This is a genomic window from Marilutibacter penaei (assembly GCF_014145395.1).
Lineage (GTDB): Bacteria > Pseudomonadota > Gammaproteobacteria > Xanthomonadales > Xanthomonadaceae > Marilutibacter > Marilutibacter penaei.
This window is the reverse complement of record NZ_JACHTE010000002.1, coordinates 228,632-429,145: the sequence shown is the minus strand read 5'-3', so window position 1 is coordinate 429,145 and position 200,514 is coordinate 228,632. Positions and strand designations below refer to the sequence as shown.

The following is a 200,514-nucleotide window of genomic DNA, read 5'->3' as shown; positions in this document are numbered from 1 at the left end:
CCGGCTTCGGCTTCACGCAGGAAGCCGATGATCTGCTCTTCGGAAAAGCGCTTCTTCACGTCCAATCTCCTTCTGCTTGGGGATTGGACTCCAAATCGCCGTGCTACTCAAAGGCGGGGGGGCGTCGTGCGTATCCCGCACGCATCCTCCCCAAGCAGGTTGTTCGTGCCACGCAGGATCTCGGCCTCGCCGCCGTCTTCCAGATACACCTCGACGATGACGGTCGGCGGAGCCGCCTTCGGATTGGACTGCAGTGCCTGGACGTATTCCTTCGTGGCGTCTAGGTTGACGTAGTAAGGCGAGAGTTCCTGTGCAAACGCCCTTCCGCCGACCCGCCCAGTAAGCGCAAGGTTGATCGCTTCTATCAGTGTGGATTTTCCGCTGTCATTGCCGCCGACGAGGACGTTAGTACCAGGCAGCATCTCGACATCGAGCTTGCGGAACTTGCGATAGTTCCGGATGACGACCTTGCGAATCACGGCTCCCCCTTCCGCTCTATGAGATCCTAGCCACTCCTCCGCGCCGCCATCCACTTCCATGCCGGCGTGAGATCCACCCAGTCGAACTCGTCACCCAAGCTGCCATCATCATTGACGATGCGCAGGCGGGTGTCCTCCCGCGTGACGAACAGCACCTTGCCGTAGATCTTCGGCGTACGCTGCGCCTTGCGGCTAGCGTCCTTGGTACTTTCCTTGGTCTCCACCATCCGAACTTCTGTGGGCACCCCCAAGGGATACTCCAGGCAAACGATGAAGTCCGGATAGAAATAGTTCCTGTGCTCGCTGCGCACGACCCGGACAGACCAGGGCTTCCGCGACGGGTTGCGGTGCCACCACACGACGTGGTCGTCGCGCTCCATAGACTGGATGAACTCCCGCTCCTCCTGGTTGACACCTGCCGACCCATCGACCCCGAAGACCGAAATAGTCCCGCCTGCGTGAGCCAGGGTCTCCTTGAACATGGTCGTCTGGCCTTCGATGTCCAGACTGTCACGGGCACTCGTAATCGAGCCATCCAGCGGCGGGACAACGCCGTAGAGGTTCTTCTGGGCCTGGTCCAGCGCCTTGCTCAGCGGATAAAGCAGGAACTGCGGCAGCGGAGATGCACTGCCAATGGTCGCAAACTCGGCGATCGCGTCCTGGACCATCTCACCGATCCGTTGGGCGTCTCGGCGGACAACCCAGCAGGCAGCGTCGCGCGCCAACCGATCCAACTGCTTGTCGTCCAGTACCGATGAACTAGAATCGGAAGGAGGAACGGCCACATCCTCCCTCAGTCGGCCTGCCAGCGTTCCAATGATGATCCGAACGTCGGCGTCTTCTACCTGCGGGATCTTCTTCAACTGAGAAGCCGCATCGCGGGCCAGCGAGGCTCGGTCTGTGATGACCGTGACCTCCTCCGTTCGGATGTTGTCCTCGTCCTTCGTAAGCTCCGTGTGAATCTCTTTGTCTCGCAGAAGGTTGTAGGCGGCGCGCACCGCAAAGGCGACCTTGTCCTCGGTTAGCGGCAGGTTCATGGCCACATGCGCCGACACCTTTGCCATGTCAGCCATCGCCGGCCTACTCTCCTGCTGGAACACTGCAGGCGCTCCCGGCAGCTTCAAGTTGAGCCTGTAAGCCTTGAGTCCCTGCTCCTTGAGCCGTTCCAGGATCTCGTTTTCATCAGCGGGAACGACAGCAGGCTTGGGGGAGGTATCCACCACCCAGTCCGTCTCCATGATCGTCGTACCCGGGTCGGCAGTCGTGTCCTTGCCAAACAGGCCAGGTTGATCGGTACCGGTACTCGGCAGCCCCACCTCGTCTTCCTCGTCCGGCTCCTCAATGGTCCTGGCCGGCGTCGGCTTTGTCCCGTCGTAGAACGCTGGCAGCTGGGTCGAGGTCTTGTTGGTGATGACCGTCGCACCGCTCTTGGTCTGCTTGACGATCATCTGTTCGGTCTGGCCTTCCAGCTGGCTCTTGACCGCGCCGACTGTGTTCACCGCCGACTGAAAGCCCGCCTGGGCTTCTCCATCGGCCAAGTAGACGAATGCTGTATCCAGGGAGTCGAGGATCTCCTGAGGCTTGGGGAAGGCATCCCGTACTTGGGGCGCCACGCGCATGACGCGCCCGATGAACTGCATGGCGAAGTCGGCGTCATTGACCAACTTCGTCGATGCCAATACGAACGCCCGGGGAGCATCGAAGCCCGTACCTGCCGACTGCTTGAAGATCAGGACTTCCTTGCTGTGATCATTCGCAATGGCTGCCATTAGGACAGGATCTGGTTCGTCGGCCGAATGCACGCCAATGGCACCCATGGGCACTCGGCACAGGCGAATGAGATCCTCACGCGCTTCCTCAACAGTCTTGTCGCCGTTGGCGACTTGCACAAGCAGAAGTGGTGTCAGGTCGATCCCTTCTGCCTTGAGAATCTTCTTCAACCACAGATGCTTCTTCCAGGCTTGGCGTAACACGGTCCTTTTAAGATCGGCAACGGTGGAGATAGTCCGTTGCAGGTCGTACTTCACCGCCTCGATGTACTTCTTGTTCAAGCGGGCTTCGACCGCTTGGGCCCGACTGACAACAAATGATGTACGAGCCTGCTTGCCTGACTGTGCCAGGAACTGGTCCAGTACTGCGTCCTTCGGCGTGGCCGACGCCATCACCATGTAGTCGGGGTTGACCCACAGTGCGAACGCGCCAAACTCAGTGCCGGTCTTCAAGCCAATGTGAGCTTCATCCACGACCAAGCCGATCTTGAGCTTGCGGGCACGCGCCAGCTCAACGAACTCGTTCAGCGCCCGCTGCTCGTCGTCAGCTCCGCTGGAATAGCCAGTCTTGCGGTCCTTGGCGCTGGCCACGCCAGCCGCCGTGGACAGCAACACCATGCCCTTTGTGGGTTCCTGGTTGCGCCCGCGAGACAGCATGACGGGAAACAGTTGCCCTTCCGCATTGCCCAAGATGGCGTCTTCTGTCTGCTGGACCAGGTTCACGTAGGGAACGAACCACATCCATACCGTGTCTTGTGCCTCAGACACCTTGGACAGTGCGCGCACCAGCATGAAGGTCTTGCCCGAGCCGGTTGGGGCCCTCAGCAGTACCGGCGGTGACGGGTGGCTAAGCAGCGCTGCTGACAGGTTGTTGATAATGTCCTTCTGGAAGCCAATAGGCTCATGACTGGATGTCTGCGCGGCAACGAAATCCATGTTCATGCGCGTCCTCCCACCTGGCCAGCGAGCAATGCCTCGCCCAAGCTATGGCAGTTGGCATCGACGCCTCGCTCCTCCAATGCTTCCTGAAGCGCTACGGGACGATCGCAATACACGGCCAAGCGTTGCACACCATGGGCCTTCGGCCATGCTGCCAGCTCATCGACGGTATTCGCATTGACATCTGCACACAGCAGGATGTCGTAGTCATCGGCCCTGGCAATGTGTTGGACGCCCCCCTCGCCGAACTCCCATACCGCGTGAGCCAACCGCAGGCTCAATAGTGCCGCGGCACTATCCGTCTTGGCCTCGAACGGAAGATCTGCTGGCGCCAGCTTGTTGAGCTTCAGATAAGCGAACTCGCCTCCCTGATCCACCGTGAAGCCTGGGCTGCCGTTGTAGCCCGCCATGACACGCCGCACCCGCGCCGCGCACACATCGCGGCAAACGTTCTTGTCCCGCTCCTTGTCGGTTGCTTCCGTGCTCGAACACAGGATGAAACGCCGCTGCCCTCCATCCTCGACGTTCAACTGAAGCAACGCATGAGCGGTAGTGCCGGACCCCGCAAAGAAGTCCAGTACCGTGTCCTCTTTGTGGGTTGCCTGCTCCAACAGACCCTTCAACAAGCTCAGCGGCTTCGGATAGGGGAAGGCTTTTCCACCAAGTACCGACTTCACTTCCTCAGTGGCAACGCCGCCGCGGGTACTACGCATCGTGATGACGGCCTCGATGTACTCGTCATCGTCGTTTACCTCTTCATTGATACCCGCAATCCAGCTACTCAACGGTGCCAGGCGTTCTTCCTCGGGACGTGCAGTCCAGTGTTCCTTCCGGGAAGGTCGACCGGTCCCGATGGGCTTCCCGATCCAGAAATCCAGGTCCGGGAGGTTCTCCCGCAGCAGTGGCGTCTTCTTCTTAGGCAGGATCGGTCCGCGCCCCTCACGGATTGCAGCAAGCAGTTCATCCCTCGTATCGAACCGCATGACATCCTCAGGACTGCACGGGGGGAAGTAGATCAGCTTCTTCTCGATCAGCTGCTCGATGGTGTCGCTGCGCAGTCCATCAAGGGCTGCGGCAACTGCATCTTCATCGTTGTCGAGGCGCCGCCGGATTTCCCGTTCCGATGCGTACCGCCAAACGTTGTCGGGGTCGCAGGGGTACCAATACCCGGTCTCAGGGTTCTGGATCGGGTAGTAGGTGTTCCCGCGTTCGGTATAGGTGTGTGATTTCGTCAGTGGCTGCGGCGACCAATCGCCACGCTCGTCATCATCCGGATTGCGGAACTTCTTCCGATCGGTGGGACGACCATTGAAGATAAACCCTGGATTGGCATAGACCAGCACATGCTCATGTACATGGCTAAAGCGCTGGGACAGATCGTTTCCGGTGTCCTTGGTTCGCCACACCAGGCTACCGATTCTCCGCCCAGGGAACACCTCATCCATCAGGAGTTCAAGGCGAGATCGGTTCTCGTCATTGATGGACACCAGGATGACGCCATCTGGCGCCAGAAGTTCCCGCGCAAGCAGCAGCCGACGGTACAGAAACTCCAACCACTGAGAGTGCCGCCACCTGTCAGCCTTCCCGACATAGCGATCGTTGTAGACCCAGTCCTTATTCCCGGTGTTGTACGGCGGATCGATATAGATCACTCGGATCCTGCCCGCATGGGTAGCTTTGAGCAGGCGGAGCGAGTCGAAGTTGTCGCCCTCGATCACCAGATTGCGATGGACAAACTTCTCGCCCGTTTCGACAGGCTTGTGATTTAGCTCCGGTACCAACTGAGGCAACACGACATCGGCATTCAATGCCTCATCGTGCTCAATGGCATTGCGCTCCCAGGTCAGGCCCAGCTTGCGCTTGGTAAGGTGTTCGACGAGCAACCGACGTAGTTCGGGGGCGCTTAGTTGGCCTAGGCGAGCGAGGAGGTCGGTAGGCTTGTCAGATTGGGTCATGAGTTCGATCTATTGTGCTTCTAGGCCGCAGTTGAACGGCCTTCAGGTCTGTCTCGATTGTCACACAGCCCCAGAGCGGCTTTCCACGGCTCCCCACGGCCTTCCTAGCCTCTGCCCTTCCCTGTCTCAGAACATGAGTCGCAGCACCCACAGACTGGTCCAAACTGGCTAGTTCGGCCGATCTTGCCTACAACCCACTGTTTCTGAAGGCATCACCCATGGCTGGCCGCCGACATCACTATCTCCCCCGGTTCATCCAGCGCCCCTTTGCCTTCCGGCAGAAGGGCAAGCACTTCTATGTCCACGCCCACCACCGGGCGCACGGCGCCTACGGCACCAATGTCATGGAGCTGGGCCAGGAGTTGGACTTCTATGGCGGCCCCGAGGACACCAGTCTGGACGACACGATGACCGCCGGCGAGAAGCAACTGGCCATCACGGTCAATCGACTGAACAGTGATGGGCCAGTCGATCCCGAAGCAATCGCCTCATTGATCTGTGCGCTTGGGATCCGAACCAAGTCAATGCGGACTGCATTGACGAGCATGTTCCCAGTTCTTCTGCAGGCTGGGCGGGCCCGTCTGCTTGATGGGAAGCGGCTACAGGTTGAACTGGCCAAGAGCCTCCACGACCCAAAGAAGCGACGGCAGCTAATCTACGAGCAGATACGCAAGGACCATGGCCATTTGGGTCGCGAGCAGCAAGCCAAGTTCTACGCTCTGATGTTGCCGAAGTGGAAGATCCTCGTACAGGAGAACGAGCAGCGAATGCTTGCCGAGGCCAGGGTGTGGATTGAGATGGGGCTTGATCGCCTGCAGGGGGAAGCAACTGCCGTTGCCAATAAGGCGTTCCTTGACGCTCTGGCCAAAGGGCCTGAGAGCCCCATCCGGGCGCAACGCATGGTTGACGAAATGGGGTTTGACACATGGGATGCGCCAAACGGAGAGAGCTTCATTTTGGGCGACTGCGGCCCAGTGGCCGTGTTCACTGACGGCAAGCCGCGCCTGGCTCTAGGAGCTATCGACAATGACGTGGAGATGGCAAAGGTGTTCCTGCCGATCTCGCCCACACGCTGCATCGTGGGCCTACGTCCACCCACCGCCAACGAGTTGAGTGTGGACGATCTCAACAAGATCAGTGCTGCACTGTCACACGAGTTCTTCGTCAGCGATCAGGCAGACAATCCCAGCTTGGCCATTCTGCGCCAGACGATCGGCTCGCTTGTGCCCATCGCCACGGAGGAAGAGATGTCCCAGCTCCTTGCCGAAGACGGACGCGATCGCTGAGGCGATCCTGGTGCCATCGAACATGGCGGGGTTCACCCCCGTTCCTACATACACTTGCGAGAGGCCCGATACAGGCGATATGAGGTGGGTCAGCGGCCGCCCACGAGGCTCTCACGGTCGAGGGCTGCCCCCTGCCCTACCCGCGATAAACCCACCTAATCCCCTGCCCCAACGTCCGCTACCGGCCAGAAGCGGACGTTCTGGCTGACCCGAACTGCCGCTTCGAAACCACTCTTTCAGAGGGTCGGCAGGGATTCGTTTAAAAAACGGCCAAGAATGAGATAAGTGACTGTCATAGCTGACTTTCTTGGCCGCTCCAGCCACGCGTCAGAACGGAGCATTTCTTCTTCGAGGACCGGACAACGGGCCGTAACTCGTTATTTCACCTCGTCCCGGTAACTCCGCCAAGCCATGCGGAGTACCCGAGCGGAGGACCGCAGAAACATCAGCAACAGTCCACCGGCGATGACCAGATCGGGCCAGCCGGCATCGAACAGCCACACGCCGGCGGCTGCCAGCAGCACCGCAACACCCTCGTACAGGTCATTGCGCGAGCACTCCCAGGCCGATGACATGTTCACGTCGCCAAAGCGGTACGGGGTAAGCAGCCACAGGCACAAGGCGTTGAACGCAAGATTGATCACGGCGGCGATGCCGATGGCCTCGAAGATCGGCACCTCCGGGTGGGCCAGGCGCCAGCCGATCTGGATGGCGACCGCAACCGCGGCACCGAGGATCAGCAATCCCTTGAACAACGCCACCCTGGCCTTGGCGCGCAGGCTCGCGCCGATCACTGCCAGGCTCAGCAGATAGGTCAACGCATCACCGAGGTTGTCGAGGCTGCCCGACAGCAACGAGGACGAGCCGCTGTAGATCGCTGCGGTGATCATCATCACGAAGCTGGCGATGTTGATTGCCAGCACGATCATCAACACGCGCCGCTGCCCCGCCTCCAGGGCGCGGATATCCACCGTGCTTCCGCAGCCGCACGAATCACTCATGATCATGTCTCCGAGTCGAGCGGGCGTCCGAGGATTTGCGGCCCGCTTCCAGGTCGGCGATCCTAAACCCCGGAGTCGCTACAGAGTCAAGCCCATGAAGATCGGAGAGGTCGCGGAGCGCAGCGGGTGCCATCCCGAAACCGTGCGCTACTACGAGCGCATCGGGTTGTTGCCTGCCCCGCCGCGCACGGCGGGCGGGTATCGCGACTACCGTCCCGCCGACGCGGATCGGCTGCGCTTCATCAGCCGCGGACGCGAACTGGGCTTCTCGCTGGAGGAGATCCGCAGCCTGCTGGGCCTGGCCGAAGACGACGGGTTGTCCTGCCAGGATGTCGACCGTCTTGCCCGCGGGCACCTGCTGGACATCCGGAACCGGCTAAACGACCTTCAGCGGATGGCCTCGGAGCTCGAACGGGTGATTGGCAGTTGCAGCGGCGGCGAGCGCGGCCAGTGCGCCATCCTCGACACGCTGCGCCACCCGCCATCCTAGGTCGGCACTCAAGCGTCCTCTTCGCCACGGGCATCCTGCAGGATCTCGATGCCCCCTTTCAGAGCGATCGCCGCCACTGCGAGCCCCACGACGAGGTCGGGCCAGGCCCGCCCGGTCCACAGCACCAGTCCGCCACCCACGAGCACGCCTGCGTTGGCGATGAAATCGTTGGTGCTGAAGGTCGTCGCGGCACGCACGTTCACATTGGCCTGCCGGATTTTCTTGAGCAGCCACACGCATGTCGCGTTTACCAGGCCGGCCCCCAGCGCCATCACCATCATCGTCGTACCAATGGGCTCGGCGTCACCCAGGAACCGACGGCCCACGTCGACCAGGATCCCAGCGGCGAACAGGATCAGCAGCCAGCCGGACACTTTGGCCGCCGACCGTTTCCAGGCTTGTGAGCGACTGAGTGCGAGCAGGGTGATGATGTAGACGGCGCTGTCGGACGCATTGTCCAGTCCATTTGCGATCAGAGCGCTTGAGCCGGCGGCGACGCCCGTGACCCCGAACCCCGCGGCAAGCGCGAGGTTCAGGGCGAGGACGATCAACAGGATCCGGCGCTGGTGCGCGTCGTGTATCTCGATCTTCTCTTCACTCAACTCAGTGGGCCTCCAGTTGCGGCTTCGCTGCGTCGCCGCGATGCAGAAGACGGTAAAGGGTGGGCAGGACAAGCAGGGTGAGCAGCGTTGAAGACACGATCCCGCCGATCACGACGGTGGCGAGCGGACGCTGCACCTCCGCGCCCGCGCCGACATTGAGCGCCATCGGGACGAAGCCGAGCGACGCCACGAGGGCAGTCATCAAGACCGGCCGCAGCCGCCCGAGCGCGCCGTTGAAGACCGCGTCGTCCAGCGACTGGCCTTGTTCGCGCAGGTTGCGAATGAAGGCGATCATGACCAGGCCGTTGAGCACGGCCACGCCGGACAGCGCGATGAAGCCGACACCTGCGGTGATCGACAACGGGATACCGCGCAGAGCCAGTGCGGCCACGCCGCCCGACAGCGCCAGCGGCACGCCGCTGAACACGATCACCGCGTCCCTGGCCGAGCCAAAGGCCATGAACAACAGGCCGAAGATGAGGACCAAGGTCACTGGTACCACTACTGCGAGCCGTTGGCTGGCCGAGATCAACTGCTCGAACGTGCCGCCGTAGTCGATCCAGTAGCCCTCGGGTACGTTCACCTGCTGCCCGACGCGCTGCTGCAGCTCTTCGACGAAGCTACCCAAGTCGCGATCACGCACGTTGGCGGTGACCACCACCCGGCGCTTTCCATTCTCGCGGTTGATCTGGTTGGGCCCCAGCAGGCTCTCGATCTTCGCGAGCTCCCGCAGCGGTACGGTCCGCGCGGTCGCCCAGCGTGGCTCCAAGCTCGACCGATCCGCGTTCGCAACGTCGGGCAAGGGGATCGGCAGGTCCTGCAGGGCGATCGGATCGACACGCATCTGTTCCGGCAGTCGAACCACGATGTCGAAGCGGCGGTCGCCCTCGAACAGCTGGCTGGCCACCTGGCCACCCACCGCAGTGGCAACGGTCTGCTGCACGATCCCCGGATTCAGTCCGAAGCGCGCAAGCGCTGCGCGGTCCGGGACGATCGTCAGCAGTGGCAAGCCGGTTGCCTGTTCGGTGTTGACGTCGACCGCGCCCTCGACCTGCCTGGCAGCCGCCTCGACCTGTTCGGCCACCTCGACCAGCGTGTCCAGGTCGTCACCGAACACCTTGACCGCCACATCCGCACGCACGCCGGAGATCAGCTCGTTGGTCCGCATCTCGATCGGTTGCGAGTACTCGTAGTTGTTGCCGGGAAGCGTCGCCACTGCCGCTTCGATTTCGTCGATCAGCACATCCCTGCGCTTGCGTGGATCGGGCCATTGCCCGCGTGGTTTCACCATCAGGTAGGTGTCCGCCACGTTGGGTGGCATCGGGTCGGTGGCCACCTCCGCCGTGCCAATCCTGCTGAAGACACGCTCGACTTCCGGAACCTGCATCAGGCGTTCTTCCACGGCCAGTTGCATCTTCACCGACTGCTCCAGGCCCGTTCCGGGAATGCGGATCGCCTGCATGGCGAGGTCGCCCTCGTCCAAGCTGGGAATGAACTCGCTGCCCAGGCGTGTGGCGAGTAGCAGGGACACGACGACCAGCATCAGTGCCCCGCCAAGGACCCAGTTTTGCCGGCGAAGCGACCACGCAAGCAACGGCTCATAGCGCCGCCGCGTCCATTGGACCAGTCTGTTCTCCTTCTCCTCGACGCGGTTACCCATGAAGATCGCGATGGACGCGGGAACGAAGGTCAGCGACAGGACCATTGCACCGGTGAGGGCCAGCACCACGGTGATCGCCATCGGGTGGAACATCTTTCCCTCGATCCCGGTCAGCGCGAAAATCGGCAGGTACACCGCGGCGATGATGAACATGCCGAACAGGCTGGGCCGGATGACTTCGACCGTGGCAGTGGCCGTCAGGTCGTTGCGTTCCTCGCGTGTCAACGTCCGCCCAAGTCGGTGCTGCATCTCGCCAAACCGCCGCAGAGCATTCTCGATGATGATGACCGCGCCATCGACGATCAGCCCGAAGTCGAGCGCACCGAGACTCATCAGGTTCCCCGACACGCCGCCACGCACCATCCCGGTGATGGTGAACAGCATGGCCAGCGGGATGACGGCTGCGGTGATGAGCGCGGCGCGGAAGTTCCCCAACAGCAGGAACAGGACCACGATCACCAGCAAGGCACCCTCGATCAGGTTCTTCGAGATGGTCTGCATCGTGCGTTCGACCAGCCCGGTGCGGTCGTAGACCGCCGTCGCGGTGACGCCTTCCGGCAAACTTGCGTTCGCATCCTGCAGCTTCGCCGCCGCGGCCTGCGCGACGGTGCGGCTGTTGGAGCCCACCAGCATCGACACTGTGCCCAGCACGACCTCTTCCCCGTTCTGGGTCGCCGCGCCCGTACGAAGCTCCGGACCCTCACCCACCTGTGCCACGTCAGCGACCCGGATCGGCAGGCCGTCGCGTCGGTCCAGCACGATGTTCCGGATCTCGTCGATCCCGCCGACCTGGCCGGGCACGCGCACCAGGTACTGCTGGCCGTTGCGCTCAATGTAACCGGCGCCCATGTTCTGGTTGTTGGCCGCCACCGCGTCGACGATGTCCTGCAGCGTGAAGCCGAGTGCAACCAGCTTGGACGGGTCCGGCGTGATGTGGATCTGCCGCTCGAAGCCGCCGATCGTGTTGACCTCGGTCACCCCCGGTGTGTTGCGCATCTGCGGCCGGATGACCCAGTCCTGCAGGGTGCGGAGGTCGGTGGCGGTCCACGGCGTGCCGTCCGGCTTGGCCGCCCCGGGCGCCGCGTCGACGGTGTACAGGAAGATCTCGCCCAACCCGGTCGAGATCGGCCCCATTTCGGGCTCCAGTCCTTCTGGGATCTGCGAGCGGATCTGCTGCAGGCGTTCGGCCACCTGCTGCCGGGCGAAGTACAGGTCGGTGCCGTCCTCGAACACCACTGTGACCTGCGACAAACCGTATCGGGACAGAGATCGCGTGTAGTCAAGGCGCGGCAGGCCGGCGAGTGCCGTCTCGATCGGGTAGGTAACCCGCTGCTCGGACTCCAGTGGCGAGTAGCCGGACGCCTCGGTGTTGATCTGTACCTGGACGTTCGTGATGTCGGGCGTTGCATCGATCGGGAGCCGGGTGAAGCTCCAGATGCCCACGCCGATCAGCCCGAGGGTCAGCACCAGCATCATCCAGCGATGTCGGATCGAGAACCGGACGATTCGCTCCAGCAGGCCCGGCTGGAGGGCTACGGCGTCAGTGGTCATGCGCCGCGCCCTCCTTGCCGATGTCCGCCTTGATCAAGTAGCTCTCCGCGACGACCACCTCCTCGCCTTCGCTCAGGCCCGAGAGGATCTGCACCTGCGTGGCATCGCGGGCACCGAGTTCGACGTGTCGGGTCAGGTACGTCTCGCCCTCACGTACGAACACGGCCTCCTGGCCATCCATCGACTGCAGCGCGGTCAGCGGCACCATCAGGTCCACCGGCTCCTGCGCGACCGTGATCCGCGCCTTGACCGCCGTTCCCGGCCGCCATTGGTTGTCGGCGTTGTCGATCGTTGCGCGGGCCACCGTGCTCTGGCTGGCGGTGGCCATGCCCGGCAGCACGCGTTCGAGCGTGGTTCGGACCGTCTCGCCATCGCTCATGCGGGTGACCGCCACCGGCACGCCGGGCTGGATGTGCTGGGCGTCGGCGCCAAAGATGTGGAGGTCGACCCAGAGCTGCGAGAGATCGGCGATCTCGAACAGCGGCGCGCCCTCGCCGGCCAAGCCGCCGACCGAGGCACTGCGCTCGACGACCACGCCAGAGATCGGCGCGGCGACGCTGTAGGTGCTCAGACTCAGGTTGCTCTCGATCGTCGCCAGCATCTGGCCGGCGCGAACCTGGTCTCCGACATTGGCGCGCAGTGAGCGGATCGGGCCTGGGAAGCGGGCGGTGACCTGCGCAACACGCCCCTCGACCGGGGTCAACAGGCCTTGCACCTCATGCTCGTCGGCGATCACGCCGGGGCCGACGGGCCGCGTCTGGATACCGGACTTTTCGGCAATTTCGGCAGGGATGACCGTGCTGGCGATTTCACCCGCTTCATGACCGTGTTCGTCGGCCTCGGTGCCGTGGTCGGCGGCCTCGTCAGCATGGGCGTCGTTTGCCGGCTGGCTAGGCTGATCCGGCTCACCACTGCAAGCCGCCAGGCTCAAGGCCAGCGCCAATGCCGGGATCAGGTGGACAGGCTTCATGGGGTTGCTCCTTGGTTGTCTTGCGGGCCCGGGCCGGCGACGAATGCCTGGCCGGTCAGCCGCTGGATCTCGATCAGGGCGCGCTGGGCTTCCAGCGCAGCTGCCAGCTGTTGCTGCCGTGCGGCGGCGCGCTCCGCCTGCAGGCTCGACCACTCCAGATAACTGGCGGCGCCTGCGCGGTACGCGGTGGCGGCCGCTGCTTCGGCCTTGGCCAGACGTGGAAGCACGTCCTCACCCAGCCGCTGTGCTTCCAGGCGGGCCACCCCGAAGCGGCCATGCGCCTCAGCGAGGGTGGAGTAGAGCGACAGCCCCACGGCCTCCCGTTCGATTTCCAGCGCTGTCAACTCGGCGCGTGCGGCACGGATGCCCGGTTGTGCCCGGCGGGTGGTGCCCAGCGGGATCGAGACACTGCCGACCAAGCCGAAGTCATCGGCGTCCGCCATCCGTCGCACGCCCACCTGCCAGTCGAAGTCCGGGGTCGCTTCGCTGCGTGCCAGCTGCAGGCGTGCCTCGCCAATGCGCTGCTGATCGACGAACTGCGCGAGCTCGGGAGTGCGTTGCAACCAGTCGGCGAGTACCGCGAAGTCCGCGATCTGGGGCACGGCGAGCAGATCGCCCCCGAGGATCTCGAATGCGGGATTTCGCTCGCCCCACAGGGCCGCGAGATGCTGGCGGGCGGCCGCCTGACGTTGCCGGGCGCGAGCGCGATCCAGTTCCGACCGCGCGAGGGCGGCCTGGGCGGTGAGTACGACCGATTCCGGCGAAGCGCCGGCCTCGTGACGCCGGCGCGCCGCAGCAACGGTGCGTTCGCGCTGGTCGACGTCCAACTGCGCAAGCTCGCCTTCGCGTTGCGCACCGACGACCGCCAGGTAGCGGCGGGCCACTTCGGCCAGGAGATCCAACCGCTGCGCCTCGCGCTCGATGGCCAGCGCGTCGATCCGGCTTTGCGCGAGCGTGCGGCGGGCATCGAGCTTGCCGCCGCGCTCCAGCACGGAGGCGAGGCTCAGCGTGATCTCGGCGCCATCCAGGCCGCTGGCCGGGCCGGTACCGAGCACGTTCTCGACCTCGGCTCCAGCGACCAGCGCCGGGCGCAACGAGGAGCGATCCAGTTCGGCTTTCAGGGCCTCATGGCGGGCACCAAACAAGCGTAGATCGGGATGGGCGTCGGCAACGCGAAGGAAAGCGTCGTCCAGGGTGAGGGGGTCGGCGGCGTGCGTGGGGAATGCCACGGCACACACGGCGACGAACGCGGCCAGGGCCGCTGATCGCAAACGCATGGGGGTTGCTCCGATGAATCGAATTGACGGGAGTCGGCATCAGGCCGACGGCGCGGTCATCCGAAGATCGGAGGCTTGAATGGGCTCGGCAGACGCAAGGCGGCCGGGGGCGATGCTTTTTCGACCCCCATTCGACCGGCGACCGGTCGAGTAGAAAATGAATCCAGGACCGGCAACACGGCCGCGGCTGAACCACAGCAATGGGCGAAATCCAGTAACAGGTGCAACGTCTCCGATCCGTCTTGATCGTGCGCGTCCGCCGCGGCGAACTCCGCGCCCGGATCGTTGGCATGCGGGCCGTGGCTGTGCGCGCCCGACGGATCGTGCGCGAGCTCATGCATTTCGCCAGCGGCTGTCATCACCGGTTGGAATGCCAACCCCAACGCAAGCACACCCAGCACGACGACGCGCAGGAGCGGCAACAAGAAGCGGGGATGCAGGCGGGTCATGGCCGCGCAGGGTACCTGCGGATGATGGGGTTATACAATTCCGCTGAATGCGTCGAGAGGGCTACAGGGAAAAGGCGCGTTCCAGTTGTCGGCCATGGCACCGCTTGTACTTGTTTCCGCTGCCGCACTGGCACGGCTGGTGATCGCGCAGCCCCGACGACAGTGCGTGTCCAGGAACTGGTGCGCCTGCTGCAGCGGTTCGATTTCATGCGCGGGGACACTGACCTCGCCGGGAGCCGCCGGGATGCCCCGGCTCAGTCTCTTCCTGGGGGCTCTTGCCGTTGCATGGGCTGCTAGCCCTTCGATGGCAGACAGCAATACCCGGACTGCGCTCTACGAGGTCATGCGGTCGGGCTTGGCTGCCTGAGTGATCCGTGGGACGAAGTGATGCGCGATGTTCCAACGAGACGTCCGCTTTGGGTCGAAAGGAGCCATCCGCCCTACCCCCGATAACTATCCCTAATCGAACTTGGCGGTCGCCAGCCTCCCGCGGGAAACCGGCTGGGTGCCGTCGTAGAACGGAGCTCAACGCTTGCTTGAGCGGGGCGCCCTACTCTTTTCGCCTGCAGCTGCAACAGCCAGCTGGATGCCTGCCTCAGGGGTCAAGCCCAATGCCCCGACCAACCGAAGGAACTCCATGACATCGAGCCTGCGCGCTCCAGCCTCAATGGCGGAGAGTCGTTGTTGCGGCCAACCTAGGGTGCCTGACAGCGCCGATTGGCTGATCCCCGCGCTTTCACGCAGGTCACGTAGAGACTGAACGAGCCGTCGGTACTCGGCGGAGTAGATGGTTTTCGTGGACATGGTCGCACCAGGAGTGGGCGACCACAAAAGCTATGGCACGACTACCGATTACATGAAAATCATGTAGGATCTCGACTAGGATCGGCCCGAATAGCGACCAACCAGCGAAGCACGCGACTGATGGCCCTATACCTCGTCAACCCAGCCGTGGACATGTCCCTTGAGCTCTACGTTTCGGATCGACTGGAATCGGCGCTCACGATTCAGTACGAACGCATCAAGGACCGTCGCGTTCGCGAAACCTTCGTACGGAAGCTCGAGCAAAGTCTCGAGAAATTGCTTGTTGAAAGCATCGACTGGGATCTGAAGCAACCAACAGATGCCCAACTTAATTACGCGACGCTTGTGGCCAAGCAACTAGGGATTCCCCTCCCGAGCGAAGCCCAACAATATCGCTTTCATACAGCGATGTTCTTGGAGACCTACGCGACTCAAGCAAGGGCGTCAGCTAATGCATCTGACCGCCTGTCCAGCTCAACGAGCGAGCAAAAATAAACCGCGAAGAAACGGCAATTGGCATCACGAAAGACCGAAATGCCCCTCTGACCTACCCCCACTAATCCTCGGCATCTCCAGAGTACACTGGCGTCTAAGGGTGGTCGGCATTGGTCATGCAGTAGCGAGTAACGCTTCTTGCTGCTCGAAGATCATGCAATTCGTGGCGACAATTGCTTCATCGACAACCTTGGAATCCAGCTTGTCGCCGGGCTTCAGAGTTGGCAGAGAATTGATCAGGATCCAATTCATCAGAGTCGTAAAGCCCTGCATGGTCATGCCCTGTTCTTCGGGCAGACCGTTGTCTGTACGCGCTTGAGTGATGCGCCCATAGATCATATCGGCGTCGGATGCCAGCCGATAGCCGGCTTCCCACGCAGTAGGCGCGAAGTGCTCAGTAAACGACGGGCCGCCCACCGGATAACATAGGTTTAGATCGTAGCATTCCAAGGCAGCCTTGAAGTCGGTGATGCTAGTTAGCGGTTGGAATACATAGGTGTCTGCCATGAATCGGCCAACCACCTGGCGCTTGCCTTCGGCAATGAAAGTGGACGCAACCGTCTCCAATTCCGGCTGCCCTACCAGAATCCACACGCATTTGATTCGATAGATGCGCCAGAGCTCGTTGTGAACTCCGATGAGCAGCTTGAACAGAGAATCGTCCAATAGCTGGGCCTCATCGATGAAGATGATGACTTTCCTCTTCTCGGTACGCGCTGCTGCCTCCACTAATCGCCCAACAAAAAGGTCGCGTCGATCTTCCGGACTGCGCTTCTTAGTAGGCCGCTTCATGGACCTCAGCAAATCACCCCAAAACGCGCCTTCCGAGATCCCGCCCTTGTGAGACAAAACTTCGGCCGACACCACCCCAACCGATTTTCCAAGCCACCTGCGATAGTTCGCTACGAAGTACTCAATGGCCAGACTCTTTCCGATACGCTGGAGGCCTGGCACTAGTGCGCCTACAAGGTTCGAGTTGATCCAGCCGACGCACACATTGACGAAAGCCTCCAACGCATTTGTTGGTATGACATAGTCGTCGAGCTCTACCGGGTGCATGCTCTACTCCTTTCTATTTAAGCTTAATCCAATCCTTCTTTGCGACTCGCGCTCTTGCATCTCGCTCGCGGTTGAGCATGTCAGGATCTGCAATCCTACCTGCCTTGACCAACTGATTCGTTGCCGACTTGCGTTCCTCTGCTTCGCGCTGCCGCACTTCCTTGAACGTCTGCATCATGTCGGTCCCCGGTTTGACGACCAGCTTCTTAATTCTATTGGCCCGGTGAGCGGCCTGTCGTTGCTCTAGCGTATGGGCTGTCAAATGCCAGGGCGGGCCCGCCTTCAGGATGCCAAGCGGAAGCTCTTTACTGCCTCTTCGCAGATAACCGCGGATCAAGCGAATATCTCCGTCAACGTCAACGATTATGCGCACTTTCTTACCTATCGAATCCTTCATCTTCCTTAGCACGTCGTTCGTGTAGCGAGCCCACCAGAGTTCGATGTATGGCGTACGATGGGAGTCACCTCCACCACGAATCGTCTTAATGAACTCAAGCCGTAGAAATCTTTGCGCAAGTTCCTCTGGGTTATCGACACGCCGCAGCGGCGACACCGTCTGGCTGTCCCACATCCGGATGTATTCAATCGGGCTTCGATTGACCAGATCTTCGTGAGAATCAGCGTTGTAATTGGCCAGCATGACGTCGATCACTTGCTCCAACTCATCCGTAGTCACGGCATGCTCGCTAGCGGCCTTTAGGGCGCTCTCTCGCTCCTCCTTGGGCCCCTTCGGATTAAAGCCCATCGGCAGGCGACGGAATCCGTGCGTTTCCAATGTCTGGTTCAGGCGCTCGATAAACGGACGGGCAATGGGGTATCGTACGCGGCCGTAATTGATGGTAGCCCCCATTACTCTAGTGAGGCCACGCATTGTGACTTTCGCGGTATTGGCCTTGGCGCCATCAAAGCACACGAGATCGACTAGGCGACCCCGGGCGCGGGGCGCTACGCCCGAGGGAAACCCAGCCCCTTCCTTGTAGGCTAAATGGGGCAACGTCAGGTCCTTGGGCTTCCAGGGAGTTATCGCATGCACGAACGAGCGCATGACCGAGATAGCGGGGTAATTCGTACTACCCAATCTATACGCATACCCCAGAATGGCTCGACTGGAGCGATCAATCAGGATCAATAGCCATAATCGCATCGGAGTTGTATAGATCCATTCCCCTCGCCGCCCGCGCGTCTTGATGACGAAATAGAAGTCGCCGTTATGGCCGTCATGTTCGGCTTCTTCGAAGGGCCGAAGCTGTTGCGCTCCCGATGGTTGTGCTGTTAATGGCTGATCAAATAAATCGGCACGTTCTTCTTCGTTCCCGCTCTTTGTCGCATAGTGATCCTCGCGCATTCGATCGATGAAACGCACAAGCGCACGAGCGCCCTGATCATCGGTATTGAACGGGTATTGGTTCGGAGCCCGAACCTTGGCGCACTTCTTGAGGAACTCTGCGCGTATAGCCTTGGCAATGACCGCAGCCGACTTACCCCCAGCTTTAAGGGCGTGCTTCTCGACATACCGGTACAGCCCTTCATGCTCGGCCATGAGCTGAATAAATGCCCCAGCCAAGCCCTTGGCCTGCGCCGCCAGTTCTGGGTTCACGGGCGATTTGCGCATGTATGGGGCAATTGAGACTCCTGGAATCAGTGCGTGAAACCCAAACATTGTTCCGTTTGGCCGCACGGTGAGACATCGATTCATCATCCGGTAGATCTGGCTCTTGGCGTAACCGTAGTCTTGGTCAATCGTGGCAAAGGTCGTACCATTGAGATATGCGGTTACGGCCTTCTTCCGGCGACGGTATTCCTCGAGATCATCCTTGGGTATGTCCGACTCGCGTGGCTTGTCCCATATGGTCGTGTCCCGAAGTTCCGGGGCCATCGCCAATCGCTCTGCGATGCTCATGACAGGGTTAACACCGTATTGGAAGCCAATGCATGCTCGCCTAGATTGGCCTTAATACGCCCCGCGTGGATCAGTCGGGCAATTTCCGTGTTGACAACTCCTTCGAATCGAGAAGCAAACACCGTCATCAGCTCCGACCAACTGGCCGTTTTGACCCGTTCTAGGTGCGCTACGATGGACGCAGCTAACTGATCGTCCGACTGCTGCCCCATAGCGATAAACGGCTGCAGTTCCTTGAGATTACGCACGTATGTCTTACGGCTACGAATATCAGCCGGCTGCCATACCTCGCATTTCAGCTTAGAAGCCTTAATCGACCGCTTGAGGAGGTCGAGTGGACAGGTTTTGTCGCGGGCCAGCGCTACGTCATGAAGCACTATGCCGAACTGTTTACCGGAACGTTGCCGCACCCAGAAGTCGAGGGGGCGTCGCTTGCCCTCCAAGGGCAACAGTTCGAGATAGATCGGCGGCCGCTCACAAAACCAAGCAACATCTGAGTCGAACTCAGTCAACAGCCAAGCATCGTACTGGCTGGGCCCTATCAGCTGGACCTGACGGTCGACCTTCCCCGACCAGGCCACGAAAACATTTGAGCGCCGGAACTCGGCGTCGCTGATCTTCCGCGGCTTAAACTGCGAACCAGCATCGACCACGAGCGTACCCCGGCTTGACCCGTAGAAAGGGATACAGAGTTCTGTCCATGGCGTCAACCACAAGTCTGTACTCCAGTATTTCTAAGCAACTGTTTTTAAATGTTTTCTCTGGAGGCGCCGTTTCGGATTCGGACAGACACGTCGCGCCTTGCAAACCCGTATCAATGCGAAGCGAAAGGCGTCGTCTGGCCATCGGCCTCCACGCGCTCGACCGTGTACGGCTGGACCGAACCATCAGGGACCTCCATGCCGGGCGACCCCAACGGCATGCCCGGAAGCACGAGGCCCTTCGCCTCGCCTGGATCATCCAGCAAACGCTTGACGTCTTCGGCGGGCACATGGCCCTCCACGAACAGACCGGCGACTTCGGCGGTGTGGCACGAGCCCTTGCCGAAAGGCACGCCCAGTTCCGACTTGAGGCGGCTCAGCGCATCGGGCGCATGGTCCTGCACCTCGACCTCGAAACCCGACGCGCGCAGGTGGTCGACCCATTTCGTGCAACATCCGCAGGTCGGACTCTTGTGGACGATGACCGGTGGCAAGACGCCTCGGGTGGGCGCCTCGCTCCCGGCTCCGATGGCGGCCAGGTCCGCTTCGGATTGCGGCGCGGCCTGTCCGGCACAGGCCGCCAGCAGGACGGTAGCAAGAACCGGGATCGCTCGATGGATGATGTTCACTCTTCCCTCCTTCAGAACCAGAGCCGGATGCCGGCCACGATACGGGTCTCTTCGGCAGCTTCGCCATGCGCGCGTTTGAAGTCGGCCGTCTGGCCATAGGCGCGCTCCCAGCTCACCCCGATGTACGGGGCGATCCTGCGGTCGAACTCATAACGCAGTCGCGCACCGGCTTCCAGCGACGACAGGCCTGATCCGATGCCGCGCCTCGCATCATCTTTCCCGTACAGGGTCGCTTCGCCGAGCCATTGCAGCACGAGCCTGTTCGTGAGCAACGTTTCATATTCCGCCTCCAGCTGCGCGGCGCTCTGACCCGAGGATCCAAGGTATCCCGTCGCGCTGACCTCGAACTTCATCGGCGCCAGGCCCTGAACGCCGAACGCGGCGAAGGTCTGCGACGGCCCTTCGCCGAAGTCGTGCCGGACGCCACCGACGACATCCCACCAGCGCGAAACGCTGCGACCGTACAGCACCTCGAAGTCCGCCGCCTCGGTGCCCCGATCGATACGCTCGCCTTCGCTGCGCAGCCACACGCGGTCGATGTCGGTGCCGACCCATGCCAGGGCCTCCCAGCCGACGCCGGTCCCGTCCGAATCGGCATCCCAGGCTTCGAGTCGATCGAGCGACCAGTAGCTGTGGATGCGCTCGCCGTGCATCGCATGCGCCTGCAGCGAGGGGAACGCCGCGGCGCGGTCGGCATCGGTCAGTGCCGGGACGGGTGTGACCGGCAGGGCGCCGGATGCGTCATGTTGCCCCTCGCCTGCGCCGTGCGTGGAATGATCCATGCGCTGGTGGCCCCCCTGCCCATGGTCCATCCCGGCATGGGGATCCGTGGACGGTGGTGCGTGTCGATGCGCGTCGGGCGGCACCGCTTCGCCAGGCTCGCCGGCATCGGCTGCGGGCAGCGGCTCGCCCTGGCCGCGGTGCCCCGCATGGGGATCCTGCGCCCAGGCGTTTCCGCCCACGAGGCCCCCGACCAGCGGAAGAAGGATGAGTGCAAGGACGTTGCGCTTCATTCCTCGATCCTCACTTCCCGCATCATCCCGGCTTCCATATGGAACAGCAGGTGGCAGTGGAAGGCCCAGCGGCCGAGCGCATCGGCACGCACGCGATAACTGCGCCGCGTCCCGGGCGGCATGTCGACCGTGTGCTTGCGCACCATGAAGTTGCCCTGCTCGTCCTCGAGGTCGCTCCAGACGCCATGCAGGTGGATGGGGTGGGTCATCATGGTGTCGTTGACCAGCACGATGCGCATCCGCTCACCGTACGTCAGGCGCAGGGGCTCCGCGCTGGCGAACTTGATGCCATTGAAGGACCACGCGAACTTTTCCATGTGCCCGGTCAGGTGCAGTTCGACCTCACGGCCCGGGTCGCGCCCATCCGGGTCCTCGAACAGGCTGCGCAGGTCGCCATAGCGCAGCACCCGGCGGCCGTTGTCGCGCAGGCCGATGCCCGGGTCGTCCAGGCGTGGGACCGGCGCCATCGTCTGCATGTCGACCAGCGGGTTGCCCGCCTCGCTCGCGGGATGCGACTGCATCGCGGGTCCGCCATGGTCCATCCCACCGTGATCCATCCCGGCATGCCCCATGCTGGCGCCGCAACCGCCTTCCATGCCCTTCCCGCCCGACATGCCTCGGCCATGCTCCATGCCACCGTGGCCCATGTCAGCCATCGTCAGGATCGGGCGGACATCCAGCGCCGGCACCGGTGCGCGCAGGCCCTCGCGTACCGCCAGGGTACCGCTGACGTGGCCGGTACGGCCCATGTCCTGCGCGAAGATCGTGAACGCATCCTGCCCCGTCGGCTCGACGATCACGTCGAAGGTTTCCGCGACAGCGATGCGGAACTCGTCGACGCTGACCGGATGCACATGCATGCCGTCCACCGCTACGACCGTCATCTTCAGGCCCGGGATCCGGACATCGAAATACGTCATGCCCGATCCGTTGATGAAGCGCAGCCGCAGCTTCTCGCCCGAGCGGAACAGTCCCGTCCAGTTGCCCAGCGAGGTCGTGCCGTTCATCAGGTACGTGTAGGTGTGCGCGTTGACGTCCGACAGGTCGCTCGGCGTCATGCGCATGTCGCCCCAGGCGCGCCGGTCGCGCAGGGTCGCAGCAAGCCCGTCCCGCCCGGCATCGCGGGCAAAATCGCCCACCGTCCGCATGTAGTAGTTGTCGAAGCTCGCCATCTTCTTCAGCCGCGTGAACAGCGACGCCGGATCGAGGTCGGTCCAGTCGGACAGCATCACCACGTAGTCGCGGTCGAAGCTGAAGGGCTCTGGCGCGATCGGGTCGATGACAAGCGGGCCATACAGTCCGGCCTGCTCCTGGAAACCGGAATGGCTGTGGTACCAGTAGGTGCCGCCCTGCCCCACGTGGAATCGATAGTGGTACGCCTCGCCGCGACCGATGCCATCGAAGCTGAGTCCCGGCACGCCGTCCATGTTCGCCGGCAGGATGATGCCGTGCCAGTGGATCGAGGTCGTGTCGCCGTGGATGGAGCCGGCGGGCAGATCGTTGCGTACGTGCAGGTTCACTGTGGTGCCCTCGCGCCAGCGCAGCAAGGGCGCGGGCAGTCGGCCATTGACCGTGACCGCGGGGCGCACGCGCCCGGTGAAGTCGACCGGGGTTTCCCCGATCGACAGCTGGAAATCCGTGCCGGACAGGACTTCGGCCTGGCCGGGCGACTTCAGGGCCCAGCTGGCGCGCGGCCAGCCTGCAAGGCCGGCGATCGCGCCGCCCGCGGCAAGGCCCTGTACGAAACGGCGACGCGACGGCGCAAGCGGCGAGCCGCGGCGCACATCGGAATGGGGATCAGACATCTGTTGAAGCTCCGCAATCAAATCGACGACGCCGTCCTCGCGGACGACGCGGAATGCGGCACCCCGTCACTGATGGATGACGAAGCACCTCGACGGCACACGGGGTGCATGCGGGCTACGCGATCGGTGGTCGGATCAGTCGATGCGTGACGGGGTCGGGATGCCCATCGGTCAGGGGATGCACGGCGCTTGTGATCCCCGAGCGCGCATGTGCGACCGCCGCCAGTGCGGGCATGGTCCAGCCGTGCTGCGCGCATTCGCACAGGCACGCCCCTGTATCGCAACACCCGGGTTCTTCGCCGTCGTTGCCAAGAGGCGCCCGCGCCATCCGCGCATCCACGCCGTCTTCCATTGCCATCGCGATGTCGTGGCAGTCAGGGTCGCCGACCGCGTTCGACGCGGAGAGTGCAGCGGCATGCGTGCCATGCCCGAAGACCATGCGCGCGGACGCCGTTGCGCCGCCGATGCCATTGAGCACCAGCAGCACAACCATCATCAGTCGCAACAGGATCGAAGCGCGGGACATGCGGGAATGATACGTCGACGGAAGTGAATGCCCGGATGCTCGCGCAGCCGACGCGACCGCGCAACCCGGGGCACGTGCAGGCTTGCCGGTCCGCGACGCGATGCGAAAGCACCCGACACAAGAAAGCCCGCACGAGGCGGGCTTCTTGTCGAATCTGGCGTCCCCACGGGGATTCGAACCCCGGTCGCAACCGTGAAAGGGTTGTGTCCTAGGCCTCTAGACGATGGGGACGAGGTGTTGCGATGTTTCCAGTAAAGTGGTGGAGCCAGGCGGGATCGAACCGCCGACCTCTACAATGCCATTGTAGCGCTCTCCCAGCTGAGCTATGGCCCCACTGCGCTGGAAAGACGGCCATCTTAGGGACCGTTCCCTGAACCGTCAAGCGGTTTCTGCAACTTCGTTCGGGATCGGTTCGGGGCCCGTCAAAGTGCCCTGCCCATGGCCGCGTTCGGCAAGATATTCGAGCCATTTCCCAAGGAAGGTGTTCATGCGCATCCGGTGCCCGACCACTTCCGCCGGCGGCGGGAACAGGCCGATCGCATCCTGCCAGCGACGCCCGATATAGCAGTGCGTCGCTTCGACCTGCCGGGCGTCGTGGTAGATGCGTACGAAGGCCGACGGATCCGGCTCGCCGGTCACCGGATCGTGGATCGAATAGGTCAGGCGCAGTTCCGTCGTGTACGGATGGCACTCGATCACGTCCACGCAGAGATCCAGCCCATCGCCGACGGAGGACCGGTAACGCCCGGCTCCGAGGCCCGCCACGGAGAACAGGCGCGAGAAGCGCCCGTGGTTCTCGGCGTAGAGCCCCATCAGCCAGCCGAAGCGGCTGAGTCGGGGCAGGCGTTCTGCGGTGGAAGCGATGACGGTCATGACCCGATGCTACACGCCCACGCGGATCGCGGGAACGCATGCCAGGAGATGCCGCGCCCCTTCCCTCCCCTGCGGTTCAGAACATCTCGCGGCGGATGCCCAGCGTCGCCAGGACCTTGCTGGAAATCTCCTCGATCGAGGTATGCGTCGTGCTCAGCGTCGGGATGCGCTCGGCACGGAACATCATCTCCGCGGCGGCCACCTCGCGCTTGCAGGTTTCCGGCTGGGCATACCGCGAGTTCGGACGCCGCTCCTGGCGGATCTGCTGCAGGCGGACCGGGTCGATCGTCAGGCCGAAGAGCTTGCTCCGATAGGGACGCAGGCGCGGCGGCAGCCGGTCGTGCTCGAGGTCTTCCTCGGTCAGCGGGTAATTCGCCGCGCGGATGCCGTAATGCAGCGCCAGGTAGACGCAGGTTGGCGTCTTGCCGGCGCGCGACACGGCGACCAGGATCAGGTCCGCCTCGGCATAGTCAATGCTCGCCCCGTCGTCGTGGGTGAGCGCATAGTTCATCGCGTTGATGCGCCGGTGGTAGGTGTCGAAATCGACCAGCCCGTGCGCCTTGCCGACCGCGTGCCGGCGGGTCTCGCCGAATTCCTGCTCAAGCGGCTCGATGAAGGGCGCGAACACGTCCAGCAGCAGGGCGCCGCTTTCCGCCAGCGCCTCGTTGATCGCGCTGTCCACGCAGGAATTGATGACGACGGGCCTCACCCCGTGCGCCTCGCCGGACTTGCGGATGCGCTCCGCCGCCTCCCGGGCACGCTCGACACTGTCGACGAAGGAGATCCGTTCGCTGCTGAACCGGGTCTCCTGGAACTGGGTCAGCAGGGTGTGGCCGATGGTCTCGGCGGTGATGCCGGTCCCGTCGGAGATGTAGAACACCGGACGCACGCCCATGCAAGGCCTCCTGGGGTCGCTGCCAATACGAAAAAGCCCGCCGGATCAACCTTGTAAGCGCCCGGCGCACAGGCGATCATAGCGGCTTGTCCGCTGGACAACCGCCCTTCGTGGCCGGAATCCCCCCGCATCGCACCGCCGTACTGCCGTACCTGGAGCCCCCGTCTTGAAAGAGAACATCCTCTGGCTGCATGAGCTGCGCCTGTCCGACCTTGCCCGCGTCGGCGGCAAGAACTCCTCGCTCGGCGAGATGATCGGCAACCTGGCCAACCTCGGCGTCTCGGTCCCGGGCGGCTTCGCCACCACCGCGGAGGCGTTCAAGTCCTTCATCGACCATAACGACCTGCACCAGCGCATCTACGATCGCCTGGCCACGCTCGACGTCGAAGACGTACCCGCATTGACCGCCGCCGGTGGCGAGATCCGCGGCTGGGTCATCGACGCGCCGCTGCAGCCGGACCTGGACGCGGCGATCCGCGAGGGCTACCGCAAGCTCTGTGACCAGAACGGCGGCGGAGAAGTCGCGGTGGCGGTGCGCTCCTCGGCGACCGCCGAGGACCTGCCGGATGCCTCGTTCGCCGGCCAGCAGGAGACCTTCCTCAACGTGACCGGCGAGCACGACGTCGTCCACAAGGTCAAGGAAGTCTTCGCCAGCCTCTACAACGACCGCGCGATCGCCTACCGCGTCCACCACGGCTTCAAGCACGAGGATGTGTTCCTGTCGGCGGGCGTGCAGCTGATGGTGCGCTCCGATGTGGGCTCCTCCGGCGTACTGTTCACCCTGGACACCGAGTCGGGTTTCCGCGACGTGGTCTTCATCACTTCCAGTTATGGCCTCGGCGAGATGGTCGTGCAGGGCGCGGTGAACCCCGACGAGTTCTACGTCTACAAGCCCACTCTCCAGCAGGGCAAGCAGGCGATCCTGCGCCGCTCGATCGGCGCCAAGCAGCTGCGCATGGTCTATTCCGACGTGCCCGGCGAGCGCGTCCGCACCGAGGACACCCCGGCCGAACTGCGCAACCGGTTCTCGATCAGCGACGAGGACGTGCAGGAGCTCGCGAAGCAGGCACTGGTCATCGAGAAGCATTACGGCCGGCCGATGGACGTCGAGTGGGCGAAGGACGGTATCAGCGGCAAGCTGTTCATCGTGCAGGCACGCCCGGAGACGGTGAAGTCGCGCGCCAAGGCGACCCAGATCGAGCGCTTCCAGCTCGGCGAGCGCGGCACCGTGGTCTGCGAGGGACGTGCGATCGGCCAGAAGATCGGCAGCGGCGTCGCCCGCGTCGTGCGCTCGCTGGACGACATGGCCCGCGTGCAGCCCGGCGACGTGCTGGTTGCCGACATGACCGACCCGGACTGGGAGCCGGTGATGAAGCGCTCCGCCGCGATCGTCACCAACCGCGGTGGCCGCACCTGCCATGCCGCGATCATCGCGCGCGAACTCGGCGTGCCGGCCGTGGTCGGTACGGGCAACGCGCTTGACGCGATCCAGGACGGCCAGGCAATCACCGTCAGCTGTGCCGAGGGCGACACCGGCTTCATCTACGACGGCACCCTGCCCTTCGAGCGCCACGTCGCCGACCTCGAGCACATGCCGCCTGCCCCGCTCAAGGTGATGATGAACGTCGCCAACCCGGAGCGCGCGTTCGACTTCGCGATGCTGCCGCACGCCGGCGTCGGCCTCGCGCGCCTCGAGATGATCATCGCCAGCCACATCGGCGTGCACCCCAAGGCGCTGCTCGAGTACGACCGCCAGGATGCCGAGACGAAGAAGCGCATCGACGAGCGCACCGCCGGCTATGGCAATCCCGTCGACTTCTATGTCGACCGCCTGGCCGAGGGCATCGCGACGATCACCGCGTCGTTCGCACCGCACCCGGTGATCGTCCGCCTGTCGGACTTCAAGTCGAACGAGTACGCAAACCTCATCGGCGGCAGCGGCTACGAGCCGCACGAAGAGAACCCGATGATCGGCTACCGCGGCGCCAGCCGCTACGTCGATCCCGCCTTCGCGGAAGCCTTCGCGCTGGAATGCCGCGCCGTGCTCAAGGTGCGGCATGAGATGGGCCTCACCAACTGCTGGGTGATGATCCCGTTTGTGCGTACGCTGGACGAAGGTCGCAAGGTCGTCGAAGTGCTGAAGGCGAACGGCCTCGAACAGGGCAAGGACGGGCTCAAGATCATCATGATGTGCGAGCTGCCGTCGAACGCGCTGATGGCCGAGGAGTTCCTCGAGATCTTCGACGGCTTCTCGATCGGTTCGAACGACCTCACCCAGCTCACCCTCGGCCTGGACCGCGACTCGGGCCTGGTCGCACACCTGTTCGACGAGCGCGACCCGGCGGTCAAGAAGCTGCTGGCGATGGCGATCGCCACCGCAAAGGCCAAGGGCAAGTACGTCGGCATCTGCGGCCAGGGCCCCAGCGACCACCCCGACCTGGCCCAGTGGCTGATGGAACAGGGCATCGAGTCGGTGTCGCTGAACCCGGACACGGTCGTCGACACCTGGCTGAAGCTGGCGAAGGCCAAGGCCGGCTGAGATGCCCACATGACGCGACGCTAACGTCGCTGTCGCTAGACTGAGCAAAACGAAGCCCCGCCCGATGCGGGGCTTCGCATTTTCAAGCGAACCGCAAACGGAGTACCGGCATGGACTGGTGGAACGAGATCGAATCGATGAACCTGGGCGAGCTGCTCGCCACCTGGGGCCTGAAGGTGCTCGGCGCGCTGGTGGTGTTCATCATCGGCATGCGCATCGTCAAGTGGATCGCCAACCTGGCCGAGCGCGGACTCACCCGTGCCCAGGTCGAACCCACCGCGGTGATGTTCCTGCGCAAGGTCGCCTACGTCGCCTTGCTGGTGCTGCTGGCACTGACCGCACTGAGCATCCTCGGCGTGCCCATGACCTCCGCGTTCGCCCTGCTCGGCGCCGCCGGCCTCGCGGTCGGCCTCGCACTGAAGGACTCGCTGTCGAACATCGCCTCCGGCGTGATGCTGGTGACGCTGAAGCCGTTCAAGGTCGGCGACGTGGTCACCATCAATGGCGAGACCGGCAAGGTCGAGTCGATCAGCATCTTCCAGACCCGGCTGCGCGGCCCCGACAACCAGACCATCGTGCTGCCGAATGCGCTGATCACCAACGATTCGATCATCAACCTGACGCCGGACGTGATGCGCCGCATCGAACTGGTGATCGGCATCGCCTACGACGCCGACATCGACGCCGCGCGGAAGATCGCGCTCGACATCATGACGGGCGACCCGCGCGTGCTCGACGAGCCGGCACCGGACGTGCTCGTCTACGAACTGGCCGACAGCAGCGTGAACCTGGGCGTCCGCTGCCACGTGGGCAATGCCGACTACTTCGTCGCCAAGTGCGAGATCACCGAGTGGATCAAGAAGGGCTTCGACCAGGCCGGCATCGGCATCCCGTTCCCGCAGCGCGACGTGCACATGTACCACCACGTCGACGGCCAGGTGCTGGAGGGTGCCCCCCTGCCCGCTTCGGTCCAGGCAAGGCTGCCGGGGCGCGACGGGGCGGATTGAACCCCTCCCCGCCGGTGCGGCCGCGCCTCAGCCGGTGGGGCCGCTCGCGGGCGTGCCGGACAGGGCCCCCATGAACGCGCGGTAGTGGCGCAGCTCCTCGATGGAGTCGCGCACGTCGCTCAATGCGGTATGCCGTGCCTGCTTGTTCACCCCCGCGAGCACCGAAGGCGCCCAGCGCCGCGCCAGCTCCTTGATCGTGCTGACGTCGAGGTTGCGGTAGTGGAAGTGGCGCTCCAGTCGCGGCATCAACCGGTGCAGGAAGCGACGGTCCTGGCAGATGGAATTGCCGCACATCGGCGACGCACCGGCCGGGACCCACTCCTGGAGGAACTCCAGCGTTCGGGACTCCGCGGTGCCCATGTCGACATCGCTGTCGAGGACCCGCTGCCACAGGCCTGAACCGCCGTGCTGGCGCCGGTTCCAGTCGTCCATCGCCTGCAGGCACTCGAGCGGGTGGTGGATCGCCAGCTCGGGCCCTTCCGCGAGGATGGCCAGGTCCGCGTCGGTCACCACGGTGGCGATCTCCAGGATCGAATCGCCGTCGGTGTCCAGCCCGGTCATTTCCAGGTCGATCCAGATGAGCCGGTCGCCCTTCCCCGTTCGTGTCGCCATGTCTCGCCGCTGGTGGAGTATCGGGGCATGATAGCGGCAAGCCCGCCATCGCGTACCGCCCATGCTCCAGGACGCCGCCGCCCACTACACCATCCTCACCGCGATGCTCGCCCCGGCGTTCTTCCTGACCGCGACGGCTTCGTTGCTGATGTCGGCGAACGCCCGGCTGGCGCGCGTGATCGACCGCGCGCGGACCCTGCTGGACGAGCTCGAACAGGCGTCCGACGAACAGGAACTGAGCCGCATCGAGAGCCAGATCGCGATCCAGCGCCGTCGCAGCCGCATCACCCTGTATGGCGGCCAGCTGCTGTACATCGCCGTCAGCTGCTTCGTCGGCACCAGCCTGACCGTCGCGGCGGACGCCTTCCTCGGCTACCGCTTCGTGTCCGCGCCCACGATCCTCGCCGCCCTCGGGGTGACCATGCTGCTCGCGGCGAGCGTACTGCTCGCGTACGAGTCGACCCTGGCGGTGCGCGTCATCAACGACGAGATGGACCATGGACACGCGCGCGCAACGGCGCGTCGCGCACGCAACCGCTGAACCCGCCGCCTACAGCGGACGACCGAACACGACCTCGAACTTGCCGGGACGGCCGGCCCACTCGTCCGCGTCCGCGGGCGGCTCGCCCTTGCGGGTGATCACGGGCGCGAGCGACGCCTGTTCACGAGCGAAGCCGACCCAGCGTTCGAGGTCGTCCTCGCCGTCGCGCCGGATGGCCTCGACCGGGCACTCCGGTTCACAAACGCCGCAATCGATGCAGGCCTCCGGGTCGATGACCAGCATCGCCTCCAGCTCATGGAAGCAGTCCACCGGGCAGACGTCCACGCAGTCCATGTATTTGCAGCGGATGCAGTTGTCGGTGACGACGTAGGTCATGGCGATCGACTGTTGATTGTCGGCTTATATTGTCTGACAATCATTCCCGAATGCAAGCACGCCGCGAACCCGCGAATGCCCCTTTTCCGGACCCGGACCCCGTCCGGCGCGAGGGCGTGCGCTCGACCATTGACACCGTCGTCGAAGCCGTGACCGACGCGATCCGGGACGGCCACGTCGTCCCTGGCCAGCGCCTGGTGGAACAGGAGTTCGCGCGGCGCATCGGCGTCTCCCGGTCTTCGGTGCGGGAGGCCTTCCAACGCCTCGCCGCGGATGGCCTGCTTGTCGCGGTACCGAACCGCGGCGTGACCGTACGACAACTCTCGCGACAGGAAGTCGACCATCTGTTCGACATCCGTGCCGCGCTGGAGACGCTCTCGGTCAGACGCGCCGTCCCGGTACTGGGCGCCAACCCCGCGCCGCTGCGCGAGCTCCTGCAATGCATGGACGCTGCGGTCGACGCGGGCCTTACGCGTCGCTACTCGGACCTCAACCGCGCTTTCCACGGGCTGTTCGCCCAGGCCGCGGGCAATCCCCAACTGTCCGTCCTGCTCGAGCGCATGGGACACACGATCTACGCGTTGCAGTTCCGCCTGATGATCGAACCGCGCGAGGTCCTCGACACACATGAACAGCATCGCCGACTCGTCGCGGCCGTGTTGGACGGTGATGCGGACGCCGCGGAAGCTACGATCCGCGCCCATCTGGAGTCCACCCGGCGGCTGATCCAGGCCTTGCCGGACCACCACTTCGCAGGGCCTGCCACGCCGCCCTGACAATCCCACGCTGTGCACGGTACCCAGCCATCACCACCGGACGGACACGCCCTTGAACGCCACCGCCACCCAGGACTACCAGCCCATCCCCCTGCCGGATTACCGTGAACTGCCGCTCGAGCAGATGCGCGCGAACGCCGAAGCGTTCCACGCCAGCCTCCGCACCCGCCATACCGTGCGTGACTTCGACAGCCGGCCGGTCCCCCGCGACATCATCGAAACCTGCCTGCGCACCGCGGGCACCGCACCGAACGGCGCCAACCACCAGCCGTGGCATTTCTGCGTGATCGGTGACGCGGTGAAGAAGCAGCAGATCCGGGCCGCTGCGGAAGAGGAAGAGCGCGCCTTCTACGCCGGCAAGGCGGGCGAGGAATGGCTCGCCGCACTGAGGCCGCTGGGCACGGATGCGGAGAAACCCTTCCTGGAGGAAGCCCCCTGGTTGATCTGCATCTTCGGTGAGCGGAAGAGCGTCTCAGCCGACGGCGTGCTGCGCAAGAACTATTACGTCCCGGAGTCCGTCAGCATTGCGACCGGTTTCCTGATCGCGGCACTGCACCAGGCAGGCCTTGCCACCCTCACGCATACGCCCAACCCGATGGGCTTCCTCAACGAAATCTGCGAGCGCCCGGCGCACGACAAGGCCTACATCCTGCTGGTCGTGGGCTATCCGAAGGCCGGTGCGACGATCCCCCGGCACGCCATCGAGAAGCGACCGCTGGACGAGATCGCCACCTTCTACTGAGCGTGCTCAGCCGTCGCGCGGCCGCGCCCGCTTGGCGCGGAAGTACGCCGTGAGTCGCGCACCGGCCTCATCGCCCAGCACGCCACCGGTCACGTCGACGCGGTGGTTGTGGCGCGGGTCGGCCAACAGGTCGAACACACTGCCCGCGGCCCCGGTCTTGGGGTCCGTTGCACCGTAGACCACGCGTGCGACGCGGGCATGGACCATCGCCATCGCGCACATCGCGCAGGGCTCGAGCGTTACGTACAGCGTGCTGCCCAGCAGGCGATGGTTGCCCAGGCGCATGCCCGCCTGGCGCATCGCGACGATCTCGGCATGCGCGGTCGGGTCGTGTTCGGTGATATTGCGGTTCCAGCCCTCGCCCAGGACGTCGCCCTCGGCCGAGACCAGCACGGCCCCCACCGGAATCTCGTCGTCCTCGCGCTCGGCGCGGGCGGCCAGCGCCAGCGCGTGCTGCATCCAGCGTTCGTCGACCGTGGCAGGCGTCGACATCATCGAGGCGCGGCGTCCAGGGCCTTCAGCAGCGCGGGATGGAACACCTCCGGTGCTTCCACCTGCGGCGAATGGCCCAGCCCGGGGAACTCGACCAGCGTCGCGCCGGGGATCGCGTCCGCCGCCTCGCGACCGAGGCGCGGGTAGTCGCCGAGGGTGGCGGCCACATCGGGCGGTGCGCGGTTCGCGCCCGGTGCGGTCCGGTCCTTGCCGCCGATCATCAGCACCGTCGGCACCCGCAGGACCGGGAACTCATGCACCACCGGCTGCGCGTACAGCATGTCGGTGGCCTGCGCCTGGTTCCAGGCCACGATGTCCCCGCCCGGGCCGGCGTACATGCCGGCCAGCATGTCGACCCAGCGCTGGTACTCGGGTTTCCAGTCGCCGTTGTAGTAGAAGCGCGCCTGGTAGGCCTTGATCGATTCGTGGGTGGTGCGCTTCTCGCCCTCGAACAGCGCATCGAGGGTCGCGTACGGCACGCCCTTCGCCTGCCAGTCCTCCAGGCCGATCGGGTTGACCAGCACCAGGCGTTCGACGCGGTCCGGATGGTCGAGTGCAAACCGGGTCGCGAGCATGCCGCCCATCGAATGGCCGATGACGACCGCCCGCCCCACGCCGGCGGCATCGAGCAGCGCGGCGGTGTTGTGGGCGAGTTGGTGGAAGCTGAACTGGTAACCGCGCGGCTTGCTCGACTTGCAGAACCCGACCTGGTCCGGCGCGATCACCCGGAAACCGGCACCCGTGAGCACCGCGATGGTCGCCTCCCACGTCGCGCCGCAAAAATTCTTGCCGTGCAGCAGCACCGCGGTGCGGCCGTTCGGCGGCGCCGTCGGCGCCACGTCCATGTAGGCCATTTCCAGCGCCTGGCCCTGCGACCTGAAGCCGAACAGCTTCACCGGGTGCGGGTACTCGAAGCCTTCCAGCCGGGCCCCGTAGGCAGGGGCGGCATCGGCCTGGGCGGACAGCGTGCCGACGACGGCCAGCACGATCGGGGCAAGCCATTTCATGTCAGTCTCCGCGGGACGTCATTCCCACTCGATGGTGGCCGGCGGCTTCCCGCTGATGTCGTATACGACGCGCGACACGCCACGCAGCTCGTTGATGATCCGGTTCGAAACCCGGCCGAGGAACTCGTACGGCAGGTGCGCCCAGTGCGCGGTCATGAAATCGATGGTCTCGACCGCGCGCAGCGCGATCACCCACTCGTAGGCGCGGGCGTCACCGACGACGCCGACCGACTTCACCGGCAGGAACACCGCGAAGGCCTGGCTGGTCTTGTCGTATAGACCGGCTTTGCGCAGCTCCTCGATGTAGATGTGGTCGGCCTTAGCCAGCAGCTCGGCGTACTCCCGCTTGACCTCACCGAGGATGCGCACGCCCAGGCCGGGGCCCGGGAACGGATGGCGGTAGACCATGGACTCGGGCAGGCCGAGTTCGACGCCCAGGCGCCGCACCTCGTCCTTGAACAGCTCGCGCAGCGGCTCGACCAGGCCGAGCTTCATGTGCTCCGGCAGGCCGCCGACGTTATGGTGGCTCTTGATGACGTGCGCCTTGCCGGTCTTGCTGCCGGCCGACTCGATCACGTCGGGGTAGATGGTGCCCTGCGCCAGCCACTTGGCGTTCTTCAGCTTGTTCGACTCTTCCTCGAAGATCTCGACGAACAGGTTGCCGATGATCTTGCGCTTGGCCTCGGGGTCGGCGACGCCTTCCAGCGCCTTGAAGTAGCGGTCGGCCGCATCGACGCGGATCACCTTGACGCCCATGTGCTCGGCGAACATCGCCATCACCTGGTCGCCCTCGTTCCAGCGCAGCAGGCCGGTGTCGACGAACACGCAGGTCAGCTGGGTGCCGATGGCCTTGTGCAGCAGCGCCGCCACGACCGAGGAATCGACGCCACCTGACAGGCCGAGGATGACCTCGTCGTCGCCGACCCGCTCACGCACGCGGGCGATCTGGTCCTCGATGATATGCGCCGGCGTCCACAGGGTCTGGCAGCCGCAGATCTCGGTGACGAAGCGGCGCAACAGGGTCTGGCCCTGCTTGGTGTGCGTCACTTCGGGGTGGAACTGCACGCCGTACCAGCGCTTCTCCTCCAGCGCCATCGCCGCGACCGGGATGCGGTCGGTGGTGGCGGTGACGGTCCAGCCCGGCGGCGCCGTGGCGACGTGGTCGCCGTGGCTCATCCAGACATCGATGCGCGCTTCGCCCGGGTGGTCGCTCAACCCACCCAGCAGCGCGTCGTGCGCGACCAGCTGCACTTCCGCATGGCCGAACTCGCGCGCATCCGCGGCCTCGGTCGAACCCCCCAGCTGCGCGGCCAGGGTCTGCATGCCGTAGCAGATGCCGAGGATCGGCAGGCCGGCATCGAAGACCTCCTGCGGCGCCCGCGGCGCGCCTTCGAGCGTCGTCGACTCCGGACCGCCCGACAGGATGATGCCCTTCGCGCCCCAGGCCGCGATCTCGGCCGGGTCGTGGTCCCAGGCCCAGATCTCGCAGTAGACGCCGATCTCGCGGATGCGGCGTGCGATCAGCTGCGTGTACTGCGCGCCGAAGTCGAGGATCAGGATCTTGTCGGAATGGATGTCCGCGTGCGGCAGGTTGCTCATGCTTCTTTCTTCTTGATGGCGCTTGCGACGAGGTGGAAGGCGGCGCCGGTGCACAGGCCGATCGGCAGCGTCCAGAGCACGACGGCCATGGCCGCCGTCACGGGGTCTTCCACCGAGATGCCCGGCTTGCCGGCGAACTGCGCCTGCATGTCGCGCTGCATGAAATAGACGAACAGGGCGCAGAACCCGGCGGCGCCGACGCCCGCGCTCACGATCCGCTGCCAGGCGCGCGGGAACAGCAGGCCGACGGCGGCGCTGACCACGAAGGGCGTGGCGATCGCCATCATCCAGACCAGCTTGTCCACCGCCGCGCCTCCTCAGCCCGCCCGGTAGTTCGGCGGTTCCTTGGTGATCTGCACGTCGTGGACGTGGCTCTCGCGGCTGCCGGCGTTGGTCACGCGCACGAAGCTCGGCCCCTTGCGCATGGCCTCGATGGTCGCGCAGCCCACGTAGCCCATGGTCGCGCGCAGGCCACCGGCAAGCTGGTGGACCACGCCGCCCAGCGGGCCGCGGTACGGCACGCGCCCCTCGATGCCCTCGGGCACCAGCTTGTCGGCATCGGACGCGTCCTGGAAGTAGCGGTCCTTGGACCCCTTCTCCATCGCGCCCAGGCTGCCCATGCCGCGATAGCTCTTGTAGCTGCGGCCCTGGAACAGCTCCACTTCGCCCGGTGCTTCCTCGGTGCCGGCGAACAGGCCACCGATCATCACGCTGGACGCGCCGGCGACGATCGCCTTGCCGATGTCGCCCGAGTAGCGGATGCCGCCATCGGCGATCAGCGGGATGCGGTCCTGCAGCGCCTCGGCGACCATTGCGACCGCGGTGACCTGAGGCACGCCGACGCCGGCGACGATGCGGGTGGTGCAGATCGAACCCGGGCCGACGCCGACCTTCACCGCGTCCGCGCCGTGGTCCATCAGGGCCAGCGCGGCGTCACCAGTGACGATGTTGCCGCCGATCACCTGCAGCTGCGGGAAGGTCTTCTTGACCCACTGCACGCGTTCCAGCACGCCCTGCGAATGGCCATGCGCGGTGTCGACCACCACCACGTCCACGCCAGCGGCGGCCAGCGCCTCGACGCGCGCCTCGGTGTCGCCGCCCACGCCGACCGCGGCGCCGACCAGCAGGCGCTCGCTGCTGTCATACGCGGCGTTCGGGTTGTCGCGCTTCTTCTGGATGTCCTTGACGGTGATCAGGCCGCGCAGCTGGAAGCCGTCGTTGACCACCAGCACCTTCTCGATGCGGTGCTTGTGCAGCAGCTCCAGCACTTCCTCGTCGGAGGCACCCTCGCCCACCGTGACCAGCTTGTCCTGCTTGGTCATGATGTGGCGGACCGGGTCGTCGAGCTTCTTCTCGAAGCGCATGTCGCGGCTGGTGACGATGCCGACCAGCTGGCCGCCGTCCACCACCGGCACGCCGGAGATATTGCGCGCGCGGGTCAGGTTGAGCACCTCGCCGATCGTGGTGTTCGGCCCGACGGTGAAGGGCTCCTTGATAACGCCGGCCTCGAAGGTCTTGACCTGCGCGACCTGGGCCGCCTGGGCCTCGGCGCTCATGTTCTTGTGGACGATGCTCATGCCGCCCAGCTGCGCCATCGCGATGGCGAGGCGGGCTTCGCTGACGGTGTCCATCGCCGCCGACACGATCGGCAGGCGGATGGTCAGGTCGCGGGTGAGGCGGGTGGAGAGCGAGACGTCCTTGGGCAGGACGTTGGAATGCGCCGGTACGAGCGAGACGTCGTCGTAGGTGAGCGCTTCAGCCTGGATACGCAGCATGGGCGGGCCCGGGGAGGATGAAGCGCGTCATTGTACCCCGGTTCGGCCCCGTTCAGTGGCCTGCCGGTGGCGCCGGAGCGTCCCGTGGCCGGGATGCCGGGCGCGCGTTCAGCCGGCGGTGGGGCGTCCGGCCTCAGTCGGCGGCTTCGGCCGCCTCGAGGGTGTTCTGCATCAGCGTGGCGACCGTCATCGGCCCGACGCCGCCAGGTACCGGGGTGATCCAGCTGGCACGGGACACCGCCGCGGCGAAGCCGACGTCGCCGACCAGGCGGCCGTCGTCCAGGCGGTTGATGCCGACGTCGATCACCACCGCGCCCGGCTTGACCCACTCGCCCGGGATCAGGCCCGGCCGGCCGACCGCGACCACCAGGATGTCGGCATTGCGGACCGACTGCTCCAGCACCGCGGGCGGGGTGAACTTGTGGCAGCTGGTCACCGTGCAGCCGGCGATCAGCAGTTCCAGCGCCATCGGCCGGCCGACGTGGTTGGACACGCCGACGATGGTCGCGCTCTGGCCACGCACCGGCCGGTCGGTGTAGGCCAGCAGCGTGGTGATGCCGCGCGGCGTGCAGGGCCGCAGGCCGAACTCGCGCAGCGCCAGGTGGCCGACGTTCTCCGGGTGGAAGCCATCGACGTCCTTGCGCGGATCGATGCGCTTGATCAGCTCGCGCGCGTCGCGGCGGTCCGGCAGCGGCAGCTGCAGCAGGATGCCGTGGATCGCCGGATCCGCGTTGAGGCGGTCGATCAGCGCCAGCAGCTCGGCGTCGGTGGTCGAGGCCGGCAGGTCGTGGTCGATCGCTCGGATGCCCACCTTCTCCGCCGCGCGCCGCTTGTTGCGCACGTAAACCGACGACGCCGGGTCGTCGCCGACGAGGATCACCGCCAGCCCAGGGCGCGACCGGCCCGCGGCGAGGCGGGCGTCGACCTGCGCTTTCAGCGCGTCCAGCAGGTCCTCGGCGATGCGCTTGCCGTCGAGGATGCGGGCGGGCGTGGCGGTGGCGTCGGTCATGCGGGGTCCGGGAGGCTGCGCTAGAGTCGGGGCGGTGCATTATCCCCCATCCGGCCACGCATGGCCGCCCGCGCGCGGAGCCCCGCCATGAACGAGATCGACCACGAGACCCTGCACCTGGAAGCCGCGGTGTTCCGGCGCCTGCGCGAGCACCTGCTCGACGCGCGTCCGGATGTGCAGAACATCGACCTGATGATCCTCGCCGGCTTCTGCCGCAACTGCCTCGCCGACTGGTACCGCGAGGCCGCCGAGGCGCGCGGCATCGCCATGACGAAGGACGAAGCCCGCGAAGCCGTCTATGGCCGGCCGTTCGCCGAGTGGAAGGCCGAGCACCAGCGCGAGGCCACCCCGGAACAGCTGGCCGCCTTCGAGGCCGCGCGCAAGGCGCATGGCTGAGTCCGCGCGCGGCGGCCGGATCGTCGCGCTCGGCCTGCTCGCCTTCGCGTTGCTGGGCTACGCGGCGGTCTGCGCGTTCCTTTACCTGAAGCAGCGCGAGCTGGTGTATTTCCCGCAGGTGACGAAGGTCGAGGCGACCCGCACCGACTTCGCGCTGGAGAACGACGGCGAGGTGCTGCGCGGCTGGGTGGTGAACCCGGGCCAGCCGCGCGCCCTGCTCTACTTCGGCGGCAATGCCGAGGCCATCCAGCTCAACCGCGAGGCCTTCGCCGACTGGTTCCCGGGCCATACCGTCTACCTGCTGGCCTACCGTGGCTACGGCGCCAGCAGCGGCGCGCCCGACGAAGACGCGCTGGTCTCCGATGCGTTGGCCCTGCACGCCCACGCCGCCCGCCGCCACGCGGGAATCGACGTCATCGGCCGCAGCCTCGGCAGTGGTGTGGCCGCGCAGCTGGCGGCGCGGCGACCGGTGGACCGGCTGGCGCTGGTCACCCCGTTCGACAGCCTCGTCGCCACCGCGGCCGGCCACTACCCGTGGGTGCCCGTACGCGGGCTGATGCGCGACCGCTTCGATTCGGCGGGGGCCCTGGCGACGCACGCCGGGCCGGTGCTGGTCATCCGCGGTGAGCGCGACACCCTGGTGCCGCCGCCCCGCACGCAGGCGCTGGTCGAGGCCCTGCCATCGCCGCCCCTCGAAGTGGTCCTGCGCGACGCCGGCCACAACGGGTTCGACGGCCGTCCGGAATACCGGCAGGCGCTGCAGGCCTTCCTCGGTCCCGTCGACTGAGTCGACCGGGCCGGCTCAGTCGCCCCCGCCGACCGGCGTGCCCGCCGGGCAGCGCGGCACCCCGGAACCGACCACGCAATGCACGCAGCACTGCTGCTGCGGCGGGCGCTGCTGCCAGGTCTCCGGCGGCGGGGTCAGCATCGGCAGTCCCGGCTTCAACTTCAGCAGGGCCACCCAGTTCTGCGCGTTGAAGCTGCAGGCCTGGGGATTGGCCGGCATGCAGGCGGTGCCGCGCACGTACGGCAGGTTCCAGAAGCGGCCGGCGCGGTTCACCGGCAGCATCCGCAGCGTCACGCTGTGCAGCACGTTGCCTCCGACCAGCGAGGCGACGCCATTGGAGACATCCACCACCGCGTCGCAATGCATGGGCAGCGAGGTGTCGGGATTGCGCGCGAACCAGGCCTGCATCCCGGCGAAGCCATTGATCGTCGCCGCGCCACGGGTGTAGCACAGCAGGTCCCCGACCGCCGGTGCGCCGTTCTCCGGGTCGACCATCACGTAGGGGCTGTCGGCATTGCGCCACGCGTCGCGCACATAGTCGACGTGACTGGGCGAGGCACGGAAGCCCGGCACGCCCGACTGCACCATCACGTAGGAAATAAAGGCCGCCGACCACGGCGTGTCGATCAGGAAGCTCCGGCAGTTCGGGTTGGCGTAGCTGTCATTGGTGGCGTAGGCGCAGGTGCCGGCACCGGCACGCGCGGACACCGCGCCGAGCAGGCCGCTGCCGCGCCAGTAGTCGACGACGCGTTTCCAGGCCGGTGTCATGTCGTCGGACAGCCGGGAGGCCTCCATCTCCATGAGGCCGGCGTTGACCAGGCGGCCCTCGGTGTCGATGAAGGGTTCGTACCAGAGCCGGTTCTCGCGGCAGGCCACGGCCGCGATGCGCGCGGGCAGGTCGCGCGCCTGCATCGGGTCCTGGATCCGGCAACCGGCGGCCTGCGCCTGCACCGGCACGATGCCCAGCGGCAATGCCAAGCACAGCGCCAGCACGATCAGGATGCCTCGTCGTCTCGCCTGCATGCCCCGCTCCCCGTTCTGATGGGGCCATCGTGGCAAGCCGGGTGTGGTGGCGCGGTGAGCGTCAGCCGCCGGCGCAGAACGCCGCGTAGTCGATGTAGCCCGGGAACGGCCGGCCCGGCGCGCACACCGGGCAGTCCGGGTCGGCGCCCAGGCGCGTCTCGCGGAAGCGCATGGACAGCGCATCGACCTGCAGCAGCCGCCCGCGCAGCGGTTCGCCGATGCCGAGCAGCAGCTTCAGCGCCTCGGTGGCCTGGACCAGGCCGACCAGGCCCGGCAGCACGCCGAGCACGCCCGCCTCGGCGCAGTTGGGCGCGGCCTCGGCGGGTGGCGGCTCCGGAAACAGGCAGCGGTAGCACGGCGCCTCGCCGCGGTGCCGGCCGGCGTCGAACACGCTGGCCTGCCCTTCGAAGCGGTGGACCGCGCCGTATACCAGCGGCGTGCCGAGCTTCACGCAGGCGTCGTTGAGCAGGTAGCGCACCGGGAAGTTATCGGCGCCGTCGATCACCAGGTCGGCGCCCTCGAGCAGGCGCTCGACGTTGGCGGCGGTGATGCGTTCGGGGAAGGCCTCGACCCGGGTCGACGGGTTCAGCGCGTTCAGCGCGATGCGCGCCGACTCGACCTTGGCCGTGCCGATCCGCGCCTCGGTGTGCAGGATCTGCCGCTGCAGGTTGCTGCGGTCGACCATGTCGTCGTCGGCCAGCACCAGGGTGCCGACGCCGGCGGCGGCCAGGTAGAACGCGGCCGGCGAGCCCAGCCCGCCCGCACCGACCATGGCGATGCGGGCGGCCTGCAGGCGGCGCTGGCCGGCCTCGGCGACCTCGGGCAGGCGCAGGTGGCGCGAATAGCGCTCGTAAAAGTCGGCGTTGGCCTCGTCGCGGACCAGCGGCAGGCCCTCGTCGCGCCAGCGCTCGGTGCCGCCCTCGACCGAGGCGACCCGCGCGTAGCCGGCCGCCCGCAGCGCCTCGGCCGCCTTCAGCGAACGGCCGCCCATCTGGCAGATCAGCATCACCGGGGCCTCGCGGTCCGGCAGCGCAGCGGTGGGGTCGGCCTCCAGCGTCTCGCGGACGATGCCCAGCGCCCCTTCGGCGGCCCCGGCCGCGCGTTCGTGCGACGCGCGCACGTCGACCAGGACGGTGCCGGCGCGCTGGCGGCGCAGCGCCTCGGCCGGCGGGATGCGTTCGATCTCCATGCGGGGATTATCGCGCTGCAAGGGCTACAGCGGCAGCACCTCGACCACGTCGCCTTCGGCCAGGGTGCACGGGCCCTCGGGCAGCACGATCAGGGCGTTGGCCTCGGCCACCGCGCGCAGGCGGTGCGAGGCGGTCGCGGGGTTGGGGTCGGCGCGCAACGCGCCGTCGGCGTCGCTGTCGAGCCACGCGCGCATGAACTCCAGGCGCGGATGGCGCTTGACGATGGACGCCGACAGCCGTGCACGCCAGCGCGGGCGGGCCTCGCGGCGCCCCTGCAGGGCATCGACCAGCGGCTGGCCCAGCGCCCGCCAGGTGGCTAGCACCGACACCGGGTTGCCCGGCAGGCCGAGGAAGCGGCACCGGTCGAGGCTGCCGAACAGCACCGGCATGCCCGGCTTCATCCGCACCTTCCAGAAATGCACCTGGCCGAAACGCTCCAGCACCCCGGGGATGTGGTCCTTCTCCCCTGCCGAGACCGCGCCGCAGGTGATCACCAGATCGAACGCGCAAGCGGCGTCGCGCAGGGCGACCTCGACCGCGCGCGGGTCGTCGGGCAGCCGCGGCCAAGCGGTGGGCTCCAGTCCATCGGCGCGCAGCAGGCCCATCAGCAGTTCGCGGTTGCTGTCGTAGATCTGGCCGGGCGCGAGCGCGAGGCCCGGCTCGATCAGCTCGTCGCCGGTGGTGAATACCGCAACGGTCGGCCGCCGCGCCACCGGCAGCCGGTCCAGTCCCAGCGACGCCGCCAGCGAGACCCGCGCCGGGGTCAGCAGGTCGCCAGCCCGCAGCACGCGGTCGCCGGGCATGACGTCCTCGCCGGCGCGGCGGACGTGGCGCCCGGCGGCGGTTTCGAGCGGCACCGTCACCCGGTCGCCCTCGACCGTCGCGTCCTCCTTGATGACCACGGTGTCGGCGCCGGCCGGCATGGGCGCGCCGGTGGTGATGCGCAGGCAGGCGCCCTCGCCGACCGCCTGCCCGGTCGCGGGCCCGGCGAACTGTTCGCCGGCCAGCCGCAACACGCCCCCCGCGGCGGCGATGTCGGCCTGCCGCAGGGCGAAACCGTCCATCGCACTGTTGTCGAAGGGCGGCAGCGCCATCGGTGCGTCGATATCGGCCTGCAGCACGCGCCCATGGCAGCGCGCCAGCGGCAGGTGTTCGGTGTCGAGCCGGTGCGCGGCGGCGACCTGGTGGAGGATCGACAGGGCCTCGTCGAGGCCGATCCGCATCGGGGCTGGGGTCATGGGCGGGGCGTGACGCCGGCCGCGGCCAGGTCGTCGAAGGTGTTCAGGTTGCCCAAGCGTACGCCGTCGAGCCGGACCGCGGCCATGCCCATGCGGGCCTGCAGGCGGTGGATGGCGTGGTCACCGGCGGCCAGTGCGTCGCGCGCGGCCGCGCGCAGCGCGTCGACCCGCCACAGCGCGACCAGCGGTTGCGGGCCGTCGTCGTCGACGGCATGCGCACCCGGCCCCTCGCCCGCGGCGGCATGCAACCGCGACGGCAGGTCGGCGGGGACGTCGAGCAGGTCGACCGGTAGGGTGAACAGCCAGCGGGTGTCGCAGGCCGCTGCGAGCGCGTCGAGGCCGGCCAGTGGCCCGACATCACCGGCGACGCGGTCGGCGACGACCGTGAGCCCGGCGTCTTCAAAGCGGTCCAGGCCCTGGTTCGCACTGACGAGGGTGGCCGCCACGCCGTCCTGGAACCGTCGCCGCAGCCGCAGCACCTGCGCCTCGCCCGCCCGCTCCAGCCAGGCCTTGTCCAACCCGCCCAAGCGCGTGGCCCGCCCCCCGGCCAGCAGGCCGAGGGTGAGGTCCTCATCCAGTGGGCGAGCCGATCCGGTCATCGTCTGTAGGCGCAAGCATTGTTCGGAGGGATGGGTCGGGTGTGCCCAAGCGGAACCGTACGCGGCATGGATGCCGCGTCCGAGCCCCCAAGGACGGGTTTACGGCGCGTTCCGCTTGGGCATGCCCGACCCGTCCAGCCCGTGCCGTTCGCACCGCTTGGCAGACAGGACGGCATCCGCGCCGATCCTACCCACCGTCTCCCTGGAAATTGCGCAAGCGTCCACGGATCGGAGGCCGGATATCGCCAGAATCAGCCGGAGCGGAGAATCGGCTTCGGCCCGGGCGGGTTCGCCGGCGTCACGCTATCCCAGTGACGGATCGTCGATCTGGATGGTCGCGTACCGTTCGCGCGCACCGCGGGCGATCTTGCAGGTCACCGCCACGTCATTGCCGTTGACCCGGAGCTTCCCCTCCACGTACAGGACATTGCTCCTGTCGTAGTAGCGGGAGGTCCACTGGTACGGGGTGACGCCTGCCGCGATGTATCGGGCCTCGGCCTCGGACTTGCACCAAGGCACCAGTTCGCTCGCCTGGTTGAAGACGAGTTCCTGGTAGTACTGGGCGCCCACCGGGAACGTGAGTACCGAAAGCGCCATTGCCGTGATGAGTCGCATCGTTGCCTCCTTGTGATGCCTGACAGCGGGTTCCACTTGGATACACCCGATATACCCGATCGGCCCGGCAGGTGCCACGTGCCTGGCTTCACGGACCGGCCGGTCCGCCCGATGTTCCTACTTCCGCCCCTTCACATGCCGCATCAGGCGACGCTTGCGCGCCACCTGGCGGTCGGACAGCGGGTTCTTCTTGCCCTCGTACGGATTGCTGCCTTCCTTGAAGATGAAACGCACCGGCGTGCCCACCAGCTTGAAACGCTTGCGGAAGAAATTCTCCAGATAACGCTTGTAGGTGTCGGTCAGCGTCCGCAGGCGCGTCCCATGGATCACGAACGTCGGCGGATTGGTCCCGGACGGATGGCCGAAGCGCAACTTCGCCACGTGTCCCCGCACCGTCGCCGGCGGGTTGCTCGTGTACGCCGCCTCCAGCGCATTGTTGACCTCGGTCGTGCCGAACACCCGCGTCGCCGATGCATGTGCCCGGTGGATCGCGCGGAACAGCTCGCGCAGGCCGGACCCATGCTTCGCACTGATCCGCACCGCCTCCGCCCAGCTGACGAAGCCCAGCTTTCGGACCAGCATCGCCTCGGCCTGCTCGCGCTGGTAGTCGGTCAGCCCGTCCCACTTGTTGACCGCCACCACCAGCGCACGGCCCGCGTCCAGCGCCAGCGCCAGCACCGTCGCGTCCTGGTCGGTCACGCCTTCCGACGCATCCAGCATGACCACCGCGACCTGGCACTGCTCGATGGCCTGCAGGGTCTTGATGATCGAGAACTTCTCGACCGCTTCGTCGACCTTGGACTTGCGGCGCACGCCGGCGGTATCGACCAGCCGGTATGGACGGCCGTCGCGCTCCATGTCGATCGCCACCGAGTCGCGCGTGGTACCCGGCACGTCGGATGCGATCATCCGCTCCTCGCCCAGCAGGCGGTTCACCAGCGTCGACTTGCCGACATTGGGGCGACCGATGAAGGCCACGCGCACCCGCTCGGGGTCGTCGTCCAGCTCGACCCGGCTGCCCGCTTCCGGCAGGCGCTCGAGCACCTCGTCGATCAGGTCGTCGATGCCGCGCCGGTGGGCCGAGGACACGTCCACCGCATCGCTGAAGCCGTAGCGGGCGAACTCGTTCAGGGCCGCCTGGCTGTCGAGGCCATCGGTCTTGTTGACGACCAGCAGGGTCGGCCGCGCGGCCTTGCGCAGCCAGGCCAGGATCTCGTCGTCCAGCGCCGACGCGCCTTCGCGGCCATCGACCACGAACAGGACGAGGTCTGCCTCCTCCGCGGCGGCGCGTGCCTGCCGCGTGGTGGCGCCGACCAAGCCTTCGTCCTCGCCGGCAATGCCGCCGGTATCGACCACCGCGAAGGCCTGCCGCCCTTCCGGCCGGCAGACGCCGTAATGGCGGTCACGGGTGACGCCGGGTTCGTCGTGCACCAGCGCGTCGCGCGTGCGGGTGAGCACGTTGAACAGCGTGGATTTTCCGACGTTGGGACGGCCGACCAGGGCGACGAGGGGCAGCATGGGGATGACTCGGTTCAGCGGGAAAGCCGGCGCGCGGCCGGGGTGCAGAAAGACACGACGGCCGGCGGGCGCGGGGCCCGCCGACCGTGGCAGTGTGGATCAAAGCCGGTGGCGGCGCACGCAGGCGCCGCCGGGACGGTTCAGCGCAGTACGTAGGCCGACAGCTTGCCGTCGACGTTCTGCGCCAGCAGGATGCCGTCGGACACGATCAGGGCCGCCTTCAGCGCATCGCCGCCGACGCGCGTGCGCGCGGCGAACTCGCCGTTGTCGAGCTTCATCCAGTGCAGGTAGCCGTCGTAGTCGCCGACCACCGCGTAGTCGCCCTGGACGACCGGGGCGGTCGGGCTGCGGCGGGTCAGCGCCGGCTGCTGCCAGTAGGAGCCGCCGGTGCGCTTGTCCAGCGCGAACACGCTGCCGCTCGCGGCCGAGACCAGCAGGCGGTCGCTCGCGACGCCCAATCGTCCGGCACCGCCCTCCTCGGACGCCCACATCGGGCGGCCGCTGGGGCCATCGATCGCGATGGTCCGGCCTTCGAAGCTGGTCGCATAGACGACCTGCCCCTCGAGGACGGGCGTGCCATCGACATCGGCCATGCGGTCCAGCTCGGTGCGGCCGTCCTGCTGGCCTACCGCCTGCTCCCAGACCGGGCGACCATCGGCGGCGGACAGCGCGGACACGGTCCCGTCGTCATTGCCGACGAAGATGAAACCCGGCCCGATCAGGGGGGCGTCGTTCCCGCGGACCGACAGGGGGGGCACGGTGTGGTTCCAGAACCAGCGACGCTGGCCGGTCGTGGCATCCAGTGCGGTGATGCGGTTGTCGTTCGAGCGCACGTACACCATGCCCTGCCCGATGGCCGGCGCGGCGATGACCTCATTGCCCACCTCGGCCTGCCAGCGCTCGGCGCCGGTCTCCGCGTCGAGCGCGATGATGTGGCCTTCCAGACTGCCGACCACCACCAGTCCGTCGCCCGCGCCCGGCCCGCCACTGAGGCGGAGCTCGCTGTCGTAGTGCCACAGGGTCCGTCCGGTCTGCAGGTCCAGCGCACGCACGCCGCCCTCCACGGCCGCCGCGTACACGCGTCCGTCCGCGACGACCGGCCCCTGGCCCGCACCGATGCGGCCCTCGCCCTTGCCGACATTGACCGACCAGAGCTCGGACACCGTCTGGCTGGGGGCGAACTCGGTCAGTTCGAACGGCTCGTTCGGCTTGACCTTGCCGCCACCGAACCAGCCCTTGACGGTGGAACAGCCGGCCAGCGCGAGCACGCAGCACGCCACCACGGCGCCGCGCGCCAGCGTCGGGAAGATGCGATTGGGGGCTGGATTCATCAGGACTGGGCCTCGTCGTCTCCGGCGGGCGTGCCGCCGACTTCGGAAAGTTTGAGTTCAAGCATGCGGCGCATGGGCGAACCGACGTCCATCTTGGCCAGCGCGGCTTCGTAGGAGGTCCGGGCCGCGTCGGTTTCGCCCAGCGCGTACTCGGCGTCGCCGCGGACCTCGAGGGCATTCGCATCCTCGGCATCGACGAGCAGCGCCTTGGCTTCAGCGGCCTGTTCGGTCTGGATCAGCAGGCGGGCGATGCGCAGGTCGATCACCGCCTGCAGGGCGGCGTCTCCGGATTGGGCATCCCGCAGGCTGGCGATGGCGGCCTCGAAGTCGCCCGCTTCCGCCTGCGACTTGGCCAGCTGGAGGGTCGCGAGGGTGGAGAGCACGCCAGGCTCGAGGGCCTGCGTGCGGGTGGCGGCATCGTCGTCGCCGGCCTCGATGGCTTCCGTGGCGGCGTTATAGCGGTCGGCTTCGGCATATTGCTTCTGCAGGCTGTCGCGCTCGTACCATTTCCAGCCACCGATGGCGGCGAGCCCGAGCGCCACGCCCCCGAACAATCCCAGCGCGTTGCTGCGGAGCCATTGTTGGACGCGCTCGCCCTGTTCGTGTTCGTCGAGGATGTCGTCGATTGCCATGAAGATTCAGCTACCTGCACAGTCGATGGAGCCCGCGACCGACCACGGCCGGTGCCGGCGTCCTGTACCTGGTCGCGAGGACCAGCGGAGGGGGTTCAAACCGGAACGGAACCGGCCTGGATCACTCCGAGGCCGGCACCACGGAACCGTCAGAGGATAGCTTAAAGCGCGCCACCGTGCCTCGGCTGAACGCCTCCAGGTCAACGGTCTCCCCGCCCGCGCGGACGTCGACCGCCGCCGCATTCCCCAGCTTGACGCTCGCGACGCGACCGGGCTCGAAGCGACGCTCTTCGCCCGCGGCCAGCAGGCCCTTCTCGATGCTCTTGCCATCCGCATCGGACAGTTCCACCCAGCTCTCGTCGTTGAAGCGCAGGACAAGGGCCTTGTCTTCCGGGACCGGCGCCGCACGCGGCGTCATCGACGCCACCACGGGCGTACGCCGCGCTACGGGCTGCGGGGACTGCACGTCCGGCGCAGCCGTATCCGCCACGCCCTCCGGCAGCGCGAGATCGTCCGGGACTTCGAGCGACTGGGTGGCCGGCGCCTTGCGACTGAGGTGCGGGGTGGTCACGAACCAGGCCGGTACCGCCAGGGTCAGTGTCAGCACGATATAGACAGCGCGCATGCCGGCCTGCTCCAGCACCCGCCTGTAGCGCGGCACGTGCGTATGGCTGACGAGTTCGGGCGGCGCAACGGGGGCCAGGCCGGCCGCCACGCAGGCATCGATATCCAGGTCGTCGAGCTTCAGCAGGCGCGCGTAACTGCGCAACTGCCCGCGTACGAAGATGGGTGCGCCGAGAACCTCCCAGTCATCCTTTTCCAGGCTTTCCACGACGCGCGCCGGCATCTTGAGGCGCGCCGCGACGTCCTCACGGCTCAGTCCGGCCGCTTCCCGGGCCACCCTGAGCCGGTTGCCGCAACCCGCGACCGTTTCGGATTCGCTTGGGTTCAACTGCTTCATGGTCTACCACTCTCCCCCGTTCCGGAGTCCGCTGCCGCGGGAAACTCCGTCTTCAACCTTTGAACATAGCGGTCAGAGGCCGCCTTGTCGCCGAGTGCCAGCTCAATCTGTGACGCAAGCATCAGCGCGTGCGGATCCGCTGCGGCGGCTGCGAGGCGCCGCTGCGAGAATGCGCGCGCCTTGAACGGGTCGCCCGCCCGGTATGCGCGCTCCGCCATCATGCCCAGCGCCACCGGGTTGTCGGGGTCGGCCTGCAGGGCCGCCTGCAGGTAGAGGTCGGCCCGTGCGGTATCACCGGCCTTGTCGGCGCACGCGCCGGCGTTGGCCATCGCGAAGGCGGGCGTCTGGTAGCCAGGGTCGGCCAGCGCCCGGTCGAACCATTGCAACGATTCGGCGGCCCGCCCCGGCTGCTGGCACATCCAGCTTCCGTAGTTGTTGAAGCTGCTGCCGCGCGGGTAGCTCTCGGTCGCGGCGAGCAGGTGTTCGCCCACGCGCTCCGGGTGGCCCAGTCGCGTCTCCACGACGGCCATCAGGCGATGGGCCGGCGCCGACTGCGGATCGATCTCGAGGGCCGCGCGACCGGCATCGGAGGCCGCCTGCAGGTCGCCCGCGTCCAGGGCCTGCTGGCCCTGCCGGGCCAGGATCAGGGCGCGGGAGCTCTGTCGGCCCCCATGGTATTCGGCGACTTCGTAGTCGGGCGCGACCTGGCGATAGTCGCCGTCGCTGAGGTCGGGACGGACGAAGGTGAGCCGGCTGCATCCACTCACCAGCACCGCCACGGCCACGCACAACCAGAATGAATGCAGGAGCCACCGCTCCCGGGGGGGGGTATCCGACGTGCGGGCCTCAAGCCGCGGCATCGCCCGTCCCTCCGCGTGCATCCGCCTGCAACCGCTGGCGGAAGGCGGCCTGGCGCCGCGTCCTGTCGGTGACCTGGCCTTTCAGCTGGCCGCACGCGGCATCGATATCGTCGCCGCGCGTGCGGCGCACCGGCGCGATCATGCCGGCGTTGTTCAAGAGCTTCTGGAAAGCACGGATCGCGACGTCGTCGGGTCGCTCGAAGGCCGTGCCCGGGAACGGATTGAACGGAATCAGATTGACCTTGGCGGCATCCTTCATCTGCACGCGGCGGTCGAAGTCGCGCATCAGGCGGACCAGTTCCCGGGCATGTTCCGGCTGGTCATTGACGCCCTTCATCAGCGTGTACTCGAAGGTCACCGACGTGCCGCGCTTGCGCAGCGCGTAGCGCACGCAGGCGTCCATCAGCTCGGCGATCGGATACTTCTTGTTGAGCGGGACCAGCCGGGTGCGCAACTCGTCGTTGGCGGCGTGCAGGGAGACCGCCAGCGATACGTCGCTCTCTTCGCCTAGGCGGTCGATCATCGGCACCATGCCGGCAGTCGACAGGGTCACGCGCTTGTTGGCGAGGCCATAGCCCAGGTCGTCGCGCATGATGCTCATGGCGCGCACGACATTGTCGAAGTTCGCCAGCGGCTCGCCCATGCCCATCATCACCACGTTGGTGAGGCGGCGCTGCTGGTGCGGGACGTTGCCCAGGTGACGCGCGGCCACCCAGACCTGGCCGATCACCTCGGCGGTCGACAGATTGCGGTTGAAGCCCTGCGTGGCGGTCGAACAGAACTGGCAGTTCAGCGCGCAGCCGACCTGCGAGGACACGCACAGCGTGCCGCGCCCCTTGTCGGGGATGTAGACCGTCTCGATCGCGTTCTTCGCATCCATGCCGAGCAGCCACTTGTGGGTGCCATCGGTGGACGGTTTGTCGAAGATGACCTCGGGCGCACGCACCACCGCCTGCGTCTCGAGCTTGGCGCGCAGCGCCTTGCCCAGGTCGGTCATGCCGGCGAAGTCGGTGACGTGGCGGTGGTGGATCCACTTCATCACCTGGTGCGCGCGGAAGCGCTTCTCGCCCAGTTCCTGCTCGAAGAAGTCCTCGAGCGAGGTGCGGTCGAGATCGAAGATGTTGCGGCGGCCATCGACGGCCGCGGCCGTCTTCGCCGGGGACGGAGCCGTTGCCGGCTCCGCCTTGGCCCCCTGCCCTTCGAGGTCCATGACGGCATCGGCGGCGACCGGGTTGACGGTGCCGTCGTGCGCGTTCGGGTTGTCGTGCTGGATGGACATCTCGGGCAGGCGCGTGGGGTCAGCGTGCGAACACGTCGGTGGCGGGGAAGAAGTACGCGATCTCGATCGCGGCATTCTCCAGGCTGTCGGAACCGTGCACCGCGTTCGCATCGATGCTGTCGGCGAAGTCGGCGCGGATCGTGCCCGCTTCGGCTTCCTTGGGATTGGTGGCGCCCATCAGCTCGCGGTTCTTGAGCACGGCGCCCTCGCCCTCGAGGGCCTGGACCATCACCGGGCCGGAGATCATGAACTCCACCAGGGCATTGAAGAACGGACGCTCGCGGTGCACGGCGTAGAAACCTTCCGCCTCCGCACGCGAGAGATGCTTCATCTTGGCGGCCACGACCTTCAGGCCAGCCTTCTCGAAGCGGGAATAGATCTCGCCGATGACGTTCTTGGCGACGGCATCGGGCTTGATGATGGACAGGGTGCGCTCGAGCGCCATGGATGAAATCTCCGGTCAGGCGGGCCGCCCATGCCGGACGCTTTGGCCGGGAGCCCGAGAGTAACAGAAAAACCCGTGCCGGGGCACGGGTTTAGCCGACATGGCTGCGGTAATTGTAACGAGTTGTCGACGCGGCTGTCACTGCCTTGCTGAATCATCCATTGACGCGCTGCCCCTGCAGGCCTACGATCAAACAAGCGTTTGATTCATTGCCGCATCCCCTCCCCCAGCGAAGTCCACTCCCCATGGCGGCCACCGGCCATTTTTCCACCAAGGACCGCATCCTCGGCGCGGCCGAAGAGCTGTTCGCCCTGCATGGCTTCACCGGCACGTCGCTGCGCCAGGTCACCAGCCGTGCGGACGTCAACATCGCCGCGGTGAACTACCACTTCGGCAGCAAGGAGAACCTCGTCAACGAGGTCTTCCGCCGCCGAATGGACGACATGAGCGCGCGGCGCCTGTCGGGCCTCAAGAACGCTCTGTCGCAACACCCGGGCGAACTGGAACCGATCCTCGCGGCCTTCGTCGAGCCCGCACTGACCCTCGCGCAGGACCGTCATGGCGGTGCCGCATTCGTTCGCGTCATCGCGCGGGCCTACGCGGAAAAGAACGACAGCCTGCGGAAGTTCCTGTCCGACCACTACGGACACGTATTGCGGGAATTCGCCCGCGCCATCGCGGATGCGGTGCCTGCGTTGAGCAAGGAAGAGCTGTACTGGCGCCTGGACTTCCTGGCGGGCGCACTGACCTACGCGATGGCCGACTTTGGCCTGATCAAGCGACCCGCGGGCGTCAGCGAAGCCGTCCACCGCGAGCGTGCGGCCCGCGAGCTGATCCGCTTCGCCGCCGCCGGCTTCAAGAGCTGAGCCTCTTTTTTTACCGTTCTAAAACAAGGACTTGAAAGACATGTCTAAGAACATTTCTGTACGCCGCGCCGCGGTCCTGGGCGCCGGCGTGATGGGTGCCCAGATCGCCGCCCACCTCACCAATGCCGGCGTCGACACCGTGCTGTACGACCTTCCGGCCAAGGGCGGTGACCCGAACGGCATCGTCACCCGCGCCATCGCCAACCTCGCCAAGCTGAGCCCGGCCCCGCTGGCCGACAAAGCCCTGGCCGCCCGGATCACGCCGGCCAACTACGAGACCGGGCTGGAACTGCTGAAGGGCTGCGACCTGGTCATCGAGGCGATTGCCGAGCGGATGGACTGGAAGCAGGACCTCTACCGCAAGATCGCCCCCTTCGTCGCCGACCACGCGATCCTCGCCAGCAACACCTCGGGCCTGGGCATCAACGCCCTGGCCGACGTGCTGCCGGAACAGCTGCGCCACCGCTTCTGCGGCGTGCACTTCTTCAATCCGCCGCGCTACATGCACCTGGCCGAGCTGATTCCCGCCCGCTCGACCGACGCCAGCGTCCTGACCGGGCTGGAAACCTTCCTGACCACCACCCTGGGCAAGGGCGTGGTCATCGCCAAGGACACCCCGAACTTCATCGGCAACCGCATCGGCGTGTTCTCGATGCTGGCCGCGATGCATCACACCGAGGCGTTCGGCCTGGGCTTCGACACCGTCGACGCGCTGACCGGCCCGCTGATCGGGCGCCCGAAGTCGGCCACCTACCGGACCGCCGACGTGGTGGGCCTGGACACCATGGCCCACGTCATCAAGACCATGGCCGATACCTTGCCCGAGGATCCGTGGCACACGTACTTCAAGGCCCCCAAGTGGCTGCTGGGGCTGATCGAGAAGGGCGCGCTGGGCCAGAAGACGCGCGCCGGCGTCTACACCAAGCAGGGCAAGGACATCATGGTCTTGGACCTGGAGGCACAGGACTACCGCCCCTCGGCGGGCGAGCTCGACCCGGAGGTCGCCGCCCTGCTCAAGGAGCGCGACCCGGCCCGGAAGTTCGCCGCGCTGCGCGCCAGCGCGCACCCGCAGGCGAAGTTCCTGTGGGCATGCTTCCGCGACACCTTCCATTACAGCGCCTACCACCTAGAGTCGATCGCCGACACCGCGCGCGACGTCGACTTCGCGATGCGCTGGGGCTACGGCTGGTCGATGGGCCCGTTCGAGAGCTGGCAGGCGGCCGGCTGGAAGCAGGTTGCCGAGTGGATCGCCGAGGACATCGTGTCCGGCGACGCGATGAGCGCCGCGGCGCTCCCGGACTGGGTATTCGACGGCCGCGAGGGCGTGCACTCCGCCGACGGCAGCTACAGCCCGGCGCGCGACGCGAAGGTGCCGCGTTCGACCAACCCGGTCTATGCCCGCCAGCGCTTCCCCGACCCGCTGCTCGGCGAGCAGTTCCCGCAGGGCCGCACCGTGTTCGAGAACGACGGCGTGCGCCTGTGGGTGGACGAGACCGGAAGCGATGACGACGGCATCGCGGTGCTGAGCTTCAAGACCAAGATGCATACGGTCAACGACCAGGTGCTGGACGGCATCCAGGAGGCGATCGGCATCGCCGAGCGCGACTTCCGTGGCATGGTGATCTGGCAGCCGCGTGAGCCGTTCTCCGCGGGCGCCGATCTGGCCGGTGCGCTGGGCCTGCTGCAGGCGGGCGACGTCAAGGGCTTCGAGGCGATGGTGGCCAACTTCCAGGCGACCAGCCAGCGGATCAAGTACTCGCTGGTACCGGTGGTCGCGGCGGTCCGCGGGCTGGCGCTGGGCGGCGGTTGCGAATTCCAGATGCACGCCGCGCACACCGTGTTCGGCCTGGAAAGCTACGTCGGCCTGGTCGAGGCCGGCGTCGGCCTGCTGCCGGCCGGTGGTGGCCTCAAGGAGTTCGCGGTGCGCGCCTCCGAGCGCGCCGGTGCCAGCGGCGATGTCTTCGCCGAGCTGAAGACGGCCTTCGAGAGCGTGGCGATGGCCAAGGTCGCGACCTCGGCGATGGAAGCCAAGGCGCTGAAGCTGGCGCGCGAGGAAGACACGGTCGTGTTCAACGCTTTCGAACTGCTGCACGTGGCCAAGGCCCGGGCATTGGCGATGGCGGAGAGCGGCTACCGCCCGCCCCTGCCTGCCCGCGGGATCCGCGTCGCCGGCGACGTGGGCATCGCGACCTTCAAGATAATGCTGGTCAACATGCTCGAGGGCCGCTTCATCTCGCCGCACGACTACGAAATCGCCAGCCGCATCGCGACCGTCATGTGCGGGGGCGAGGTCGACAGGGACGCCCTGGTGGACGAGGACTGGCTGATCCGCCTGGAGCGCGAACACTTCGTCGCCCTGGCGCAGATGCCCAAGACCCAGGAGCGCATCGCCCACATGCTCAAGACCGGCAAGCCGCTCAGGAACTGATCCCGAATCACGAATCACGCTTTCGGAGAAAGCCATGAAACAAGTACAAGACGCCTACATCGTCGCCGCCACCCGTACCCCGGTCGGCAAGGCGCCGCGCGGCGTGTTCCGCAATACCCGCCCCGACGAGATGCTCGCGCACGTGCTGCGCAGCGTGGTCGCGCAGGCGCCGGGCATCGACACCCGCCGGATCGACGATGCGGTGATCGGCTGCGCCATGCCCGAGGGCGAGCAGGGCATGAACGTGGCGCGCATCGGCGTGCTGCTGGCGGGCCTGCCGAACACGGTGGCCGCCCAGACGATCAACCGCTTCTGTTCCTCCGGCCTGCAGGCGGTCGCCCTGGCCGCCAACGAGATCCGCCTGGGCAATGCCGACCTGATGCTGGCCGGCGGCACCGAGTCGATGTCGATGGTGCCGATGATGGGCAACAAGGTCGCGCTGAGCCCCGAGGTGTTCGCGCGCGACGAGAACGTCGCCATCGCCTACGGCATGGGCATCACCGCCGAGAAGGTCGCCGAGGAATGGAAGGTCTCGCGCGAGCAGCAGGATGCGTTCGCCCTGGCCTCGCACCAGAAGGCGATCGCCGCCATCGAGGCCGGCGAGTTCCGCGACGAGATCAGCCCCTACGAAGTGGTGTCGCACCAGCCCGACCTGGCCGGCAACACGGTTCGACTTCGCAAGCTGCTGGTAGAGAACGACGAAGGCCCGCGTCCGGACTCCTCGATGGAAGGCCTGGCCAGGTTGCGCCCGGTGTTCCGCAACGGCCAGTTCGGCGGCAGCGTCACCGCCGGCAACAGCTCGCAGATGAGCGATGGCGCCGGCGCGGTGCTGCTGGCCTCCGAGCAGGCGATCAAGGACCATGGCCTGACCCCGCTGGCCCGCTTCGTCAGCTTCTCCGTCGCCGGCGTGCGCCCGGAGGTGATGGGCATCGGTCCGATCGCCGCGATCCCGAAGGCGCTGGCGCAGGCGGGCCTCACCCGTGACCAGCTGGACTGGATCGAACTCAACGAAGCGTTCGCCGCCCAGGCCCTGGCCGTCATCCGCGACTGCGAGCTGGATCCCGGCAAGGTGAATCCGCTGGGCGGCGCGATCGCCCTCGGGCATCCGCTGGGTGCCACCGGCGCGATCCGCACGGCGACGATCCTGCACGGCCTGCGCCGTCGCCAGCAGAAGTACGGCATGGTGACGATGTGCATCGGCACCGGCATGGGCGCGGCGGGCATCTTCGAATCGCTCTGAGCCACCCTTCCCGGCGGTATCCGCCGGAATGCATGCGAAAACGGCGCCCCAGGGCGCCGTTTTCGTTGCCACCGTGGCAATGGGCTCCTTCAGGCCATGCGGGTGCCGTTGGGCACGGCACGCTCGAGCGTAGTGAGCACGACGCCCGCCTCGGTCGGGAAGCCCGTCAGCAGGAATTCGGACAGGAAGCGGCCCACCTGCTTGGGCGGGAAGTTGATCACGCCCACGACCTGCCGTCCCACGAGCGCGTCCGCCGCGTAGAGTTCGCGCACCTGCGCGCTGGTCTTGAGCACGCCATGCGGGCCGAAATCGACCCACAAACGCCATGCCGGCTTGCGGGCCTCGGGGAAGTCCTCCACGCGCAGCACCGTGCCGGCGCACAGCTGCACGCGCGCAAAATCCGCCCAATCGATCTTCGCCATTCCGGCGTCCTCCTGCGTCACCTCGTCGCCCTCCCTTCCCGCCACGCCTTCCATCCATCGCGCGCCATGGCCCACCAGTAACTCGACTGGGCGGCCGCGAATCCCAGCGGCTTCATCGCCGACACCAGGCCGTACCCATCGAAGCGCCGCCAGCGGGTGTCGCCTTCGGCAATGGCGCTGGCCAGCAGTTCCCCGGCATGGGTGGTCGGTGCGACGCCATGCCCGCCGAAGGCCTGTGCGAGCCACACGCCTTCGTCGAGGCATCCGATCTGCGGCATCTGGTGGCGTGCGTAGCTCATGCGACCGGACCAGGCATGCTCGATCTCCACCCCATCCAGTTGCGGGAAGACCTTGAGCATGTCGCGGTACAACAGCCGCATGACCGCTCGCGGCGAGCGCTCGCGAATCGAGATCCGGCCACCCCATAGCAGTCGGGTATCGGCCAGCGGTCGGTAGTAGTCGAACGCGAAGCGGGTGTCGTAAACCGCCGCCCGGGTCGCCATCACGGCCTCGAGTCGATCGCCCAGGGGCTGCGTGGTCATCACGTACGTCGAGATCGGCAACACGCTCGCATCCACCCGCCTGACGAGGCCCGCGAGATAACCACCGCATGCCAGCACGACCGTTTCCGCATCGACATGGCCGTCCGGCGTGTGGACGCGCCATCCCCGCGCCCTGCGCTCCAGCCCCACGGCCGGGGTGTCCTCGTGCACGACCGCGCCCCGCGCCTGCGCTGCCGACGCGAGTCCCTGGGCGTACTTGAGGGGATGGAAGTGGAAGGCATCACGCTCGAACAGGCCGTCGGCATAACGCGTCGTCCTGAGCAGATGGCGCAGACGCTCTTCTTCGATCCACTCCCATTGCACGCCGAACACCTCGTCGAGGAGGCGCTGACGGGTCCGCAGGACCGAAGGATCGCGAAACCAGTTGGCCCAGATCACGCCCGCATCGACCTGGTCGCATTCGATGGCATGGGCTTCGATCCGCTGCCGGATCAGTTGCACGGCGTGCCGGGTGCCGGCGTACATCACCCGCGCGCGGTCCCGACCCTCGGCACCCAGGAGACGCGCTTCATCGAGCGAGTACCCGCCGAAGACGAAGCCACCGTTGCGCCCGGACGCACCATGCCCGACGGAATGGGCCTCGAGCAGGACCACGCCCTGCGCACCGCGCTCCACCAGCCCCAGCAACGTATTCAGTCCCGCAAAACCGCCCCCGACCACGCAGACGCGCGCGTCGATCGCACCCCCAAGCGACGGGCGCGTCGCCGCCGGCGCCGTCCTTCGATACCACGTCCCGGGTTGCAACCCCGCATGCCGCGCCACGTGCGTCCCTCCCGGCGTTCTCGTATGCGTCCGGCAGACTAGCGCAGGCACGGCCGGGGTGAGCAGCGACGCCCGCTACTGGATCTCGCGAACGCCCAGTTCGTAAAGCGAGTCCTGCATCATCCGCGCCGCTGCGTCGCTGAGCTTTTCATGATCGAGCGCATAGCGAATGGTGGCCTCGATCAGGCCCAGGTGCGTGCCGCAATCGAAGCGGGTGCCCTTGAACCGGTACGCATTCACTGCCTCTTCTTCCAACAGGCTGGAAATGGCATCGGTCAGCTGTATCTCACCGCCCGCGCCCGGCCTCGTCGCCTCGAGCAGTTCGAAGATACGGGGTGCCAGCACGTAGCGGCCCACGACGGCCAACGTGCTGGGAGCATCCTGAGGCGCAGGCTTCTCGACCATCGCAGTGATACGCCCCTGTCGATCCGTGAAATCCTCGGTGGCGACAATGCCGTAGCTTCCTGTCTGTTCCTTGGGCACATCCTGCACCGCGATCATGCTGGCACCTGACGCCTCGGCAGCATCGGCCATCTGGGTCAGGGCTCCGGCCCCACGATTCCATATCAGGTCGTCGGGCAGCAGAACCGCAAAAGGCTCGTCGCCAATGACCTCCTTCGCGCAGAGGACCGCGTGCCCGAGGCCCTTGGCCTCGGACTGGGTGACGAACACGGCACGCACGCCCTCCGGAAGTACATGACGCACCAACTCGAGTTGCTGATGCTTGCCCGCCTTCTCCAGCCGCTGCTCCAGCTCGTAGGCCTTGTCGAAATAGTCCGCGACAGCATGCTTGTATCGATTCGTGACGAAGACCAAGGTGTCGCAGCCCGCTTCGATCGCTTCGTCCACTGCATACTGGATCAACGGCCGATCGATGATCGGGAGCATCTCCTTGGGAACGGTTTTCGTGGCGGGAAGGAACCGGGTGCCAAGGCCCGCGACGGGAAAAACGGCTTTTCGGATACGCTGGTAACGCGGTACTGCTTCTTGCATCAGATCTTCCTGGAAACGCGTGCTGGGAACGGTACGACGGTCGGACTGGCCAGGATGGCGGCTTCGGGCATGCTTTCCGGCGTGAAGTCAGGCACGGCCTCCCTCAAGAGTCGTGCCAGACGGTCACAATCGTAGCTTTGTGAAGCTTCACGCATTGCCGTCACCGCCTGATGGATATCGGTTGCCACCACATGCCGGGGCTCGGCCTGGAGGATCTGGGGGTGCGCAGTGGGCCGATAGCGCTCATCCGCGTGAAACAGCGTTTCGTGCAGTTTTTCGCCAGGCCGGAGACCTGTGTAGACGATCGCGATATCCCGGCCCGGTTGCTTGCCCGCCAGCCGGATCATCTGCTCGGCGAGCAGGCGAATGGGCACGGCCTCGCCCATGTCCAGGGTGTAGATCGCCTCGTGGGTGCCGATCGCCGACGCCTGCAGGATCAACTGGCAGGCCTCGGGGATCGTCATGAAGTAACGGGTCACGTCGGGATCGGTGACGGTGACCGGTCCGCCGGTCCTGATCTGCTCACGGAACAACGGCACGACGCTGCCCGCGGAATCCAGGACGTTGCCGAAGCGGACCGTGACGAACCGGGTCCGGTGCTCATGTGCCAGCGACTGGCACACCATCTCCGCCAGGCGCTTGGTCGCACCCAGCACGTTGACCGGATCGACTGCCTTGTCGGTACTGATGAGCACGAACGTGCCGACATCGGCATCCCGGCACGCACTCGCGACCGTGGCCGTCGCCAGCGCGTTGTTGCGCACCGCTTCACGCAGCTGCGCTTCGAGCAGCGGCACCTGCTTGTAGGCCGCGGCGTGGAAGACCGCCTCGGGTTCCGCGAGTTTCAGGGCATGGTGGATGACGGCCGGGTCGCCACAGTCACCGAGCACCGGGATGTACTCGAGGTCCGGAAAGTCCCGCTTCAGGGCCGCCTCGGTGGTCGTCAGCGCCAGTTCGTCGATTTCCACCAGGGCGATGCGCCGAGCGCCGTGGCGCGCGCACTGGCGGCACAGTTCGGAACCGATGGACCCGCCTGCACCGGTGACCAGCACCGAGCGCGCGCCCAGCCAGTGGCGGATCGCCTTCCAGTCCGGCAGCACCGGCTTGCGACCCAGCAGGTCCTCGATCGCCACTTCCTTCAGCTCGCCGGGCAAGGACCGGCCTTCCAGCACGTCCGCCAGCCTGGGCACCATCCGGAACGGGAGCCCGGTCCGCTCGCAGGCGATGACCACCCGCTGCAGCGCGTTGGCGTCCGCGGAAGGCATCGCGATCACCAGCAGCTTGGCGGCGGTCTCGCGTGCGATCTCCGCGACATCGCTGACCTGCCCCAGCACCGGAACGCCCTGGACCTTGGTGCCACGCATGCGCACCGCGTCGTCCAGGAACCCCACCGGCTGGTAGGTGCCAAACCGCCGCAGATCGCGGACCAGCGCTTCGCCTGCGTGACCGGCGCCCAGGATCAGGATGCGCACGGACGCGGACACGCCGCGCTCGGAGGAGGCGTCCTTCCACGCCCGGTAGAGCAGGCGCGGCATGCCGAGCAGCGCCATCAGGGTCAGCGGGTACAGCACCAGCACGGTCCGCGACACCAGTTCGAGCCGGTTGTACAGGGCCAGGCCCAGCGCGATCGCGAACAATCCAAGCGCACTCGCCTTGAAGATGTTCCACAGATCGGGGACCGATGCGAAACGCCACAGCCCCCGGTACAGGCCGACCTGCCAGAACACGAGTCCCTGCGCGATCAGCACGAGGGCGATCTCGGTGGACCACAGGGGCATCTCGGGGGGGTTGGGGAGGATGCCGAAACGCAGCCGGTGCAGGCCCTGCCAGACGATCCAGACCATCAAAAGGTCATGCGCGACCACGGCCACCCGGGGGACCAATGCGCTGAAGCGATCACGCCATGCACTCATAGGGTTACGTTTTCTCCTTGCGATCCGGCGGGACACCCTCCCCATCACGCTTCGAGCGCTGGGTGGCCAGCCACAAAATTGCCGCGGACATATACCATGCCGCGAGCATAGAAGACATGAAGATCGTCGTGACGCCCATGCGGGACAGGCCCAACCCGAGGCCCGCTCCCGCCACGGCCAGGGCCGCGAAAGCAAGCGTCACCGTGGGATGGCCCCAGCGACGCGCGGCCACCTGGTACGCATGCTGGACATGCGGTGTCCACCAGCGTTCGCCCCGCAGGATCCGCCGGCCAAGGGTCAGGCCGGCATCCACCATGAAGGGGGCCAGCGTCCCTGCGAGGATCAAGCCCGCCGCGGGCGCGACACCCGCCGCATGGACGACCAGCGCTCCCAGCAGGAAGCCGATGGCGCCGCTCCCGACGTCACCCATGAAAAGGCGAGCCCGGGGAAAGTTGAACGGCAGGAACCCCAGGCAGGCCGCGACCAGCAGGGCCGCCACCGCCCCCCCAAGGCCCGGGTCGACCAGGACCACCGTGGTGGCCACGACCGCAGCCTGCGAGGCGGCGATGCCGTCGATGCCATCCATGAAGTTCCAGACATTGGTCAACACCAGCGGCACGATGAAGCCCAGCATGGCCTGCCATGCGGGTGTCCCGTCCCACCACAGCCCGTAGGAGAACAGGCCGGCGGCCAGCGCATGGATGGCCAGGCGCCCCCACGGCGACACCGGCCGATGATCGTCGAGCCAGCCCGCCGCGGCGACGAGCACCATCCCGGTCCAGGCCGCCCACGCGGCTGCCGAAGCGTGCATCCCCAGGTACGCGACCGCCACCGGTGCGCCCAGTGCCACAGCGACCACGATCGCGATGCCACCTCCACGTGGCGTGGCGATCACGTGGCTGCGACGCTCTCCAGGTGCGTCGACCAAATTCCGCCGCAGCGCGTAGCGCCGCGCCGCCCAGGTTCCCACGAAGCTCAATCCCCACACCGCCAGCCACACGGGCAGCAGTGGCTCAGACAACGGCATAGTTCAGCAGCGGCTTGACCGAGCCCCATTCCTTGCAGCTCGGACACTGCCAGTGGTGGCTGCGTGCTCCGAAACCACACCGGTTGCACCGGTAGCTGGGATTTCGCACCAGCAACTGGTCGGTGATGTGCTTGAGGTCGTGCAGGGTCGCAAGCGGGTCGGCCGCCGCGGCGAGGGTCAGGTCGATGAGCGCCGCCTCGCCACGCACCGACGGCCGGTCCTTCAGCTGCCGCGCCAGATAGGCACGCGCCTCGCCCGCGCCCTCCTCCGCCTCGACCATGCGGGTCAGGGCGAGCACCGGTGCGATGCCCCGATAGTGCTCGCACATCTCCGACAGGAAGGCGCGCGCGCCCGTCGTCTCCCGCGTACGGTCGTAGCAGGACAGCAGCGCCGGGAGCACCTCCGGCAGGTAATCCGGATCGGCACGCGCGACGCGCTCGAAGGCCCGGATCGCCGCCGCGTCGCGGCCGGCCTCGACATCGATCCGACCCTCGATCATGCCCGCACGCACCGAGTTCGCGTCCGCCTCGTAGGCACGCGCAACGGCGGCCCGCGCCGCATCCACGTCCCCCGCGGCCCGGTGGCGCTCGGCCAGTTCGCACTCGAACTGGGCGATCAGCTTGCCCATCGGCTCGTCGGTGGCCGCCTCGTATCGCCGGGCGTTCTCGATCGCCTTGTCCCAGTCACGCTCGGACTGGTAGATCCCGATCAGGTGGCGCAGTGCCAGCGGTGCGCGCATGTCGAGCGCAACCAGGTCGCTGAAGACGGTTTCCGCCCGGTCGAGCAGGCCCGAGCGCATGTAGTCCTCGCCCAGCGCGAGCAAGGCCTGGACCTTCTGCGCATCGCTGAGCCCCTGGCGCTGGACCAGGGCCTGGTGCAGGCGGATGGCACGATCGACCTCACCGCGACGACGGAACAGGTGCCCGAGGGCGACCTGGGTCTCGAAGGTGTCCTTGTCGAGCTCCGCGATATGCAGGAACAGCTCGATCGCCTTGTCGGGCTGCTCGTTGAGCAGGTAGTTCAGGCCCCGGAAATAGGTGGTGGACAGGCGACTGACCTGGGTGTCGCTGTGGCGCTCTCCCCCGCGTCGACCCACTACCCAGCCACTGATGGCGGCAATCGGCAGGAGGAGGAAGAACCAGAACCACTCGCTGATGAAGTCCATGCGTCAGCGTGCCTCCGCGTCCGGCACGGGTTCCACGCGCGAAACGAGCGGCGGCGAAGTGCCCGGCCCTGCTTCGCGCCGGGCGCGTTCCAATCGTGCCAGGCGACGGCGCAGCGGCAGCACCACGCTTGCGGCGATCGCCATGCCACCGAGCAGGACGCCCGACAACAGCGAGACCAGCACCGCGACGCCCAGCGTCGTGCCAATCCTGACGAACGCCAGGTCGATGCTCACCAGGTCACGGTTCAATGCGCCAACGATGGCGCCGGCCGCGACGCAGGCAAGGGCAATGAGGATGCGGAACAAGCGCATGTCGATCTCTGTCATGCGGTGGGGGCGGCGCTAGCTTAGCCGACATGGCGTCGACGGTTCAGCACGGCCCCGGTATCGCCGGACCCGGTCAGGGGGCCGGATCGCCCAGCGGCATCACGTCGCTGACGCGCTCCCGCAGCTCCTTGCCCGGTTTGAAGTGGGGCACGTGCTTGCCGGGCAGCGCGACCGACTCCCCCGTTTTCGGGTTGCGACCCATGCGGGGCGGACGGTAGTGCAACGAAAAACTGCCGAAACCCCGGATCTCGATCCGGTCTCCGCCCGACAGCGAGCCACTCATCATCTCCAGCAAGGCCTTGACCGCGAGGTCCACGTCGTCGCCCTTCAGGTGGGCCTGGCGCTGGGACAGGATCTCGATCAGTTCGGACTTGGTCATGGGCGACGCGGATCACTCGCTTGGAACGGACGTTGCCACAGGACCCCCTGCCCTGCGGCGCGCACCCCGTCGGTGGCGCGGTACTGCAAGCCAGGGCGGCCCGGCGTTCGCTGGGCCGCCCCGGTACTACGGTCGCAACGCGTGCGACTTACTCCTTGCCACCCAACTGCTCGCGCAGCAGCGCGCCCAGCTTGGTGGTGCCGCTGGCGGCATCGGCATTGGCGCGGTTGTAGTCGGCCACGGCCTCCTGCATCTCCGCGGCGTCCTTGGCCTTGATCGACAGCTGCATCACGCGGCCCTTGCGGTCCATGCCGATGAAGCGGGCTTCGATCGGATCGCCGGCCTTGAGGTGCTTGGTGGCGTCGTCGACGCGCTCTTCCGAGATGTCGCGGGCGGCGATGTAGCCCTCCACGCCATCGCTGAGCTCGACCACGGCGCCCTTGGCGTCGACTTCCTTGACGGTGCCGCTCAGCATCGAACCCTTGGCGTTGGAGGCCATGAACTGGCCCAGCGGGTCCTGCTCGAGTTGCTTCAGGCCCAGGCTGATGCGCTCACGCTCCGGGTCGACCGCCAGCACGACGGCCTCCAGGGTGTCGCCCTTCTTGAAGTTGCGGACCACGTCCTCGCCGGTGGTGTTCCAGCTGATGTCGGACAGGTGCACCAGGCCGTCGATGCCGCCGTCCAGGCCGATGAAGATGCCGAAGTCGGTGATCGACTTGACCTGGCCTTCGACCTTGTCGCCCTTCTTGTGGATGACCGCGAAGGTCTCCCACGGGTTGGCCGAGACCTGCTTCATGCCCAGCGAGATGCGGCGACGCTCCTCGTCGACGTCCAGGACCATGACCTCGACCTCGTCGCCGACCTGGACGATCTTGGACGGGTTGACGTTCTTGTTGGTCCAGTCCATCTCGGACACGTGCACCAGGCCCTCGACGCCCGGCTCGATCTCGACGAACGCGCCGTAATCGGTGACGTTGGAGACCTTGCCGAACACGCGGGTCTGCGACGGGTAACGGCGCGAGATGTTGTCCCACGGATCCTCGCCCAGCTGCTTCAGGCCCAGGCTGACGCGGTTGCGCTCGCGGTCGTACTTGAGCACGCGCACTTCCAGCTCCTGGCCGACCTCGACCACCTCGGACGGGTGGCGCACGCGCTTCCACGCCATGTCGGTGATGTGCAGCAGGCCATCGATGCCACCGAGGTCGACGAACGCGCCGTAGTCGGTGAGGTTCTTGACGACGCCCTTCAGGACGGCGCCCTCGACCAGCTTCTCCATCAGCTGCTCGCGCTCGGCGCTGTACTCGCTCTCGACCACCGCACGGCGGGAGACGACGATGTTGTTGCGCTTGCGGTCGAGCTTGATGAGCTTGAACTCCAGCTCCTTGCCCTCGAGGTACGCGGAGTCGCGGACCGGACGGACGTCGACCAGCGAACCAGGCAGGAAGCCGCGGACGTCGCGGATGTCGACGGTGAAGCCGCCCTTCACCTTGCCGCTGATGCGACCGGTGATGGTCTCGTTCTTCTCCAGCGCTTCCTCCAGCTCGTCCCACACCATCGCGCGCTTGGCCTTCTCGCGCGACAGCACGGTCTCGCCGAAGCCGTTCTCGATGGAGTCCAGGGCGACCTTGACCTGGTCGCCCTCGGCGACGTCGATCTCGCCGTCGTCGTTACGGAACTGTTCGATCGGCACGATGCCTTCGGACTTCAGGCCGGCGTTGATGACCACGACGTCGCCGCGGACTTCCACGACGGTGCCGGTGACGATGGCGCCGGGCTTCAGCTTCGCCAGGTTCTGCTGGCTCTGCTCGAACAGTTCTGCAAATGATTCGGTCATTGTTTGGTTACTCGGTTGAACACACGGGCCGGATGCGTGCCTTGCGAGGCACGTCGGGCAGCCAGCCCACCCGTTGAGATATGGCACGATGCCGCTGTGCCACGTGCAGTGGATGGATCCGCCGCGGATGCGACGGACTTCGGACCTGCCGCTGGAGACGCGGGCGCCTAGCCCTCGCGGGGCACCAGCGCCAGCACCTGCTCGACGACGTCCTCGATGGACAGGCCGGTGGTATCGATGTGGACGGCGTCATCGGCCGGCCTCAAGGGCGCCACCGCGCGCTGGGCGTCGCGGGCGTCGCGGGCCAGGATCTCCCGCAGCAGACCGTCCAATGTAACCGAAACCCCCTTGTCATTCAACTGCTTATAGCGCCTTTGCGCGCGCTCGTCGGCGCTGGCGGTCATGAAGACCTTGAACGGGGCATCCGGGAAGATGACGGTGCCCATGTCGCGGCCGTCCGCGACCAGGCCCGGAGGCTGCCGGAACGCCCGCTGGCGGTCCTTGAGCGCGGCCCTGATTTCAGGGATGGCGGCGATCGCCGAAGCCGCGGCACCGGCGGTTTCCGTCCGCAGTTCGTCGGTGGCGTCGACGTCGTTGACCAGCACCCGCAACTCGCCCGCCGCATCGTCGCGGAAGCCGATGCGGGTATCGAACGTGCAGCGCACCAGGGCGCCATGGTCATCCAGGTCGAGGTCGGCCCAGCCCGCCGCGACACCCACGGCCCGGTACAATGCCCCCGAGTCGAGGTAGTGCCAGCCCAGGCGCTGGGCCACGCGCCGGCTGATGGTGCCCTTCCCTGAACCGGAGGGGCCGTCGATGGTCAATACGGGAGCGTTGGTCGTCATCCGGGCATTATGGCCGAGCCCATGGACCACCGACAGCCGCCTGGGACCACCGACAGCCGCCTGAACGGCATCGCCAAGTCCTTGCACTACAAACAAAAATGCCGCTATAATCGCCGGCTTGATTCATCTTTCCGCTTCTTTTCTCTGCCGAGGTCTGTCATGAAGGTCCTGTCCTCCCTGAAGTCGGCGAAGGCCCGTCACCGCGACTGCAAGGTCGTCCGCCGTCGTGGCAAGGTCTTCGTGATCTGCAAGTCCAACCCCCGTTTCAAGGCGCGCCAGCGCTGAGACAGGCTGGGCCTGCTGTTCCGGAAAAGCCGCCGCAAGGCGGCTTTTTCGTTCCGGGGCCCTATGCCCGCCCCGACCCGCCCGTCGCGAATTGCGCATTCCGTGACGACCGCCGCCTGCGCCTGAACCGGCGGTTGCGCCTACAATCCGGGGTATCCCAAGCGAGGATCGCCACGATGCACTTCCGCCGTTCCCTGGTTGCACTCACCGTCCTGGCCGCGCTGTCCGGCGCTGCGTCCGCGGATACCCTCCTGATCGAGCGCGTGCAGGAGACGGAATCCGCCGCCCTGCCCGCGCGCGGCATGACCATGCAGCAGGTCGAGGCACGCTTCGGCGCGCCCAGCCAGCGCATGGACCCGCGTGGGGGCCAGAAGCGCCAGTGGCCGACCATCAACCGCTGGGTCTACCCCGCGTTCACGGTGTACTTCGAGAAGAATCGCGTGATCGACGCGGTAGCCAACCAGGCAGGCGCCGACGAAATCGGCCCCAAGCCCCCGATCGACTGAGAGTTCAATGCTCGAGAACGCACCGCGTTTCCCGGCGGAGTGGGAGCCCCAGTCCGCCGTCCTGATTGCATGGCCGCATGCCGAAACCGACTGGGCCGATCGGCTGGGCGAGGTCGAGGAGACCTACATCGCGCTGGTCGCCGCCATCACCCGCTTCCAGCCGGTGGTGGTGGTCGTCGCCGACGCCGACGTGGAGACCTATGCCGAGATGCGGCTGCGCTCCAACCGGATCGACATGGACCGGGTGCGTTTCGTCGAGGCCCCCTACGACGACACCTGGCTGCGCGACTCGGGGCCGATCACCCTGCGCCGCGCGTCCGGCTTCCATCTGCTGGATTTCCGTTTCACCGGCTGGGGCGGCAAGTTCGATGCCGCGCGCGACGATGCCCTCGTCTCGGCCCTGCAGGACCTCGGGTTGTTTGTTAGGAGCCAACGGCAGGTCGTTGATTTCGCACTGGAAGGTGGAGCGATCGATACCGATGGCCAGGGCACGCTGCTGACCACCTGGCAGTGCCTGCACGAGCGTCATCCCGGTTTGGACCGCGACACGCTCTCGGCCCGCCTCGCCGACTGGCTCGCCCAGGACCGCGTGCTGTGGCTGGACCACGGCTATCTGGAAGGCGACGACACCGACGCCCACGTCGATACCCTCGCCCGCTTCGCCGCGGTGGACGCGATCGTCTACCAGGCCTGTGACGACCCGACCGACAGCCACCACGCCGAACTCACCGCCATGGGTGAGGAACTGGCGGCGTTGCGGACCCGGGACGGCCAGCCGTACCGGCTGTTCCCCTTGCCGTGGGCGCGCCCCGTGATCGATGACGGGCGCAGGCTGGCCGCCAGCTATGCGAATTTCCTGATCATCAACGGCGCGGTGCTGATGCCGGCCTATGGTGACCCGGCCGATGCGGAGGCTGCCGAGGTCCTGGCGCGCGCGTTTCCGGACCGTGAGATCGTGCCGCTGCCCTGCCGCCCGTTGATCTGGCAGAACGGCAGCCTGCACTGCATCACCATGCAGTTGCCGGATGGCCTCGTCGCCGCCTGACGCTGCCTGAAGCCGCTGCACGCCGGCGCGTCCGACCTACAATCGACCTCCCCGCCCTGCGCTCCGATACCGATGGCCCACAAGAAGACCCTTCCCGTTGCCCTGATCCAGGAAAAAAACCACGGTGGCGCCGAGGAGAACCTGGCCGTCATCGAGGATCGCGTCGCCGAAGCCGCGCGACGGGGGGCGAAGCTCGTGCTGCTGCAGGAACTGCACAACGGGCCGTATTTCTGCCAGCACGAGTCGGTCGACGAGTTCGACCTGGCCGAGCCCATCCCGGGCCCGTCCACCGAGCGGCTCGGCCGCCTCGCGAAGCAGCACGGCATCGTGCTGGTCAGCTCCCTGTTCGAGAAGCGCGCGACCGGGCTGTACCACAATACCGCCGTGGTCTTCGACGCCGACGGTTCGGCCGCCGGCAAGTACCGCAAGATGCACATCCCGGACGACCCGGGCTTCTACGAGAAGTTCTACTTCACCCCGGGCGACATCGGGTTCGAGCCGATCGACACGTCGGTCGGACGCCTGGGCGTGCTGGTGTGCTGGGACCAGTGGTATCCCGAGGGTGCCCGGTTGATGGCGCTGGCCGGTGCCGAGCTGCTGCTCTATCCGACCGCGATCGGCTGGGACCCTGACGATGCGCAGGACGAGAAGAGCCGCCAGCGCGATGCCTGGGTGCTGAGCCATCGTGGCCACGCGGTCGCGAACGGCTTGCCGGTGCTGAGCTGCAACCGCGTCGGCCATGAGGCCTCGCCGATGGGGGCCTCGGGCATCGACTTCTGGGGCAACAGCCACGTGCTGGGGCCGCAGGGCGAATTCCTGGCCGAGGCCGGCGGCGATCCGACGATCCTTACCGTCGAGGTCGACATGCAGCGCAGCGAGCACGTCCGGCGGATCTGGCCGTTCCTGCGCGATCGCCGGATCGACGCCTATGGCGACCTGCTGAAGCGCTACCGCGACTGACATGGAGCCGGGCACGGTGGTGCTCCGGGCCGCGACCGCCGACGATATCCCGGCGATCGCGGCCCTCTATGCCGACGAAGTGCGCGACCACGTCGCCACCTACGAATACGACGCGCCGGACGCCGCCGAGATGCTGCGCCGATGGCGGCATCTGGTCGACCATGGTTTTCCCTACGTGGTCGCCCATCTGGACGGTGGCTTCGCCGGTTACGGCTACGCGGGCCCTTACCGTGGGCGGATCGGGTACCAGTGGACGGTCGAAGACACCGTGTACGTGCGGCCGGACTGCCACGGCCGAGGCGTGGGCCGGGCGCTGCTGCAACGGTTGATCGACGATTGCGCCGCGATGGGCTTCCGCCAAATGGTCGCGGTGATCGGGGATGGCAGCAACTCGGCGTCGGTCGCCCTCCATGAGCGGCTCGGGTTCCAGACGGTCGGCGTGTTCCGTGGCCTGGGCCGCAAGCAGGAGCGCTGGCTCGACACCGTGCAGATGCAGCGTGCGCTCGGCGACGGAGTCGCGACGGCACCTGCAGGCCCGGCGGTCAACTGGCCGCGCTGAAGGCCGGGCATGGTGGGTGATAAGCTGACGAACGGTCGTTCTATTTATGACCGGGCGTGCTATTTTCGCGTCCGTGAACGCCCTCACCGCGACCCGTAAAGGCGCTTCGACGCGCGACGCCATCATCGACCAGGCCTACGCCATTGCGTGCGTTGGCGGACTTGAGAGCCTGTCGATCGGCCCGCTCGCCCAAGCGGTCGGCATGTCGAAAAGCGGCGTTTTCGCCCATTTCGGCTCCCGGGAAGACCTCCAGCTTGCGGTCCTGGACGCTGCCGGCGAGCGCTTTTTCGACGCCGTGGTCCCACCGGCCCTGCGACAGCCCCGCGGCCTCGCCCGGCTGCGCGCCATCATGGACGGCTGGTTCGACTGGGTGCGGCAGAACGAGGGCGGCTGCCTGCTGGTCGCCGCGGTGACCGAGTACGACGACCGCCCCGGCCCGCTGCGCGACCGCGTGCTGGCCCAGCAGCAACGCTGGCGCGGCGAGCTGGCCCGTGCCGTTGCATTGGCGGTGGATACCGGTGACCTCGCGAGCGGTTGCGATCCCGCGCAGATCGCCTTCGAGCTGTATTGCATCGCACTCGGCGTCCACCACGACGCAGGGCTTTTCGGATACGAGGCCACGCTTGCCCGGGGGCGTCGCAGTCTCGACCGGCTTCTCGGCGCGCTGTCGTCGCCCCACTGACCCCTCCCCCGACCAGGAAGACCGCCATGGCCGCCGTCGCACCCAACTTTAGCACGACCGTTCGAACTAATATTCAACTCGGCCTGCTTCGAGCCGGCTTCAGGCTGGGCGGCTGGATCGCACCCGACTCCACCGCCCGTCGGGCCGGCCGGCTGTTCGGGACGCCACTGGTACCGGCGCGACGCCGCGCCCAACGGGCGACCCAGGCAGGTGCCCGGCGCGGCCAGCTGGGCTCGGGCGACACCGCGCTGACGACGTACGCGTGGGGTAATCCGGGGAGCGAGCCGTACATCCTGTTTTCGCACGGCTGGTCGAGCCACGGCACCCGTGTCGTCGCGTGGCTCCCGGCCCTGCGGCGCGCCGGATTCGCCGTGGTCGCGTTCGACCAGCAGGGCCATGGGCTGAGCCCGGGCAGCTTTGCCGCCTTGCCCGACTTCGTGCGCGGCCTGCAACGCGTGGGCGAGCACTTCGGGCCCGCACATGCCGTGCTGGGCCACTCCCTGGGCGGGGCCGCCGCCATGCTCGCGCTGGAGGCAGGCTTGCAGGCCAGGCTCGCTCTGCTGGTGGCCCCGGCCGCTGATGCAGTCAGCGCGAGTGACCGGTTCGCCGGATTCGTCGGCCTGAGCCGGAAGGTCCAGCAAAGGATGCTGGGCCAGTTCGAAGCCGAATACCGGATCCGCTTCGCCGCCATGCAGGTGCATGCCGTCGCGCCCCGCCTGGCGCAGCCCGCGCTGGTGCTGCATGACCTGGAAGACCGCGAAGTGCCGTGGCACGAGGGCGAGGCCTACGCCCGCCATTGGCCCGATGCGCGCCTGCTCAGCACGCAGGGCCTGGGGCATCGCCGCATCCTGGATGCGCCGGACGTGATCGACGCCGGGCTTCGCTTCCTCAATGGCGACATCGTGGGCGAGCGCGTGGTCTCCAGCCCGAACCTGCCCTTCGGCCTTGCCTGACGGCCGGTCGTGACATCCTGGAGGATCCTACGTGGCTTGTCTGCCGGGTCATGGCCCCAATATCGTGCGGGTTGCCCGGGACCGCCCCGAGATGGAGCCACGATGAGCGAAGCCGCTGCCGCCACCCCGCCCGCCCGCTGGCAGGACCAGCCCCACCAGGTGGTCGAGCGCGATGGCGTTCGCTACACCCTGCTGGGCACCGCGCACGTGTCGCACTCCAGCGTGGAGGCCGTGCGTGATGCCATTGCCGGTGGCGGGTTCGACGCCGTCGCGGTCGAGCTCGATGCGCAGCGCCTGCAGGCGCTGACCGACCCGGATGCCCTCGCCCGTCTCGACCTCGTGCAGGTCATCCGCAATGGCAAGACCGCATTGTTCGCAGCCAACCTCGCCCTCGCCGCGTACCAGCGACGGCTTGCGGAGCAACTGGGCGTCCAGCCGGGCGCTGAACTCAAGCAGGCCGTACTGGATGCGCGCGAGCGGGGCCTGCCGGTCGAACTGATCGACCGCGACGTGGGCCTGACCTTCAAGCGGGCCTCGAACCGCCTGGGCTTCTGGGGGCGCGCCAAGCTGGGTGGCGGCCTGCTGGCGGGCCTGCTGGTCGACGAGCCGGTAGCCGAAGACGACATCGAAAAACTGAAGACCGGCGACATGCTGGAATCCAGCTTCAGCGAATTCGCCAGCGACACGCCCGCGCTGTACGACACCGTGATCGCGGAGCGCGACCGGTACATGGCGGCACGGCTGCGCGAAGCGAGCGCGGAACGCCGGGATCGCGGTGCGCCGGTCGACGACGTGCTCGCAGTCGTGGGCGCAGGCCATCTGCAGGGCCTCGCACGCCACCTGGCGGAGGACAGCCAGGCACCAGGGCCCGTGCTCGGCGAACTGGAAGCGCTTCCCTCGAAGAGCAAGGTACCGTGGTTCACGCTGTTCCTGTGCGCGTTCGTGCTGGGCGGGTTCGCCTGGGGGTTCTGGCAAGGCGGACTGGATGTTGGCTCCGAGCTGATGCTGCAGTGGGTCCTCGCGACCGGCCTGCTGGGTGCACTGGGCTGCGCGATCGCCGGTGGTCACCCGCTGAGCATCCTCGTGGCCTTCGTCGCATCGCCGATCACGCCCCTCCATCCGGCACTTGCTTCCGGCACGCTCAGCGCACTGACCGAGGCCTGGCTGCGCAAGCCCACTTACGCGGATTTCATGGCGCTGCGCGAGGACGTTGGCACGCTGAAAGGCTGGTGGCGCAACCGGGTCGCGCGCGTGCTGCTGAACTTCTTCCTGACCAGCCTCGGCACCGCGATCGGCGTGTGGACCGGTGGCCTGCGGATGCTGGGCCAACTGGTGGGCTGAGGAGCGACGCCCCTTCGCCCGGCGACGACGCGCGTGCCTGCAGCATGCGGGCATGAGGTCCACCGCTGCCAACGCCTGCCAGACGACGCCCCGAGTGCCGCATGCGTCGGCGGTGAGGTTCGGTCGACTGGGTGGCGTGGCCTGCCTGTGGGTGGCGGCGTCGACGCAAGCGCAGGCGCCCTCCGCCGCGGGCTGGGACGTCGACTACGAAGAGCGGCGCCTCGTGGTGCGCTCGCCTGGAGACGGGTGGATACTCGAGCCGCAGATCCGCCTGCAGACGCGCTTCAGCGATCCCTTCGCCGACGTGCCCCGGACGCTGGATGGCCTTCGCCATCCGTCGGGCAGCGAGCTGGAGGTGCGACGCTCGCGCTTCAAGCTGGACGTACAGCTTGGCACGCCCGAACTGACGCTCTATTCCGAAACCGAGCTGCAGGGCATGGAGCAGTTGGATCTTCGCGTGACCTGGGAGCCCCGCGACGACATCGGCCTGCGGGTCGGGCAGTGGAAGCCGGAGTACAACCGCGAGCGCCGGGACTCGTCGGGGGCACAGCAGTTCGTCGACCGCTCCATCGTCAACCGCGACTTCACGCTCGATCGCCAGCAGGGCGTGATGATGTTCGGCCGGATCGGCGCCGGGACTGCATTCGACACCAGCGCATGGTTGGGTATGTTCGGCGGCTCGGGCCGCGACCGGTTCAACGACGGCGGGCGGCTCATGCACATGGCACGCCTGCAGTGGAACCCGGCCGGGGCGGTGCTGCCCTTCTCGCAGGGCGACCTCGCGCGTCGCCCCACGCCGGTCGGCTCGGTGGCGATCGCCGCCATGCGCAATCGCAGCCGCTTCACGCGGTACTCATCGGACGGTGGCGGTCAGCTCGACGGCTATGCCGACGGCACGGTCGACCAGTACGCGCTCCGTCAGTGGATGTTCGAGACTGCGCTCCATTGGCGCGGCTTTTCCTGGCAACAGGAATGGCACCACAAGCGGGTCGAGGACCGCGTGCAGGGCGGCCGACGCTACCTGGAGGGTTTCTACGCCCAGGCGGGCTGGTTCCCGAGCGAGTACTGGCCGGCCGTGCCCCGCCCCCTGGAAGTTGCCGTGCGCTATGCACGGGTCGACCCGGGGGTGCCCGGACATGGCCCCGGCCGCGAAGCCAGCATAGGCGCCAACTGGTACTTCGATGGGCACCGCAACAAGCTGGACTTCGACGTGACCCGCCTGGGCCTCACCGAAGGCGGCGAAAGCGACCATGGCTGGCGCGCGCGCGTCCAGTGGGACGTCTCCTTCTGAACGCGCAGCCCACCCGATGGGCACGCCCTGGGCCTTGCGTGGTCGCCAAGGTGCGCCCTACTCCACGTGCAGCGCCGCTACCGAGGCAGCCTCGCCCCCGGCCTTCGTTCCACGCGCACGGCGGATGATGCGCACGACCCCATTGCGGGCATCGTCGAGCATCGCGTAGATCGTCGGAAGGAACAGCAGGCTGACCACCGTCGAGAACGCCAGCCCTCCCGCCACCGCCCGCGCCATCGGCGAGTATTCGGCGCCGCCCAGGACCACCGTGTCGCTCAGTGAGATCGGGATCATCGCCAGGATAGCGGTGCCCATCGTCATCATGATCGGACGCAGTCGCTCCCGGCTGCCTTCAACCAGCGCATCCGTACGTGACAGGCCGCGTCGTCGCAGGTTGTTGATGTGCTCGACCATCACGATGCCGTTGTTCACCACCACGCCCATCAGCACCAGGATGCCGATGAAGGCCATGATGCTGAACGCGGTACCGGTGATCCAGAACAGCCAGAACACCCCGAAGATGGAGAACACCACGCAACTCATGATGGCCGCCGGGAACAGCAGCGACTCGAACACCGCGGCCATCACCACGTAGATCATCACCAGCGCCAGCAGGGTGTTGAACACCATCTGGCCCACCGCTTCGTCCTCGCGCTGGAAGGCGCTGCCGTCGAAGGAATAGGTGTAGCCGGGCGGAAACGCGACCGTCTTCAGCGTCGCCTCGAGCGCCTTGCGGGCATCCGGGGTGGTCGTCTCTCCCGCCAGGTTGGCCGCGATGGTCACCGTGGTCTGCCGGTTGAAGCGGCTGATATGGTTCGCCGCGGGCACGACGTTGACGTCCACCATCGCCAGCAGCGGCACCGAGCGACCGTCCGCGGCACGGACCATGAAGCTTTCCATGTCCTCCACGCCATAGGTTTCCGCCCCGGCGAAGCGCACCCACACGGGCACTTCCGTCTGCCCACGACGGTACTCGCGCAGCTGCGCACCGCGCAGGGCCAGTCCCACCCAGCTGGACACCTCCTGCACCGAGAATCCGAACGAAGCGGCGCGCTCCCGGTCGACGGTGACGATCAGTTCATTGTTGGTGTCGCCCGCGTCTAGCCTGACATCGCGAAGCTCGGCGCGCTGCGACAGGATCGGCACGATGTCGCGCGCCAGCTCCATCAGCACCTGCGTGGAATCGCCCACCAGCTGCACCTGGATGCCTTCGTTGCCGCCATCACGGTTGCCCTGGCCGCGGATGCCCACTTCCATCCGGGCCGACTTCGGCAGCTCCTTGCTGATGGTCTCGGTCAACGGCTTGATGTCGCCGACGTCGTCCTCGAAGGTGACCATGGTCGCGGCGTCACCCCCTTCGCTGTACCACGAGTAGATCTGCTTGATCTCGAGGCGTTCGCGGTTGGCCTCGAGGTACTTCTCGATGCGCAGCACTTCGTCGGAAATCTGTTCCTTGGTGTAACTGCCGTTCCACTGGAAGTAGATCTGCGCTTCCTTGCCGCCCCCACCGCCGAACATGTCGAACTTGGTGAACTTCATCGGCACGATGCTCAGCGCGATGATCAGCACGATGCCGGTCACGCTCCAGCCGCGGTGCTCCAGTGTCCAGCGCAGGAGCTTCGCGTAGCGGTTCTGCAGGCGCCGGATCAGGCCCTTCTCGTTCTCCACCGCGGGCGGCGTCTTCATGCGCGCCGAGAGCATCGGGATCAGGCTGACCGCCACCAGCCAGGACGCCAACAGCGACACCGAGATGGTGATCGCGATCTGCGCCATGAAGATGCTGATGTTGTTGGTGTCGCCGAGCAGGTTCGGGAGGAACACGATGCAGTGCGACAGCGTACCCGCGGACAACGCGATCGCTACGTTGCGGGTGCCGACGATGGAGGCCCGGACGGGATCGCCCGGCATGCGCTCGCGCTCCTGGTAGATGCTCTCGACCACCACCACCGCGTTGTCGACCAGCATGCCCACCGCCAGCAGCAGGCCCATCAGGGTCAGCACGTTCAGGGTCACGCCGAAGAAATGCATGAAACCGAGCGTCATCACGAAGCAGATCGGGATCGCCAGCGTGACCATCAGCGTCGACGGCCAGTGGCGAAGGAAGAAGAACAACACCGCGATCGACAGCACGAGGCCGACCGCGCCCGCTTCGGCCAGCTCGATGAGCGAGTCGGTCACCTCCTCGCCCTGGTTCTGGATGATCTTCAGCTCGATGCCCGACAACTCGGGCGACTGGCGGATCTCCTCGACCGTGGCCAGCACCTGCTTGGATGTCTCCACCAGGTTCGCGTTGCGCTCCTTGAAGATGTCCAGGCCCACGGCGGCGCGTCCATCGAGGCGTCGCCCGTAATCCATGCGCTGCGGCTTGAGGCGCACTTCGGCGATGTCCGACAGGCGCAGGCCGCTCTCGTCGAGCACCAGGTTGCGCAGTTCGTCGAGGCTGCGGATCTCGCCGATCGGCTGCACCCGCAGCCGCAGCGAGGCATCCTCGATCTCGCCCGCCGACACCGAGAAGTTCACCTGGGCCAGGCGCGCGTTGAGGTCGTTGAGGTTGACGCCGTGCGCGGTGAGGCGCTCGGGATCGATCGCCACTTCCACCTCGTTGGGTGGGGCACCGCTCACCTCCACGCGCGCCACGCCCGGCACGCGCTCGATCCGCCGCTTCATCTCGCGGTCGATCAGGTCGTACGCCCCGGTCAGGTCGGTGTCGGCGGCCAGCCGGACGCGCAGGAAGGCTTCGTCGCTGGTCGAGAACTTGTGGACGAAATAGCGCTGGAAGTCGTCAGGAAGATCGTCGCGGATCGCGTCGATGCGTTCTCGCGCCTCCGACGCGGTGATCGCGATGTCCTTGTCCCAATCGGTGAACTCCATGAAGACATACGCGCCGTTGGCATCGGCGCCTCCGCCCATCCGCTTGACCCCACTCAGCGTCGCCAGCGACTCCTCCACCGGACGCAGCACGCTCTGCTCGACTTCCTCCGGCGTCGAGCCCTGGTAGGGCAACTGCACGAACAGGAAGGGCGCCGACACGTCCGGCAAGGCCTCGAGCGGCAGCCGCACGGCGGCGATCAGGCCGATGACGAACATCGACACGAACAGCATCACCGTGGTGACGGGACGCTTGAGGCTGAGCTCGGCGACGCTCATGCAGGCTGCTCCCCGCCTTCGTCGGCCGCCACCACGCCCCTTGACTGGCGGGCACGCCGGCCACGCTCCAGGTACCAGGCGTCGCTGCGACGGTCGAGCCGGTCATAGACGACCGGGATCACCACCAGGGTCAGCAAGGTCGACACCAGCAGGCCGCCGATGACGGTGATGGCCATGGGCGAGCGCACCTCGGCACCCGCGCCGAAGGCCAGCGCCAGCGGCAGGAAGCCGAACAGCGTGCACAACGAGGTCATGATGATCGGCCGCAGGCGCGAACGCGCGCCTTCCACCAGCGCCTCGCGCTTGGACTCGCCGGCTTCGCGGAGCTGGTTCACCTTGTCGATCAGGATGATCGCGTTCTTGGTGACCAGGCCGACCAGCAGGATCAGGCCGATGAACACCACCACCGAGACCGAGTTCCCCGTGATCAGCAGCGCGAGGATCGCGCCAACCAGCGCCAGCGGGATGGTGAACAGGATGACGAAGGGATGCAGCAGCGACTCGAACTGGGACGCCATCACCAGATAGACCAGGAAGATGGCCAACCCGAAGGCGAACAGCAGCGAACCCACCGATTCGGCCAGTTCCTCACCCTGTCCACCGATATGCATGCGGATGCCCGCGGCCAGCGGCCGCGCGTCGACCATCTGCTGCACTTCCTCGACCGCGGCGGCGAGGTCGATGTCACGCAGGTTGGCCGCGACGATCGCCACGCGTACCTGGTCGGCCCGGTGGATCTCGCTCGGCCCGGTCGTCGAGACCACGTCGGCCACCGCCTCAAGCGTCACCGGCCGGTTGCTGCCCGGGTTGACGATCAGCCGGCGGATGTCCTCGACGGACGCCCGGTCGGACTCCTGCGCACGCACCAGGACATCGATCTTCCGGTCGCGGAAGCTGTAGCGCGTCGCCACTTCGCCGCGCACCTTGCGGACCACCACGTCGGCGATCTGCCGGGTCGTCAGGCCGAGTGCACCCGCGCGCTCCTGGTCGAAGCGGATCTGGATCTCCGGAAAGCCCTGCTCCACCGTCGAGGTGACGTCCGCGTAGTGCGGGTTGCCGCGCAGCATGTCGGCCATCTGCCGGCCTGCCTGCTCGATGGTCTCGAGGTCTTCGCCACGCAGCTCGATCTCCAGCGGGGTCGAGAAGCTGAAGAGCTCGGGACGGCTGAAGTCGACCTGTGCACCCGGATGGGCGGTCATGGTCTCGCGCAGGCGCTCGGTCTCCTCGGCCTCGATCCGCTCGCTGCCGCCGTCGGTCATGACGATGCTGAGCTTGCCGATGTTCTCGCCACTCTCGGTCGGACTGGCATCGAGCCGGGTACCGCTGCCGCTGACGCCGAAGATCGCGTGGATCCCGGGATCGGCGGCGTGCTTGCGCTGGATCTCCTGCACGATGCGGTCGGTATCGCGCAAGGGCGTGCCGGGCGGCAGCTTGACGGTCATCTCGAACCGGTCCTGCGCCAGCTGCGGGATCAGGTCCGCGCCCAGCATCGGCACCAGCGCCAGCGTGCCGAGGAAGGCCAGCGCGGCCACGGCCAACACCCGCCCCGGGCGCTCGAGCGCACCCGGCAGCAATTTCATGTAACCCCGCTCCGCCGAGGCGTACGGCTTCATGGCCAGGTCGCTGGCCTTGCGCATCACCGGGCCGACCACGGCGGCGACCAGCCGCCAGGCGCGGACGAACGCCCAGGCCATCCCGAACAGCACGCCCCGTACCGAGGCGCCGATGCCGCGCCCGGTCGCCGCGATCGGCTTCTGCAGGCGGGACTCGGGCGTCCAGCGCGGATGCGCAGGTTCTTCCGGGAATGCCATCGGCGCGCGGCCCTTCAGCGAGCTGAGCATCGGGATCAGGGTCATCGACACGACCAGCGAGATGCCGATCGCCAGCGACACGGTCAGCGCCTGGTCGCGGAACAGCTGGCCGGCGATGCCTTCGACGAACACCAGCGGCAGGAACACCGCGATCGTGGTGAGGGTGGAGGCCACCACGGCCATGCTCACTTCGCGGGTGCCGGTGATCGCCGCCTCGAGGATCCCCAGCCCACGCTCCCGCGCCTTGGCGATCGATTCCAACACCACGATCGAGTCGTCCACCACCAGCCCCGTGGCCAGCGCCAGTCCGCCGAGCGACATGACGTTGAGGCTCAGGTCCAATTGGCCCATGAAGAAGAACGTGGTGATGATCGAGACCGGCAGCGACAGCGCGATCACGAAGGTGCTCCAGCCATCGCGCAGGAACAGGAAGATCACCAGCACCGCCAGCAGGCCACCCACCACTGCGTCGAACTTCACGTCCGAGATGGCGCTGCGGATGAACTGTGACTGGTCGTCGATGACCGTCAGTTCGAATTCGGGCGGCATCGACGACTGGATCTCGCGGAGGCGTGCCTGCACCGCGTCGGCGGTCGCCACGGTGTTCGCGTCGCCTTCCTTGTAGATCGCCAGTTCCACGGCTTCCTTGCCGCCCAACCGGATGATGGCCTCGCGCTCCTTGTAACCCTGGCGGACCTCCGCCACGTCACGCAGGCGCACCGGCATGCCACCCGCCACGGCGCTGGAGCTCCCCGACGACGCGCTCTGCACCGAGGCCGCGGCCGCCATCGCACTGGCATCGCCGGTCGCGGCCGCCACGCGGGCCATCTGCTCGGCCGCGTTGGCCGCATCGCCGCCACCGGCCGCCTGGGTGGTCACGAGCATCTCGCGGATCTCGTCGACGCTGGCGAACTGGTTCACCGTGCGCACGAGGTAACGCTGCGAACCCTCCTCCAGCCGACCGCCGGAGACGTTGACGTTCTCCTGCTGCAAGCGGTTGATCACCGTGTCGATCGGCATGTTGAGCTGGGCGAGCTTCTGCTGGTCGATGTCGACCTGGATCTCATCCTCCAGGCCGCCTCCGACCTTGACCGCCGCCACGCCCCCGACCGGTTCAAGCTTCTTCTTCAGGTCCTCGTCGGCGAAACGGCGCATCACCGTCAGCTGCCGGACCGAATCGCCTTCCGACTTCGCGCTCAGCGCGAGGCGCATGACCGGCTCGGTGGACGGGTTGAAGCGAAGCAGTACCGGCTGCTCGGCCTCCTGCGGCAACTGGAGCACGTCGATCTTGTCGCGTACGTCCAGCATCGCCTGGTCCATGTCGGTCCCCCAGGCGAACTCGAGCACCACGTCGCTCTGCCCGGTCCGCGACACCGACTTGAGCTTCCGCAATCCCTTGACCACGCCCACCGCCTCTTCGACCGGCTCGGTGATCAGCGTTTCGATCTCGACCGGCGCGGCGCCGGTGTACTCGGTGCGCACCGTCAGCGTGGGAAAGCTGAGGTCGGGCAGCAGGTTGACCTTCAGGTTGCCCAGCGAGATCAGGCCGAACAGCAGCAGGCTGATCGTGAACATCCAGACCGTCACGCGACGACGGGTGGAGAACTCGACCAAGTTGAAACCCTGCGGTTCGTCGGCACGATGCATGGGCGCGTCGCTCTTGTGGGGTTCGCTCACGGGAGGCTCCGGCGCTTACTGCTGGGTCTGGGCGTCGTCGTTCCCGTCGCTGCTCGCCACCGTCGTCGGCGGGGCATCGGGATCGATCACCTGCACGGCGGTCTCGTCGCGCAGCGCGGCCTTGCCCGCGATCACCACCGCATCGCCCGCGTCCACGCCGTCGCGCACTTCCGCCCACTCGCCGTCGATGTAACCCAGCTCGACCGCCACGCGATGCGCCTTGCCCTCGCGCACGACGAACAGCGCGGGCTCGCTGTCGCTTTCGAGCAGGGCCACGCGCGGCACGACCAGGGCATCCGCACGCTGGTCGTAATCGATGCTGATGCGCCCGAACATGCCCGGCTGCAGGATCTCCTGCGCATCGAACGCGCAGATCACGCGGAACGTGCCGCTGCCCGCGTCCACCACCGGGGCGACGCGATCGACCGTACCCTCGAAGGCACGTCCCGGCAGCGCGTCCACGTGCATCCGGACCGGCAGGCCGGGCTTCAGGGTGGCGAGTTCGCGTTCGGGCACGTTGAGGGTGGCCTCGAGCCGGGAGATGTCGACGATGCGCAGGATCGGCGTGTTGATCTGCACGAAGTTGCCCGGCTTGATCGAACGCGATGCCACCACGCCGGAGATCGGCGCGGTCACGTTGGTATAGGACAGCTCCAGGTTGGCGAGGCGGTTGGCCGCGCGGGCATTCTCGAGGTCGTACTTGAGCTGGTCGGTTTCGTTGGCACTGATCAGCTGCTGCGCGGACAGCTGGCGCGCGCGCTCGTAATTGTTCTGCAGCTTGGTCATCTGCGCGGCCGTCTGCGCCGCCTGCAGGCGCGCACGGTCGGCGTCCAGCCGGACCAGCTGCTGGCCGGCGCGGACCACGTCGCCCTCCTCGACCAGCACGTCGAGCGCCACGCCCGATGTCTTGGCGATGACCTGCGACTCGGCAAGGGCCTCCAGCGCCGCGGTGCCGGTATAGCTGGCGGCCACGGGTCGATGGGTCGCCTCGGCGACCTCGACCGGAACGGCCTCCGCGGCCTTGTCCTGGCCCTCCTTGGCGGCCGCCTCGCCGTTGCCGCCCTTGCAGGCCGCGAGGGCGAGACAGGCAGCACCGAGCACGGCGAGCGCGCGGAGGCGATGGGGAGCGGCGAGACCCGGGGCGGGGGCACGGTGGCGCATGGGGGACGTCCTGAAATGGGGAGAATGGCCGGCAACCATGCCGGTGTTGTACATAGGTATATCACTATTCATGCAAATCACATCGGTCGAAGGTCATGGTGTCCCCCGGCCGGCGCCGGGGCGACGCGCAGCGCGGACACGCTCCCGGGGCGGGCGGGCCCCGTCCCTCACGATTCGGATGCAGTGACGCGGCGGAGCGTTGCATCCGGCCCGGCCCGCGTCGCGTGCCAGAAGACGGGGGTGGCGGACCCGACCCCACCCGCCCGCCTGTTCATTCGACCGATGGGCGCTAAACAGGTGGGCGCTTCGCAGGCTATACTTCCGGAATTGCGTGCGGCCGGGCGCCGCTGTCGGGGCATCGACAGGGTCCCAGGCTCGGCCAGCCAGCCATTCCAGCCAGCCATTCCAGATTGCGGACATAGACATGATGCGACCGCTGACGATCGCCGCCAGCCTTGCCCTTACCACTGCCCTGGCCCTGGGCGCAGCGCGTGCCCAGGACGAAGCCGCGGACACCACGCCCGCCCCGGCGCCCGAGCCCGCAGCACCCGCGGCCGCCGCCCCCACCGCTCCCACGGCCGCCTTGCAGGGCGATGCCGAGCAGGGCCGCATGCTTACCTACACCTGCCAGGGATGCCACGGCATCACCGGCTACAAGAATGCGTACCCGAGCTATCGGGTGCCGAAGGTCGGCGGCCAGTCGGCCGAGTACCTGGCCAATGCGCTGCACGAATACCAGAAGGGCACGCGCCACCATCCGACCATGCAGGCCCAGGCGGAGAGCTTCTCCGACCAGGATATCGCCGACATCGCGGCCTTCCTGTCCAGCATCAAGTGAGCACGCAGACGACCATGACGATCAAGAACCACGCCATCGCCCCTGCACTCATCGCCCTGCTGGCGGCCCTGGCGCTTGCCGCCTGTTCGGGCGGCGGCGAAGGCCACGGCGAGGACGCCGGGCACGAGGCTCCAGCCCATACGTCTTCTTCGGCCGGCCTGCCGAATGGCAACGTGGGTGCAGGCGAAACCCTCGCCAGCACCAAGGGCGAGGCCACCGGCCAGTCCTGCGTGGACTGCCACGGCTCGGAGGGCAATGCACCGATCGACGCCACCTACCCGAAGCTGGGCGGGCAGTACGCCGACTACCTCGGGCATGCCCTGCAGGCTTACCGCAGCGGCGATCGCGACCATGCACTGATGTCATCGCAGGCCAAGGGCCTGACGGACCAGCAGATTGCCGACCTGGCCGCTTACTTCGCCTCGCGCGAAAGCCAGTTGCGGGACCTGCACAACGTGCATTGATCCATCCACGCATCGCCAAGGATTGACCCGGAACCCGCGCCCTGCGCGGGTTTTTGTTTGCAGCGCGCCGCGGATCGCGTCAAAAAGGCCGACGTCAGTCCCAGGTATCGTCCACGGGCTCCGGCAGGCTGCCATTGTCGTCCTGCAACTCGGGCTTGAACGGAATGTCCGGTGGCGGTCGCGCGATGGCGGGCTGTTCATTGAGGTTGGGATCGCTGATCCCGCACCCGCCACCGAGCGCCAGCAGGGACACGGCGCACCGGATCGACTTGGTGGTCCCCGGTATGGGAATCGACACCTCCTGGATGCCCCGCCGCACCCACTCCTGGAGCAGGGTCTCGTTGGGCCGCCAGTAACGATCGAACAGCGTGGGCTCGTAGCCGACCGGGGGCCGCTTGAGCCAGGTCCCGGCGCGGTCGAGATCCGCGATTTCCTCGGTGTATGTCCCCGGTGGCAGGCCCGGAGAGGCGGAGCCGGGGGCATCGGGCAAGCGGATGCTTCCGTCGGGATTGTAGAGTCCAGTGGCATCGGTGCGCCCACGCTGGCCGCCCTCCACCTCGCGATCGGACGCACCGAAGTCGTCGGCCTGCCGTGGATCCGGCCAGCCGCCGGCCGCCGGCGCGGCGGCGGGACCGCCCGTTGTCGCACGCGCGGAAGGCACACCGTCGGCGGAGGACGCGGCGGCGCGCCCCTCCGACGGATCCTGGCGTCCCGCGAGCGTGTCGGTCGCAGGGGTGGCGGGGTCGGCGTTCGAGGCGGACGGTGTCGGTACGGCTCGCTCACGTACCGACGTCGTATCGGAGCGATCCGAGAGGCTCGGAGCGGCAGCGCTCGGGGTTTCACGCATCTGCAGCGAGGGGCGTGAAACGGGGACCGGGACACTGCGTTCCGGGACCGTTGCCGTGGATGGCGCCAACGGCGGGACGTCTGCCGGTGTCGGCACCGGCATGTCCAGCGACGGCCTGCGAACCGGAGCGGCGACGTCGCGCCTCTCGACCTCGGATGGCCGCACTGCAAGATCGGGTGCGTTCGCGGAGTCGCGCGGCGTGAACTCGAGGGACCGCTGCTGCGGCGGTGCCTCCGGGACCACCGGGACATCGCGGCGCTGCACGGCCGGCGCATCGGCCGTCAGCTCCGGCGCCGCGGTGGCTGTTTCGAGGACGGGATTGGGCGGCGGCAGGAACACCATGCCGGTATCGGGCGCGGGCTCGCTCACCGTCACCGGCTGCGGGGTGGGCGCAGGCTGCGGCGGTTCTGGCGTCGGCACGTCACGCTCATCCACCTGCAGGGGTGGCGGCGGCAACGCCGGTAGCTGCGCGGTTGCAACAGGCACCTCGGGCAACGCGGGCATGGGGGGTGGCACTGTTGCCGTTTCCGTAGCCGAATCCGGCGCGGGAGGCATCGCGGCATCCGGTACCGGCGACGGCGCGGCGGCATCGGGAACGGTCGGCTGGGCGTCCGGCCGTGGTTGCGCATCCGGCCCTCCACCCGGCTCCGAGGGCGTCCCCCGGCCAATGAATTCGACCTGGACCACGCTTTCCTCGCCCTCCCGTGCCGGTGGCAGGCGAGGCGGCGCGAACAGCAGGTAAAGCAGGCTGAGGGCGAACACCAGGTTGAGCAGGAACGAACCGCCCGCCGCCAGCCCGCGCAGGCCACGGTCATCGCGCGGTTCGTCGCTCCACTCCTGCCGCAACACCGCCGTGAAGGCCTGCCATCGCGTCAGGTCGGTGGATCGCCCCGGCAGCGGCCGTCGCGGGGGGCGGGACAACAACTCGTCGACGAGTGCCTGTGCAGGGGCCCCCTGCACGTCGCCCGGCCGGGCGGCCATCTCGTCCAGCCAGCGCCGCCAGCCGGCGGGGAATTCCCCTGGCGGGTGCGAGCGACGCTGGGCCAGGCGCAGCTTGCGCTGCACCGCTTCGATGAGCTCAGCGGCCGAATACATGCCGCCGGCGACTCAAGCCGCCGGATCGCGGCTGATGTACGGCGCCATGCCGCTGGCGTGGTCGGTCGCATCGCGCACCGCGGTCACGCCCGGGACCTTGGTCATCAAGGTCTTCTCGATGCCCTGCTTGAGCGTCACGTCGGCCATGCCGCAGCCATGGCAGCCTCCTCCGAAACGCAGGTACACCTCGCCTTCCGCGGTAATGGAATCGACGGCGACATGCCCCCGGTGCTGCGCCAGCTGCGGGTTGATCTCGTGTTCGACGAGCCAGTTCACCTGTTCGACCAGCGATGCGTCCGCGCCAGGCGCTTCGCCCTTGATGCGCGGTGCGCGGATCTGCAGCTGCCCCCCGGTCGCGCGTGCTTCATAGTCGATCTGCGCGCCATCCAGGAACTTCACGCTCGCGGCCTCGAGCCACAACGTGAACCCTTCGCAATCGACCGCCCACTCGTCGCCGAGCAGGTCGCCGGGCTCGGCGAACTCCAGCCGCACGTCGGCCCCGGGCGTGCCCGGCCGGACGGCAGAGAGCCGGACACCGAGTCCCGGGAGGGCCTCGCGTTCGATCAGCTTGCGGAAATGCGCCTGTGCGGATTCGGAAATCTGGATCATGGGGCTATTCTACGGGTTGCACGCGACCCCGTGCCCGCTCCGCTCCATACCGGCCGCCATCGCCGTTCAGCCGCTGGCATCGTCACGCAAGGAATCCGCCATGAACGACCTGATCCCCCTCTCCCAGGCCCATTGCACGCCACGGCGCGGGAGCGAACACAAGCTCAGCGAAGCCCGGGTGCGCGAGCTGATGCCGCAACTCAACGGCTGGTCACTGGTGGAGGATGGCCACGCGCTCAGCCGCACGTTCGGGTTCGAGGACTACTACCGCACGATGGCCTTCGTAAACGCGCTCGCGCAGGTCGCGCATCGCGAAGACCACCACCCCGACCTGGGCGTGCACTACGACCGCTGCGTGGTGCGCTTTTCCACGCATGACGTGGGCGGGTTGAGCGAAAACGACTTCATCTGCGCGGCCAAGGCCGACGCACTGGCCGACTGACACACCATGGAGGATGCCATGCGACGTTTCGCACGCCTTGCACTCGTCCCGGCCTTGGCGAGCCTGGCCGCCTGCCAGCCTGCGTCGCCGCCGAGCGCGGTGCCCGCCCCTACGGAAGCGATGGCCCGCCACACGCCCGCGGCCGATTATCCGGTCGAGCTGGCATGCGCCGACATCGGCGGCACGGTGACGATGAAAGTGGTGATCGGACCTGCGGGCGGCGTGACCGACGTGCAGGTCACCGGGAGCAGCGGCGTGCCTGAACTCGACGCCGCCGCCCAGGAAGGCGTGCGCGCATGGGAGTTCACCCCGGCCACGCGCAACGGGCAGCCGATCGCCCAGACCATCCAGGTACCGATGACCTTCAACCCCACCCCGGAATCAGAGCTCTGCGACACGGCCCAGGGCGACCCCAACCGCCTGTGAAGCGCGTCAGCCGAGGCAATCCAGCACCGCGGCCAGTTCGGGTGCCAGCGGCGCATTGAGCAGATAGGGCGTGCGCCCGCCGTCCAGCGCGAATTCCAGCGTCGATGCATGCAGGAACATGCGCTTCAGGCCGACCTGGTCCCGGAGTCGCTGGTTGATGGCCGCGTCGCCGTACTTGGGATCGCCCGCGACGGGGTGGCCGATGTGCTGGGCGTGGACCCGGATCTGGTGGGTACGTCCGGTTTCGATTCGCACTTCACAGTAGGACTGGCCGGCGCGGCGCTCGATCACCTTGAAGTGGCTCAGCGAAGGCTTGCCGTCCGGGTGGACCTGGACATGCCGTTCGCCGCCCTGCCGCAATCCGATGTGCAGGGCCGCGTCCACGCTCATCGTCCCGTCCGGCATCCTGCCGGCGAGCAGCGCCAGGTAGCGCTTGGCGATACCGCCCTCCTCCCGCATCAGGGCCTGCAGTTCGGTCAGGGCCGAACGCTTCTTGGCCAGCACCAGCAGGCCCGACGTGTCGCGGTCGAGCCGGTGGACCAGTTCCAGCGACTGCCCGGGCCGGAGCGCACGCATCGTTTCGATGGCCCCATGGCTGATCCCGCTGCCGCCATGGCTGGCCACGCCCGCCGGCTTGCTGATCGCCAGCAGGCGCGCATCCTCGAACACGATCGCCGCCTCCATCGCCGCCAGGAAGCCTTTGGGCGGCGGCGCCGCATCGCCCGGCTCGGCCACGCGCACCGGGGGGATCCGCACCTCGTCGCCGCCATCCAGCTTGCGGTCAGCCTTGGCACGACCCCCGTTCACCCGCACCTGGCCGGAGCGGACGATCTTGTAAATCAACGACTTGGGCACCCCTTTCAACTGTCCAGCGAGGAAGTTGTCGAGACGTTGGCCCGCCCGGTCGTCCGGGACGCGCACGATTCGGGCGCCGAGGCGCTTTTCTGGAGTTTCCTGGGGAGTCATTCCGGGGGGCTTATCTGATACACTCGCGAGGCGAGCTAAGGTTTTGATTTCGCAGGAAGTCGACCCGTACGCCGGCGCCCTCTAGCGGCCCGGCCAGCACGGAGCGGCACAGGGCCAAAAGCCCGGCCTGCGGATCCGTCCGCGTCTGACCCCTGTCCTCGGGACAGCCATGTTAGCAACAGCGGCCGGCGGAACCTGACCTCGCGCGGCGGGTCAAACCGCCAATGATGAACAAGCCACCGCTGGCGAACCGGTCCTGCCGGAGCGCCGACGGTCCCCTGCCCCCGGGTGCTCGCAGCCGGGGGTTTCAACTGGAAAGCAACAGCAAGCGCTCCCGCGGCGTGCCGTGGTGTCGTAGCGCTGGAACTTGAAACCGGGACGGCGCTCGCCCAGGCACAGCGACGTCCCGGACGCGGTATCCAGAGGCGAAACGCCATGGCGTTCCGCGGCCGCCGGGTTGCCACCGCAGCCCCGGCCGACCCCGCGCAGGAGCGCGCGAGGAACGCAACAATGAAGAGAATGCTGATCAATGCCACGCAGGCCGAAGAACTGCGCGTGGCGATCGTGGACGGCCAGAACCTGTACGACATCGACATCGAGCAGCCGTCCCGCGAGCAGAAGAAGTCGAACATCTACAAGGGCAAGATCACCCGCCTCGAGCCCTCGCTCGAAGCCGCCTTCGTCGACTACGGCGCCGAGCGCCACGGCTTCCTGCCGCTGAAGGAGATCTCCCGCGACTACTTCCAGTCCGGCGTGGACCACAACAAGGGGTCGATCCGCGAGCTGCTCAAGGAAGGCCAGGAAGTCGTCGTCCAGGTCGACAAGGAAGAGCGCGGCAACAAGGGCGCGGCCCTGACCACGTTCATCTCGCTGGCCGGCCGCTACATGGTGCTGATGCCGAACTCGCCGACCGCGGGCGGCGTGTCGCGCCGGATCGAGGGCGAGGACCGCGCCGAGCTGAAGCGCGCGATGGACGCGCTGCAGATCCCCGACGACATGGGCGTGATCATCCGCACCGCCGGCGTCGGCCGCGATGCCGAGGAACTGCAGTGGGACCTCGATTACCTGATCAGCATCTGGAAGGCGATCACCGGCGCCGCCCTGAGCAAGCCCTCGCCGTTCCTGATCTACCAGGAGTCGCGCCTGATCGTGCGCGCCCTGCGCGACTACATGCGCCCCGACATCGGCGAGATCCTGGTCGACACCGAGGAGATGCACGCCGAGGCGCGCGAGTTCGTCGAGCAGGTCATGCCGCACAACCTGCGCAAGCTCAAGTACTACACGGACGACACCCCGCTGTTCAACCGCTTCCAGATCGAGTCGCAGATCGAGAGCGCGTATGAGCGCGAAGTGCGCCTGCCCTCCGGCGGCGCGCTGGTGATCGACCAGACCGAGGCGCTGACCGCGATCGACGTCAACTCGGCGCGTGCCACCAAGGGCGGCGACATCGAGGAGACGGCGTTCAACACCAACCTGGAGGCAGCCGAGGAAGTCGCCCGCCAGATGCGCCTGCGCGACCTCGGCGGCCTGGTGGTCATCGACTTCATCGACATGTCGAGCAACCGGCACCAGCGCGAGGTGGAGAATCGCCTGCAGCATGCACTGAAGCAGGACCGCGCACGCGTCCAGGTCGGCCGCATCTCGCGCTTCGGCCTGCTGGAAATGAGCCGCCAGCGCCTGCGTCCGTCGCTGGGCGAGTCCAGCCAGATCGTCTGCCCGCGTTGCGAGGGCCACGGCCGCATGCGCAGCGTCGAGTCGCTGTCGCTGTCGATCCTGCGCCTCGCCGAAGAGCATGCGATGAAGGACAACACCGGCCAGGTGCTGGTGCAGGCCCCGACCGAGATCGCGACCTTCCTGCTCAACGAGAAGCGCCGCGCCCTAATCGAGATCGAGCAGCGCCACGATGCGCCGGTGGTCATCGTCGCTGACGAGCAACTGCACACCCCGCACTTCGAAGTCACGCGCATCCGCGAGAACGAGCTGGACGACGAGTCGAACAAGCCCAGCTACCGTCGCGGCACCCCGCGCAAGCTGCCGACGCACGCGCTGACCAAGGCGCACCTGAACATCCCGGCGACCCCAGCGGTGACCCGCGTCGCGCCCAGTCGCCCTGCCCCGCTGCGCGAGCCGACCCCGGAGCCGGTCTCGGCGCCGGAGCCGGTCGTGGCCCCGGTGGTGGCCCCGACGCATTCGGTCGGCATGGTCGAGCGCATCCTGCGCTTCTTCCGTGGCAGCCCCTCGGAGGTGCAACCCGCGGCACCCAAGGCCCGGAACGCGGGCAGCCAGGGCGACGGTCGCCGCGCCGAGCGCAGCGACAACCGCAACGACGGACGTGGCGAAGGCCGCGGCAACCGGCGCAAGGCCTCCAGCCGTCGCGACGAGGGCCGTCGCGACGACAGCCGTCGCGGCAACGGCAAGGACGGAAGCCGACGCGACGAAAAGCGCGACGAGAAGCCCGCCCAGCCCACCAACGACGCCAAGGCCGGCCAGAAGGTCGAAGGGCGCAAGGATGCCGCCGGGCGCAACGAAGGCAAGGGCGAGGCTCGCCAGGGCGAGGGCCGCAGCCGCCGCTCGCGCGGCGACCGCCAGAAAGCACGCCAGGACGCAGCAGCGCTCACCGAAGCCTCCACGGACGAGGCACTGAAGAGCGCGACGCCCGCAACCGATACCGCAACCGACGCGCCCGCGACGGACCCGGTCCGCGAGGACATCGCACCTGCCGCCGCCAAGGACACCGCCTCGACCGTCGAAGCCGGGGGTGACACGGAAGGCACCGCCGACAATGCAGCCGACGCCACCGAGGGTGGTGGCCGCCGCCGCCGCGGTCGTCGCGGTGGCCGCCGCCGCCGCCGCAGCGGTGGTGCCGAGCAGGCAGACACGACGCAGGCCGCGGACGAGAACGCCCATGATGCTGCCAGCGACGCGGGCGTTACGCCGTCCGCTGCGCAGGCCGGCGCCCCCTCCGCAGACGGAGCCGACGCGACTTCCGTCCCCGCCACCGTTGCCACTGACGATGCCGCACCGGCCCCTGCACCCGGCGCGGACGCCGATACGGATGCCCGCCTGAAAGCGGATGGCCGCGAAGAAGCACCGGCAGTGACGCTGGATATGAGCCGTTCGCAGCCGGAGTTCGACTTCGATGACGTGTCCGCGGATGCCGTCAGCGCGCCGGCGGTCACGCCCACCGACGCACCCGGCAAGGCGATTGCGACGTCCCACGCGGAGGACGCTACGCCCGCAGAGGCCGCTGTCGAGGCGGTTTCACCCGCCCCTGCGGTCGCCACCACGTCGCCGGACGAGCCCTCGTCCCGTCCAACCACGCCCACGGAGGCGCCGGGTGCGACGGATGCATCCGAAGATGCACGCCGCCAGGCGGCCGCAATTGCGTCGCCCGATGCCAATACCGCGCCGGCGCCGGCGCCGCAGGTCGCAGCCGAAGCGCCGACGGTGCCGCGTACGGCGGGCCTCTTCGATGCGCCCGTACCGCCCGCCGGGGCAGATGTGGATGAGCTGACCGCGGAGACGCCGGGCATGGAAGCGCCCGACGGCGAGTCCCCCGCGGATACGGCTGCCCGCTCCGTGGCAGATGCGCCAGAGCCTGAAGCCGAAGCCGAAGCCGAAGCCGAAGCCGACGAGCTTGCCGAAGGCGACAAGCGCTCCGCCTGATCGCGCCTACTGAACACAGGCCGCCCTCGGGGCGGCCTGTCGCGTCCGGGCATCCTGCAGCCGGTCGTGTCCTGCTCCGATGCCAGCCGGAGCGCTGTCAGGCGTCGGGCGTCGACCGGCCAGCGGGATCGCTGAGGCCATGCCGGTCGGCCAGGCGGGCCAACGCAATCGGGTCTTCTATTCCAAGCTTCTCGTAGAGCCGGCGCTTGTGGGTGCTCACCGTCTTGGGGCTCAGGCTCAGTCGACGGGCGATTTCTTCCTGGCGAAGCCCCTGCACGAGCAGCATGGTGACTTCCAGCTCGCGGGGCGACAGCGCCTCGAAAGGCGAACCCCGCCCCTCCATCACCGCGAACGCGAGACGCTGCGCGACGCTGCTCGCGAGGTAGCGCTTTCCGCGCGCGACGGTACGGATCGCGGCCAGCAATTCCGCCGGTTCGCCACCTTTGCCGACGTAGCCCAGCGCACCGCTGTCCAGGAGGCGGCGCGGCATGGGCCCGTCTTCCAGCACCGACACGATGATCACCCGGGCCAACTGGCCCCGGACGATCCGCTCGGTGACCTCCAGGCCGCTCATACCGGGCAGGTGCAGGTCGCACAGGACAAGGTCGGGCTTCAGCCGACGGACCTCCGGCAAACCGAGATCGCCGCTTTCGCTTTCGCCGACGACCTCGATGTCGGTTTCGCCGGAGAGGATCATGCGCATGCCGGTCCGGACCAGTGCGTGATCATCAATGATGTAGACGCGGATCGCCATTCCTGCTCCCTACCCGCGACATCGCCCCCTGCCGACGCCTTGTATGGCCCCTGGATGCGCGCGAGGCTACGCACACACGCCGGCGCGCGCAAGCACATGACCTGTGGGATACATCAGGGTACGGCCGCTTCGGGCACACTGGGTACAGAGCCACAGGGGAGCACACATGACTTCGAGCATCTTGCGGACGCGCACTTGGTCCATGCCACTGGCACTGACCGTCGCCCTGGTCGCTGGCTGTGCCCACGCGCCCGCCGACATACCGCCTCCCGCCACGGGGACGGCCGCCGAGCGCTGGCGCGACGACGTCGCAGCGATTTCCGCCGCATCGCCAGAGGGACGACGCCTCGCCATCGAAGCCCGGCTGACAGAAGGATCGTTCGCCTGGCAGGCCCAGCCGTTCACCCTCGACGGCGAACAGGGCACCAACGTGCTCGCCCGGGTCGCGGGCGACGCCGAGGCCCCCCTGCTGCTGCTCGGTGCGCACTACGATCGCGTCGATGCCGGCCAGGGCGCGACCGACAATGCCTCCGGCAGCGCCGTGGTGCTTGCACTGGCCGAACGGTTCCAGGCGCGGCCGCTGCGCCACTACCGGGTCGCCATCGCATTCTGGGACCTTGAAGAGCGGGGCCTGATCGGCGCGCGCGCCTATGTCGAACAGGGTGGCGAGCGTCCCGCCCAGTACGTGAACTTCGATGTGTTCGGCTGGGGCGACACCGTGTGGATGATGACGCGCGAACCCGAGGATACCCTCGTGGACGCTACCCGCGCCGCCTCCGAAGCGCTTGGACTCGGGTTGTCCGCAGGCGATGCGTACCCGCCCACCGACCACCTCGCGTTCATCAAGTCCGGCTGGCCCGCGGTGTCGTACTCGCTCGTGGGGGCGGACGAAATCAAGGGCATCCTCGCGATGTACGGCGGCGAGCATCCGCCGACCCCGCCCCGCGTCATGGAGGTGATCCACAGCGAGCACGATACGGTCGAGAAGACCGATGCCGTGGCCGCGAGCCGCGGCGTGGACGCCATCGAGGCCGCCTTGCGCCAATGGGATGCGCAGGCCGTGCCCTGATCTCCCGCGCGGTCAGCCGCCGCTGTCTTCCAGCTCACCCCATCGCGTATAGGCCTCGTCCAGCGCGGCCTGCACCTCGCCCAGCTCACTGGCATGTGCGGCCGCGGACGCGGCATCGCGCTGATAGAAATCCGGCTCGCTCATCGCGGCCGTCAGTTCCGAAAGCCGGCTTTCCATGGCTTCGATGCGTGCCGGCAACGCGTCCAGCTCCCGTGCATCCTTGTAACTGAGTTTCCGGCGGGCAGGCGCCGCCGGAACCGGGGCCGTGGCGACGGGGGTCACCGCCGGCGCGGGTGCCGTAGCCGTAGCCGTAGCCGTAGCCGTAGCCGCGGCCACGGGCACCGGGCGCTGGCGCAGCCAGTCGCCGTAGCCTCCCACATACTCGCCGACGCGCCCCCCGCCTTCCATCACCAGCGTGGATGTCACCACGTTGTCGATGAAGTCGCGGTCGTGGCTTACCAGCAACAAGGTGCCCGGGTAATCCGCGAGCAGCTCTTCGAGCAGCTCGAGCGTCTCGACGTCGAGGTCGTTGGTCGGCTCGTCCATCACCAGCAGGTTCGACGGCTGCGCGAACAGCTTGGCGAGCAGCAGCCGGTTGCGTTCGCCACCGGACAGGCGGGTGATCGGTGCACGCGCGCGCTCCGGCGTGAACAGGAAATCCTGCAGGTACCCGATCACGTGCTTGGAGCCACCGCCGACTTCCACCCGGTCGCGGCCTTCGGCCACGTTTTCCAACGCGTTCCAGTCCTCGCGCAGAGTCGCGCGGTACTGGTCGAAATAGGCCACCTGCAGGTTGCTGCCCTGCTTCACCTCGCCCCGTGCAGGCGCCAGTTCGCCCAGCAGCAGCTTGAGCAACGTGGTCTTTCCGCTGCCATTGGGACCGATCAGGCCGATCCGGTCGCCGCGCATGATCGTCAGGTCGAGCCCCTGCACGAGGACCTGGTCGCCATGCGCGAAGCCCAGGCCCTTCGCCTCGATCACCTTGCGGCCGGAGGCATCGGACTGCGCCATCGCCATCCGCACGTTGCCCTGCAGCTCGCGGCGCTGGCCACGCTCCACGCGCATCTGCTCGAGCCGCCGGACCCGGCCTTCGTCCCGGGTCCGACGTGCCTTGATGCCCTGGCGGATCCAGACTTCCTCCTGGGCCAGCAGCTTGTCGAAGCGCGCCTGCTCCTGCGCTTCGGCATTGAGGCGCTCCTCGCGGCGCCGCACATAGTTGGCCCAGTCGCCCGGCCAGGAGGTCAGCTGGCCACGGTCGATCTCGACGATGCGGGTGGCGAGCGACCGCAAGAAGCGGCGGTCATGGGTGATGAACACCAGCGCCCCGGGCCAGGCCTTGAGGAAGCCCTCCAGCCAGTCGATCGCCTCGATGTCCAAGTGGTTGGTCGGCTCGTCCAGCAGCAGGATGTCAGGGCCCGCCACCAGCGCGCGCGCCAGCAGCACCCGGCGCTTCATGCCGCCTGACAGCCGGTCGAACACCGCGTCGCCATCCAGTCCGAGCCGCTCCAGCGTCTCGGTCACGCGCTGGTCCAGCGCCCAGCCATCGGTGGCCTCGATACGCGACTGCACGCGCGCCAGCGCATCGGTATCGACCACGTCGGCATGGCTCAGGTGGTGGAACTCGGCCAGCCACGCACCCAGCTCGCCCAGGCCACCGGCGACCACGTCCCAGACGTCGCCACTGGCGCCAGCGGGTACTTCCTGCTCCAGTCGCGCGACACGCGCGCCATCGGCTCGGCGCACTTCGCCGTCATCGGGCTGGAGCGTGCCGTCGATCAGGCGCAGCAGGGTCGACTTGCCGGCGCCGTTGCGGCCGATCAGGGCGATGCGCTCCCCCGCCTCGATGGCCAGGTTGACGCCGTCGAGCAGCAGGGGGCCGCCGACGCTGTAGTCGACGTCGATCAGGTTGAGCAGGGACATCCGGCCATTCTAGCGGGCCGGCTCCGCTCGCCCTAGTCGATCCGCACGATCCGGGTCGCGACCGGGTCCGGCTGTACCAGCCGGAGGACGATGTCGACCTCATCCCCCTCCCGCAACGCCGAGAGCGGCAGCGGCGAGCCATCCAGCGCGACTGCCACGGTAGAGGCGTCGTGCCTTACCCGGACGGCATTGAGGCTGCCGACCTGCTGGATGGTCGCGGTCCCGCTGGCATGGTTGATCGAGGCGATGCTGCCATGCAGGTAGCTGCCCCAGGGAAGCGGCTGTGCCGGTGCGTTCAGCACCTGTACGTCGACGGCTTCGCCGCCACGCGCGGCGTCGGTCAGGACCCGGACCCGGTTGCCCACCCGCAGGCCACTTGCGCCGGTCGCCCGTCCCACCGGAACACGCGTCTCGCCGCCCTGTCCCAGCGCACTCCCGGTCCGGGCATCTTCGGCCAGGGTGAAGTAGCCCTCGTCCACGTGCACGGAGGCCACGCTTCCGATCCGATAGCCTTCGGCGGTCGTCGTGGCGGTCGGGCTGCCGCCACTGGACGCGCAGCCCGCCAGCCAGAACAGAGTGACCGACAGCGCGGCCGGCAGTGCGCGGGAAAGAATGCGGCTGGACATGGTGCTCTCGCGTGGTGGGACCCGGCCGTCATACACCCGGGCGCGTCGAGGAATCATGAACTGCAGGACAGCATGGAGCAGCCCGGCCGGTCGCGTGCCCAGTCCGGTCGACGGGCCGCAAACGCCTCGCACCCGGGCTGGACATCGTAGGGGCGGCGCAGCACGGCCTGCAGATCGGCGATGCCCTGCAGGTCGCCGGCCTCCGCCCGGTCGATCGCCTGTTGTGCCAGGCAGTTGCGCAGGACGTAGCGCGGATTGGTGGCATCCATGAGCGCCTTGCGGTGCTCGGCCGGCAGCGGGTCGTCCACGATCCGGAGGGCGTAGCGCTGCAGCCACGCCTGCAAGCGGCTTTCGATGCCTTCGCGCCCCACGTCCGAATAGAAGGCCTCCTCGAAAACGGACGGGTTGGGGGCGCCCGGATCCACGTCGCCGAGCAGGCGGAAGAACAGGGTCATGTCGACCTCGCCCTCGCGCAGCAACCCGCGCAGGTCCTGCATCAGCCCGATGTCCTCGTCGCGACATGCGTCCAGCCCCAGTTTCCCGGCGATGTTGCCGCGCTCGGCCTGGTTGAAGGTCTCCACGAATCGCGCAAGGCCCGCCTGCAACGGTGCGGCATCTCCCGCCAGGGGCGAAAGCGCGCCCGCCAGGCGCCCCAGGTTCCAGTACGCCACTTGTGGCTGGGCACCGAAGCGGTAGCGCCGATGCTGGCGGTCCGTCGTGTTGGGCGTCCAATCCGGGTCGAAGTCGTCGATCCATCCGTACGGGCCATAGTCGATCGTGAGCCCGAGGATCGACATGTTGTCCGTGTTCATGACGCCATGGACGAAGCCCACGCGCATCCAGTGCGCCACCATTACGGCGGTACGCGCGCATACCTCCGCGAACCAGTCACTTAGCAGGGCGTCGCCCTGGCCCCGCAGGTGCGGGAAGTCACGGCGGATGCAGAAGTCCACGAGTTGGCGCAGCAGGCCGGTCTCGCCACGCGATGCGGGCAGTTCGAAATGACCGAAGCGAATGAAACTCGGCGCCACCCGACAGACGATGGCGCCCGGTTCGGGCTCGGGGTGCCCGTCATAGAACATGTCCCGGACCACGTCCTCGCCGGTGACGACCAGGCTCAAGGCCCGTGTCGTGGGGATGCCCAGGTGGTGCATGGCCTCGCTGCACAGGAACTCGCGGACGGAGGAACGCAGCACGGCCCGGCCATCGGCGCTTCGTGAATAGGGGGTCGGCCCCGCCCCCTTGAGCTGCATTTCCCAGCGTTGGCCGGTCGGGTCCAGTACTTCGCCCAGCGTGATCGCCCGGCCGTCGCCGAGTTGCCCCGCCCAGTGTCCGAACTGATGCCCCCCATAGTTGGCGGCGAAAGGCGCCATGCCGTCCAGCAAGCGGTTGCCGGACAGCACGGCCGCCGCTTCCGGGGTCGACAGCCATGCAGGATCAAGGCCCAGTGTCGCGGCCATCTCGTCCGACCCGGCGATCATCCGCGGCGCGCGCACCGGCGTCGGCATCACCGACGACCACGCGGCTCCGGTCACCTGCCGCACCCCGCTGCCCCGCTCGGGGTCTCCGGGCAGGCCGCTTACAAAGGCATTGTCGAAGCGTAGACTGGGCATGAAGGCATTGGAACGGATGTGCGGGACGAAGGCCAGCCGGCCTCGTCCGTTCCGGATCCGGGCCGGGCGCCGTGGGAGCGGTGCCAGGGATGCGAGGGAGCGCGCCAGAGGTCGCCAGAGGTCAAGGGGGCGAACACGGGTGAAATCATTGTTCTCCGCGAGGGGCTGGGCCGAGGACCGCCTGCCCGAGGCCGAGTACCTGCGCTTCCGTCGCTTCGCCTACGCGAAGATGCGGACAGGCCTGAAGGTGCTGATGTTCAGCATGCCGTTCCTGTTCGCGATCGGCTGGGCGCGCGACGTGGCGGTCCTGGGCGAGGCGGCGCAGTGGACGCTGCTGCTGCGCCTCGCCCTGGTGCTCGGCCTCCTGGCGTTGGCCACGCTGACCTGGCTCTCCGGCTTCAGCCGCGCCGCCGAGGTATTCGGCAGCTTCTACGCCCTGCTGTTCGGGACCGCGATCGCCCTCACCACCGCGATCGAGCCGATTCGCCTGAGCCTCACGCACGTCCCGTTGATGCTGATGGCGGTGATCTTCCTGCCCTATTCGATCTCGCGCTGGGCCGCTGCCGCGACCGCCGCCGGCCTGGTCATGCCCCTGCTGGTCCTGCTCTGGTACCTGGAATCCCCCGCAGCGCTGTGGGCCGCCTACCTCCTGTTCTTCGGGATGGGGTGCGCGATCGGTCTCATTCAGCGCCGCGCCCAGCTGAAGGCATCGCTGGACGTCTTCCTGCACCGCCAGCGCCTGCTGCATCGCCTGCATCGCGACACCCTGACGGACACCATCAACCGGGAGGGCTGGGAAACCCGTGCCCATCGCCTGCACCGGATCCAGCGCGACATGCGCGAGCCGCTTTCGGTCATCCATTTCGACCTCGACCACTTCAAGGCGGTCAACGAACAGGTCGGCGAGACCCACGGCGATGCCATCCTCGCCGCCGCATCCGATGCGATGAAAGCGCATCTGCGCCATGGCGACCTGCTCGCGCGGATCGGCGGGAAATCCTTCGTGATCCTGCTGCCCGGCAGCAATGCCGCCGCCGCGATGCGCGTGGCCGAGCGCATACGCGCGGCAATCTCGGGATTGCGGATGGGCCCGGCGGTGAGCGCGAGCGCCGGCGTGACCCAGACGCGTTCGAACGAGCCGCTGAAGAGCGCCACGCGTCGCGCCGAAGCCGCGATGCGCGAAGCGAAAGAGCGCGGACGCGACCGCGTTGTGCTGGCCTGAACAGGGCCCAACACCGCTGCCCGCCCCGCCCGCCTTCACCGGCGCTTCCCGGGGCATCCCGGTAGAATGGGCCTTTGGCCCTCGCGGGCAGTACGAGGGTTTCCCCGATGAGTGACGACACCCCTGTCCCCGGCTTCGATGCCCTGGGGCTTCCCGAGCCGTTGCTGAGGGCGCTGTCCGCCGTGGGCTATGAGTCGCCCTCGCCGATCCAGGCCGCCACCATCCCGCCCCTGCTGGAAGGTCGCGACCTGCTGGGCCAGGCCCAGACCGGTACCGGCAAGACCGCCGCGTTCGCCCTGCCCGTGCTGGCCCGCGCCCAGCCGGGGCAGAAAAAGCCGCGTGCGCTGGTGCTCGCGCCGACCCGCGAACTGGCGATCCAGGTCGCCGAGGCGTTCCAGAAGTACGCAAACCACCTGCCGGGCTTCCACGTGCTGCCGATCTACGGCGGCCAGAGCTACCACCCGCAGCTGGCCGCGCTGCGCCGCGGCGTCGACGTCGTCGTGGGTACGCCGGGCCGCGTGATCGATCACCTGGAGCGCGGGTCGCTGGACCTGTCCGAACTCGAGTGCCTGGTGCTCGACGAAGCCGACGAAATGCTGCGCATGGGCTTCATCGACGATGTGGAGGCCGTGCTCAAGAAGACCCCGGAAACGCGCCAGGTCGCGCTGTTCTCCGCGACGATGCCGGCGCCGATCAAGCGCATCGCCCAGACCTACCTGCGCGAGCCGGTCGAGATCGCGATCCAGGCCCGCACAACGACGTCCGACAACATCCGCCAGCGCTATTGGTGGGTCAGCGGCGTGCACAAACTGGATGCGCTGACCCGCATCCTCGAGGCCGAGCCCTTCGACGCGATGATCATCTTCGCGCGCACCAAGCAGGCCACCGAGGAACTCGCGGAGAAGCTCACCGCCCGCGGTTTCGCGGCCGCGGCGATCAACGGCGACGTGCAGCAGCAGCAACGGGAGCGCACCGTCCAGCAACTCAAGGACGGCCGGATCGACGTGCTGGTCGCCACTGACGTGGCCGCGCGCGGCCTGGACGTCGAGCGCATCAGCCACGTGCTGAACTACGACATCCCCTACGACACCGAGAGCTACGTCCACCGCATCGGCCGCACCGGCCGCGCGGGACGCAGTGGCGACGCGATCCTGTTCGTCACCCCGCGCGAGCGCGGCATGCTGCGGGCGATCGAGCGCGCGACCCGGCAGACTATCGAACAGATGGAACTGCCCAGCATCGACACGGTCAACGAGCAGCGCGTCAACAAGTTCCTCGGCCGCATCGGCGAGTCGCTGGAGCGTGCCGACCTGCCGATGTTCCGCGACCTCGTCGAACGCTACGAGCGCGAGAAGAACGTGCCGATGGCCGAGATCGCGGCCGCGCTGGCCTGCCTGGTGCAGGGCGAGCAGCCGCTGCTGCTCGACAAGCCGAAGGAAAAGCCACGCGCCGAGCGTCCCGAGCGTGGCGACCGCCCGCGCGGTGAGTTCGACCGTGCACCGCGCAACCGTGGCGAGTCGATGTTCGACGACGCAGCGCCGCGTGGGCGCGCCACCCACACGCCCGATGCCGGCATGGAAACCTTCCGGATCGAGGTCGGTCACCGCCATGGCGTGAAGCCGGGCAACATCGTCGGCGCGATCGCCAACGAGGCCGAGCTGGAAAGCCGCTACATCGGCCGGATCGACATCCAACAGGAGTACAGCTTCGTCGACCTGCCCGAGGGCATGCCGCGCGAGCTGATGGAACACCTGAAGAAAGTGCGCGTGGCGGGCCAGCCGCTGCGGATCAGCCGGCCGGGTGACATGCGCGAAGCAGGTGCCGACGCCCGCGATGGCCGGCCACCGCGCCGCCCGCATCCCGGCAAGCCGGGCCACAAGCCCCGGCACGCCGGACCGAAGAAGCCGCACCGCGGCCGCTGATAGGCGCATCCAACGCTTGTGCCGGATCGGCATGGCGACCTGAGCAGCGGTCATCTGCGGCCGCTGCACCGCGAGGCGCGGCTTTGGCATAGTGGCGCGAACCCCACACCGCCGTTCGCGGTCCGCGCCCCATGCCCCGCATCCAGGTCTTCCAACACGTCGCCGCCGAGCCGCTGGGCACGCTGGACCCGCTGATCCGCCAGCGTGGCCACCGCATCCGCTTCAGCAATTTCGAGCGCGAGCCCGACCTGCAGCCGAACATGGAACGCTACCGCGGCCTCGTGGTACTGGGCGGCCCGATGAACGTCGAGGAGAAGCACAGCCGGCCCCACCTGCTGGCCGAGCTGCGCGCGATCGAACAGATGCTCACGCTGGGACGCCCGGTGCTTGGCATCTGCCTGGGCGCGCAACTGCTCGCGCATGTGCTCGGTGCGCCGATCCGGCGCCACCCGGTGCCGGAGGTCGGCTGGCATGAGCTCGCCACCACCGAGGCCGGTCGCAACGACCCGGTCCTGGCTCCGCTGGGCGCGGTCGCGCCGGTGTTCCAGTGGCACCGCTACAGTTTCGAGGTGCCCGGCGATGCTACCCACCTCGCGCGCTCGCCACTCTGCGAGCCACAGGCATTCCGCTGGGGCGACAACGCCTACGGTTTCCAGTTCCACCTGGAAATGGACGAGCCGCTGATCGAACGCTGGCTGGCCAATCCCCGCTACCTCGAGGAGCTGGCCGACCACGGCCATGCGACCGATGTCGAGGCAATCCGCCAACAGACCCGCGCCCACATCGCGACGATGAAGGCGCAGTCCGCCCAGGTGTTCAATGCCTTCCTCGACCTGGTCGGCCGACCGCAGCGCCGCGTCACCCTGCCGTCGCGCGAGTGGGTGTGAGCCCGTCGAGGCGGAACCCGCTCTTGAACGCCCGCTCCCGACCGTCGACCGGATCGCGAAAGCGCAGGCTTCGCGCGAGCAGCTGGAGCGGCGCGCTGAAGTCGCCCGGCGCGCGCGGGCACGACGTCGGATAGGTGCGGTCGCCTAGGATCGGTGCCCCCAGCGATGCCATGTGCAGGCGCAACTGGTGCTTGCGCCCGGTCACCGGCACCAGGCGATAGCGCCAAGGCCCCTCCCCGGCCGGACCTTCGATCACCTCGATCCGGGTCGCGCTGTTCGCCACGCCTTCAACCTCCTGCATCCGGAAGAAGGGCGAACCGCGGACGATCCGGCTGCGCCGGACGTGGGGGAACTCGATGCCGGGCAACGGCCCGGCAAGGGCCTCGTAGTGCTTGTGGATGCGGCGCCCGGCGAACAGGGCGGCGTAGGCCGGCCGGGTCGCCGCGTCCAGCGAGAACAGCACCAGACCCGCCGTCTCGCGGTCGATGCGGTGCAGGGGGGCGATGTCGACGAGCCCGGTCTCACGTCGCAGGCGCGCCAGCAGGGTTTCGGCGACATGGCCACCCGCCGGCGTGACCGGCAGGAAATGCGGCTTGTCGGCCACCAGCAGGCGCGCGTCGCGATACAGGACGCGCGCCTCGAACGGCACGCGCGGTTCGTCCTCGACTTCGCGGAAGTAGCGGAGTTCCAGGCCCACGCGCCAGGGCGCATCGGCCCGCAGTGGCGTGCCGTTCGCGTCCAGCACGCGTCCCCGTTCGAATCGCGCCTGCCAAGTCTCCCGTGGGATTCCCGGGAACGCCGCGCACAGGCCGTCGAGCAGGTTCGCCCACCTGCCAGGCAACAGCTGATAGCGGCTGGCGGCGACGCCGTCCTCGGACACGAATGGGGCGGACATGCGCGCAGCATAGCCGCAGGCCACCCGGCCCGTGCCGCTAGAATGCGCGTTGTTCCGGGATGATCATGGTGGATGGGTGGCGCTGGCTGATTTCGATGCGCTGGTGGTGGGCGGGGGTGCCGCCGGCCTGATGTGCGCGATCGCGGCCGGCCAGCGCGGCCTGCGCGTGTGCGTGGTCGAGCACGCGAACCGCGTCGGAAAGAAGATCCTGATGTCGGGCGGCGGCCGCTGCAATTTCACCAACACCGGCACCACGCCGGCGAACTACCTGTCGGCGAATCCGCATTTCTGCAAGTCCGCCCTCGCCCGCTACACGCCCTGGCACTTCATCGAAATGGTGGAGCGGCACCGGATCGCGTTCCACGAGAAGGAGCTCGGCCAGCTGTTCTGCGATGAGTCGTCGAAGCTCATCGTCCGCATGCTGCTCGACGAGTGCGAGGCCGCCGGCGTCCGGGTCGAAACCTCATGCAGCATCGAATCCGTCGAACACGCCGACGATGGCCGTTTCGCGCTGAAGACCTCGCACGGGCGCCTGCGCGCGCCCGCGCTGGTCGTCGCCAGCGGGGGCTTGTCGATCCCCAGTATGGGCGCCAGCGGTTTCGGATACGACCTGGCGCGCCGCTTCGGGCATTCGGTGCTGCCGCTGCGCGCGGGCCTGGTGCCGCTGACCCTCAGTGGCAAACACCAGGACCACATGGCCGAGCTGAGCGGCGTCGCCCTGCCGGTCACGGCCCGCTGCAACGGCCAGGCCTTCACCCACACGATGCTGGTCACCCACCGCGGGATCAGCGGGCCTGCGATCCTGCAGATCTCCTCGTACTGGCAGCCCGGCGACGACCTGCGGCTGGACCTGCTGCCCGGCGAAGACGCGCTCGACTGGCTGCGGCGCCACCAGGCCGAACGGCCCGCCACCGAACTCAAGACCGTGCTCACCGAGGCCATGCCCAAGCGCTTCGCACAGCGCCTGTGCGACATCTGGTTGCCGGGCGATCGCGCGCATCGCCCGATGCGCCAGTTCACGCCCGCGCAGCTGCAGGCGATGGCCCGGGTGTTGTCCGATTTCCCGCTGGTCGCGAGCGGCACCGAGGGCTATCGCACCGCCGAAGTCACCCTCGGCGGCGTCGATACCGGCGAACTGTCGTCGCGCACGATGGAATCCCGCCTGATCCCCGGCCTGTACTTCATCGGCGAGGTCGTGGACGTCACCGGCTGGCTCGGCGGTTACAACTTCCAGTGGGCCTGGGCCTCCGGACAGGCCGCCGGCACCGCGCTCTGAAGCACAGGCGTCGTTTCAGTCCCCGTCGACCGGCGCCAGCCGCAGGTGGTGGAAGTCGAAGCTGAAGTCGGTCTTGGGCGAGATCGCCTCCATGCGCGCACCGGTGACCTTGCCGTCGACATCCAGGCTGAAATTCACGAACGCATCGGCGTTGAGCCAGCGCTGGTCCCAGCGGACGATGAAGCTGTCGTGCTGCCAGTGCGACAGCGTGCCGACCAGCGCCGGCGTCCGGGTGAAGCGCAGGCGCAGGTCGCGACCGGCCTGTTCGACCACCACGTCGCCATACCAGGGGTCGCGGTAGGTGCCGGCGTAGGACGCGAGCGGCAAGGACGGCTTCGATCGCGCGTCACGGGCGGCGAGGTGTTTCTCCCAGTCCTCGTCGGCCTTTTCGTCGGCCTGGGCCACGGCCGCGCGGTAGGCGGCCAGCCAGTCGGTTTCGGGGGCGCCCAGCATCAGGTCCAGCGCGCGCAGGGTGACCGCGTGGAAGGCCGCGCCGACCTCGGCATTGGTCAGCACGATCACGCCCACGCCTTCTTCGGGCACCAGGGTGAGCCGCGACACCATGCCCGGCCAGCCGCCGGTATGCCAGACCAGCTTCTCGCCCCGGTAGTCGGTGAGCGTCCAGCCCTCGCCATAGCCGGCGAAATTCGGCGTCATCGGCTTGAGTTCGGGCACTGGCGGATCGCGTACCGGGATCGGCGTCACCACGCTCCACATGGCGCGCAGGCGGGCTTCGCCCAGAAGGCGTTGTTCCTGTCCCGCCGCGTCGACATAGGTGCCACCCGCCAGCAGCATGTCCATCCAGCGGCCCATGTCATGGACGCTGGAATACAGGCCGCCCGCACCGGAGACGTTGTGCCAGGTCAGCGGCGGCGCCGGCTCCAGGTTGGTGAAGTCAGCCTTGGCATAGCCCGTGGCAGCGTTGTCGCCCGGGCGCAGCGCATCGGCGTTGTAGCGCGTGTCGGCCATTCCAAGCGGATTGAAGATGCGCGCCTGCAGGAAGTCGGCGAAGGGCTGTCCGCTGGCCGCCTCGACCACCAGCTGGGCGACACCGAACAGGATGTTGTCGTAGGCGTACTGGCCGCGGAAACCGCCGTCGAGGGGCACGTCGCGCAAGCGGCGGGCGACCTCCTCGGTGCTGTAGTCGGTGGTCGGCCAGTACAGCAGGTCGCCTGCGCCGAGCGCGAGGCCGCTGCGGTGCGCGAGCAGGTCGCGCACGCGCATCTCGCGCGTCACGTAGGGATCGGACATCCGGAACCACGGCAGGTGGTCCACCACGCGGTCGTCGAGCGAAAGCTTGCCTTCGTCGGCCAGGATCGACAGCGAGGCCGCGGTGAACGCCTTGGTGTTGGACGCGATCGCGAACAGGGTGCGCGGCTCGACGGGCTGGGCCGCCTCGACATTGCGCAGGCCATAGCCGCGCTCCAGCACGACCTCGCCGTCCTTGACGATGGCAACCGCGATGCCCGGCACGTCGAAGGCCTCGCGCACCTGTTCGACGTAGGCGTCGAACCCGGCCAGCCGCGCAGCGGGGTCGGCGGTGGCCTCCGTGGCTGATGAGGCAGGCGACTGCGCGGAAGCCGGCATCGCCAACAGCAGCGCGACGGTGAGCCCGACGCCGAAATTCCACACGAACCGCTTCCCCATCGATCCAAGACGCATGCCCACTCCCCTGACTTGACCACCGGGCCGACGGATTCGGCCTGGACGCCGACGATACCGCAGCCTCGCCTGCCGCACCCGGCCTCGCAGGTCATACTGTGCGACCGTCCCCTGCACACGCCCGATGCCCGCGACACCGGCCCCCACGCTCGAATCCCTGCCCGGCCTGGCCGTGGTCGGCGGCGGCCCGGCCGGCCTGATGGCGGCGGAGACCGCGCGCGCCGCGGGGATCGAGGTCGATCTGTTCGAGGGCAAGGGTTCGGTGGGCCGCAAGTTCCTGATCGCCGGCAAGGGCGGCCTGAACCTGACCCACGGCGAGTCGCGCCCCAGGTTCGATACGCGCTACCGCGAACGTGCGGGCGACGTGGGCCGCTGGCTGGACGGCTTCGACGGCGATGCGCTACGCGACTGGGCGCGCGGACTGGGCGTCGATACCTACGTCGGCAGCTCCGGCCGTGTATTCCCGAGCGACCGCAAGGCCGCGCCGCTGCTGCGCGGCTGGGTCCGCCGGCTGAGGGAGCAAGGCGTGCGCTTCCACGTGCAGCACCGATGGACCGGTTGGGATGCCGATGGCGCCCTCTGTTTATCGACACCCTCGGGCACGCGGCGCGTGGGCGCGCCCGCCACCGTGCTCGCCCTGGGCGGCGCGAGCTGGCCGGAGCTGGGTTCGGATGGCACGTGGGTCGAGCCGCTGGCCCGGCACGGCATCGACATCCACGCGCTGGCACCCGCGAACTGCGGCTTCGACATCGACTGGAGCCCGCACATGGCCCGCCATGCCGGCGCGCCGCTGAAACCGGTGATCGCCCACTGGCGTGACGCGGACGGTACTTCGCATGCCCTGCAGGGCGAATGCGTGCTGACCGCCACCGGTATCGAGGGCAGCCTGGTGTACGCATGCTCGGCAGCGCTGCGCGACGCGATCGCGCGGGACGGCGAGGCGCTGCTGGCCCTGGATCTGGCCCCCGGCCGTGATGTCGGCAGGCTCGCCGCCGATCTGACGACCCCGCGCGGCAAGCGCAGCCGTGTCGAGCACCTGCGCCGGCACGCGGGCCTGTCGGCGGCGAAGGCTGCGCTGGTCCTCGAGGTGCTCGGCCCCGAAGGTCTGGACGATCCGGAGCGGGTGACGGCCACCATCAAGCACCTGCCGCTCCGGCTGCGTGCGCCCCGTCCGGTCGCGGAGGCGATCAGTTCGGCTGGCGGCGTGCGCCTGGAGGCGCTGGACGCCCAACTAATGTTGCGCGACATGCCGGGCGTGTTTTGTGCGGGCGAAATGCTGGACTGGGAGGCCCCCACCGGCGGCTACCTGTTGCAGGCCTGCTTCGCCAGTGGACGCCTCGCCGGACAGGGCGCCTGCGACTGGCTGGCCCGGCATGCGCCCGGCGCGATGCGATAATCGGGCGCCGCCTGTGAGCCGCCCGATGCGCATCCATCTGCTGATCCTGCCGTGCCTCCTGGCCCTGACCGCCTGCCAGGACCCGGGACCGCCACCGGGCGGCTCGGTGGCCGCGCTCGAACGCATCGACCGGGTGGAAGGCACGGGCGCGCTCGCCCGCTCCGGCATGGACGTCACCGTCCACTACACCGGCTGGAACTACGACGAACGCCAGCCCGACCTTCGCGGCGAAAAGTTCGACAGTTCGGTGGACCGGGGCGAGCCCTTCACTTTCCTGCTCGGCGCCGGCCGCGTGATCCGTGGCTGGGACGAAGGTGTCGCCGGCATGCGCGTCGGCGGCACGCGCGAACTCCGCATCCCGGCGTCGCTGGCCTACGGGCGCAAGGGCGCCGGCGGCGTCATTCCACCGAACGGTTCGCTGGTCTTCGAGGTCGAGCTGCTGGACGTGCGCGAACGCTGAGCGTTCACGCCGCGGCGGGCGACGGGTCCACGAGCGGCCGAAGGTCGGCGTCCAGCGCCACGCGATCATCGAAGACAAAGCAGCGGCCATCGTAATGCCGGCCCCCGACCTGCTCGAAGTACCCGAGGATGCCGCCCTCGAGCTGCAGGACGTTGTCCATGCCGGTGGCCTGCATCCACAGCGCGGCTTTCTCGCAGCGGATGCCGCCCGTGCAGAAACTCACCACCGTCGCATCCGCCAGGCCCTCGCGATGCGGGGCCAGGGCATCGGGCAGATCGGTGAAATTGTCGATCGGCAGGGTCATCGCCCCGGCAAAGGTGCCCTGCTCGATCTCCTCCCGATTGCGGGTATCCAGCATCACCAGGCGACGGCCGGCATCGTCATGCCCCTGGTCCAGCCAACGGGCCAGCTCGGACGGCGCCACGGCCGGCGCGCGACCCGCCAGCGGCGAGGCGTCCTCGCGGCGGAAGGCGATGATCTCGCGCTTGAGCTTCACTTTCAGCCGTCCGAACGGCTGCGCGGCGCTGTAACTGGTCTTGACGATGATCTCAGTGAATCGCGCGTCTTCGCGCAGCGCGCCGACAAAGCCATCGATCGCCGCCGGCGCGCCGGCCAGGAACAGGTTGAGCCCCTCGCCCGCCACCAGCACCGTCCCCAGCAGGCCACCCGCTTCGGCCCGTTCGCGCAGCCGGTCCGCGAGCACGCGCGGGGCCTCGATCGAGACGAAATGGTAGGCGGCGATATTGGCGAACATCCGGACATTCTAGGGGCCTGCGCCGGTCCCACCCCTGAACGCCACCGGGAACCGCCCTGCCTTCGCGCGGTCTGAACCTGTGCATCGGCAATCTGGTGCCGGGGTCGCGGACAGGCCGTCCAGCGGTCCTCGACGACAAGAACAAAGGAGGCCCAATGAAGGTTCAGATCAACACCGACAGCCACGTCCAGCACGATGATTCCCTGACGCGGCATGTCGAATCGGCGGTGGCCGGCGCCCTCGAACGTTTCGGCGACCAGGTTACCCGCGTCGAAGTGCACCTCCGCGACAAGAATGCGGGCAAGACGGGGGGCAACGACAAGCACTGCACGATGGAGGCCCGCCTCGAGGGCCTGCAGCCGATGACCGCGTCGGAGGACGCCGACACCGTGGCCTCCGCCGTCTCGGGCGCCGCCCGCAAACTGCAGCGCGTGCTGGACCACGCACTGGGCAAGCTGACCCACTGACCCACCACCCCGGACCCACGCTTCCGGGCGATGCGTGGGTCCCTCTCCCAGGGCCGCTCAGGCTTCGTCGAGCAGCCGTTGGTAGAGCGACACGACGCGGCCCATCAGCGTGTCGGTACTCCAGCGCCGCGCCTCGTCCGGACCTGCCTCGGACAGGCGGTCGCGCAGGGCGCGGTCTGACAGGACCTGGTCGACCGCGTCGGCGAACCCCGCCTCGTCCTCGGGCGCCACCAGTGCCGCGCGGGTGCCTTCCAGGACCTTCGCGGTGCCCATCACCGCCGTGGACACCACCGGGACGCCCAGCGCCATCGCTTCGGTCAGGACCAGGCCCTGCGTTTCGGTCGGCGAGGCGAACACGAACGCATCGCCGGCGCGATACGCGTCCAGCAGGGCGGTCGCGCGGTCGAGGTTGCCGTGGAAGCGCACGACCTCGTCCAGCCCGAGTTCGGTTGCCAGGCGTTTGAGGCGAGGCGCGTCGGGGCCTTCCCCGGCGATGATGAAACGCAGTCCCGGATGCCGTCCCCGCAGCCGCGCGGCGACGCGCAGCAGGAACGCGATGTTCTTCTCGACCGCCAGGCGGCTGACCGTGACCAGTACCGGAGCGTCCGGGGGGATGCCATGCCGGGTACGGAAGGCCACGCCATCGCCCCCCTTGAACTCTTCCAGGTCGATCCCGGTCGGTATCACTTCCGACGGCGTCTGGATCCCGTAGCGCCGCAGGACTTGGGTCATCTGCTCGCTGGGGACGATCAGCTGGTCGACCCCATGGCAAAGCGCCCGCGATACCCGGCGCGCGAACAGCCGCAGCGCGCCACCGGGCAACCAGGGCAGGTAGTGGGCGACGTATTCTTCGAAGTAGGTGTGGTACGTCTCCACCGTCGGGACCCGCATGGCATCCGACAGGCGGATGCCCAACCGATGGGCCTGGAACGGCGTATGGATGTGGATCACGTCCCAGCGGCGCGCCGACAATCGTTCGAGCGCATCGCGCATCGCGCCACCCCGGACGAGCCGGTCTTCCGGATCGAAGAAGATCGTGCGGGCCGGCAGGCGGATGAGCTCCATCCCCTCCAGTTCCCCGCCCCCGGCCCCGTACTCGGGCACCACGAGGGTCACGCGGTGGCCCATCTGCAACAGCGCGCGCGCGAACGTCCGGATGGAGGTCGACACCCCGTTCACGCGGGGGAAGTAGACGTCGGAAAGCATCAGGATCTGCATCCCGGCAGGCTATGTCCGCGGTATGACATCCGTGTTTCCCGGCACGCCCGCTGCGCGCCCCGCCGGGGGCCGTCGCACCCCGACCTGTCACGCGGACGTCACGAATCGTCCGGTTGCCCCGGCACCTTCCACAACGCTGCCAGGGTCAGCAATGCCGCCGCGCTCAGGTACAGCCCCACCGCGCCCAGTCCGTGGCGTTCGGCCAGCCAGGTGGCGATGTAAGGCGCCAGCGAGGCACCGAAGATGCCGGACAGGTTGAACGCCAGCGAAGCGCCGCTGTAGCGGACTTCGGCGGGAAACAGCTCAGCGAGGATGGTGCCGAGGGGACCGTACGTGAGCCCCATGATGCCCAGCCCCAGGGCGAGGAAGATCGCCGTCGAACCCGCGTGTCCTGCCGCGAACAGGGGCTGGAACAGCAGTCCGAACGCCATGATCGCGACGGTGGCGGCCACCATCATCCGTCGCCGGCCGACGCGGTCCGCATACAGCGCCGACAACGGGATCGTCGCGGCGAACAGCAGCACGCCGGCCATCTGCAGCCACAGGAAGGTTTCGCGCGCGTAACCCAGGCGCGACGTGCCCCAGCTCAATGCGAATACCGTCATCAGGTAGAACAGGACGAAGGTGGCGAGTGCGGACACCGTGCCCAGCAGCAGGGCCCGCGGGTGCCGGCGCAGCACCTCGGCCATCGGCATGGCGACCCGCGCCTGGCGGTCCAGCACCCGCTGGAATGCCGGCGTCTCCGTCAGGCTGAGCCGGATCCAAAGGCCCAGGAAGACCAGCACCGCGCTGCCCACGAATGGCAGGCGCCAGCCCCAGGCCATGAAGTCCGCTTCGTCCAGCAGTCCCGTGAGCAGCAGGAACGAGCCGGTCGCAAGAAGGAAGCCGAACGGCGCACCCAACTGGGGGAACATGCCGTACCACGCCCGCTTGCCGGGCGGCGCGTTCTCGGTGGCCAACAGCACGGCCCCGCCCCATTCGCCCCCCAGGCCCAGGCCCTGCCCGAAGCGGCACAACGCAAGCAAGGCCGGGGCGGCAACGCCCCATTGCGCGTGGGTCGGCAGCAGGCCGATGGCCACGGTCGACAGGCCCATCGTCAACAGCGCCGCCACCAGGGTGGCCTTGCGCCCCACGCGGTCGCCGAAGTGTCCGAACACCGCCGAGCCGATCGGGCGCGCGAAGAATGCCAGCGCAAACGTCGCCAGGGACTGCAGGGTGGACGAGGCCGGATCGTCCGCCGGGAAGAACAGCGAGGGAAAGACCAGCACCGCGGCCGTCGCGTAGATATAGAAGTCGAAGAACTCGATCGTCGTGCCGATCAGGCTGGCGAACAGCACCCGCCGCTTTGAGGGCGTCGCCTGCGCTGCGACGTCCCGTGTCACTCCATCTCGCCGCATGTGTCGCGCGTCTCCCGGTCTTCGCGTTCGCCGATTCTAGGCATTCGAGCCGTCCGTGCGGCTACTGTTTGCGGGTCACCGCGCGACGCAGGTTCGCACGCGCGGCCGCGTTGAAACGCTCATGGAAGAACTCGCTCAGGAAAATCCGGTCCCGGGCCAGCAATCCCTTCAGGAACCGCCGTCGATTGATCCGGAACAGCCAGCCGGGCACATGCCCCCGATATTCCCGGGCGATGGCCCGGTCGTAGGCGTCGAAGGCGTCTGGCGAGGCACCCAGGATCGCCATGTCGCAGTCGAGGAAATGCCGCACGTCGTCCGGACATGGATCGTCGTTGAAATCGTCCGGCGCGAACTGGCCGTGGCGGGCGGTCCACAGGATCAACTGGCCCACACGCGAAGCATCGATCCCGCCGTCCGGCATCCAGCGGGCGATCTCCTGCAACGCGAAGTCGGCGGACCGCGCTTCGTTGTCGCGTCGGGCCGGGTCGTACACGGCGTCGTGATAGAGCACCGCGAGCGCCACCTCCCGCGGCTGCCCCCAGCCCGGCCCTTCGGCCACCGCCTCGTAGTGGCGCGCCACTTCGCCGACATGCGACCAGGCGTGGTACGCGCGCGGCGGCTCGGCGTAGGCAGCCTGCAGGCGTTCGCGCTGTGCGTCGGACAACTCGATCACGGGGACGACTCCGCGGGCGGGCAAGGTGGCCATGATGCACCGCCCCATGACGGACCGACACGCCGCGATGGTGAAGCGCACTTGATACCGTTCATCGGCTTAAATATACCCTTCGTCAAACTTTGGTATCTTTGACATATTGCTGTAACCCACTCGCGGACGCCACGGGGTCTCATGGGGCCATCCAGAATCGTCGCCGGCCCGAAGCCGCAAGGAGCGAACCATGACCCTCAAGCCCCTCATCCCGCTGTTGCTGGCCGCCGCCGTGCCCGCTGCGTTCGCCCAGGGCGATCGCGAAGCCGTGCATACCTTCCAGGTCGACCTTGATGCGCAGGGTCGTGTCACCTCGATCGACCCGGTCGACGCCATTCCGGACGCGACCCGTGCCGCCCTGCAGGCGCACATTGCCAACTGGCGTTTCGAGCCCCGCGATGGCGCCACCCAAGCGACGCGCACCTACCTGCGGGTCGCCACCGCCGGGGAATCCAGCGCGACCTCCACGCCCCGCATCATCTCGGCGAGCACCGGCCCGGCGATGACGCACCTGACGCAACCGGTCTACCCGACCAGCGAGCTGCGTCGCGGCGAAGGCGGCGTGGTCGTGCTCGAAATCGCGGTCGGCGCGGACGGCCGCGTGCATGACGTGGGCTTCCATGGCGATCGCCAACAGGCGACCCGCTCCATGGCCCAGGCCGCCCGCGATGCTGCACTGGCCTGGCAGTTCACCCCCGAGCAGGTCGACGGCCAGCCGGTCGCGAGCACCGTCGTCGTCCCCGTGTGCTTCATGGCGGTCAATCCAGATCCCTACAGCTGCACCTGGCAGGGGCCGGAGGCGCGAAACCTCAGCCGCTACGCCGTGGTCAACCTCGACCCGGTGGTGCGCGTCGACATCCCGTCCCAGCAGATCGCGGGCTTCTGACCGCACGCGCTGCGACCGGCCGCGGAACCGCTCAGGCACGGTCCGCGGCACGCACCGCCGCGGCGGTGAACAGCACGTCGGTGGATGAGTTCAGCGCGGTCTCGGCCGAATCCTGGACCACGCCGATGATGAAGCCGATCGCCACCACCTGCATGGCGATATCGTTTGATATCCCGAACATGCCGCAGGCCAGTGGCACCAGCAGCAGCGATCCGCCGGCAACGCCGGACGCACCGCAGGCCGCCAGTGCGGCCACCACGCTCAGCAGCAACGCGGTGGGCAGGTCCGCCTGGATGCCCAGCGTGTGTACCGCGGCAAGCGTCAACACGGTGATGGTGATGGCGGCACCGGCCATGTTGATCGTCGCCCCGAGCGGGATCGACACCGAGTAGGTGTCCTCCGGCAGCCCGAGGCGCCGGCACAGGTCCAGGTTGACGGGGATGTTCGCGGCCGAACTGCGGGTGAAGAATGCCGTGATACCGCTTTCGCGCAGGCAGGTGAGCACCAGCGGATAGGGGTTTCGACGGGTCATCGCGAAGACCATCAACGGGTTGGCGACCAGCGCGACGAACAGCATGCTGCCGACCAGCACCCCCAGCAGGCGCAGGTAATCGAGCAGGGCCCCGAATCCGGATTCGGCCAGGGTCGATGCCACCAGGCCGAAGATGCCCAGCGGTGCAAAGCGGATCACCACGCGCACGATGAAGGTCACCGCGGCGGCAAGATCTCCCAGCACCTGGCGCGTCCCCTGCCCTGCATGCCGAAGCGCGATGCCAAGGCCCACGGCCCAGGCGAGGATCCCGATGAAGTTGCCCTGCAACAGCGCATTGACCGGGTTGTCGACGATCTTGAGCAGGAGGGTCTGCAGGACTTCGACGATACCCTCCGGTGGCGAGGTCGCGACGTCCGGTGCGGTGACCAGGGCCAGCGTGGACGGGAACACCATGCTCGCGCATACCGCCACCAGCGCCGCCAGCAGGGTCCCCGCCAGATAGAGCAGCAGGATCGGCCGGATGTGCGTGGACTCCCCACGCTTGTGATTGGCGATCGCCACCGCGACCAGCACCAGCACCAGGATCGGGGCGACCGCCTTCAGGGCGGAGACGAATACCGTGCCCAACAAGCCCGCCGAGGCAGCCCCGGCCGGCCACAGGGCCGCCAGCACGATACCGGCCACCAGGCCCACCACGATCTGCAGCACCAGGCTGGTCTTGAACAGGAAGGCCATCGGGCCCTTCGCGTCGGTGCTCATGCACTATTCCCCGGGATTGAAGCCCGGGCGACCGGGCAAGGCGTCCCACGATACGGCGCGCCCCGGGACTTGCCAACGGAGCCGGCCGGGTCCGGCATACTCGGGCCCCATGCCCGCCCAACGCTTCGCACGCTGGATCTCGGCCCTGCCCGACGCGATCACCGCCGCGTTCTTCCTGAGCCTGTGGGTGGCGCCCACGCTCTGGGGACCCACGGCGCTCCGGACGGCGCTGCTGATGATGCTGGTAGAATTCGTCCTGCTGCACGCAAGCGCGATGCTCGGCAGCATGGTCCTGTCCAACGGCGACGGAACGCGCAGGAAGGGTTGGCATGCCCTCCTGGGCTTTGGGCTTCTCTATCTGGTGTTCATCGCCGCATGGGCCTGGCAGTTCCGCGCCTGGTGGCCACTGCTGGCCTTCGGCTGGCTGCTCCTCGGCAAGCTCTGGCTGGTCTTCCAGCCCGCTCCGGACATGCGGCAGCGCCAGCGCATGCAATCCGAATGGGCCATCGGGGTCATGGCCTACCTCGCCGGAACATTCGCCACGGTGCTGCTGCCGGTGCCCCGCCTGGGCCTGGAGGCCTCGATCGTGGCCCAGGCCGAACTGCCCGGCAGCGGCCTTTGGGTCAGCAAGCCGCATACCGTCGTGGCCTTCGGTGCGTTCTATTTCGCGGTCCTGGCGATCACCCGGGCGCGGGGTACCGTGCTCAAGCACGCCGGCACCCCGTCACGCGGCTGAAGCCCGCTCGGCCCGGGCATCCGGGCCGGGCCGCACGCGTGGCCTACCGGACGAAAACACAGGGACACGCGGGCCTAGGCGAGGGGATCGTCGGGGCCGGGAACCGCCGTGATTCCCCGTGCGCGCCCGGAGCGGGCCAGCAGCGAGTAGACCTCCATCACCGTCTCCATCAGATTCCCACCGGTCGACTGGACCGCGGCATCGGCGTGGGCGGAAAGGCGACGCAGGCGGTCACGACGGCGGCACAGCCGCTCGATCGTCTCGAGTTCGTCTTCCATGATCCGGCGCACGTCGACCGGATCCAGGTTGTCGGGCAGGACGTCGGGGTACCAGTCCAGCGCGTCGAGGACCTGCCGGCAGAAGCGCGCGGAGGTCGTCCCCAGCCAGGCCTGGCTGGCCCCGTCCCGGCTGCGCCCGTCCCATGGAGACAAGCGGGTAAGCGCATGTTCCATCTCGTCCATCGCGCGGTCGAGCGGGCTGAAACGTCCCGGGTTCGTCACGGCGGGGCGTTGGGGCATCGGGATCTCCCTATCGGGATGCGGGCGCTGCCATGCGCGGGTGGGCGGAAGTCGACGCGGACTGGCATCCGAACCGCGACACGCGCTCGATGCATCCATCTTGACCAACGCAATCCCGTCGGGATACCGGCCCCTCGGCGCTCCTGCCAAGGCCGATACGATGGAGCCGGAATGCGAGCCACCGCCTAGAAGCTCGAAACCGTCTCGCCGCCGCGGGCCGCGAGCAGTGTCTTCGCCTGCTCGAGTTCGTCGTCGCTCCGTGCGTGCACGACCACCGCCGCGCGACCGGCGCGCAAGCCCGAGAGCACGCGATGCACGTAGGGATCGTGGTCGGGCCTCAGGCTGATCAGGCCTCCGATCAGCAGCCCCGCGAGCGTCCCGAAGAACAGCAACGCCACCACCGCCAGGATCGGCGATGCGGTCACGAGTGGCACGCCAACCAGATAGAGCACCGCGAACGCCGCGAGACCGGCAACGCCGCCACAGGCACCCATCACGAGGTGGGAACGTACCAGCGTCCGCTCGATGCCGGCGACCTCGGGTTCGAGTACGCGCCCCGGTGCCGGATCGCCCGGCGACAGCAAGCGGACCTGTCCGTTTGACAGGCCGATGGACTCTTTCACCCAGCGGGCGGCACTCGCCGCATCGCTGGCACTGGCGAACAACGCGGCCAACTTGTGGTCGTAATTCTCGCCGCTCACAAGACCGGGACTCGCCATGACCGTCCTCTCCAGAAGGGCATGGCTCCAGCATCCGAAGCGCCGGGTCTCGGCGGCGTGAAGCCGACCTGTTCAGCGCTTCCGCATGCAGCCGGCATTCACGAAAGCGGCGAGCGACCGTGGCTCAGCGAACGCGGTGGTAGGCCACCTGGTTCTGGCGGTCGCCGACCTGCGATGTGATGAAGCCGTCGCGCGACTCGGCGATGGTGAAGATCTCGTCGCCCACATGCAGCTCGCCGTTGTTGATCCAGCCACGCAGCGTATGCCCGTCCACCGTGGCCGTCATCTGGCCATCGCTGTTGATGGTCATGCGGATCGTCGCGTGATGCACCGGGTTGTAGCCCTGGAACGTCCCGACCATCCAGCCTGGCACGTAGGACGAATGGCGCGCCCCCTGGTAGTTGTCGTCCGTGTATCGCTGCTCGTCCTTGTTGGCGTTGTGCGCCATGGCCCCGAGGATGGCGGCCCCGATCAGGACGCCCGCCGCGACCTTCGCGTCATGGTGGCTGCTGTCGTGTCCACTGCTGCTGCCGCGGTTGTCGTCGTAGCCGTAGGTCAGAACTCGTTGACGTCGGCTTTTTCCAGCACCCAGCCTGCTTCGCCCGGGGCCAGCCGATAGCTGACCTGCCGTGTCTTGCCGGTCGCCTCGCCTTGCGGGCCCACGATCGGATAGCGCAAGGCCACCCGGTTCTCCACCACCGCGAGTTCGCTGCCCCCTGCATACCCCTCGCTCAGCGCCGGGTCGCTCTCCAGCGGCGGCAGGTAGATCGCGCTCAGGCTCTTGCGATTGTTGGAGGCATACGCCACCAGCCCGGCGCTGCCGCCCGCGTCCATGGGCTCGATGAACACGTAGACCTCGGGCGATCCGTTGCCATCGATATCCGCGACTTCCGCGTCTCGAACTGCTCCCGCAATCTGGCTGACCATCGGTTCGTTGGTGGCTTCGAGGCCGGACGGCGTCACGGTCAAGGTGCCGTCCCTTGCCTGGACATCGAACCGGATGCCCTGCAACTCCAGGGTTCGGCTGAACCCGTCCTCGCCCCCTGCACTCTCGCTCCCGGTGTTGGCCGTTTCAGCGGCGACCGGGTCGGGCAGTGCGGCCGGCGCTTCGTTGACCATGTTGGAATCGCTGGCAACTTCCGCATCCGGCGTGCTGGGCTGGCAGGCGACAAGTGCGACGCACAGGGCGGCGAGCATCGTGGTGCGTGTCATCTCAAGGCTCCTGTTGGGACGGATACCGCAGGCGGCAACCAGACGAGAGTAACGCACCCCGTTCACGTGATGGCGGCGTGCGATGAACAGGCGTGTGCGGACCTCCCGTCCGGCACGCCGAACCGCATGCACGAAAGACTGGAGGCGCACACATGGCCGCGCTTCGCAAAGGCCTGCGTTCCCTTGGACGACCCCGACGTGACAGGGCAGTCACACACGGGTCGATCGTCCACCTGGCAAGGAAATGGATGTCGCAATCATGCCGACCGCAATCTCCCCTCCCCCTCGTCCGCGTCGCCATGAATCATCGGCGAGCGGACGCGCGTGCGTCATGAGCGGCGACGTTCCGTCACCAGGCATCCCCCACATGGATGCACCCTGCATCCATCTTCATGGAGCTCCGATCATGGAAGCACGTACCCACAACTCCCACCCGACCCGCCTGATCGCTTCATTGGCAGGCGGCCTGCTCTTGAGCGCAACCCTACTGCCGGCGAGTGCCGCGGAGACGCTGCTACGCATCCCCGGTGGCGATGTCGTCCAGCTCGACGCCCCGCGCGGGGCGCAACAGACGCTCGCCGCGACCGGCCAGCGCCTGCACCCGTTCGCCACCGCCGAGCAGCGCGCGAAGGTGCCGGCACTGAAATGGACCGCGACCACGCCGCGACTGGATCCACGCGATGCCGTCGAACTGCAGCGCAGCCTGCGCCTGCCGGCGGGGAATGCCACGGGCGGCGACGCTCCGCCTTTCGCCGAGTACATGGCGCGCGCCGACTTCCCGCAGGCCTGGGACGCCATCGATCGCATGGACGCCGTCGATCCGGGCGAAAAGGACGACGTCCGCATGCAGGACGACGACCGCATGGGCACCTTCGATGGCGCCCACTACGGCTACGCGCGCTTCCCGGGCAACTACTACACGTCCCGCTGGAAGATCGCGCCGTGGAACAAGATCGGGAAGCTTTACTTCACCAAGCCCGATGGTGGCGGATCCTACTGCTCCGCGAGCGTAGCCAGCGGGAACTCGATCCTGATCACGGCCGCGCATTGCGTCTACACGCGCGGCCAGGGCTTCAACTCGAACTTCGTGTTCGTGCCCGCGGACCGTTATGGAGTGGCACCGTACGGCAAGTTCGGCTGGCGCCAGGCCACGGTGCTCAGCGACTGGATCAACGTCGGAAGCCGCAAGTCCGACGTCGCGGTCATCCGCCTCGCAGGCGAGCAGTCGACCGGCAAACCGGTGACCGACTACGTGGGCTGGCTCGGTCGCTCGTGGAACCATGGGTATGAGCAGTACACCTACTCGATCGGCTACGCGAGCAACTTCAGCACCCAGTACACCACCGTCTGTGCCGGCACCACCTACCAGTCCGGCAACGAGGGCACCGACGTCCTGGTGCAGGGTTGCGACATGACCTACGGCAGCAGCGGTGGGCCGTGGCTGCGCAACTTCACCCACAACTCGCATGGCGGCAACCACGTCAATGCGGTGGTGAGCGGTCCGCACATCGGCGACTTCGGGGACAGCTACGTGGGCCCGCGTTTCAGCAGCTACAACATCGTGCCCCTCTGCAACGCGATCGGTTGCTGAGCCCCGCCACCGGGGGTTTGCACACGCCGCGCGGGACCTTCCCGCGCGGCGTTCGCGCTTCGATTCCTTAAGGTCCACGGCTTGACACCGGTATCACCGTCACCTGTACTGGAACGATGGACCGACACGCACGGCCACCGGAGGAACCCGAGCGAGCGTCGCCTGGCAGCATTGTGGCCCGTCGCATGCGCAATACCCTTCGGGCCGCAGCCGCCTCCGCCGGTCTCCTGCTCGCGATGGGCTTCGCCAGCGGACAGGATGAGGTGAGCGCGCCGTACACCATTGCCCCCGGCCTGTTCGACGCGGAGAGACCGGATGACCTCGGCCTCCGCCCTCCTGCAGGAACGCGAACCGCGACCGTGTTCGCACCGGAGGCCTTCGACCGTTTCAACAATGGGGTCGTGCTGATCGCATACCGCGACCATCTGTATGCACAGTGGCAAAGTTCGGCGCGCGACGAAGATGCGCCCGACACGCGGGTGCTCTACAGCCGCAGCGCGGATGGCGATGACTGGTCGCCACCCCGCGAGCTGGTCGGGTCCGGGGAAGGTGCCCGCATGCACTCCAGTGGTGGATGGTGGACCGACGGCGACACGCTCGTGGCGTTCGTCAACGTCTGGCCGACCGGCTTCCAGTCCGGCGATGGCGGCTTCACCGACTACGTCACCAGCCGGGACGGCGAGGCCTGGTCCAGCCCGCAACCGGTCCGCGACGCGAACGGCGAACCGGTCCGCGGCGTCATCGAGCAGGATCCGCACGCCATCGGCGAGGGCCGCCTTGTCACCGCCTTCCATCTGCAGCCGGGCCTGCGCGTCGCGCCCCACTTCACCGACGACCCGCTCGGCATCAGGGGCTGGACGCGCGGCCTGATGCCGAACCTGCCCCACGAAGGCCCGCAGAGCCGCGAACTGGAACCCAGCCTGTTCCTGCGTGACGGTTGCGCGGTGATGGTCTTCCGTGACCAGGCGTCCAGTCATCGGCAGCTTGCATCGGAGAGCTGCGACCGGGGCCTGACCTGGACGCGACCCGGGCTGACCGGCATGCCGGACGCCCGCTCCAAGCAGAGTGCCGGCAACCTGCCCGACGGCACGGCCTACCTGGTCAATGCCCCGAACGCCGGCAAGCCGAGGATTCCGCTCGCGGTCACCCTGTCCGATGACGGGCGCCATTTCGATCGCGCGTTCCTGCTCCGGGGTGGCGAGGACCTGCAACCCCTGCGTCATGAAGGGCGCTACAAGCGGCCGGGCTACCACTATCCCAAGAGCGTCGTTTGGAACGGCGCGCTCTGGATCGGCTACGCGACCAACAAGGAAGACGTGGAGGTGACGCGCGTGCCCCTCGCATCCCTGCGTCGCGTCGCCCCCTCGCCGGACCGCGACCGCCCGTGATGCCATGATGGAAAGGGCCGGCCCCGCGACGCGGGACCGGCCTCATGCGACGCAACTCCGGGTTGGATCACCAGATGCGGACGCGGTCCTCGGGCGCCAGGTACAGGGCATCGCCGGGCTGGACGTCGAAGGCCTCGTACCACGGGTCGAAGTTCCTGACCGGGCCGTTCGCGCGGTACATCACCGGCGAATGCGGGTTGGTCTTGATCAGGGTCAGCAGCGCTTCGTCGCGGTACTTGCCCTTCCAGATCTGCGCCCATGACATGAAGAAACGCTGGTCGCCGCTCAGGCCGTCGATCACCGGCGCGGGCTCGCCATCCAGGCTCAGCTTGTACGCGGTGTAGGCCATGGACAGGCCGCCCAGGTCGCCGATGTTCTCGCCCATGGTCAACGCACCGTTCACGCACTGCCCGTCCAGCGGGCAGTAGGCGTCGTACTGCGCGCCCAGTGCCTTCGTGCGCTCTTCGAACCGGGCACGGTCCTCGTCCGTCCACCAGTTGCGCTGGATGCCGGCGTGGTCCGACTTGCTGCCCTGGTCGTCGAAACCATGGCCCATCTCGTGGCCGATCACGGCACCGATACCGCCGTAATTCACTGCCGCGTCGGCGTTCACGTCGAAGAACGGCGGCTGCAGGATCGCGGCCGGGAACACGATCTCGTTGAAGGTCGAGTTGTAGTACGCATTGACCGTCTGCGGCGTCATGAACCACTCGTCGCGATCGGTTTTCTGGCCGACGCGGCGGTTCTGGTCCGCACGGTTGAAGCGGCGCAACTCGAGCGCGTTCGCGACCAGGTCACCCGGCACGATGTCGACCGCGCCGTAATCGGTCCACTTGTCGGGATAGCCGATCTTGGGGTGGAAGCTCTCGAGTTTGCTGTAGGCCTCCGCCTTGGTGGCTTCGCCCATCCAATCCAGCCCTTCGATGTTCTGCCGGAGCGCGGCGCGCAGGTTCTCGACCAGCGCGTCCATCGCCTGCTTCGCCTCGGGCTTGAAGTAGCGCGCGACATACAGCTCGCCCAGCGCATCGCCCAGTCCGTCCTTGGCGCTGACCATCGCCACGGCCCGCTTCCAGTCTTCGCGCTGGGCTTTCTGCCCACCGAGCACCTTGCCGTTGAACTCGAACGACGCGTCGTCGATTTCTCGGCTGAGCAGGCCCGCGTTGCCGTCGACCGCGTGGAACGCCAGGTAGTCGCGCCACACGGGCAGCGGCGTCGCGTCGATCACGTCGAGGACTGGCTGCACCGCATCCGGCGTCACGACGTTGACGCGCTCGGGAAGCGGCATCTCCTGGCCGCGCAGGTGCGCCGTCCAGTCGTAGGCCGGGTACTGCGCCTTCAATTCGTCGAAAGTCACGACGTTGTAGGTCTTCTCGCGATCGCGGCGCGCGGCGCGGTCCCACTGCGGCTTCGCCAGCGCCGTCTCCAGCGCCAGCACCGCTTCGGCACGGGCCTTGCCGTCATCCACGCCGGCGAAGCCGAGCATCTGCTGGATGTGCGCGACGTAGGCCTCGCGGATTGCGACGAAGCGCGCATCGTCGTTGAGGTAATAGTCTTTGTCCGGAAGTCCGAGCCCACCTACCGACAGCCCCAGCAGGTACTGGTCCGGGTCCTTGCGGTCGAGGCCCAGACCCAGCGATACCGGCGAGCCCGAGCCATCGATGTCCGCATTGGCGAATGCGGCGACCAGCGCTTCCCTGGAGTCGATCGCGGCGATGCGGTCCAGCACCGGCTGCAGCGGCGCGATACCGGCCGCGTCGCGCGTTTCACGGTCCATGAACGCATGGTAGAGGTCACGCATCTTCTGCTCGTTGCTGCCCGGCGCCAGGTCGTCGCGGGCGACGATCTCTTCCAGCAACGCGTGCACCTGCTCCTCGGCGCGGTCGCGCAACTGGTTGAACGACCCGTAGTTGGTCTCGTAGTCCTTGAGTTCGTAGGTATCGAGCCAGTGGCCGCTCACGTAACGGTTGAAGTCGTCGCCCGGCTTGACCGACGCGTCTCGGGCGCTGAGGTCGATGCCGAACTCGCCCAGCTGCGCCTTCGCCGGCGCCTGGGCCGTCGCATCGGGTGCCGCCGCCGTGCTGGCAGGCGGAGCATCACCGCCACATGCGGGCAGGACGAGGGCAAGGGCGACCGCGAGGCCGAGACTGAGCGACGAATACTTCATTGAATACTCCGGGTCCGGTTAACGCGGGAAGTCTAGGCGTCCCGGCCGACCCCAACCCGTGCCTTTGGTCCCGGTCCCTCCGCCGGCCCCGTTCAGTTCCGGCGGTCGCCACGCTGCGGGCGGGTGGCGAGCGCGTGCCGGCGCTATGATCATGTTCCAACCCCGACCGAAGCCACGCCATGTCCCGGACTTCCCACATCGCCATCGCCCTCGCATTCCTGCTCGGCCTGGCGGGCCCGGCCGCCGCGGAACTGAAGCCCGGGGACGCCGCGCCCGATTTCACCGCACCGGCCTATCTCGCCGGAGAACCGTTCGACTTCGACCTGGCGAAGGCCCGGGCCGATGGACCGGTCGTGGTCTATTTCTTCCCCGCCGCGAACACGCCCGGCTGCAACATCGAAGCCCACCTCTTTTCCGAGGCAATCGATGCATTCAAGACGCACGACACCACGGTCATCGGCGTCACGGCCGGCAATCTCGATCAGTTGGCGGAGTTCTCGAGCAACACCGAGACCTGCAGCGGCCGTTTCGCGGTTGCGGCCGACACCGATGCCTCGATCGCGAGGTCGTACGACGCCCTGCTGGCGCTGAAGCCCGAATGGTCCAGTCGCACCTCGTATCTGGTTTCAGGCGACGGACGCATCCTGGCGGTCCACTCGGACATGAGTCCCGACGGCCACGTGAAAGCCATGCTGGACGCCGCCGCGACCGCACCCTGACCCGTCGCGTCGGCCCGGGTCGCTGCCCCACGCATCGACTCAGTCGCCGTAGTCCGGGGCTACCCGCCGACCTTCGTCCGCCGAGCGCTGCGCCGCCTCCAGCACCGCCATGACGTCCAAGGCCTGTCGTGGCGGGACCGGATTCCCGCCTGCACCGAGGATTGCCGCGGCCACGGCAGCGTAATAGCGCGACTGGTCACCGGACGCGACAGGCATCGATCGCGCCGTGCCGCCCTCATGGATCCACAGGGGGTCTCGGTCCTCCCCCCAGCCGGGTTCTCCCGGCCGCAGGCCTTCCACGAGCTGGGCCTCCTGGCGATCAGCGGCCTGCTTGACCAGGCTCCCCCGCGTCCCGTGGACGACGAAACGCGCGCCCGGCGTCGCCGCGAGCATGCTCGCCTGCAGCACCGCCCGTCGCTCCCCGCACTCGAGGACGACGTGGGCCCAGTCCGTTGCCTCCCCGCCTTCGCGCTGGACGGCGAGGCTCGCGACGACATGGTCAGGCCGCCCCAACAGCTCGAGCGCCTGATCCACCAGATGCGGGCCGAGGTCCCACCACAGGCCGGTGGCGGGCCCCGCCTGCTCCCGCCAGCGCGCCCGCACCTCGGGCCGGAACCGCTCGATGCGCGACTCGACGTGCGTGGCCTCGCCAATCACGCCCGATCCGATCGCCTCGCGGACGGCGAGGAAGTCGCTGTCCCAGCGACGGTTCTGGAAGACAGAGAGCAGCAGGCCATGCCGTTCGGCCTCGGCGACAAGTTCGCGAGCCTCGGCCAGGGTCGGCGCCATCGGCTTGTCGATCACCACGTGCTTGCCCGCTCGCAACGCGGCCCGCGCCAAGGGCACGTGCGCCTGGTTGGGCGCCGCGATGACGACGAGGTCCACGTCGGGATCCGTCGCCGCCGCGATCGGATCGGTTACGACCCGCGCATGGGGAAGGTCTGCACGCACCCGCGACGGATCGCTCGAACCCACGACCGCCAGTGCGACCGCCGGGACCGCCGCCAGCAACGGCGCGTGGAACGTGCGGCCGGCAAAGCCGTAGCCGATCAGCGCGACCTTGAGCGTGGAATCGTCGGTCAGCAAGGACAACGCCCCGGGAAGGTGGCGGAAGCGGTGGGATTCGAACCCACGAACGGAATGACCCGTTGCCGGTTTTCAAGACCGGTGCCTTCAACCGCTCGGCCACACTTCCTTGGCGGCCATTGTCGCACGGCAGGCCGTTCCGCGACTATTTGCCACCGCCCTGGATACCGCCCCGGGTCAGCGCCAGGGGGTCGAGCAGATCCTTGAGTTCGCGGGATGAAAGGCTTGTCATTTCGCGTGCGACCTCGAGTACGGGGCGCCCTTCGCGATAGGCCTGCTTGGCGATCGCCGCGGCTTTCTCGTAGCCGATGATCGGATTCAGCGCGGTGACCAGGATCGGGTTGCGCGACAGCGCCTCGCCGACCCGTCCACGCCGGATCGCGAGGCCCTCGATGCAATCCGCACCGAGTGCGCGCATCGCGTTCGCCATCAGATCGATGCCCTGCAGCAGGTTGTCGGCGATCACCGGCAACATCACATTGAGCTGGAAATTGCCGCTCTGCCCGGCCACGGTGATCGTCACGTGCTGCCCCATCACCTGCGCACAGGCCATCGCCACGGCTTCCGGGATCACCGGATTGACCTTGCCGGGCATGATCGAGCTGCCGGGCTGCAACGCGGGCAGTTCGACTTCGCCGAGGCCGGCAAGCGGGCCTGAGTTCATCCAGCGCAGGTCGTTGGCGATCTTCATCAGCGCCACGGCCAACGCATTGAGCTGGCCCGACAGTTCGACCGCATCGTCCTGCGAGGCGATGCCCTCGAAGCGGTCGCTGGCGGGTTCGAAGCGCAGGCCGGACAGCTTCGACAGGATCCGGATGGCACGCGGCGCGAAACGCGGGTCGGCATTGATGCCGGTACCCACCGCGGTCCCGCCGAGCGGCAGGCGTCGCAGCCGCTTGAGGCTGTCCTTCAGTCGCGCTTCCGCCGACGCCAGCTGCGCCGCCCAGGCGCCGAACTCCTGCGCGAAGGTCAACGGCATGGCATCCATGAGATGGGTCCGGCCGGTCTTGGCGACCTTGCCCAGCGAACGCGCGCGGCGCTCGATCACGCGCCGCAGGCCCAACAGTGCCGGCAACAGGTCTTCTTCGACCGCCAGGCAGGCCGAGACGCGGATCGCGGTCGGCACCACGTCGTTCGAGCTCTGGCCCAGGTTGACGTGATCGTTGGGATGCACCTTCAGGCGCTTGCCGGCCGCCAGGCGCGCGATCACTTCGTTGGCGTTCATGTTGCTCGAGGTGCCCGAGCCGGTCTGGAACACGTCCACCGGGAAGTGGGCGTCATGACGCCCTTCGGCGACGTCCAGCGCGGCCTTTCGGATCGCCGTGGCGGTGGCCGCCCCCAGCAGGCCGAGCCCGCCATTGGCCTCGGCCGCGGCGGCCTTGACCAGCCCGAGGGCACGGATGAAGCCGCGGGGCATCGGCCGCCGCGACAGTTGGAAGTTCTGTACGGCACGCTGGGTCTGCGCGCCCCAAAGGGCCTCGCTCGGCACCTCGAGTTCGCCCATGCTGTCGTGCTCGATGCGGGTGTGGGGGTTGGCCATGGTCCGGTCCCGTTCGAAAAGACCGAGCATACGGGGGCGCCGGTCGCCGGGCCGTGAGTCCGCCACAGGCCGCCACGCCAACGCCACGCGTCCATCGGCGTTAGAATGCGCGCCCACGATCCAGATGCGACGCACCCATCCCATGTCCGTCCAGACCCAGTTGACCGCCCTGTCCCCGCTCGATGGCCGCTATGCCGGCAAGGTCGATGCCTTGCGGCCGATCTTCTCCGAGTACGGCCTGGTCAAGGCGCGCATCAAGGTCGAGGTCGAGTGGCTGCTGGCCCTGGCCGACGAGCCGGGCATCGTCGAACTGGCCCCGTTCTCCGCCGATGCCGCGGCGCGCCTTCGCGCGCTGGCCGACGGCTTCACGGTCGAGCAGGCGGCGCGGGTGAAGGAGATCGAGCGCACCACCAACCACGACGTCAAGGCGGTCGAGTACTTCATCAAGGAACAGCTCAAGGACGACGCCGAGTTGGGCCCTGCGCTGGAGTTCGTGCACTTCGCCTGCACCAGCGAGGACATCAACAACCTCAGTTATGCGCTGATGCTCAACGACGCGCGCCAGAACGTGCTGCTGCCCCGGCTCGACGCGCTGATCCAGGCGCTGCGCACCATGTCGCACGAACACGCCGCGCTGCCGATGCTGTCGCGCACGCACGGCCAGACCGCGTCGCCGACCACCGTCGGCAAGGAACTGGCCAACGTGGTCGCGCGCCTGCAGCGACAGGGCGAGACCCTGGCCGGCGCGCGCATGCCCGGCAAGATCAACGGTGCGGTCGGCAACTACAACGCTCACGTCGCCGCCTACCCCGAAGTCGACTGGCCGGCCTTTTCCGAGCGCTTCGTGCACTCGCTGGGTCTGAACTGGCAGCCCTACACGACCCAGATCGAACCGCACGACGGCATCGCCGAGGTCTGCGATGCCCAGCGCCGCATCGACACGATCTGCATCGATCTCGCCCGCGACATCTGGGGCTACATCTCGCTGGGCTACTTCAAGCAGGCGGTCAAGGCCGGCGAAGTCGGCAGCTCGACGATGCCGCACAAGGTCAATCCCATCGATTTCGAGAACGCCGAAGGCAACTTCGGCATCGCCAACGCCCTGTTCGAGCACTTCTCGGGGAAGCTGCCGATCAGCCGCTGGCAGCGCGACCTGACCGACTCGACCACCCTGCGGGCGCTCGGCACCGCCTTCGGGCATGCGCTGATCGGCTATGACGCGCTGATGCGCGGACTCGGCAAGCTCAGCGTCAACCCGGCGCGGCTGGCCGAGGACCTGGACGCGGCCTGGGAAGTGCTCGCGGAGGCCGTGCAGACGGTCATGCGACGCCACGGCCTGCCGAACCCTTACGAGCAGCTCAAGGCCCTGACGCGTGGCCAGCAGGGCATCAATGCCGAATCGATGCGCGCCTTCATCGAAGGCCTGGACCTGCCGCTCGAGGCCAAGCAGCCGTTGATCGACATGACCCCGGGCAGCTACACCGGCCTCGCCGAAAAGCTCGCCCGCGACATCTGACCCCGACGGCCCGTCACCCGCCCTTGCCCCGCCAGGGGCGAGAATGCCCTGCCTGTCCCAACCGGCGTGAACCCGTGGCTGCTTCCCGCAAAGCCCGCACCAGACCCCCAGCGCCCGCAAAGGGCGCACCCGTGATCGAAGTCGACGGTCGCCAGCAACCGCCGCTGGGCATGGCCCCGGCCGATTTTCTTCGCGACTACTGGCAGAAGCGGCCGCTACTCATCCGCAATGCGTTCACGGACTTCGTATCGCCAATCGAACCCGAGGACCTCGCCGGCCTGGCCTGCGAGGAAGCCGCGCTCGCCCGCATCATCAGCCACGATCGCCCCCGCGACGCCTGGCACGTGCGTACCGGGCCCTTCGAGGAAGACGAGTTTCCCGGCATGCCCCACCAGGACTGGACCCTGCTGGTCCAGGACGTGGACAAGTGGGATGCCGACATCGCCGCACTGCTCGAACACTTCCGGTTCCTGCCGCGCTGGCGCATCGACGACATCATGGTGTCCTTTGCGGCGCCCGGCGGATCGGTCGGCGCACATGTGGACCAGTACGACGTGTTCCTGCTGCAAGCGCAGGGCCATCGTCGCTGGCAGATCGATGCGTCCGATTCGCCGCCCGTCGACTTCAGGAACGATGTCGAACTGAAGCTGCTGCGCGAGTTCAATCCGACCCACGACTGGCTGCTGGGCCCCGGCGACATGCTGTACCTGCCGCCCGGCGTCCCCCACCACGGCGTCGCCGAGGATGCCTGCCTGACCTTCTCGGTCGGGATGCGCGCGCCGTCGGCCGCCGAGTTGCTGGGCGACTTCGTCGACACCCTGGCCGCCGAGGCCGACGACCGCCTGCGCTACCGCGATCCCGACCTGGCACCGCCTGCCGACCCGGCGGAAATCGATGTCGAAGCGATCAACCGCGCGGTCGAAGCGCTCAACATGCTGCGCATGAACGATCCGGACCGCCTCGGCGACTGGTTCGGCCGTTTCATCACGCTGTACCGCAGCGCGGGCGAAGTGATGCCCTCCGGGCCGGAACGCTCGCGGATCGAGATCGAATGGGATCTCGACCAGGGCGCGCGGCTGGTCCGCCACCCGTGGTCGCGGATGGCGTGGCGCTCGTCGGGGCGCGAGGGGCGCCTGTTCGCGAGCGGCCAGGTCCTGCCGCTCCCCGCGAGCGACGCCGCGTGTATCGCCAATGGCACCGCGCTCGACGGCGAAGCGTACCGCGCACTCACCCAGACGGGCCGCGACGTCGTCTTCGACCTCTATCGTGCCGGACACTACGTGCTCGACACCGACGAGGGCGACGGGGACCTCGGCGGGTGAACGTCCAAGTGACGCCCGCGTTCACCGTCGAGACGGTCGACTACACGGCCGCGCACGGCGCCCTGCGGCAGGTGCGCGAGGCCGTCTTCGTCCACGAACAGGGCGTTCCCGCCGACCTTGAGCGGGATGCCGCCGACCCGCTGTGCGACCACGTCCTCGCCCGCGACGCAGCCGGGGGCCCCATCGGTACCGGCCGCCTGACCCCGGAGCGCCGCATCGGCCGCATGGCCGTCCTGCCCGGATGGCGTGGTCGCGGCGTCGGCGACGCGATGCTGGCCGCACTTCTCGATCGCGCGCGCGCGCATCGCTGGCCCTCGGTGGCCCTGCACGCGCAAGCGTCCGCGATCCCGTTCTATGTCCGTAACGGCTTCCTGCCCCGCGGTCCCGTTTTCGAGGAGGCCGGCATCGTCCACCAGGCCATGCACCGCTCCCTCGACGGGCCCGCGACGGTTGACCGTTTCGATGCGGCCCGCGCGACGATGCAGGCGCTTGCCTTCCGCGCCGGACGCGAGCTGGCGATCCAGAGCCGCGAACTCGACCCCGGCCTGCTGGATGAGCCTGCCTTCATCGAGGCGGCCCGCGACCTGCTCAAGCGCGGCGGCGAAGTGCGCGTGCTGCTGCATGATGCATACGCGCCACGCCAGGCGCGCGCTCCCCTGATCGGCCTGTCCCAGCGACGCCCCTCCGGCGTGCTGTTCCGGGTCATCGAGGAACCGGTGGACCTGACCTATGCCGGCGCGCTGGCCTTCAACGACCGCGGCGACTGGTTCGAGCGGCCCCTGGGCCACCGGCTGGAGGGCGAAGCCGCGCTCGATGACGCCCCGCGCATGCGCCAGCTGCGGGCCCGTTTCCAGGAGACTTGGGAGCGCGCCCGCCCGTGCAGCGAGTTCCGCGCCATTGGACTCTGAGCCCCACCTGACCCGCCGGACGGGATTGCCGCCCCCTTCGACCTTAGATGGTGGCCGAAGCCCCCCGCGGTAACGTTATAATTCCGTGTCTTGGCCCCTGTTAATGCGCCTGGCGCACCCCGGTCGGGGCCAACCTCCCTTCCCCTGAGTTTCCCGATGCCATCGTGGACAGCCTCCTGAAGCAGTTTGCCCAGTCGTCGCAGCTCGGCGCCAACGCCGCCTACATCGAAGACCTGTACGAGCAGTACCTCGTCGATCCCGACAGCGTCGGGGCGAAATGGAAAGCCTATTTCGATGGCTTCAAGGGGCGCGAGGCCGGCGACCTGCCGCATTCGGCGGTGCTTGACAGCATCGCGGAAGCCGCCCGCCAGTCCGGCAAGGCCGGCGCGCCCGGTTCGGGCGACGAGCGCGAGCGTTCGGTCGGCCGCCTGATCACGGCCTACCGTTCGCGTGGCCACCTGGGCGCGGACATCGACCCGCTGGGCCTCACCGAGAAGCCCGACGCGCCGGACCTCGACCTGCCGTTCCACCGCCTGAGCAGGAGCGACTTCTCGTCCGAATTCAGCACCGGTGGCGTCGCCGGCAAGGAGCGGATGAAGCTCGGGCCGCTCCTCGACCTGCTGAAGGCCACGTATACCGGCCCGATCGGCGCCGAGTTCATGCACATTTCGGATGCCGAGCAGCGCCGCTGGCTGTACCAGCGACTGGAACAGGCGGCCGGCAAGTTCGGTCGCAGCGCCGACGACAAGAAGCGCATCCTGGAGCGCCTGACCGCGGCCGAAGGCCTGGAGCGCTACCTCGGCACCAAATACGTCGGCCAGAAGCGCTTCTCGCTCGAAGGCGGCGACAGCCTGATCCCGCTGATGGACACCCTGATCCGCCGCGCCGGCAGCGAGGGCGTGCAGGACGTGATCATGGGCATGGCCCACCGCGGCCGCCTCAACGTGCTGGTCAACACGCTCGGCAAGCCGCCACGCCAGCTGTTCGACGAGTTCGAGGGCAAGTTCGAGCACCCGCAGGACGACCGTGCGCACACCGGCGACGTGAAGTACCACATGGGCTTCTCGGCCGACGTGGTCACCCCGGGCGGTCCGGTCCACCTGGCGCTGGCCTTCAACCCGTCGCACCTGGAGATCGTCGACCCGGTGGTGGCCGGCAGCGTGCGTTCGCGCCAGGTCCGCCGCGGCGACAAGGGCCGCGCGCAGGTGCTGCCGGTCATCATGCACGGCGACGCCGCGTTCGCCGGCCAGGGCGTGGTGATGGAGCTGTTCCAGATGTCGCAGGCCCGCGGTTTCGCGGTCGGCGGCACGGTCCATGTCGTCATCAACAACCAGGTGGGTTTCACCACCAGCGAGCGCCAGGACGCGCGCTCGACGCTGTACTGCACCGACGTCGCCAAGATGGTCGGCGCGCCGGTATTCCACGTGAACGGCGATGACCCGGAGGCCGTGGTGTTCTGCGCCGAGCTGGCGCTGGACTTCCGCAACGCCTTCGGCAAGGACGTGGTGATCGACCTCGTCTGCTACCGCCGCCACGGCCACAACGAAGCCGACGAGCCGGCGGCGACGCAGCCGCTGATGTACCAGAAGATCCGCAAGCACCCGACCCCGCGCGCGATGTACGCGGAGCGGCTGGTGGCCGAGGGCACCCTGACCGCCGACGAGGCCCAGGGGCTGGTCGACGCGTATCGCGACCGTCTCGACGCGGGGGAAGTGACCACCGAACTGGCCGAGACCCAGTCCGACGAGTTCACCATCGATTGGCCGACCTTCCTGAAGGGGCGCCTGAGCGATCCGGTCGACACCACCTTCGACGGCGGGAAACTGCGCGAGCTGGCCGACATGATCAACGAGATCCCCGACTCGGTGAAGCTGCACCCCCGCGTCGCGAAGATCTACGAGGACCGTCGCAAGATGGCCGCCGGCGACCTCTCAGGAGACTGGGGCTTCGCCGAGAACCTCGCCTACGCCACCCTCGTCGACGAAGGCTACAAGCTGCGCCTGGTCGGCCAGGATTGCGGCCGCGGCACCTTCTTCCACCGCCACGCGATCCTGCACGAGCAGAGCACCGACGAGTACGTGCTGCCGCTGCGACGGCTGGTCGAGAACCCCTCCGACGTCACCATCATCGACTCGCTGCTCAGCGAGGAGGCGGTGATGGCGTTCGAGTACGGCTACTCGACGACCGATCCGATGACGCTGGACATCTGGGAGGCGCAGTTTGGCGACTTCGCGAATGGCGCCCAGGTGGTCATCGACCAGTTCCTGTGTTCGGGCGAGGCGAAGTGGGGCCGACTGTGCGGCCTCGCGCTGTTCCTCCCGCATGGCTACGAGGGCCAGGGTCCGGAGCACAGCTCCGCGCGACTTGAGCGCTTCCTGCAGCTGTGCGCGCTCGACAACATGATCGTCTGCACGCCGACCACGCCGGCGCAGGCATACCACATGATCCGCCGCCAGATGCGCATGACCACCCGCAAGCCGCTGGTGGTCATGACGCCGAAGTCGCTGCTCCGCCACAAACTGGCCGTGTCCACCCTCGACGAGCTGGCCGACGGCAGTTTCCAGCAGCTGATCCCGGACAATGCCGCCGACCCGAAGAAGGTCAAGCGGGTCGTCGTCTGCGGCGGCAAGGTCTACTACGACCTGTTCGAGCAGGCGCAGAAGGACGGCCTCGGCGATGTCGCCATCGTGCGCGTCGAACAGCTCTATCCGTTCCCGCGCGAGCTGCTGTCGGCCGAGCTGGCGCGTTTCCCCAAGGCCACCGACGTGGTCTGGTGCCAGGAAGAGCCGCAGAACCAGGGCGCCTGGTACCAGATCCGCCACCACCTCACCTTCTGCCTGCAAGGCAAGCAGGTGTTGCACTATGCCGGTCGGTCGCGCTCGCCTTCCCCGGCCGCCGGCCACTACGCCGACCATGTCGCCGAGCAGTCCAGGCTCGTCGCCGATGCCCTGACCAACCCGCTGGGTGGCGACGCCGGTCCGGAATGACCCGCGCCCGCCTGCCCTCCGCCTCGCCCTCCATGCCCTCCAGGATGCCCAGCCCATGAGCACCGAGATCAAAGTCCCCGTCCTGCCCGAGTCCGTCTCCGACGCCACCATCGCCACCTGGCACAAGAAGCCCGGCGACGCGGTGAAGCGCGACGAGAACCTGGTGGACCTCGAAACCGACAAGGTCGTGCTCGAAGTGCCGTCGCCCGTCGACGGCGTGTTGAAGGACATCAAGTTCAACGAAGGCGATACGGTGACCAGCGACCAGGTGCTCGGCCTCGTCGAGGAAGGCGCCGTCGCCGAGGAGGCGCCCAAGGCACAGAGCAAGAGTGCCGAGAAGGAAGCCGCCAAGCAGGAAGCCGACACGAAGCCGGTGCAGCCGAAGGCCGAGGCGCCGAAGGCCGCCGGCAAGACCGACGACCTGCCGCCGGGCGCGCGCTTCACCGCCGTCAGCCAGGGCATCGATCCGGCCGGCGTGGAAGGCACCGGCCGTCGCGGCGCGGTGACCAAGGAGGACCTGCTGAACTACGCCCGCGCCGGCGGCGTCGGCCAGGCCGGCGGTGCCCGACCGGAAGAGCGCGTGCCGATGACGCGCATGCGCAAGCGCATCGCCGAGCGCCTGATGCAGTCCAAGGAATCGATCGCGATGCTGACCTCGTTCAACGAGGTCAACCTGGGCAAGGTCATGGCCATGCGCAAGCAGCTGGGCGAAGCGTTCCAGAAGGAGCACGGCATCAAGCTCGGCTTCATGAGCTTCTTCGCCAAGGCCGCCGCCAACGCCCTCGCGCGCCACCCGGCGGTCAATGCCTCGGTGGACGGCGACGACATCATCTACCACGGCTACGCCGACATCTCGATCGCGGTCTCGACCGACAAGGGCCTGGTCACGCCGGTGCTCCGCAACGTCGAGCGCATGGGCTTCGCCGAGGTCGAGCAGGCCATCGCCGAGTTCGCGACCAAGGCCCGCGACGGCAAGCTGTCGCTGGACGACCTGCAGGGCGGCACCTTCACCATCACCAATGGCGGCACCTTCGGTTCGCTGATGTCGACGCCGATCGTCAACCCGCCGCAGTCGGCCATCCTCGGCATGCACGCCATCAAGGAGCGCGCGATCGTCGAAAACGGCCAGGTCGTCGCCGCGCCGATGATGTACATCGCGCTGAGCTACGACCACCGCATCATCGACGGCAAGGACGCGGTGCTGTTCCTGGTCGACATCAAGAACCAGCTCGAGAACCCGCACCGCATGCTGCTGGGCATGTAATGCCCGCCTGTCCCGCCGAGTGGCGGGGCCTTGCCGCACCCGACATAGGACGCACCTGACATGAGCGAACAGCAGACCTTCGACGTAGTGGTGATCGGCGCCGGCCCGGCCGGTTACCACGCCGCCATCCGCGCCGCCCAGCTCGGCCTCAAGACCGCGTGCATCGACGCCGCGCTCGGCAAGGACGGCAAGCCCGCGCTCGGCGGCACCTGCCTGCGCGTGGGCTGCATCCCGTCCAAGGCGCTGCTCGATTCGTCCCGCCAGTACTGGAACATGGGCCACCTGTTCGACCAGCACGGCATCAGCTTCAAGGACGCGAAGATCGATGTCGCGACCATGGTCGGCCGCAAGGACAAGATCGTGAAGCAGTTCACCGGCGGCATCGAGATGCTGTTCAAGGCGAACAAGGTCAAGGCGTTCTTCGGCTTCGGCACCCTGCACAACGGCAACGTGGTCAAGGTGAAGCAGCACGACGGCTCCGAGGTCGAGCTCAAGGGCACCAACGTGATCCTCGCCGCCGGCTCCGACTCGATCGAGCTGCCGTTCGCGAAGTTCGATGGCGACTGCATCGTCGACAACGTCGGCGCGCTGGACTTCACCGAGGTCCCGAACCGCCTCGCCGTCATCGGCGCGGGCGTGATCGGCCTGGAGCTGGGCAGCGTGTGGAAGCGCCTGGGCGCCGAGGTCACCATCCTCGAGGCGCTGCCGGACTTCCTCGCCGTCGCCGACGCCGAAGTGTCGAAGACCGCTGCACGCGAGTTCAAGAAGCAGGGCCTGGACATCCGCCTGGGCGCCAAGGTCAGCGCCACCGAGACCAAGGGCAAGGGCAAGAAGAAGGAAGTCCTGGTCACCTACAGCGACGCCAAGGGCGAGCAGACCCTGACCGTCGACAAGCTGCTGGTGGCCGTTGGCCGCCGCGCCGCGACCAAGGGCCTGCTGGCCGACGACACCGGCGTGAAGCTCAACGAGCGCGGCCAGATCGAGGTCGACGCGCACTGCCACACCGGCGTGGACGGCGTCTGGGCGATCGGTGACTGCGTGCGCGGACCGATGCTGGCGCACAAGGGCTTTGAGGAGGGCATCGCGGTCGCCGAACTGATCGCCGGCCTGCCGGGGCACGTCAATTTCGACACCATCCCGTGGGTCATCTACACCGAACCCGAGATCGCTTGGGTGGGCAAGACCGAGCAGCAGCTCAAGGACGAAGGCGTGCCGTACAAGGTCGGCAGCTTCCCGTTCGCGGCGGTTGGCCGCGCGGTCGCCATGGCCGAGCCGGTGGGCTTCGCCAAGGTCATCGCACATGCCGAGAGCGACCGCGTCCTCGGCCTGCACCTGGTCGGCGCGAATGTCTCCGAGCTGGTCCACGAAGGCGTGCTGACGATGGAGTTCAAGGGTTCGGCCGACGACCTGGCCCGGATCTGCCACGCGCACCCGACCATGTCCGAGGCGATCCACGACGCCGCCATGGCGGTGGACAAGCGCGCCATCCACAAGGCGAACTGACCGCCCCGACCTGCGACGGCCCGGCACTGACCGGGCCGTTCGCGTTTCTGACCCTCGACCGGGAACAACGCCATGCGAAACGTCTGCGTCTATTGCGGTTCCAACGCCGGTTCGCGACCGGCCTACGCCGAGCGCGCGATGGCGCTGGGCCACCGGCTGGCGGCCGAGGGCATCGGCCTGGTGTACGGCGGCGGCAACGTCGGCCTGATGGGCATCGTCGCCGACGCCGTGCTCGAGGGTGGTGGCGAAGTCATCGGGGTCATCCCGCAGCAGCTCGTCGAATGGGAAGTCGCGCACAAGGGCCTGACCCGCCTGGACGTGGTCGCGAACATGCACGAACGCAAGGCGCGGATGTTCGACATCGCCGATGGCTTCATCGCGCTCCCGGGTGGCTTCGGCACGCTCGACGAGATGTTCGAGATGCTCACCTGGCGGCAGCTGGGGATCGGCCAGAAGCCCTGCGCCTTCCTCGATGTCGAAGGCTTCTATTCGCCACTGGTCGCGATGATCGATCGCATGGTCGAAGAGCGCTTCCTCCACCCGGACCAGCGTGCCGACCTCTGGCATGGCGACGACATCCCGACGATGCTGGCCTGGATGCGGGCCTACACGCCTGCGCAGGCGGACAAGTGGCTGGATGGCAAGCGGCGCGCCGCGCTGCGTTGAGCACGGTCCCGGCAAGGCACTCCCGATGGCCCCGCCCGGCCACGAACGGCCCGGGCGCCTTCGCCTCCCGCTAACAACGCCTGCGCGACGATGACCGGCGTCATCACTGCATCGGGCGCCGTGCGTGTCGCTTTGCAGGAGCGGCACCCCGACATCGAAGGAGAGGCAGGATGAGCCGAATCACGCTGACCCTGGCAGGCCTGTGCCTGGCCTGCGGATTGACCTTCGCTGCACCCCTTGCCAACGCCCAGGAGGCCACCAGCGCGCGCGACGCGGTCGTCGATGGCGACATGTGGCTGGCCTCGTCCCCCGAGATCCGCAAGGCCTTCCTGATCGGCGCCGGCAACATGATCGCGATGGAGGTCGCCTACGCCCAGCGACGATCGCAGGCGGTCTCCCCCGCCAGCGAACGTACCCGCCAGGCCGTGGCGAACCTGTCGCTCGACCAGCTGTCCGATCGGGTGACGCGCTGGTACCAGGCGAACCCGGAGCGCCATGACGTGCCGGTGATGGGCGTGATCTGGCTCGATGTCGTGCGTGCAGGCAATCCGACGGCCCATTGATGCGCATTCGCGGGAGGTGTTCCATGTCCAGGAAGTTCAGGTTGCTGCCCATCATCGCCCTGTTGTCGCTCACCGCATGCGCGACCATGGCGGGCGCGAGCATCGGTGGCGGCATCGGTTCCATGTCGGGACATACCGGCAGCGGCATGATGATCGGCGCCGGGGTCGGCACCATGGTCGAGATCCTCGACGACTGACGGCCCATGGGCGACCCGGCCGGCGTCGCACTTCCACCGCGGGGACGCAGCGGCCAGAATGAGGGTCCCGTGCACGACAGGACCCCGGCATGACGTCCACGCAGTTCCAGGCCTTCCGCATCCATAACGACGACGCGGTCTACCGCAGTGGCATCGAGTCGATCTCGCTGGACGATCTGGCGCCCGGCGAGGTGGTGATCCGGACGGCGTACTCCTCGGTCAACTTCAAGGACGCGCTGGCGGGCACCGGGGAGGGTAAGATCCTGCGCCGTTTCCCGCTGGTGGGTGGGATCGACGTCGCGGGCCACGTCGTCGCGTCGACCGATGCGGCGTTCAAGGAAGGCGATGCGGTGCTGGTCACCGGCTGCGGCCTGAGCGAGACCCGGGACGGTGGCTATGCCGAGTACGCGCGCCTGGAGGCGAAGTGGGTGATCCCACTGCCTTCGGGGCTGAGCCTGCGCGAAAGCATGGTCCTCGGCACCGCGGGCTTCACCGCCGCGCTCGCTCTGCTGCGCATGGTCGAGAACCGGCAGTCGCCCGATCTTGGCCCGTTGGCCGTCACCGGCGCGACCGGTGGCGTCGGTTCGCTGGCGCTGGACATCTTCAGCCGCGCGGGGTTCGAGGTGCACGCGATCAGCGGCAAGGCCGAGCAGGCGGACTACCTCACGTCCATCGGTGCCAGCGAGGTACTCGGGCGCGACGCACTGTCGACCTCACGCCCGATGGAGTCCGTGCGTTTCGGCGGCGGTCTGGACAATGTCGGCGGGGCGATGCTCTCCAGCCTGCTCGCGCAGACGGCGCCTTACGGCAACGTCGCCAGCGCCGGACTGGCGGCCTCGCACGCACTGGATGCGACCGTCATGCCCTTCATCATTCGCGGCGTCTCCCTGCTCGGAGTGGCTTCGGCCGGCACGGCCCGCGACATCCGCGAAGCGGTCTGGCAACACCTGGCCAGCGACTGGAAACCCCGCCATCTGGACCGCATCTGCACACGCGAAGTCACCCTGGAAGGGCTCCCGGACGTGTTCCGCACGATGCTGTCTGGCGGATCGTTCGGGCGGACGCTCGTCACGTTCTAGGTGTCGCCCCGGCGCAGTCGCCGGCCACGCTTGCGACGCCGACCGGCCCCGCTACAATCGTGGCAAGTACCCAGGGGAACATCATGGCGCGCATCCTCATTGTCGACGATTCACCTTCCCAGCTGATGGGCATCCGACGCATCGTCGAGAAACTCGGGCATGAAGCCCTGACCGCGGAGGACGGTGCCGCCGGCGTCGACGTCGCGAAGCGCGAAATCCCCGACCTGGTACTCATGGACGTGGTGATGCCGAATCTCAACGGCTTCCAGGCCACGCGGTCGATCTGCCGCGATGCCAGCACGAAGCACATCCCGGTCGTCCTGGTGACCACCAAGGACCAGGACACCGACCGTGTCTGGGGCATGCGCCAGGGCGCGCGCGCCTACATCACCAAGCCCTTCAGCGAAAACGATCTCGCCGAAGTCATCGGCCAGCTCCTGCCCGGCTGAGCCGTTGCCATCACGGGCCTGACACCGTCAGGCCCGACGCCAATCCTCGCCGAACGCGTCCCGCAACTGGCCGTAGGCCTCCTTGCGGACGTCGCTGTCCGCCCGGGGCGCCAACACTTCGAGTTCCACGATCTGGTCGCCCGGTGGCGTGCCGGGCAGGCCGCGGCCGCGCAGGCGCAGCTTGCGCCCGGCTTCCGAGTCCGGCGGGACCTTGAGCTCCACCTGGCCACCGAGCGTGGGGACGCTGAGGGTGGCGCCCAGCGCGGCCTCCCAGGGCGCGACCGGCAACACGTGGATCACATTGCGCCCGTCCACTTCGAACCGGGGGTGCGCGGCGTACTCCACTTCAAGCAGCAGGTCGCCATTCCCGCCCTGCCCCGCCAAGCGGATCACCTGCCCTTCGCGGATGCCCTTGGGGACCTTGACGTCGAGGGTCCGGTCGTTGACCGATATCCGCACGCTGCTGCCCGAGTACACCGACTCCAGCGGCACTGCCAGGCGGGCACGGGTGTCGCGGGGCGGCGCCGGGCCGCGCCCCCCGGAGGGCCCACCGGGGCCGCGCCGACCGCGACCGAACATGCTTTCGAAGAAGTCGCTGAAGCCGCCCCCTGCCCCACCGCCGGCGAAGATCTCCTCGAAGTCGACGCCACCGAAGCCCCCGCCGCCGAATCCGCCCGGTGGCGGCTGCACTTCATCGCCGGGGCGGTATCCACGTGCACGCAACTGGTCGTAGGCTTTGCGCTTCTCCGGATCGCGCAGCGCTTCGTAGGCCTCGTTGATCGCCTTGAACCGCTCTTCGGCATCGGCCTCCTTGCTGACGTCGGGATGGTACTTGCGCGCCAGGCGACGGTAGGCGGTCTTGATCTCGGCGTCGCCCGCACTGGGCTCGACGCCGAGGATGTCGTAGTAGTCCTTGAACTGCATCGGGGGCTCCCGTTCGCGGCGCCATTGGCGCCTGCATGGTGTCCTGCAACCGCTCCATCCTACGGGTCGGGCGCGAAGACCAGGTCACCGCACAGGTAAGTCCCTTCCCGCACGCTTTCAAGCGCCGTGCCCCCGTGCTCACACGATTCTGCCTACACTGCCGGACCCCCAACGGAGACCGCGCCATGAGCATCCAGACCGGTGACACCCTTCCCGACGTCGTCGTGCAGCAGGTGGGAGAGTCCACCGAACCCGTGAACACCCGCGAGCTGCTCGGGACCGGCAAGGCGGTGCTGTTCGCGGTGCCCGGTGCGTTCACCCCCACCTGCAGCGAGCAGCATCTCCCCGGCTTCATCGAGAAGTTCGACGCATTCAAGGCCCAGGGCGTGGACGTGGCCTGTCTTTCGGTCAACGACCCATTCGTGATGCAGGCGTGGGCCAAGTCCCAACAGGTGCCCGATGGCCTCAAGATGCTGGCCGACGGCAATGCGGATTTCACCCGCGCGCTTGGGCTTGAGCTCGACGCCAGCGGCTACGGCATGGGCGTGCGGGCGAAGCGCTTCGCGCTGTATGCGGAGGACGGCGTGGTCAAGCAGCTGTTCGTGGAAGCGCCCGGGGAGTTCCGGGTGTCGAGTGCCGAGCACGTGCTGTCGCAACTGTCCTGAGGGCAGCGCTCACTTCAGCACCCGGAACTCCACGCTGGCCCAGGCACCGGTTTCCGCCAGCGCCGTCAGGGTGTGCAGGCCGGGGTTGCCGAAGTCGTGCTCGAAACGGGCGGAACCGACCGATTCACCCACCAGGCGCCCGTCCAGCAGCCAGCGGATACGGGCGTCGCTGCCCAGTGCCCGGACCCGCAAGCGCAGCCCGCTTGAGGCACCGGGTGCGGCAGCGAGGATCGCGCGCGGGTGCAGCCCGTCGATGCGAAGTTCGGCAAGCCCCTCGCGGCCGTCGTCCAGGCAATCGTCCGCAAGCGGGGGCAGGCGTGCGGCCCGGCGTTCCGCGACGCTCAGCCACGGCGTGGCCAGGGCCGGCCAGCGCGCCACCACGGCCGCGCGCCTGGGGTGGTCGGCATCGCAATTCGCCGAAAGGCGCTCGCCGGACACGGCATCGACGTCGAAGCGCGCCAGGCCGGCCGACCACAGGCGCGCGTCGCGCTCGGGCAGCGTCGGGGGCACGACGTCGGCAAGCGTCCACGCATCGATGCGCCGTCGGCACGCGCCGGGTACGGTGGCCTCGTACAACTGCCCGAGGGGCCAGCACACTTTGTGCCGCGCCACGCCAGCGGGTGGCGGTGCCGGGCGCGCGTCCGACGCATGCATCGGGAGGGCGTCGATGATCTCGAACAACAAGGGCAAGGCCGTGATCGCACCGTACTGGCCGGGCAAGGACGTGCCATCCGGCCGGCCGACCCAGACGCCCACGGTATGACTGCGCGTGCCGCCCAGTGCCCAGGCATCACGGAAGCCATAGCTGGTTCCAGTCTTCCATGCGACACGCGCGCGACCACTCTCGTCGAAACTGTCCGCCGACCCCGGTCGCGGGTGGTCCTCGAGCATCCGACGCACGATCCACGCGGCTTCCGGGGAAAGCAGGCGGCGGTCGTCCAGCGTGTCGTCGGGCCGATATCGCACGCGGCCCGCCCGCCCCTCCCGGTTGAGCGCCGCGTAGGCGCCGACGAGATCCTCCAGCCGGGCACCCGTGCCCCCGAGGATCATCGACAGGTTGGGTCTCGACCCGCGGGGCCACCGCAGGTCGATGCCGGCATGCGCAAGACGCGCGGCAAAGCGCGCCGGTCCCACGCGATCCAGTACATCCACGGCCGGCACGTTGAGGGAGAGCTGCAAGGCGGTCGCCGTCGTCACCGGGCCCCTGAAGGCCGCGTCGAAATTGCCCGGCCGGTAGTCGCCGAAGCTCTGCGGTGCGTCCACGAGCAGGCTGCCCGAATGGATCAGGCCATCGTCGATCGCCAGGCCGTACAGGAAGGGCTTGAGGGTCGAGCCAGGCGAGCGCCACGCACGCACCATGTCCACGTGTCCGAGCCGCTGGCGGTCCGCGAACGCAACCGAGCCGACGTACGCGCGGGCTTCCATGCTCGCGTTGTCGATCACCAGCAGGGCCGCCGAGGTGCGTGCGGGCAGCGCCGAAAAGTAGCTGGCGACGCGTGACTCGAGCGTGCGCTGCAGATCGAAGTCCAGGGTCGATTCGATCCGTCTTCGGTCCGGATCGGCCGCCTTGAGCCGGCGTGCGAGCAGCGCCGCATGGCGGGGCGCATGCAGATCCCGGGCGACGACCGGTTCGATGCGCGCGTCCTCGACCTCGGCGCGCGTCCATACCCCCAGGTCCGCCATCCGCGCGAGCACCTTGTCGCGCGCCTGTCGCGCGCGCGCCGGTTCCCGGTCCGGACGCCAGCGGCTCGGCGCCTGCGGCAGCACCACCAGCAGCGCTGCTTCGGCCCGCGACAGCCGCGACGCAGGTTTGCCCAGGTAGGCCCAGCTGGCCGCCTCGACGCCCTCGATCGTGCCACCGAACGGCGCGCGGTTGAGGTAGAGCGAGAGGATCTCATCCTTGGAAAGGTGGGCTTCGATCTGGAGCGCCCGGGCCATCTGCCGCAGCTTGGCGCTCGCCGTGCGGCTGCTCCCCTTCGGCGGATCGAGGATCCGCGCCACCTGCATCGTCAGCGTGGAACCGCCGGACACGACCCGGCCCTCGCGCAGCCATTGCCAGCCCGCACGGGCCAGCGCCACGGGGTTGATGCCCGGATGGTGGCGGAAGTGGCGGTCTTCATAGGCCAGCAGGGCTTGCAGGTAGAGCCCCGAGACCTGCCCGGGATCGACCGGGTGCCGCCAGATGCCCTCGCGGTCGGCGAACATGCGCAACGGCGCGCCGTTCGATGCCACCACCACCGTTCCACCCTCGCGCGGGTCCGGCAAGGGCAGCGGGAAAGCGAGATCGGCCAGCATGCCGGCATCGACCAGCAACATGACGACCAGCGCACACCAGAGCCCGCCGCGGCGCGCACGGCCGCCGCTGGCTGCCCCGCTGCGCGGGCGCATAGGGGCCATGCGCTAGCCGCCGTCCGGCGGCACCACGCGAACCTCCGCCGGCACCGAGGGGCCGACGCCGCGCAGCTCGGGGCGGTACATGTCCTCCACGGCCGGCGGCGGCACCCGGTATACCCCCGGCGACACCGCGCGCACCAGGTAGAACAGCCGCGCCCGGGTCCGGCGCTGCAGCTTCAGCGCCGCCACGTACCGGTCTTCGCGGAATTCCTCGTGCCGGATGTCGGCGGCACTCTCACGGTCGTCGAGTTCGACGCCGTCGATGGCGACCTTCCCCCATTGCGCGTCGTCTCCGAGGTTGAAGTTCTCGATCTCCAGGCCCGCCGGCAACAGGTCGGTCACCAGGGCATCCGGCATCGCGACATCGCTGCTGATGGTCAGGGCGGCAATCAGGACGTCGCCCTCCTCGAGCGCACCGCCCTGCCACGGACTGCCATCGGTCCTGTACCACGCACGCCGGATGTCGAGCACGCGGGCATCGGCCTCCGGCGGGGTGCGCGGCACGCCTGCAACTTCGAGGCTCGCGAACATCGGCGCCGCTCCCACCGGATCGAAGCTGATGCCCGAACGCAGCGCATCGTCGTCGAAGGCGCGACCCAGGTACCGGGCCGGTGCGGCCTGGGAAACGCTCCCGCCCACCGTCCAGCGCCCGTCCACTTCGCGCGTCTGGTCCACCAGCAGCGCCTTGCCCATGCGCGCCAGCGCGACCTGCTCCTGGGTACTGAGCCACAGGTAGCCCGTCCTGCGACGGGCGTCCAGCTCGCGCCCCAGGTCCGTCGAGCGTGCGTCGTAGGCCGGGCGGGCCATGCCATGCGCATGGGTGAGCGCAATCATCAGCGCATCGTCGCGCACGCGGCTGCCATAGTCGCCCAGGTAGCGCGGCCGCCGCGCGCTGTCGACGGCGAAGCCGGCCGCGACCGCGCGCTCGCCGCGCGCCTTGTCGCCTTGCAGCGACAGGGCGATGCCGAGATGCACCAGCGGGAGGCCGGTGAGACTGTCGGCGCGTCGATCGTCGAACAGCGCACGCAGGGTACCCAGCGGTGCCCGGTTGACCCGCGCCAACGCGTAGCCGGCGTGCGCCTGGTAGGCGAAGCGCAGGTGCTGCCGGTTGTCGTATCCGTGGAAGCCCTGGCTTCCCGACAGCAGGTCTTCGCTCAGCACCTTGAGTGCTTTCTGCAGGACGCTGTCGGGCACGCCGAAGCCGGCGTCGCGGGCATCCAGCATGAACTCGACGATGTAGGGCGTCACCATCGCATTGACGTCGCCCCCGCCCCCCCACATGGAGAAATGCCCCGAGCTCGCCTGCATCGACGCCAGCCGGCCCAGCGCCCCCTCCATGCGTGCCCGCCGTGCATCGGCGCCCAGCCCCGCCACGCCGAGAAGGCGGGCGGTGTCGTCATCCAGCTCGAGCGCCGCATAGCCCTTGCTGGTGGTCTGTTCGGCGCAGCCATACGGATAGCGCAATGCCCCCTGCAGCGCTGCGGCGAAGGGGATCGGAGGGATCGCGCTGACCGACATCCGGGCATTGATGGATCCCGCCATCAGGCCTTCGGCCATCACCGGGTCGAAACGCAGCGTGGCCAGCTCGTCCAGCACTACCGTACGGGCACGCAGCACCGCAGGCCATGCCGCGCGTACGGGCAGGTCGTAGCGGCGATCCACCGATCGGCCATTGCCTTCGATCCGCACCCGCACCTGCCCCACCTCATGGCCTTCCCCGGCCTGGAGGGGCACGTCGATCGTGGTCCTGGCCTCGGGCGCGAGCGTCACTTCACGCGTGCCATCGCGCGTCGTCAACGGACCCACCCCGTCGACCCGCACCTTGAAGCGCCCCGCCTTGCCGGTGAAGTTCTGCACGTCGAGCGTCACCTGGCTGCGGTCACCCGGCGCGAGCACGCGCGGCATGCTCGCTTCGGCCAGGATCGGCGCCCGCACTACCACCTCACCGTCGCGTTGTCCGTACACGCCACCGGCGTAGACCAGCGCGGATACCCTGAGGCTGCCGTTGAAATCGGGCACGGCCAGGCGAACGCGGGCGTTGCCGCGTGCATCCAGTTCCACGGGGCCCGAGAACAGGTCCACGGTCTGCACGCGTGCCGTGGGACGCCGGGCCTGCGCCAGCGGCTGCAGCGCCAGGTCCCCGCCGAACCGGAGGCGTGCCATCTGCCCCTCGAAGCTCTCGATCACGCGGCCGTAGATGTCATACGCATCGACGTCGAGCCGCCGCTGTGCGAAGAAATGCGCCGCCGCATCGGGCACGGGGAAGCGGGTGATGTTGAGGATGCCGACGTCGACCGCCGACACCGCGACATGCGCGGTACGTCCGGCGACCTGCGGTGCGCTGACGGTGACCACGAGGTCCCGCTCCGGCTCGACGCGCGCGGGCATCGACAGGCCCACCGCCACGCGCCGGTCGCGCCGGTCCATGGGCACGTGCGCAACCCCCACCGCACGCGCCGGCGTGACCTGCTGCGTGGCGCTGCCGCCCCGGAACACCAGCGCGGTCACGTAGACATCGTGTCGCTCCCAGTCCTCGGTGACCGGGATGTCGATCGTCGTGCCGGGCTTCACGTCCAGGCCCTGCACGTACAGCATGCGATCGCTTTCCACCATCACCAGGCCCTTGCCGGGATGCGGCGGGGTCAGGGTCGCGCGCAACGTGTCACCGGCGCGGTACGCCGTCCTGTCCAACGACAGCTTGACCTTGTCCGGGCGCGCATCCAGTCCCCGGTTGTCGTCGTTCCAGCTCCAGCCCGCGGTGAAGGGATAACGCGTGACCAGTCCGGTCGCGGGGTCGGTCACGTCGATGCGGTAGTCGCCCCACTCCACCGGGAAATCGACCCGGACCGCGCCGTCGCCCAGGTTGACCTCGCGGGATTCGACGTCCTCGTAGCGGCGCGCGAAATCGTGATCCCAGCTTCCGTCGTCACCGCGTACCCAGTGGTAGTCGCGGTGCTCGCGCACGAGCGTCACCCGCACGCCACCGGCGGGCCGGGCCTGCCCGTCGGCATCGACGCGGCGCAGTTCAAAGCCGGCCACGGCATTGGCGTCGGTGCCTTCGTCGGCATCGAACAGGGGCCGGATGCCCACCAGCGCGTCGGCCGGCCAGACCACGCGCTCCAGCGTGCGGTTGACGCTGCGTCCGCCGGTCTCGAACAGGCTGCCCGCCACCCGCGCGGCCACCGGCGTAGCCGCCTTGCGGACTTCCTCCGGCAGCGGGATATCGATCGCGAAGCGGCCCGCGTCGTCCAGGACCTCGTCGACCACGTCGCGCGACTCGCCCGGCAGGGCAATCGTCGGATCACCGAAGAAGTAACCCGGCATCGATTCGACGGGGTGCGTCTCCACCGCCACGGCCAGCCGGGCGACGAACCGGTTGCCGGCCGCCGGGGCGCCGTACAGGTAGGCCCCTTCGACCTGCAAGGGCAGCGCCTCGCCTGGACCGAGACGGTCCACGTCGCTGTCCAGCTCCAGTTTCATGCGCTCCGGCAGGAACTCCTCGATGCGCAGGGCCATCCCCTGCACGGCGTCACGGCTCTCGGGGTCGGTACGGAACTCGACCTTCCATCGACCGGTGGGCGCATCCACCGGCACCACCTGCTCGTGCCGGACGTAGCCCTGTGCATCCGGCGTAACCCGCGACTCCACCAGGGTCTTGCCGTCCGGGCGCACGAAGCGCACGAACAGCGGCTGGCGTGCCCCGTCGGGAAGCGGACGGCCATCCTGGTCGCGCAGCAGCGCGGAGACCCGGACCGTTTCGCCGGGCCGGTACAGGTCACGCCCGGACCAGGCGAATACGTCGAACCAGGCCTGCTGGCGACCAGCCACCGCGAATTCCGACAGGTCCAGCGCGGGCTGGCGCAACGGGAGCATGGAGATGTCGCCGCCGCGTGTCGCCACCACCACGTGGCCGGCGTCCAGCGTGTAGTCGAGCATCGCGTTGCCGTGGCGATCCGTCTCGGCCTCCAGCACCGCCCGGCCGCGAGCGTCCAGGATGCGCAAGGCTGTGCCGCCGACCGGCGCGCCGTTCGCAAGCGAAGCCACGTGCACGAACATCGACTCGCCGTAGGCGCGGACGTGCAGGCCCAGATCGCTGACCGTGAAGAAGGCGGTATCCATGTCATCGCTGAAACGGCCCACGCGACGCATGACCGCGAAGTACAGGCCCGGCGCCTGGAGTTCGGCGATGTCCTGCACCGGCAGGTAACTCAGGGTGCGCGTATTGGGCTTGCCCTCGAGCGAGAAACGATTGAGGTAGACCGGATCCGCGAGCTTCGCCAGGGGGGTCCGGTCGCTGTATTCGGAATCCAGTTCCCAGCCGCTGCGCCGTCCGCCGCGCTGGTAATCGCTGAAGAACAGCGGCAGGGAGGCATCCTTGACGCGCAGGAATTCGACGTCCACTTCCGGCACGTTGACCGAGACCACCGGCAGGCCACGACTCTCCCGCGCGGGCAGCACGCTGCCCTGCGAGGCAAAGCCCACCGCCGGTTCGAGCGGACCGGTATGGACGGTGCGTTCGACGGCCTCGTCCAGCAGCGTCCCGTCCGCCGCCGTCAGTCCCGGACGGATCGCGACCCGGTACTCGGCATCGGCCTGGACATGCGGGAAACGCAGGATGCGTGCTTCGTCGTCCAGCACCCACGCACCTTCGGCCACGGCGCCGTTGGCGTCGGTGATCGACAGCAGTGCGTCGAAGTCCTGGGTGCCGACGAGCGGCCGGGTGAACGCCAGCGCGATGCCCAGTTCGCCCTCGTGTTCATCCGGATAGGCGGCGTCGAGCACGAACTCTCCGGAGCGTTCCGCCGGTATCGCCGGCTTCGCGCCTGAGGTTTCGGGCAGTTGGCCGTCCGTATCCCGCTGGCACGCGGTTGACAGCGCCAGCACGGCCACCAGGCCGACACACCGGAGCCACCCGCCGATACCCCGGCGCCCGTGGTCCATCCGGCCTGTCCCATGCGTCCCCGCTTGGCCCGAATCCGCCATACCCGCTCCCCTCCCCGTTCTCCCTGGAAGGCTTGAGTATAGCGACGGCGACCACGGCGGCCCCGCCCCTGATGCGTCAGCGCCGCCCGGAGGCGGCGCTGACAGGGGCAGTCTGGCGGGCGGAATCAGCCCGCGTCGGGAGCCGCGCTTCCCGCAGACCCGGACGTCGAAGGCGCGTCAGTTGCCGCCACACCGCCGGCATCCGCGTCCTCGCCCGCCGGCTCGGGATCGTCGAGAGACGCGTCCAGGCGTTCGATGGCCTGCAGCGTTTCGTCCTTGCCCAGGCGCATCAGGGTCACGCCCTGGGTGTTGCGGCTGACCTGCGAGATCTCCGACGCCCGCGTGCGCACCAGCGTGCCGCCGTCGGAGATCAGCAGGACCTCGTGCTGCTCGCTGAGCTGTACCGCACCGACCAGCCTGCCGTTGCGCTCCGTTGTCTTGAGCGCGATCACGCCCTGGATGCCGCGGCCCTTGCAGGGATACTCGTCGACCGGCGTCCGCTTGCCGTAGCCGCGCTCGCTGGCGGTCAGGATGTCGCCATCGCCATCGACCACGATCAGGCTGACGACCTCCTCGCCGTCGGCAAGGCGCATGCCGCGCACGCCGGTGGCGGTACGGCCCATCGAGCGCACCTCGTCCTCTGCGAAGCGGACCGCCTTGCCGTTGCTGGCGAACAGCATCACGTCGCGGCCGCCATCGGTCAGCTCCACGCCGACCAGGGCGTCGCTGTCGTCGAGGTTGATCGCGATCTTGCCGCGCTGCAGGCGATAGGCGTACTCGGTGAGCGGGGTCTTCTTGACGGTGCCATGGCGCGTCGCGAAGAACACGTAGCGGCCTTCGTCGTACTCGCGCACCGGCAGCACCGCCTGCACGCGCTCGCCGTCCTCGAGCGGGATCCAGTTGACGATCGGCCGGCCACGCGCGTTCGGGCCGGCATCGGGCAACTGGTGCACCGGCAGCCAGAACACGCGGCCCGCGCTGGTGAAGGTCAGCAGGGTGTCGTGCGTATTCACGAGCCACAGCTGGTCGATGAAATCCTCTTCCTTCGTCGCCGCGGCGTTGCGACCGCGACCGCCGCGCTTCTGCGCGCGATAGGCGGTCACCGGCTGGCGCTTGGCATAGCCGGCGTGCGACAGGGTGACGACGACGTCCTCCGGCGCGATCAGGTCGAGGATGTCCAGGTCCTCCTCGCTCTGGCGGATCTCGCTGCGACGCGCATCGCCGAACTCTTCCTTGACGTTGCGCAGCTCGGTGCGGATCACCTCCATCAGCACCGCCGGATCCTCGAGGATCTCGATCAGCCCACGGATGGTCTCCAGCAGCTGCTTGTACTCGTCGGTGAGCTTGTCCTGCTCCAGGCCGGTCAGGCGGTGCAGGCGCATCTCCAGGATCTGCTGGGCCTGCGCCTCGGTGAGCTGGTAGCGGCCGTCGACCAGGCCGACGCCCTTGGGCAGGTCATCCGGACGCGACGCCTCGGCGCCCGCGGCGGCCAGCAGCGCACCGACCAGCCCGGCTTCCCAGGTGCGGTCGAGCATGCGCTCCTTCGCCACCTGCGGATTGTCCGAGGTCTTGATCAGCTCGATCATCTCGTCGATGTTCGCGAGCGCGACCGTCAGGCCTTCCAGGATGTGGGCGCGCTGGCGGGCCTTGCGCAGCTCGAAGATGGTGCGGCGGGTCACCACCTCGCGGCGGTGGCGCACGAACACCTCGAGCATGTCCTTGAGGTTCAGCAGCTGCGGGCGGCCGTTGACGATCGCCACCATGTTGATGCCGAACACCGACTCCATCTGGGTCTGCTGGTACAGGTTGTTCAGCACGACCTCGGCGGATTCGCCGCGCTTGACCTCGATGAAGATGCGCATGCCGTCCTTGTCGGACTCGTCGCGCAGCTCCGAGATGCCCTCGATGCGCTTTTCCTTGACCAGCTCGGCGATCTTCTCGATCAGCCGCGCCTTGTTGACCTGGTACGGGATCTCGGTGACGACGATGGCCTCGCGGCCTGTGCTTTCGTTGACCTCGACCTCGGCCCGCGCACGCATGCGCACGCGGCCACGCCCGGTGCGGTACGCGGTGATGATGCCGGCGGTGCCGTTGATGATGCCCGCGGTCGGGAAGTCCGGACCCGGGATGTACTCCATCAGCCCGTCGACATCGATCTCGGGCTGGTCGATCAGCGCGATCGTCGCGTCCACGACCTCGGACAGATTGTGCGGCGGAATGTTGGTCGCCATGCCGACCGCGATGCCGGCGGAGCCGTTGACCAGCAGGTTCGGCACGCGCGTCGGCAGGACGGTCGGCTCGAGCTCCTTCTCGTCGTAGTTCGGCTGGAAGTCGACGGTTTCCTTGTCGATGTCGGCCATCAGCTCGTGGCTGAGCTTCGACATGCGCGCTTCGGTGTAACGCATCGCCGCGGCGCTGTCGCCGTCGATCGAGCCGAAGTTGCCCTGCCCGTCGATCAGCATGTAGCGCAGCGAGAACGGCTGCGCCATGCGCACCAGGGTGTCGTACACGGCCGAGTCGCCGTGCGGGTGGTACTTACCGATGACGTCACCGACCACGCGGGCCGACTTGTAGTAGGGCTTGTTGCTGTGCGCGCCCAGTTCGTTCATCGCGAAGAGCACGCGGCGATGGACCGGCTTCAGGCCGTCCCGCGCGTCGGGGAGTGCGCGCCCCACGATCACGCTCATCGCGTAATCGAGATAGCTGCGGCGCATCTCGTCTTCGAGGTTGACGGGGATGATTTCCTTGGCGAGTTCGGCCATCGGGTTTCCGTTCTGGGCGGTGGATCAGGCGTCCCCGGACCGCCTGCCAAGACCCCGTTCGGGGCCCGCGCGGACGGCGCGCGGAGCGCCATGAACAAGACGTGAAATCATAGCACGAAACAGCCCGTTGCAGCACCGTGATTCCGACGCAAAAACAATCACTTGCGCGCGCATCCAGGGCGTGACGAGGGGTCAGCTTGGGGGGTGGGCCCGGTGGCAGGGGACGATAGGGGGAAAGCCAGTTTCCCACCGGGCCAGGGTTCCGCCGCGCATCGGCACTCCGTAAGATCGGCGCGGCCATCGACAGGGGAGTGCAATGCGGACATCTTCCATCATTGGGCGCGTCGCGATCTTGGGCGCCGGTGCCGTCCTGGTCTGGCGTTGCGTGCTCGCGCTGCCCGGCGACACTGCCGGTCCCGACACGGCCCGCCACCTGCTGCAGGGCACTCTGATCAGCGCCGGCGTCGTCGTACTACTGGCCCTGTTGCTCAGGCTCGATCGGCGCGGGTTGCCGGACGTCGGCATGGGTCCGTTCCCCGCCAATGCGCGTGCGTTCCTGCTCGGCGTCGGCCTGTGGGCGCTTCCAGCGCTGGCCGGTGCGGCGGCGTGCGTGGGACTGGGCTGGGCCTCGATCTCACTCGAATCCAGCGTAACAGCGGTGCTTGCGGCACTGCCGCCCCTCGCGCTCGGCGTCTTCCTGTTCGAAGCCTTCCCCGAGGAACTGATACTGCGCGGTTACGTGCAGGGTCTGGTGGGTCGGCGCTACGCAGCGTGGGTCGCCCTGCTGGCGCAGATGCTCGTGTTCGTGCTGTTCGCCTGGGCGGTCGGCGCACTGTATTCGACGGAGCAGTGGATGCTCATACCGGGGCTCGCGCTGATTCTCGGCTATGCGCGGGCGGTTTCAGGCAACGTCTGGTGCTGCATCGGCATCCACCTCGCGTGGATGACGACGGCGCAGCTGTTGTCCCCGGCGCATGGCCATGCCGTCGTACAGGACATGCAGACCCTGCAGTTCATCGCCTTCGCGTTGCTGCCATCGATGACGATCGGCATCGTTCTGCCTCTGCTCAGGCCCACGTTCGACTGGCGCCGCCCGATGGTCTGAACCCGGAGTCAGCTGCCGAACAGCGCCCGCATCTTCGCCTCGTCGGGCTGCTCGATCACGCCCTTCTCGGTCACGATCGCGTCGATCAGCGTGTATGGGGTGACGTCGAACACCGGGTTCCAGGCCTCGATGTCGAGGGCCGCAGTGCGCACCCCGCCGATGGCGAACATTTCGCCCGGGTCGCGCTCTTCGATCTCGATCGCATCGCCGGACGGGGTGTCCATGTCGACGGTCGAGGACGGCGCGACCACCATGAATTTCGCGCCATGGTGGCGGGCGCTGATCGCCAGCTGGTAGGTGCCGATCTTGTTGGCCGTATCGCCGTTGGCACAGATGCGGTCGGCTCCGACGATGACCCATTGCACGCCGCCGCCCTTCATCAGGTGGGCCGCGGCGGCATCGGCCACGAGGGTCGGCGCAATGCCGTCCTGCTGCAGCTCCCAGGACGTCAGCCGAGCCCCCTGCAGCCAGGGCCGGGTCTCCCCGGCGTACACGCGGGCGATCCGCGCCTGCGCAACCCCGGCGCGGATCACGCCGAGTGCCGTGCCGAAGCCCGCGGTCGCAAGCGAGCCGGTATTGCAATGGGTCATGACCCCGCTGCCCGGCTCGATCAGGGCCGCGCCCAGCGCGCCCATGTGGCGATTGGCCGCCAGGTCCTCGTCGGCGATGGCCTGCGCCTCCTGCTCGAGCAGCACGCGCCAGTGTTCACCTGACGCGACCAGCACGCGTCGCATGCGCGCCAGTGCCCAGGCCAGGTTGACCGCGGTAGGACGCGCCGCGTTGAGCCGCTGCATCGCCGGCTCCAGTTGCCCGAGGGCCGCGGCGCCGTCGCCTGCGTCCACCTGGCGTGCGGCCAGTACCACGCCCCAGGCCGCGGCGATGCCGATGGCCGGCGCGCCGCGCACGGTCAGCGAATGGATCGCGGCCGCGACGGCATCGCTGTCTTCGCAGCGCACGTAGCCGACCTCGAAGGGCAGCTTGCGCTGGTCGAGGAGTTCGAGGGCATCGCCGGTCCAGCGGATCGGGCGGATGCGGTCGTAGCGGTCGAAGTCGAGATCCTGGCTCATGCACGCAGTTTACCGGGCGGGCACGTCAGCGAATGCTGAACTCCGCGCGACAGCCGCTGCTGACCCACACGCCGCTCCGGTCCCAGTCCCAGGTGCTGCCACGGATGCAGGGGGAGTTCGACAGCTGCCGGACCAGGGTGACGTTGCGTGCCACGTTCGCCGGGCATCGCCGCTGGCGCTTGTCCTCCGACTCGCAGCGGATGACCTGCGAAGGGGGGACCGGCGGGGGTCGGTGCCCGCCACCGCCACCGCCACCGCCGCCGACCGCGAATTCCGCACGACACCCGCGGGTCACCCAGATCTCGCCGTTGCCCGCACCCCAGTTCTGGCCTTCCACGCAGGGGCTGGACGACAGGCGGTTGACGAGCCTGACACCGCGGCGCGTGTCGGCGGGACAGCGACGGGTGCCCATGTCGTTGGATTCACAACGGACCAGGCCGGTGCCCCCGCCGGGAGCGCCCCCGCCATAGCCCTGGCCGGTGATGAACTCGGCGCGGCAGCCGCCCGATACCCAGACGCCGTCGCGCTCGATCCCCCAGCTCTGGCCGCGCACGCAGGCCGTGTTCGACAGCTGCCGGTGCAGTCGGACGCCCCCACGCGTATCCGCATGGCAACGTCGCGTGCGGTTGTCGCGGGACTCGCACAGGAAGACCGGGTCGAAGCCGCCACCGAGATACGGGTCGCCCGGGTACGCCCTGCCCGGCCCGTCCGGATATCCGCCCGAGGGGTAGGAAGGATAGCCACCGCCGAAGAACGGACCCATCGCGCAGCCGCTGCACGCCAACAGCAGCACCGCGCATCCGTACCACCAACGCCTCATGCAGGCTCCTTCGCCAACCCTGTGGCCCGAGCTTAACCCGGAGCGGTGTCCGTTTTCCTGACGCCCCGCACGGCGGGCCGTTCAGGCGCGGGAGAAGTCGAACGCGAGTATGTCAGCGATCCGGTCAGTGCCCTGCAGGGCCATCATCAGGCGGTCAACGCCCAATGCGACGCCCGCGCAATCGGGCAAGCCGGCTTCGAGCGCCGCGAGCAGGCGCATGTCGGTGGGCGGGACGCGATCGCCGCGGGCCGCGCGGACCTCACCATCCTGGCGGAAGCGCCCGGCCTGCTCGCCTGCATCGGCCAGCTCGTGGTACCCGTTCGCGAGTTCCAAGGGCCCGAGATACAGCTCGAAGCGCTCCGCGACCGGCGGCCGGTCAGGGCGTATGCGGGCGAGCGCGCTCTGGCTGGCCGGATAGTCCACCACCGCCAGCAGGGTGTCGCGATCGAAGCGGGGCTGCAGGCGGTGGGTCATCAGCAGGTCTAGCCAGTCGTCGCGACCCAGCCCGTCCGGATCGATCTCCACGTCTCCGAGCGCCTCGCGCAGTTGCGCGACTCCGGCGCTGGCCGGATCGACACCCAGCCATTCGCGGTACAGCGCGTGGTAATCCCGGCGCTCCACGCGTACCTTCCGGCCGACCAGCGCGAGCGCGGCCTGTACCAGCTCGACCGTCTCGTCGACGAGGCGTCCGTGATCCCACCCGACCCGGTACCACTCCAGCATGGTGAACTCGGGATTGTGCCGCTGGCCCGCCTCGCCGTCGCGGAAGACCCGGCCCAGTTCGTAGCAGTCACCGAAGCCTGCCGCGACGAGGCGCTTCAACGGGAATTCGGGCGACGTCCGCAGCCAGCGCGTGCGCGGTGCGCCTTCGGTGCGTCCACCGAAATCGAGCGTGAAGGACGCAATGTTGGGGTCGGTATTACCGGCCATGGACATCACCGGCGTCTCGACTTCCACCACGCCACGCGCCGCAAAAAAGCCGCGGATGCAGGCGTTGAGGCGCGCGCGCAGGTGCAACGCGTCGAACGTCGCGCTGGGCCGCCAGTCCTCAGTCACCGAGCGGCCCCTGCCCGTGCTCGGCAAGGAACCCGACCAGGCGCGCTTCGTCCCACACATCGACGCCGAGCGATTCCGCCTTGGCCAGCTTGGAGCCCGCCGCCTCGCCGGCGACGACGAAGCTCGTCTTCTTCGAGACGCTGCCCGCGCTCTTCGCGCCCAGTGCCTCCAGGCGTGCCTTCGCTTCATCGCGGGTCATCGACGACAGCGTGCCGGTCAGGACCACGGTCTGGCCATCAAGCGGTCCCGGTGCGGCCTCGGAGGGTTCGGGCAGGCGCGGCAGGATCGTGCCGACCGCACGGCCGACCGCTTCGAGCAGCTCCGCATTTGCGTCTATCGCCAACCATGCCGAGAGCGAGCGGGCCGTTTCCGTCGGCAGGCCGGCCGTGATGTACGCGTGTTCGGGGGCCTCTCCCACCGCGGCGACGTCCGTGAATGCCGCCGCCAGCTGTTCGGCACGCAGGGGCGTCAACCTGGGGACTTCCAGGGCGACCAGCAGGTTCGGCACCGCCAGCGCCTCGCGCAACGCCGCCGAGGGCGCATGCCCGTCGGTGATGCGCACGCCGCGCTCCAGCAGCGCGTCGATCACCTGCTGGTTGCCAGGCTGGTCGAAGAAGTGGCCGATACTGCGCGCCACTTCGCCGCCGATGTCGGGCACCTGCTTGAATACCGGCCACGGCAGGTGGCGGATCAGGTCGAGGTCGCCGAACCACGCGGCGAGCGCCTTCGCCGTGCTTTCGCCAACGTGCTGGATGCCCAGCGCGAACAGGAAACGCTCGAGCGTGGTGTCGCGGCTGCGGTCGATCGCCTCGACGAGGTTCTCGGCCCACTTGCTGGCGACCTTGCCGCCCTTGACCGTCTCCGGCGTGGTGCCGTCGCGCTCGTCGGCGCGGCGCTTCATCTCGAGCAGGTCGTCGACGGTAAGCCTGTACAGGTCGGCCACGCTCTCGATGTAGCCCAGCGCGCCGAGTTCCTCGATGTAGCGCTCACCCAGGCCTTCGATATCCATCGCACGACGCGAGGCGAAATGGCGCACGGCCTCCTTGCGCTGCGCGGCGCAGGCCAGCCCGCCGCTGCAACGCCACGCGACACCACCCTCGTCCTGCACCAGCTCCGACCCGCACACGGGACAGGTCGATGGCATCGCCCAGGGCGCGGCGTCGGGCGCACGCTGGTCGATGACCACGCGCACGACTTCGGGAATCACGTCGCCCGCGCGTCGCACGATCACCGTGTCCCCGACCCGTACGTCGAGCCGCGCGATCTGGTCGGCGTTGTGCAGGGTCGCGTTGGTGACGACCACCCCGGCCACCTGCACCGGTTGCAGGCGCGCGACCGGTGTCGCCGCGCCGGTGCGGCCGATCTGGATGTCGATGCCCTCGAGCAGGGTCGACTGCTCCTGCGCCGGGAACTTGTGCGCGATCGCCCAGCGCGGCGCACGGGACACGAAGCCCATCTCGCGCTGGCCGGCATAGTCGTCGAGCTTGTAGACGACACCGTCGATGTCGAAGGGCAGGCCGTCCCGCGCCTCGCCCATGCGCCGGTAGTAGCCCAGCAGGCCATCGAGGCCTTCGACGACCTCGCTCTGCGCACTGACCGGGAAGCCCCAGTCGCGCAGCCGCGCCAGCGTGGCGGAGTGCGTGTCGGGCAGCGCCCCGCCCTCCACCTGGCCGACACCGTAGGCGTAGAACGCGAGCGGACGACGGGCGGTGACGCGCGGATCGAGCTGGCGAAGCGAGCCCGCCGCGCCGTTGCGGGGGTTGGCGAGGACCTTGTCGCCCTTGCCGTCCGCGGCCTGGGCCAGCGCCTGCGCGTTGTAGGCCCTGAACGCGGCCAGCGGCATGTAGACCTCGCCGCGCACTTCCAGCACGGCCGGCCAGCCTTCGCCGCGCAGGCTGAGGGGAATCGCCTTCACCGTGCGCAGGTTGGCGGTGACGTCCTCACCGGTGGCGCCATCGCCGCGGGTGGCGCCCTGCACGAAGCGGCCCTCCTCGTAGCGGAGGCTGATCGCCAGGCCATCCAGCTTGGGCTCGACCGAGAACACCGGCGATTCGCGGCCGATGCGCTCGTCGATCCGGCGCACGAAATCGGCCACCTCGTCGTCGCTGAAGGCATTGCCGAGCGACAGCATCGGCACCGCATGGCGGACCTCGTCGAACGCACCGGAAGGCGCCGCACCGACGCGCTGGGTGGGCGAATCCGGGCTGGCCAGCGACGGGTTCGCAGCCTCGAGCTCTTCCAGTTCGCGCAGCAGCCGGTCGTACTCGGCGTCCGGGATCGCCGGATCGTCGAGCACGTGGTACCGGTAGTTGGCGTCATTGAGCTGGCGGACCAGCTCGGCGATGCGATGGGCGGGGTCGGTCATGGTCGGCACGACGGCCGGCGCGACGTCGCGGCCGGCGGCCGCGTCACCAGCGTCCGGGCTTGTTCAGGGGCGGCGCTTCGCGCTGGCGGTCGTAGGCGCGCAGCTCGTCGCGGATATGGGCGATACGCTGGCGACCGAGGGTATTGCGCTGTTCGTCCAGTACCACGCCGTCGAGCAGTTCCGCCATGCGCTCGGCCGTGGGCAGCATGGCCTCCCAGGCGTCGAGCGCCGGGACCGGCGCCGGCAGGGTCAGGAAGAACGCGATGGCCGGGGTCTCCAGCGACTGGATGTCGGCCATGTCGAAGCTGCCCGGCTTCATGATATTGGCGACGCTGAACACCGGGCCGCGCTCGGGGTGGTGCTCGACCAGCCGGTGGAACACGCCCATGTACCCGTAGGACAGCCCGGCCTTCTCCGCGGCCACCACGATGTCCGGTCCGTGCAGCTTCCGGCCGGCGCGTGCGGCCAGGTAGAGGGTGACGATCTTGTCGAACTCTTCGCTGACCCGCTTGCCCGCCTCGCTGCCGCGTGACACTGCCGACGCGGGCGCCGCTTCTTCCTCGCCGAACATGTCGGCCTGCGAGATCGGGGCCGCCTGCCCCGCACCGGCCTCGGATGCCTCGACCTGCTCGGAGAAGGTCGGCTCGTGGCGACCCGGCTCTGCACGACGCGGGCGCCGCGTGCCTTGCCCCGGCTTGCTGGGCCGGCCGAAGAAGTAGATCGCCAGGATCAGGACGAGGCCGGCGACCAGGATACCGAGGCGCAACCACCAGACTTCAGACATCGATCAGGCTCCCTGCGTGGGCATGGCGGATGGGGTCGCGGTGGCGGTCACGCCGCGCCGGCCAGGCGCGCGGCCTCGGCGAGGTCGACCGAGACCAGGCGGCTCACGCCCGGTTCGCGCATCGTCACGCCGGACAGCTGCATCGCCGCTTCCATCGTCGCCTTGTTGTGGGTCACGAACAGGAACTGTACCTGTTCGCTCATCTCGCTGACCATCGAGGCGAGGCGACCGACGTTGGCCTCGTCCAGCGGCGCGTCCACCTCGTCGAGCAGGCAGAACGGCGCCGGGTTGAGGCGGAAGATCGCGAACACCAGCGCGACCGCGGTCATCGCCTTCTCGCCACCGGACAGCAGCGAGATGTTCGACACGCGCTTGCCGGGCGGGCGCGCCATGATCGCCACGCCGGTGTCCAGCAGGTCCTCGCCGGTCAGTTCGAGGTAGGCATGGCCGCCGCCGAACAGGCGAGGGTACAACTCCTGCACGCCGGAATTCACCCGGTCGAAGGTGTCCTTGAAACGACCACGGGTCTCGCGGTCGATCTTGCGGATCGCTTCTTCCAGCGTGTCCAGCGCGCCGGTCAGGTCGATGTGCTGCGCATCGAGGTACTCCTTGCGCTGCGCCGCCTCGGCGTGCTCCGCGATCGCGGCCAGGTTCACCGGCTCCAGCCGGCGCAGGCGCGTGTCGATGGCGGCCACGGCGGCACCCCAGGCCTGCGGATCGGCATCGTCCGGCAGCGTGTTGGCCACGTCCTCGAGGGTGAAGCCTTCTTCGACGATGGCTTCAACCAGCTGTTCGGCCTTGAGCACCAGCGCCTGCTGGTCGAGGCGGCGCTGGCCGATGGATTCGCGCTGCTGCAGGGCCTGTTCGTCGCGCTGGTGGCGGACCTGTTCGAACTTGCGCAGGTCGGCGTCGATGCCATCGAGCGTGGTACGCGCGGCGGTCAGGTCCTGCTCGGCGGTGACGCGCTGCTCGAGCGCGACCTGGCGCTGGGTCTCCAAGGTGTCGACCGGTGCGTCGCCGTCGACGAGCTGCGCGGTCAGTTCTTCAAGACGGGTGTCGAGCTGCCCGCGCTGCCCGCCCATCCGGTCCAGGGCCTGCGACAGGGCCGCGATTCGGGTGCGCTGCGACTCCAGCGTCAGGGCCAGCGCATGCGCGCTGTCGCGCGACTCGCGGGCCAGCGTGCGGGCCTGGTCGCGGGCCTCGTGCAGCCGGCTGCGCTCGGATTCCAGTCCCAGCCGCAGGTCCTCGAGCTCGCTCATGCGGATGACGGCTTCTTCCTGCCGCATCCGCGCTTCGCGGGCCTGGTCCTGGCCGGCGTCGGCGGCCTCGATCAGCTGCGACAGTTCGGCGTCGATCTTCTCGATGCGCCCGCGCGCGGTGTCGAGCCGGCCCTGCTGGCCCTGCAACTGGCCGGCCAGCTCGGACACGCTGCGGTGGGCCATGTAGAGGGTGCGCTGGGCATCCTCGCGCTGCTGCTCGGCCGCCAGCGCGCGGTCGCGCAACTGCACCTGCAGCGACTCCAGCTCGTGCTCGCGCGCCTGCAGGGTTTCGATGGCCTCGCGCAGCGACTGGATCTCACGCTCGCGCAGCAGGGCGCCCTGCTGGGCCGCGCCGGAACGCAGCACGCGCAGCCAGCCATCGCCGAGCCGCTCGCCGTCGCGGGTGATGATCGATTCGCCGGCCTGCAGCGACGGCAGCAGCGCGCGCGCGGCGGCCAGGTCGTCGGCCGCATGCAGGCGGGCCAGGAGGCGACGCACGGCGGCGGGTCCGCGAACGCGTGCGGCCAGCGAGGTGGGCGCGCAGTCCACCGTGCCCTCGGCCGGATCAACCAGGGCCAGTCGGCCATCGCCCAATGCACCGATGGCGTCGACCAGCGTTTCGGGCGACTCCACCAGCACGCCTTCGATCAACTGCCCGAGCGCGCCCTCGACGGCGTTCTCCCAGCCGGCATCCACCTGCAGGCGCTCGCCGACGCGGGCCGCGGAATCGAGGCCACGCGCCTTCAGCCATTCCAGCGCGGCGCCCTGCTCCTGCCCCAGCGCGGCGTGCTGCAGCGTCTCCAGCGAGGACAGCCGGCCGCGGGCCGTCTGCGCCTGCTTGCGCACCTCGGCCAGTTCGTTCTGGGTGCCGCGCTGCTGTTCCTGCAACTCCGACACGCTGGCCTTGCGTGCGTCCAGCGTCTCGGTCAGCGTGTCCAGCGACAGCTTCTGCGCCTCGTGGCGCTCTTCGATGTCGGTGAATGCCGCGGCCAGCGCCTCGAGGTCCAGGCCGGCGCGCTCGTTCGACAGCGCTTCGCGGCGACGCTGCGCATCCAGCGCCTGGCGGTCGAGGTGCTCGATGCGGGTGCGCTCGACATCCGCGGCACGCACCGCCTCGGACTGGGCGCGGCTGTGCGTGTCCCAGCGCTGCTGCCAGTCAGCCAGTTTTGCTTCGGCCTCGCGCAGGGCCTCCTGGCGCGCCTCGTCTTCCTCGCGCAGCTGCTCCAGGCGCGGCTCGCCTTCGTCGACCGAGGCCTGCAGCACGTCCAGCTGCGACTGGTCCTGGCCGATGTGCTGGGCGATCTCGCTCAGCGCCGCCTGCGCTTCGTCGCGCGCCCGCTGCAGGCGCGTCGAGAGTTCCTTCTGGTGCTGGATCTGCTGTTCGATCCGCGCCAGCGCGCCGCTGACTTCGTAGCTCGCCGCCTGCGCCTTGCCGAGCGCTGCCGCCGCCTCCTCGCGTCGTACTCGGCCCGTCTCGATCTCGCGCTCGGCCTCGCGCTGTTCGGCGATCAGCTGCTGCAGGCGGGTTTCCTGCTGGGCGAGCTTCTCGCGCTGGCCCTGCAGTTTCACGTCGAGGGCGCGATGCTCCAGCGCCTTCCACTCCGCGTCCTTGGTTTTCCGCTCCGCCTGCAGCGTCTGGTACTGCTCGGCCTGGCGCGCCTGGCGGTTCAGGTGCTCGAGCTGCTTGCCGACCTCTTCGCGCAGGTCGTTCAGGCGGTCGAGGTTCTCGCGGGTATGGCGGATGCGGGTCTCGGTCTCGCGGCGGCGCTCCTTGTACTTGGAGATGCCGGCGGCCTCCTCGAGGTAAACCCGCAACTCCTCGGGCTTGGCCTCGATGATGTTGCTGATCATGCCCTGCTCGATGATCGAGTAGCTGCGCGGGCCGAGCCCGGTGCCGAGGAACAGGTCGGTGATGTCGCGGCGACGGCACTTGGCGCCGTTGAGGTAGTACTGGCTCTGGCCATCGCGGCTGACCACGCGCTTGACCGAGATCTCGTCGTAGGCGCCGTACTCGCCGGTGATGGTGTGGTCGGCATTGTCGAAGACCAGCTCGACCATCGCCTGCGACACCGGCTTGCGCGACGAGGAGCCGGCGAAGATGACGTCGGTCAGCGAGTCGCCGCGCAGGCGGCTGGCCGAGCTCTCGCCCATCACCCAGCGCACCGCGTCGATGATGTTGGACTTGCCGCAACCGTTCGGGCCCACCACGCCGGTCATGTTGGTGGGCAGGTGCAGGGTGGTCGGGTCGACGAAGGACTTGAAGCCTGAGAGCTTGATCGTGGACAGACGCATGCGGCGATGGGGCCTCGGGCGGGTGCCGGGCACCGCGCCTTGATTCTTGAAGTGGACGAAAAACCGCGCTTAAACCATTGATTGATATAAGCGAGGCGCGACCTGAAAGGCGCGCCACTCCGGGAGTATAGCGAGCCGCCGCCCGGCCTGCCGGCGGGCTTCGGCGGCCATCACGGGGGTGTACCGGTCCCCGCCTCACCGGGGGTCCGGGCCCGGATCGCCAGCGCATGGATGTCGGTCTCCATCAGCGCCCCAAGGGCCGCGTAGACGGCCCGGTGCCGGGCGATCGGCGCGAGGCCGGCGAACGCCTCGCTGACGATGTCGACATTGAAATGCCCACGCCCGTCCCGCGCGCCCGCATGGCCGGCGTGGCGGGCGCTGTCGTCTTCGACCTCGAGCGCCCGTGGGGCGAGCGCGGCTTCGAGTGCGGCCCGGATTGCCGCCACGCGCGCCTCGCGGGGCAAAGGACCGCTCACGGCAGCACGCGGCGGAACGGCCGCACGTCCACCCGCGCGTAGACGCCCGCGGCGACATAGGGATCGGCGTCGGCCCAGGTCCGTGCCGCTTCGAGCGACTCGAACTCGGCGATGACCACGCTGCCGCTGAAGCCGGCCGGCCCGGGGTCTTCGGCATCGATGGCCGGGCACGGCCCCGCCACCAGCAGGCGGCCGACGTCGACCAGCGCCTTCAGGCGGGCCAGGTGATCGCCGCGCGCCTGCAGGCGGCGCTCCAGCACGTCCGGACCGTCATGGCCTTCGATCACGTACCACATGGTGTCCTCCGCTCGGATGCTGAATGGATTGTAGGGGGCCGCCGGTCGCGCGCGTAGATGGCTGGACAGCGTTCATGCAAGTCCGTACCCTTGGGGCCAATTGCATGAGGCCGGTAGCAGCGGCCCGTCGCGATCGGCCCCCCACACCGTCGCCACGCATCGCACCCCGGTGCGCCGCTGCCCCATGCCGGCCCGGGTCCGGATCACGCCTGTCCCGCCCCGTCACCCCGCGTGACGTGGACGCACGGTGTATGCGGTCCCCGCTTCGACTTTCGCTGTTCGCTGCACCGACGGTGGCCCCCGCGGCCCCCGACCCGATCCCGTGCCCCCACGGCGGCACGCCGAATCACGCATGGCCCCCGGAGGGGCCGGCCCGCGCATGTCCAACCCGACCGTGTCCGAAGCGACCGAGCCGACCGCGACGCCCGTTGCCGAAGCGCCGACGGCGGTCGCAAGCCACCCGCAGCAGCAGGAAATGCCGCTCGCGGTGGTGCACGGCCAGCCGGTGCTGCAGATCCCGCAGGACCTGTACATCCCGCCGGACGCGCTGGAAGTCATCCTCGAGGCGTTCGAGGGGCCGCTGGACCTGCTGCTGTACCTGATCCGCCGGCAGAACCTGGACATCCTCGACATCCCGGTCGCCGAGATCACCCGGCAGTACGTCGACTACATCCAGGCCATGCACGAGATGCGCTTCGAGCTGGCCGCCGAATACCTGGTCATGGCCGCCATCCTGGCCGAGATCAAGTCGCGGATGCTGCTGCCGCGGCCGCCCGCCGAGGAAGGCGAAGAGGACGACCCGCGTGCGGACCTGGTGCGCCGACTGCAGGAATACGAGCGCTTCAAGAAGGCGGCCGAGGACCTGGACGCCCTGCCCCGGCAGGACCGCGACACCGCGCCGGCCGCGGCCTTCGTGCCGGACCGGGCCGCGATCCGGGTACCGCCGCCGGTGGACCTCAAGGAGATGCTGCTGGCGCTGCATGACGTGTTCAAGCGCGCCGAGCTCTACACCCAGCACGCGATCAAGCGCGATGCCCTGAATGTCCGCCAGCGCATGGGCGAGCTGCTGGAACGCCTCAACGACGGCCAGTTCCACCGGTTCGAGCAGTTGTTCACCGTCGAGGAAGGCAAGCTCGGCGTGGTCGTCACCTTCCTCGGCCTGCTGACGCTGGCCAAGGAACAGCTGGTCGACATCGTGCAGGAAGCCCCGCTCGCGCCGATCTATGTCAAATCGCTGGCCGTGCTGGACGACCCGGCGTCGATCGAGCTGAGCAGCGAATTCGACGACGACGCCCCCGCGGCCTGACCGCCCCACACGACTCCACAGACGCACGCCATGGACCAAGCCTTCATCACCCGGATCGTCGAAGCCACCCTGCTGGCCGCGAACCAGCCGCTGACCCTGGCCCAGTTGCACGCGCTGTTCCCCGAGGACCAGCCGGCACCCGCGGGCAGCGTCGAGCAGGCGCTGGAAACCCTGCAGGCCGGCTGCGCCGACCGCGGCGTCGAACTGGTCGAGCTGGCCTCCGGCTTCCGGTTCCAGGTCAAGGCCGACGTCCACCCCTGGGTGGCCCGGCTGTGGACCGAACGGCAGACGCGCTACACCCGCGCGACGCTGGAGACGCTGGCGCTGATCGCCTACCGGCAGCCGATCACCCGCGGCGAGATCGAACAGGTCCGCGGCGTGGCGGTGAACAGCAACATCATCAAGGCGCTTGAAGAGCGCGAGTGGATCCGCGTGGTCGGCCACCGCGACGTGCCCGGCAAGCCGGCGCTGTTCGGCACCACCAAGGTCTTCCTCGACTACTTCGGACTGAAGCGCCTCGACGAGCTGCCGCCGCTGTCCGAACTGAAGGACATCGGCGAGCTCGAACCGCAGTTCAAGTTCGACGAAGAACGCAAGCCCGCCGCCCCCGCCGAGGGCGAAGCCATCGCGGCGGGCGGCATCGACATGGGCACGGAGGCGGCCAACGAGGCCGTGGCCGCTCCCGACACACCCGAAGCCGCGCCGGGCGAGCGCGTGGCAGACGAGAACGATGGAAGGGCAGCGGACGGCGAAGACGCCGATGCCCTTCCGGCAGGACCGGACCCGGATGCGGCGATCGACGCCGAGCCGGCGTCCAACGCCGTCGAGACGACGACCGTTCCCGAACAAGAGGCGCCCTCTGACGAGGACGCGCCGGAGCAGATGAAATGAGTGAAGAAAAGAGCCGCAAGCTCACCCTGAAGCGCAACACCGAGGACGCCGCCCCCGCGCCGCGCCTGGAAGAGCGCCTGCACAAGGTCCTGGCACAGGCCGGCCTCGGCTCGCGCCGCGCGCTGGAACAGCGCATCGCGGACGGCCTGGTCAAGGTCAACGGCGAGGTCGCGCAGGTCGGCATGTCGATCAAGGGCGGCGACAAGGTCGAACTCGACGGACGCCAGTTCGTCGCCAGCGCGCTGACCGATCCGGCCCGCGTGCTGATGTACAACAAGCCCGAGGGCGAGGTCACCACCCGCGAGGATCCCGAAGGCCGCCCGACCGTGTTCGAGGCGCTGCCGATGCTCAAGGGCGCGCGCTGGATCGCGGTGGGCCGCCTGGACATCAACACGACCGGCCTGCTGCTGCTCACCACCGACGGCGAGCTAGCCAACGCGATGATGCACCCGTCCTTCGAGGTCGAGCGCGAGTACGTGTGCCGCGTGCGCGCACCGGAAGGCCAGGAGCGCGTGCCCGACAACATCCCCGACCGCCTGCGCCGCGGCGTGGCGCTGGATGACGGCCCGGCGAAGTTCGACGAGATCGAGCGCATCGGCGGGACCGACTCGCACGACTGGTTCCGCGTTGTCGTCAAGGAAGGCCGCAACCGCGAAGTCCGCCGCCTGTGGGAGTCGCAGGGCTGCCAGGTGAGCCGCCTGAAGCGCATCCGCTACGGCGAGGCCAGCCTCCCGCGCGAACTGCTGCGCGGCCAGTCGCAGGAAATGGCGACCGACAAGGTCGAGGCGCTGCGCAAGAAGCTGGGCCTGGAGGACGGCGCGCCGTCCGCACTGACCCTGCAGCCGGTGATCGGCCAGCGCAAGGCGGCCAAGTCCACCATCAACCTGACCGGCAGCGACCGCTCGCAGGGTTACGTGGGCGGCCCCAGCCGCGCCGATGAAAGCCGCGAGCTGCGCCGCTTCGACCACGTCCGCGAGGACCATCGCGGTCGCGGCCGTGGCAAGAAGCCGCACGGCGGCCTGACCGTCAGCGGCGAGGCGGCGGCCAAGCAGTCGCAGAAACCGTTCAAGCAGCGCAAGCAGAAGGGCCCGAAGCTGCCGGAAGGCAGCCCCGCCGCGTTCCGCACCTGGTACGTGCCGGACGGCGTCGACACCGGCCCGAACGGCCATCGCAACCCGGGCGGTCGCGGCGGTCCGGGTGGTCCGGGCGGCGGACGACCGGCCGGCAAGGGCCCCCGCCCCGGTGGCAAGGGTCCGGGCAAAGGGCCCGGGAAGGGACCGGGCGCCGGAGCGCGCGGCGGCAAGGCGCGCAGCGCCGGCATGCATTTCCCGTCGGATCATGCCGGCGGTGGCGGCCACTCGCCTTACGGCGATCGCGCGCGCGGTCCCGGTGGCGGGAATCGCGGTCCAGGTGGCACGGGCAACCGGGGCAACACCGGCAACCGCGGCGGAAACCGGGGTGGCGGGCGTGGCGGTCCGCGCGGCGGCTGATGGTCGCTGCGGGCTCCGTCCCGCATACGCCTCACCAGGAAGGGCGCCCTCGGGCGCCCTTCTTCATTCCTGCGGCACGCCCCGCCGCACCTTGCCACGGCACGTTGCCACCGGAACCCTCCACCCGAAGCCCCGCACCACAAGCCGACGCACCTCCACTGCCAACCCCCGCACTGGAATAGTGTCCGCCCGCCCGCCGCGTCTACAGTGCGCGCCATGCGTGGCCTCCCCACCCATCGCCGCCTCCCGCTGCTGCACCTGCTGGTGCTGGCGTCCGTGATGCTGGCGCTGGTCGCCCGGCCCGTCCTCGGCGCGTGGGGCGAATCGCATGAACTGATGCATGGGCAGGTCGCGCACCTGCAAGCAGGCGAAGCCATGCCGGCGTCCGTGCTGGACGATACCGTGCAGGGCGAGGAAGACCCCGCCCTGCACGCCCTGCACGCCCTGCTCGAACTGGTGCACTGCTGTGGCCATGCAAGCGCGGCGCCCTCGCCACTCCTGCAGCTCCCCGACGTGCCGCCCGGCGATTCGCGACTGTCTGCCGGCATCGCGCCGTCTCCCGCACTCGCACGCCTCGAGACACCCTTCCGACCTCCGATCACGGCCTGATGCCCGCCGGCCCCATGCCGGCCCGCCATCGATTCCCCGTAACGGAGTGTTCCCATGCGAATCCGAGCCGCGGCCCTAGCCGCGTCGCTCGCCTGCGTGGCCGTGGTTCCGTCCACGGCCGCCCGCGAGCGGCTCACCCAGGACGACGCCTTCGTGCGCGTCCTGCAGTACCACCCTGACCTGCGCGGGTTCGACGCGCAGCAAACCCGTCTGTTGGCCGAACAGACCGCCCTCCGCCAGGGTCCGCCCCTGCGGTTCGGCGCCGAGCTCGAGAATGCCTTCGGCACGGGCGAGACCCGGGGCCTTGATGGCGCCGAGCTGACCCTGGGCCTCGCCTCGGTGCTGGAGACCGGCGACAAGGCCCGGCTCCGCGGCGACCTCGTCCAGACCCGCATCGACGCACTCGCCGGCGAACGCGACGCACGCCGGCTCGACCTGCTGGCCGAAACCGCACGGCGCTATCTGTCTGTGCTCGACGCAGATGCCCGCGCACGCATCGCCGCGATCGACCTCGACCAGCGTCGCCGCGCGGAAACGCTGGCTTCGCAGCGGCATCGCGAAGGGGCATCGCCGCTGTCGGTCGTGCTGTCGGCCCAGGCGGCACGGGCGGAAGCGGAACTCGCACTGGCGTCCGCCGAGACGTCGGGCGACGCCGCGCGCCGCGCCCTCGCGCGGCTCTGGGGCGACACGGATGCCCGCTTCGCGGTCGTCGAAGAAGACACCACCCGATTGCCGCCGCTGGCGTCGCTCGACACCCTCGAACGCGCGCTCGAAGAGAGTCCCGGGATGGCCCGCTTCGCCGATGAGCGCCGGATCGCCGAAGCCCGCCTTCGCCTCGAACGGGCAGCTGCGCGCACCGACATCGACTGGCAGTTCGGCGTGCGACGCCTCCAGGACACAGGGGACACGGCGCTGGTCGCCGGCTTCGCGCTGCCGCTGGGCAGCCGCAGCCGCGCCGCGCCGGCCATCCGTGCCGCTGAAGCACAGCTCGCGGAACTCGGGGTGGCGCGTGAGTCACGGGAGCTGGCCCTGAGCGCCACCCTGCTCGATGCCCATGGCCGTTACACCCTCGCGCGGCTGCAGGTCCGGCGCCACGCCGACGAGATCCTGCCCGCTCTGGCACGGGCGACCACCGAAACCGAACGTGCCTGGCGCCTCGGTGCCGCCACACCGTTTGAGTGGACGCAGATGCAGCAGGCGCTCTCGGACGCACGCCAGCGGCAACTCGATGCCGCGCTGGAAGCACGCCTCGCCCTGATCGAACTGCAACGCCTGACGGGCCACGCCCTGGTCACGTCCGCGCAAGGAGACACCCCATGACACGCCTCGGAACGAGCGTCTTTTCCTGCATCCTCCTCGGCCTCGCGCTTTCGGGTTGCGGTGGAACCCCCACGGACGGCCCGACCGCGCAGGGTGGCCCGGCCCAGTCGACGCCCTCGCACGACGCGGACGACGCCCATGCGGACAACGACAACGCTGACCGTGCGCATGACCCACGCGCGGACGAAACCCACGACGACGCGCTGTCGACCCGCATCGAGGCCGACATCGCACGCGAATCCGGCATCGTCGCCGCGCCCGCGGGACCGGGCACGATCGCCGACGCGCACGAGGTGCAGGGCCTGCTGACGCCCATCGATGGCCGCCGGGCACGCATCGCGGCACGTTTCGCAGGTCCGGTCCGCGCGCTGCACGCCAACCTCGGCGATGCGGTACGCGCCGGCCAGACCATCGCCGTGGTCGACAGCAACCAGAGCCTCAGCCCCTATGCGCTGACCTCGCCCATCAGCGGCGTGGTGGTGGCCCGCGATGCCGCGGTCGGCGACATCGCCGACGCCGGACGCGTCCTCATGGAAGTCGCCGACCTGTCGCAGTTGTGGGTCGACCTGCATGTCTACGGCAGCGACGCGCGGCACCTGCGACCCGGCTCCCCCGTCACCGTGGTCCGCCTGGACGACGGCACCCGCCAGCAGACCGAGGTCGACCGTGTCCTGCCCGCGACCGCGACCGCCAGCCAGAGCACCGTCGTCCGCGCACGTCTGGACAACAGCGACGGACAGTGGCGGCCCGGCACCGCGATCACCGCGGAAGTCGTGGTCGACCGGATCGACGTCGCCCTGGCCGTCCCGCTCGCGGCCGTGCAGCGCATGGCGGGTGCCGATGCGGTCTTCGTCGTCGAGGGCGACCGCTACGAGACCCGGCCCGTGCGCCTCGGTCGACGCGATGCGGTCCACGTCGAGGTGCTTGAAGGGCTGGTGGCCGGCGAACAGGTGGTCGTCGAGCAGAGCTACCTGGTCAAGGCCGACATCGGCAAGGCCGACGCCGGCCACGCGCATTGAGGAGGCCCCGCCATGCTTGAACGGATCATCCATTTCGCCATCGCCCACCGATGGGCGGTCCTGGCGGCCACGGCCCTGCTGGTCGCGATCGGCGCCTGGAGCCTGGGCCGCCTGCCGATCGATGCCACGCCCGACATCACCAACGTGCAGGTCCAGGTCAACACGGCGGCGCCCGGGTACACGCCGCTGGAGGTCGAGCAACGGGTGACCTTCCCGGTGGAGACGGCACTGGCCGGCCTGCCGGCGCTCGCCCACACGCGGTCACTGTCGCGCTACGGACTCTCGCAGGTGACGGTGGTGTTCGAGGACGGCACCGACCTCTATTTCGCCCGCCAGCAGGTGAACGAGCGCCTCCAGCAGGTGGCCGGCGACCTGCCCGGCGGTCTGCAACCCACCCTGGGGCCCATGGCCACGGGCCTGGGCGAGATCTTCATGTACACCGTCGACGCCGAACCCGGTGCACTGCGTCCCGACGGCACGCCGTGGACCCCGACCGACCTGCGCACCCTGCAGGACTGGGTGATCCGCCCGCGCCTGCGCAACGTCCCCGGCGTGACCGAGGTCGACACCATCGGCGGCCACCCGCGCGAGATCCATGTCACGCCGGACCCCGCCCGGCTGGTCGCGTTCGACCTCGACATGCAGGACCTGGTCGCGGCCGTCGCGGCCAACAACACCAACCTGGGCGCTGGCTTCATCGAGCGCAATGGCCAGCAGCTGCTGGTGCGCGCACCGGGCCAGGTCGGTGCCGGCGATGCCAGCGCGCTGGAGGAAATCGGCGCGATCGTGCTGGTCCGGCGGGGCGGCGTGCCGGTGCGGATCCGCGACGTCGCCCGGGTCGCGGAAGGCCGGGGACTGCGCAATGGCGCCGCCACGCGCGACGGACACGAGGCGGTGGTCGGCACGGTGCTGATGCGGGTGGGCGCCAACAGTGGCGAGGTCGCCCGCGCCGCGGCGGACGCGCTCGAGGAGGTCGCGCGCAGCCTGCCCGCCGGCATCGTCGCCACGCCGGCGTACGACCGCACCGTCCTCGTCGACCGCACCATCGCCACCGTCTCCGGGAACCTCGCGGAAGGCGCCCTGCTCGTGGTGGTGGTGCTGTTCCTGCTGCTGGGCAACGTGCGCGCGGCCCTGATCACCGCCGCGGTGATCCCGCTGTCGATGCTGTTCACGGTGACCGGCATGGTGCGTGGCGGCGTGTCCGGCAACCTGATGAGCCTGGGCGCGCTCGACTTCGGCCTGATCGTCGACGGCGCGGTCATCATCATCGAGAACTGCCTACGCCGCTTCGACGATGCCCGCGTCGCCCTGGGCCGCGCGCTCGGCAAGGACGAGCGCCTGGACCTGACCGCACGCGCGACCGCCGAAGTCATCCGGCCCAGCCTGTTCGGCATGGCGATCATCGCGCTGGTCTACGTGCCGATCTTCGCGCTGGAGGGCATCGAGGGAAAGATGTTCCATCCGATGGCGATCACCGTGCTGCTGGCACTGACCGGCGCCATGCTGCTGTCGCTCACCTTCGTACCCGCCTGCATCGCGCTGTGGCTGGGGCGGGACCGCCCCGCCCCGGACGCCACCGGACCGCGCACGCACGACAACCGGCTGATGCGCCTCGCGCGCCGGGCCTATGCGCCGGCACTGGCCTTCGCCCTGCGGCATCGCATCGCCGTCGCGCTGGGGGCGCTGCTGGTGGTCGTGGCAAGCGGCGTCATGGCCGGACGGATGGGGCGCGAGTTCATCCCCGAGCTCGACGAAGGCGACATCGCCCTGCAGGCCCTGCGCATCCCCGGCACGGGCCTGGCGCAATCGGTGGCGATGCAGGCGCGGCTGGAAACGGTGCTGCTCGGCCTCCCGGAAGTCGCGCATGTCTTCAGCAAGGTGGGGACCGCCGAGGCCGCGTCCGATCCCATGCCCCCGTCGGTGGCCGACAGCTATGTGATGCTGAAGCCCCGCGACGCCTGGCCGGACCCGCGCAAACCCACCGCACGGCTGCTGGAGGAGGTCGAGGCGGCGGTCGCGCCCCTGCCGGGCAACAACTACGAGTTCACCCAGCCGATGCGCATGCGCATGAACGAGCTGATCTCCGGGGTTCGCGCGGAAGTCGCGATCAAGCTGTTCGGCGACGACCTCGAGGTGCTGCTGGAACACGGCACGCGGATCGCCACGCTGGCCCGCGGCGTGCCCGGCGCCGCGGACGTCCAGCTCGAACAGGCCGATGGCCTGCCCATGCTCACGGTGACGCCCGACCGCACGGCACTCGCCCGCGTCGGGCTCAACCCCGGTGCGGTGCAGCAGGCCGTCGCGACCGCGATTGGCGGCACAGTGGCCAGCCAGCTGTTCGAGGGCGACCGCCGCTTCGACATCGTCGTGCGCCTGCCCGAGGCGCTGCGGGACGACCCCGATGCACTGGCCGACCTGCCGATTCCCCTGCCCGACGACCCGAGCCTGGACGAGGCCGGGCTGGACGCGCAGTGGCCCACGGGTGCGCCGCATACCGTGCCCTTGCGGGAGGTCGCCCGCATCGACGTCGTCGATGGGCCGGCGCAGGTGAACCGCGAGGACGGCAAGCGCCGCATCGTGGTGACCGCCAATGTGCGGGGACGCGACCTGGGCGGGTTCGTCGAGGAGCTGCGCACGCGCATCGATGGCGAGGTGGACCTGCCCGTGGGCTACTGGGTCGATTTCGGCGGCACCTTCGAGCAGCTCGTGTCGGCGAGCCGCCGCCTGGCCTGGGTCGTGCCGCTGACCCTGTTGCTGATCTTCGGCCTGCTCTTCTCCGCCCTGGGGTCGGTCCGCGACGCGGCCATCGTCTTCAGTGGCGTGCCCCTCGCGCTGACCGGCGGGGTCGCGGCACTGGCGATGCGTGGCATCCCGCTGTCGATCTCGGCCGGTGTCGGCTTCATCGCCCTCTCCGGCGTGGCGGTCCTCAATGGACTCGTCATGATCGCCTTCATCCGTCAGCGCCGCGCCGATGGCGAGCCGCTCGAGCGGGCCATCGTCGAGGGTGCGCTGGGCCGCCTGCGGCCGGTGCTGATGACCGCCCTGGTCGCGTCCCTGGGCTTCGTCCCGATGGCTCTGAACGTCGGCACCGGCGCCGAGGTGCAACGGCCGCTGGCGACGGTGGTGATCGGCGGCATCGCCTCGTCGACGCTGCTGACCTTGCTGGTGCTGCCGGCGCTCTATCGGCTCTGGCATGGTCGCGAGCGCCAGCTGGGACGCGATGGCTGACGGCGCGTGGCCGCGGGGGCACGCCGACTTCGCACCGGCTTCACCCCGCGGCCGCACGCGCTTCGCAGCGGCCTCGCACGATGGGGGACCCTGTCCCGGAGTGCCGCCATGCCAACGTCCCACGGCACCGACCATGACCTCGTCGTCGTCGGTGCCAGCTTCGCCGGCAGCGCCTGCGCGCTGGCGGCCGCCCAGTCGGGGCTGCGCGTCGTCGTGCTCGAGCGCAAGCCCGATCCGGGCGACAAGCTGCACACCACCGGCATCATCGTGAAGGAGGCGGCGGAGCAGACCTTGCTGGGCCAGTTGCCACCCGCCCTCGTCCGCCGCGTCGACGAGGTGCGCCTGTATGCGCCCAGCCTCAAGCAGGTCGCGCTGGCGGCGCCGGGCTATTACTTCCAGACCACCGATACCCCCGAGGTCATGCGCTGGCTCGCCGACCGGCTGGTCGAGAACGGCGTCGACCTGCGCCTGGGCCAGACCTTCACCGGCGCCGGCAAGCGCGACGGCGGCTGGCACGTCGATGGACTGGGGACGACGCGCCACCTGGTGGGCGCCGACGGCGCGCGCTCGCGTGTTGCCCGGGCCACCGGCCTGGGCACCGTGGAGCAGTTCCTCTATGGCGTGGAGTACGAGTTCCCGGGCGCCTGCCTCGCGCATCCCGACGCCCTGCACTGCTTCCTCAGCAAGCGGCATGCGCCCGGCTACATCGGCTGGATCGCGCAGAGCCCCACCGGCATCCAGGCCGGCCTCGCCCTGCGTCACGATCCGTCGCGGGTGCGGGTGCCCGACATCGACGCCTTCCTGCTTCGGGTGGGCGCTGCCGCCGGCCTGCCGCGCCTGCTGAAGCCGGGCACCACGCGCGCCGGGCTGATTCCCTGCAGCGGCCCGGTGTCACCGCTGGCACGCGATGGCGCGATCCTGACCGGCGATGCCGCGGGGATCGTCTCGCCGGTGACGGCGGGCGGCATCCATTCCGCGTGGGAGCACGGCTGGGCCGTGGGCCAGGCGATTGCCGCGCACCTGCGCCACGGGGGGCCGTCACCCGAACGCATGGCGATCGAGGCCGCCCCGCGTTTCCGTACCAAACGCGCCCTGCGCTGGGCCTACGACCGCCTGCAGTTCGACTGGCCCTTCGACCTGCTCATCGGCACGCCGCCCCTGCGCTGGGCGGCGGAGCAGGTCTATTTCCACAAGCGCGTTGCCGGCCTGCGTTGAGCCCGTCCCACGCGGAAGAAGCGGACGCGCCGGCGACCGCGGCGGTGGCCGAGGCCGGCCCGCAGGGTGCCCGGCCGAGGCGTCACGGGTGCGTGCAGTCGGGTCTGAGGCCCTCCGGTGGGGCATCAGGGCCCTCCAGAGGACCCCGGACGGTTCGCGCAGGGGCCATGCCGGCCCTCCGGAGGGCCCGCCCGGCGCAGCCGCGCACCGCGCCGGCCCTCGGGCGGACCCCATCGGCCTCGCGGGTGGACCCGGCTGGGCCACTGCCGGACCACGGCGGTCCGCGGACAGGCCGCGCGGGCCCGCGCGCGGACACACCAAGCCCCGCGCGGGCGCCGATCGGGCGACTCGTCGCAGGTCGCTGGGCCCGTGCGTGAGGGATCGAAGGCGACAGGACCGCGGCGTCGCGGCTCAGCTCGACCCAGAACCCTCTCGCGAACTTGGAGCGACTACGCGAGCTTCGGACGGAGTCGCCGCCCCCCGGCATGGGGGGTTGCTCCGCCCTCCTGAAGACGTCCTGTCCTTAAGTCGGGTCGCAGACCCGCTCCGCGGTCCGGCCCGGCGCAACGCGCCGGGCGTTCTCCAAGGCCGCGCGGCAGTGCCGCGCAAAGGGCCTTGGTTCACCCATGGTCTGCTCTGCGCAACCCCCCATGCCGGGGGGCGACGCCTTTCGCTATTTTGAAGGTCTGGGCTTTGCCTGCTTCTGGTTTCCAGTGGCCCGTTTGCCGTCCAGAAGTTGGTGGCTCTGGGTGTCGCGTGACCGTGCGCGGCATGGATGCCGCGCCCGAGCCCCCATGGACGGGTTTACGGCGTGTCACGCGACACCCAGGGCCGCCGGCTTACCCCGAGCACCTGCCCCAGGCCGGTCAAAGTGCCCGAGAAAAGTGGGTCAAGTGGACGCCCTCGCCTGCGACGCCCGCTCGCCCGTCAGCGCAGCTCGAACCGGTCGCCGTCGAGCATTGCGGGGAAGCGCTCACGATGGGCGGCCAACTGGCTGGCCTGCAGCGTCGTCGTCACCACCACTTCCTCGTCCGTGCACTCACTGACCGGGTGACCGAGGAAGTCGATCACCGCACTGTCGCCGGAATAGTCGATCCCGTTGCCATCGGTGCCGACCCGGTTGAGCCCCGCCACGTAACAGAGATTCTCGATCGCACGCGCGCGCAACAGCGTCTTCCACGGGTACGCACGCGCCGCCGGCCAGTTGGCGACGAACAGCAGCAGGTCGTAGTCCAGCGCGCCGGGGCGCTCCACGTCGAACCGGTTGCGCGCGAACACCGGGAAGCGCAGGTCGTAGCAGACCATCGGGCAGATCCGCCAGCCCTTCCACTCCACCGTCAACCGGTCCCGGCCCGCGGCATAGCGCTCGTGCTCGTTCGCGTAGCGGAACAGATGGCGCTTGTCGTAGTGGCGCACCCCGCCGTCCGGCGTCACGAACAGCATCCGGTTGAACACCTGTCCGTCCACGCGCAGCTGCACGCTGCCGGTGACCGCGGCGCCGATGCGCGCCGACTGCTCGCGCATCCAGGCCACGGTCGGCCCGTCCATGCCTTCGGCGCGGTCGATCGCATCGTTGGAGAAACCGCTGGTGAAGGTCTCCGGCAACATCAGCAGGTCGGTGATGTCGTGCAGCGAGGCGATCAGTTCGCCGTAGTAGGCGCGGTTCGCTTCCGGGTCGTGCCAGCGGGTGTCGCCCTGGACGAGCGAGATGCGCAGGTTGTCCATTGCCGTTCCTTCCTCAGAGTCGCTGCAGGCGCGTGATCGCCTCGTCCAGCGTGGCCGCGTTCTTGGCGAAACACAGGCGCGCCAGGCGCTGGCCCGGCGGCGGCACGGCGTAGAACGGCGACAGCGGGATCGCTGCCACGCCTTTCTCCTCCGTCAGCCAGCGGCAGAACGCGGCATCGTCGAGGTCGCTGACCGCGCTGTAGTCCACCAGCTGGAAGTAGCCGCCCGGCACCGGCAGGGGCTTGAGCTTCGTCGTGAGCAGCTGCTCGCGGAAGCGGTCGCGCTTCACCTCGTAGAACGCACCCAGCGTCTCGTAGTGCCCGGGCTCGGCCTGGATCATCTCGGCGAACGCGGCCTGCGCCGGGGTGAACGTGCAGAAGGTGTTGTACTGGTGCACCTTGCGGAACTCGGCGGTCAGCGCCGGCGGCGCCACGCAATAGCCGACCTTCCAGCCGGTGCAGTGGTAGGTCTTGCCGAAACTCGACACGACGAAGGCGCGCTCGCGCAGCGCGGCGTGGCGCAGGATCGACTCGTGGCGTGCGCCGTCGAACACGATGTGCTCGTAGACCTCGTCGGACAGCAGCAGCACACCGGTGCCCTCAAGCAATGCGGTCAGGCGCTCGATGTCGGTCGCGTCGAACATCGCGCCGGACGGGTTGTGCGGCGTATTGACCATCAGCAGGCGCGTGCGCGGGGTGAATGCCGCAGCCACCGCATCCCAGTCGATGGCGAAGGTCGCCGGATCGAGCGGGACATGCACGGCGACGCCGCCGGCCAGGTCGATCGCCGGCTCGTAGCAGTCGTAGCAGGGGTCGAGCACGACGACTTCGTCGCCGGGGCGCACGACCGCATGGATGGCGTCGAAAATGGCCTCGCTGGCACCGGACGTCACCGTGATCTCCGCGTCGGGATCCGGACGGTGGCCATAGCAGCGCGCGGTCTTGTCGGCGATCGCCATCCGCAGCGCCGGCAGGCCGTGCGCGGGCGCGTACTGGTTGAGGCCATCGCGCATCGCCTTGTCCAGCGCCTCCACCAGCCGCGGCGGCACCGCGAAGTCGGGGAAGCCCTGGCCGAGGTTCACCGCCTGGTGCTCGACGGCCAGCTGGGACATTACGGTGAAGATGGTGGTGCCCACCTTGGGCAGCTTGGTTTCCGGCGTCATCACGAACACGGCATCCTTCGGGCAGGTCTGGAAGTGTACGCGGGCCGCGGATGGCGCCGAAGTCCATTGCCAGCGGACGCGGTCCGGCGGACACTGTCCCCACATGCAGGAATTCCAGGTCGTCGACGCCGCCGAGCTCGCCGCCGCCTTCGTGGCGGCGCGCTATGTCGTGCGCGTGGACGGCGACGCGATCGCGCTGGAGGTCGGCGCGCCCGCCGTCGACCTCGAGGCCTACTGCGCGAACCGCAGCTACGGCTACATCACCGCGTGGAACCCAGCGTCGCGCCCGGTACCCGGCACCGCCAATGCCGAGGCGTCGGCCCGCCTTCGCGCACGCCTCGAATCCTTCGACCTCGAACTGCATCCGGCGACGTCGTCGGACGCCAGCGGCCAGTGGATCGAGGAAGGCTGGCTGGCCGCCGGCATCGACCGCGACGTGTTGGACACGCTGGCCGTCGAGTTCGGGCAGGCCGGCGTCCTGTTCTGGGAGCATGGCGAGCCGGTGCGCCTGAGGATGAGCGTGGCCGCGCCCGACGGCGCGCCCGATCTCCCCTGCGTCGACTGGGACTGTGGCCGGCACTGGCCGGGCGAGGACTGACACCCGGGGTGCCCCTGCGCGCTCCGGTAGAATGCCGGCACCTCGGCACCGCCCACCCGGGCCACGCGATCGACCGATGAGCCCCGATGCCCGCCCTGCGCCCCTGATGTACGTCCAGGGCCTGCGTTTCCTGCGCAACGACGTACCGGTGTTCGGCCCCCTCGATTTCGAGGTCGGTCGCGGCGAAGCCTTGCTGGTGCAGGGGGCCAACGGGGCCGGCAAGACGACCCTGCTGCGCGTCCTCGCCGGCCTGCTGCGCGCCGACGCGGGCACCGTGGCCTTCGACGGCCGGCCCGCCGAAGCGCTGCTGCGCGCGGAAACAACCGCCTACCTCGGCCATCTCCCGGGGGCCAAGGCCGACCTCAGCGTGGTCGAGAACCTGGAATACCTGTGCGGGCTGCAGGGCCGCCGGCCGAACCAGTCGATCGAAGCCGCGCTCGAGGTGGTCGGGCTGGCCGGCTACGAGGACGCCCTCGCCCGCCAGCTGTCGGCGGGGCAGAAGAAACGCCTGTCGCTGGCGCGGCTGTGGCTGTCACCCGCGCCGCTGTGGCTGATGGACGAGCCCTACGCCAACCTGGACCTGCAGGGCATCGAACTCGTCAACCGCATGGTCAAGGCCCACCTGGCCGACGGGGGCGCGACCCTGGTGACCACCCATGGCGCCTACGCCGCACCGCCGGTGCGCACCCAGCTTCTGGAACTGCGGAGGCCCCATTGAGTGCCCGCCCGTCCCTTGCCGGCACCGCCCGCAGCCTGGTGCTGCGCGACCTGAGGCTGGTCTGGCGCCGCCGGGGAGATGCCCTCCAGCCGGCGCTGTTCGCCCTGCTCGTGGTGGTGCTGTTCGCGCTCGCGCTGGGCAATGAGCCGGACATCCTCGCGCGGGTCGCGCCGGCGGTGTTGTGGCTGGCCGTGCTGCTGGCCGGCCAGTTATCGCTCGACAGCCTGTTCCGCGGCGATGCCGAGGACGGCTCGCTGGAACAGTGGATGCTGGCACCGGTACCGCTGGCGTGGCTGGTCGGCGTCCGCACCCTGATGCACTGGACGACCACCGCGCTGCCCCTGCTGCTGGCCGCCCCGCTGCTGGCGGAAATGCTGCGGCTGCCCCACGCGCAGTTGCCGGTCCTGATGGCCTCGTTGGCACTCGGCACGCCGACCCTCAGCCTGATCGGCGCGGTTGTGGCGGCGCTCACCGTCGGCATGAGGCGCTCCGGTATACTCGTGGCCCTGCTGGCATTGCCCCTGTACGTCCCGGTCCTGGTGTTCGGCGCGGGCAGTGTCGCGGCATCGGCCCAGGGACTGGAATCCACCGGTGCGTTGCTGTGGATGGGGGCCGGCCTGTTGCTGGCCCTGGTGCTGGCACCGGTCGCGGCCGCCGCGGCGATCCGCATCGCCCTGAACTGATACCCGCCGTCCCGGTGGACGGCAGGCTGAAAGAGCGCATGAATCCAATCGTCCTGTGGTTCCACAAACTGGGCTCGCCGCCCTACTTCGACCGGTTCGCGGCGCGCTGGGCCCCCTGGGGCCATGGGATCGGCCTGCTGCTGATCGCAGTGGGCCTGTACGGCGCCCTGTTCCAGGTGCCCGCCGACTACCAGCAGGGCGACAGCTTCCGCATCCTGTACATCCATGTCCCGGCGGCCTGGATGAGCCTGGCCGTGTTCGGTGCGATGGCGTTCTATGCGGCGATTGCCCTGATCTGGCGCATCAAGCTGTGCGAGATCCTGGCGATGGCCTGCGCGCCGATCGGCGCCGGCTTCACCGTCATCACCCTCTCCACCGGGTCGATCTGGGGCAAGCCGATGTGGGGCACCTGGTGGGACTGGGACCCGCGCCTGACCACCGAGCTGGTGCTGCTGTTCATGTACCTCGGCGTGATCGGCCTGTACCACGCCATCGACGACCGCCGCGCCGCCGCCCGCGCCGCCGGCCTGCTGGCGATCGTCGGCGTGGTCCTGCTCCCGGTGATCCGCTATTCCGTGGTGTGGTGGAACTCGCTGCACCAGGGCCAGACCATCCGCCTGTTCGGCGAATCCAGCATGGACGCCAGCATGATGTGGCCGCTGTGGTGGGTCGTCATCGGCACCAAGTTCTGGTTCGCCGGATCGCTGCTGGTCCGCGCCCGTGCCGACAACCTGCACCGCGAGGCCGGCAAGGCCTGGACCACCGCCGAGGTGCCCCGATGAGCTACCAGGGCTACGTGATCGGCGCCTATGCCGTGTTCGTCGCGGTGATGCTGTGGGACTGGCTGTCGCCCCACCTGCAGGTCCGCCGCGAGCGGCAGCGTGCCCGCCAGCGCGTCGCGCGCGAAGCCGCGCTTGCCAAGCGCGACGCCGCCACGCCCCCCGAAGAATTGACCCGTTGAGCCTGACCGCATGAATCCCGTCCGTCGTCGCCGCCTGTTGTGGGTGCTGGCCCTGGTCGCCGCCGCCGGCATCGCCGCCGTGCTCGTCGCCATGGCGCTCCAGCGCAACATGGCCTACCTGTACACCCCGAACGAAGTCATCAGTGGTGCGGCCGGGGCCGCGGTCGCGTCGGGCGAGACGCGCTTCCGCCTGGGCGGCATGGTCGCCAAGGACTCCTTCCACCGTGCCGAAGGCTCGCTCGAGGCGACCTTCCGGGTCACCGACGGCGATGCCGAACTGCCGGTCAGCTACACCGGGATCCTCCCCGACCTGTTCCGCGAGAACCAGGCCGTGGTCGCCACCGGCCGCATGCAGGGCGACCGGTTCGTGGCCGAGGAGATCCTCGCCAAGCACGACGAGAACTACATGCCGAAGGAAGTCGCCGACAAGATGGGCCAGGCGCACCAGAAGCATGACGTGGACGCCGGCGCCGCCCCGGCCACGGATACGCCGTAGTGCTGCCCGAACTCGGCCAGGTCGCCCTCATCCTTGCCCTGCTGGTCGCCGTCCTGCAGGGCACATTGCCCCTGCTGGGCGCCCAGCGCGGAATGCCGGCCTGGATGGCGGTCGCCCGCCCCGCGGCGTACGCGCAGCTGGTCCTGGTCGGCATCGCCTACGCGATCCTGACCCACGCCTTCGTCGTGCAGGATTTTTCGGTCGAGTACGTGGCGCTGCACAGCAACACCCTGCTGCCGCTGGGCTACCGGATCACCGCGGTGTGGGGCTCGCACGAAGGTTCGCTACTGCTGTGGGTGCTGGTCATTGCCGTGTGGACGGCCGCGGTGGCGCTGTTCTCCAAGCGCCTGCCGGACACCGTGCTGGCGCGCGTACTCGGCGTGCTCGGCATCGTCGCAACCGGCTTCCTGGCGTTCCTGGTGTTCACCAGCAACCCATTCGAGCGCGTGCTGCCGGCGCCGCTCGAGGGCCGCGACCTGAACCCGCTGCTGCAGGACCCGGGCATGGCGATCCATCCCCCGATGCTCTACATGGGCTACGTGGGCTTCGCGGTGTCGTTCGCCTTCTCGGTCGCGGCCCTGCTGGACGGCCGCGTCGACGCCCGCTGGCTGCGCTGGACGCGGCCATGGACGAACATCGCCTGGGCGTTCCTGACCCTGGGCATCGCGCTGGGCAGCTGGTGGGCCTACTACGAGCTGGGCTGGGGCGGCTGGTGGTTCTGGGACCCGGTCGAGAACGCCAGCTTCATGCCGTGGCTGGCCGGCGCGGCACTGATCCATTCGCAGGCGGTCACGGAGAAGCGCGGCAGCTTCCGCAGCTGGACGCTGCTGCTGGCCATCGCGACCTTCTCGCTGTCGCTGCTGGGCGCCTTCCTGGTGCGCTCGGGCGTGCTCACCAGCGTGCACTCCTTCGCCGCCGACCCGGCGCGCGGCGTCTTCATCCTGGTCTTCCTCGGCCTGGTGATCGGCGGTTCGCTGCTGCTCTATGCGCTGCGCGCGCCGGGCACGCAGGTCGAGGGCCGCACCGTCGACGGCAAACCCTTCGCCGCGAATTCGCGCGAGACCCTGCTACTGGTCAACAACCTGCTGCTCACGACCGCCTGCGCCATGGTCCTGCTCGGCACGCTGTACCCGCTGCTGGCCGACGCGCTGGAACTGGGCAAGATCTCGGTTGGCCCGCCCTACTTCGCGTTGATGTTCATCGTGCTGATGGCACCGCTGGTCGCGCTGGTGCCGTTCGGGCCGGTCACCCGCTGGCAGCGCGAGCAGGTGAGCCGCCCGGTGGCGCTGCTGGCGCCGTGGCTGGGCCTCGCGCTGCTGGCCGGCGTGGCGGCCTTTTTCATGGCGCCGCAAGGGCCGTGGAAAGTCGCGGCGGGCGTTGCGGGCGCGGCCTGGGTCGGCGCGGGCACGCTGCGCTTCGTGTGGCTGCGGCTCAAGGCCAGCGGCCGCCTGACGCCCGAGATGGCAGGCATGGCGCTGGCGCACTTCGGCATTGCGGTGTTCCTGGTCGGCGCACTGCTGACCGAGGGCATGGCCCAGCAACGTGAAGTCGCGGTATCGCCCGGTGAATCCGTGGAACTCGGCGGCTACCGCTTCCGTCTCGACGAGGTCGTGCACCACCCCGGCCCGAATTACGAAGCCGACCGCGGCAGCGTGACGGTGTTCGAGGGCGAGCAACGCATCGCCGTCCTGCACCCGGAGAAGCGCGCCTATGCCAGTGGCGGCCAGGTGATGACCGAGTCGGCGATCGATCGCGGCATCACGCGTGACCTGTATGTCGCACTCGGCGAGCCGCTGGGCGGCGGCGCCTGGGCGCTGCGCGTGCACGTGAAGCCCTTTGTCCGCTGGATCTGGGCCGGCGCACTGCTGATGATGCTGGGCGGCTTCGTCACCGCCTGCGACCGTCGCTTCCGCATCGCGCCCTCGGCCCGCCAACTGGAGAACGCCGCATGAGCGATGCCCCGCGAACCGGTTCCGTCATGCGCTGGCTGCCACTGGCCGTCGTCGGGCTGCTGGGCCTGTTGCTGGCCGCGGGCCTGTGGCTGGCCCGCAATCCCGATCGCGAAGCCCTGCCCTCGCCGCTGATCGGCAAGCCGGCGCCGACCTTCGAGCTGCCCGTACTGCACGAGCCCGGCCGTTTGATGTCCTCCGAGGAGCTGAAGGGCACGCCCTACCTGCTCAACGTGTGGGGCAGCTGGTGCCCGGAGTGCCGGGTCGAACATCCGGTCCTGACCCGCTTCGCCGAGACCCGCCGCGTGCATGTCATCGGCTACAACTGGAAGGACGAGCACGCCGACGCGATGCGCTGGCTGGAGCAGTTCGGCAACCCCTACTGGGTCGTGCTGGTCGACCACGACAGCACCGCCGCGCTGGACTGGGGCATCTACGGCGCGCCCGAGACCTTCCTCGTCGACGCGGACGGCATCGTCCGCTGGAAGCACGTGGGCGCGGTGGACCAGGCGACCGTCGACACCGAGCTGGTCCCGCTGCTGGACGCGCTCGGCATCGCACCGGCGGAGCCCCGCTGATGCGCCCGCTGCTCGCCGTGCTGCTGGGCCTCGTGCTGGTGTTGCCCGTCGCCCGGGTGGCATCGGCGCAGGTGGCCGACCCGACCCCGCTCGCGTTCAACGACGCCGCCGAGGAGCAGCGTTTCCACGCGCTCGTCGTCGAACTGCGCTGCGTGATGTGCCAGAACCAGTCGCTGGCGGATTCCAACGCGCAGATCGCGGTCGACCTGCGGCGCGAAGTGCTCGCGCTGATGCGTGAGGGCCGCAGCGACGCGGAAGTGAAGGCGTACCTGGTGGAGCGCTACGGCGAGTTCGTCCTCTACCGCCCCGAGGTCGCCTCCCGGACCTGGCTGCTCTGGTTCGGCCCGGCCCTGGTGCTGGTGCTGGGCGGCCTCGGCGTGCTGTGGGCGGTCCGCCGCCACGCGGGCCGCGACCCGGTGCCGCTCGATGACGAGCAGGAGTGGTGATGACGACCCAGGCAAGCCTCTTCGTCCTGGCCGCCGTCGTGCTGGCGGTGCTGTCCCTGGCATGGGTCCTCAGCCCCCTGTGGCGGCAGTCGCGTGCAACGGGCCTGGCCCTGGTCGCCGCCCTGCTGGTGCTCACCGGCAGCCTTTACTTCGTCCTGGGAACGCCTGCCGCGCTGGATCCGTCCGCACGCCGCAACGAGATGCCCGCCACGCTGGACGACGCGATCGCGCAGCTCGAGGCGAAACTGGCCGAGGATCCGGCACAGCCGGAGGGCTGGCGCCTGCTGGCGAATGCCTACCTGACCCAGGGCAACACCGGGAAGGCCGGGCAGGCCTTCGCCAAGGCACTCAGCCAGTCGCCCGACGATCCGGACCTGCTCGCCGAAGCGGCCGAGGCCCGGGCGATGGCCGATCCCGAGCGCCGCTTCGACGGGGCCGCGGTCAGCATGCTGGAGCGCGCGGTCGAACTGCAGCCGATGCACCAGCGCGCACGCTGGTTCCTGGGCATTGCGCGTCGCCAGGCCGGTGATGCGCGGGCCGCCGCCGAGACCTGGGCACCGCTGCTCGGCGCCGTCGACGCGTCCACGGCCCGGCCCCTGCGCGAGCAGATCGCGCTGGCGCGGCAGGAGGCCGGCCTGCCTCCGCTCGCGGACGACGCGGGGGCGCCGCCGCCGGGCATCACCGTGTCCGTCTCGCTGGACCCCGCGGTCGGGGCCGACGTGCCGGGCAATGCCACACTGTTCGTGATCGCCCGCCAGCCGGGCGGCCCACCCATGCCCGTCGCGGTGAAGCGCCTGCCGGCCTCGCAACTGCCGACGACAGTCACGCTGGGGGACGGCGACAGCCCGATGCCGACGATGAAGCTGTCGCAACTGGAACGGGTGGAGCTGGTCGCGCGCATCTCGCGCAGTGGCAACGCCACCCCCGCGCCGGGCGACCTCGCCTCGAGCCCCGTGCAGGTGGATCTGGGCGATGGCGCCAAGGCGGCCCTGCTGATCGACCAGGCCGTGCCTTGATCGTGCGCTGACCGGGACCGGGCCATGACGCCCGGTTCTGGCGCCCTCCCGCGCCGTCATTTCCCCGCGCCCGGCCTCGCGGCGACAATGCGCTCCCTGGACAGGCACACTGGAGCCCGACCCGCGTGACCCGGAACCCGCCTCCGCCCATGACCGAGTTCATCCCGCCCGGCACCCGATACGTCGACCTGCCGTCGCCCTTTCCGATGAAACGCGGCGGCGCGCTGGACGGCGCGCGCATGGCCTACGAGACCTGGGGCACGCTCGATGCCGACCACGGCAACGCCGTCCTGATCCTCACCGGTCTGTCGCCCAACGCGCACGCCGCGGCGAACGCCGGCAACCCGGAACCGGGCTGGTGGGAGGCCATGCTCGGCCCGGGCAAGCCGATCGACACCGACCGCTGGTTCGTCGTCTGCGTCAATGCGCTGGGCAGTTGCAAGGGTTCCACCGGCCCCGCATCGACCCACCCGGCTACCGGCCATCCCTATGGCCTCGACTTCCCCGCGCTGTCGGTGGAAGACGGCGCCGTGGCCGCCGCCCACGTGGTGGCGTCGCTGGGCATCGAGCGCCTGGCCTGCGTGATCGGCAATTCGATGGGGGGCATGGTCGCGCTGGCCCTGCTGGCGGCGCGCCCGGGCATCGCCCGGTCGCATATCAACATCTCGGGCGCCGCGCGTGCGCTGCCGTTCTCGATCGCGATCCGCTCGCTGCAGCGCGAATCGATCCGACTTGACCCGGCCTGGAACGAAGGCCGTTACGATGACGCGCATTACCCCGAGTCCGGCATGCGCATGGCGCGCAAGCTGGGCGTCATCACCTACCGCTCCGCGCTTGAGTGGGACGGCCGTTTCGGCCGCGTCCGCCTGGACTCGGACCGCGTCGAGGACGAACCCTTCGGCCTGGAGTTCGAAGTCGAGAGCTACCTGGAAGCCCATGCACGCCGGTTCGTGCGCCAGTTCGATCCCAACAGCTACATGTACCTGAGCCGCTCCATGGACTGGTTCGACCTCGGCGAGCATTGCACCACGCGCTGCGGCAACCACGACAGCGACGTCCGCGGCGCACTCGCGGCGATCGCCGGGGCCGGCCTCGGGCAGGCGCTGTCGATCGGCGTGCACACCGACATCCTCTTCCCGCTCCAGCAGCAGGAGGAGATCGCCGAAGGCCTGCGGGCGGGTGGCTGCGATGCCGACTTCCTGCCGCTGCCCTCGCCGCAGGGCCACGATGCGTTCCTGGTCGACATCGAGCGCTTCGGACCGGCCGTGGGCGGCTTCCTGGCGCGCCTCGGGCCACCCGCGCAGCTCGACGGCTGAACGGGGCACGGGCTGTGTGCCGCGGCGCGCGCGGGTAGAATGGAACGATGCACGCTGACCGCCTCACGCCCGATATCGACTTTCCCGGCCACGACAAGCTGGTCTCCGCCATCGATGCCGCCGTGGGCGCGGGCAACGAGCACGCCATCACCCAGGCCCTGCGCAGCACCCTCTGCCGGATGATCCGCGACCGCGACGTCGCCCTCCCCGACTGCGTCTATGCGCCGGTGGACGACCATTACGCTCGCCGCGAGCTCTACCGCAGCCCCACCCTTGGCTACAGCGTCGTCGCCATGACCTGGGGACCGGGCCAGGGCACGCCGGTGCACGACCACAGCGGCCTGTGGTGCGTGGAGGGCGTATGGGACGGTGAACTTGAAATCACCCAGTACGAACTGCTGGAACACGACGGCGACCGCTTCAGGTTCCGTGCCGCCGGCGGCATGCAGGCGGGGCCTGGCAGTGCCGGCAGCCTGATCCCCCCGCACGAGTACCACACCATCCGCAATGCCAGCGCGGACGAGGTCGCCGTGTCGCTGCACATCTACAAGGCGCCGATGGAATGCTGCTCGATGTTCGTGCCGGAGCACGATGAGTGGTACGCCCGTCTCGCCAAACCGCTGGAGACCGACGAGGCGCACTGAGCGCCCTCTCCCGCGGCACGCCTGCCGCCCGTTCAGCCGCAACACTGTCAGGCGCGTGTCATCCCGCGCCCCGAACATGGCCACGATCGGCCACGAAACCCTTTTTTTTCAGGGCTCCCGTTCATCCGCGGGCCTGTCCTGTTTGCATGCACAGGCGCGTTGACAGGGGTGCAGGGGGCGCATCAAGGACGGTAATCCCGCCTGCAAGGACGGTGCATGGACCGAGCACCCTTGGCCTGGATGTCGGTCATGGAATCCCGCCAGGCCCGCTTGTCATGAAACAAGGAGATCCCCCCATGGCAACCCCCTCCCGCACCACGCGCGCGGTCAAGGCCATCCGGCCCACCGGCAAGAGCCGGGCCGCGCTTTCCGAAGTCCGTCTCTCGGTCACGCCCGACATGCCATTCGACGACCTCGTCGGGCTGCTGAAGGAAACCCTCACGGTCCCCGAGCTTCCCGGCATACGCGGATGCAGGCCCTGCCTGTCCGGACTGGACCGTTTCATCATCGAAGACCTGGTGATGAAGGGCATGCGCTGACCCGGAACCACGGGGATGTCCGGCATGCTTCCACTTCCGCGCCTGGGCGTGGGCCTGGCTTACCAGGCCCCGCTTCGTCCGGTGTTCGAATCGCCCGGCGCGCCCCTGGACTACATGGAGATCGTGCCGGACATCTTCTGGACGGATCGCGGCCCAGGCCACGACCCGCGGCACCTGGACGACGCCGAAGGGCGCGCGATGCTGGACGCTTTCCAGCGCCAACGGCCCCTCGTAGCCCATGGCATCGGCCTGTCGATCGGCAGCGCGGACGGGTTCGAGCGGGATCACCTGGCACAGGTCCACCGCTGGTGGCAGCACTTCCGCTTCCCGTGGCACAGCGACCACCTCGCCTTCCACCTGGTCGAGCACCAGGGCCATCGGGCCAATGCCGGCATCACCCTGCCGCTGCCACGCGACCGCGACACCCTCGCGCTGGTCGTCCCCCGCGTACGCGAGGTGATTCACCGGATACCTGCGCCGTTCCTGCTGGAAAACAACACCTACTACTTCGACATCCCCGACGCCGAAATGGACGAGGCAACGTTCCTGAACCGCCTGTGCGCCCAGAGCGGTTGCGGGCTGCTGCTCGACCTGCACAACCTCTACACCAACGCGCGCAACCACGCGTTCGACCCCTTCGACCTGCTGCGCGCGCTCGACCTGCAGAACGTCGGGGAAATCCACGTCGCAGGCGGCATGGAACTGGATGGCTTCTACCTGGACGCGCATTCCGACGCGATCCCGGACCCGGTCTGGGCGCTGCTGGAGTGGACGCTGCCGCGCTGCCGCAACATCGGGGGCGTGACGTTCGAGATCTTCGGATCGTGGGTGGACGAAGTCGGCCTGGAGCGCATCCAGAAAGACCTGCGGCGCCTCCAGGCCCTCTGGCACCGCGCGCTCGGCGAGGACGACCCCGAGCTCCCCCTGCGCAGGGTCGGCTCGTGAGCCAGCAGGCCTTCCAGTCGCTGCTGTTCCGGATGATCGCGGAACCGGCGTTCCGCGATGGCGTGCGCGCACAGAAGCCGTTCCCGCCCCGGATCGAACTGACCGAACGCGAGCATCGCCGCCTGCGGCGCCTCGCCGACGACCCCGGGCTCGACATCAACCGGACCCTCCACAAGGGCTTCCGCCTGGGCAAACTGCGGGCGCTGCTGCCGATGACCTGCCAGCTGCTGGGCGCCCGCCGGCTGTCGCGCGAGCTGTCGCGCTTCTGGATCGAACGGCCCCCGTCCAGCTTTTCCTTCCTCCCGGAAGCGCTGGATTTCTGCGACTACCTGAAGCGACGGCGCCTGCGGATGCGCTACCTGCCCGACATCCTCGCCTACGAATGCACCGTGCTGGAACTGGAACAGGCCGGCCAGGCGATGCCCGGTGCGATCGAGCAACGCAACGTCAGCTTCGAGTACGACCCGGGCACCCTGCTGTCGGCCCTCGTGCGGGGTGAACGCCCCGGCGACCTCCCTCCGCATGCCACCCATGCGTCCGCCACGCGCCTGCCCGACGGGCGCATCCGATGGCATCTGCAGATCGAGCGTGGTGTCAGCCGCCCGCCTGCATCTCCACCCGGCCCAGCGGGGTGACGCCGCTCGCTTCCAGGCGTTGTTCGACCTGCCGTTCGAGCGCATCCTCCGCATCGAGGACGAGCAGGATGCGACCGGCCTCGATCTCCCGCTTGAACTGACGTCGCACCGGGTCCGGCAACGCCGAACCGACCAGCGACGACGCCCAGGCGCCCACGAGGGCACCGCATATCGCCATCACGGCGACCCCGGCCCAGTTGAAATGGGCAGGCGCGAGGAAGATCGCGACCGTGCCCACGACCGCGCCGAGCAGGCCGCCGAACAGCACGCCGCGCAGGGCAGCAGGCATGAAGTCGGTATCGGCCTCCTTGCGGCGGTTGGGAATCCGGTCGATCTCGATATCCGACCGCGCGACCAGCGAGATGTCGTCGTCGGCCACCCCGCCCTGGCGCATCGCATCGATGGCCGCGTATGCCTGTTGAAGGTCAGGGGCAAGGAATACATGGCGGTGCTTCATCGCGTCCTCCTGGGGGGCGCGGGCCGCGGACGTGCGGCGCCTCGCCGGGCGGGGTCATGGGAGGACCGTCGCACAGGTGCCCTTCACGCCATGCGAAGCCGCGGTGAGGGGCGCTTTCATGCCGCTGAATCCCGCCTGTCACCGATCCCGCCGCGCGGGCGGGCCAGGTTCGCACACGGCCTGCCAGAGACGGCCTGCCAGCAATCGCCTGCCAGAAACTGCCTGCGAGAACAGGAAAGGCCCGGCCGGGAGCCGAGCCTTGCTGCGCTGGTACCGGAGGTGGGACTCGAACCCACAAGGTTTTAAGGCCGGCGGATTTTGAATCCGCTGCGTCTACCAATTCCGCCACTCCGGCGCGGCCGCGCAGTATAGCCGGTCGCAACGGCACGGTGCAGGGGTCGGAGCGCGGGCCCGCGTGCCGGATCCGCGGACAGGAGAAAGCCCGGTCGTCCAGTTATCCGGGACTGGGCGGCCGGGCTCCCTTGGCCGGATGGGTGGCGCGGATTTGTGTCGGTGTGGACGTATCCGGCGGCACACGCACCCGGTACGGACGAGCGTAGTCCCGGCCTAGGCCGCGCGGGTTACGCAGGGGTGAATGAACGGGCGCCGTTCGTCGGCGCGGGGCCGGTATCCTGCAGCCATGCCTGCACGTCCCTTCCCTTTCGCAGCCGACGTGGCGTTGCGTACGCTGCTGCTGATCGCCACGCTGCCGCTTCTCGCGGGATGCCGGTCGCTGGCGTATTACGGGCATGTCGGCCACGGCCAGTGGTCGCTGATGCGGGCGCGCACGCCGCTGGTCGAGGTGATCGAGGACCCGGCCACCCCGGCGCCGTTGCGGGACACGCTCACGGAACTCGCGCAGGCACGACGCTTCGCGTCGACCCGCCTCGCGCTTCCCGACAACGGCAGTTACACCTCGTACGTCGCGCTGGCGCGCGACAGCGTGACCTGGAACGTGTTCGCCGCACCGGAGTTCTCGGTGGCTCCGGTCACCTGGTGCTTCCCGGTGGCCGGCTGCGTGCCGTATCGCGGTTATTTCGATCCCGCCAAAGCACGCCGCGAGGCCGAACGCCTGCAGGCCCGCGGCTACCAGACCTGGGTGGGCGGCACGGCGGCCTACTCCACCCTGGGCTGGTTCGACGACCCGATCCTCAGCACGATGCTGGGCCGTGATCACGATGATCCGGTCGGCGTGCTGTTCCATGAATTGCAGCATCAGCAGCTGTACGTGCGCGACGACACCGCCTTCAACGAGTCATTGGCCCGCTTCGTCGAGCAGGAAGGGCTGCGCGAATGGCGCGCACAGGCCGGCCAGGCCCCACCCGACCCGGGCCCCGCCGCGCGCGAACGGGCCTTCACCGTGCGGGTACTGCAGCTGCGCGACACCCTCGACGAGGCCTACCGCCAACCGGTCGCGGCGGACGCGATGCGCGCCGCACGCGAACAGGCCATCGAGCGCTTCCGCGCGTGGTACCGCCTGCAACGGCAAGGCGCATGGCACGACGACGCGCGCTTCGACGCCTGGGTTGAAGCACCGATCACCAACGCCAAGCTGGTGCCCTTCGGCCTGTACGACCGCTGGGTGCCCGCCTTTGCCGCGTTGTTCACCGGCTGCAATGGCGACTGGCCCTGCTTCCACGCGCGCACGGCCGAACTGGCACGCCAGCCGGCCGAGGACCGCGCCGCGCGGCTGGATGCCCTGTTGCATGCAGATGGACCCACGCCCTGAGGCAATTGCCTACCATGCACGGATGTGCCTGATCGCCCTGGCCTGGTTGGCCCACCCCCGATACGACCTTGCCCTGATCGCGAACCGCGACGAACGGCATGCCCGCCCCGCGTCCGCCGCCGGGTTCGACCCCGAGCACCCGGACGTCTTTGGCGGACGCGACCGGGTGCAGGGCGGGAGCTGGCTGCTCGCCTCTTCGAGGCGGCGCTTTTCCGCGGTGACCAACGTCCGCGCGGGCCTCCAGGTGGATCCCGCCCCGCGCTCGCGTGGCGACCTGGTGAGCGCCTTCGTTTCCGGGACGGCGACGGCCGACGCGTGGGTACGGGACCTGGCCCGCCTTGCCCCGGACTACGGCCGCTTCAACCAGCTCGCCTGGGACGGCCGGAGCCTCGCCTTCGCAAGCAACCACCCGTCATTCCAGAGCCGGTCCGTCACTCCCGGCCTGCACGCCATGTCGAACGGTGCCTTCGATGCACCGTGGCCGAAGAGCGGGCATGCATCCCTTGCCCTGGAACGGTGGCTGGACAGCGCGCCGTCCCGGACCCGTGCCGCGGACGATGCCGCCTCCCTGTCGCCGCTGCTCGAGGCGCTCGCCGACACCGCCCCGGCACCCGACGCACGCTTGCCGGACACCGGCGTGGGCCTGGCGCTCGAACGCCGCCTGTCCCCTGCCTTCGTGCTGGACCCGGTCTACGGCACGCGCTGCAGTACGGTCGTGCTGGTAGAGGCCGCCGCGATCACCTTCTTCGAACGGCGCTTCGACCCCGACGGCACGCCGACCGGCGACACGCTCCAGGTGCTCGAATCCCACGGGCCGTGAAGGTCAGACCTGGATGCGCCCTTCCAGATAAGGCACGACAGAACCGGCCAGCAGGACGCGTGCCCCATCCACCCGGCACGCCAGCGTTCCCCGCCGCCGTCCGCCCTGCCGGGCGTGCAACCATCGATCCCCCAGACGCGCGCTCCAGTACGGCGCCAGCGCGGTATGGGCCGAGCCCGTCACGGGGTCCTCGTCCACCCCGACGTTCGGTCCGAACCAGCGCGAGACGAAGTCATGCCCGCGCCCCGGGGCCGTGACCGCCACCCCGCGTCGCGGCAGCCCACGGAGTGCGGAGAAGTCGGGCACCAGGGCTTCCACCTTTGCTTCGTCCTCCACCACGACCACGAAATCATCGGCGGCCAGGACCTCCTCCGCGACCTCCAGTCCGAGTGCCTCCATCAGGCCGGCCGGCGGCTCGCAGGGGCGTGGAGGATGCGCCGGGAAATCCATCACCAGCCGCTCGCCTTCCACCCGCACGCGCAACTCGCCGCTGCGGGTATCGAAGCGCAGCATGGAGGCGTCGTCGCCCAGCCGGTGCGCGATCACCCAAGCGGCCGCCAGGGTGGCGTGTCCGCACAGGTCCACCTCCACGCTGGGCGTGAACCAGCGCAGGCGATAACGCGTGCCTTCGCGCACGACGAACGCCGTTTCCGACAGGTTGTTCTCCGCCGCGATTGCCTGCAACAGCGTATCCGGCAACCACTCGCGCAGGGGACAGACCGCGGCCGGATTGCCTTCGAAGACGCGCTCGGCGAAGGCATCCACCTGGTAGAGATCGATCATGGAGCCCACTTAGGTGGTCCTCTGTCCGGACAGAGCCCCGAATGCTAGCAAGCGGTCTCAGGCCGGGCACGGCCACGGCCACCAGCCGCTTCCGGTGGCGGCGTACCGGTCCGCCGCCCGCTCGAAGCGGTTACGCACGCTGACGCCGCCGCACAGCATGTACACCGGCAGGAACAGCGGGCCCAGCACCATGTACTGCAGCACGTGGGCGTGCTCGTGGTCGAGGATGCGCACGGGCGGTGCCTCGCAAAGACCCGCGCGATGCGCGTACGTCAGGCACCGGACATCCAGGCTGTTACCGGTGTGCAGGACCACGTTGCCCAGTGTCAGCGCGCCGCCCGGACCCCAAGGGTAACGCTGGAACACGATCGCCAGGCACTCGGCGCGCACGCCCATTCGCGCACCGAATGGCAACGCCGCGAGTCCACTGAGCAGGCCAACGAGGGTATTGGGCAGGGTCCACGCCATTCCCACGGCGAGGCCAAGGGCTCGCAGGATCGGCGGACGCCGGGGTCTCAGTCCTGTTCCTCGGGCATCAACAGCCACAGGATCAGGTACACGATGATGCCCGGGAAAGCCGCCGACAGGATCGACACCACCACGAACAGGATCCGCAACAGCGTGGAGCTCCAGCCGAAGCGACGGGCAATGCCGCCCATCACGCCGGCGATCATGCGGTCATGCCGCGAACGCGTGAAAGGGCGCGCGTTGTCGGTCATTCGAGAGGGTTCCGGTACGGCCATGGCGCGAGTATCGCGCCGTCACCGTGATGGCGGCGTGCGTGCCCTGAGGGCATCCAGCGCCTCGTTCAGCCATTCGGACGACGTGACCTCCGCGTGGTCTCCGCATCGCACGCGATACGGGCGCCCGCTGATGCTGCTCTCGGTGCCGGCACGCGCGATGAACTGCTCCGTGCTGTCGATCAGGCCCCGCTTCAGCAACCACGCCTGCTTGCGCCTGAGGTGGTCCGCCGCTTCGTCCGCGTCGTGCCAGCGCCCGTTGCGCTGGAACTCGCAGCCGGACGTCGCCAGCGCTTCGACGAGCGCGTCCATCTCCCGCACCACCGACTCCGGCGGAGCCGCGAACGCAGCACCGGCCGCCAGCACCAGCATCAACCCCAGCAAGCCCGGGCCGCGACGCTTCATTCCGCGCGCTGGTCCAGCCACTGGTGGATGGTGTCCGGCACTTCCCGCTGGGCCCGGCCCGACACATAGATGCCGATATGCCCGCCACGGAACGAGTGTTCGCTGTAGTCGGTCGTTCCCACCAGCCCGCCCAGCGCCTGCGAGGCGGCCGGCGGCACCAGGTGGTCCTGCAGCGCGTAGATGTTCAGCACCGGCATGGTGATGCGCGACAGGTCGACCTCGCGCTCGCCGATGCGGATTCCGCCCTTCAGGAACCCGTTGCCCTGGTAGAACATCTTGATGAACTGGCGGAATGCCTCGCCCGCCAGGTCGGGCGAGTCGAAGATCCACTTTTCCATGCGCAGGAAGTCTTCGACCGCCTGCTTGTTGTCGAGGATGTCGACCAGGCCGACGTACTTCTGCACGAACAGGCGCCAGGGCTTCAGCGTCAGGTAGCACCAGTTCATCATGTCGGCCGGGATGTTGCCGAGCGTGTCGACGAACTGGTCGATGTCGATCCCGCGCGTCCAGTGAGACAGCATGTTGTCGTCGGTGTGGAAGTCCACCGGCGTCACCATCGTGATGAGGTTGCGCACCTTCGACGGATTCAGCGACGCATAACACAGCGAGAACGCACCGCCCTGGCAGATGCCGAGCAGGTTGACCGCGTCCTCGCCGCTGGTCGCACGCAGGTGGTCGACCGCGCCGCCCAGGAAACGCTCGATGTAGTCCTCGAGCTCAAGATAGCGGTCGGAGCGGTCCGGGTATCCCCAGTCGAGGATGTAGACGTCCTCACCGCGCTCGAGCAGGCCACGCACGATCGACTTGTCCGCCTGCAGGTCGGTCATGTACGGCCGGTTGACCAGCGCATAGGCGATCAGCAGCGGTACCTTCGCGGTCGGCGCGCGGTCGCCACGGAAGCGGTACAGCACCACGCGGCCGTCGCGCCAGACTTCTTCCTTGGAAGTCGCGCCGTAGTCGACGTCTTCGACTTCGCGCAGCGTCCCGAGGCCCGCACTCAGGCGCGACTGGAAGGCCATCGCCTCCTGCGCCAGACCTTCGGCAGTGAAGTGCAGCGGTGCGTTGATGTCGATGCGGCCCATCTCAGCGGCCTCCCTTCACGCGCGGACGCGGTACTTTTGTCACCGGCTTGGAGGCGGCCTTGCGCGTTGCCGGCGTGCGGCGTGCGGCCGTGCCGCGGGCGGCACGGGTCGCCGCGGTGCTCGATGCGCGCTTTTTCACGGACGCGCCTTTCCCGGACGCGCCTTTCGCGGGCCCGTCTTTCGTGGACATGCGCTTCGCGGACGCTTTCTTCGCAGCCACGCGCTTCGCCGGCAGGGGCTTTTTCGCGGACGCCGCCTTGGCGGTGGGCTTCGAGGACGCCGTGCGGGCCTCCGCCCGTCTGACGGGCGCCGCAGTCGAGGAGCGACTGCGCGCGGGGGCTTTGGCGCCGGTGGCAGGCGCCGTGGCCTTTGCGGGTGCAACTGTGGCAGACGCGGCACCGGCCACGGCGTCGCGCAGGCGCCGCAGCTCACGCTCCAACTGCACGATCTTGCGATGGGCGGAGTCGATCTCGGTCCGTGACGGCATGCCGAACAGCCCCGCGACGAGTTCCACCTCGTGCTGCACGGCTGCGCGCAGGCGCATCTGCGCGTTGACCATCTCGCCGAAGTCCTCGCGGTAGCGCGGCGACATCGCCACCTCGGCATAAGCCTCCTCGGCCGCATCGACCCACAGGTCGAACAGGGCCCGGGCCGAGGTCAGCTGCCGGCCGGGCTGCGCGTGATCGGCCAGCTTGTCCTCGAAGAACTGGAACGCTTTCTGCCCGGCCTCGGCCAGCAGGGCCTGGCAGGCCTGGCTGCGCGACTGGTAGTCCATGTGCAATTGCGCGATGCGCTGCCAGCGCGCCTGGTGTTCGCGATTGAAGCCGAAGGTCGGCATGCCGAGCCAAGCCCGCCCTTCGCCCTGCAAGGCCCCCAGGAAGGGGCCCGCCTGTTTCATCCACTGGTCGAAGCCCTGCTGCCCGGGGCCGCCCATGGTGTCGAACATGTCGGCGAACGGCTGCGCCATCGCCCCGCCAAGCATCTGTTTGCAGGCCTCGGCAACATCCGCCGCGCCGGCATCACGCCCGATGAAGCCGGCGGCCAGCTCCTGGAACCGGCCGTACCAGTCCCGCGCCTGCCGGTCGAAGCGTCCGACCATGTCGTCCACGCCCGGCACGCCGCCCGTCGCCATCCGCGACCAGGCGCCCATGGCGTCATCCCAGCCGGGAAGCCCCGCAGGCGGGACGGCTCCCTGCTGCATCATCTCGCCCATCCGGGCCCAGTATTCGCGCGCCAGTGCGTCGAAATCACCGAAGGAACGGTTCGTCATCTTGCCCTCCAAGCCGAGGGCCGATCATAGCAACCGCAGGTTTCAGCCCGTGCGAAGCGGCCGCCCCCGGATCCGACCGTGCGCGGCCCGGGCCGGCGACGCTCAAGGCTTCGGGATGCGCAGCGTCTTGCTGATCATCAGCGTGCCGGAGACGGCGAACATCAGCACCAGCGGGTGCAGCACCCACGGCCCGAGCTTCACCGCCCCCAGCCACAGCGCGTCGCCGATCGCGCCCTGCCAGAGCGCGACGGCCAACACCACCACCAGCAGCAGGCTGGTCGGGATCGGCGTGCCCTCGAAATGGCTGACCTTGTCCTCGCCGCCCGACAGCTGCTCGGCGGTCACGTTGTAGCGCGCCAGGCGGCTTACACCGCAGCCGACGAAGTAGCTCAGGACCAGCCAGTCCCAGCCGCCGTGCAGGCCACAGGCATAGGCCAGCGCCGCCGGCGCGACGCCAAAGGAGATCACGTCGGCCAGCGAATCGAGTTCGCGACCCAGCGTCGATGCCGATTTGCGCCAGCGCGCGATGCGACCATCGAGGGCGTCGAAGATGAAGGCCAGCGGGATCAGCGCCATGCCGACCCAGAGGCTTCGCACCTGTCCGGTCTGCAGGTAGTGCATCGAGGCGAACACGGCGCCCAGCCCGCAGATCGCGTTGGACAGGGTGAACCAGTCCGCCAGGTGGAACTCACGCAGCATGGAAAAATGGCGCGGCATCGGCGTTCGGCTCCTGCAGTCCTGCGACCGGGGCATCCAGCCTGCCAAGCGTCCCGCGATCCCGCAAGCGGGCGTCACGTCGATACCGTGAAGGCGGTCATGTCCCAATCCTCGTGCCGCGCTATATTCGCGCTCGCAGGGGGCTGCCCCGGCTGCGCTCCCGTTCGCGCGCCGGGTCTTTGGGGGATTCGAAGCAATGTCGACCGCGGACCAGATCATGCGTGCCATGCACGCGGTGACAGGCCTGCGCATGGATGACGCGGCCCAGCCGGGCGTCACGCGCCGTACCAGCAGCAGCCGTCCCGCCCGCTTCCTGGCCGAACGCTACGGAAACGGGCTCACCATCCCCACGCAGGGCCATCTGGGCGAGAACGGCGGCAGTGCGGACTCGACTGCGCAGCCCTACCTCGGCCGCGCCCCCTCGATGGCCGGTAGCGCGCCGCCCCAGTTGCTGACGCTCGCGCGCCCGCCCTTCGCCGTACGCATGCTGTCCAACCTCAGCTTCGGCATCACGCCGCAGGCGCTCTCGGAGTTCAACGCGCTGGGGGCGAACGACGCGGAGCGGCTGGCCAACTGGGTCGACTGGCAGCTCGACTGGCAGGCCATCGATGACAGCGCGGTCGAAACACGGCTCACGAATGCCGGCTACACCACCCTGGGCAAGCCCCTGACCGCGCTGTGGAGCCAGCACGTGCAGGGCGATCCGGTTTACGACGTCCGCATGCGCCCCGCCTGGGAAGTGCAGCGCTCGGCCTTCGTCCGCGCCACCCATTCCCGCCGCCAGCTGCGCGAGATGGTGGTGCACTTCTGGCACGACCATTTCAACGTCACCGCGACCGAGTATTCGGCCGCCCCGGTGTACGTGCACTACGACCGCGACGTGATCCGGCAGCACGCGCTGGGCAACTTCCGCGCCATGCTGGAGGCCGTCGCCACCAGCCCGGCGATGCTGTACTACCTCGACAACGTGTCGAACACCCGCGCCGGCCCCAACGAGAACTGGGCGCGCGAACTGCTCGAACTGCACACGCTCGGCGCCGAGCACTACCTCGGCTTCATGGACCCCTTCGCAGTGCCGCCCGATCCAGTCGATGGCGACTACCCGTCCGGCTACACCGACATCGACGTCTACGAGACCGCCTCCGCCTTCACCGGCTGGACCCTGAAGAACGGGCACTGGGAATTCCCGAACGACAACGACGGCACCTTCGTATACCGGCAGAGCTGGCACGACGCGGGACCCAAGTTCGTGCTCGGCCGCCTGCTGAACCCGGAGACGCCCGCGATGAAGGACGGCCGCGACGTGCTCGACCGCCTGGCCAGCCACCCGGCCACCGCGCGCTTCGTCTGCGCGAAGCTGATCCGGCGTTTCGTGCGCGACGATGCTCCGGAGTCGCTGGTCCGCAGTGCCGCTGCGTTATTCCGCCAGCACTGGCAATCCAGCGACCAGATCGCGCGCGTGCTGCGGCACATCCTCAACTCGACCGCGATGTACAACGCCTGGGGCCGCAAGGTCCGCCGCCCCTTCGACGCGATCGTCGCGGCGATGCGCGCGGGCGGCAGCGACTGGACCCTGCGCCTGGACAACGATGCCTCCAACAATTTCATGTGGCGGCTGGGCTTCACCGGACATGAGCCGTATGCCTGGCCAGCGCCGAACGGGTATCCGGACTCGGAACAGGCCTGGACCGGCGCCAACAGCCTGGCGATGGACTGGAAGCTGCTGAACTGGCTGACCGAGGCGAAGGACGGGGAGACCCCCATCCTGCCCATCCTTGCGATCAGCCGGGCGCAGGTCCCGCAGTGGACCGCGACCAGGCTCGTCGATTACTGGTGCACCCGCCTCCTCGGACGCAAACCGTCGAATCCCCGGCGGCTCGCCCTGATCGGCTTCCTCGCCCAGAACGGGGATCCGGCAACCCACGTCATCGCCGACACCAACGGCTGGGCCGGCAACGACCTCAAGAACCACTACAACCAGGAACGGCTGCGCAGCATGGTCTCGCTGGTCCTGATGTCCCCCGAGTTCCTGAGCCGCTGAGGAGACGATGATGAAGACTGTCGAAGAGAGTCGTCGCCGCTTCCTCAAGGGCTGTGCCGCCAGCGCCGCGATCGGTGCCGCAGGGCCGGGCCTGTTCTTCTCCGGTCCTGCCGCGGCTGCCAACGGCTACGACACCGTGGTGTCGGTGTTCCTGCGCGGCGGCATGGACGGCCTGAACCTGGTGCTGCCCATCAGCGGCAACGACCGGGTGCATTACGAACAGGCACGCCCCGACATCGCCATCGCGGCCACGGGCACCTACGGCGCGCTGCCGCTGACCCTGGCCGGCGGCGGCGCCACCGGCTTCGGCCTGCACCCCTCCGCCACGGGTCTGCGCGACCTCTGGAACGACGGCCTGCTCGGCATCGTGCACTGCGCCGGCCTGCTGACTTCGGTCACCCGCAGTCACTTCGACGCCCAACTGTCGATCGACCTCGGCACCCCGGGGCGCCAGGGCACCGGCACCGGCTGGCTCGCACGTGCGCTGGACAGCCAGCCGGGCGTCACCGCGTCGCAGTCCATGACCGGCCTCGCGGTCAACAGCCGCCAGCCGGCCAACTTCAATGGCAGCACCGCGGCCCTGACCATGGGCAGTCCCGGTGACTTCGCCCTCAACGCGGGGGCATGGTCCTGGCAGAAGGTGCGCGACAACTCACCGGCCGGCCTGGTGGGTGTCAACGAGATGCTGGAGACGCTGTGGGAAGGCCAGACCGGCCTGGAGCGCGCCGGTGCCCGCGCCGACAACGCCCTGCGCGTGGTCGCCCAGCAACCGTATGCCGGACTGCCCCCGGAATGGCCGACCAGCACCTTCGCCCGCCAGCTGTGGACGGTCGCGCAGTCGATCCAGATGAACCTGGGCCTCCGCTACGCCACGCTGGACCTGGGCGGCTGGGACACCCATGACGGCCAGGGCTCGGCCGGCAGCGGCTACCACTACTACCAGAACAAGATCTCCGAGCTGTCGCAGGCGCTGGCCGCGTTCCACGCGACGCTGGCAGCCAGTGGCCACCTGTCCCGTGTAACGACGGTGGTCCAGTCCGAGTTCGGCCGGCGCGTGCGCGAGAACGCCAACCGCGGCACCGACCACGGCTACGGCAACCCGATGCTGGTGATGGGCGGCACGGTCAACGGGCGCAGGCTCTACGGCAACTGGCTGGGGCTGGACCCGCAGGTGCTCTCGCCGTACTACGGCGACGTCCCGGTGACCACCGACCACCGCCGCGTGCTGTCCGAGATCCTGATCCGCCGCATGCGCAACCCCAACCTGGGCACGGTGTTCCCCGGATACGGCGGCTACACGCCGCTGGGGATCATGAAGGGCAGCGACATCGCGCCGGTCGGCATGGCTGCGGCGGCCGCGCCGGTCGCCGTCGCCGCGCCCACGGCCCCGAACCGACGCCCCGCCACGCCAGCGCCCCGTGCGCCGCGACCGGCCCCTCGCCCGGTGCCCCGGCAGCCGGCGCCGTCTCAAACGCCCGCTCCGACGCCGGAACCGGGCTGGATCGAGCAGGTGCAACGGGAGGTGCGCGGTCTGTGGCAACGCGCCGAGCGCCTGTTCGACGACGTGATGCCCTGACCTGACGCCTCGTTCTGGCCCTCTCGTCGTGACCGCCCTGGCTCGATCGGCCAGGGCACGGCGGTGACCGCCCGGCCTCAGTCGGGCAGCGCGAGGTGCCCGGCGGTCAGTGCGTTGCCCGCGCCACGCGGCGTGGTGGTGATGACCGCATCCGCCGGCAACGTGCCCTGCCCGTCCAGGTGCGCCTCGACGCGGTCCAGCGCCGTGTACACATAGGGCAGCAGCGGCAGATAGCGGGCGGCGTAGTCGGGGAAACCGAGGAAGGCATCGAAATGCTGGGCGTGGTCGACCTGCCAGTAGCGCACGTCGCGGCCCGCGGCACGGGCCATCGCCACGTAGGGCTGGCTGCTGAAGGCCACCGGGATGAGGCCGTCGTGCAGGCCGTGGACGACGACGACCGGCAGCCCCTCGCGCGGCGCCGACGCGCGGATCGCGGCGACGCCTGCCTGCACGCGTCGGGCATCGGCGGTGTCGCCGGTCCAGAGGGTGCGCAGGCATTGCAGGCCAGCGAAGGCCGGGTCCGGCAGCGCAACCGGCGTTTCGGTAATGACCACGCCAGCACCCGGCGGGATGCCGCTGGCATCGGACCACCAGGCCGTGCGTTCGTCAGCCGTCGCCGGCCGCGGGGCGAAGTTCGCATCCAGCGCGGCGAAACCGAAGCCACAGGGGTGTTCGCCCGGGGCGTAGCGCCCATAGGCGGAGGCGTAGGTCACGGCGACCGAGCGCCACAGGTCGAAGCCGGCCGAAAGCGCACCCGCGCGCAGGGCCTCGTCCGTCCAACCGCTGGCGTTGAGCCGGCGATGCGCATCGACGGCCTGCGCCGCGGCATCATCGCCGTCCACCAGACCCGCCTGCTTCAGTGAGGCGCAACGCACCAGCCCGACGGCGCCCACCTGCGCCGCCAGCGGCGGCTGCGGGAGCGGTGCGAGCGCCGGGTCGAGCAAGGCGCAGGGCATCAGCAGCGCGGCCTCGGTGGTGTAGTCGTAGAGGCTGCGGCCGCCGTCCACGTCGATGTTCGGTTCGCCGGCCACCACTGCGTCCAGCCAGTCACCCTCCAGCTCGGCCGCGCGCAGCACCGCGCCGCCGCCGTTGGAGATGCCTACCGCGATCACCCGCGTGTTGTCGAAGGTGAAGGGCGCCAGGTCCGGCCGAGCGGCCTCCAGCGCATGCAGCGCGTACTCGGCGGCCTGGCGCACATGCCGGCCCCAGTCGGCTTCCGGGTTGTCGCCGGAATGTGCGTGCTTGACCGCGACACCCTTGACGCCGTCGGCCGCTGTCGCGTCGAGCGCCGGCTGGAACGCCTCGGCTTCGGCCTGCACCGTGCCGTCCGCCGCCACGCCCAGGCCGGCATCGAGGTCGAAATAATCCGAGCCCGCGGCCTTGTCGGTGTGCGCCACCGCGCAGCCCTTCGGCAGGCCCCAGGCACTCGCGACCGCGATTGCGCCGTACACGCCGCGCGAACCCGACGCCGCGGTCACGACCACGCAGCGCTTGCCGGCATCGAACGCATCGGGCACCTGCACCACCACGCGGTGAGGCTGGCGCGCGCCGTCCAGCGTCGCCAGTGCGCTGTACTCGCGCCCCGGCACCGCCGCGGTGCTGCCATACACGTCGCCGTAGCCGCCCCCCGGCGCGAGGTCGGCGATGCCGCGCCAGCTCGACCAGATCGCTCGACGACGCAGCTCCGCCGGCGTCGGCTGTGCGGCATCGGCGAAGGCCGGCGGCGTCATCACCCGCAAGCCGTCCAGGCCCAGCCCGGCGGTCAGCAGGTCGTCGCCGTCGCGATGCACGGTCACCCGTTCGGCGCTGATCATGCTCGACACGTCCTCCCCCGCCTCATGGTCGTCGGCCGGGATGCTGGCGCAACCGCCGCCTCCCACGGCCAACAGGGCAAGCAGGCAGGCCGCGATGCGGGTCGGCGTCATGACGGTGATCGTATCCATGCACGCAGCCTAGCAATGCCATGGGCCGCGCCCATCGTACTTATGTACGAGCAGGCGCGCGCGCCGACCCGCGGAGCGGGCTGCTAGGCTGGCGGCACGATGTCCCGCCTGCTGATCGCCGACGACCACCCGCTGTTCCGCGCCGCCCTCCGCCAGGCGTCGGCCGATGCCGTCCCCGGCGCCAGCGTGCAGGAGGCCGATACCCTCGAGGCCGTCATCGCCGTGCTGGAGGCCGACGCCGACGTCGACCTGGTCCTGCTGGACCTGCACATGCCGGGCAACCACGGCCTGGCCGGACTCGCCGCGATCCGCACGCAGTATCCCGGCGTCGCGGTGGTGGTGGTCTCCGCCAACGACGACCCGCGCGTGGTGCGCCGCGCGCTCGACCACGGCGCCGCCGGTTACCTGCCCAAGAGCGCGGGCCTGGACGAACTGCGCGACGCGATCCGCGCCGTGCTCGCCTGCGAGCAGTGGCTGCCGGCCGCGCTGCGCGGCGCCGTTGCCCGCACCGAGAGCGCGCGCGCCGACGCCGACCTCGCCGCCCGCCTTGCCAGCCTGTCGCCGCAGCAGTTCCGCGTGCTGACCCTGGTCGCCCAGGGCCTGCTGAACAAGCAGATCGCCGACCGCCTGGACGTGCAGGAACGCACGGTCAAGGCCCACCTGTCGGCCATCTTCGAACGCCTCGGCGTGCGCAACCGCACCCAGGCCAGCGTGGTCCTGCGCGAGCTGGAACTGTCCGACCCCAGCCGCCAGGTCCCCGGCTGAGCCTGGCGCTTTTTTCACCAAACCGTCATGCAGGACGGCCCGGCAAGGGCCCGGGACGGTTATCCACAGCTTCGTGCACCCTCCATCCACACCGGCTGTGGAAAACCGGTACCGCCCGTCGGCGGCTCAGTTGCGCCGGCGTCATCGGTCCCGAGTCCCCGAAGTTCGGCCACCCGGGCAGGGGCGACGCGCCGTCGATCGGGATAAGCTGCCGGCAGCCGCATGGCAGGTCCGGCCGCGCAGGCCCATACGCCGGCCCGATCCAGAGAGCACAGACAGGGGGAACGCATGAAGCACGCCATCGTCGCCGCACTGGCGATATCCGCGGCATGGGGGATGCACGCGCTGGCCGCACCACCCGCGTCCACAGCGATCGAGTCGCTGGTCGACGCCGAGTTCAGATCGCGGGCCGCCCTCCATCAGGGATGGCTCACGCTCGAGACCGTCCAGGTCGTCTGCAAGGAGCGCGTACCGGAAATGGCCACGGCCCACGCCGCGGCGATGGATCGCTGGCTCGTCCGCAACCAGGCGGCCGTGGACAGCGCCGCGACATTTCCCGGCTGGATGCGCCAGAGGATCAGGGAAGCCGCCCCCGACGACGAGGCTTCGATGGCCGCGTGGGACGAGATCTTGGCAAGAACTCGAAAAACGACCCTCGACAACGTGGTTGCAGAGGTACGCGCATCGGACGGGGATCTCTGCAGAGGCTTCGTATCGCGATTGGACAGTGGCGAAATCGAGATGGCGAACATGCCTCGTTGACCGGGACCGCCCGTCGTCGTCGCCCTACGCGCCACGCGCCGCCAGCAGCCGGTCCAGCACCGACTTCAAAGCCAGCGGCTTGAGCGGCTTGACCACCAGCGGCCAGCCCGCCTCCTGCACGGCCCGGCGCACGTCGTCGCTGGCATCGGCGCTGAGGATCAGCCCGGGGCGCGGCCCGAAGCGCGCGCTCAGGCGCTCGGCGACGG

178 protein-coding genes, 4 tRNA genes and 2 pseudogenes (1 of these 184 running past the window's edge) are annotated in these 200,514 nt (G+C 68.5%); 82 read left to right on the top strand and 102 right to left on the bottom strand.

Features of this window, described 5'->3' with window-relative positions:
• Window positions 1-107: 107 nt before the first annotated feature.
• The 3 genes from H4F99_RS04255 to H4F99_RS04245 are packed head-to-tail and all read right to left on the bottom strand — an operon-like array spanning window position 108 to window position 5,142.
• Window positions 108-479 carry an AAA family ATPase gene (locus H4F99_RS04255; RefSeq protein WP_182668458.1) on the bottom strand — a complete coding sequence of 124 codons (372 nt, stop codon included), beginning with the start codon at window positions 477-479 and terminating at the stop codon, window positions 108-110.
• 26 nt (window positions 480-505) lie between these two features.
• A complete protein-coding gene (locus H4F99_RS04250) occupies window positions 506-3,190 on the bottom strand; it encodes a DEAD/DEAH box helicase (protein WP_182668457.1) in 2,685 nt (894 codons plus the stop codon).
• Complete coding sequence (locus H4F99_RS04245; RefSeq protein ID WP_182668456.1) at window positions 3,187-5,142, bottom strand: site-specific DNA-methyltransferase; 1,956 nt, start codon at window positions 5,140-5,142, stop codon at window positions 3,187-3,189. The genes H4F99_RS04250 and H4F99_RS04245 overlap by 4 nt, the downstream gene beginning before the upstream one ends.
• A gap of 218 nt (window positions 5,143-5,360) precedes the next feature.
• Here H4F99_RS04245 and H4F99_RS04240 point away from each other — a divergent pair, with 218 nt between their 5' ends.
• Window positions 5,361-6,428, top strand: a complete 1,068-nt coding sequence (locus tag H4F99_RS04240) for a DUF4238 domain-containing protein (RefSeq protein ID WP_182668455.1) — start codon at window positions 5,361-5,363, stop codon at window positions 6,426-6,428.
• 377 nt (window positions 6,429-6,805) lie between these two features.
• On the opposite strand, the gene H4F99_RS04235 is transcribed toward H4F99_RS04240, so the two are convergent.
• Complete coding sequence (locus H4F99_RS04235) at window positions 6,806-7,429, bottom strand: cation efflux transmembrane domain-containing protein (RefSeq protein WP_095209458.1); 624 nt, start codon at window positions 7,427-7,429, stop codon at window positions 6,806-6,808.
• A 94-nt stretch (window positions 7,430-7,523) separates the two neighbouring features.
• On the opposite strand from H4F99_RS04235, the gene H4F99_RS04230 reads away from it, so the two are divergent.
• Window positions 7,524-7,919, top strand: a complete 396-nt coding sequence (locus H4F99_RS04230) for a MerR family transcriptional regulator (RefSeq protein ID WP_095208871.1) — start codon at window positions 7,524-7,526, stop codon at window positions 7,917-7,919.
• A gap of 8 nt (window positions 7,920-7,927) precedes the next feature.
• On the opposite strand, the gene H4F99_RS04225 is transcribed toward H4F99_RS04230, so the two are convergent.
• From H4F99_RS04225 to H4F99_RS04195, 7 genes are all read right to left on the bottom strand, one after another.
• On the bottom strand, window positions 7,928-8,521 hold the full coding sequence (locus tag H4F99_RS04225) for a cation efflux transmembrane domain-containing protein (RefSeq protein ID WP_095208872.1): 594 nt from the start codon (window positions 8,519-8,521) through the stop codon (window positions 7,928-7,930).
• 1 nt (window position 8,522) lies between these two features.
• Entirely contained in the window at window positions 8,523-11,699 is a 3,177-nt protein-coding gene (locus H4F99_RS04220) for an efflux RND transporter permease subunit (RefSeq protein WP_182668494.1), read from the bottom strand.
• Between the two features lie 22 nt (window positions 11,700-11,721).
• The gene (locus H4F99_RS04215; protein ID WP_095208873.1) at window positions 11,722-12,702 is read right to left on the bottom strand and encodes an efflux RND transporter periplasmic adaptor subunit; all 981 of its coding nucleotides are present in this window, start codon (window positions 12,700-12,702) and stop codon (window positions 11,722-11,724) included.
• Window positions 12,699-13,979: a TolC family protein gene (locus tag H4F99_RS04210; protein WP_096009488.1), complete on the bottom strand. Its 1,281-nt coding sequence runs from the start codon at window positions 13,977-13,979 to the stop codon at window positions 12,699-12,701. The genes H4F99_RS04215 and H4F99_RS04210 overlap by 4 nt, the downstream gene beginning before the upstream one ends.
• Window positions 13,980-14,035: 56 nt before the next feature.
• On the bottom strand, window positions 14,036-14,428 hold the full coding sequence (locus H4F99_RS04205) for a hypothetical protein (RefSeq protein ID WP_096009489.1): 393 nt from the start codon (window positions 14,426-14,428) through the stop codon (window positions 14,036-14,038).
• 61 nt (window positions 14,429-14,489) lie between these two features.
• Window positions 14,490-14,579, bottom strand: coding sequence for an SEC-C metal-binding domain-containing protein (locus H4F99_RS14665; RefSeq protein WP_225218078.1), 90 nt, complete (start codon window positions 14,577-14,579; stop codon window positions 14,490-14,492).
• 374 nt (window positions 14,580-14,953) lie between these two features.
• On the bottom strand, window positions 14,954-15,232 hold the full coding sequence (locus H4F99_RS04195) for a helix-turn-helix domain-containing protein (RefSeq protein ID WP_182668454.1): 279 nt from the start codon (window positions 15,230-15,232) through the stop codon (window positions 14,954-14,956).
• Between the two features lie 120 nt (window positions 15,233-15,352).
• Here H4F99_RS04195 and H4F99_RS04190 point away from each other — a divergent pair, with 120 nt between their 5' ends.
• Window positions 15,353-15,727 carry a hypothetical protein gene (locus tag H4F99_RS04190; protein ID WP_182668453.1) on the top strand — a complete coding sequence of 125 codons (375 nt, stop codon included), beginning with the start codon at window positions 15,353-15,355 and terminating at the stop codon, window positions 15,725-15,727.
• Between the two features lie 114 nt (window positions 15,728-15,841).
• Here H4F99_RS04190 and H4F99_RS04185 read toward each other — a convergent pair whose 3' ends face one another.
• The 11 genes from H4F99_RS04185 to ppsR form a co-directional block, all read right to left on the bottom strand.
• Window positions 15,842-16,786 carry an ATP-binding protein gene (locus tag H4F99_RS04185; protein ID WP_182668452.1) on the bottom strand — a complete coding sequence of 315 codons (945 nt, stop codon included), beginning with the start codon at window positions 16,784-16,786 and terminating at the stop codon, window positions 15,842-15,844.
• A 13-nt stretch (window positions 16,787-16,799) separates the two neighbouring features.
• On the bottom strand, window positions 16,800-18,686 hold the full coding sequence (locus tag H4F99_RS04180; RefSeq protein ID WP_182668451.1) for a hypothetical protein: 1,887 nt from the start codon (window positions 18,684-18,686) through the stop codon (window positions 16,800-16,802).
• Window positions 18,683-19,198: a hypothetical protein gene (locus tag H4F99_RS04175; protein ID WP_182668450.1), complete on the bottom strand. Its 516-nt coding sequence runs from the start codon at window positions 19,196-19,198 to the stop codon at window positions 18,683-18,685. The genes H4F99_RS04180 and H4F99_RS04175 overlap by 4 nt, the downstream gene beginning before the upstream one ends.
• A 302-nt stretch (window positions 19,199-19,500) precedes the next feature.
• The gene (locus H4F99_RS04170; protein ID WP_343064133.1) at window positions 19,501-20,016 is read right to left on the bottom strand and encodes a DUF411 domain-containing protein; all 516 of its coding nucleotides are present in this window, start codon (window positions 20,014-20,016) and stop codon (window positions 19,501-19,503) included.
• 11 nt (window positions 20,017-20,027) lie between these two features.
• A complete protein-coding gene (locus H4F99_RS04165; protein ID WP_182668449.1) occupies window positions 20,028-21,029 on the bottom strand; it encodes a copper resistance protein B in 1,002 nt (333 codons plus the stop codon).
• Window positions 21,026-22,834 carry a copper resistance system multicopper oxidase gene (locus H4F99_RS04160; RefSeq protein WP_182668448.1) on the bottom strand — a complete coding sequence of 603 codons (1,809 nt, stop codon included), beginning with the start codon at window positions 22,832-22,834 and terminating at the stop codon, window positions 21,026-21,028. Before H4F99_RS04160 ends, H4F99_RS04165 begins: the two co-directional genes overlap by 4 nt.
• 115 nt (window positions 22,835-22,949) lie before the next feature.
• Window positions 22,950-23,360, bottom strand: coding sequence for a CopL family metal-binding regulatory protein (locus tag H4F99_RS04155; RefSeq protein WP_182668447.1), 411 nt, complete (start codon window positions 23,358-23,360; stop codon window positions 22,950-22,952).
• Between the two features lie 155 nt (window positions 23,361-23,515).
• Window positions 23,516-23,591: transfer RNA gene (locus H4F99_RS04150), tRNA-Glu, on the bottom strand.
• 26 nt (window positions 23,592-23,617) lie between these two features.
• Window positions 23,618-23,693, bottom strand: a tRNA-Ala gene (locus tag H4F99_RS04145).
• 45 nt (window positions 23,694-23,738) lie between these two features.
• Entirely contained in the window at window positions 23,739-24,233 is a 495-nt protein-coding gene (locus tag H4F99_RS04140) for a DUF1249 domain-containing protein (RefSeq protein WP_182668446.1), read from the bottom strand.
• Window positions 24,234-24,309: 76 nt separating this feature from the next.
• A complete protein-coding gene (gene ppsR / locus H4F99_RS04135) occupies window positions 24,310-25,128 on the bottom strand; it encodes a posphoenolpyruvate synthetase regulatory kinase/phosphorylase PpsR (RefSeq protein ID WP_182668445.1) in 819 nt (272 codons plus the stop codon).
• A gap of 166 nt (window positions 25,129-25,294) precedes the next feature.
• Between ppsR and ppsA the strand changes: the two genes are divergently transcribed.
• Window positions 25,295-27,667, top strand: a complete 2,373-nt coding sequence (gene ppsA / locus H4F99_RS04130; protein WP_182668444.1) for a phosphoenolpyruvate synthase — start codon at window positions 25,295-25,297, stop codon at window positions 27,665-27,667.
• A gap of 110 nt (window positions 27,668-27,777) precedes the next feature.
• Window positions 27,778-28,674, top strand: a complete 897-nt coding sequence (locus tag H4F99_RS04125; protein ID WP_182668443.1) for a mechanosensitive ion channel family protein — start codon at window positions 27,778-27,780, stop codon at window positions 28,672-28,674.
• Window positions 28,675-28,701: 27 nt separating this feature from the next.
• On the opposite strand, the gene orn is transcribed toward H4F99_RS04125, so the two are convergent.
• Window positions 28,702-29,286, bottom strand: a complete 585-nt coding sequence (gene orn / locus H4F99_RS04120) for an oligoribonuclease (protein ID WP_182668442.1) — start codon at window positions 29,284-29,286, stop codon at window positions 28,702-28,704.
• A gap of 61 nt (window positions 29,287-29,347) precedes the next feature.
• Between orn and H4F99_RS04115 the strand changes: the two genes are divergently transcribed.
• Window positions 29,348-29,827 (top strand): DUF2721 domain-containing protein, encoded by a 480-nt coding sequence (locus tag H4F99_RS04115; protein WP_182668441.1) that lies wholly within the window; start codon window positions 29,348-29,350, stop codon window positions 29,825-29,827.
• A gap of 9 nt (window positions 29,828-29,836) precedes the next feature.
• Here H4F99_RS04115 and fdxA read toward each other — a convergent pair whose 3' ends face one another.
• The gene (fdxA, locus tag H4F99_RS04110; protein ID WP_182668440.1) at window positions 29,837-30,163 is read right to left on the bottom strand and encodes a ferredoxin FdxA; all 327 of its coding nucleotides are present in this window, start codon (window positions 30,161-30,163) and stop codon (window positions 29,837-29,839) included.
• 116 nt (window positions 30,164-30,279) lie between these two features.
• Here fdxA and H4F99_RS04105 point away from each other — a divergent pair, with 116 nt between their 5' ends.
• Both H4F99_RS04105 and H4F99_RS04100 read left to right on the top strand, forming a co-directional pair.
• A complete protein-coding gene (locus tag H4F99_RS04105) occupies window positions 30,280-30,939 on the top strand; it encodes a GntR family transcriptional regulator (RefSeq protein ID WP_220481017.1) in 660 nt (219 codons plus the stop codon).
• A 52-nt stretch (window positions 30,940-30,991) separates the two neighbouring features.
• Window positions 30,992-31,681 carry a nitroreductase family protein gene (locus tag H4F99_RS04100; protein WP_246371226.1) on the top strand — a complete coding sequence of 230 codons (690 nt, stop codon included), beginning with the start codon at window positions 30,992-30,994 and terminating at the stop codon, window positions 31,679-31,681.
• Window positions 31,682-31,687: 6 nt separating this feature from the next.
• On the opposite strand, the gene tadA is transcribed toward H4F99_RS04100, so the two are convergent.
• The 6 genes from tadA to folD form a co-directional block, all read right to left on the bottom strand.
• Complete coding sequence (gene tadA, locus H4F99_RS04095; protein WP_182668438.1) at window positions 31,688-32,176, bottom strand: tRNA adenosine(34) deaminase TadA; 489 nt, start codon at window positions 32,174-32,176, stop codon at window positions 31,688-31,690.
• Window positions 32,173-33,180: an alpha/beta fold hydrolase gene (locus H4F99_RS04090; protein ID WP_182668437.1), complete on the bottom strand. Its 1,008-nt coding sequence runs from the start codon at window positions 33,178-33,180 to the stop codon at window positions 32,173-32,175. Before H4F99_RS04090 ends, tadA begins: the two co-directional genes overlap by 4 nt.
• A gap of 18 nt (window positions 33,181-33,198) precedes the next feature.
• Window positions 33,199-34,779, bottom strand: coding sequence for a glutamine-hydrolyzing GMP synthase (gene guaA / locus H4F99_RS04085; RefSeq protein WP_182668436.1), 1,581 nt, complete (start codon window positions 34,777-34,779; stop codon window positions 33,199-33,201).
• A complete protein-coding gene (locus tag H4F99_RS04080; RefSeq protein WP_182668435.1) occupies window positions 34,776-35,084 on the bottom strand; it encodes a DUF3082 domain-containing protein in 309 nt (102 codons plus the stop codon). The genes guaA and H4F99_RS04080 overlap by 4 nt, the downstream gene beginning before the upstream one ends.
• 12 nt (window positions 35,085-35,096) lie before the next feature.
• Window positions 35,097-36,554: an IMP dehydrogenase gene (gene guaB, locus H4F99_RS04075; protein WP_182668434.1), complete on the bottom strand. Its 1,458-nt coding sequence runs from the start codon at window positions 36,552-36,554 to the stop codon at window positions 35,097-35,099.
• A gap of 133 nt (window positions 36,555-36,687) precedes the next feature.
• Window positions 36,688-37,563: a bifunctional methylenetetrahydrofolate dehydrogenase/methenyltetrahydrofolate cyclohydrolase FolD gene (folD, locus tag H4F99_RS04070; RefSeq protein WP_182668433.1), complete on the bottom strand. Its 876-nt coding sequence runs from the start codon at window positions 37,561-37,563 to the stop codon at window positions 36,688-36,690.
• 60 nt (window positions 37,564-37,623) lie between these two features.
• Between folD and H4F99_RS04065 the strand changes: the two genes are divergently transcribed.
• Together H4F99_RS04065 and H4F99_RS04060 are read left to right on the top strand one after the other, a co-directional pair.
• Complete coding sequence (locus tag H4F99_RS04065; protein ID WP_425487986.1) at window positions 37,624-37,959, top strand: DUF1244 domain-containing protein; 336 nt, start codon at window positions 37,624-37,626, stop codon at window positions 37,957-37,959.
• The gene (locus tag H4F99_RS04060) at window positions 37,952-38,746 is read left to right on the top strand and encodes an alpha/beta hydrolase (protein WP_182668431.1); all 795 of its coding nucleotides are present in this window, start codon (window positions 37,952-37,954) and stop codon (window positions 38,744-38,746) included. Before H4F99_RS04065 ends, H4F99_RS04060 begins: the two co-directional genes overlap by 8 nt.
• Window positions 38,747-38,761: 15 nt before the next feature.
• On the opposite strand, the gene H4F99_RS04055 is transcribed toward H4F99_RS04060, so the two are convergent.
• The 12 genes from H4F99_RS04055 to ndk all read right to left on the bottom strand — a co-directional run bounded on the left by H4F99_RS04055 (window position 38,762) and on the right by ndk (window position 50,437).
• A complete protein-coding gene (locus H4F99_RS04055; RefSeq protein ID WP_182668430.1) occupies window positions 38,762-39,769 on the bottom strand; it encodes a DUF2272 domain-containing protein in 1,008 nt (335 codons plus the stop codon).
• Between the two features lie 61 nt (window positions 39,770-39,830).
• Window positions 39,831-40,958: a molybdopterin-synthase adenylyltransferase MoeB gene (gene moeB / locus H4F99_RS04050; protein WP_182668429.1), complete on the bottom strand. Its 1,128-nt coding sequence runs from the start codon at window positions 40,956-40,958 to the stop codon at window positions 39,831-39,833.
• A gap of 24 nt (window positions 40,959-40,982) precedes the next feature.
• Window positions 40,983-42,197 carry a molybdopterin molybdotransferase MoeA gene (locus H4F99_RS04045; RefSeq protein ID WP_182668428.1) on the bottom strand — a complete coding sequence of 405 codons (1,215 nt, stop codon included), beginning with the start codon at window positions 42,195-42,197 and terminating at the stop codon, window positions 40,983-40,985.
• Window positions 42,194-42,796: a molybdenum cofactor guanylyltransferase gene (mobA, locus tag H4F99_RS04040; protein ID WP_182668427.1), complete on the bottom strand. Its 603-nt coding sequence runs from the start codon at window positions 42,794-42,796 to the stop codon at window positions 42,194-42,196. Before mobA ends, H4F99_RS04045 begins: the two co-directional genes overlap by 4 nt.
• Before the next feature lie 303 nt (window positions 42,797-43,099).
• Window positions 43,100-43,411: a hypothetical protein gene (locus tag H4F99_RS04035; protein ID WP_246371225.1), complete on the bottom strand. Its 312-nt coding sequence runs from the start codon at window positions 43,409-43,411 to the stop codon at window positions 43,100-43,102.
• A 117-nt stretch (window positions 43,412-43,528) separates the two neighbouring features.
• Complete coding sequence (gene der, locus H4F99_RS04030) at window positions 43,529-44,929, bottom strand: ribosome biogenesis GTPase Der (RefSeq protein WP_182668426.1); 1,401 nt, start codon at window positions 44,927-44,929, stop codon at window positions 43,529-43,531.
• 140 nt (window positions 44,930-45,069) lie between these two features.
• Entirely contained in the window at window positions 45,070-46,260 is a 1,191-nt protein-coding gene (bamB, locus tag H4F99_RS04025) for an outer membrane protein assembly factor BamB (RefSeq protein WP_182668425.1), read from the bottom strand.
• Window positions 46,260-46,892, bottom strand: a complete 633-nt coding sequence (locus H4F99_RS04020; protein WP_182668424.1) for a YfgM family protein — start codon at window positions 46,890-46,892, stop codon at window positions 46,260-46,262. Before H4F99_RS04020 ends, bamB begins: the two co-directional genes overlap by 1 nt.
• 121 nt (window positions 46,893-47,013) lie before the next feature.
• A complete protein-coding gene (locus tag H4F99_RS04015) occupies window positions 47,014-47,853 on the bottom strand; it encodes a helix-turn-helix domain-containing protein (protein ID WP_182668423.1) in 840 nt (279 codons plus the stop codon).
• Window positions 47,850-48,620 (bottom strand): tetratricopeptide repeat protein, encoded by a 771-nt coding sequence (locus tag H4F99_RS04010; protein WP_182668422.1) that lies wholly within the window; start codon window positions 48,618-48,620, stop codon window positions 47,850-47,852. Before H4F99_RS04010 ends, H4F99_RS04015 begins: the two co-directional genes overlap by 4 nt.
• Before the next feature lie 79 nt (window positions 48,621-48,699).
• Window positions 48,700-49,923, bottom strand: coding sequence for a dual-specificity RNA methyltransferase RlmN (rlmN, locus tag H4F99_RS04005; RefSeq protein WP_182668490.1), 1,224 nt, complete (start codon window positions 49,921-49,923; stop codon window positions 48,700-48,702).
• A gap of 88 nt (window positions 49,924-50,011) precedes the next feature.
• Window positions 50,012-50,437, bottom strand: coding sequence for a nucleoside-diphosphate kinase (gene ndk / locus H4F99_RS04000; RefSeq protein ID WP_182668421.1), 426 nt, complete (start codon window positions 50,435-50,437; stop codon window positions 50,012-50,014).
• Window positions 50,438-50,682: 245 nt separating this feature from the next.
• Here ndk and H4F99_RS03995 point away from each other — a divergent pair, with 245 nt between their 5' ends.
• Genes H4F99_RS03995 through H4F99_RS03985 form a run of 3 tightly spaced genes read left to right on the top strand, consistent with a single transcriptional unit; the run spans window position 50,683 to window position 54,971 of the window.
• Window positions 50,683-51,303, top strand: coding sequence for a TetR/AcrR family transcriptional regulator (locus tag H4F99_RS03995; RefSeq protein WP_182668420.1), 621 nt, complete (start codon window positions 50,683-50,685; stop codon window positions 51,301-51,303).
• Window positions 51,304-51,343: 40 nt separating this feature from the next.
• Window positions 51,344-53,731: a 3-hydroxyacyl-CoA dehydrogenase/enoyl-CoA hydratase family protein gene (locus H4F99_RS03990; protein WP_182668419.1), complete on the top strand. Its 2,388-nt coding sequence runs from the start codon at window positions 51,344-51,346 to the stop codon at window positions 53,729-53,731.
• Window positions 53,732-53,765: 34 nt separating this feature from the next.
• Window positions 53,766-54,971: an acetyl-CoA C-acyltransferase gene (locus tag H4F99_RS03985; RefSeq protein ID WP_182668418.1), complete on the top strand. Its 1,206-nt coding sequence runs from the start codon at window positions 53,766-53,768 to the stop codon at window positions 54,969-54,971.
• Window positions 54,972-55,060: 89 nt separating this feature from the next.
• Here the strand turns inward: H4F99_RS03985 and H4F99_RS03980 are convergent, their stop codons facing one another.
• From H4F99_RS03980 to cmk, 10 genes are all read right to left on the bottom strand, one after another.
• Complete coding sequence (locus H4F99_RS03980; RefSeq protein WP_182668417.1) at window positions 55,061-55,393, bottom strand: tRNA-binding protein; 333 nt, start codon at window positions 55,391-55,393, stop codon at window positions 55,061-55,063.
• A 17-nt stretch (window positions 55,394-55,410) separates the two neighbouring features.
• Complete coding sequence (locus tag H4F99_RS03975) at window positions 55,411-56,616, bottom strand: FAD-dependent oxidoreductase (RefSeq protein ID WP_182668489.1); 1,206 nt, start codon at window positions 56,614-56,616, stop codon at window positions 55,411-55,413.
• A 177-nt stretch (window positions 56,617-56,793) separates the two neighbouring features.
• Window positions 56,794-57,711, bottom strand: coding sequence for a UTP--glucose-1-phosphate uridylyltransferase GalU (gene galU / locus H4F99_RS03970; protein ID WP_182668416.1), 918 nt, complete (start codon window positions 57,709-57,711; stop codon window positions 56,794-56,796).
• A complete protein-coding gene (locus H4F99_RS03965) occupies window positions 57,711-59,624 on the bottom strand; it encodes a polysaccharide biosynthesis protein (RefSeq protein ID WP_182668415.1) in 1,914 nt (637 codons plus the stop codon). The genes galU and H4F99_RS03965 overlap by 1 nt, the downstream gene beginning before the upstream one ends.
• Before the next feature lie 4 nt (window positions 59,625-59,628).
• On the bottom strand, window positions 59,629-60,645 hold the full coding sequence (locus H4F99_RS03960; RefSeq protein WP_182668414.1) for an MraY family glycosyltransferase: 1,017 nt from the start codon (window positions 60,643-60,645) through the stop codon (window positions 59,629-59,631).
• Window positions 60,638-61,816 (bottom strand): lipopolysaccharide assembly protein LapB, encoded by a 1,179-nt coding sequence (lapB, locus tag H4F99_RS03955; protein WP_182668413.1) that lies wholly within the window; start codon window positions 61,814-61,816, stop codon window positions 60,638-60,640. Before lapB ends, H4F99_RS03960 begins: the two co-directional genes overlap by 8 nt.
• 3 nt (window positions 61,817-61,819) lie before the next feature.
• Window positions 61,820-62,128, bottom strand: coding sequence for a lipopolysaccharide assembly protein LapA domain-containing protein (locus tag H4F99_RS03950; protein ID WP_182668412.1), 309 nt, complete (start codon window positions 62,126-62,128; stop codon window positions 61,820-61,822).
• Between the two features lie 88 nt (window positions 62,129-62,216).
• The gene (locus H4F99_RS03945; protein ID WP_182668411.1) at window positions 62,217-62,522 is read right to left on the bottom strand and encodes an integration host factor subunit beta; all 306 of its coding nucleotides are present in this window, start codon (window positions 62,520-62,522) and stop codon (window positions 62,217-62,219) included.
• Window positions 62,523-62,670: 148 nt separating this feature from the next.
• Window positions 62,671-64,356, bottom strand: a complete 1,686-nt coding sequence (gene rpsA, locus H4F99_RS03940) for a 30S ribosomal protein S1 (protein WP_182668410.1) — start codon at window positions 64,354-64,356, stop codon at window positions 62,671-62,673.
• Between the two features lie 167 nt (window positions 64,357-64,523).
• Window positions 64,524-65,201 carry a (d)CMP kinase gene (cmk, locus tag H4F99_RS03935; protein WP_182668409.1) on the bottom strand — a complete coding sequence of 226 codons (678 nt, stop codon included), beginning with the start codon at window positions 65,199-65,201 and terminating at the stop codon, window positions 64,524-64,526.
• A 159-nt stretch (window positions 65,202-65,360) separates the two neighbouring features.
• Here cmk and ykgO point away from each other — a divergent pair, with 159 nt between their 5' ends.
• From ykgO to H4F99_RS03890, 9 genes are all read left to right on the top strand, one after another.
• Window positions 65,361-65,486 carry a type B 50S ribosomal protein L36 gene (gene ykgO, locus H4F99_RS03930; RefSeq protein ID WP_010342887.1) on the top strand — a complete coding sequence of 42 codons (126 nt, stop codon included), beginning with the start codon at window positions 65,361-65,363 and terminating at the stop codon, window positions 65,484-65,486.
• Window positions 65,487-65,662: 176 nt separating this feature from the next.
• Complete coding sequence (locus H4F99_RS03925) at window positions 65,663-65,992, top strand: hypothetical protein (protein WP_182668408.1); 330 nt, start codon at window positions 65,663-65,665, stop codon at window positions 65,990-65,992.
• Window positions 65,993-65,999: 7 nt separating this feature from the next.
• Window positions 66,000-67,037 carry an agmatine deiminase family protein gene (locus tag H4F99_RS03920; RefSeq protein ID WP_182668407.1) on the top strand — a complete coding sequence of 346 codons (1,038 nt, stop codon included), beginning with the start codon at window positions 66,000-66,002 and terminating at the stop codon, window positions 67,035-67,037.
• A gap of 72 nt (window positions 67,038-67,109) precedes the next feature.
• The gene (locus tag H4F99_RS03915) at window positions 67,110-67,997 is read left to right on the top strand and encodes a carbon-nitrogen hydrolase (protein ID WP_182668406.1); all 888 of its coding nucleotides are present in this window, start codon (window positions 67,110-67,112) and stop codon (window positions 67,995-67,997) included.
• Between the two features lies 1 nt (window position 67,998).
• Window positions 67,999-68,556, top strand: coding sequence for a GNAT family N-acetyltransferase (locus H4F99_RS03910; RefSeq protein ID WP_182668405.1), 558 nt, complete (start codon window positions 67,999-68,001; stop codon window positions 68,554-68,556).
• 73 nt (window positions 68,557-68,629) lie between these two features.
• Window positions 68,630-69,238 (top strand): TetR/AcrR family transcriptional regulator, encoded by a 609-nt coding sequence (locus tag H4F99_RS03905; protein ID WP_343064131.1) that lies wholly within the window; start codon window positions 68,630-68,632, stop codon window positions 69,236-69,238.
• Window positions 69,239-69,264: 26 nt separating this feature from the next.
• Window positions 69,265-70,191, top strand: a complete 927-nt coding sequence (locus tag H4F99_RS03900) for an alpha/beta hydrolase (RefSeq protein WP_182668403.1) — start codon at window positions 69,265-69,267, stop codon at window positions 70,189-70,191.
• Window positions 70,192-70,293: 102 nt separating this feature from the next.
• On the top strand, window positions 70,294-71,532 hold the full coding sequence (locus H4F99_RS03895; RefSeq protein ID WP_182668402.1) for a TraB/GumN family protein: 1,239 nt from the start codon (window positions 70,294-70,296) through the stop codon (window positions 71,530-71,532).
• Window positions 71,533-71,584: 52 nt separating this feature from the next.
• Window positions 71,585-72,823, top strand: coding sequence for a porin (locus H4F99_RS03890; RefSeq protein ID WP_182668401.1), 1,239 nt, complete (start codon window positions 71,585-71,587; stop codon window positions 72,821-72,823).
• A 57-nt stretch (window positions 72,824-72,880) separates the two neighbouring features.
• Here the strand turns inward: H4F99_RS03890 and H4F99_RS03885 are convergent, their stop codons facing one another.
• From H4F99_RS03885 to H4F99_RS03875, 3 genes are read right to left on the bottom strand one after another with little or no spacing between them, the layout of a single operon-like run.
• Window positions 72,881-75,970, bottom strand: coding sequence for an efflux RND transporter permease subunit (locus tag H4F99_RS03885; protein ID WP_182668400.1), 3,090 nt, complete (start codon window positions 75,968-75,970; stop codon window positions 72,881-72,883).
• Complete coding sequence (locus H4F99_RS03880; RefSeq protein ID WP_182668488.1) at window positions 75,967-79,428, bottom strand: efflux RND transporter permease subunit; 3,462 nt, start codon at window positions 79,426-79,428, stop codon at window positions 75,967-75,969. The genes H4F99_RS03885 and H4F99_RS03880 overlap by 4 nt, the downstream gene beginning before the upstream one ends.
• Window positions 79,429-79,473: 45 nt before the next feature.
• Window positions 79,474-80,619: an efflux RND transporter periplasmic adaptor subunit gene (locus H4F99_RS03875; protein WP_182668399.1), complete on the bottom strand. Its 1,146-nt coding sequence runs from the start codon at window positions 80,617-80,619 to the stop codon at window positions 79,474-79,476.
• A gap of 427 nt (window positions 80,620-81,046) precedes the next feature.
• Here H4F99_RS03875 and H4F99_RS03870 point away from each other — a divergent pair, with 427 nt between their 5' ends.
• Complete coding sequence (locus H4F99_RS03870; protein ID WP_182668487.1) at window positions 81,047-81,457, top strand: c-type cytochrome; 411 nt, start codon at window positions 81,047-81,049, stop codon at window positions 81,455-81,457.
• 20 nt (window positions 81,458-81,477) lie between these two features.
• Window positions 81,478-81,921 (top strand): c-type cytochrome, encoded by a 444-nt coding sequence (locus H4F99_RS03865; RefSeq protein WP_425487989.1) that lies wholly within the window; start codon window positions 81,478-81,480, stop codon window positions 81,919-81,921.
• 94 nt (window positions 81,922-82,015) lie between these two features.
• Here the strand turns inward: H4F99_RS03865 and H4F99_RS03860 are convergent, their stop codons facing one another.
• Window positions 82,016-83,863: a hypothetical protein gene (locus H4F99_RS03860; protein WP_182668397.1), complete on the bottom strand. Its 1,848-nt coding sequence runs from the start codon at window positions 83,861-83,863 to the stop codon at window positions 82,016-82,018.
• A gap of 12 nt (window positions 83,864-83,875) precedes the next feature.
• On the bottom strand, window positions 83,876-84,472 hold the full coding sequence (locus tag H4F99_RS03855) for an NfuA family Fe-S biogenesis protein (protein ID WP_182668396.1): 597 nt from the start codon (window positions 84,470-84,472) through the stop codon (window positions 83,876-83,878).
• A gap of 100 nt (window positions 84,473-84,572) precedes the next feature.
• On the opposite strand from H4F99_RS03855, the gene H4F99_RS03850 reads away from it, so the two are divergent.
• Both H4F99_RS03850 and H4F99_RS03845 read left to right on the top strand, forming a co-directional pair.
• The gene (locus tag H4F99_RS03850; protein ID WP_182668395.1) at window positions 84,573-84,914 is read left to right on the top strand and encodes a 4a-hydroxytetrahydrobiopterin dehydratase; all 342 of its coding nucleotides are present in this window, start codon (window positions 84,573-84,575) and stop codon (window positions 84,912-84,914) included.
• An 18-nt stretch (window positions 84,915-84,932) separates the two neighbouring features.
• Window positions 84,933-85,340 (top strand): energy transducer TonB, encoded by a 408-nt coding sequence (locus tag H4F99_RS03845; protein WP_182668394.1) that lies wholly within the window; start codon window positions 84,933-84,935, stop codon window positions 85,338-85,340.
• Between the two features lie 6 nt (window positions 85,341-85,346).
• Here H4F99_RS03845 and H4F99_RS03840 read toward each other — a convergent pair whose 3' ends face one another.
• Window positions 85,347-86,306, bottom strand: a complete 960-nt coding sequence (locus H4F99_RS03840) for an RluA family pseudouridine synthase (protein ID WP_182668393.1) — start codon at window positions 86,304-86,306, stop codon at window positions 85,347-85,349.
• A 519-nt stretch (window positions 86,307-86,825) separates the two neighbouring features.
• Here H4F99_RS03840 and H4F99_RS03835 point away from each other — a divergent pair.
• Window positions 86,826-89,942 (top strand): annotated as a pseudogene (locus H4F99_RS03835) (Rne/Rng family ribonuclease); the annotation flags it as partial.
• 127 nt (window positions 89,943-90,069) lie between these two features.
• Here the strand turns inward: H4F99_RS03835 and H4F99_RS03830 are convergent.
• Complete coding sequence (locus H4F99_RS03830) at window positions 90,070-90,726, bottom strand: response regulator (protein WP_182668392.1); 657 nt, start codon at window positions 90,724-90,726, stop codon at window positions 90,070-90,072.
• A gap of 166 nt (window positions 90,727-90,892) precedes the next feature.
• On the opposite strand from H4F99_RS03830, the gene H4F99_RS03825 reads away from it, so the two are divergent.
• A complete protein-coding gene (locus H4F99_RS03825; RefSeq protein ID WP_182668391.1) occupies window positions 90,893-91,795 on the top strand; it encodes a M28 family metallopeptidase in 903 nt (300 codons plus the stop codon).
• A gap of 12 nt (window positions 91,796-91,807) precedes the next feature.
• Here H4F99_RS03825 and H4F99_RS03820 read toward each other — a convergent pair whose 3' ends face one another.
• From H4F99_RS03820 to H4F99_RS03810, 3 genes are read right to left on the bottom strand one after another with little or no spacing between them, the layout of a single operon-like run.
• Window positions 91,808-93,715, bottom strand: a complete 1,908-nt coding sequence (locus H4F99_RS03820) for an ATP-binding cassette domain-containing protein (RefSeq protein WP_182668390.1) — start codon at window positions 93,713-93,715, stop codon at window positions 91,808-91,810.
• 32 nt (window positions 93,716-93,747) lie between these two features.
• Window positions 93,748-94,341, bottom strand: coding sequence for a hypothetical protein (locus H4F99_RS03815; protein WP_182668389.1), 594 nt, complete (start codon window positions 94,339-94,341; stop codon window positions 93,748-93,750).
• A gap of 53 nt (window positions 94,342-94,394) precedes the next feature.
• Complete coding sequence (locus tag H4F99_RS03810) at window positions 94,395-95,954, bottom strand: protein adenylyltransferase SelO (protein WP_182668388.1); 1,560 nt, start codon at window positions 95,952-95,954, stop codon at window positions 94,395-94,397.
• A 139-nt stretch (window positions 95,955-96,093) separates the two neighbouring features.
• On the opposite strand from H4F99_RS03810, the gene H4F99_RS03805 reads away from it, so the two are divergent.
• The 3 genes from H4F99_RS03805 to H4F99_RS03795 all read left to right on the top strand — a co-directional run bounded on the left by H4F99_RS03805 (window position 96,094) and on the right by H4F99_RS03795 (window position 99,985).
• A complete protein-coding gene (locus H4F99_RS03805) occupies window positions 96,094-97,176 on the top strand; it encodes a diguanylate cyclase (RefSeq protein WP_182668387.1) in 1,083 nt (360 codons plus the stop codon).
• Window positions 97,177-97,283: 107 nt separating this feature from the next.
• On the top strand, window positions 97,284-99,098 hold the full coding sequence (locus H4F99_RS03800; protein ID WP_182668386.1) for a DEAD/DEAH box helicase: 1,815 nt from the start codon (window positions 97,284-97,286) through the stop codon (window positions 99,096-99,098).
• Window positions 99,099-99,229: 131 nt separating this feature from the next.
• Window positions 99,230-99,985 carry a type 1 glutamine amidotransferase gene (locus H4F99_RS03795; RefSeq protein ID WP_182668385.1) on the top strand — a complete coding sequence of 252 codons (756 nt, stop codon included), beginning with the start codon at window positions 99,230-99,232 and terminating at the stop codon, window positions 99,983-99,985.
• Here the strand turns inward: H4F99_RS03795 and H4F99_RS03790 are convergent.
• Window positions 99,957-100,880, bottom strand: a complete 924-nt coding sequence (locus H4F99_RS03790) for a pseudouridine synthase (RefSeq protein ID WP_182668384.1) — start codon at window positions 100,878-100,880, stop codon at window positions 99,957-99,959. The genes H4F99_RS03795 and H4F99_RS03790 overlap by 29 nt on opposite strands.
• 76 nt (window positions 100,881-100,956) lie before the next feature.
• Between H4F99_RS03790 and H4F99_RS03785 the strand changes: the two genes are divergently transcribed.
• Window positions 100,957-102,156, top strand: a complete 1,200-nt coding sequence (locus H4F99_RS03785; protein WP_182668383.1) for an aminoacetone oxidase family FAD-binding enzyme — start codon at window positions 100,957-100,959, stop codon at window positions 102,154-102,156.
• Window positions 102,157-102,171: 15 nt separating this feature from the next.
• On the opposite strand, the gene H4F99_RS03780 is transcribed toward H4F99_RS03785, so the two are convergent.
• Window positions 102,172-103,743, bottom strand: coding sequence for a serine hydrolase (locus H4F99_RS03780; protein ID WP_246371289.1), 1,572 nt, complete (start codon window positions 103,741-103,743; stop codon window positions 102,172-102,174).
• 199 nt (window positions 103,744-103,942) lie between these two features.
• On the opposite strand from H4F99_RS03780, the gene H4F99_RS03775 reads away from it, so the two are divergent.
• Complete coding sequence (locus H4F99_RS03775; protein WP_182668382.1) at window positions 103,943-105,214, top strand: TIGR03862 family flavoprotein; 1,272 nt, start codon at window positions 103,943-103,945, stop codon at window positions 105,212-105,214.
• Window positions 105,215-105,245: 31 nt separating this feature from the next.
• Window positions 105,246-105,674 carry an FKBP-type peptidyl-prolyl cis-trans isomerase gene (locus H4F99_RS03770; protein ID WP_425487988.1) on the top strand — a complete coding sequence of 143 codons (429 nt, stop codon included), beginning with the start codon at window positions 105,246-105,248 and terminating at the stop codon, window positions 105,672-105,674.
• Between the two features lie 4 nt (window positions 105,675-105,678).
• On the opposite strand, the gene H4F99_RS03765 is transcribed toward H4F99_RS03770, so the two are convergent.
• Complete coding sequence (locus H4F99_RS03765) at window positions 105,679-106,428, bottom strand: sulfurtransferase (protein ID WP_182668380.1); 750 nt, start codon at window positions 106,426-106,428, stop codon at window positions 105,679-105,681.
• A gap of 155 nt (window positions 106,429-106,583) precedes the next feature.
• On the opposite strand from H4F99_RS03765, the gene H4F99_RS03760 reads away from it, so the two are divergent.
• On the top strand, window positions 106,584-106,895 hold the full coding sequence (locus H4F99_RS03760) for an HPF/RaiA family ribosome-associated protein (RefSeq protein WP_182668379.1): 312 nt from the start codon (window positions 106,584-106,586) through the stop codon (window positions 106,893-106,895).
• 57 nt (window positions 106,896-106,952) lie between these two features.
• Here H4F99_RS03760 and H4F99_RS03755 read toward each other — a convergent pair whose 3' ends face one another.
• The 3 genes from H4F99_RS03755 to H4F99_RS03745 all read right to left on the bottom strand — a co-directional run bounded on the left by H4F99_RS03755 (window position 106,953) and on the right by H4F99_RS03745 (window position 110,216).
• Entirely contained in the window at window positions 106,953-108,101 is a 1,149-nt protein-coding gene (locus tag H4F99_RS03755; RefSeq protein ID WP_246371223.1) for a glycosyltransferase, read from the bottom strand.
• Window positions 108,102-108,211: 110 nt separating this feature from the next.
• Complete coding sequence (locus H4F99_RS03750; RefSeq protein WP_343064130.1) at window positions 108,212-109,495, bottom strand: MFS transporter; 1,284 nt, start codon at window positions 109,493-109,495, stop codon at window positions 108,212-108,214.
• Window positions 109,496-109,571: 76 nt separating this feature from the next.
• The gene (locus tag H4F99_RS03745; protein WP_246371222.1) at window positions 109,572-110,216 is read right to left on the bottom strand and encodes an HD domain-containing protein; all 645 of its coding nucleotides are present in this window, start codon (window positions 110,214-110,216) and stop codon (window positions 109,572-109,574) included.
• Between the two features lie 190 nt (window positions 110,217-110,406).
• On the opposite strand from H4F99_RS03745, the gene H4F99_RS03740 reads away from it, so the two are divergent.
• Complete coding sequence (locus H4F99_RS03740) at window positions 110,407-111,102, top strand: TonB family protein (RefSeq protein ID WP_182668375.1); 696 nt, start codon at window positions 110,407-110,409, stop codon at window positions 111,100-111,102.
• Window positions 111,103-111,133: 31 nt separating this feature from the next.
• Here H4F99_RS03740 and sstT read toward each other — a convergent pair whose 3' ends face one another.
• Window positions 111,134-112,354, bottom strand: coding sequence for a serine/threonine transporter SstT (sstT, locus tag H4F99_RS03735; RefSeq protein WP_182668374.1), 1,221 nt, complete (start codon window positions 112,352-112,354; stop codon window positions 111,134-111,136).
• 109 nt (window positions 112,355-112,463) lie between these two features.
• Between sstT and H4F99_RS03730 the strand changes: the two genes are divergently transcribed.
• Complete coding sequence (locus H4F99_RS03730; protein WP_182668373.1) at window positions 112,464-113,090, top strand: hypothetical protein; 627 nt, start codon at window positions 112,464-112,466, stop codon at window positions 113,088-113,090.
• A 74-nt stretch (window positions 113,091-113,164) separates the two neighbouring features.
• Here H4F99_RS03730 and H4F99_RS03725 read toward each other — a convergent pair whose 3' ends face one another.
• The 4 genes from H4F99_RS03725 to H4F99_RS03710 all read right to left on the bottom strand — a co-directional run bounded on the left by H4F99_RS03725 (window position 113,165) and on the right by H4F99_RS03710 (window position 115,539).
• A complete protein-coding gene (locus tag H4F99_RS03725; protein ID WP_182668372.1) occupies window positions 113,165-113,608 on the bottom strand; it encodes a hypothetical protein in 444 nt (147 codons plus the stop codon).
• 185 nt (window positions 113,609-113,793) lie between these two features.
• Window positions 113,794-114,327, bottom strand: coding sequence for a riboflavin biosynthesis protein RibA (locus H4F99_RS03720; protein WP_182668371.1), 534 nt, complete (start codon window positions 114,325-114,327; stop codon window positions 113,794-113,796).
• Window positions 114,328-114,451: 124 nt separating this feature from the next.
• Window positions 114,452-114,775 carry a hypothetical protein gene (locus H4F99_RS03715; RefSeq protein ID WP_182668370.1) on the bottom strand — a complete coding sequence of 108 codons (324 nt, stop codon included), beginning with the start codon at window positions 114,773-114,775 and terminating at the stop codon, window positions 114,452-114,454.
• A gap of 107 nt (window positions 114,776-114,882) precedes the next feature.
• Window positions 114,883-115,539 carry a hypothetical protein gene (locus tag H4F99_RS03710; protein ID WP_182668369.1) on the bottom strand — a complete coding sequence of 219 codons (657 nt, stop codon included), beginning with the start codon at window positions 115,537-115,539 and terminating at the stop codon, window positions 114,883-114,885.
• Window positions 115,540-115,945: 406 nt separating this feature from the next.
• Between H4F99_RS03710 and H4F99_RS03705 the strand changes: the two genes are divergently transcribed.
• On the top strand, window positions 115,946-117,130 hold the full coding sequence (locus tag H4F99_RS03705; RefSeq protein WP_182668368.1) for a trypsin-like serine peptidase: 1,185 nt from the start codon (window positions 115,946-115,948) through the stop codon (window positions 117,128-117,130).
• A 185-nt stretch (window positions 117,131-117,315) separates the two neighbouring features.
• Window positions 117,316-118,518, top strand: a complete 1,203-nt coding sequence (locus H4F99_RS03700) for a sialidase family protein (protein WP_246371221.1) — start codon at window positions 117,316-117,318, stop codon at window positions 118,516-118,518.
• A 67-nt stretch (window positions 118,519-118,585) separates the two neighbouring features.
• Here H4F99_RS03700 and H4F99_RS03695 read toward each other — a convergent pair whose 3' ends face one another.
• Complete coding sequence (locus tag H4F99_RS03695) at window positions 118,586-120,682, bottom strand: M13 family metallopeptidase (protein ID WP_182668367.1); 2,097 nt, start codon at window positions 120,680-120,682, stop codon at window positions 118,586-118,588.
• A gap of 179 nt (window positions 120,683-120,861) precedes the next feature.
• On the opposite strand from H4F99_RS03695, the gene H4F99_RS03690 reads away from it, so the two are divergent.
• Window positions 120,862-121,401: a peroxiredoxin gene (locus tag H4F99_RS03690; protein WP_182668366.1), complete on the top strand. Its 540-nt coding sequence runs from the start codon at window positions 120,862-120,864 to the stop codon at window positions 121,399-121,401.
• 39 nt (window positions 121,402-121,440) lie between these two features.
• On the opposite strand, the gene H4F99_RS03685 is transcribed toward H4F99_RS03690, so the two are convergent.
• From H4F99_RS03685 to H4F99_RS03675, 3 genes are all read right to left on the bottom strand, one after another.
• Window positions 121,441-122,487 (bottom strand): oxidoreductase, encoded by a 1,047-nt coding sequence (locus H4F99_RS03685; RefSeq protein WP_246371220.1) that lies wholly within the window; start codon window positions 122,485-122,487, stop codon window positions 121,441-121,443.
• Window positions 122,488-122,506: 19 nt separating this feature from the next.
• Window positions 122,507-122,596, bottom strand: a tRNA-Ser gene (locus tag H4F99_RS03680).
• 36 nt (window positions 122,597-122,632) lie between these two features.
• Window positions 122,633-124,027, bottom strand: a complete 1,395-nt coding sequence (locus tag H4F99_RS03675; protein ID WP_182668365.1) for a class II fumarate hydratase — start codon at window positions 124,025-124,027, stop codon at window positions 122,633-122,635.
• A 142-nt stretch (window positions 124,028-124,169) separates the two neighbouring features.
• On the opposite strand from H4F99_RS03675, the gene purB reads away from it, so the two are divergent.
• From purB to H4F99_RS03620, 11 genes are all read left to right on the top strand, one after another.
• A complete protein-coding gene (gene purB / locus H4F99_RS03670; RefSeq protein WP_182668364.1) occupies window positions 124,170-125,543 on the top strand; it encodes an adenylosuccinate lyase in 1,374 nt (457 codons plus the stop codon).
• Window positions 125,544-125,674: 131 nt separating this feature from the next.
• Window positions 125,675-126,865, top strand: a complete 1,191-nt coding sequence (locus tag H4F99_RS03665) for a ribosomal protein uL16 3-hydroxylase (protein ID WP_343064128.1) — start codon at window positions 125,675-125,677, stop codon at window positions 126,863-126,865.
• A complete protein-coding gene (locus H4F99_RS03660) occupies window positions 126,862-127,773 on the top strand; it encodes a GNAT family N-acetyltransferase (protein ID WP_343064127.1) in 912 nt (303 codons plus the stop codon). Before H4F99_RS03665 ends, H4F99_RS03660 begins: the two co-directional genes overlap by 4 nt.
• A gap of 164 nt (window positions 127,774-127,937) precedes the next feature.
• The gene (locus H4F99_RS03655) at window positions 127,938-130,760 is read left to right on the top strand and encodes a 2-oxoglutarate dehydrogenase E1 component (RefSeq protein WP_182668363.1); all 2,823 of its coding nucleotides are present in this window, start codon (window positions 127,938-127,940) and stop codon (window positions 130,758-130,760) included.
• Between the two features lie 55 nt (window positions 130,761-130,815).
• Complete coding sequence (sucB, locus tag H4F99_RS03650) at window positions 130,816-132,024, top strand: dihydrolipoyllysine-residue succinyltransferase (RefSeq protein ID WP_182668362.1); 1,209 nt, start codon at window positions 130,816-130,818, stop codon at window positions 132,022-132,024.
• 60 nt (window positions 132,025-132,084) lie between these two features.
• Complete coding sequence (lpdA, locus tag H4F99_RS03645; RefSeq protein WP_182668361.1) at window positions 132,085-133,527, top strand: dihydrolipoyl dehydrogenase; 1,443 nt, start codon at window positions 132,085-132,087, stop codon at window positions 133,525-133,527.
• A gap of 72 nt (window positions 133,528-133,599) precedes the next feature.
• Complete coding sequence (locus H4F99_RS03640) at window positions 133,600-134,193, top strand: LOG family protein (RefSeq protein ID WP_182668360.1); 594 nt, start codon at window positions 133,600-133,602, stop codon at window positions 134,191-134,193.
• A gap of 170 nt (window positions 134,194-134,363) precedes the next feature.
• Window positions 134,364-134,756 carry a hypothetical protein gene (locus H4F99_RS03635; protein WP_182668359.1) on the top strand — a complete coding sequence of 131 codons (393 nt, stop codon included), beginning with the start codon at window positions 134,364-134,366 and terminating at the stop codon, window positions 134,754-134,756.
• 23 nt (window positions 134,757-134,779) lie between these two features.
• Window positions 134,780-134,953 carry a hypothetical protein gene (locus tag H4F99_RS03630; protein ID WP_182668358.1) on the top strand — a complete coding sequence of 58 codons (174 nt, stop codon included), beginning with the start codon at window positions 134,780-134,782 and terminating at the stop codon, window positions 134,951-134,953.
• Between the two features lie 89 nt (window positions 134,954-135,042).
• The gene (locus tag H4F99_RS03625; protein ID WP_182668357.1) at window positions 135,043-136,032 is read left to right on the top strand and encodes a YhdH/YhfP family quinone oxidoreductase; all 990 of its coding nucleotides are present in this window, start codon (window positions 135,043-135,045) and stop codon (window positions 136,030-136,032) included.
• An 83-nt stretch (window positions 136,033-136,115) separates the two neighbouring features.
• The gene (locus tag H4F99_RS03620) at window positions 136,116-136,481 is read left to right on the top strand and encodes a response regulator (RefSeq protein ID WP_182668356.1); all 366 of its coding nucleotides are present in this window, start codon (window positions 136,116-136,118) and stop codon (window positions 136,479-136,481) included.
• A gap of 27 nt (window positions 136,482-136,508) precedes the next feature.
• Here H4F99_RS03620 and H4F99_RS03615 read toward each other — a convergent pair whose 3' ends face one another.
• Window positions 136,509-137,405 (bottom strand): DnaJ C-terminal domain-containing protein, encoded by an 897-nt coding sequence (locus tag H4F99_RS03615; RefSeq protein ID WP_182668355.1) that lies wholly within the window; start codon window positions 137,403-137,405, stop codon window positions 136,509-136,511.
• A gap of 185 nt (window positions 137,406-137,590) precedes the next feature.
• On the opposite strand from H4F99_RS03615, the gene H4F99_RS03610 reads away from it, so the two are divergent.
• The gene (locus H4F99_RS03610; protein WP_182668354.1) at window positions 137,591-138,070 is read left to right on the top strand and encodes a peroxiredoxin; all 480 of its coding nucleotides are present in this window, start codon (window positions 137,591-137,593) and stop codon (window positions 138,068-138,070) included.
• Between the two features lie 9 nt (window positions 138,071-138,079).
• Here H4F99_RS03610 and pbpC read toward each other — a convergent pair whose 3' ends face one another.
• The 3 genes from pbpC to gyrA all read right to left on the bottom strand — a co-directional run bounded on the left by pbpC (window position 138,080) and on the right by gyrA (window position 148,209).
• On the bottom strand, window positions 138,080-140,467 hold the full coding sequence (pbpC, locus tag H4F99_RS03605) for a penicillin-binding protein 1C (RefSeq protein ID WP_182668353.1): 2,388 nt from the start codon (window positions 140,465-140,467) through the stop codon (window positions 138,080-138,082).
• Between the two features lie 3 nt (window positions 140,468-140,470).
• Window positions 140,471-145,405, bottom strand: a complete 4,935-nt coding sequence (locus H4F99_RS03600; RefSeq protein ID WP_182668352.1) for an alpha-2-macroglobulin family protein — start codon at window positions 145,403-145,405, stop codon at window positions 140,471-140,473.
• Window positions 145,406-145,572: 167 nt separating this feature from the next.
• Complete coding sequence (gene gyrA / locus H4F99_RS03595) at window positions 145,573-148,209, bottom strand: DNA gyrase subunit A (RefSeq protein WP_182668351.1); 2,637 nt, start codon at window positions 148,207-148,209, stop codon at window positions 145,573-145,575.
• A gap of 316 nt (window positions 148,210-148,525) precedes the next feature.
• On the opposite strand from gyrA, the gene H4F99_RS03590 reads away from it, so the two are divergent.
• Window positions 148,526-149,314, top strand: coding sequence for a CPBP family intramembrane glutamic endopeptidase (locus tag H4F99_RS03590; RefSeq protein WP_182668350.1), 789 nt, complete (start codon window positions 148,526-148,528; stop codon window positions 149,312-149,314).
• Between the two features lie 8 nt (window positions 149,315-149,322).
• On the opposite strand, the gene mtnA is transcribed toward H4F99_RS03590, so the two are convergent.
• The 8 genes from mtnA to H4F99_RS03550 all read right to left on the bottom strand — a co-directional run bounded on the left by mtnA (window position 149,323) and on the right by H4F99_RS03550 (window position 159,729).
• Entirely contained in the window at window positions 149,323-150,381 is a 1,059-nt protein-coding gene (mtnA, locus tag H4F99_RS03585) for an S-methyl-5-thioribose-1-phosphate isomerase (RefSeq protein ID WP_182668349.1), read from the bottom strand.
• 25 nt (window positions 150,382-150,406) lie between these two features.
• Window positions 150,407-151,201, bottom strand: coding sequence for a DUF3011 domain-containing protein (locus tag H4F99_RS03580; RefSeq protein ID WP_182668348.1), 795 nt, complete (start codon window positions 151,199-151,201; stop codon window positions 150,407-150,409).
• Between the two features lie 81 nt (window positions 151,202-151,282).
• On the bottom strand, window positions 151,283-152,257 hold the full coding sequence (gene epmA / locus H4F99_RS03575; RefSeq protein ID WP_343064126.1) for an EF-P lysine aminoacylase EpmA: 975 nt from the start codon (window positions 152,255-152,257) through the stop codon (window positions 151,283-151,285).
• The gene (gene ligA / locus H4F99_RS03570; RefSeq protein WP_182668346.1) at window positions 152,250-154,622 is read right to left on the bottom strand and encodes an NAD-dependent DNA ligase LigA; all 2,373 of its coding nucleotides are present in this window, start codon (window positions 154,620-154,622) and stop codon (window positions 152,250-152,252) included. Before ligA ends, epmA begins: the two co-directional genes overlap by 8 nt.
• 43 nt (window positions 154,623-154,665) lie before the next feature.
• Window positions 154,666-155,406: a cell division protein ZipA gene (gene zipA, locus H4F99_RS03565; RefSeq protein ID WP_182668345.1), complete on the bottom strand. Its 741-nt coding sequence runs from the start codon at window positions 155,404-155,406 to the stop codon at window positions 154,666-154,668.
• A gap of 47 nt (window positions 155,407-155,453) precedes the next feature.
• On the bottom strand, window positions 155,454-158,957 hold the full coding sequence (gene smc, locus H4F99_RS03560) for a chromosome segregation protein SMC (protein WP_182668344.1): 3,504 nt from the start codon (window positions 158,955-158,957) through the stop codon (window positions 155,454-155,456).
• 170 nt (window positions 158,958-159,127) lie between these two features.
• The gene (locus H4F99_RS03555) at window positions 159,128-159,433 is read right to left on the bottom strand and encodes a BolA family protein (protein ID WP_343064125.1); all 306 of its coding nucleotides are present in this window, start codon (window positions 159,431-159,433) and stop codon (window positions 159,128-159,130) included.
• Window positions 159,430-159,729, bottom strand: a complete 300-nt coding sequence (locus H4F99_RS03550; RefSeq protein ID WP_182668343.1) for a YciI family protein — start codon at window positions 159,727-159,729, stop codon at window positions 159,430-159,432. The genes H4F99_RS03555 and H4F99_RS03550 overlap by 4 nt, the downstream gene beginning before the upstream one ends.
• Before the next feature lie 379 nt (window positions 159,730-160,108).
• On the opposite strand from H4F99_RS03550, the gene H4F99_RS03545 reads away from it, so the two are divergent.
• From H4F99_RS03545 to H4F99_RS03510, 8 genes and pseudogenes are all read left to right on the top strand, one after another.
• Window positions 160,109-161,035 (top strand): segregation and condensation protein A, encoded by a 927-nt coding sequence (locus H4F99_RS03545; RefSeq protein WP_182668342.1) that lies wholly within the window; start codon window positions 160,109-160,111, stop codon window positions 161,033-161,035.
• A 30-nt stretch (window positions 161,036-161,065) separates the two neighbouring features.
• Window positions 161,066-161,615: pseudogene (gene scpB, locus H4F99_RS14410) on the top strand (SMC-Scp complex subunit ScpB); the annotation flags it as partial.
• 307 nt (window positions 161,616-161,922) lie between these two features.
• Entirely contained in the window at window positions 161,923-163,416 is a 1,494-nt protein-coding gene (locus H4F99_RS03535; RefSeq protein WP_182668340.1) for a pseudouridine synthase, read from the top strand.
• Window positions 163,417-163,632: 216 nt separating this feature from the next.
• Window positions 163,633-164,025 (top strand): hypothetical protein, encoded by a 393-nt coding sequence (locus tag H4F99_RS03530; RefSeq protein WP_182668339.1) that lies wholly within the window; start codon window positions 163,633-163,635, stop codon window positions 164,023-164,025.
• 54 nt (window positions 164,026-164,079) lie between these two features.
• The gene (locus H4F99_RS03525; protein ID WP_182668338.1) at window positions 164,080-165,345 is read left to right on the top strand and encodes a TolC family protein; all 1,266 of its coding nucleotides are present in this window, start codon (window positions 164,080-164,082) and stop codon (window positions 165,343-165,345) included.
• Window positions 165,342-166,364, top strand: coding sequence for an efflux RND transporter periplasmic adaptor subunit (locus tag H4F99_RS03520; protein WP_182668337.1), 1,023 nt, complete (start codon window positions 165,342-165,344; stop codon window positions 166,362-166,364). The genes H4F99_RS03525 and H4F99_RS03520 overlap by 4 nt, the downstream gene beginning before the upstream one ends.
• Before the next feature lie 12 nt (window positions 166,365-166,376).
• A complete protein-coding gene (locus H4F99_RS03515; RefSeq protein WP_182668336.1) occupies window positions 166,377-169,592 on the top strand; it encodes an efflux RND transporter permease subunit in 3,216 nt (1,071 codons plus the stop codon).
• Window positions 169,593-169,700: 108 nt separating this feature from the next.
• Entirely contained in the window at window positions 169,701-170,807 is a 1,107-nt protein-coding gene (locus tag H4F99_RS03510; RefSeq protein ID WP_182668335.1) for an NAD(P)/FAD-dependent oxidoreductase, read from the top strand.
• 927 nt (window positions 170,808-171,734) lie between these two features.
• On the opposite strand, the gene H4F99_RS03505 is transcribed toward H4F99_RS03510, so the two are convergent.
• Both H4F99_RS03505 and H4F99_RS03500 read right to left on the bottom strand, forming a co-directional pair.
• Window positions 171,735-172,532 carry an amidohydrolase gene (locus tag H4F99_RS03505; protein WP_182668334.1) on the bottom strand — a complete coding sequence of 266 codons (798 nt, stop codon included), beginning with the start codon at window positions 172,530-172,532 and terminating at the stop codon, window positions 171,735-171,737.
• Between the two features lie 13 nt (window positions 172,533-172,545).
• Complete coding sequence (locus H4F99_RS03500) at window positions 172,546-173,694, bottom strand: pyridoxal phosphate-dependent aminotransferase (RefSeq protein WP_182668333.1); 1,149 nt, start codon at window positions 173,692-173,694, stop codon at window positions 172,546-172,548.
• 103 nt (window positions 173,695-173,797) lie between these two features.
• On the opposite strand from H4F99_RS03500, the gene H4F99_RS03495 reads away from it, so the two are divergent.
• The 15 genes from H4F99_RS03495 (at window position 173,798) to H4F99_RS03425 (ending at window position 185,218) form a co-directional block, all read left to right on the top strand.
• The gene (locus H4F99_RS03495; protein WP_182668332.1) at window positions 173,798-174,292 is read left to right on the top strand and encodes a DUF3293 domain-containing protein; all 495 of its coding nucleotides are present in this window, start codon (window positions 173,798-173,800) and stop codon (window positions 174,290-174,292) included.
• A gap of 76 nt (window positions 174,293-174,368) precedes the next feature.
• On the top strand, window positions 174,369-175,010 hold the full coding sequence (gene ccmA, locus H4F99_RS03490) for a heme ABC exporter ATP-binding protein CcmA (protein WP_182668331.1): 642 nt from the start codon (window positions 174,369-174,371) through the stop codon (window positions 175,008-175,010).
• Window positions 175,007-175,693 carry a heme exporter protein CcmB gene (gene ccmB, locus H4F99_RS03485; protein WP_182668330.1) on the top strand — a complete coding sequence of 229 codons (687 nt, stop codon included), beginning with the start codon at window positions 175,007-175,009 and terminating at the stop codon, window positions 175,691-175,693. Before ccmA ends, ccmB begins: the two co-directional genes overlap by 4 nt.
• A gap of 38 nt (window positions 175,694-175,731) precedes the next feature.
• Window positions 175,732-176,475, top strand: coding sequence for a heme ABC transporter permease CcmC (gene ccmC / locus H4F99_RS03480; protein WP_182668329.1), 744 nt, complete (start codon window positions 175,732-175,734; stop codon window positions 176,473-176,475).
• Window positions 176,472-176,654, top strand: coding sequence for a heme exporter protein CcmD (gene ccmD / locus H4F99_RS03475; protein WP_182668328.1), 183 nt, complete (start codon window positions 176,472-176,474; stop codon window positions 176,652-176,654). Before ccmC ends, ccmD begins: the two co-directional genes overlap by 4 nt.
• Window positions 176,655-176,664: 10 nt before the next feature.
• The gene (gene ccmE, locus H4F99_RS03470) at window positions 176,665-177,150 is read left to right on the top strand and encodes a cytochrome c maturation protein CcmE (protein WP_182668327.1); all 486 of its coding nucleotides are present in this window, start codon (window positions 176,665-176,667) and stop codon (window positions 177,148-177,150) included.
• Window positions 177,150-179,102 carry a heme lyase CcmF/NrfE family subunit gene (locus H4F99_RS03465; RefSeq protein WP_182668326.1) on the top strand — a complete coding sequence of 651 codons (1,953 nt, stop codon included), beginning with the start codon at window positions 177,150-177,152 and terminating at the stop codon, window positions 179,100-179,102. Before ccmE ends, H4F99_RS03465 begins: the two co-directional genes overlap by 1 nt.
• A complete protein-coding gene (locus H4F99_RS03460; RefSeq protein ID WP_182668325.1) occupies window positions 179,099-179,677 on the top strand; it encodes a DsbE family thiol:disulfide interchange protein in 579 nt (192 codons plus the stop codon). The genes H4F99_RS03465 and H4F99_RS03460 overlap by 4 nt, the downstream gene beginning before the upstream one ends.
• The gene (locus H4F99_RS03455) at window positions 179,677-180,123 is read left to right on the top strand and encodes a cytochrome c-type biogenesis protein (RefSeq protein ID WP_182668324.1); all 447 of its coding nucleotides are present in this window, start codon (window positions 179,677-179,679) and stop codon (window positions 180,121-180,123) included. The genes H4F99_RS03460 and H4F99_RS03455 overlap by 1 nt, the downstream gene beginning before the upstream one ends.
• The gene (locus H4F99_RS03450) at window positions 180,123-181,139 is read left to right on the top strand and encodes a tetratricopeptide repeat protein (RefSeq protein ID WP_182668323.1); all 1,017 of its coding nucleotides are present in this window, start codon (window positions 180,123-180,125) and stop codon (window positions 181,137-181,139) included. The genes H4F99_RS03455 and H4F99_RS03450 overlap by 1 nt, the downstream gene beginning before the upstream one ends.
• Window positions 181,140-181,288: 149 nt before the next feature.
• Complete coding sequence (metX, locus tag H4F99_RS03445) at window positions 181,289-182,455, top strand: homoserine O-acetyltransferase MetX (protein ID WP_182668322.1); 1,167 nt, start codon at window positions 181,289-181,291, stop codon at window positions 182,453-182,455.
• Window positions 182,456-182,502: 47 nt separating this feature from the next.
• Window positions 182,503-183,099 (top strand): cysteine dioxygenase family protein, encoded by a 597-nt coding sequence (locus H4F99_RS03440; RefSeq protein ID WP_182668321.1) that lies wholly within the window; start codon window positions 182,503-182,505, stop codon window positions 183,097-183,099.
• Between the two features lie 296 nt (window positions 183,100-183,395).
• Window positions 183,396-183,638 carry a hypothetical protein gene (locus H4F99_RS03435; protein ID WP_182668320.1) on the top strand — a complete coding sequence of 81 codons (243 nt, stop codon included), beginning with the start codon at window positions 183,396-183,398 and terminating at the stop codon, window positions 183,636-183,638.
• A 24-nt stretch (window positions 183,639-183,662) separates the two neighbouring features.
• Window positions 183,663-184,583, top strand: coding sequence for an MbnB/TglH/ChrH family RiPP precursor modification enzyme (locus H4F99_RS03430; RefSeq protein WP_182668319.1), 921 nt, complete (start codon window positions 183,663-183,665; stop codon window positions 184,581-184,583).
• A complete protein-coding gene (locus tag H4F99_RS03425) occupies window positions 184,580-185,218 on the top strand; it encodes a hypothetical protein (RefSeq protein WP_182668318.1) in 639 nt (212 codons plus the stop codon). Before H4F99_RS03430 ends, H4F99_RS03425 begins: the two co-directional genes overlap by 4 nt.
• On the opposite strand, the gene H4F99_RS03420 is transcribed toward H4F99_RS03425, so the two are convergent.
• Both H4F99_RS03420 and H4F99_RS03415 read right to left on the bottom strand, forming a co-directional pair.
• On the bottom strand, window positions 185,178-185,675 hold the full coding sequence (locus H4F99_RS03420) for a DUF1269 domain-containing protein (RefSeq protein WP_182668317.1): 498 nt from the start codon (window positions 185,673-185,675) through the stop codon (window positions 185,178-185,180). The genes H4F99_RS03425 and H4F99_RS03420 overlap by 41 nt on opposite strands.
• A 268-nt stretch (window positions 185,676-185,943) precedes the next feature.
• Window positions 185,944-186,030, bottom strand: a tRNA-Leu gene (locus H4F99_RS03415).
• Window positions 186,031-186,315: 285 nt separating this feature from the next.
• On the opposite strand from H4F99_RS03415, the gene H4F99_RS03410 reads away from it, so the two are divergent.
• Window positions 186,316-187,404 (top strand): aminopeptidase, encoded by a 1,089-nt coding sequence (locus H4F99_RS03410; protein WP_182668316.1) that lies wholly within the window; start codon window positions 186,316-186,318, stop codon window positions 187,402-187,404.
• The gene (locus H4F99_RS03405) at window positions 187,388-188,224 is read left to right on the top strand and encodes an NRDE family protein (protein WP_220481015.1); all 837 of its coding nucleotides are present in this window, start codon (window positions 187,388-187,390) and stop codon (window positions 188,222-188,224) included. The genes H4F99_RS03410 and H4F99_RS03405 overlap by 17 nt, the downstream gene beginning before the upstream one ends.
• Window positions 188,225-188,227: 3 nt before the next feature.
• On the opposite strand, the gene H4F99_RS03400 is transcribed toward H4F99_RS03405, so the two are convergent.
• From H4F99_RS03400 to pssA, 7 genes are all read right to left on the bottom strand, one after another.
• On the bottom strand, window positions 188,228-189,007 hold the full coding sequence (locus tag H4F99_RS03400) for a PhzF family phenazine biosynthesis protein (RefSeq protein ID WP_182668478.1): 780 nt from the start codon (window positions 189,005-189,007) through the stop codon (window positions 188,228-188,230).
• A 57-nt stretch (window positions 189,008-189,064) separates the two neighbouring features.
• A complete protein-coding gene (locus H4F99_RS03395; RefSeq protein WP_182668315.1) occupies window positions 189,065-189,475 on the bottom strand; it encodes a hypothetical protein in 411 nt (136 codons plus the stop codon).
• A 47-nt stretch (window positions 189,476-189,522) separates the two neighbouring features.
• Window positions 189,523-189,726, bottom strand: a complete 204-nt coding sequence (locus H4F99_RS03390; protein WP_182668314.1) for a PspC domain-containing protein — start codon at window positions 189,724-189,726, stop codon at window positions 189,523-189,525.
• A gap of 42 nt (window positions 189,727-189,768) precedes the next feature.
• Window positions 189,769-190,152: a YfeK family protein gene (locus tag H4F99_RS03385; protein ID WP_182668313.1), complete on the bottom strand. Its 384-nt coding sequence runs from the start codon at window positions 190,150-190,152 to the stop codon at window positions 189,769-189,771.
• Entirely contained in the window at window positions 190,149-191,219 is a 1,071-nt protein-coding gene (locus tag H4F99_RS03380; RefSeq protein WP_182668477.1) for a class III poly(R)-hydroxyalkanoic acid synthase subunit PhaC, read from the bottom strand. The genes H4F99_RS03385 and H4F99_RS03380 overlap by 4 nt, the downstream gene beginning before the upstream one ends.
• 16 nt (window positions 191,220-191,235) lie before the next feature.
• The gene (gene phaE, locus H4F99_RS03375) at window positions 191,236-192,504 is read right to left on the bottom strand and encodes a class III poly(R)-hydroxyalkanoic acid synthase subunit PhaE (protein WP_182668312.1); all 1,269 of its coding nucleotides are present in this window, start codon (window positions 192,502-192,504) and stop codon (window positions 191,236-191,238) included.
• 102 nt (window positions 192,505-192,606) lie between these two features.
• Entirely contained in the window at window positions 192,607-193,221 is a 615-nt protein-coding gene (gene pssA / locus H4F99_RS03370; protein ID WP_182668311.1) for a CDP-diacylglycerol--serine O-phosphatidyltransferase, read from the bottom strand.
• A 196-nt stretch (window positions 193,222-193,417) separates the two neighbouring features.
• Between pssA and H4F99_RS03365 the strand changes: the two genes are divergently transcribed.
• Together H4F99_RS03365 and H4F99_RS03360 are read left to right on the top strand one after the other, a co-directional pair.
• On the top strand, window positions 193,418-195,262 hold the full coding sequence (locus H4F99_RS03365; protein WP_182668310.1) for a DUF1800 domain-containing protein: 1,845 nt from the start codon (window positions 193,418-193,420) through the stop codon (window positions 195,260-195,262).
• Between the two features lie 10 nt (window positions 195,263-195,272).
• Complete coding sequence (locus tag H4F99_RS03360) at window positions 195,273-196,838, top strand: DUF1501 domain-containing protein (RefSeq protein WP_182668309.1); 1,566 nt, start codon at window positions 195,273-195,275, stop codon at window positions 196,836-196,838.
• 77 nt (window positions 196,839-196,915) lie between these two features.
• Here the strand turns inward: H4F99_RS03360 and H4F99_RS03355 are convergent, their stop codons facing one another.
• A complete protein-coding gene (locus H4F99_RS03355; protein ID WP_246371219.1) occupies window positions 196,916-198,781 on the bottom strand; it encodes a D-(-)-3-hydroxybutyrate oligomer hydrolase in 1,866 nt (621 codons plus the stop codon).
• Window positions 198,782-198,880: 99 nt separating this feature from the next.
• Between H4F99_RS03355 and H4F99_RS03350 the strand changes: the two genes are divergently transcribed.
• Complete coding sequence (locus H4F99_RS03350; protein WP_182668308.1) at window positions 198,881-199,546, top strand: response regulator transcription factor; 666 nt, start codon at window positions 198,881-198,883, stop codon at window positions 199,544-199,546.
• A gap of 288 nt (window positions 199,547-199,834) precedes the next feature.
• Window positions 199,835-200,308: a hypothetical protein gene (locus H4F99_RS03345; RefSeq protein WP_182668307.1), complete on the top strand. Its 474-nt coding sequence runs from the start codon at window positions 199,835-199,837 to the stop codon at window positions 200,306-200,308.
• A gap of 24 nt (window positions 200,309-200,332) precedes the next feature.
• Here the strand turns inward: H4F99_RS03345 and H4F99_RS03340 are convergent, their stop codons facing one another.
• Window positions 200,333-200,514: the end of a PAS-domain containing protein gene (locus H4F99_RS03340; protein ID WP_182668306.1), read on the bottom strand. It continues 3,148 nt past the right edge of the window; the window shows 182 of its 3,330 coding nt (coding positions 3,149-3,330); the start codon falls outside the window, past its right edge; it ends in the stop codon at window positions 200,333-200,335.

Coding starts and splice junctions, on each gene's coding strand:
- H4F99_RS04250 (WP_182668457.1), bottom strand. CDS start 3,190: ATGAACATGGATTTCGTTGCCGCGCAGACATCCAGTCATGAGCCTATT.
- H4F99_RS04245 (WP_182668456.1), bottom strand. CDS start 5,142: ATGACCCAATCTGACAAGCCTACCGACCTCCTCGCTCGCCTAGGCCAA.
- H4F99_RS04240 (WP_182668455.1), top strand. CDS start 5,361: ATGGCTGGCCGCCGACATCACTATCTCCCCCGGTTCATCCAGCGCCCC.
- H4F99_RS04235 (WP_095209458.1), bottom strand. CDS start 7,429: ATGAGTGATTCGTGCGGCTGCGGAAGCACGGTGGATATCCGCGCCCTG.
- H4F99_RS04230 (WP_095208871.1), top strand. CDS start 7,524: ATGAAGATCGGAGAGGTCGCGGAGCGCAGCGGGTGCCATCCCGAAACC.
- H4F99_RS04215 (WP_095208873.1), bottom strand. CDS start 12,702: ATGAAGCCTGTCCACCTGATCCCGGCATTGGCGCTGGCCTTGAGCCTG.
- H4F99_RS04210 (WP_096009488.1), bottom strand. CDS start 13,979: ATGCGTTTGCGATCAGCGGCCCTGGCCGCGTTCGTCGCCGTGTGTGCC.
- H4F99_RS04205 (WP_096009489.1), bottom strand. CDS start 14,428: ATGACCCGCCTGCATCCCCGCTTCTTGTTGCCGCTCCTGCGCGTCGTC.
- H4F99_RS04195 (WP_182668454.1), bottom strand. CDS start 15,232: ATGTCCACGAAAACCATCTACTCCGCCGAGTACCGACGGCTCGTTCAG.
- H4F99_RS04190 (WP_182668453.1), top strand. CDS start 15,353: ATGGCCCTATACCTCGTCAACCCAGCCGTGGACATGTCCCTTGAGCTC.
- H4F99_RS04185 (WP_182668452.1), bottom strand. CDS start 16,786: ATGCACCCGGTAGAGCTCGACGACTATGTCATACCAACAAATGCGTTG.
- H4F99_RS04180 (WP_182668451.1), bottom strand. CDS start 18,686: ATGAGCATCGCAGAGCGATTGGCGATGGCCCCGGAACTTCGGGACACG.
- H4F99_RS04165 (WP_182668449.1), bottom strand. CDS start 21,029: ATGAAGCGCAACGTCCTTGCACTCATCCTTCTTCCGCTGGTCGGGGGC.
- H4F99_RS04160 (WP_182668448.1), bottom strand. CDS start 22,834: ATGTCTGATCCCCATTCCGATGTGCGCCGCGGCTCGCCGCTTGCGCCG.
- H4F99_RS04155 (WP_182668447.1), bottom strand. CDS start 23,360: ATGTCCCGCGCTTCGATCCTGTTGCGACTGATGATGGTTGTGCTGCTG.
- H4F99_RS04140 (WP_182668446.1), bottom strand. CDS start 24,233: ATGACCGTCATCGCTTCCACCGCAGAACGCCTGCCCCGACTCAGCCGC.
- ppsR (WP_182668445.1), bottom strand. CDS start 25,128: ATGGGCGTGCGTCCGGTGTTCTACATCTCCGACGGGACCGGCATCACC.
- H4F99_RS04125 (WP_182668443.1), top strand. CDS start 27,778: ATGGACTGGTGGAACGAGATCGAATCGATGAACCTGGGCGAGCTGCTC.
- orn (WP_182668442.1), bottom strand. CDS start 29,286: ATGGCGACACGAACGGGGAAGGGCGACCGGCTCATCTGGATCGACCTG.
- H4F99_RS04115 (WP_182668441.1), top strand. CDS start 29,348: ATGCTCCAGGACGCCGCCGCCCACTACACCATCCTCACCGCGATGCTC.
- fdxA (WP_182668440.1), bottom strand. CDS start 30,163: ATGACCTACGTCGTCACCGACAACTGCATCCGCTGCAAATACATGGAC.
- tadA (WP_182668438.1), bottom strand. CDS start 32,176: ATGATGTCGACGCCTGCCACGGTCGACGAACGCTGGATGCAGCACGCG.
- H4F99_RS04090 (WP_182668437.1), bottom strand. CDS start 33,180: ATGAAATGGCTTGCCCCGATCGTGCTGGCCGTCGTCGGCACGCTGTCC.
- guaA (WP_182668436.1), bottom strand. CDS start 34,779: ATGAGCAACCTGCCGCACGCGGACATCCATTCCGACAAGATCCTGATC.
- guaB (WP_182668434.1), bottom strand. CDS start 36,554: ATGCTGCGTATCCAGGCTGAAGCGCTCACCTACGACGACGTCTCGCTC.
- folD (WP_182668433.1), bottom strand. CDS start 37,563: ATGACCGACGCCACCGCCACGCCCGCCCGCATCCTCGACGGCAAGCGC.
- H4F99_RS04065 (WP_425487986.1), top strand. CDS start 37,624: ATGGCCGCCCGCGCGCGGAGCCCCGCCATGAACGAGATCGACCACGAG.
- H4F99_RS04060 (WP_182668431.1), top strand. CDS start 37,952: ATGGCTGAGTCCGCGCGCGGCGGCCGGATCGTCGCGCTCGGCCTGCTC.
- H4F99_RS04055 (WP_182668430.1), bottom strand. CDS start 39,769: ATGCAGGCGAGACGACGAGGCATCCTGATCGTGCTGGCGCTGTGCTTG.
- moeB (WP_182668429.1), bottom strand. CDS start 40,958: ATGGAGATCGAACGCATCCCGCCGGCCGAGGCGCTGCGCCGCCAGCGC.
- H4F99_RS04045 (WP_182668428.1), bottom strand. CDS start 42,197: ATGACCCCAGCCCCGATGCGGATCGGCCTCGACGAGGCCCTGTCGATC.
- mobA (WP_182668427.1), bottom strand. CDS start 42,796: ATGACCGGATCGGCTCGCCCACTGGATGAGGACCTCACCCTCGGCCTG.
- H4F99_RS04035 (WP_246371225.1), bottom strand. CDS start 43,411: ATGCGACTCATCACGGCAATGGCGCTTTCGGTACTCACGTTCCCGGTG.
- der (WP_182668426.1), bottom strand. CDS start 44,929: ATGCTGCCCCTCGTCGCCCTGGTCGGCCGTCCCAACGTCGGAAAATCC.
- bamB (WP_182668425.1), bottom strand. CDS start 46,260: ATGAATCCAGCCCCCAATCGCATCTTCCCGACGCTGGCGCGCGGCGCC.
- H4F99_RS04020 (WP_182668424.1), bottom strand. CDS start 46,892: ATGGCAATCGACGACATCCTCGACGAACACGAACAGGGCGAGCGCGTC.
- H4F99_RS04015 (WP_182668423.1), bottom strand. CDS start 47,853: ATGAAGCAGTTGAACCCAAGCGAATCCGAAACGGTCGCGGGTTGCGGC.
- rlmN (WP_182668490.1), bottom strand. CDS start 49,923: ATGGACCTCGAAGGGCAGGGGGCCAAGGCGGAGCCGGCAACGGCTCCG.
- ndk (WP_182668421.1), bottom strand. CDS start 50,437: ATGGCGCTCGAGCGCACCCTGTCCATCATCAAGCCCGATGCCGTCGCC.
- H4F99_RS03995 (WP_182668420.1), top strand. CDS start 50,683: ATGGCGGCCACCGGCCATTTTTCCACCAAGGACCGCATCCTCGGCGCG.
- H4F99_RS03990 (WP_182668419.1), top strand. CDS start 51,344: ATGTCTAAGAACATTTCTGTACGCCGCGCCGCGGTCCTGGGCGCCGGC.
- H4F99_RS03985 (WP_182668418.1), top strand. CDS start 53,766: ATGAAACAAGTACAAGACGCCTACATCGTCGCCGCCACCCGTACCCCG.
- H4F99_RS03980 (WP_182668417.1), bottom strand. CDS start 55,393: ATGGCGAAGATCGATTGGGCGGATTTTGCGCGCGTGCAGCTGTGCGCC.
- galU (WP_182668416.1), bottom strand. CDS start 57,711: ATGCAAGAAGCAGTACCGCGTTACCAGCGTATCCGAAAAGCCGTTTTT.
- H4F99_RS03965 (WP_182668415.1), bottom strand. CDS start 59,624: ATGAGTGCATGGCGTGATCGCTTCAGCGCATTGGTCCCCCGGGTGGCC.
- lapB (WP_182668413.1), bottom strand. CDS start 61,816: ATGGACTTCATCAGCGAGTGGTTCTGGTTCTTCCTCCTCCTGCCGATT.
- H4F99_RS03950 (WP_182668412.1), bottom strand. CDS start 62,128: ATGCGCTTGTTCCGCATCCTCATTGCCCTTGCCTGCGTCGCGGCCGGC.
- H4F99_RS03945 (WP_182668411.1), bottom strand. CDS start 62,522: ATGACCAAGTCCGAACTGATCGAGATCCTGTCCCAGCGCCAGGCCCAC.
- rpsA (WP_182668410.1), bottom strand. CDS start 64,356: ATGACCGAATCATTTGCAGAACTGTTCGAGCAGAGCCAGCAGAACCTG.
- cmk (WP_182668409.1), bottom strand. CDS start 65,201: ATGACGACCAACGCTCCCGTATTGACCATCGACGGCCCCTCCGGTTCA.
- ykgO (WP_010342887.1), top strand. CDS start 65,361: ATGAAGGTCCTGTCCTCCCTGAAGTCGGCGAAGGCCCGTCACCGCGAC.
- H4F99_RS03925 (WP_182668408.1), top strand. CDS start 65,663: ATGCACTTCCGCCGTTCCCTGGTTGCACTCACCGTCCTGGCCGCGCTG.
- H4F99_RS03920 (WP_182668407.1), top strand. CDS start 66,000: ATGCTCGAGAACGCACCGCGTTTCCCGGCGGAGTGGGAGCCCCAGTCC.
- H4F99_RS03915 (WP_182668406.1), top strand. CDS start 67,110: ATGGCCCACAAGAAGACCCTTCCCGTTGCCCTGATCCAGGAAAAAAAC.
- H4F99_RS03910 (WP_182668405.1), top strand. CDS start 67,999: ATGGAGCCGGGCACGGTGGTGCTCCGGGCCGCGACCGCCGACGATATC.
- H4F99_RS03900 (WP_182668403.1), top strand. CDS start 69,265: ATGGCCGCCGTCGCACCCAACTTTAGCACGACCGTTCGAACTAATATT.
- H4F99_RS03895 (WP_182668402.1), top strand. CDS start 70,294: ATGAGCGAAGCCGCTGCCGCCACCCCGCCCGCCCGCTGGCAGGACCAG.
- H4F99_RS03890 (WP_182668401.1), top strand. CDS start 71,585: ATGAGGTCCACCGCTGCCAACGCCTGCCAGACGACGCCCCGAGTGCCG.
- H4F99_RS03885 (WP_182668400.1), bottom strand. CDS start 75,970: ATGAGCGTCGCCGAGCTCAGCCTCAAGCGTCCCGTCACCACGGTGATG.
- H4F99_RS03880 (WP_182668488.1), bottom strand. CDS start 79,428: ATGCATCGTGCCGACGAACCGCAGGGTTTCAACTTGGTCGAGTTCTCC.
- H4F99_RS03875 (WP_182668399.1), bottom strand. CDS start 80,619: ATGCGCCACCGTGCCCCCGCCCCGGGTCTCGCCGCTCCCCATCGCCTC.
- H4F99_RS03870 (WP_182668487.1), top strand. CDS start 81,047: ATGCGACCGCTGACGATCGCCGCCAGCCTTGCCCTTACCACTGCCCTG.
- H4F99_RS03860 (WP_182668397.1), bottom strand. CDS start 83,863: ATGTATTCGGCCGCTGAGCTCATCGAAGCGGTGCAGCGCAAGCTGCGC.
- H4F99_RS03855 (WP_182668396.1), bottom strand. CDS start 84,472: ATGATCCAGATTTCCGAATCCGCACAGGCGCATTTCCGCAAGCTGATC.
- H4F99_RS03850 (WP_182668395.1), top strand. CDS start 84,573: ATGAACGACCTGATCCCCCTCTCCCAGGCCCATTGCACGCCACGGCGC.
- H4F99_RS03845 (WP_182668394.1), top strand. CDS start 84,933: ATGCGACGTTTCGCACGCCTTGCACTCGTCCCGGCCTTGGCGAGCCTG.
- H4F99_RS03840 (WP_182668393.1), bottom strand. CDS start 86,306: ATGACTCCCCAGGAAACTCCAGAAAAGCGCCTCGGCGCCCGAATCGTG.
- H4F99_RS03830 (WP_182668392.1), bottom strand. CDS start 90,726: ATGGCGATCCGCGTCTACATCATTGATGATCACGCACTGGTCCGGACC.
- H4F99_RS03825 (WP_182668391.1), top strand. CDS start 90,893: ATGACTTCGAGCATCTTGCGGACGCGCACTTGGTCCATGCCACTGGCA.
- H4F99_RS03820 (WP_182668390.1), bottom strand. CDS start 93,715: ATGTCCCTGCTCAACCTGATCGACGTCGACTACAGCGTCGGCGGCCCC.
- H4F99_RS03815 (WP_182668389.1), bottom strand. CDS start 94,341: ATGTCCAGCCGCATTCTTTCCCGCGCACTGCCGGCCGCGCTGTCGGTC.
- H4F99_RS03810 (WP_182668388.1), bottom strand. CDS start 95,954: ATGCCCAGTCTACGCTTCGACAATGCCTTTGTAAGCGGCCTGCCCGGA.
- H4F99_RS03800 (WP_182668386.1), top strand. CDS start 97,284: ATGAGTGACGACACCCCTGTCCCCGGCTTCGATGCCCTGGGGCTTCCC.
- H4F99_RS03795 (WP_182668385.1), top strand. CDS start 99,230: ATGCCCCGCATCCAGGTCTTCCAACACGTCGCCGCCGAGCCGCTGGGC.
- H4F99_RS03790 (WP_182668384.1), bottom strand. CDS start 100,880: ATGTCCGCCCCATTCGTGTCCGAGGACGGCGTCGCCGCCAGCCGCTAT.
- H4F99_RS03780 (WP_246371289.1), bottom strand. CDS start 103,743: ATGCCGGCTTCCGCGCAGTCGCCTGCCTCATCAGCCACGGAGGCCACC.
- H4F99_RS03775 (WP_182668382.1), top strand. CDS start 103,943: ATGCCCGCGACACCGGCCCCCACGCTCGAATCCCTGCCCGGCCTGGCC.
- H4F99_RS03765 (WP_182668380.1), bottom strand. CDS start 106,428: ATGTTCGCCAATATCGCCGCCTACCATTTCGTCTCGATCGAGGCCCCG.
- H4F99_RS03760 (WP_182668379.1), top strand. CDS start 106,584: ATGAAGGTTCAGATCAACACCGACAGCCACGTCCAGCACGATGATTCC.
- H4F99_RS03755 (WP_246371223.1), bottom strand. CDS start 108,101: ATGCTTTCCGACGTCTACTTCCCCCGCGTGAACGGGGTGTCGACCTCC.
- H4F99_RS03745 (WP_246371222.1), bottom strand. CDS start 110,216: ATGGCCACCTTGCCCGCCCGCGGAGTCGTCCCCGTGATCGAGTTGTCC.
- H4F99_RS03740 (WP_182668375.1), top strand. CDS start 110,407: ATGACCCTCAAGCCCCTCATCCCGCTGTTGCTGGCCGCCGCCGTGCCC.
- sstT (WP_182668374.1), bottom strand. CDS start 112,354: ATGAGCACCGACGCGAAGGGCCCGATGGCCTTCCTGTTCAAGACCAGC.
- H4F99_RS03730 (WP_182668373.1), top strand. CDS start 112,464: ATGCCCGCCCAACGCTTCGCACGCTGGATCTCGGCCCTGCCCGACGCG.
- H4F99_RS03725 (WP_182668372.1), bottom strand. CDS start 113,608: ATGCCCCAACGCCCCGCCGTGACGAACCCGGGACGTTTCAGCCCGCTC.
- H4F99_RS03720 (WP_182668371.1), bottom strand. CDS start 114,327: ATGGCGAGTCCCGGTCTTGTGAGCGGCGAGAATTACGACCACAAGTTG.
- H4F99_RS03715 (WP_182668370.1), bottom strand. CDS start 114,775: ATGGCGCACAACGCCAACAAGGACGAGCAGCGATACACGGACGACAAC.
- H4F99_RS03710 (WP_182668369.1), bottom strand. CDS start 115,539: ATGACACGCACCACGATGCTCGCCGCCCTGTGCGTCGCACTTGTCGCC.
- H4F99_RS03705 (WP_182668368.1), top strand. CDS start 115,946: ATGGAAGCACGTACCCACAACTCCCACCCGACCCGCCTGATCGCTTCA.
- H4F99_RS03700 (WP_246371221.1), top strand. CDS start 117,316: ATGCGCAATACCCTTCGGGCCGCAGCCGCCTCCGCCGGTCTCCTGCTC.
- H4F99_RS03695 (WP_182668367.1), bottom strand. CDS start 120,682: ATGAAGTATTCGTCGCTCAGTCTCGGCCTCGCGGTCGCCCTTGCCCTC.
- H4F99_RS03690 (WP_182668366.1), top strand. CDS start 120,862: ATGTCCCGGACTTCCCACATCGCCATCGCCCTCGCATTCCTGCTCGGC.
- H4F99_RS03675 (WP_182668365.1), bottom strand. CDS start 124,027: ATGGCCAACCCCCACACCCGCATCGAGCACGACAGCATGGGCGAACTC.
- purB (WP_182668364.1), top strand. CDS start 124,170: ATGTCCGTCCAGACCCAGTTGACCGCCCTGTCCCCGCTCGATGGCCGC.
- sucB (WP_182668362.1), top strand. CDS start 130,816: ATGAGCACCGAGATCAAAGTCCCCGTCCTGCCCGAGTCCGTCTCCGAC.
- lpdA (WP_182668361.1), top strand. CDS start 132,085: ATGAGCGAACAGCAGACCTTCGACGTAGTGGTGATCGGCGCCGGCCCG.
- H4F99_RS03640 (WP_182668360.1), top strand. CDS start 133,600: ATGCGAAACGTCTGCGTCTATTGCGGTTCCAACGCCGGTTCGCGACCG.
- H4F99_RS03635 (WP_182668359.1), top strand. CDS start 134,364: ATGAGCCGAATCACGCTGACCCTGGCAGGCCTGTGCCTGGCCTGCGGA.
- H4F99_RS03630 (WP_182668358.1), top strand. CDS start 134,780: ATGTCCAGGAAGTTCAGGTTGCTGCCCATCATCGCCCTGTTGTCGCTC.
- H4F99_RS03625 (WP_182668357.1), top strand. CDS start 135,043: ATGACGTCCACGCAGTTCCAGGCCTTCCGCATCCATAACGACGACGCG.
- H4F99_RS03620 (WP_182668356.1), top strand. CDS start 136,116: ATGGCGCGCATCCTCATTGTCGACGATTCACCTTCCCAGCTGATGGGC.
- H4F99_RS03615 (WP_182668355.1), bottom strand. CDS start 137,405: ATGCAGTTCAAGGACTACTACGACATCCTCGGCGTCGAGCCCAGTGCG.
- H4F99_RS03610 (WP_182668354.1), top strand. CDS start 137,591: ATGAGCATCCAGACCGGTGACACCCTTCCCGACGTCGTCGTGCAGCAG.
- pbpC (WP_182668353.1), bottom strand. CDS start 140,467: ATGGCCCCTATGCGCCCGCGCAGCGGGGCAGCCAGCGGCGGCCGTGCG.
- H4F99_RS03600 (WP_182668352.1), bottom strand. CDS start 145,405: ATGGACCACGGGCGCCGGGGTATCGGCGGGTGGCTCCGGTGTGTCGGC.
- gyrA (WP_182668351.1), bottom strand. CDS start 148,209: ATGGCCGAACTCGCCAAGGAAATCATCCCCGTCAACCTCGAAGACGAG.
- H4F99_RS03590 (WP_182668350.1), top strand. CDS start 148,526: ATGCGGACATCTTCCATCATTGGGCGCGTCGCGATCTTGGGCGCCGGT.
- mtnA (WP_182668349.1), bottom strand. CDS start 150,381: ATGAGCCAGGATCTCGACTTCGACCGCTACGACCGCATCCGCCCGATC.
- H4F99_RS03580 (WP_182668348.1), bottom strand. CDS start 151,201: ATGAGGCGTTGGTGGTACGGATGCGCGGTGCTGCTGTTGGCGTGCAGC.
- ligA (WP_182668346.1), bottom strand. CDS start 154,622: ATGACCGACCCCGCCCATCGCATCGCCGAGCTGGTCCGCCAGCTCAAT.
- zipA (WP_182668345.1), bottom strand. CDS start 155,406: ATGTCTGAAGTCTGGTGGTTGCGCCTCGGTATCCTGGTCGCCGGCCTC.
- smc (WP_182668344.1), bottom strand. CDS start 158,957: ATGCGTCTGTCCACGATCAAGCTCTCAGGCTTCAAGTCCTTCGTCGAC.
- H4F99_RS03550 (WP_182668343.1), bottom strand. CDS start 159,729: ATGTGGTACGTGATCGAAGGCCATGACGGTCCGGACGTGCTGGAGCGC.
- H4F99_RS03545 (WP_182668342.1), top strand. CDS start 160,109: ATGTCCAACCCGACCGTGTCCGAAGCGACCGAGCCGACCGCGACGCCC.
- H4F99_RS03535 (WP_182668340.1), top strand. CDS start 161,923: ATGAGTGAAGAAAAGAGCCGCAAGCTCACCCTGAAGCGCAACACCGAG.
- H4F99_RS03530 (WP_182668339.1), top strand. CDS start 163,633: ATGCGTGGCCTCCCCACCCATCGCCGCCTCCCGCTGCTGCACCTGCTG.
- H4F99_RS03525 (WP_182668338.1), top strand. CDS start 164,080: ATGCGAATCCGAGCCGCGGCCCTAGCCGCGTCGCTCGCCTGCGTGGCC.
- H4F99_RS03520 (WP_182668337.1), top strand. CDS start 165,342: ATGACACGCCTCGGAACGAGCGTCTTTTCCTGCATCCTCCTCGGCCTC.
- H4F99_RS03515 (WP_182668336.1), top strand. CDS start 166,377: ATGCTTGAACGGATCATCCATTTCGCCATCGCCCACCGATGGGCGGTC.
- H4F99_RS03510 (WP_182668335.1), top strand. CDS start 169,701: ATGCCAACGTCCCACGGCACCGACCATGACCTCGTCGTCGTCGGTGCC.
- H4F99_RS03505 (WP_182668334.1), bottom strand. CDS start 172,532: ATGGACAACCTGCGCATCTCGCTCGTCCAGGGCGACACCCGCTGGCAC.
- H4F99_RS03500 (WP_182668333.1), bottom strand. CDS start 173,694: ATGACGCCGGAAACCAAGCTGCCCAAGGTGGGCACCACCATCTTCACC.
- H4F99_RS03495 (WP_182668332.1), top strand. CDS start 173,798: ATGCAGGAATTCCAGGTCGTCGACGCCGCCGAGCTCGCCGCCGCCTTC.
- ccmA (WP_182668331.1), top strand. CDS start 174,369: ATGAGCCCCGATGCCCGCCCTGCGCCCCTGATGTACGTCCAGGGCCTG.
- ccmC (WP_182668329.1), top strand. CDS start 175,732: ATGAATCCAATCGTCCTGTGGTTCCACAAACTGGGCTCGCCGCCCTAC.
- ccmD (WP_182668328.1), top strand. CDS start 176,472: ATGAGCTACCAGGGCTACGTGATCGGCGCCTATGCCGTGTTCGTCGCG.
- ccmE (WP_182668327.1), top strand. CDS start 176,665: ATGAATCCCGTCCGTCGTCGCCGCCTGTTGTGGGTGCTGGCCCTGGTC.
- H4F99_RS03460 (WP_182668325.1), top strand. CDS start 179,099: ATGAGCGATGCCCCGCGAACCGGTTCCGTCATGCGCTGGCTGCCACTG.
- H4F99_RS03455 (WP_182668324.1), top strand. CDS start 179,677: ATGCGCCCGCTGCTCGCCGTGCTGCTGGGCCTCGTGCTGGTGTTGCCC.
- H4F99_RS03450 (WP_182668323.1), top strand. CDS start 180,123: ATGACGACCCAGGCAAGCCTCTTCGTCCTGGCCGCCGTCGTGCTGGCG.
- metX (WP_182668322.1), top strand. CDS start 181,289: ATGACCGAGTTCATCCCGCCCGGCACCCGATACGTCGACCTGCCGTCG.
- H4F99_RS03440 (WP_182668321.1), top strand. CDS start 182,503: ATGCACGCTGACCGCCTCACGCCCGATATCGACTTTCCCGGCCACGAC.
- H4F99_RS03435 (WP_182668320.1), top strand. CDS start 183,396: ATGGCAACCCCCTCCCGCACCACGCGCGCGGTCAAGGCCATCCGGCCC.
- H4F99_RS03430 (WP_182668319.1), top strand. CDS start 183,663: ATGCTTCCACTTCCGCGCCTGGGCGTGGGCCTGGCTTACCAGGCCCCG.
- H4F99_RS03420 (WP_182668317.1), bottom strand. CDS start 185,675: ATGAAGCACCGCCATGTATTCCTTGCCCCTGACCTTCAACAGGCATAC.
- H4F99_RS03410 (WP_182668316.1), top strand. CDS start 186,316: ATGCCTGCACGTCCCTTCCCTTTCGCAGCCGACGTGGCGTTGCGTACG.
- H4F99_RS03405 (WP_220481015.1), top strand. CDS start 187,388: ATGGACCCACGCCCTGAGGCAATTGCCTACCATGCACGGATGTGCCTG.
- H4F99_RS03400 (WP_182668478.1), bottom strand. CDS start 189,007: ATGATCGATCTCTACCAGGTGGATGCCTTCGCCGAGCGCGTCTTCGAA.
- H4F99_RS03395 (WP_182668315.1), bottom strand. CDS start 189,475: ATGGCGTGGACCCTGCCCAATACCCTCGTTGGCCTGCTCAGTGGACTC.
- H4F99_RS03390 (WP_182668314.1), bottom strand. CDS start 189,726: ATGACCGACAACGCGCGCCCTTTCACGCGTTCGCGGCATGACCGCATG.
- H4F99_RS03385 (WP_182668313.1), bottom strand. CDS start 190,152: ATGAAGCGTCGCGGCCCGGGCTTGCTGGGGTTGATGCTGGTGCTGGCG.
- phaE (WP_182668312.1), bottom strand. CDS start 192,504: ATGACGAACCGTTCCTTCGGTGATTTCGACGCACTGGCGCGCGAATAC.
- pssA (WP_182668311.1), bottom strand. CDS start 193,221: ATGCCGCGCCATTTTTCCATGCTGCGTGAGTTCCACCTGGCGGACTGG.
- H4F99_RS03365 (WP_182668310.1), top strand. CDS start 193,418: ATGTCGACCGCGGACCAGATCATGCGTGCCATGCACGCGGTGACAGGC.
- H4F99_RS03360 (WP_182668309.1), top strand. CDS start 195,273: ATGAAGACTGTCGAAGAGAGTCGTCGCCGCTTCCTCAAGGGCTGTGCC.
- H4F99_RS03355 (WP_246371219.1), bottom strand. CDS start 198,781: ATGGATACGATCACCGTCATGACGCCGACCCGCATCGCGGCCTGCCTG.
- H4F99_RS03350 (WP_182668308.1), top strand. CDS start 198,881: ATGTCCCGCCTGCTGATCGCCGACGACCACCCGCTGTTCCGCGCCGCC.
- H4F99_RS03345 (WP_182668307.1), top strand. CDS start 199,835: ATGAAGCACGCCATCGTCGCCGCACTGGCGATATCCGCGGCATGGGGG.